Genomic DNA, 224,378 nt, shown 5'->3' with positions numbered 1-224,378 from the left:
GTAGCCGTCTACGCCGATCCGGACCGGGACGCCCTGCACGTCCGTGCGGCCGACGAGGCGTTCGCTCTGGGCGGTGACACCCCGGCCGCCAGCTATCTGGACATGGCCAAGGTGCTGCAGGCTGCCAAGGACTCCGGGGCGGACGCGATCCACCCGGGTTACGGCTTTCTGTCCGAGAACGCGGAGTTCGCCCAGGCCGTGCTCGACGCGGGCCTGATCTGGATCGGCCCGCCGCCGCAGGCGATCCGCGACCTCGGCGACAAGGTGGCGGCCCGCCACATCGCCCAGCGCGCGGGCGCGCCGCTGGTGGCCGGCACGCCCGACCCCGTGTCCGGGGCGGCCGAGGTCGTGGCCTTCGCCGAGGAGAACGGCCTGCCGATCGCCATCAAGGCGGCGTTCGGCGGTGGCGGCCGCGGCCTGAAGGTGGCCCGGACGCTCGAAGAGGTGCCGGAGCTGTACGACTCGGCGGTCCGTGAGGCCGTCGCGGCGTTCGGCCGCGGCGAGTGCTTCGTCGAGCGCTACCTGGACAAGCCGCGCCACGTCGAGACGCAGTGCCTGGCCGACCAGCACGGCAACGTCGTCGTCGTGTCGACGCGTGACTGCTCGCTGCAGCGCCGCCACCAGAAGCTGGTCGAGGAGGCCCCGGCGCCGTTCCTGACCGACGAGCAGAACGCGGAGCTGTACCGCGCGTCGAAGGCCATCCTGAAGGAGGCCGGCTACGTCGGCGCCGGCACGGTCGAGTTCCTGGTCGGCGCGGACGGCACGATCTCCTTCCTGGAGGTCAACACCCGTCTCCAGGTCGAGCACCCGGTCACCGAAGAGGTCACCGGAATCGACCTCGTACGGGAGATGTTCCGGATCGCCGACGGCGAGAAGCTCGGCTACAGCGACCCGGCGGTGCGCGGCCACTCCTTCGAGTTCCGCATCAACGGTGAGGACCCGGGCCGGGGCTTCCTGCCCGCCCCCGGCACCGTCACGACGTTCGCCGCGCCGTCCGGGCCGGGTGTCCGGCTGGACGCGGGTGTGGAGTCCGGCAGCGTCATCGGCCCGGCGTGGGACTCGCTGCTCGCCAAGCTGATCGTGACGGGCGCGACCCGTCAGCAGGCGCTGGAGCGGGCGCGGCGCGCCCTCGCGGAGTTCCAGGTCGAGGGCATGGCCACGGCCATTCCGTTCCACCGGGCGGTTGTCGCGGACCCGGCGTTCGCGCCTGCGGAGGGGCCGTTCAAGGTCCACACGCGCTGGATCGAGACGGAGTTCGTCAACGAGATCGAGCCGTTCGCCGCGCCGGCCGAGGCGGATGCGGACGAGGAGCCGGGCCGCGAGACGGTCGTCGTCGAGGTGGGCGGCAAGCGCCTGGAGGTGTCCCTGCCGTCGTCGCTCGGCATGAGCCTGGCCCGTACGGGCCTGGCGGCGGGCGCCAAGCCGAAGCGCCGCGCGGCGAAGAAGTCCGCGTCCGGCGCGTCCGGCGACACCCTGGCCTCCCCGATGCAGGGCACCATCGTGAAGGTGGCGGTGGAGGAGGGCCAGGAGGTCAACGAGGGCGACCTGATCGTCGTTCTGGAGGCCATGAAGATGGAGCAGCCGCTGAACGCGCACCGCGCGGGCACGGTCAAGGGCCTGACGGCGGAGGTGGGCGCTTCGGTCACGTCGGGTGCCGCGATCTGTGAGATCAAGGACTGACGTCTCCCCGCTCGCCCGCCAGATGTGCTGAGGGGCCCGCCGGTACGCACCGGCGGGCCCCTCGGACGTGTGCACGATGGCATCCTGGAGGTACGAGGGAGGACCTAGCGCGATGACGACGACCAGGCCGATGCGCGCGGATGCCCGCCGTAACCACGAGCGGCTGCTGCGGGTGGCGCGCGCGGCCTTCGCCGAGCACGGGACGGACGCGGCGCTGGAGGACATAGCGCGGCGCGCGGGCGTGGGCATCGGCACGCTGTACCGGCACTTCCCGAACCGCCACGCCTTGATGAACGCGGTGTTCCAGGACGCCGTGGCGGCCCTCCTCGACCGGTCGCGCGAGCTGGCGCACGCGGACGAGCCGTGTACGGCGCTGGTGGAGTGGCTCCGCGCGATCGTCACGCACGCGGGCGAGTACCGCGGCCTGGCGCGGGCGCTCATGTCGGCGTCGTACGACCCGAGTTCGGCCCTGTCCCAGTGCAGCGTGCCGCTGCGTGCGGCGGGCGAGCGCCTGCTGACCCGCGCGCAGGAGGCGGGGGTGGTCCGGCGCGACGTGTCGATCGGCGACCTGATGCAGCTGACCAACGCCATCGCGCTGGCCGCCGAACAGGACTCGGCGGACCCGGCCTTGGCCGACCGCCTCCTGACCCTGACCCTGCGGGGCCTGAAGCCCTGACCCGTCACGGCCCGCGTCCGCACCCCGCGCCCTCGTGTGCCGATGGTCCGGTCGGGCCGTCCGGCGCCCGCTACCGCCTGCGCAGGTCCGCGACCCGGGCCTGGCGTTCCTGCGGGGCGGCGTCGGCGGCCAGCGGGGCCGCCGAGGCGCTACGGAGCTGAGGGCCCGGGTGGCGGTTGCCGCGCTGGCCCGGAAGGGGGACGTCGCGGCGGTGCCGGCGGCCCGGCGAGGGGCCTTCGGCGCTCGCGGTACCGGGGCCCGAGCCGGCGACGGTGATCTGGACGCCCTGGTCGGCGAGGGCCTGGAGCTCCATGGCGGCCCGGTCGTCGTGCGGGGGCGGCTCGTCCGTCACCAGGCGGGTGATCACGTCCGTCGGGACGGTCTGGAACATCGTGTCCGTACCGAGCTTCGTGTGGTCGGCCAGGACGACGACCTCGGCGGCCGCCTGGACCAGCGCTCTGTCCACGCTGGCGGAGAGCATGTTGGACGTGGACAGCCCGCGCTCGGCGGTCAGCCCCGCCCCGGACAGGAACGCCCGCGAGACTCTCAGCCCGTGCAGGGACTGTTCGGCGCCGCTCCCCACCAGCGCGTAGTTGGAGCCGCGCAGCGTCCCGCCGGTCATGACGACCTCCACGCGGTTGGCGTGCGCCAGCGCCTGGGCGACCAGCAGGGAGTTGGTCACCACGGTCAGCCCGGGGACGCGCGCGAGCCGGCGGGCCAGCTCCTGCGTCGTCGTACCCGCGCCGACGACGATGGCCTCGCCCTCTTCGACGAGACCCGCGGCGACATCGGCGATGGCCGTCTTCTCCGCGGTCGCGAGATGGGATTTCTGCGGGAAGCCGGACTCTCGCGTGAATCCGCCCGGCAGTACCGCACCGCCGTGCCGGCGGTCGAGGAGTCCTTCGGCCTCAAGTGCCCGCACGTCCCGCCGTACGGTCACTTCGGAGGTCTGGACGACGCGGGCGAGCTCCCGGAGCGATACCGCCCCATTGGCCCGCACCATTTCTAGGATCAACTGGCGACGTTCTGCAGCGAACACGAAACTGACAGTAACCCCAGCGACCGATAGTTTGCAGCCGTATGCGCCGAATCCGAGAAGTTGCGAACAGACGGGGCCGCCAAGTGGTATGGGCGGCCCCGTCCTTGAACGGTCTCCGACCGCTCGATGTCGCGTCTTGCCGGGGTTGCCAGGGGTTGTCCCCTGGACGACGGTGACCGTTTGACCGGATTGGCGGCCTTACGCCATCAGGAGCGGGCGGCTCACGACTCCGCGGTCGTCTTCCGGGTGTGCAACTGCCGTGCCACTTCGGCGATCGACCCCGAAAGCGACGGGTACACGGTGAACGCGTTCGCGATCTGCTCGACCGTCAGATTGTTGTCGACCGCGATCGAGATCGGATGAATCAGCTCGCTCGCACGCGGCGCGACGACACATCCGCCGACCACGATGCCGGTGCCGGGCCGGCAGAAGAGCTTGACGAAGCCGTCCCGGATGCCCTGCATCTTCGCGCGCGGATTGCGCAGCAGCGGCAGCTTCACGGCCCTGGCGTCGATCTTGCCCGAGTCCACGTCGGCCTGGGTGTAACCGACCGTGGCGATCTCGGGGTCGGTGAAGACGTTCGAGGAGACCGTCTTCAGGTTCAGCGGCGCGACCGTCTCGCCGAGGAAGTGGTACATGGCGATACGGCCCTGCATGGCGGCGACCGAGGCGAGCGCGAACACACCGGTCACGTCGCCGGCCGCGTACACGCCGGGCGCGGACGTACGGGACACCTTGTCGGTCCAGATGTGGCCGGACTCCTTGAGCCGTACGCCCGCCTCCTCCAGGCCCATTCCCGCCGTGTTGGGGACGGCGCCCACGGCCATCAGGCAGTGCGTACCGGAGATGACGCGGCCGTCCGCGAGCGTGACCTCCACCCGGTCGCCGACACGCTTGGCGGACTGGGCGCGGGAGCGGGCCATGACGTTCATGCCGCGGCGCCGGAAGACGTCCTCCAGGACGGCCGCCGCGTCCGGGTCCTCACCCGGGAGCACCCGGTCGCGGGAGGACACGAGAGTGACGCGCGAGCCGAGCGCCTGGTAAGCGCCGGCGAACTCGGCGCCGGTCACGCCGGAGCCGACCACGATGAGCTCCTCGGGCAGCTCGTCCAGGTCGTACACCTGCGTCCAGTTGAGGATGCGCTCGCCGTCGGGCCGGGCGTCCGGGATCTCGCGCGGGTGGCCACCGGTCGAGACGAGCACGGCGTCGGCGGTGAGCGTCTCCTCCGTACCGTCGGCCGCGGTGACGATCACGCGGCGCGAGCCGTCCAGGGCCTGGCGGCCGTCGAGGCGGCCCCGGCCGCGCATCACCCGGGCGCCGGCCCGGGTGACGGCCGCGGTGATGTCGTGCGACTGGGCGAGGGCGAGGCGCTTCACCCGGCGGTTGACCTTGCCGAGGTCGACGCCCACGACGCGGGCGGCCTGCTCGACGTGCGGGGTGTCGTCGGCGACGATGATGCCCAGCTCCTCGTAGGAGGAGTCGAAGGTCGTCATGACCTCGGCCGTCGCGATGAGGGTCTTGGAAGGTACGCAGTCCGTCAGGACGGACGCTCCGCCGAGGCCGTCGCAGTCGACGACGGTCACCTCCGCGCCGAGCTGGGCGCCCACCAGGGCCGCCTCGTATCCGCCGGGTCCGCCACCGATGATCACGATCCGGGTCACTGGGGTTACGCCTCGCGCTCTCGTCACGGCAACCCCGCGGACTGTGCGGGCCCGGGGGTCGGGAGTTGTCCTCGTTGGATGGGAGTACGTCCTTCATTGTCCCGCACCGCGCGACGCGACTCAGCCCCGGGGCCTCCTTCGGCCCGAGCCGGGCGTGCTTCCGCGCCGACCGGACGTCCTTCCGCGCGAGCCGGTGGTCCTTCCGCGTGAGCCGTGCGTCCCCCGGCCGCCGGGCGGGACCAGCGCCCACCCCCGCACCTCCCGTACCCTCGATCCCATGTCGCTCTACGCCGCGTACGCCGGCAACCTCGACGCGCGGCTGATGACGCGCCGCGCCCCGCACTCCCCGCTGCGCGGCACGGGCTGGCTGAACGGCTGGCGGCTGACCTTCGGCGGCGAGCAGATGGGCTGGGAGGGGGCGCTCCCCACCATCGTCGAGGCCCCGCGCTCCCAGGTCTTCGTCGCGCTGTACGACATCGCCCCGATGGACGAGGACTCGATGGACCGCTGGGAGGGCGTCGGGCTCGACATCTACCGGCGTATGCGGGTCCGCGTGCACACCCTGGACGGCGAGGAGCCCGCCTGGGTGTACGTCCTGAACGGCTACGAGGGCGGCCTGCCCTCCGCCCGCTACCTGGGCGAGATCGCGGACGCCGCGGAGTCCGCGGGCGCACCGCACGACTATGTGATGGAACTGCGCAAACGCCCCTGCTGACGCGGAACCGCTCAGTTCGTCGGAAGCGACAAGACAACGATACGAACACCGTAGGGCCTGTCATCTACGCGCGTAGGCCCAGACGGGTTACCCTCATCCGCGTGAACGCATCTGTTACCCCGGACCACCGCCAGGACGACCCCCACGCCGCCGCGGGAGCCGCCGCCGCGCGCCTGCGCGAGCTGACGGGCGCCGAGAACCACGACGTCGCCCTCGTGATGGGCTCCGGCTGGGCCCCGGCCGCCGACGCGCTCGGCGCCCCCGAGGCCGAGTACCCGGTCACCGAGCTGCCCGGCTTCCCGCCGCCGGCCGTCGAGGGGCACGGCGGCAAGATCCGCTCGTACCGCATCGGCGACAAGCGCGCCCTGGTCTTCCTCGGCCGTACGCACTTCTACGAGGGCCGCGGCGTCGCCGCCGTCGCCCACGGTGTGCGCACCGCCGTCGCGGCCGGCTGCAAGACCGTCGTCCTGACCAACGGCTGCGGCGGCCTGCGCGAGGGCATGCGCCCCGGCCAGCCGGTCCTCATCAGCGACCACCTCAACCTCACCGCGGCGTCGCCGATCGAGGGCGCGAACTTCGTCGACCTGACGGACCTGTACTCGCCGCGGCTGCGCGCGATGTGCAAGGAGGTGGACCCGTCCCTCGAGGAGGGCGTGTACGTCCAGTTCCCCGGCCCGCACTACGAGACCCCGGCCGAGATCAACATGGTCCGGGTGCTCGGCGGCGACCTGGTCGGCATGTCGACCGTCCTCGAAGCCATCGCGGCCCGCGAGGCCGGCGCCGAGGTCCTGGGCATCTCCCTCGTCACCAACCTGGCCGCGGGCCTTTCGGGTGAGCCTCTCAACCACGAGGAGGTCCTCCAGGCCGGCCGTGACTCGGCGGCGCGGATGGGCCAGCTCCTCACCCGCGTGCTGGAGCGGATCTGAGCCGGCACCCGAAGGCCGGGGCAGACGGCGTGTGACACCGTCCCGGCCGGACGGAGGGGTGTCGGCGCCCACCGGGCACCGGGTATCACACCCCACACCCCGTAGACGCGACGCGTACGACATCACCAGGGAGGCAGACCCCGTGCAGCAGAACCTGCGGCAGGACGAGCAGGACCTCATCGCGCAGGCGGAGGCGTGGCTGGCCGAGGACCCCGACCCGGAGACCCGCGACGAGCTCGCCGGGCTCCTCGCGGCCCGGGACCTCGACGAGCTCGCCGCCCGCTTCGGCGGCACGCTGCAGTTCGGCACGGCCGGGCTGCGCGGCGAGCTGGGCGCCGGGCCCATGCGGATGAACCGCTCGGTGGTCATCCGCGCCGCGGCCGGTCTCGCCGCGTATCTGAAGGCCGAGGAGGCGCCCGCGGGGAAGACCGGCGCGGGCCTCGTGGTGATCGGCTACGACGCCCGCTACAAGTCGGCCGACTTCGCCCGCGACACGGCCGCGGTGATGGTCGGCGCGGGCCTGCGCGCGGCGCTCCTCCCGTACCCGCTGCCGACGCCGGTCCTGGCGTACGCCATAAGGCACCTGGGCGCGGTCGCGGGCGTCGAGGTGACCGCGAGCCACAACCCGCCGCGCGACAACGGCTACAAGGTGTATCTGGGCGACGGCTCGCAGATCGTGCCGCCGGCGGACACGGAGATCGCGGCCCGGATCGCCGCCGTACGGTCCCTGGCGGACGTACCTCGCGCGGAGTGGGGGTCCCCGGGCTCGGGCGAAGCCGGGAGCGGGGGAGGCTGGGAGACGCTGGGCGACGAGGTCCTGGAGTCCTATCTGTCCCGCACGGACAAGGTCCTGACGCCGGGCACGCCCCGTACGGCGCGGGTCGTGTACACGGCGATGCACGGCGTGGGGAAGGACGTGGTCCTGGCGGCGTTCGCCCGCGCGGGCTTCCCGGCCCCGGTCCTGGTGGCCGAACAGGCGGAGCCGGACCCGGCCTTCCCGACGGTCGCGTTCCCGAACCCGGAGGAGCCGGGCGCCATGGACCTGGCGTTCGCGAAGGCCCGCGAGGTCCAGCCCGACATCGTCATCGCCAACGACCCGGACGCGGACCGCTGCGCGGTGGCGGTGCCGGACGCGGCGGCGGAGGGCGGCTGGCGCATGCTGCGCGGCGACGAGGTGGGCGCGCTGCTGGCGGAGCACCTGGTGCACAAGGGCGCGAAGGGCGTCTTCGCGGAGTCGATCGTCTCGTCCTCGCTCCTCGGCCGCATCGCGGCGGCGGCGGGCGTGCCGCACACGGAAACCCTGACGGGCTTCAAGTGGATCGCCCGGGTGGACGGCCTGCGCTACGGCTACGAGGAGGCACTCGGCTACTGCGTCGACCCGGAGGGAGTCCGCGACAAGGACGGCATCACGGCGGCGCTGCTGGTCGCCGAACTGGCCTCGGAACTGAAGTCCCGGGGCCGCACGCTCACCGACCTCCTGGACGACCTGGCGGTGGCCCACGGCCTGCACGCCACGGACCAGCTGTCGGTCCGCGTCGAGGACCTGACGGTCATCGCGGACGCGATGCGCCGCCTGCGGGAGGTCCCCCCGGCCCGGCTGGCGGGCCTGCCGGTCGTGTCCGCCGAGGACCTGACGCACGGCACCGGCTCCCTGCCCCCCACGGACGGCCTCCGCTACTACCTGGAGGGCGACTACAAGGCCCGCGTCATCGTCCGCCCGAGCGGCACGGAACCCAAGCTGAAGTGCTACCTGGAGGTCATCGTCCCGGTCGCGGACGCGACGGAGCTGACGGGCGCCCGCGAGCGCGCCACGCAGGTCCTGTCCGGCATCAAGCGCGACCTGGCTGCTTCGGCCGGCATCTGACCCACTCCGGTCGACGGGCCGTCCTGGACTTGTCCGGGGCGGCCCTTCACCGTGCTCGGCCTCCCGGCGGACGGATCAGAACAGGGTGTGGCGGGGCTCAGGCGAGGGCCAGGAGGAGGACCAGGGCCACCAGGCCCGCGGCCGCGGGCGCCAGGACTTCGTAGGCCCAGCGGCACTCCGGGTCTCCCTTGGCCGTCGGGCGGACGGCGTTCTGCTCGGCGAGGGTGCGGAGCTCGTGGAGGGTGCTCTCGGCGCCCACGAGGACCTTGCCGCCGCTGCGCACGGCCAGCTTGCGCTGGCGCATCGACACCGGGACCGCCCACAGCTGGTACTTGGCGCCGTCGTGGGTGACGACCTCGGTGGAGTACGTGGCGCGCAGCGCGTCCACCGCCCCCCAGGGCACGACGACCGTGCGGAACGGGTTCCGGACCCGCATCCGGTCGTCGTTGGCGTACACGGCGGGCCGGAAGGTGAAGGCGACGACCAGCGGCACACCCAGCAGCAGGGACGCGGCGGCCACCCACGGCGTGCGGCCGTCGCCGCGGATCATGGCGTCGACGCCCATCCAGAGGCCGACACCGAGCAGCAGCAGACCGCCCAGCATGGCCAGGACCGACCGGTAGACGCGGTCGGGGTAGGCGGGCTCCGACGGTGTCCCAGAAGTACCGGGCTGCTCAGGGCTTGTCATGGGGCCGATTCTGCCTCACACCGCTCCCGGCACCACCTTCTCGATCGGCCAGACCGCGAACCTCTGAGGTCGACCGGCAACGCCACCGCGTGCGAAGTGGACCCCGGCGTGGACAAGCCGACGAGGCCCCTCCGCCGTCCCGCACGGAGGCCGTCAGCCCCGCGACGCGTAGCCGACGAAGGCGGTGAACGCCTCTGGGCTGACCGCGAGGCGGGCACCGTCGACGTTCTTGGAATCGCGCACGTGGACGGCGACGGGGGACATCGCCACCTCGATGCAGTCGTTGCCGTCGCCACTGCTGCTGTGGCTGCTCTTGAACCACTCCAGGCCGGGGCTGTCGTGGGTGGAGTTGCTGATCATGTCTCTCCCAGCATCTGCTCGATCAGGGCCCGCGACTCTCGGGGCGTGAGGGCCTGCGCCCGGATCATGCCATACCGCAGTTCGAGGATCCTGACGTGCTTCGGATCGGAGACGGGCCGCCCACCGAACGCACCCTCGGAACGCCCCACGGCGGTGCCGTCAGGAAACTTGAGTACCTCGATCAGCCCGCCCGTGCCGACGTGCTCCTCGCGATCAGTCGGGATCACCTGGATCGACACGTTCCGCAACTGACCTAGTTCAAGCAGCCGTTCGAGCTGCCGACGCCATACCATTCTGCCCCCGACAGGGCGCCGGAGCGTCACCTCTTCTTGGACGAAACTGAGAGTCGGCGCTGGCGACCTGTCGAAGACCGCATGTCGGGCCAGTCGCCCGGCCACGATGCGCTCCATCTCCTCATCCGAGTAGGCGGGGAGCCACACGTCGAACAGCGCCCGCATGTGTTCCTCGGTCTGCAACAAGCCATGAATGTTGTGATTGCCGTACAACCCCATCTCGACGGCCCGCGCCTCCATCCTCGCCAGGTCCCGAACCTTCCTGGGGTACCTGACCTCCTCCACGTCCTTGCTCATCGCGGCGATCAGCCCCCGCGCGTTCAGCACCTTGTCCGCCCTGTCCAGGTACTCGGGCCGGGGAATCCGCTTGCCGGCCTCCACCTTGTAGACGAGGTCCTCCCCATACCCGAGCAGCTCGCCGAACTCGACCGCCTTCAGCCCGGCGGCCTCCCGGTGCAGCTTGAGCTGCCGCCCCACCGTCGCGACGACCGCCGCCCCCGACTCGTCGTCCGGGTCGACGTCCCACCCCGACTCGTCCGCGTCCCCCACGAGCTGCCGCACCCCATCGGCCTCAGCCGCCAACGCCCCACCTCCGACACCACCGCAGCCCTGCGCTGCTTCCGGACAGGCCGGACACGTACGGACCAGCCCCGACAGTGACTGTACGCACGCGGGACATCACTGACAGCCACAGCGTAGCCACCCCCAGGATCTGTGACATGAACCACAGAACCCCTCAACCACTTGCCCGCCAGGAGGTCTTGAGCGTGCGCCTGCACCCCTCCCGGACGGGCGCACGCCTGGCCCGGGAACTCGCCGCTCTCTGGCTGAGCGGGGGTACCGCCACGCGGGCCGTGACAGGCGACGCCCTCCAGGTGGTCGCCGAACTCGCCGCGAACGCCGCCGTCCACGGCCGGGTACCGGGACGGTTCTTCCTCCTCACCCTCCGCCTCACCTCCGCCGACAGCGTCCTGCGCATCGAGGCGACCGACACCCGCCCCGACCGGCTGCCCACCCCGCAGACACCCCCGACCGACAGCGAGAGCGGACGCGGACTGCTGATCGTCAAGGCACTGGCCGCCCGCTGGGGAGTCACGGAAGGCCCGACCCCCCGCAAGACGGTATGGGCGGAACTGGACCTCGCACCGGAGCGGGACCACCCCGGCCCGACCGACTGAGGCCACCCGCCGGACGGCGACGGAGGGGCCGTGGCGGGTTGCCCCGGCAGGGGTTGGCGGCGATACCCGGGCCACTTCTCCCGTACCCGAGGCCGCCGACCCCGAGGAGGTGACCCGCCGCGGCCCGGACCGCACCCACCGACCGAAGGCGCGCGGGCGCACGCCTGGATGTTCGCCGCCAGAGCCCGGCTCGGCCGGGCCCGCCGCCCCGAGTCGGCACAGGGCAGGCGCCGACCGGACACCTGACCTGCACTACCGTGTCGGCACTCCGGTGAACGCAGTCGGGGGCACGGCGGATGCCGTGCCCCCGACTGCGGGCGTGCGTCAGTTCGCCGAGGCCGAGCTGGGCCACATCAGGCGGCCGGGCGCGATGGCACCGGCTCCATCACCCGCGTACCAGTACAGCCCCCCGGAAGTGACGCGGCCGAGGAGGTCACCCTTACCGTCACCGTTGACGTCACCGGCGAGAACCGTCCCCATGCCCGACCAGCTGGTGTCGTGCCACAGGGACCGAGCGCCCCCCAGGGTGCGCTGGGCGTTGCCCGGGTACCAGTGAAGCTTCCCGTCCGCCGCCACGGCGACGACATCGTCGAAGGTGTCACCGTTCAGATCCCCGGCGGCGATGAGTCGCTTGTTCCAGGTCTTGTCTGGCCACAGCGTTCGCCGCTCACCAGTCAGCACCCCATCGCCACCACTGGGGTAGCCGAGCAGGGACCCGTCGTCAGCCTGCAGGACGATGCCGTCCCGGCCCGTCCCGTCCACCTTGTACCGCGCCAAGGGGCGCTTACTGTCCCAGGTGTTGTCCTTCCACATCGCGCGCGCGGCACCGAGCTTGCCGTCGTGACCCGTCCCCGGGTACAGGAGGAGGGCACCCGTGGGCGAGATGGCGGCGATGTCAGCCTTCCCGTCGCCGTTGAAGTCACCACCCACGACCTTGGTGACCTTCCCCCACCCCTTGTCGTGCCACAGTTCGCGGCCGTACTGCAGACCGCCGTCAGTACGCCCGTAGAACGCGTGGAGGGAGCCGTCACTCAACACCGCGGCGACGTCCTGGCGACCGTCACCGTTGAAGTCGGCCACGGTCGTGACCCGGGTGACCTGCTGCACCATGGGCACCAGCCGAAGCTGCTGGATCCACGCACTGATGTCGTCGACCCGTGTCGACAGCGCGTCGGTGCGGGTCTCGGTCTCACCGAGGCACCCGCCCTGCCACGAACGGGCATTGACACCGACAAGCTCCAGCTTGCCGTCCCTCTGACTCAAGAGCGGCCCGCCGGCGTCGCCCTTGCAGATGCTGTCACCGGAGGTCTTGCCGCTGATACCGATGGCGGTCGCGGCAGCTGTGTCCACAGTGAAGTCGGCGGTGTGAAGCTGGTTGGGCACCCACGTCGTCTTGGTCCTGCCGTACCCGGTCGCTGTCAGCGCGTCACCGATGGTGGCGGGGGTGGTGGCGACGGGCACCGTGGTCACATTGGTCGCAGGCGTTGCCAGACGAGCCATGACCAGGTCCCGACCGGCCCGAGGAACCAGTTCGACGATCTCGCTGACGTGCCCCCCGGTGGTGGACAGATCCACGCGGCCGACCGTGGCGACACTCTTCGTTGCCGGCTTGCCCGCCTTGAGCTCGGCGGTCCCTCCGGTGAAGCAGGAGGCAGCGGTCAGAACCCATCGAGTGTCGACCAGGACGCCGGAGCAGATCCGCTTGTTGTCACCGTCACCGATCTCCAGCTTCGCTGTGAAGGAGAAGCGGGCGTCGACACCGGCAGGGCCGGTGATCGCGTGGACGGGGGCGCTCAGCCACGCCATCGGCATGGCCACCGCAGCCACGATCGGAACACCCAGCCAAGCAGAGCCGCCCGCACGAGACTTATACATGACTACTTTCCTTCAAAAGGGAGCGATATCATCTGTAGCAATTGCTTACGAGTCAGCTCATTACGCGCAGTTCGACGAGAACCGATCGCGGACCGCCGACTCCCTCACCGAAGGGCACATAGTCATTGACGGCGGCGTTGATCACCTTCTGCTCGCCATTTGCCGAGATGGTCGCCGTTACGGGATACGCATCGGTCATGATTCCGAACGAGTCGGGCAGTTCAAGGGTCAGATAGCCCGGCTTGACCCTGACATCGAAACAGAACTCCACCGTCGGGGACACCCGGTTCTTGATCAGAATGTCGGTCGTCCCCTCGCAAGGGACCATGACGATGTTCCCATCGCCCTTCTTCAGCAGGATCTTCTTCTGCTGCTGGATGAGGGCCGCCCCCGGGTAGGAAAGGTCCTCCAACGCCAGGGGAGGCAACTGACTGTCAGCAACCCCGTTAACAAGGGCGGTTGCGATCGGCGCGTCGGCAGCACGCTCCGTCTCGGACACAGCGACCACGGCCGCCACGACAGCGAAGCCAGACAGAAGCGCCAAACAGGCACGGCGTGAAGCCACAGATTCCCCCTTGATTTGGTCTAAATCGGACACACATCAGGCCCGATGAGCACACGAAGTAAAGCATATGTGAGGATTTGCGATCATGATGGGTCGCAGACCAGACCCATATCGACACGAGCAGGGCCAGGTTCGCGTTAGGGCTTTTTCGGCATCAGATGTTCGCCTGTGGCTCCGGCTTGGCCTCGCTCCTACACCGAGAGACCGGTCACGTGCCGCTGCATTTGCCACTTTGGCTGAAACGCCTGCACCACAGACGTCACAAATCTCTGACGCTACGCCAAGCCACTTCGGCGTTCGTGCTTCCGACGGCATTGACGGCGGGCTTGCTCGCCGCGGCTCCGGCAAGCGCTGCGGAGCCGGAGATGGTGGTCGATTACTGGACGCGGATGGCGGTGGTCGAAAACTGGGAGAGGGGTGGCGCAGGCGTCAAGCAGGCGGCGGAGCAGGCTCTTCTGGGCTCGGAGCAGGACATCCGCGATTTCATCGAGGGTGTCGACCGGATCCAGTTCGCTGACGACAGCGTCGCTGCGAGCCGCTTGGTCGCGGTGGGCGGACCGGCTGTCCGTGAGGCCGCGAAGACCGCATTGCGAGGGACCCCCGCAGAGCTTGACTCGTTTCTCGTCTCCGGGTGGCAGGCGCCACTGGACGAGGACCGCCAGGTGGAAATCTCCCGGATCATCAGCACGGCGGGAGCAGGCGTCAAGGAAGCAGGCGTCGCAGCGCTGAAAGGCGGGCCCGACGATCGCAAGACCTTCCTCGAAGAGGGACAGTTCGTAGCTCAGCAAGCGGACGACCAGGTCGCGGTGTCCCAGCTGTTCGCCTCGGGGGGCCCGAATGTGAAGGCGGCAGCCAAGCTGGCACTTCGCGGGACACCGGAAGACGTCTCCGAGTTCCTCGCCGTGGGGCAGTTCGTGGCCCGCAACCGCGACCAGGAGCATGCGACGGTCGCACAGCTGGCCGAGCAGGCCAAGCTGGCCGGAAAGCAGGCCGCGACCGCCACGAAGGCAGCCGAGGAGGCCTCGGCCCGCGCGGTGACGGCCGCCGCGTTGGCCAAGGAGGCTGCTGAGAGGGCTGCTCGCGAGACAGCGGCGGCCAAAAACGACGCGAAGACGGCTTCCGTGAAGGCCCGGCAGGCGGCAGACGCGGCTCGGGCGGCGGCTGCGGCGGCCCAGCAGGCGATCGGATCGGCGAACGCGGCCAACCGCGCGGCCCGCACTGCCGCGCTCGCCGCAGCGCAGACGGCCAGCGCCGCTGCCGCTGCCGCCAACGCGGCCAACGACGCCTACAACGCCGCCATCGCGGCCGGCAAGGACGCGACCAAGTCGGCCCAGGCGAAGACGGCCGCAGCGACCGCCCTGATGGCCGCAACCCTGGCAGAAGGCTCCATAGCTGCGGCGGAACAGGCCGGAAAGGCTTCGACCGCGGCTGCTGTCGCGGCCCGCGCCGCGCTCAGCGCAGGCGCGAACGCCGATGCGGCCGCTGATGCCGCCGAGGCCGCAGGCGGGCACGCCGCCGCAGCCGGTGGTCACGCAGGCGACGCCAGGGCTGCCGCAGCGGAAGCCCGACGACATGCGACAGCAGCGAACAACGCGGCCAACAGGGCCGCGGCGCTCGCCGACCGCGCGGCCGCGGCCGCGTACGACGCACGTACCGCCGCCAAGTCCGCCGCCACCCACGCACGCAACGCCGCCGCAGCGGCGCAGGAGGCGGCCGAACACGCGGGCCAGGCTGCCAACCACGCCCAGCAGGCCACCAAGCACGCCGAAGCGGCGAGGATCGCAGCGGAGACCGCATCTGCGGCCGTGGCAACGGCGAAGAAGACGTATGAGCTTGCCCGTGAGACCGAGGCCAATGGCCTGGCCACACGAACGGACGCGGGGGTCGAACGAGCCCGCACCCACCAAGCGGTCCTGTACAACGCCGTCTCCGATGCCGCGAAGCGAGAGGCGGAGAGTCGGTCGCTGGACGCCACCGCCGCCGCCCTGGCCCTTGAGGCGAACAAGCCGGACGCAGACGTGCGGAAGCTGGCGGCCCAGGGCCGGCAACTGGCGATGGAGGCGCTGAAGACCCGCGGCCCGATCAGCCAGGACGCCGCCGGGCGCGCGCTGGCCGGCACCGACGAGGAGGTACTCGACTACCTTCGCACCGGATGGCAGCAGGCCAAGCAGCGGGAGACACGCGAACGCGTCGTCGAACTCGCCCACCTGAGCCCATACCCCTCGGTCCGGCAGGCTGCCACCGAAGCGCTCAAGGGCACTCCCGAGCAGATCGGGGCCTTCTACACCGACGGCCAGTACACCGCCGGCACTGCCGACATGGCTGTCGCCGTCTCGGTCATCAACAGCAAGGGCGGAACAGGCGTCAAGGAGGCGTCCCGTGCCGCGCTGGCAGACGGCAGCGGCAAAGCCCTGGCGATCTTCCTCAACATCACGCAGTACTCCGCACGCCTGGCCGACGAATCGGTCGGTGCTTCCCAACTGATCAGTGCCACCACTTCGGGTCCGGAGCTTCAGGCAGCAGCGAAGATCGCGCTCGCTGGCTCCGCCGACCGACTGCACGAGTTCATGGCGGTCGGCCGTCACACCGCGGACCGGAAAGACAAGCTCGCGCAGCAGCACGCCGCCCAGATCCGACGGCTGATCGCCGAGGCTTCTCTGGTCGCCGCGGAGGCCAACAAGAACCGCTGGCGCGCCGCCGAAGCCGCAGCGCGGGCGAACAACGCATCAGCTGAAGCGGACAAGGCTGCCGCGGAGGCCCAGAAATCCGCACACGCCGCGGCAGGCTACGCCGCAGAAGCCGACCAGGCTGCCGACGCCGCAGAAGCGAGCGCGGCCCAGGCGAAGCAGTCCGCCCTGACCGCCCGCAACGCCGCGGCGGCAGCCGACCGCGACGCCGCCGCAGCCGAAAGCTCCGCCGCCCAGGCCGAAGCGTCGGCGCAGTACGCGCGCTATGCAGCCGCCTTGGCCGGTGACTACGCTGATGACGCCCGACTCTCCGCGCTAACCGCCGGAAAGAACGCGGCAGACGCCGAGAAAATGGCCACTTCCGCCTGGCAGGAAGTCAAGGTTGAGCTTGAGAAGGAGATCACCGAAGAACTCAAGAGGGTGGCAGCGGAAGAAAAAAAGCGTCAGCAGGAAGAGAGCAAGAAGCGGAAGCGTTCGAATAGTCAGTGCGTCGTCCTCGTCCCACGTACCTACACACACGAGGATTGCGATGTAGTAGACGCTAGAAACGAACGCATACGCCAGGACTTCGAGACCGTCTGGCCCTACGTCTGGGCCTTCAGCGGTGGCGCCGACGTTCAGAAATGCATTGAAGATCCTGCCGCCAGCGACTGCGCCATGGCGTTTGCCAGCCTCCTTCCGGTCGGAAAACTAAAGCTCCTCGAGAAACTCAACAGCATCGACGGCATCGCAGACGCATCAAAACCGAATAGGGCAAAGCATCTGCCACCCTGCCCGTCGAGGCATAGCTTTCCAGCCGGAACGCATGTACTACTCGGAGACTACTCAACCCGCCCCATCGAGGAAATCAGGGTAGGAGATTCGGTACTTGCATCCGACCCCGAAAGTGGGATCTCAGGACCTCGTAGGGTCGATGCAACGATCCGTACCCCCGATGACCGGAATTTCACCGACATCGAGCTCTCAGGGGCACATGGCGGTGGACTGGTCACAGCTACCGACCACCATCCATTCTGGTCAGAAACGAAAAGGAGCTGGATCAACGCTGCGGACCTTACGCCAAATGATTCACTCCGAAAGCCAAGCGGTGAAACTGTACCCGTCGCAAAAGTAAATCATTGGAAGGCGCGACAGGACGCTTATGACCTGACCGTCAACGACCTCCATACTTACTACGTCGTTGCCGATAAAACACCCATACTCGTCCACAACTGCAGTTTTGATCGAGATCACGAGTGGGAGAACCTACAGAAGTATGTCGAGGGTGGCCCAACGAGTGGGCGGGCTGTCACGAACGACGGTAGGTCATACCCGGATTTGGTGAGTGGCAATAAAAAATTGAACGCGAGCCTAATCAATTGGGTTAACCAGACTTTGCGCCGAAAAGGCAAGCTGGGCAACGCTACCTCCTCGCGCGCAAGCGATGTGGAGCAAAAGTTCGCCGCCATAATGGCGCGAGACGGGATCAAAGAAGCCGACCTGGTGATCAATTTCCCCACAGGCCCATGTGAGGTAAAGTTGGGCTGCGACCAAGTTCTAGACGCACTACTGGAAGATGTGGGAATACTAAGAGTGCGCTGGAAAGAGAACGGCGTGTGGCAGATGAACGTCTACGGAAGGGCTCAATCGTGAACACTCGCGCCGAAGCGCGATTCCGCCGAGAGCACACTCTCGATCCTAAGGTAATCGCTACAGCCAAAGATGTCGACGCAATGATCGACGCACTCCTCACTGGCCCCGCTTTTCACACTATGGCGCAAGTTCACTCCCTCGAACGCGAGAAGCTGCCGTCGGGCGATTTCGATCACGAACTTCTGATCGGGGTTGATGCCGCATTCCAGGTGGGGGCTATTACGTTTATGGACGTTTCTGGGAACTACGCCACAGCCGGAGCTCCCGGCAGTCGAGAGGAGCCGGTATATCACATCATGGGCCACTTGACAGAGTTCCCGGAAGAGTCTGAAATCCCTATTGGCCTTGTCCGCCAGGCCGTGAAGGAATTCATCTCTTCGGGAGGCTGCCGCCCGGAGTGCGTGGCATGGAAGGAAATGGAATGGTGACACAAGGATGACGCAGCCTGGTCCAGGTAGCGCGATTACCTAGCAAGCTGAAGGAAGCATGCGGAAGGCCCGAGATTGCATCGCTCGGGCCTTTCTCATTTCCACCGTCTGCGCCACGACAGTCCGACCGTCCGCAGGAGGCAGAAGTCGGCCGGGCGCTCGCCCACCTACTCATGACTTCCAGAGGAAGGAGGTAACCGTCACAGACGGTCTGGTCGAGAAAGCGTTCCAGCGCGCCCTCAATGCCCTCCTGCCGGCCCATCCGCAGAAGCGGCGGCCCATCCCCTGACAGGACCAGCGCGGCCCACCTCGGAGAAGGGCATCGACGCCCTCCTCGTACCGATGCCTCCGCAGCCGGAACGGACCTCGACCCCCGACGGCCGGGCCACATCGGCATACCCGGTGGCGCTGCCGTTTGGTGTCTGACTGTGAATAGCCCCCTCCACTGCACCATCAGTTCCCGCATCGGGCCACGTACCCGGCGATCCCCGCCGTGAGCCGGTCGACCGCCGCAGGGGCGGCAGCAGCGGCTGGCCGCCGGACGTCGACGACTCGCACCCGCCGCTACATCCCCGCCGGTGGCGGACGGAAGGCGAGGCCGGGCTGCACGACCGCTCCAGCCGGCCCCGTACGACGCCGCACCGCACCCCGGCCGCCCTGGAGGCCCGGGTCTGCGACCTGCGGCGGGCCCGCAAACTCGGCCCCGCCCGGATCGGGCCCGTCCTGGGCCTGCCCGCCTCGACCGTGCACCGCATCCTGGTCCGTCACGGCCTGCACCGCCTGGCCTGGCATGCGCGACCGGACGGCCTGAGCGGACACGTTCAACCAGCAGCCGTCTCCCGAAGACGGTCAGCCGGGCATTACGGTGGGACACGAAGACCTCCGTGCGGTGCAGTCCTAGACAGCTCCACCACACCGGAGGTCTTCGCCGTGATCAAGACCCACGACTGTCAACAACGCTCGTGATCAATACACCAGCCGGCAGGAGGCGCCGATGCCCGGCCTCCCGTCCGGTGATCACGCTGCCATTGAAGTGCGGACGCACTCTGTACCAGTGGGCCCGGCTCGTCACGTTCAGTCCGGCGGCCGGAAGTCAGATCTCCGGCGGCAGGGAGGGACTGTGGCGGGTTGCCCCCGCAGGGGTTGGCGGCGATACCCGGGCCGCTTCTCCCGTACCCGAGGCCGCCGACCCCGAGGAGGTGACCCGCCGCGGCCCCGACCCCACCCACCGACCGAAGGCGCCCCCGCCCACGACGGCCCGGCGGGCCCGCGGCGGACGTGACCCGCCTCACACCCCACCGCTCACCTGTGCGTTCCCCGTCACTTTTGCGAGCCCCGCCGCCCCGGGGCTGTACAGGCCGCTACGCGCGTAGATATGCTCCCCTTGTGACCATGCCCACCAATGCCACCGCATTCGCTGACGTGACCGCGTCCGACAGCACACTGCGCCGCTTCCTCCACGGGCTGCCCGGTGTGGATCCCGTCGGTCTCGAAGCGCGCGCCGCGTCCCTCGGTACCCGTTCGATCAAGACGACGGCCAAGGCGTACGCCATCGACCTGGCCATCTCGATGATCGACCTGACGACGCTCGAAGGCGCGGATACCCCGGGCAAGGTCCGGGCGCTCGCCGCCAAGGCCGTCCGCCCCGACCCGATCGACCGCACCACGCCGCACACCGCCGCGGTCTGCGTGTACCCCGACATGGTGGCGACCGCCAAGGCCGCCCTGGCCGGTACGGACGTGAAGGTCGCCTCCGTCGCGACCGCCTTCCCGGCCGGCCGCGCCGCCCTGGAGGTCAAGCTCGCGGACACCCGTGACGCCGTCGCCGCCGGGGCGGACGAGGTCGACATGGTGATCGACCGCGGCGCGTTCCTCGCCGGGAACTACCTGAAGGTGCACGACGAGATCCGGGCCGTGAAGGAAGCCTGCGGCCAGGCCCGGCTGAAGGTCATCTTCGAGACCGGCGAGCTCTCCACGTACGACAACATCCGCCGCGCCTCCTGGCTCGGCATGATCGCGGGCGCGGACTTCATCAAGACCTCGACCGGCAAGGTCGCGGTCAACGCCACCCCCGCCAACACGCTCCTGATGCTGGAGGCCGTGCGCGACTTCCGCGCCCAGACGGGTGTCCAGGTGGGTGTGAAGCCCGCGGGCGGCATCCGTACGACCAAGGACGCGATCAAGTTCCTCGTCCTGGTCAACGAGACCGTCGGCGAGGACTGGCTGGACAACCACTGGTTCCGGTTCGGCGCGTCGAGCCTGCTGAACGACCTGCTGATGCAGCGTCAGAAGCTGGCCACCGGACGTTACTCCGGTCCCGACTACGTGACGGTGGACTGATCGACATGGCATCTGTATTCGAGTACGCACCCGCTCCCGAGTCGCGCTCGGTCGTCGACATCGCGCCGTCGTACGGCCTGTTCATCGACGGGGAGTTCACCGACGCCGCCGACGGCAAGGTCTTCAAGACCGTCTCGCCGTCCTCCGAGGAGGTTCTCTCCGAGGTCGCCCAGGCCGGCGCCGAGGACGTGGACCGGGCAGTGAAGGCCGCCCGCAAGGCGTTCGAGAAGTGGTCGGCGCTGCCCGGCTCCGAGCGCGCCAAGTACCTCTTCCGGATCGCGCGGATCATCCAGGAGCGCTCCCGCGAGCTGGCCGTGCTGGAGACCCTGGACAACGGCAAGCCGATCAAGGAGACCCGCGACACGGACCTCCCGCTCGTCGCCGGGCACTTCTTCTACTACGCGGGCTGGGCGGACAAGCTCGGTCACGCCGGCTTCGGCCCCAGCCCGAAGCCGCTGGGCGTGGCCGGCCAGGTCATCCCCTGGAACTTCCCGCTCCTCATGCTCGCGTGGAAGATCGCCCCCGCGCTCGCCACCGGCAACACCGTCGTCCTGAAGCCCGCCGAGACGACGCCGCTCTCGGCGCTGTTCTTCGCGGACATCTGCCGCCAGGCCGGTCTCCCCAAGGGCGTCGTCAACATCGTCCCCGGCTACGGGGACACGGGCGCCGCCCTCGTGGAGCACCCGGGCATCGACAAGGTCGCCTTCACCGGCTCCACCGCAGTCGGCAAGGCCATCGCGCGCCAGGTCGCGGGTACGGACAAGAAGGTCACCCTGGAGCTGGGCGGCAAGGGCGCCAACATCGTCTTCGACGACGCCCCGATCGACCAGGCCGTCGAGGGCATCGTCAACGGCATCTTCTTCAACCAGGGCCAGGTCTGCTGCGCCGGCTCCCGCCTGCTCGTCCAGGAGTCGGTCCAGGACGAGTTCCTGGACTCGCTGAAGCGCCGCCTGTCGACCCTCCGCCTCGGCGACCCGCTGGACAAGAACACGGACATCGGCGCCATCAACTCGGCCGAGCAGCTGGCCCGCATCAAGGCCCTCGCGGAGACCGGTGAGGCGGAGGGCGCCGAGCGCTGGTCCCCGGCCTGCGAGCTGCCGTCGTCGGGCTACTGGTTCGCGCCGACCCTGTTCACGGGCGTCACGCAGGCGCACACGATCGCCCGCGACGAGGTCTTCGGCCCGGTCCTGTCGGTGCTGAGCTTCCGCACGCCGGACGAGGCCGTCGCCAAGGCCAACAACAGCCAGTACGGCCTGTCGGCGGGCATCTGGACGGAGAAGGGCTCCCGCATCCTCGCGGTGGCGAACAAGCTCCGCGCCGGGGTCGTCTGGGCCAACACGTTCAACAAGTTCGACCCGACCTCGCCGTTCGGCGGCTACAAGGAGTCGGGCTACGGCCGCGAGGGCGGCCGTCACGGCCTGGAGGCGTACCTCGATGTCTGAGAGCAACCGTCTGAGCGTCTTCAAGACCTACAAGCTGTACGTCGGGGGCAAGTTCCCCCGCAGCGAGAGCGGCCGGGTGTACGAAGTGCAGGACCACAAGGACAAGTGGCTGGCCAACGCGCCCCTATCCTCCCGCAAGGACGCGCGTGACGCGGTCGTCGCGGCCCGCAAGGCGTTCGGCGGCTGGTCCGGAACGACCGCGTATCTGCGCGGTCAGATCCTGTACCGCGTCGCGGAGATGATGGAGGGCCGCAAGGGACAGTTCGTCCGCGAGGTGGCCGCCGCCGAGGGCCTGTCCAAGTCGAAGGCGGCCGACGTGGTCGAGGCGGCCGTCGACCGCTGGGTCTGGTACGCGGGCTGGACGGACAAGGTCAGCCAGGTCGTCGGCGGCGCCAACCCGGTCGCCGGCCCGTACTTCAACCTGTCCACGCCGGAGCCGACGGGCGTCGTCGCCGTCCTCGCCCCGCAGGACTCGTCGCTGCTGGGCCTGGTGTCGGTACTCGCACCGGTGATCGCCACGGGCAACACGGCGGTCGTCGTGGCCAGTGAGAAGGCCCCGCTGCCCGCCCTGTCGCTGGCAGAGGTGCTGGCCACGTCGGACGTGCCCGGCGGCGTCGTGAACATCCTGTCGGGCCGGACCGCCGAGATCGCCACGCCGCTCGCCGCGCACCAGGACGTCAACGCCGTCGACCTCACGGGCGCGGGCCCCGAGCTGGCCCGCGATCTGGAGATCGCCGCCGCCGACAACCTCAAGCGCGTGCTGCGTCCACAGGCTGTGGACGGCGCCGCCGACTGGACCGCCGACCCCGGCACGGGCCGCCTGACGGCGTTCCTGGAGACCAAGACGGTCTGGCACCCGACGGGCTCCCTGGGCGCCTCGGGCTCGGCGTACTGAGCCGCACGGGCCCACCCGGTCCACCCCCCACACCGCGGCCCCGCATCCCCTCCGTCCGGGGGAGGCGGGGCCGCCTCGTGCGTCAGGGAGTGTCCGGCGGATCATGCCTGGGCCGCGCATGATCCGCCGGACACGGCCCAGGCCGGCGGACCTCGCCGCCCGCATACGGCTCAGCCCGGCAGCAGACCGCCCAGCAGCGGTCCGGCGACCGCCAGGTTCGGCGCGCTGGTGAGGGAGCCGGTGGCGGACCTCGTGTCGACCGGCCGGAAGTCCGACACCTGCGCGCCGACGCCGTTGCTCAGCGGGTCCACACCGGTCTCCGCGAGCGGGTTGATCTTCAGATGCTTCACCGGTGCCGCCGAGTACGGGACCGAGTCCGTCAGCGCCTGCACGGCCGCCGCGGGGTCGACCTGGTGCAGTTCCGCCGCCTGGGCCGTGCCCCCGGCGGCTCCGAGGGCCGCGCCCATCGCCGAAACAGTCAGTCCGGCCTTCAGCAAGGGGTTCATGGGAAATCCTGCCTGGAGGGTAATCAGTCGGACGCACACCGTAATTGACGTGTGATGCTGGATACCAACGGGTCCCCCGCGGGGTCCCCCGACCGGCCCAATGGTTCACACTGGTGTCCCGTGAGTTCCCAACCCCTCCCGACCCGCGTCGTCCTGCTCGCGGGCCCCTCAGGCTCCGGCAAGTCGTCCCTCGCCGCCCGCGCCGGTCTTCCCGTGCTGCGGCTCGACGACTTCTACAAGGAGGCCGACGACCCGACGCTGCCGCTCGTACCGGGCAGCACGGACATCGACTGGGACTCCCCCGGGTCCTGGGACGCGGACGCGGCGGTCGCCGCGATCGTGGAGCTGTGCGCCACGGGCCGTACGACGGTCCCGGTGTACGACATCGCCACCAGCTCCCGCGTCTCCCACGAGGCCCTCGACATGGCGCGCACCCCGCTGTTCGTCGCGGAGGGCATCTTCGCGGCGGACATCGTCGCCCGCTGCCAGGAGCTCGGCGTGCTCGCCGACGCCCTGTGCCTGCGCGGCCGCCCGTCCACCACCTTCCGCCGTCGGCTGCTTCGGGATCTGCGCGAGGGCCGCAAATCGGTGCCGTTCCTGCTGCGCCGCGGCTGGCGGCTGATGCGCGCCGAGCGCTCGATCGTGGCCCGGCAGACGGCGCTGGGCGCCCACCCGTGCGCCAGGAACGAGGCGCTGGACCGCCTGGCCGCCGCGTCGGCGGGCCGGCGCCACCGCGCGTCGAAGGCGCCGGAACCGGCGTAGGACATGCGTGCGCCGGACAAGCCCCCCAGCTTGTCCGGCGCAGGTTTCCCCCGGTGTTCCCCCGTTTCCCCCTTTTCCCGGTCCCCCGTTTCCCCGTTCCCCGTTTCCCCTCGCACCCCCGTGCGGGCCACCGGACTCCCCCGAGACCGGGACCGTTCCCCCAGTCCTTCAGGCCACGAGCTGGCCGAAGGACTCCTCCTGGTCACGGCCGAAGCTGAGGACCTCGTCCTCGCGCAGCCGGCGGAGCGACCGCCAGATGCTCGACTTCACCGTGCCGACGCTGATGTCCAGGATCTCCGCGATCTCCGGATCCGTACGGCCCTCGTAGTAGCGCAGAACCAGCATGGTGCGCTGCAGTTCGGGCAGCCGGGCGAGCGCCTGCCAGAGCACCGCGCGCAGTTCCGTGCCGCGCATCGCGTCGGAGTCGCCGACCGTCTCCGGCAGTTCCTCCGTCGGGTACTCGTTGAGCTTGCGGCGCCGCCAGGCGCTGATGTGCAGGTTGGTCATCGTGCGGCGCAGGTAGCCGCCGACCGCCGCCTTGTCGCTGATGCGGTCCCAGGCGCGGTACGTCGAGAACAGCGCGCTCTGCAGCAGGTCCTCGGCCTCGTAGCGGTCGCCGGTGAGGTGGTAGGCGGTGGCGTACAGGGAGGCGCGGCGCTCCTGGACGTAGGCGGTGAACGCGGCTTCCGCGCTCGCCTGCTTCGTCAGGGCCTTCCGCTCCCCCTTGACCTCCCCGTACGACCGTCCCCCGTCAGACACGGCGACCACGCAGGACGCCTTGTGCTGACGCCCGGCGCCGCGAACGCACCCCCGCCCGTTCACGGCGCCGGACTTCTCGTTGCTCCTCGCGACATCGTGGAGACGCGTGACAACTGCGTTCGAGGTGGTGCTGTGCTGCACTGCGTTCATCACGCCCCCCTGTCGTCGTGGAGTCGGCTTGTCCGTTGCGAAAAAGCTTGCCCAGGGGACTTCATGAGGGTGTCCGCCGACTGTCACAGGCGTGTCACAGGGGCCAGTGACATACCGTTCCGGTACCGGACGAGTCGTGGGAGCGCTCCAAGTGTCGAACTCGTATCGCCCTATGGGACAGAATGACGTCGTGCCTTTCCTGTTGCTGATCGAGGACGACGACGCCATCCGCACGGCCCTCGAACTCTCCCTGTCCCGCCAGGGCCACCGTGTGGCCACCGCGGCGACGGGTGAAGACGGCCTGAAACTGCTGCGGGAACAGCGGCCTGACCTGATCGTCCTGGATGTGATGCTGCCCGGGATCGACGGCTTCGAGGTGTGCCGGCGGATCCGGCGCACCGACCAGCTGCCGATCATCCTGCTGACCGCGCGCAGCGACGACATCGACGTGGTCGTGGGTCTGGAGTCCGGTGCGGACGACTATGTCGTCAAACCGGTCCAGGGCCGGGTCCTGGACGCCCGTATCCGTGCCGTGCTGCGGCGCGGGGAGCGTGAGACCACGGACTCGGCGGCGTTCGGCGCGCTGGTCATCGACCGGTCGGCGATGACGGTGACGAAGAACGGCGAGGAGCTGCAGCTGACGCCGACAGAGCTGCGGCTGCTCCTGGAGCTGAGCCGCCGGCCGGGGCAGGCGCTGTCGCGTCAGCAGCTGCTGCGGCTGGTGTGGGAGCACGACTACCTGGGCGACTCGCGTCTGGTGGACGCGTGTGTGCAGCGACTGCGGGCGAAGGTGGAGGACGTGCCCTCGTCGCCGACCCTGATCCGTACGGTGCGCGGTGTCGGTTACCGGCTCGACACCCCCTCTTGAGGATTCGTGAAGGACGGGACAGCACATTGAGCGGTGCCGCGAAGGGCGCCCGGCGGGCGCTGAGTGCGGGCAAGCGGTGGACGAGTCTGCGGGTGCGTCTGATCGTCGTGTTCGGCCTGGTGGCGCTGACCGCCGCCGTGTCGGCGTCGGGGATCGCGTACTGGCTCAACCGTGAGGCCGTGCTGACGCGTACGCAGGACGCGGCGCTGGGCGACTTCCGGCAGGAGATGCAGAACCGGGCGGCCGCGCTGCCGCTGCGGACGACGGAGGAGGAGCTGCGGCGGACGGCCGAGCAGATGTCCGGGGGCGGCGGCGAGTACAGCGTGGTGCTGCTGGGCGAGCGCGACGCGGGCAAGCCGGTCGTGGGCGTCTCGGACCCGGACCGGTTCACGCTCAACGACGTACCGGCCTCGCTGCGGGCCGCCGTGGACGAGGAGCAGGAGCTCACGTCCGGCAACGAGTACCCGTACCACGTGTTCTGGCTGCGGACGACGCTGCGCGGGACGCCGTACCTGGTGGGCGGCACGCGGATCATAGGCGGCGGGCCGACGGGTTACATGCTGAAGTCGCTGGACCCGGAGCGGCAGGACCTGAACTCGCTGGGCTGGTCGCTGGCCGTGGCGACGCTCCTCGCCCTGCTGGGGTCGGCGCTGCTGGCGCAGGTCGCGGCGACGACGGTGCTGAAGCCGGTACACCGGCTGGGCGAGGCGGCGCGGCGGCTGGGCGAGGGCCGGCTGGACACCCGGCTGCGGGTGTCGGGCACGGACGAACTGGCCGAGCTGGCACGAACGTTCAACAGCGCAGCGGAGAGTCTGCAGAAGAAGGTCGCGGACATGAGCGCGCGGGAGGAGTCCAGCCGCCGGTTCGTGGCGGACATGTCACACGAGCTGCGGACGCCGATGACGGCGCTGACGGCGGTGACGGAGGTCCTGGAGGAGGAGCAGGACAGCCTGGACCCGATGGTCGCGCCCGCGGTGTCGCTGGTGATCAGTGAGACACGGCGGCTGAACACGCTCGTCGACAACCTGATGGAGGTCACGCGCTTCGACGCGGGCACGGCGAAGCTGGTCCTGGACGACGTCGATGTCGCCGACCAGGTGACGGCGTGCATCGACGCCCGCGCGTGGCTGGACGCGGTGGAGCTGGACGCCGAGCGGGGCATGATGGCGCGCCTCGACCCGCGTCGGCTGGACGTCATTCTCGCGAACCTGATCGGCAACGCGCTCAAGCACGGCGGTTCGCCGGTGCGGGTGTCGGTGCGGACGTCGGGCGACGATCTGCTCGTCCGGGTGCGGGACCACGGTCCCGGCATCCCGGAGGAGGTGCTGCCGCATGTCTTCGACCGGTTCTACAAGGCGAGCGCGTCGCGGCCGCGGTCGGAGGGCAGCGGTCTCGGCCTCTCGATCGCCATGGAGAACGCGATGATCCACGGCGGCGACATCACGGCGGTCAACTCGCCCGACGGGGACGGCGCGGTGTTCACCCTCCGCCTCCCCCGGGACGGCTCCGGCGTCGAGACCGGGGACGGTGGCTCCGCGGACGGCGAGAAGGGCGGAGAAGGCGGAGAAGGCGCCGGTGGACGGAACGGCCGCGGGGACGGCGGCCCAGGGCACGAGGGACAGGAGTGACGGTCGGCATGCGGGTGCCTGAGGCGCGGCGGCGCCCGGCGGACGGAGCCGGGGCATCGCCGGAGTCGGTGGCCGGCCGCGGCACGGGTCGCGGGCGGCAGGGGCGTCGGCCACGAGGGCGTGGGGCCGCACTGGCCGGTGTCGTCGCCGTGCTCGCCGCCGTGACCGTCGGGTGCGGGATACGTACCACGTCGGTGCCGGTCGACGCGGGCGGGGCGCCGTCCCGGGTGCCGTGCAGCCTGTCGGACACGGAGGCTCCGGACGAGCCCGCCGACGGCGTGCCGGTGCGGGTGTACCTGGTGTGCGCGTCGGCGCTGGAGGCGGTCGACCGTACGGTCCTGCTGCCGGACGGCGTCAGCGGCGACGCCTCGCGCGTGGCGACCGCGCAGGCACTGGCCGACGCGGCCCGGGAGCGGCCTTCGCAGATCGAGCGGCAGGCCGGGTTCACGACGTACCTGCAGCGGCCGCTGACCGTGTCGGCGGGCCGCGCGGGCGATCCGCCGGGGGCGCTGCGGCTGAGCCGGCAGCCCGAGGACCTGCCGCCCGAGGCGCTGGCGCAGCTCGTGTGCACCTACGCGGAGTCGGACACGACGTCCGTGCGGGGCACGGTGGTACTGGGCGGTCCCGGGGACTATCCGGTACGGCGCTATGTGTGCGACCGGAGCGTGAAGGAGCGGCCCGAGTCGCCCGTGCCGACACGAGCGCCCTGATTCGGCTGAGTCCGGCGTGTCCCAGGCGGAACCGATCCTGCCGTTCTCCACGTCTTGGGGGGCGTGCAGCGTCAAGGTTCGGGCGGCAGTGCCGCCATCCGCTACCGCGTGGCGGGGCTTGTCCTTCTCTTCGTCCATCTGGTGCTCGTGGGGTGGCTGACGCTGCGGCCACTGGACGCGATGTGGGTGACGGCGGCCAATCTCGAGCCGCTGGCGGGGATCAAGGCCGATCTGGCACTGGGCCCGTACGAGGCGGCGCGGCGGATCGGTGAGGCGCTGGTGCTGCTGGCGCCGCTGGGTGTGCTGCTGCCGCTGGCGGACGCGCGGCTCGATGTGTCGCCGTGGGCGTCGCTGGTCCGTACCGCGTCGGCCGGGGCGCTGGTGTCGCTGGGGATCGAGCTGTTGCAGACGGCGGTGCCGGGGCGGGTCGTCGACGTGGACGCGGTGCTGCTGAACACGGCCGGTGTGGCGTTGGCGCATCTCGCGGTGGTGCCGGCCTGGCGGTCGCGGCTGCGGCGCAGGCTGTACGGGGCCGGGCGGGGCACAGGCGGTCCCGGCCCCGGTGCCGGGGCGGGCCGCTGGTCCGCCCCGGGGAGGCAGCGGCGGCGGGGCGGGGCCCTGCGGCGGGATGACGCTCCTCAGGGGGCGACCCCGAGGATTCCCAGGGTCGGGATCGCCCCGTAGTCCGACGCTTTGTCCGGTCGCCCGGGTGAGTATGGATATATCGGAGGCCCGACGGGGGCTTCCGCGACGCAGCTCACGAAGGAGCCCACCATGGCCGCACTTGCCCGCCCCCGTGACGGACGCATGATCGGCGGAGTGTGCGCGGCGCTGGCACGGCGCTTCGGCACCTCGGCGACGACGATGCGCGTGATCTTCCTGGTGTCCTGCCTGCTGCCGGGCCCGCAGTTCCTGCTGTACCTGGCGCTGTGGGTGCTGCTGCCGGAGGAGAAGTCCTCGAACGCGGCCTGGTAGGCGCCACGGAGAACCGGACGGCTGAAGAAACGGTACGGCGGTGGGCGCGCACCTTGTGGTGCGCGCCCACCGGCGTACTGCGCGCCCCGGCGTGCGGTTCAGCCGAGGCCGGTGACCGGGAGGCCGCCGCCGACCGGGAGGCCGCCGAGGAGCCCCACGACCGGGGCGACCGGGGTGTCGACCGGGACCTCGGGGGCGGCGCTGCCGACGGTCTCCAGGGCGCCCTGGGTGAGGGTGGCGGCCTCACCGAGGCCGCCCGGGAGCTGGGAGGTGACCTGCTCGACCGGCAGGGTCTTGGTGGGGGTCTCCAGCGCGGCGCCGGAGGGCAAGGCGGTCAGCGCGGCGGCGTTGCCGGCGGCGGAGGCTGCGAAAGCGGCACCGAGCGCGGCGACACCGATGGTCTTGGCAGCGGACTGCTTCATCGAAATTCGTCCTTGGGGGGAACTCGGGAGGATGAGCGGCTCTGCAACTTAGCCAGCGGGCGATGCGTGCCGCAAACACCGAAAACGGCCGGGCCTTGGAATGCCCGGCCGCTCCCGGCACGCTGCGCATGCCGTGAAATCAGCGCGACTCCGAGGAGGAATCACTGGTCACAGAAGTCTGCCTGAACAGCCATTCGGACTTCAGCTCGGCATATCCGGGCTTGATCACGTCATTGATCATGGCCAGCCGTTCATCGAAAGGAATGAATGCTGATTTCATCGCATTGACCGTGAACCACTGCATGTCGTCGAGTGTGTAACTGAAAGCCTCGGTCAGCAGCTCGAATTCGCGGCTCATGCTGGTGCCGGACATCAGCCGGTTGTCGGTGTTCACGGTGGTCCGGAAGTGGAGGCGGCGGAGCAGCCCGATGGGGTGCTCGGCGTAGGACGACGCGGCGCCGGTCTGGAGGTTGGACGTCGGACACATCTCCAGCGGGATGCGCTTGTCGCGTACGTACGCGGCGAGACGGCCGAGGGTGACGGTGCCGTCGTCGGCCACCTGGATGTCGTCGATGATACGGACGCCGTGGCCGAGGCGGTCGGCGCCGCACCACTGGAGGGCCTGCCAGATGGACGGCAGCCCGAACGCCTCGCCGGCGTGGATGGTGAAGTGGTTGTTCTCCCGCTTCAGGTACTCGAAGGCGTCGAGGTGCCGGGTGGGCGGGAAGCCGGCCTCGGCGCCCGCGATGTCGAAGCCGACGACGCCGACGTCGCGGTGGGCGTTGGCGAGTTCGGCGATCTCCAGGGCGCGGGCGGCGTGCCGCATCGCGGTGAGCAGGGCGCCGACACGGATACGGTGACCGCTCGCGCGGGCGCGCCGCTCGCCCTCGCGGAAGCCTTCGTTGACGGCCGCGACGACCTCTTCGAGGGTGAGGCCGCCTTCCAGGTGCTGCTCGGGGGCGTAGCGCACCTCCGCGTACACGACACCGTCCTCGGCGAGGTCCTCGGCGCACTCGGCGGCGACGCGGAAGAGGGCCTCGCGGGTCTGCATGACGGCGCAGGTGTGCGCGAAGGTCTCCAGGTAGCGCTCCAGGGACCCGGAGTCGGCGGCTTCGCGGAACCACAGGGCGAGCTTGTCCGGCTCGGTCTCGGGAAGGGCTTCGTACCCCTGCTGCCGGGCGAGGTCGATGACCGTACCGGGGCGCAGGCCGCCGTCGAGGTGGTCGTGGAGCAGGACCTTCGGGGCGCGGCGGATCTGGTCCGCGGTGGGAAGAATGAGGCTCTGGCTCGTCATTTTCGAACTCTAGCCCCTACGCGCGTAGAGAGCGCGGTGGCGACGCAAGTCGGCCGGGGGCGTGTGCCGGGAGCGGTGTGCCGGGGGCGGTGTAACGGCGACATGGAGCCTCGTGGGCGTCGTCGTGGAGGCGGTGTGAGGGTGCCCGCCCGATACGCAACAGTGACCATGCGTACGGGTGGCGTACACCTCCGCTTCTGAGACTGTTCTGCCATGGCACACCACGCACTCGTAGGTCCGGGCAGCGCCCGGGAGCCTCGCCTGGGGCGGGCCGTCGGGGGTTCCGGAGCCGTCGCGGCGGTCGGCGGTGTGGTGCTGCTCCTGCCGGACGGCGCACCCGAGTCGGCGCGCCGCGCCTCGCCGTTGGCCCGCGCCGCGCTGCTGCCGCTGGCCCGCGGGCTCGTACGGGCGGGGCAGCGTGACGGGCTGGCCGCGCATGTGGTGCGGTACCGGGGGCGCGGCTGGAACGGCCCCGACGCCCGGCTCGCGGCGGACGCGCATTGGGCGGTCGCCGAGGTGGTACGCCGGCACGGCGACGTACCGGTCTGCCTGGCCGGTCACGGCATGGGCGCGCGGGCGGCGCTGCGGGCCGCGGGGCACCCGGCGGTGGTGTCCGTACTGGCGCTGGCGCCCTGGCTGCCGGAGGACGACATGGCGGCCGAGCCGGAGCCGGTGAAGCAACTGGCGGGGCGCCAGGTCATGATCGTGCACGGCACGACGGACGTGGCCGCGCATCCGGAGCTGTCGTACCGGCTGGCGGTGCGGGCGAAGAAGGCGAACCGGTCGACATGCCGGTTCGAAGTGCACTCGGACGGGCACGCGTTGCGCCAGCACCACGGCGAAGTGCTCGCGCTGGCGGCGGATTTCGTACTGGGGTCGGTCTTCGGGCGGCCGTGCTCGCGGCCGGTGACGGACGCGTTCGCGGCGCCGCCGCCGCTGGGGCTGCGGATGCCGTTGGCGGCGGGCTTCGGGCGGTCGCTGCGGCCGTGAGCCGCGTGAGCGGGGTCAGTGCTCCATCTCGCTGAGGAGTTTGCCCCGGCGGGACAGGAGGAACTTCTTGAAGGCCGCCACCGGGGGTGTGTCCGGCCGGCCGGCCGGCCAGGCCACGCCGATCTCGCGGGCCGCTCGGGGGGCCGTGACCGTCAGTTCCACCACGCCCGGGCGGGGCACCGCCGGCGGGGGGAGGAGGGCGACGCCCAGGCCCGCGGCGACCAGGCCGCGGAGGGTCTCCGCCTCCTCGCCCTCGAAGGCGATGCGGGGGCGGAAGCCCGCCTCGGCGCACAGGTCGTCGGTGATACGGCGCAGGCCGTAGCCCGGTTCCAGGGTCACGAACGCCTCCTCCGCCGCCTCCGCGAGGCGGATGCGTCTGCGGGCGGCCAGCCGGTGGTCGTCCGGGACGACGAGACGCAGGCGCTGCTCGTCCAGACGGCGGGCCACCAGGTCGGGGGCGTCGGGGACCGGGGACGTCAGGCACAGGTCGAGTTCGCCCGCGCGAAGCCGCTCGATCATGGCCTCGCCGTAGTTCTGGACCAGTGTGAAGCGGACCTTCGGGTGGTCCACGCGGAACGCCCGCAACAGCCCCGGTACGGTCTCCGAGCCCATGGTGTGGAGGAAGCCGAACGCGACCCGCCCGGCGGTGGGGTCGACGTCCGCCCGTACCGCCTCCGCCGCTCGTTCGACCTCGCCCAGGGCCCGTTCCACCGAGATCAGGAACGTCCGTCCCGCGGGGGTCAGGGAGAGTGTGCGGCCCTTTCTCGCGAAGAGCGTCACCCCCAGGTCCTCCTCCAGGCGCGCCATCGCCCTCGACAGGGTCGACTGCGGCACACCGGTCTCCAGGGCGGCCCTCGTCACATGCTCGTGCCGGGCCACCGCCGCGAAGTACGCCAGGCGTGGGGCGAGCAGTAGGCCCATCTCGTCTTCGTTACTGTTCAGTGACAGCCACGGCTGTGACCTGTACTCATGCACCATGGGATCGATTAAAGCCGTTCCGTGCATTGGACGCATGAACTTTCCGGTCCGTACGGTCAAGACATGTCTCCCGCCAGTACCAAGGCGTCCACGACACCCGTGGACGCCGACACGCGCCTTGCCCCCGGACGTCCCGGCTACCGCCGGATGAGCTTCGCCCTCTTCGCCGCCGGGGTCGCCGCCTTCGCACTCCTCTACTCGACCCAGGCCCTGCTCCCGGCCGTCTCCGCCGACTTCGCGGTGACCGCGTCGGCCGCCAGCTGGACCGTCTCCGCGGCCACCGGCGCGCTCGCGCTGTGCGTACTGCCCCTCAGCGCGCTGTCGGAGCGCTTCGGGCGGCGGGCCCTGATGACCTGCTCCCTCGCCGTGGCCGTCGTCCTGGGACTGCTGGTGCCGTTCGCGCCCAGCCTGGAGTGGCTGGTCGTGCTGCGTGCCGTGCAGGGTGCGGCGCTGGCCGGGGTGCCGGCGTCGGCGATGGCGTACCTGGCGGAGGAGGTGCGGCCGAAGGCGCTGATCGCGGCGATCGGACTGTTCGTCGCGGGCAACAGCATCGGTGGCATGAGCGGGCGGATCGTGACCGGCTGGGCCTCGCAGCTGTGGGGCTGGCGGGCCGGGCTCGCCGCCGTCGGGCTGATGGCGGTGGCGTGTGCCGTGGCATACCGGCTGCTGCTGCCGAAGGCGCGGCACTTCACTCCCGGGTCGCTGGACCCGCGGGAGCTGGCGCGGACCGTGCGGACCCATCTGTCGGACCCGCTGCTGCTGCGGCTGTACGCGATCGGCGCGCTGTTCATGACGGTGTTCGGCGCGGTGTACACGGTGATCGGCTACCGGCTGGTGGAAGCGCCGTTCTCGCTGCCGCAGGGCGTCGTCGGGTCGATCTTCCTCGTCTACCTGGTGGGTACGGCCTCGTCCGCCGCGGCCGGGAAGCTCGTCGCCCGCATGGGGCGGCGCGGGGCGCTGTATCTCGCCGTGACGACGACGGCGGCGGGGCTGCTGCTGTCGCTCTCCACGTCCCTGGCCGCCGTCCTCTCCGGGCTCGTGCTCATCACCGCCGGGTTCTTCGCGGGCCACGCCGTCGCCTCGTCGTCCGTGAGCCGGACCGCCAGGACCGGCCGGGCGCAGGCGTCGGCGCTGTACCAGTCGGTGTACTACCTGGGCAGCAGCGTGGGCGGCACGCTCGGCGCCGTCGCCTACCACGCGGGCGGCTGGTCGGGCACGGTTCTGCTGGGCCTGGTCGCCGTCCTCGGCGTCGTCTCGATCACCCTGTACGGCACGCACAGCGCGCGCGTGGCGGAGCGGCGGGTGCAGGAGAGGCGCGTACGGGAGGGGCGGCGGGTCCTGGTCGCGGCCGCCGGCGGTTCGCGCTGATTTTCGGCTGTGGCCATACGACTCCCCCGAGCGTCCTACGGGTACGACAACCGCACCGGACGCGAGGGGGAGTGGCGTATGGGGGCCAGGGGCGAGGCATGGCGGCGGCGCGGCGGGGTCGCGCTCGGCGTGGCGGGGCTGGTCGTACCGCTGACGCTCACCGTGGGCGCGGTGCCCGCGCAGGCGGCCACGGCCTGCACGGCGCGGACCGGCCCGTACCAGAAGCAGGCGGAGAGGTTCCTGGGCAGGCCGGTGGACGGCAGGCAGTCGACGGCCGACTGCGAGGCGATCCGGAGCTTCCAGGGGGCGCACGGCATCACACCGACGGCCGGGTACGCCGGGCCGATCACATGGCGCACGATGAACACGATCCTGCGGCAGCGGGCCGCCGGGAAGACGCCGAACAAGGCGGGCAGGTGCCCGGTCGACAAGGGCCGTGTCGCGTGTGTGGATCTGACGAGACAGCTCAGCTGGATCCAGGACGGGTCGAAGCTGGTCTACGGGCCGGTGCCGGTGCGCACGGGCCGGGACGGCGCGGAGACCCGTACGGGAGCGAAGAAGATCTACCACCGGAACATCAAGCACTGGTCGACGATCTACAAGGTGTGGATGCCCTACTCGCAGTTCTTCGACGGCGGGCAGGCGTTCCACGCGACCACCAAGTCCATGTACGACCCGCCTGGTTCCGGGGGCTGTGTGAACATGCGCCCCACCGACGCGAAGGCATACTGGAAGCTGCTGAGGAACGGCGACGACGTGCACGTCCACGGGCGCAAGCCGGGGACGTGACCCGGAACCCGGCCCGCGTTGTCAGTCCCCTCCGGTAGCTTCCACGGGGACGGCAGGCGCAGCGCGACGAGGGTGGACGCGATGGGGAATGTGGCGGCACCGGAAGATCTGGAAGCCCGGCTCGAGGAGTACCGGACGGAGCTGACCGGTTACTGCTACCGGATGCTCGGCTCGGCCTTCGAGGCGGAGGACGCCGTGCAGGACACGATGGTGCGCGCCTGGCGCGGCATCGAGAAGTTCGAGGGCCGCTCGTCTCTCCGGTCGTGGCTGTACCGGATCGCGACGAACGTGTGCCTGGACGCGCTGACCGCGGGCAACAAGCGGGCCCGCCCCATGGACCTGACGGCGTCGACGCCGGTCGCCCAGGCGCAGCTCAACGCCCGCCCGGAGGTCACCTGGCTGGAGCCGGTGCCCGACGGGCGGGTGCTGCCGCAGGCCGCCGACCCGGCGGAGGCGGCGCTGTCCCGGGAGTCGGTGCGGCTGGCCTTCGTGGCGGCGCTCCAGCACCTGCCGGCGAAACAGCGGGCGGTACTGATCCTGCGCGAGGTGCTGGCCTGGAAGGCGAGCGAGGTGGCGGAGCTGCTGAACACCTCGGTGGCGTCGGTGAACAGCGCCCTGCAGCGGGCCCGCGCGACGCTGGCCGCCTCCGACCCGGCGCGTACGGACGCGGCGGACCCGCTGGACGCGGAGCAGCGCGGCCTCCTCGACCGGTACGTGGCGGCCTTCGAGGCGTACGACATGGCGGCGCTGACCGCGCTGCTGCACGAGGACGCGACGCTGTCGATGCCGCCCTACGACCTGTGGCTGCGCGGCCACGACGACATAGTGGGCTGGATGCTGGGCGTCGGCGAGGTGTGCCGGGGCTCCCGTCTGGTCGCGACGGTCGCGAACGGCACGCCGGCGTTCGCCCACTACCACCCGGACCCGGAGGGCGGGTTCAGCCCGTGGGCGCTCATGGTCATCGAGATAGTGGACGGCAAGGTCTCCGGGATCACGTCGTTCCTGGACGTGAAGCGCTGGTTCCCGCTGTTCGACCTCCCGGACCGTCTGGAGGTCTGAGCAGCTGGTCCGCCAGCCCGACCAGGGTGAGGAGACTCCGCAGGCCGGGTGCCGCGTTCCGGACGGTCAGCGGGTGGCCGAGGCGCCGCGCGGTGAGGTGCAGCCGGGCGAGGCCGTCGACGGCGGCCAGGCCGGGGCGTACAAGCCCGCCGACGTCGACGACCGTCGGCCTGCCGCCGGGCACGCCGATACCGGGCCCGCCGCCGCCGGCGTCCGCGATCAGGGCGGTCAGCTCGGCGCACAGGCGGGGCACATCGGCGGGCTCGATCAGCCCGACGATGCGCAGAACGATCGGATCCGTGTCATCCACATGACTCAGGACCCCCGCCACGCCCGGAACTCATCGCCGGGGCGGGACGGGGGTCCTGCCGGTGCCGCTGCTGGTGCCGCCGCCTGTCCGGTTACGCGATGCGGTCCAGGACGATCGGCGCGGGCGTGAAGTCGGTGCTGCCCGCCGGAGCGATGTCCCAGGAGCCGTCCAGGGACTTCAGCGCGTAGTCGAACTTCTCCGGGGTGTCCGTGTGGAGGGTCAGCAGCGGCTGGCCGGCCGTGACCGTGTCGCCCGGCTTGGCGTGCAGTTCGATGCCCGCGCCGGCCTGCACCGGGTCCTCCTTGCGCGCCCGGCCCGCACCGAGGCGCCAGGCGGCGACACCGACGCCGTACGCGTCGAGACGGGTCAGGACGCCCGACTCCGGGGCCGTCACCACGTGCTGCTCGCGGGCGACCGGAAGGGTGGCGTCCGGGTCGCCGCCCTGTGCGGCGATCATGCGGCGCCAGACGTCCATGGCGGAGCCGTCGGCGAGGGCCTTCGCCGGATCGGCGTCCTTGACGCCCGCCGCGTCGAGCATCTCGCGGGCCAGGGCGACGGTCAGCTCAACGACATCGGCCGGGCCGCCGCCCGCGAGGACCTCGACGGACTCGCGGACCTCCAGGGCGTTGCCGGCCGTGAGGCCCAGCGGGGTGGACATGTCGGTGAGCAGGGCGACCGTCTTCACGCCGTGGTCGGTGCCCAGACCCACCATGGTGGAGGCCAGCTCGCGGGCGTCGTCGATGTTCTTCATGAAGGCGCCGGAGCCGACCTTCACGTCCAGGACGAGCGAGCCGGTGCCCTCGGCGATCTTCTTCGACATGATCGAGGAGGCGATCAGCGGGATCGCCTCGACCGTGCCGGTGACATCGCGCAGCGCGTACAGCTTCTTGTCGGCCGGAGCCAGGCCGTCGCCCGCCGCGCAGATGACGGCGCCGGTGGTGTCGAGGACATGCAGCATCTCCTCGTTGGAGAGCAGCGCCCGCCAGCCGGGGATGGACTCCAGCTTGTCGAGCGTGCCGCCGGTGTGGCCCAGGCCGCGGCCGCTCAGCTGAGGCACGGCGGCGCCGCACGCGGCGACCAGCGGGGCGAGCGGCAGCGTGATCTTGTCGCCGACGCCGCCGGTGGAGTGCTTGTCGGCGGTCGGGCGGGAGAGCGAGGAGAAGTCCATGCGCTCACCCGAGGCGATCATCGCGGCGGTCCAGCGGGCGATCTCGGCCCGGTTCATGCCGTTCAGCAGGATCGCCATCGCCAGGGCGGACATCTGCTCGTCGGCGACCTCGCCGCGCGTATACGCGTCGATGACCCAGTCGATCTGCTCGGGGGTCAGCTCACCCCGGTCCCGCTTCGTGCGGATGACGGAAATCGCGTCCATGGGCTCAGTGTTCCTTCCAGCGGGGTGCAGCGGGGGTGCACCGGGGGCGGGCGGGCAGACGTCTACGCGCATAGAGATGGTAAGCGGCGGCGCGGCCCTTCCTCCGGGGGACGAGGAAGGGCCGCGCCTGTCTAGGAGAGGTGCTTCGGGCCGAACGCCTGCGGCAGCATCTCGTCCAGCGTGCGGACGCCCTGAGGGGTGTCCACCAGCAGCTCGCCGCCGCCGAACTCGAACAGCAACTGCCGGCACCGCCCGCAGGGCACGAGCGTCTCGCCGCGGCCGTCCACACACACGAAGTGCGTGAGCCTGCCGCCGCCCGTGACCTGGAGCTGGGAGACCAGACCGCACTCGGCGCACAGTCCGATTCCGTACGAGGCGTTCTCCACATTGCAGCCGGTGACCGTGCGGCCGTCGTCCACCAGGGCCGCGGCCCCGACCGGGAAACCCGAGTACGGCGCGTACGCGCGGGACATGGCGTCCCGGGCGGCGGCGTGCAGGGCCTCCCAGTCGAACGGCGGGGCCTGCTCCTGGGCCGGCGTCACTTTCCTTGGCCCTTCCTGTACAGCATGCCGTTCGCCTTGGGCATCCGTAGTCGCTGCGCGGACAGGGCGAGGACCAGCAGGGTGGTGACATACGGCGCGGCGTCGACGAACTGGCTGGGCAGGGCCTCGGTGGCGAAGTACCAGACGAAGAGCACCGCGGCGAAGACCGCGGAGACCACTGCGGCCGTGTACTTCTTCTTGTACAGCATCCAGACCAGCGCCAGCACCAGCAGGATCGCCAGCAGAAGCAGCATCGCGTGCACGTTCTCGGCGCCGCCGCGCAGCTTGAGGCTGTCGGTGAAGCCGAAGAGCCCGGCGCCCAGCGCCATGCCGCCCGGCATCCAGTTACCGAAGATCATCGCGGCGAGGCCGATGTAGCCGCGGCCGCCGGTCTGGCCCTCCTGGTAGATGCCGGTGGACACGATCGCGAGGAACGCGCCGCCGAGGCCGGCGAGGCCGCCGGAGACGAGGACCGCGATGTACTTGTACTTGTAGACGTTGACGCCGAGGGACTCGGCGGCGACCGGGTTCTCACCGCAGGAGCGCAGCCGCAGGCCGAAGCCGGTGCGCCACAGGATCCACCAGGTGGCGGGGACCAGCAGCAGCGCGACGACCGTGAGCAGCGACAGGTTGGTGACCAGACCGCCGAGTACGCCGGCCAGGTCCGAGATGAAGAACCAGCCCTTGGCCTGGAGGTCGGCGAGCCAGTCCGACAGGCCCGGGACGGTGATGCGGTAGATGGGTTCGATGCGCGGGGACTGCTTGGAGGAGCCGCCCGGGGCCTCGGCGAAGGTGAAGTTCGACAGGTACTGGGTGGCGCCGACGGCCAGGATGTTCAGGGCCACACCGGAGACGATGTGGTTGACGTTGAACGTGACGGTCATGACCGCGTGCAGCAGGCCGCCGAGCACGCCGCCGACGATGCCGATCGCGACACCGGTCCAGGGGCCCCACTGGTAGCCCGCCCAGGCACCGAACCAGGTGCCGAGGATCATCATGCCTTCGAGGCCGATGTTGATGACGCCGGCCCGCTCGGCCCACAGGCCGCCGAGACCGGCGAGACCGATGGGCACGGCGAGCTGGAGCGCGCCGGACACCTGGCCGGTGGAGGTCAGGTCGTCGGCACCGCTGATCATCCGGACCAGCGAGAACAGGGCCAGTCCGGCCGCGATGATCAGCAGGATGACGGGCAGGGTCAGCTTGCGGTGGCCACCGCCCTTCGCCGGGGCGGTCGTCGCCGCGGCGGTCACCGTGCTCGTGGACTCGATGTCGCTCATGCCGCCACGTTCTCCTTGTTCTTGCGGGCCTGGGCGGCGAGCTCCTCGCCCACCTTCTGCTGCTGCCGTCGGAGGCCGTACTGCCGGACGACCTCGTACGAGACGACCACCGAGATCACGATGAGGCCCTGCATGATCGTGGCGATCTCCTTCTCGAAGTCCTGCGCGATCACCGAGCCGGACGCCTTCTCCAGGAACGAGATCAGCAGTGCGGCGAAGAAGATGCCGACCGGGCTGTTGCGGCCGAGCAGCGCGATGGTGATGCCGGTGAAGCCCACGCCCGCGGGGAAGCTGAAGCTGTATGTGTGGGTCTGGCCGAGCAGCAGCGGCAGACTGGTCAGACCGGCGACACCGCCGGAGATCAGCATGGCCGTGAGGGTCATCCGCTTGGCGTCCACACCGCTCGCCTGGGCGGCGGAGGCGCTGGCGCCGGTGGCGCGCAGATCGAAGCCGAAGCGGGTGCGGTTGAGGACGAACCAGTAGACGACACCGAGGGCGAAGGCGACGAAGGTGAAGCCGTAGATGTTGCCGCCCTCGACCGACAGGCCGGTCATCCAGGCCGACTCGGCGATCTCGCCGGTGGTGAGGTCGTTGGAGCCCGGCAGCTGCACACCGAGATTGGCGGGCAGGATCATCCAGGCGATCAGGCTGGTCGCGATGGCGTTCAGCATGATCGTGGAGACGACCTCGCTGACACCCCGGGTGGTCTTGAGGAAGCCCGCGATACCGGCCCAGAAGCCACCGACGAGTACGGCCACGATCACGATCAGCAGGATGTGCAGCGGCCCGGGCAGCTCGACGGAGGCGCCGACGACGGCGGCGAGCATCGCGGCGAGGCGGTACTGGCCGTCGACGCCGATGTTGAACAGGTTCATCCGGAAGCCGACGGCGACGGCCAGGGCTGCCAGATAGTAGGTGCCGGTCTGGTTGATGATCAGGACCTGGACGTCGGGGAACTCGACGGTCTCCATCATCAGGGCGTACGGCCTGATCGGGTCACGGCCCGACGCGAGCAGCACGATCGAGGTGAGGACGAAGGCCACGGCCAGGGCGAGCGCGGGGCCCGCCAGGCCGAGCAGCACCTTCTCCTTGTCGAACTTCTTCATCGGTCCTCACCGTCCGCGTTCTCGTGGTGCTCAAGGTGGCCGGCGGCGGCACCGGTCATGGCCGAGCCCAGCTCCTCGGGGGTGATCGTCGCCGGGTCGGCGTCCGCGACCAGGCGGCCGCGGTACATGACCCGCAGGGTGTCGGAGAGCCCGATCAGCTCGTCCAGGTCGGCGGAGATCAGCAGCACCGCGAGGCCCTCGCGCCGGGCCTCCCGGATCTGGTCCCAGATCTGCGCCTGCGCGCCGACGTCCACACCACGGGTGGGGTGGGCGGCGATGAGCAGCTTGGGCTGGTGGCTCATCTCACGGCCGACGATCAGCTTCTGCTGGTTGCCGCCGGAGAGAGAGGCAGCGGTGACCTCGATGCCGGGGGTGCGGACGTCGTACTCGCGGACGATGCGCTCGGTGTCCTGGCGGGCGGCCTTGGGGTCGAGGAGGCCGCGCCTGCTGTTCGGGGGCTCGGTGACATGGCCGAGGATGCGGTTCTCCCAGAGCGGGGACTCCAGGAGCAAGCCGTGGCGGTGGCGGTCCTCGGGGATGTAGCCGATGCCGCTCTCGCGGCGCTTGCGCGTGGGGGCGTGGGAGATGTCGGCGCCGTCGAGGGTGATGACGCCGCCGTCCGGGTCGCGCATGCCGATCAGGGCGTCGATCAGCTCCGTCTGGCCGTTGCCCTCCACACCGGCGATGCCCATGACCTCGCCCTTGTGGATGGTGAAGCCGATGCCGCCCAGCACCTCGCGGACGACGCCGTCGGGGTCGACGGCGGTCAGCCGGAGGTTCTCGACCTCCAGCATCGGGACGTCCGTGACCGTCGACTCGCGGGTCTCGGGCGAGGGCAGCTCGGCGCCCACCATCAGCTCGGCGAGCTGCTTGGTCGTGGTCGTCCTCGGGTCGGCGGTGCCCACCGTCGTACCGCGCCGGATGACGGTGATCTCGTCGGCGACGGAGAGCACCTCGCCCAGCTTGTGGGAGATGAAGATGACGGTGAGGCCCTCGGCCTTGAGCTCGCGGAGGTTGTCGAAGAGCGCGTCGACCTCCTGCGGGACGAGCACCGCGGTCGGCTCGTCGAGGATGAGGGTGCGGGCGCCGCGGTAGAGGACCTTGAGGATCTCCACACGCTGGCGGTCGGCGACACCGAGGTGCTCGACGAGCACGTCCGGGCGGATGTTCAGCCCGTACGCGTCGGAGATCTCCTTGATCTTGTCGCGGGCGCGGGAGCCGATGCCGTACAGCTTCTCGCTGCCGAGGACCACGTTCTCCAGGACGGTGAGGTTGTCGGCGAGCATGAAGTGCTGGTGGACCATGCCGATGCCGACCGCGATGGCGTCGGCCGGGCTGTGGAACGAGACCTCGTCGCCGTCGACGGTGATGGTGCCCTCGTCCGGCTTCTGCATGCCGTAGAGGATCTTCATCAGGGTCGACTTGCCGGCACCGTTCTCACCGATGAGGGCGTGGACGGTGCCCTTCTGGACGGTCAGGTGGATGTCGTGGTTGGCCACGACGCCGGGGAAGCGCTTGGTGATCCCGCGCAGTTCTACGGCGGGGGGGCTGGACGCGTTGATAACGCACTCTCCTTGGCGAGAAAGGAGCGGAGAAGCAGAGGACGGGCGGGCACGCTGGGCACGGTGAGGCTCGGTGGGGCCGAAGTTATCGCGCCGGAGAGGGTTCTACGCGCGTAGCGATCCCGAATGCCAGAAAGCCATGGCCAGGACCTGACCGGGGGTCCGGGCGGCGGTGGGTAACCGTCCGCCCGGACCCCGCGGGGCCTGGCCCGTGGCTGCGTTACGGGGCGGTCTTGACGTCGATCTTGCCGGCGATGATGTCGGCCTTGGCCTGGTCGACCGCGGCGATGACATCGGTCATCTCCGTGAAGGCCGGGTTGGAGAGGGCCAGGCCCACGCCGTCGTCCTGCAGGCCGTAGCGGACCTCACCGCTCTGCGGCTTGCCGTCCTGGACCGACTTGATCAGGTTGTAGACGGCGCCGGACACGTTCTTCGTCACCGAGGTGAGAATGGAGTCCTTGTACGCGGCGAGTCCGGCCTGGTTGTACTGGTCCGAGTCGACGCCGATGGCCCACTTGTCGGCCTTGGCGGCGGCCTCGATCGAGCCGGAGCCGGCGAGACCGGCGGCGGCGTAGATCACGTCGGCGCCCGCGTCGATCTGGCCCTGAGCGGCGGCCTTGCCCAGGTCGGGCTTGGAGAAGCCACCGAAGTCCGGCGGCTGCGTCAGGTACTGGACCTTGACGTTGACGTTCTTGTTGGTGTCCTTGACGCCCTGGACGAAGCCCGCCTCGAACTTCTTGATGAGGGGGGTCTCGACGCCGCCGATGAAGCCGACGGTGTTGGACTTGGTCACCTTGGCGGCGGCGACGCCGGCCAGGTAGGAGCCCTGCTCCTCGTTGAAGACCAGGTTGGCGATGTTCTTGCCGGTCTTCGACGTGTCGTCGATCAGACCGAACGTGGTGTCCGGGAACTTCGGCGCGACCTCGGCGATGGCGGGGGCGTACGCGAAGCCGACACCGATGACCGGGTTGTTGCCGGCGCGGGCGAGGGAGGTGAGGCGCTGGACCTTGTCCGGGTCACCCTCACCCTCGCTGGGCTCGGCCTCCGTACCCTTGATGCCGAAGTCCTTGACGGCCTTGTCAAGGCCGGCGAAGGCGGCATCGTTGAACGACTGGTCGCCGCGGCCACCGATGTCGTACGCGATGGCGGCCTTGTCCTCGTTCGAGTCGGAACCGGCGTCCGACTTGTTGTCGCCGCCACAGGCGGTGACGCTGAGCGCGAGCGCCGCGGACGCGATGCCCGCGGTGGCGATCCTGGTGATCCGGCGCAAGGGGGGCTCCTTCGACCTGACCGAAGCGCCTCTTCCGGCGCTGGTTTCGCCGCGATCGTAACGCGCGTAGATGTCAGATAAAGCCCCGTACGGAAGCCGTTATCGATTCGTCGCGAACAGGCCGCACGGCCGTCGCGTGCCTGTCGCCCGCGACTGGTAGCAGGTGCACCACTCTGACCCGTTCCCTGGCCTGCGGCGACCCGGCACGCCGGGGGGTGCGCCGGGTGGCTCAACGGTACCCACGGACCGGCTGAGGGTATGCATTTTGAGCCACGTGGGGACGGGCGCTGTGCGCGGGATCACCCCACCGAACGGGCCCTGTCACGGCGGCGGGTCGGCGCCGCGTGGCGCCCCAGCGGGAGGGGATCGTTCGTCGGAGGCCACTCACAGGGGCCGACGTCGGGGCCAACGAGGACGGCGGCACGCACAGGTGTGCCGCGTTGCCCGAGCTGCACCCTCCCTTACGGCCTCCTACGCTGGACTACGAGGTGGGGTGGACGCCGGCCGGGATTGTGTCTGGAGCCGCCGTGAAGTACCGGTTCTTCGAGCATGAGCAGTTCAACTACGAGACGCTGCTCGCGCTCGGGTCGGCATACCGCCAGGCCGCGGACCCCGGCGAGGTGCTGGCGGCCGCAGAACGCATCGTGGACGGCGACGCGGAAAGCTGGTTCACGACCTGGACCGAGCTGGGCCGCCGGGTACGTGACCAGGCCGACCGGTCCTACGGGCAGGGGCGGCAGGTAAGCGCGCGGGAGGCGTTCCTGCGGGCGGCCGCCTACCTCGCCACAGCGCTCATCAGCATCGACGGCACCGCGGACCCCGGGCGGTCGGGTCTGGTCTTCCGGGAGCACCGGGACTGCTTCGAACACTTCGCCGCCGCATGCGATCCGCCCGCCGAACCGGTCGCCATCCCGTACGAGGGCGGCTCGCTTCCCGGATACCTGTTCAGCCCGCCAGACGCCGGCGGACCCCTGCCCACAGTGATCGTGAACAACGGCAGCGACGGCCCGCTCACCGCGGTCTGGGCGCTGATCGGCGCGGGTGCGGTGGCCCGCGGTTACCGGGCCCTGCTGTTCGACGGACCCGGCCAGCAGTCGACGCTCTTCCAGCACGGCGTCCCGTTCCGCCACGACTGGGAGAAGGTCATCACGCCCGTCGTGGACTTCCTCCTCGGCCGCGAGGACGTGGACGGGACGCGGATCGCACTGATCGGCATCAGCCAGGCCGGCTACTGGGTGCCCAGGGCACTCGCCTTCGAGCACCGGATCGCCGTCGCGGTGGCCGATCCGGGCATCATGGACGTCTCGACCTCGTGGTGGCAGCACATGCCCGCCGAGATGCGCGCGCTCTGGGAATCAGGGGAGCGTGAGACGTTCGACGCTTTCATGCGGGAAGCGGTCAAGGAGCCGGAGCACGCCGCGGTGTGGGCGTGGCGGTCGAAGCCGTACGGGATCGAGTCCCCCTTCGACTTGTTCACCGAGATCGGGAAGTACACCCTCGACCCGGTCGTGGAACGGATCACCACCCCGCTGCTGATCACGGATCCCGAAGGGGAGAGCTTCTGGCCGGGGCAGTCACGGCAGCTGTACGAGGCCCTGCCCGGCCCCAAGGAACTGGTGCGGTTCACCGAGGCCGAGGGCGCCGACCTGCACTGCGAGCCGCTGGGCCGTGCTGTGTTCGAGCAGCGAGTCTTCGACTGGACCGACGCGCGCCTGGAAACCGGCGGGGAGGTGGCGGCGCGCCGGGAACCGGATCAGTAATCGGCCACCGCAGCAACTGCCGCCGTCGGCTCATCTGCGGTGACGCGCACAGCGACGCCCCGGGCCGGTGGCTCCTGGGGCGTCGTGCGTCGGCGGGGACGGTTACGGGGTGCCCGCGTCGATGAGGGCGGTGGCGGTGAAGAGTTCGACGCCCACCTTGATGGCGGCCTCGTCCACGTCGAAGTCGCCGCGGTGCAGGTCGTGGCGGGCCGGATCGCCGGGGCGGCGGACGCCGAGGCGGGCCATGGCGCCGGGCACGTGCTCCAGGTACCAGGAGAAGTCCTCGCCGCCGAGGGACTGCTCGGTGTCCTCGATGGCGTACGGGCCGCAGCGCCGCGTCATGGCCTCGCGGAGGAGCTCGGCGACGACCGCGTCGTTCACGACCGGCGGGACGCCGCGCACATAGTTGATCTGGGACTTGGCGCCGTGCAGGGTCGCGACCTCGTCGATCGCCGCGTACACCTGGTCCGGGGCGTCGCGCCACGCCTCCAGGTCGAGGCAGCGGACGGTGCCGCCGAGCTCGGCGTGCTGCGGGATGACGTTCGGGGCGTGGCCGGCCTCGATGCGTCCCCAGGTGAGGACCAGGCCGGCCCGGGCGTCGATACGGCGGGCGAGGAGGGCCGGGACGTCCGTGGCCACCCGGGCGGCCGCCGTGACCATGTCCGTCGTCAGGTGCGGACGCGCCGTGTGGCCGCCGGGGCCGTCGAGGGTGACCTCCAGGCGGTCGCAGGCCGAGGTGATGGGGCCGACGCGCAGCCCGATGCGGCCGGCGTCGACGCGCGGGTCGCAGTGGACCGCGATGATCTTGCCTACGCCGTTCAGGACGCCCGCCTCGACCGCGTCGACGGCGCCGCCCGGCAGAACCTCCTCCGCGGGCTGGAACAGCAGCCGGACGGGGCGGGGCAGCAGGCCCTGGCGGTGGAGGTCGGCCAGGACCAGGGCGGCGCCGAGGACCGTGGTGGTGTGGACGTCGTGGCCGCAGGCGTGGGCGCGGTCCGGGACGGTGGAGCGGTAGGCGCAGTCGACCTTGGTGTCCGGGATCGGCAGGGCGTCGATGTCCGCGCGGATCGCGAGCATGGGGCGGTGGCCGTCCCATGTGCCGATGTCGCAGGTGAGGCCGGTGCCGCCGGGCAGGAGCCGGGGGCGGAGACCGGCGGCCTCGAGCCGGGCCTTGATCGCGGCGGTGGTGCGAAACTCCTGGTTGCCGAGCTCGGGGTGCATGTGCAAATCCCGGCGGAAGGCGATCAGCTCGGTACGGAGGGACTCCGGCAGCGTACCGAGGAGGGGCGTTTCGCCGGGAACGTCGGCTTCGGGGTCGCGGGACATCAACTTGTTCACCCATCAAAGGGTAGGCGTCTTTGCCCCTCAACTGACGTGTGATCTACAAAACTTCAGCCCGATAGGGTAAAGAAACCATGCTGAGCTGGCTTGAGTCGGGGCCGAAGTGGGTAAGCTCACGCGATTTGGGGCTTGTGTCGATCTTACGACGACGGCGGCCACGCGCGAGTTAACACTCGTTTACGCTCTGGTAAGCGACAGCCCGTGTGCCGACCGTGCCGTCTCCGTCACCGCCGCCGGAAACCCACGTGCCCGGGGCGGTGCGCTCTCGCGCGCGCTGACGCTCCCGCCCGTGCCTGTCGGCGCGGGCGGGAGCGTCAGCGCGACGGTGGAGGGGAGGCTGAGCACCGTACGGCCGGTCGGGCCGCGGCCGGGCGATCAGCTCCAGCGGCAGCTCCAGCGGCAGCTCCGGGCGGACGACCTCCAGGCCGGTGACGGTCGCGCCTCGACCGGCAGGGGGCGCAGATCTCGCTGACGTGCCGCCCGGGCGCCAGGCGGCGGCCCGGGCGCGGTGACCGGGGCCAGGGCGAGCCCGCGAGGGCTACCGGCGGAGCCGAAGGAACTCTACGGCGTGCCGGCCACCGGCTCCTGGAGCTCGGTCACCCACTTCGTCCGGTCGTCCGGGCACTCCAGGTAGAGCTCGCGCGCGTACCCGGTGGACCGGTAGCCGTGGGCGTCGATCCAGGCGGCCAGGGTCTGCGCGGTCGGGAGGACGTCGTCCATCGGGCCGCGGTGGATCACGGTGGCCGCGTGCTCTACGGCGGGCAGGTCGACGAAGTCGACGTCCTGGGCGGTCGCGTCGGCCGGGACGGCCATCCCGGCGTGGACGACGATCGAGCCGTCGCCGGCCGGGGCGTCCTCGTAGTACGCGATGCCCGGGCCGAAGCCGGTGACCCCGGCCGCGGACAGCCGGGCGCACAGCTCCTCGTAGAGGGGCGTGATGACGGGCCCGATATCGGCGGGCCCGTAACTCCTGGCGATGCCGCTCAGCTCGGCGAGCCGTACGGCGGGAACGCTCTTGACGACGACGTCCTGCGTGGACATGTGTCCCTCGCTCTCGATGGCCCGGAGCCTCGCCGCGACCTGCCCCAGCCTGGCCGTCGCCTCGGCCACCGCGGCCCGCAGCTCGGCCCGCCGCAGCCGCAGCATTCCGCGCAGCTCGTCGGCGCCGACCTCGTCGTCCACGATCACCCGTACCTGCTCGAGCGTGAAACCGAGGTCCTTGAGCGCGATGACCCGGTTCAGCCGGGCCAGTTGCCCGGCCTCGTAGAACCGGTAACCGCTGTGCGGGTCGACGTGGGCGGGGCGCAGCAGCCCGACGGCGTCGTAGTGACGCAGCATGCGGACGGACACGCGGCCGTGCCGGGCGAAGTCTCCGATGGTGAACATGACGACTCCTACGACACGGCCTCACACGGTGTCAGGGTCAAGCGGCCCCTCAGAACGCGTCCGTCGGGACGTACGTCCCCCAGACCTCCCGCAGGGCGTCGCAGACCTCGCCGACCGTGGCGCGGGCCTTGAGTGCGTCCTTCATGGGGTACAGGACGTTGTCCGTGCCCTCCGCTGCCTTCTTCAGCTCGGCCAGGGCCGCGTCGACCACCGCCTGGTCGCGCTCGGCGCGGAGCTTGGCGAGGCGTTCTGCCTGCTGGGCCTCGATGGCCGGGTCGACGCGGAGCGGCTCGTACGGCTCCTCCTCGTCGAGCTGGAAGCGGTTGACGCCCACGACGACGCGCTCGCCGGAGTCCGTCTCCTGGGCGATCCGGTACGCGCTGCGCTCGATCTCGTTCTTCTGGAAGCCGTGCTCGATGGCGTTGACGGCGCCGCCGAGGTCCTCGACCTTCGTCATCAGCTCCAGGGCGGCCGCCTCGACCTCGTCGGTCATCTTCTCGATGACGTACGAGCCCGCGAACGGGTCCACCGTGGCCGTCACGTCCGTCTCGTACGCGAGGACCTGCTGCGTTCGGAGAGCCAGGCGGGCGCTCTTGTCCGTGGGGAGCGCGATGGCCTCGTCGAAGGAGTTGGTGTGCAGCGACTGCGTGCCGCCGAGCACCGCCGCCAGACCCTGGACGGCGACGCGGACCAGGTTGACCTCCGGCTGCTGGGCGGTGAGCTGGACGCCGGCCGTCTGGGTGTGGAAGCGCAGCATCCACGACTTCGGGTTCTTCGCGCCGAACTCGTCGCGCATCACCCGCGCCCAGATGCGACGGGCCGCCCGGAACTTCGCGACCTCCTCCAGGATCGTCGTGCGGGAGACGAAGAAGAAGGACAGGCGGGGCGCGAAGTCGTCCACGTCCATGCCGGCCGCGACCGCGGTGCGGACGTACTCGATGCCGTCCGCGAGCGTGAACGCGATCTCCTGCGCGGGTGACGCGCCCGCCTCCGCCATGTGGTAGCCGGAGATGGAGATCGTGTTCCACTTCGGGATCTCGGCCTTGCAGTACTTGAAGATGTCCGCGATCAGCCGGAGGGACGGCTTCGGCGGGAAGATGTACGTGCCGCGGGCGATGTACTCCTTCAGCACGTCGTTCTGGATCGTGCCGGTCAGCTTGTCGGCGCTGACGCCCTGCTCCTCGGCGACGAGTTGGTAGAGGAGCAGCAGGAGGGACGCGGGCGCGTTGATCGTCATCGACGTGGACACCTTGTCCAGCGGGATCCCGCCGAACAGCACCCGCATGTCGTCGATCGAGTCGATCGCCACGCCGACCTTGCCCACCTCGCCGTGCGCGATGGGCGCGTCGGAGTCGTGGCCCATCTGCGTGGGAAGGTCGAAGGCGACCGAGAGGCCCATGGTGCCGTTGGCGATCAGCTGCTTGTAGCGGGCGTTGGACTCCACGGCGGTGCCGAAGCCGGCGTACTGCCGCATGGTCCACGGACGGCCCGTGTACATCGTCGGGTAGACGCCTCGGGTGAAGGGATACGAGCCGGGCTCGCCCAGCCTCTCGCCGGGGTCCCAGCCGGACAGGGCGTCCGGCCCGTACACCGGCTCGATGGGCAGTCCCGACTCCGACTCGCGCGCCATGTGCTGTGCCTTCCCGATAGACCTACTAGCAGGTATCGATCCTCGCGACGGACTGTAGCGGCGGGCGTGCGGCGGGTGGAGGGCCGCACGCTGGGACCTTGCTCACAGCCTTCCCCGGAGCTGCGTCACAGCATCGTCACAACCACCCCGGGGGCACGCAACCAGTGCGGGGCGGGAAGTATCCCTACGTACAGACGATCCGAACTCCGGGGGGGCCGACGTGAACCGCAGCACGACCTTCATACGCAGAGGACTGCTGGCAGCGGCAGCGGTCGCCCTGGCCACGGGCTGCACCGCCCAGGCCGTGGGGGCGGCCGGTCCCGCGGGTTCGCCTTCCACTGCCCCGTCCAGCCTTTCCCCCGTACCTTCGTCCATACCTTCCGCGGCCTCAATGCCGTCTTCGGCGTCGCCTTCACCATCGGTGTCCTCGCCTTCGGCGCCCTCGCCTTCCTCTCCGTCCTCGTCCGCCGCGCCGAGCGGCGACGACGGCAAGCCGTCCGCCTCGGCGCCGGCGGCCGGGAAGGCGCTGATGGCGAAGGGCGCGGAGAGCGAGCAGGTGCGGGAGCTCCAGGCGCGGCTGCGCCAGATCGGCTACTTCCACCGCAGCCCCACCGGCTTCTACGGCTCCATCACCGCCGACGCGGTCTCGGGCTTCCAGAAGAAGCGGGAGCTGCCGGTGACGGGCTCGGTCGACGAGGCGACCTGGCAGAGGCTGGTCGCGATGACGCGGAAGCCGACCGCGAACGAGCTGAGGCCCCAGACGACCAACGAACTGGACGCGCCGGACCCACGCTGTATGACGGGCCGGGTGCTCTGCATCAGCAAGGAGAGCCGGACCCTCGCCTGGATGGTCGACGGCAAGGTGATCTCGGCGATGGACGTCCGCTTCGGCTCGGAGAACACGCCGACCCGTGAGGGCACCTTCAAGGTGGACCGCAAGGAGCGGGAGTGGACGTCGACGCTCTACGACACCGAGATGCCGTACTCGATGTTCTTCAGCCGCGGCCAGGCGGTGCACTACTCGGCGGACTTCGCGGCCCGCGGCTACAACGGGGCCTCGCACGGCTGCGTGAACGTCCGGGACAAGGGCCGGCTGGCGAAGGTCTTCGACCAGGTGCGCGTGGGGGACAAGGTCGTCGTCCACTGGTGACGACGGCACTCGGGTGAGGAGAGAGGGCGCGGGCGGGACCGGGGGAACGTGTCCCGCCCGCGCCATGTGCGCTGAGCCGTAGGTACGGGGGGAACCCCGGCTCTCTGCGCCGCCGATGACCAGTCGGCTCACTCATTACTGCGTCACCGGCTCGAAAAGTGTCACACCTGCCGCGCGAAGGGGTGAAAGCGCAGGTCAGAGAGACGAACGGGGCTGGAGGGGCGGGAGGAACGGCTGGAGCTGCCGGAGCTGCCGGAGCGTGCCCGAGCGTCGGATGACGCGGGAGGCTCAGACGGCGAGGCCGGATGCGGACGTGACGGGCGCGGTCCAGGACGTGGCGGAGGCGGAGCCGACCGTACCGCCCGTACCGTCCGTACCGGCCGTACTGCCCGAGGCATCGGCGCCCGACGCCTTGTCACCATCACCGGGCTTACGGTCACCCGTGCCGCCGGTCCCGCCGCCGTTCCTGTCGCCGCCACCGCGGCCGGTGTCGCGGTCGCTGTCCGCGTCGCCGCTGTCCCGGTCGCGGTCACCGCCGCCGGTACTGCCCGTGCCGGTTCCGGTGTCCGCGCCCGTACCGGCGGAGGAGCCGCCGCCGGACTGCCGGCCTCCCCCGGCCAGGACCTGGTCGCAGAACCGCTGGACGCCGCCGTCGGCCTTCGCCGCCACCTCCAGCCGCTGCCTGCGCGCGCTGTCGAGGCGGCCGTCGCGGAAGTCGCGGCACGCCTGCGTGGTCCGGTCCGGCCAGGTGCCGTCCGGGGCCTGCGTGGCGTCGCGGCCCCAGGCGCCGCCGTCGGTACGGCCGCCCGAAGCGCCATCGTTGTCATACGAGCCGTCGGAACCGCTGGTCACGGCACCGTCCGCGCCGGTCGACGGCACCGGCGAACCGGACGGATGCATGCCCGGGTGCGTGGGTGCAGACGGGCCGTGCGACCCGCGCGGCGTGACGGCCGGGCTCTCGGGGGCGTTCAGCTCCGACGGGACGGCGGCGGAGGCGACGGGCGCGGGGCCGTTGTCGCCGCCGAACGCGGGCAGCACGCCGGTACCGGCGGCGACGGCCACGCCGCCCACCGCGAGCCCGGCGACCGAGGCGGCCAGGCCCCAGCGGGCCGGGCGTACCCAGCGCGCGGGCCGGGCCCAGCGCGGCGGACGCAGCGCGGCACCGATCCGTACGGAACCGAGGTCCGAGCCGGCACGGGCCACCTGCGGCCGCGCCGCGCGCTCGGAGCGGGCGGCACGGAACGCCGTCAGCGCCGCCTCCTCGCCGGGCAGTTCACCCGACGGTCCCGCGCTGAGCGGCCCGTTGGCCGCGCGTACGCTCTCCAGCGCCTCCGCGAGGCGCTCGGCCCGCAACCGTGTGTAGTCGTCGTCGGCGTCGACCGGCTCACCACGCAGCAGTCGCTCCGCCGCTTCGTGGTCGAGCCACTCATTCCGCTCGTCGGCCATCACATGTCCTTCTGCGTCCGCGAGCGCAAATGCGTCACAGCACGGCGCGCGACGGCGTGTCGCGCGCCGGACCCGATTCGGGGTCCCGGCTGTGGTGGTACGGCGCTCAACGCGCCGCCCGTCCGGTCGGCGGCCATCTGGTCGGCCGCGCCCAGCAGTTCGGCGAGCCGCTTGAGCCCTCGGTGAGCGGCGGTACGGACCGCGCCGGGCCGCTTGCCGAGCGCCTCGGCGGCGCTCTTGGCGTCCAGGCCGACGACGACGCGCAGGATGACGGCTTCCGCCTGGTCCTGCGGGAGCTGGGCGATCAGGTTCATGGTGCGGCCGGTGGCGAGGGCTTCCATGGCCTCGCCCGCGGTGTCGGAGTCGGCCGGCTTGTCGGTCAGTTCGGTCTCGTCACCGCCCTGGGCGGGGCGTCGGCCGCGCATGCGCAGATGGTCCAGGGCCCGGTTCCGGGCGATCCGCGCCGCCCAGCCGCGGAAGCGGTCCGCGTCTCCGCTGAACCTGTCCAGGTCCCGGGCGATCTGCAGCCACGACTCGGACGCCACGTCCTCCGCGTCCGCGTCGCCCACCAGCGTGCGTATGTATCCCAGCAGCCGCGGGTGCACGGCGCGGTACACAGTACGGAAGGCGTCCTCGTTCCCGTCCTGTGCCGCGAGCACTGCGGCGGTCAGCTCCGCGTCGTCCCCCAGCACTCCCACAACCCGTTCGTCATCGCGGTCGGCAAACCCAGACCGCTCCGCCCAGCGCAGGAGCACGCTACGTGGTCCTGCCGTATCTCGTCCATGTTTGTACAACACGCAACAGCATGGGTGCTCGGGGTGGTGTGACAGAAAACGCACCTGCGGCGCTGTTAGGAGTACGGGGCCGTCCTACGGACCCGCGGACGGCGACCGGGGCCTCTCCTGTGGGGGGTGGCGGCCCCGGTCGTCCTTCCGGCGTCTCCACCTCCGGCCTGGGGTTATACGACACGTCGCCTGCCCCCGTGGCAAACCGTGCGACCAACGCGCCCGGAGCCTCACGCGAACTCGTGACCTTTGCTGTGCCGCCAGTCGTGGATACGGAACCGCTCGGGAATGTCCAGTCGCTCTTGGTGTCAGCTGCCGTAGAGGGTGGGCAGATCGACCAGGAGGAGGTCGTCACGGCGGTTGGCCAGGTCGACCAGGTCGGGGTAGAAGCCGTGCAGAGAGTACAGGGCCAGAGTGGTGGCAGCGGTGTCGTACCCCTGGTCTGCGAGCAGGCCACGGATACGTTCCAGACGCTCCAGGTCACCGGTCCCACGGCGGGCGGCGGTCGCCTTGGCCTCGCCCAGCAGCGCGATCCTCGCGCGGGGAGCCTGCGGGCGCTCGCCGGCGGCCAGAGCGATGACATCGACCTCGTGCTTCGTCCGGGCGGCCTGGTCTGCGACCTCGGTGGTACCGACCGGGCCGGGCAGTCCACCGGGCAACAGGGTGTGGGCGTAGCGACGGGTGAAGTCGCGGGCCAGGTCCTCGAAGTGCGGCCCGAGGATTTTGGAGTTGAAGGTCGGTGCAGCCTGCTGCCACACCTGCTCGGCGAAACCCTGCTCCACTGCGGCGGCCTGCGGGAGGGTGATGAGCTGGTTGAAGCGGATAACGGGGTCGGCGAGCGTGATGACGGGGTGCCTGGAGCGGAGGATGTCCTGTTCCCGCCGGATGTAGCCGGTGGATTCCAGCACTCCGAGCGGGTGAGCGACGGCGTTGCGCGGGCGCTCCAGGGCGGCACCGATCTTGCTCGGGGTGGTGGCGCCTTGCGCGATCGCGGTGAGGATGTCGTAGTACAGCGTGTGCTGTGTGATCCTCGGGTCCTCGCGCAGCAGGTACTCGGTCTCGGTACGCGAGTACACGGCCCGCCCCGGGTCGAGCAGCGTCCGGGTAAGCCAGGTATCGAAGCCGTCGTCCGGATGCGGCCGGGCAGCCACCGGCCGGTAGCCGGGCGCCCCGCCCAGGACCGCGTGCACCTTCAGCGCGGTCAGCGGGTCGGCGATCTGCCAGAAGGCCCGGCTGTGACGGTAGTCGAAGGCACTCAGCCGTAGATCGACCACGGCACGTCCCCGCAGCGGTTTGGTCCCCGAGAGCAGTTCGTGCATGACGCTCATCGCGGAGCCGCACAGGATCAGCCGTGGCCCCGGCCCGGCACCGGGCCGGGCACCCCGCTGGCGTTCGTCGTAGAGCTGTTGCAGCAGCCCCGGGATTTCAGGTGAGTGCTGGAGCAAGTACGGCAACTCGTCGATCACCAGGAGCGGATGCGACGAACGGGCGGTCACGTCAAGGGCATTGGACAGGACGTCATGCCAGTCGGTCAGACGCAGACTCCCTGGCCGCAGGCCGGCGTGGGCGGCGACAGCGTCACTGAACCGCTGGATCGCGGGCAGCCGCCCCTCCTCCCGGACCGCTGTGACGTACAGGCCGCCGACCTGCTCGGACAGGGCCTGTAGAAGGTATGACTTCCCATGCCGACGCCGCCCCGACACGAGGCCGAGCCGCATCGCCGGATCCGGGTCAGTGAGGAACTCCGTGAGCAGATCCCACTCCCGGTCCCGGTCGACCACGTCGTCCGGCTTGGCCGGCAGGCTCTTCTTCACTCGGCCTCCCACACATCGACTGCGACGTAATGCGTCTAAGTCTACTTCGACAGAAACCGTCGCAATGGAAATGTCCCGCAGCTTCGAGGTGGACCATCCTGTCCGCCCCGGCGCCGTCCGGCCGTCCTCCGCGCGCTCTCACCGGGCTCGTCCTGTCGCTCCGCCCTCTTCGAGTCGCCCGGCGAGTCTCCTCAGCCCCCGGTACGCGGCGGTCCGTACCGCGCCCGGCTGTTTGCCGAGCACGCGCGCCGCCGCCGGGCCGTCCAGGCCCACCACGACGCGCAGCAGCACCGCCTCCGCCTGGTCGCGCGGGAGGCCACGGATCAGGGCGAGCGCCTGTTCGGTCGAGAGGGACTCCAGCGCGGCGACGGCCGTGTCCTGCCCGTCCGGCAGTTCCAGTACGTCCTGCTCCAGCGTCGAGGTACGGGGCCGGCGCCGCTGCCTGCGCAGATGGTCCAGCGCCCGATGGCGGGCGATGGCCGCCACCCAGCCGCGGAAGCCGTTGCCGTCGCCCCGGAACCGCCCGAGGTCCCGGGCGATCTCCAGCCACGCGTCGGAGGCCACGTCCTCGGCGTCGTCCCCGACGAGCCCGCGCACATATCCGAGCAGCCCCGGCTGGACCAGCCGGTACACCCGCGCGAACGCGGCCTCGTCCCCGAGCTGGGCGCGCCGAACGGCTGCGCCGAGCTCCGCATCGTGTCCCCCCACACCGACCTCTCCGCACCGCGCGTCCGGATCGTGCCCCTGCTCACACTGCGTGCGGAGGTGTCGAAGTGTCACAGAGCTGCCGCGAGGCTGGACTAATCAAGTTTGAGGAGTGCACTCGCACGGTATATGTTCCCGTAGTCAAACTTGACCACTGAGGAGACTGAGTGACCTTCCTGCCCGATACCGGATACACCCCCACCGCCGAGGACCGCGCCGGCCTGGACGCCTGGTTCGCGGAGTACGACGCGCTGAGCGCGAAGCGCGATGTGGAGCGGATGGCCGACATGGCCGTGTTCCCGCTGAACCTCGTGAGCGACGACTCGGCGGGCGACGGCCGGTCGGCACAGTGGGACCGTGAGCAGTTCGTGGCGACGATGACGCAGGTCATGGGAGACGGCGCCGAGGACATCAGGTTCGAGTCCACACGGACACCGGTCTTCCTGTCACCCGCCATGGCCGTCGTCCTCACCGACTCGACCATGACGGCCGAGGGCCACACCCGGCGGCTCCGCTACGCCGACATCCTGATCAAGAGGAACGGGAAGTGGGCGTTCCAGACGATGATGCAGGGCGGCTGGGGCGACTACCTCTGACCGCTGCCGGGCCGGTGCCCGGATGGGGCCCCGGGTGGTGCCCGGGTGGGGCCCGGGGCCGAACTCGGGGTCGACGTACGGCTCCTGCCGGACCGTGCCCTCCATGGCGTGGCGATAATGCGCGGGTGAGCACTCCTCCCGTACCGCTGCCCGCCGAGCACATACCGCCCGGCACCGCCGACTGGCGGTCCTCCGACGCCCGGCGCTGGCTGGCGGCCGTGCCCGCCGCGTGGGCGCATCCGCTGTGGGCCGTCCTGGCTCTGGTCGCGACGGGTTTCTGGTACGTGGCGGCGAGTCCGACGGCACCCTGCACCTCGGCGGAGCCGTGCGGGACCGACTGGCTCGGGCTCGGGTTCGCCGTGGTGCTGCTGCTGACCCTGTACTGGGTGGCGCGACAGCCGCGGCTCGCGCTGGCCGGGCTCGGGCTGGTGGTCGCCGGGCACCTCCTGGACGGCGGGTTCGCCGTCGCCCTGGAGGAGCCGTCCTGGCTCGGGTTCATCGTGGCGGCCGCGTTCGCCGCCGCCGGGATGGTTCACCGGCTGGCCGTCGCCGGGCGGCAGCGGGCGCTGGCGCGGGCCGCCGCGGGGCCCGTCGCACACCAGGTGCCGGCGGCTGCCCTGACGTTCCAGCGGGGGCGCGCGTCCTTCGTGCTGGCCGCGCCACTGCTGGCCGTCGCCGCCTTCGGGTACTGGCAGGCGCAGCAGATCGCCGACGCGTACGAGGAGCGGGCCGCCGGGCTGACTCCCGTGTCCGGGACGGTCACCAAGGTGGACGACGAGGAGTACCGGCTCACCGTGACGGTCGGCGAGCGCGGCTACGAGGTCGAGACCGCGTTCCCCGAGGACTTCCCGGTGGACAGCACCGTCGACCTGCTGGTCGACGGCGACTGGGTGCGGCTGCCGGCGGAGCCGTACGACGTCTTCGGGTGGGAGCTCCTCGTGGCGTCCGGACTCGTCGTCGGGCTGGCGTTCCTGGCCAACGGCGCGGACGGGCGTACGCGGTGCCGGCGGCTGCGCCGGGGACCGCTGCCCGTTCTGCGGGTGCTCGTGCGCGAGGGCCACGACGACGGCAAGACCTGGGTGTACGCCGCCGACGACCTCACCGGCGAGCGGCCCCTGCTCCACTTCCACTCCCTCTTCGCCTTCGAGGAGGAGGACAAGCGGGGCCATGAGGACGACGCCCACGACGAGGACGACGCGTATGTCGACGAGGAGATCGTCGAGGAGCTCCGTAAGGTCGGCGCCATCCTCAAGCGCGAGGACCCGCCGCCCCCACTCCGCGAGGCCGTCCTGTACGGGCTCCCCTACGTCGGCACCGAACTCGCCTTCGTCGCCCGCGAGGACGAGGACAGCGGCGAGGTGACCGTGGAGTGCAGCGTCACCGCGGTGAAGGCCGCCGTGCCGGGGCTCACCGGCACCGCCCGGCAGCCGCACACGCCCCGGCCCGTCGAACAGCAGCGCCGGCGGCGGCCCGTCGACCAGGTCGCCGCCTCCATGGCGCCCTCCCTCGCGCCCAGGGTGTGGGCCGCGCACGGGGTCTCGCGGGCCCTCGGGGTGTTCCTGCTCGTCGTGCAGGGCAGCGGCGTCTGGGCTGTGCTCGACGGGGACATGTCCTGGTCGTCGCTGCTCGCCCCGATCGGCCTGTACCTGCTGGTGACGTCCGCGTCGACCGCGCTCAACTGGCGCCTCACCGCCGACCGCGACGGCCTCTGGGTCGCCGGGCCGTGGCGGGTGCGGCACGTCCCGTGGGACCAGGTCACGGACGTCCGGTGCAGTGCGAGCGACATCGTCGTCGGACGGTCGCAGCACTCGACGGACTCGACGGACTCACAGGATTCGCAGGATTCGCAGGATTCGCCGGACGCGAGGGCCTCGGAGCTGCGCCTCTCCCCCACCGGCTGGGCGTGGCTGGAGCGGCGGCTCGGTCATGGGGAGGCGTACTGCGTGCGGGCCGCCGACGAGGCGCGCGCACTGCTCCACCGGCCCGAACTGCGGCCGCGGGAGAAGGCGGCGCCGAGGCAGCAGGGCATGCCGGTCGGGCCGCTGATCGTGGTCTTCTCGGTGCTGTGGGGCGCCGCCGTGCTGCTGCTCTGAACCGCGCGGCGGCCGAGCGGCAGGCCCGGCTACGCCGTGCGGGCGCGGCGGGAGATGACGGCCTGGAGGACGCGGCGGCCCTCGGCGGAGAGGTCGAGGGCGCGGCGAAGGCCGCAGGCGGCGCCGTCCGCGAGTATCTCCAGGACGCTCATCTGGCGGCGGAGTTCGCCGCCGGCCAGGGGGCCGAGGCCGTCGGGGTCGCCCGAGCGGCAGCGGCCGACGACCTCGGCGAGGTCCGGGGACGACGCGGCGCCCAGCCGGTGGTGGAGCTCCAGGGCGGCGAGCGAGCAGGTGTCGGCCCACTCCCGGAGCGGGGCCGCCGACCACTCCGCGGGCGCCGCGCCCAGCATCTTCCGTACGAGCGCGCCCTCCTCGGCGTCCGCGGGTTCGGGCGACGCGGACTCGACCGCGGCCCGTGACTCGGCCAGCCGGTCCTGCCAGTCGGCGCCTCCGCGGGCCACGCCCAGCCACAGGGGGCGCAACTGGTCGGTGGCCTCCGGGTCGAGGAGCGGAAGGCAGCGGTCGAGGCAGGCGAGCGCCGAGGCGGCCAGCCCCCGCTCGTCGGCCTGCGCGATCAGTTCCACCAGGCTCGGGGTCGTGCTCGTGCTCGGACTCATGACGTCTCCCGTCGCGGACGCGGTACTTCCCCTTACTGCGCCGCTTGGCGTGAAATCGTCACGCGGGGTGGCGTGAAATCTCGCTACGTCGCTACATCCACGGATTCGTACACATGTCCCCCATGCATCTGTTACATTCTGCCCACATCTCGCGCCGCGGGCCCGCACTACCCCCGGGCGGGCCCGCGGCGCGTTCTCCCCGGCGTTCTCACAGGCGCTTGGCCAGGGTCGAGAAGTCGCGCCAGGTGAGCGACGGTTCGCGCGGGTCCCAGACCTTCTGCGCCAGCGCCCGCAGCGGCAGCCGGATGCCCGCCGCCACCTGGTCCTGTGTCTGCGCGTCGGCCAGGTCGCACCACACGGCGAACCGGCCGCCCAGGATCTGGCCGGAGTAGCGCGCCGGAACCGCCTGAGAACCCCGCAGCACCAGCGGCGTCCACGTCGTGTAGATCTCCTGGCCCGTCGGGTACGTGAACTGGTTGGGCTCGCCCAGTACGTAATAGAGGTACCGGTCGTTGACGTTCACCACCTTCCGGCCCTCCTCCAGATACTCGATCGGCTGCCGCGCCCCGATCTCCCGACCCGTCCAGTACTCGACCTCGATGCCCTTGTCCGCGGTCACCACACCGCCCCGGAAGAAGCCGTCGTTCCACGCCTTCGGCTGCTTGCCGGCCGCCCGTACCACCGCCGCCCGGTCGTTCAGCCACGCCGTCGCCAGGTCCTGGACCCGCGCGCCCGCCCCGAACTCGCGGCGAGCCTCCGCCGCGAGGGCCGGATAGGACGCCTCGGGGTTCCGGGCCATCAGTGCGCGGTACTCGTCGGCGCCGACGTGGAAGTAACGGCCGGGGAACAGGGCGGCGTACTCACGCAGCAGGTCGTCGACGATGCGCGCCGACTCCGGCTTGGCGATGTCGATCGCGCCGCGCGCCACCGTGCCGCTCGCGTTCCGCAGGCGCAGCGACGGGTGGGCGGCCAGGACCGCGCCCAGGTGACCGGGCGAGTCGATCTCGGGGACGACCGTGATGTGCAGCGAGGCGGCGAGGGCGACGATCCGGCGCACCTCGGCCTTCGTCAGGTGCTGCGGTGACACCACCTCCGGGTGGCTCGTCGACTGGATACGGAACGCCTGGTCGTCGGAGAAGTGCAGGCCGAGCTGGTTCAGCTTCAGGTCGGCCATCTCGCGGACGCGGGCTTCCAGCCAGGCGGCGGTGAAGTGCTTACGGGCGATGTCGACCATCAGTCCGCGCTGCGGGCGGTCCGGGCGGTCCCGGACGACGCCCTCGGGCACCGCCCCGCCCGAGCGCACGGCCTGCTTGACCGTCCGGGTGCCGTAGAAGACGCCGGCCTCGTCGGGCCCGGCGATCCGGACACGGCCGTCGCGGGCGGTGAGCGTGTACGACTCGGGGCCGGCGCCCGCACCACCGCCGTCGAGCGCCAGCTCGATGTCACCCGCGCGCACCGGGGACTCGCCCCGGTACGCGATCTTCAGCTCCCGCGCGAGCAGCCGTGCCTCGTCGTCCAGGACGCTGCTGCCCCGCGCGACCACCACCCCGCTGCCGGGCCCGGGCCGCCACCCGGGGCCCCGCGCGGGCGTGTGCTCGCGTACCGCGGGGATGGTGCGGGGCGCGGTCGAGAGGGGGTACGTCCGGGTGGGGCTGGGGCTCGGGGACGGACTGGAGGGCGGTGCGAAGGCGTCGGCCGGTGAGGTCGGCGCGGCCGTCGTCGGGGGCGTCGGGGTGACGGTCCCGGTCGGCGCTCCGCCCCCGCCACCGCATCCGGTGAGGCCCACGGCGAGTGCCAGTACCAGCGCCGCCGGCACCGACGTACGTATGTGTCCGTTCACGCACCCGCCTCCTCAAGCACACGCGCCCCGGTCCGACGCGCCGAGTGCGTCCATCCACTGTGCCGAAACTCTGCCGTCCGGGTGAAATACGGAAAGCCTCCGGAACACAGTTGCTCACCCTGGGTAATGTTGTGTCCCTTCCCTCACATCTTTCGCGCGACTTCCCCATACCGCCGCCCGCTGTTCTGTACGAGGAGCCCACGCTGTCCCGCGAATCCGCCTCCGGCACTCCGCAGACCTTCGGCGCCACCGCGGCCATACCGGCCCAGCACCGCGACCGCCCGCCGACGGCCCGGGAGCCGGACGCCCCCGACCCTCTGGCGCTCTTCAACGTCGCCCCGGACGACACGACGGAAGCCTCTCTGCTGGCCTGCTGCGGCAGCCGCCGCTGGGCTCGGCGCGTCGCCGCCCACCGCCCGTACCCGACGCTCGACGCCCTGCTGGCCGCAGCCGACGAGGCCGGGTACGACCTGTCCGGCGCCGACCTCGACGAGGCGCTCGCCGACGAGGCCGCGCCCGTGCTGCCGCCCGGCACGCCCACATCCGCCCACACCGCGCTGCGCGCCGCCCACGACGTGTACGAGGAGCGCTTCGGGCACGCCTTCGTCGTCTGCCTCTCGGCCCACCGGCCCGACGAGCACCTCGACCAGATCCTCGGCGGTATCCGGTCACGACTGGGCAACGAACCGGAGGAGGAGCGGGCCGTCGCCGCCGACGAGCTCCGCCGGCTCACCCGGGCGCGACTCGCCCGACTTATGACCGATGAGAGTGATTCAGGGGGATTCGATAGGCCGTCCGTGGCTGTTTGATTGCCGGTTTGATCACACCTATGGACCCCACGCAGGGGAACCGACAAGTCGTCGCTACCATGACCGGGGCCGGTGGACCGTACCCGGCCGGGTCTGACCGACAGAGCACCTCTTATTTCGCAGAAGACTGGCGGCCAACCCCAATCCCCGCTCCCGGAGGGTTTTTCCGTGCCGGCTGGAACGCTGTACCGCGGCCGGGAAGGGATGTGGTCGTGGGTGGCTCATCGAGTCACCGGCGTCCTCATCTTCTTCTTCCTGTTCGTACATGTACTGGACACCGCTCTCGTCCGCGTCTCGCCCGAGGCCTATGACGACGTCGTGGCGACGTACAAGACGCCGATCGTCGCGCTGCTGGAGTACGGCCTCGTGGCCGCCATCCTCTTCCACGCGCTCAACGGCCTCCGCGTCATCGCCGTGGACTTCTGGTCCAAGGGCCCCCGCTACCAGAAGCAGATGCTCTGGACCGTGATGGGCCTGTGGATCGTGCTGATGGCGGGCGCCATCTACCCCGTCCTCGGCCACGCCGCACGTGAACTGTTCGGGAGCTGACGCCAGACATGTCTGCTGACACCACCTCCGCCGTGGGCCCCGTCGAGGGCGTGGGCCTGTACGACGCCGACAACCCGGCGCCGCTGATCGAGCCGCCGCGCAAGCGGACCAAGAAGACCCCCCGGTCGGCCCGGGGCAACTTCGAGCTGGCCGCATGGCTCTTCATGCGCCTGTCCGGCGTCGTCCTCGTCGTCCTCGTCATCGGCCACCTGCTGATCCAGCTCGTGCTGGACGGCGGCGTCTCCAAGATCGGCTTCGCCTTCGTGGCCGGCCGCTGGGCGTCCCCGTTCTGGCAGGTCTGGGACCTGCTGATGCTGTGGCTCGCCATGCTGCACGGCGCCAACGGCCTGCGTACCGTCATCAACGACTACGCCGAGCGCCCGAACACGCGCCTGTGGCTCAAGGGCCTGCTGTACACCGCGACGGTGTTCACCATCCTTCTGGGCACGCTGGTGATCTTCACCTTCGACCCGAACATCCGCTAGGCACGGGCTGAGGTATCCACGCCATGAAGATCCACAAGTACGACACCGTCATCGTCGGCGCCGGTGGCGCGGGCATGCGCGCCGCCATCGAGGCGACGAAGCGCAGCCGCACCGCCGTGCTGACGAAGCTCTACCCCACCCGCTCCCACACGGGCGCCGCGCAGGGCGGCATGGCCGCCGCGCTGGCCAACGTGGAGGAGGACAACTGGGAGTGGCACACCTTCGACACGGTCAAGGGCGGTGACTACCTGGTCGACCAGGACGCCGCCGAGATCCTGGCGAAGGAGGCCATCGACGCCGTCCTCGACCTGGAGAAGATGGGCCTGCCGTTCAACAGGACCCCGAACGGCACCATCGACCAGCGCCGCTTCGGCGGTCACAGCCGCAACCACGGCGAGGCCCCGGTCCGCCGGTCCTGCTACGCCGCGGACCGCACCGGCCACATGATCCTCCAGACGCTGTACCAGAACTGCGTCAAGGAGGGTGTGGAGTTCTTCAACGAGTTCTATGTCCTCGACCAGCTGATCACCGAGGTCGACGGCGTCCGGAAGTCGGCCGGCGTGGTCGCCTACGAGCTGGCCACCGGCGAGATCCACGTCTTCCAGGCGAAGGCCGTGATCTACGCGTCCGGCGGCACCGGCAAGTTCTTCAAGGTGACGTCGAACGCGCACACCCTGACCGGTGACGGCCAGGCCGCCTGCTACCGGCGCGGTCTGCCGCTGGAGGACATGGAGTTCTTCCAGTTCCACCCGACGGGCATCTGGCGCATGGGCATCCTGCTGACGGAGGGCGCCCGTGGTGAGGGCGGCATCCTCCGCAACAAGGACGGCGAGCGCTTCATGGAGAAGTACGCACCCGTCATGAAGGACCTCGCCTCGCGTGACGTCGTCTCGCGCTCCATCTACACGGAGATCCGGGAGGGCCGCGGCTGCGGTCCCGAGGGCGACCACGTCTTCCTCGACCTGACGCACCTGCCGCCGGAGCAGCTGGACGCCAAGCTCCCGGACATCACCGAGTTCGCCCGTACATACCTGGGCATCGAGCCGTACACGGACCCGATCCCGATCCAGCCGACCGCGCACTACGCGATGGGCGGTATCCCGACGAACGTCGAGGGTGAGGTCCTGGCGGACAACACCACCGTCGTCCCCGGCCTGTACGCCGCCGGCGAGGTCGCCTGTGTGTCGGTGCACGGCGCCAACCGGCTGGGCACCAACTCGCTGCTCGACATCAACGTCTTCGGCAAGCGGGCCGGTATCGCCGCCGCCGAGTACTCGGCGAAGAGCGACTACGTCGAGCTCCCGGAGGACCCCGCGTCCCTCGTCGCGGAGCAGGTCGAGCGGCTGCGCAGCTCCACGGGCAACGAGCGGGTCGCGGAGCTCCGCCGTGAGCTCCAGGAGACCATGGACGCCAACGTCATGGTGTTCCGCACCGAGCAGACGATCAAGACGGCGGTCGAGAAGATCGCCGAGCTGCGCGAGCGCTACAAGAACGTCGCCATCCAGGACAAGGGCAAGCGGTTCAACACCGACCTGCTGGAGGCCATCGAGCTGGGCAACCTGCTCGACCTGGCCGAGGTCATGGCCGTGTCCGCGCTGGCCCGCAAGGAGTCCCGCGGCGGTCACTACCGCGAGGACTACCCGAACCGCGACGACGTCAACTTCATGCGCCACACCATGGCGTACCGCGAGGTCGGCGACGACGGCACCGAGTCCGTCCGCCTCGACTACAAGCCGGTCGTCCAGACCCGCTACCAGCCGATGGAGCGTAAGTACTGATGGCTACCCCGACCCTGGAGAAGACGGCGGACACCGCCGCCGCCTCCCCCTACATCACGGTCACGTTCCGGATCCGCCGCTTCAACCCCGAGGTGGCGGACGAGGCCCAGTGGCAGGACTTCACGGTCGAGATCGACCCGAAGGAGCGTGTCCTCGACGGTCTCCACAAGATCAAGTGGGACCTGGACGGCTCGCTGACCTTCCGGCGCTCCTGCGCGCACGGCATCTGCGGCTCCGACGCGATGCGGATCAACGGCAAGAACAGGCTCGCCTGCAAGACGCTGATCAAGGACATCAACCCGGAGAAGCCGATCACGGTCGAGCCCATAAAGGGCATGACGGTCCTCAAGGACCTCGTCGTCGACATGGAGCCGTTCTTCCAGGCGTACCGCGACGTGATGCCGTTCCTGGTCACGTCGGGCAACGAGCCGACGCGTGAGCGGCTGCAGACCGCCGAGGACCGCGAGCGGTTCGACGACACGACGAAGTGCATCCTGTGCGCGGCGTGCACGTCGTCCTGCCCGGTGTTCTGGAACGACGGCCAGTACTTCGGTCCGGCCGCGATCGTGAACGCCCACCGCTTCATCTTCGACAGCCGTGACGAGGCCGCCGAGCAGCGTCTCGAGATCCTCAACGACAAGGACGGCGTGTGGCGCTGCCGCACCACGTTCAACTGCACGGACGCCTGCCCGCGCGGTATCGAGGTCACGAAGGCCATCGCGGAGGTCAAGCGCGCACTGATCACGCGTCGCTACTGAGCTGTTCCGCCGAACGGCCCGCACCCCGAGGGGTGCGGGCCGTTCGTGTTTCCCGGCTGCGGATTCCCGTGACGACCAGCGACTTGAACATGTTCAAAAGGAGGTCTAGAGTCAGAGCAACACTACTTTTGAACGTGTTCAAGGGAGGGTGGGGCATGGACCTCACTGTTGTCGCCTACATCGCCTACCTGCTGATCAGCGTGGCCCTCACCGTCTGGGTGGCCCGTACGCTCAGCCGCAACGGGCGGATCTTCCTCGCCGATGTCCTCAAGGGCAACGACAAGCTCGCCGAAGCCGTGAACCACCTCCTCGTGGTCGGCTTCTACCTCGTCAACTTCGGGTTCGTCGCCCTCTACCTCCGGCAGGACGCGACCGTCGACACCATCCGGTACCTCTTCGAGGGCCTGTCGGTGAAGCTCGGCGTCGTGCTGCTGGTCCTCGGCGTGATGCACCTCGGCAATGTCTACGTCCTGAACAAGATCCGCCGGCGCGGCACCATGGACCGTGAGCAGCAGCCCCCGGTCCCTCCGCAGGGGTGGACCGCGCCGCCCGCCGCCCGGGCGTGACCGCGCGGCCGCGCCGGTGGGGCCCGTGAAACCCGCGAAGTCCGTGAAGCCCGTGAAGCGGCTGACCGTCCTGTACGACGCCCAGTGCCCGCTCTGCGTGCACCTGCGCCACTGGCTGCTCCGGCAGGCCCAGCTCGTCCCGCTGGACCTCGTACCGACCGCGTCCGAGGAGGCGCGGCGCCGCTTCCCGGGCCTGGACCACGGGGCGACGCTGGAGGAGATCACGGTCGTCGGCGACGGCGGCCAGGTCTACCGCTCGACCGAAGCCTGGATCGTCTGCCTGTGGGCCCTGGCCGAGTACCGGCCCAAGGCCCACTGGCTGGCGAGCCCGGCCGGTCGCCCGGTCGCGCGGATGACCGTCCTGGCCGCCGCCAAGTGGCGGGCGTCGACGGCGGACTCCGCCTGCGAGACCGGCCGGTGCGGGCTTCCGGACAACTCCCGTTAGGCTCGGATGCTGTGAAGGACCAGAAGGCCGAGAAGCTCCCGAAGAGCGAGCAGACCCGCACCCTCATCCTGGAGACCGCGCTCCGGCTGTTCCAGGAGCGCGGCTACGACAAGACGACGATGCGGGCCATCGCCCAGGAGGCGGGCGTCTCCGTCGGGAACGCCTACTACTACTTCTCCTCCAAGGAACACCTGGTCCAGGGCTTCTACGACCGGATCGCCGCCGAGCACGAGGCGGCGGTCCAGCCCGTTCTGGTGGGCGACAGGGATCTGGAGGTACGGATCCGTGACTCCATGCTGGCCTGGCTGGACGTCGCGGCTCCGTACCACCGGTTCGCGGCCCAGTTCTTCAAGAACGCCGCCGACCCGGAGAGCCCGCTCAGCCCGTTCTCACCGGACTCGGTCGAGGCCCGCCGGGCGGTCATCTCCATCCACGAGCGGGTGCTGCACGGCTCGGACACCAAGACCGCGCCCGAACTGACCGAGCTGCTGCCGCACATGATGTGGCTGATGCACATGGGCCTGGTGCTGTACTGGGTGTACGACCGGAGCGAGGGCGCCGAGCGCAGCCGCCGGCTCGTCGAGCGGACCGCGCCGCTCGCCGCCCGGGCCATCGCGCTGTCCCGGTTCCGGGTGCTGCGGCCGCTCGCACGGCAGGCCCATGACGTCATCGTGGAGTTCATGCCGGGCGCCAAGGACGCGCTGGAGAAGGACGCTGTAGTGGGGCACGCGGCCCGGACGCCCGGCAAGGGTGCCTCCTAGATCCAGCTCAGCTGCCAGAGGCGCCAGATGCCGGTGCCGTCGGACAGGTACTGCGAGCCGGCGATGTCGCCCGTGCTGAGCACGTAGTCCTTCTTCTGCCACAGCGGGACGAGCGGCACGTCCTTCGCGACCTGCGACTGGATCTCCTTGAAGTCGCCCACCGCCCGGGCCCGGTCGCCGTACTGCTGCGTGGCGGCGATGAGCCGGTCGATGCGGGTGCTGGCGTACGCGTTCTGCAGCGCGTTGTCCCGGCCGACCAGCGGCTGTGTGAAGCTGTCCGAGTCCGGGAAGTCCGGCAGCCAGCCCAGCCCGTACGCGTCGTAGTCGCCGTTCGAGTAACCCTTCTGGAAGTCCTTCCAATCCGCGGAGACGATCTTCATCCGGAACAGTCCGGACGCCTCCAGCTGACGGCGCAGCTCGGCGGCCTCGGCCCCCCAGGTCTCCCCCGAGCGGTGCGCGTATGTGAAGCTCACCGGCGTCTCGACGTCCGCGTCCCGCAGCAGCTTCTCCGCCCGTTCGACGGCGTCCTCGCCCTCGGGGAAGGTGTCGAAGAAGGGCGTGCTGTGCCCGATGAAACCGCGTGGGATCAGCGAGTACAGGGGGTCCACCGTGGAGTGGTACGGCCCGGTTACCAGCTGCGCCCGGTCGACCAGCGTCGCCACCGCCCGCCGTACGGCCTTCTCGGCCATCGGCGAGCCCTTACGGACGTTGAAGACCATGCTGCGGGTCTCCGCGCTGTTCGCCTCCGTCATCTGGATGCCCTCCTTGCTCGGGTCGAGCGTGGAGAGCAACTGCGGGGGCAGCGCGCGATGGGTGACATGGACCTTCCCGCCGCGCCAGGCGGCGGCGAGCTGCTCGCTCTCGGCGAAGTACCGGACGACGACGGTCGCACCGGTCCTGCTGATGGCGCCCTGGTAGCGGGGGTTGGGCTCCAGGCGTGCGCTGACGCCCGGCTGATACTCCGTCAGCACGTATGGCCCGGAGCCGTCGACTTTGTCGTCCTCGCGGAGCCCGTCCTTCGGATACCGCGTGCGGTCGACGATCGCGCCCGCTCCGGTGGCGAGCTTCAGCGGGAATGTGGCGTCCCCGGCGCCGAGTTCGAAGACGACCCTGCGGTCCTTCGCCGTGACGCTCTTCAGCGTCGGGAAGAGGGCCGCGGGGCCCACGTCCGCGCCGATGCCGAGCATCCGGTCGAACGAGAACTTCACGTCCTCCGCCGTGACCTCCCGTCCGTTGGAGAACGTCAGGCCCTCGCGCAGGGTGCATACGTACGACGTCAGCGAGGTGCCGGTGAACGCGCAGGAGCTGGCGGCGTCCGGAACCGGGGTCGTGGAGCCCGGCTTGAAGGTGAGCAACGACTGGTAGACGTTGCTGTAGATGGCCCAGGAGCCGGCGTCGTACGCCCCGGCCGGGTCCAGAGATGTGACTTCGTCGGTCGTGCCGACCGAAATTGGCCCTGTGTTCCCCTTTTCGGTTGGGAGTAGCTGCCAGGCCCCTATCCCGACTGCCACCAAAGCAACGCAAATTATGATGATCCGGACACGGATCGATCGCATAGCCGTGATTCCTTTCACGCCCTCCCCTGTGCGATGGCGCAAACTCAATCACAGGCTGTGCAGTTGTTCAGGCGTTCCCGGACGCCAGTTCTACGACCGTGATATCGGACGGTGCACCGACCCGCACCGGCGGACCCCAGGCGCCCGCACCGCGCGTCACGTACAGCTGGGTGTCGCCGTGGCTTTCGAGGCCCGCTACGGTCGGGTTGGCCAGCCCCGCGAGGAAGTTTCCGGGCCACATCTGGCCGCCGTGGGTGTGGCCGGACAGCTGGAGGTCCACACCGTGGCGCACGGCGTCGTGGATCAGCACCGGCTGGTGGGCCAGGAGCACGGCGGTGCGCGTCCGGTCCCGGTCGCCGAGGGCGCGGGTGAAGTCGGGGCCGTCGTCGTAGTTCGCCCCGGCCACGTCGTTGACACCGGCCAGGTCGAATCCCGCCAGTTCGACCCGCTCGTTGCGGAGCGGGCGCAGGCCGAGGTCGCGGACCTCGTCGACCCACTCCTCGGCGCCCGAGAAGTACTCGTGGTTGCCCGTGACGAAGAAGCTGCCGTGCCGGGCGCGGAGCCGGGCCAGCGGCTCGGCCGCCGGGCCGAGGTTCTCGACGGTGCCGTCGACCAGGTCGCCGACGACCGCGACGAGGTCCGGCTGCGTGGAGTTGATGCTGTCGACGATGCGCTGGCAGTGGGCGCGGCCGAGGGTGGGGCCGAGGTGGATGTCGCTCACCACGGCTATGCGGTAGCCGTGGGCGGTGCGGGGGAGCCTGGCCAGGGGGACGGTCACTCGCTTGACCCGCGGGCCGCGGAGGACGCCGTACGTGCCGTGGCCGACAGTGGCTGCCGCGGCCGCGACGGCGGTGCCGCCGACGACGCGGGACACGAACAGGCGGCGGGACATGCCGCCGCCCGAGGGAACGGGCTCCGCCGGTGCCTCGGGCTCCGCCGGGGTCGCCGTCGCGGTAGATGTCGCACCGCCTGGTGCGCCGGCGGTGTGCTGGAGAGGACCGCCTGCCGGGTGCCCGCCTTCCCCCAAGCTCTCGGCTCCGCTCGACCAGGGGGGACCCCCATCCAAGCTCTCGGCTCCGCTCGCGGGGGGACCCCCATCGCCCCGCGGAACGACCGCCCGCAGCGAATCGGCACCGGTCCCGGCGGACGGCGCCGGTGCATCCGCGACGCGCCCGCGCTCGACGAAACGGCGCAGCAGCGGGCGTACCGCCTCACCCACCAGGAGTGCCAGGACCAGGTACAGAAGGACCGCCAGCCAGAGGAAGCCCGGCCAGGCGACTGTCTGCTGGAGCCAGAAGGGCGCCCCCGCCCGGCCCGACGTCAGGGCGGCCACCGAGAGGAGCGGCAGCACGATCGCCGCCACGGTGCCCGCCCGGCGGGCCCAGCCGCCCGGGCGGGTGACGTCGCGGACCAGGCGGCGCCACACGTACCAGTGCACGACGCCCAGCAGGACGAGTACGAGGGCGATGACCAGCAGAACCACCAGCACGGCCGCTCCCTACTTGTTGTCGTGTTCGCGACTCAGGGCGCGCATTCCGCGCAACCCGATCACGCCAATGGCCGTCCCCAGGAGAAAGGACGTGATGGCGAGCAGAAGATGAACCCAGAAGTACCCGGTGGGATTCCCCGCGTCGTCGAAGGCAAGGCCGCTCGCGTCGTTCACCAGGTTCTTGACGAAAGTGATCCAGATGAACCAGCTCCACACCCCGAACGCGAGCAGGAACCAGGAGATCGGGCGGCTGAGTTTCATGGAACCAGTATCGGGTGCACCGGTGTCGGGACCCTCGGCGGGTGGTTGTACGTTCTCGAACGTGCTTGCTCTCAAGAAGGCCACCGCCGTGGTCACCGCCGCGCTGCTGCCCCTCGTCGCCGCCGGACCCGCGGTCGCGGCGTCGCCCACCCCGCAGCCGAAGCCGCCCGCCTCCATGTCCACGGTGGGCGGGGAGCGGCTCGGCAAGCCGGGGACACAGGTCCAGCTGGCGGCAGGGGCGCCCGTACTGCCGAAGGAGCTCACCGGCCGGTCCTGGATCGTCGCGGACGCGGAGAGCGGCGACGTCCTCGCGGCGCACAACGCGCACTGGCGGCTCGCCCCCGCCTCCACCATCAAGATGCTCTTCGCGGACACCCTGCTGCCGAAGTTCCCCAAGACGCAGAAGCACCTCGTGTCGGCCGGTGAGCTGGGCAAGCTCGGCGAGGGGTCCAGCCTCGTCGGGATAAAGGAGAAGCAGATCTACACCGTCCACGACCTGTGGCTGGGTGTGTTCCTGCGGTCCGGCAACGACGCCGTGCACGCGCTCGCCGAGATGAACGGCGGCATAGACAAGACCGTCAAGGAGATGAACGAGCGCGCCGACGAGCTCCAGGCACTGGACACGGAGGTCGTCTCCCCGGACGGCTACGACGCGCCGGGGCAGGTCTCGTCCGCGTACGACCTGACCCTCATCGCACGCAGCGGGATGCAGAACAAGGACTTCCGCGCATACTGCTCGACCGTGCGGACGCAGTTCCCCGGCGAGCAGAAGCCCGGCAAGAAGCGGGAGACGTTCGAGATCCAGAACACCAACCGGCTGCTGACCGGGGACTTCGGCATAGAGCCGTACAAGGGCATCGCCGGGGTGAAGAACGGTACGACGACCCATGCCGGCTCCACCTTCACCGGGGTCGCCGAGCGGAACGGGCGGGTGCTGCTCGTCACCGTCATGAACCCGTCGTCGGATGAGCGGTTCGCCGTCTACAAGGAGGCCGCGCGGCTCCTCGACTGGGGCTTCGCCGCGGCCGGGAAGGCCAAGCCGGTCGGTCAGCTGGTGCCGCCGAAGTCCGCGAAGACCGGTACGGACGCCGGCGTCGGGCCCGCCGAGCGGGGCGGTGCCGCCGAGGCGACGTCCGCCGGGCAGTCCGGGCCCGGGTCGAGCGGGGCCGGGATCGCCCTCGCGGTCGTCGGCGGAGTGCTGGTGGTGCTGGCGGGCGCGGTGTTCCTGATCAATCGGCGGTGGCCGGTCCGGAAGGGGCCGGCGCAGTAGCCTCACGACGCCGCTTCCCCGTGACCGTCCACGCCGCGCAGAACAGCAGCAGCCTGGCGCTGAGGTTGATCCACAGCAGCAGCGCCACGGGCACGCCGAACGCCCCGTACATCGACTTCGCCGCCACGCCCTTCATATAGCCGCCCAGCAGCAGCTTCAGCAGCTCGAAGCCGACGGCGCCGATCAGGGCGGCGACCATCAGGTCGCGGCGCGGCGGCTCCACGCCGGGCAGCAGGGTGAGCAGGTACAGCAGGATCAGGAAGTCGGCCGGCACGGCGATCACGAGCGCCCCGCCCTGCAGCAGGATCTCGCCGAGGCGGCCGTCCGAGAGGCCGAGCAGGTCGGCGGTCCAGCCGACGGCGGTGGAGCCCAGCCCGGAGGCGGCGAGCGACACCAACGCGGTCGCGCCCAGGCCGAGCAGGACGAGCGCGTCCTTGCCCTTGCGGACGACCGGGTTGCCCTCCTCCGCTTCGAGGCCCCACACGGCGCGCAGGCACTCGCGCATGGAGCCGACCCAGCCGATGCCCATGAGGAGGAGCAGCGCCCCGGCGACCAGGCCGACAGTACCCGCGTGGTCGACGAGGGAGCCGACGTCGAGCTGGTCGGAGATGCCCGGCACCTGCTCGCTGATCCTGTCCTCGACGGAGCGCAGCCGCGCGTCGCTGAGCAGCGCGGCGCCGATGACGGCGGCCACGGTGAGCAGCGGGAAGACCGCCAGGAAGCTGATGAACGTGATGGCGGCGGCCAGCCGGGACCAGCGGGCACGGTCGAGGGTCTCGTACGCGCGCCAGCCGTGGGTGCGCATGAGCCGGGCGGCCCAGGGGCCGATGACGGGGAGCTTGGTCAGCCAGTCCATTGCGTACGCCTACCACCGGACGGGCGCACGGAGTCCCGCGGCGCGCCCCTCATCCGGTCGGCCGGGTCCTTCCGCCGGGTCAGGAGCAGGGGCCGTGCGTGGTGGGCGCCTGCTCGTCGACCGGTGAGCCCTGCGGAGGCACCTTCCCCGCGGGGCCGCAGCCGCCGAACTCGTAGGTGTGCAGCTTCCGCCACACGGCGTCCGCGCCCTGCTCGTAGAGGGCGAAGGAGCACACCGTCCACTCCGCCTCGAAGGAGGCGAGCTCCTCGAACGCCCGGTCCATCGCCTCCTCGGCGATCCCGTGGGCGACGGTCACATGCGGGTGGTACGGGAACTGGAGTTCCCGCACCAGCGGACCCGAGGTGTCACGGATGCGCTGCTGGAGCCACGAGCAGGCCGAGCCGCCCTCCACGACCTGGACGAAGACGACCGGGGAGAGCGGCCGGAAGGTGCCCGTGCCGCTCAGCCGCATCGGGAACGCCCGCCCCGCCGCCGCGACCCGGGCCAGATGTGCCCGGACCTCCGGCAGCAGCCCGGCCTCCACCTCGGTGGGCGGGAGGAGCGTGACGTGCGTGGGGATGCCGTGGGCCGCGGCGTCGCCGAAGCCCGCGCGCCGCTCCTGGAGCAGGCTGCCGTAGGGCTCCGGGACCGCGATCGAAACGCCGAGCGTTACGGTCCCCACGTCGTTCTCCTCATCCTTCGGTCATACGATCCGGTCGCCAGTGTGGCGCCTCGACCTGTCCCATGGCCAGAGTCGTTTGGACTCAGTGCTTGGCGGGCAGGAAACCCACCTTGTCGTAGGTCTGCGCCAGGGTCTCCGCCGCGACGGCACGGGCCTTCTCGGCGCCCTTGGCCAGGATCGAGTCCAGCGTCTCCGGGTCGTCCAGGTATTCCTGCGTGCGGGTGCGGAACGGCGTGACGAACTCCACGACGATGTCCGCGAGGTCCGTCTTGAGCGCGCCGTACATCTTGCCCTCGTAGCCCTTGACCAGGTCGTCGACGGACGTTCCGGTGAGCGTCGACATGATCGTGAGCAGATTGCTGACGCCCGGCTTCTCCTCCGGGTCGAAGCGGATCACGGTGTCGGTGTCGGTGACCGCGCTCTTGACCTTCTTCGCGGTCGCCTTCGGCTCGTCGAGGAGGTTGATGAGGCCCTTCGGCGTGGACGCCGACTTGGACATCTTCGCCGTCGGGTCCTGCAGGTCGAAGATCTTCGCCGTCTCCTTGAGGATGTACGGCGCCGGGACCGTGAACGTTTCGCCGAAGCGGCCGTTGAACCGCTCCGCGAGGTCCCGGGTCAGCTCGATGTGCTGGCGCTGGTCCTCGCCGACCGGGACCTCGTTGGCCTGGTAGAGCAGGATGTCCGCGACCTGGAGGATCGGGTACGTGAACAGACCGACCGTGGCGCGGTCGGCGCCCTGCTTGGCGGACTTGTCCTTGAACTGCGTCATGCGGGACGCCTCGCCGAAGCCCGTGAGGCAGTTCATGACCCAGGCCAGCTGGGCGTGCTCCGGGACATGACTCTGGACGAAGAGGGTGCACCGCTCCGGGTCGAGCCCGGCGGCGAGCAGCTGCGCGACGGCGAGGCGGGTGTTGGCACGCAGCTCGGCGGGATCCTGCGGAACCGTGATCGCGTGCAGGTCGACGACCATGTAGAAGGCGTCGTGTGTCTCCTGCAGCGCGACCCACTGGCGGACCGCGCCGAGGTAGTTGCCGAGGTGGAAGGAGCCTGCGGTGGGCTGGATTCCGGAGAGCACACGAGGACGATCAGCAGAGGCCATGTCCCTCATTGTCTCAGGTGCGGAAGCGGACTCGTGCGCGGCGGTTCCTCCCCCGCCCCCGCCCCTTCCCGGGACCGGGGCTCCAGGCTGAGGTCCAGCCGCTCCGGCGTTCGAGGAGCGGGGGTTCGGGGGCGGAGCTCCCGATTCGGGAAGGGGTGGGGTGGGGTGGGGAAGAAGGCCGCCGCGGGCCGCCCCTACGCCGGGATGCCCGGCGCCGGGTATTGGGCCATCAGGTCCGCGACCTCCGCGCGGATCGCCGCCAGGGCCTCCTCGTCGCCCTTCCGGGCCGCCGCCACACCCCGGTCGATCCACTCCGCGACCGCCGCCATGTGCTCCGTACCGAGCCCCCGGGACGTGAGGGACGGCGTGCCGATGCGGATGCCGGAGGGGTCGAAGGGCTTCCTCGGGTCGTACGGGACGGTGTTGTAGTTCACGACGATCCCCGCCCGGTCGAGGGCCTTCGCCGCGACCTTGCCCGGCACGTCCTTGCCGGTGAGGTCCATGAGGATCAGGTGGTTGTCGGTGCCGCCCGAGACCAGGTCGAAGCCGCGGGCCAGCAGCGCGTCGGCGAGGGCCTTGGCATTGGCGACGACCTGGTGGGCGTAGTCGCGGAAGGCCGGCTGGGACGCCTCGTGGAGGGCCACCGCGATCGCGGCCGTGGTCTGGTTGTGGGGGCCGCCCTGGAGGCCGGGGAAGACCGCCTTGTCGACGGCCTTGGCGTGCTCCTCGCGGCACATCAGCATCGCGCCGCGCGGGCCGCGCAGCGTCTTGTGCGTGGTCGTGGAGACCACGTCGGCGTGCGGGACGGGCGACGGGTGGGCGCCGCCCGCGATCAGCCCGGCGATGTGGGCGATGTCGGCGACCAGCACGGCGCCCGCCTCCCGGGCGATCTCCGCGAACGCGGGGAAGTCGATCGTGCGGGGCAGGGCCGTGCCGCCGCAGAAGATCACCTTCGGGCGCTCCTTGAGGGCGAGGTCCCGGACCTCGTCGAAGTCGATCAGGCCCGTGTCGTGACGTACGCCGTACTGCACGCCCCGGAACCACGTGCCGGTCGCGGAGACGCCCCAGCCGTGCGTGAGGTGGCCGCCCATGGGCAGGGCCATGCCCATCACGGTGTCGCCGGGCTGGGCGAACGCCAGGTAGACGGCGAGGTTCGCGGGCGAGCCGGAGTAGGGCTGGACGTTGGCGTGGTCGACGCCGAAGACGCCCTTGGCCCGGGCCACGGCGAGCCGCTCGACCTGGTCGACGACCTGCTGGCCCTCGTAGTAACGGCGGCCGGCGTAGCCCTCGCTGTACTTGTTCTGCAGGACCGTGCCGGACGCCTCCAGGACGGCCGACGAGACGTAGTTCTCGCTGGGGATGAGGCGCAGGGTCTCCGCCTGGAGCCGCTCCTCGGCTCCGACGAGCCGGGCGAGCTCCGGGTCGGCGGCGGCGAGCGCGGGGTGTGTGGTGGCGGGCGTGACGGGTCCGGTCATGGCGTCCTCCGGGGTGGGCAGCGCGTGTGTCGTCCTCGGGGTGCCCAGGCGGGCGGCGCCCCTTGCTGTCTGCCGCGCACGGCTCCCCCGGGGTCGTTTCCCCGTACGCCAGTCGCCGCGCGTACCGTCCACCCTATCCGTCGCTTTCCGGACCAGGTTTCCCTGTCCGTATCCCGAGCGACGATAGAGACGACCGGCCGTACGAAGATGAACGGAGATCCCGTGTCGAGAACGCAGGACGCGATCGCTGCCGCCGAGGCGCACAGCGCGCACAACTACCATCCGCTGCCCGTCGTCGTGGCGACCGCGGAGGGCGCGTGGATGACCGATGTCGAGGGGCGCCGCTACCTCGACATGCTCGCCGGTTATTCGGCGCTGAACTTCGGGCACGGCAACCGCCGTCTCATCGAGGCCGCCAAGGCGCAGCTGGAGCGGGTGACGCTGACGTCGCGCGCCTTCCACCACGACCGGTTCGCGGACTTCTGCGAGCAGCTCGCGGAGTTCTGCGGCATGGAGATGGTGCTGCCGATGAACACCGGGGCGGAGGCGGTGGAGACCGCCGTGAAGACCGCCCGCAAGTGGGGCTACCGGGTCAAGGGCGTCCCGGACGGCACCGCGAAGATCATCGTGGCGGCGGACAACTTCCACGGCCGTACGACGACGATCGTCAGCTTCTCGACGGACCCGGAGGCGCGCGCCGACTACGGCCCCTACACGCCGGGCTTCGAGATCGTCCCCTACGGGGATCTGACGGCGCTCGCGGACGCGATGACCGACAACACGGTGGCCGTGCTGCTGGAGCCGATCCAGGGCGAGGCGGGCGTCCTCGTACCGCCGCCCGGCTATCTGGCGGGCGTGCGGCGGCTGACCCGGGAGCGGGACGTGCTGTTCATCGCTGACGAGATCCAGTCGGGTCTCGGGCGGACCGGGAAGACGTTCGCGTGCGAGCACGAGAACGTCGTGCCGGACATGTACGTGCTGGGCAAGGCGCTGGGCGGCGGTGTCGTCCCGGTGTCGGCGGTCGTGTCCAGCGAGGCGGTCCTCGGGGTGCACCGGCCGGGCGAGCACGGCTCGACGTTCGGCGGCAACCCGCTGGCCTGCGCGGTGGCGCTGGAGGTGCTGGCCATGCTCCGCACCGGCGAGTACCAGCAGCGGGCCGCCGAGCTGGGCGACCACCTCCACAGCGAGTTGGGGCTCCTGGCCGGCGGCGGCGCGGTGCGGCAGGTGCGCGGGCGCGGCCTGTGGGCGGGCGTGGACATCGACCCGGCCAAGGGCACGGGCCGGCAGATCTCCGAGCGGCTGATGGACCGCAGGGTGCTGGTGAAGGACACACACGGCTCCACCATCCGGATCGCCCCGCCGCTGGTGATCAGCAAGGAGGACCTGGACTGGGGGCTGGAGCAGCTGCGGGACGTCCTCGCGGGCTGAGCCCGGTCGACCGGGGCGCGCGGCCCGCGCGCCCCGGCACGCCACGGCAGACCCTGGCGCCCGCTCCGTACTTCCGTACTAGAGGATCACGTGCGGCAGGAAGCGGGCGTACTCGTCCGTGACCGGCCCCGACGACTCGCGGATGCCGAGGCCCGCCGACTCGTTCTCCACGACCCAGGCGCCCAGTACGACGCGGTTGCCGTCGAAGTCGGGCAGCGGCGCGAGCTCCTGGTAGCAGCAGGGCTCGTCCCGTACGACGGGTGCGGCGCCCGGCTCGTGGAGGGTGACCCCGGCTCCCTCGCGGCCCAGGAGCGGCTTGGCGACATAGCCGCCCTCGTCGGCGAGTTCGCGGGGGCCGTCCAGGTAAGCGGCCAGCAGGTTCGGGTGGCCCGGGTACAGCTCCCACAGGATCGCCAGGAGCGCCTTGTTGGACAGGAGCATCTTCCAGGCCGGTTCGATCCAGCAGGTCGTGCCCGTGCCGCCGCCGTTGTCGAGGGTGTCCAGGACGTGCGGGCCGAACTCGTCGGTGACCAGCCACTCCCACGGGTAGAGCTTGAAGCAGCTCCGGACGAAGCGCAGCCGGTCGTCGACGAACCGGCCCGACAGCCGGTCCCAGCCGATCTGTTCGACGGAGAGCGCCTCGGTGGTGATCCCGGCCTGTTCGGCGGTCTCGCGCAGATACGCGACCGTCATCAGGTCCTCACCGATCTCGTCGCCCTCCGAGTGCACGAAGTGCAGCGGTCCCGGCGGCAGCAGGCGCGCCTGCCGCTTCCAGGCGTCGACCAGCCGCTCGTGCAGCGAGTTCCACTGGTCGGCGCCGGGGAAGCGGTCCTCCATCCAGAACCACTGCGGGCTGGCCGCCTCCACCAGGGAGGTGGGCGTGTCCGCGTTGTACTCCAGCATCTTCGCCGGGCCGTCGCCGTCGTACCGCAGGTCGAACCGGGCGTAGACGGAGGGCAGTTCGGCGCGGCGGCGCCACGACTCGGCGACCAGGGCGGCCAGCCGCGGGTCGGTGATGCCGAGTTCCGCGAACCGGTCGTTGTCGACGATGTGCGCGGCGGCCGCCAGGCACATGCCGTGCAGCTCCTCGACGACCTCCTCCAGCGCCTCCACCTCGGGGAGGGTGAAGGAGTAGTACGCGCTCTCGTCCCAGTACGGCCGCAACGAGCCGTCCGGGTAGCGGGTGAGCGGATAGACGCAGCCCTGCTCCTCGACGGTGCGCTGCCAGTGGGGGCGGGGTTCTATGGTGTGGCGCTTCACCGGGCGTCCTAGCCGCCGCCGGTGCCCGAGCAGCCGAAGCCGCCGCGCTGCACCGACGACTTGTTGAAGCTGCCGCCCTCGGCCCTGCCGTCGCGGGCGGACCCGCCGTAGTAGTACGAGCCGCCTCCGCTGCCGCCGCTACCACTGCCGCTGCTGCCGCTGCTGCTGCTGCACTTGTAGTCGGGCAGCAGTTCGCGGCTGATCCGGTCGACGCACCGCTTGTCCGGCTCCGAGCTGCCGCAGGAGGTGAGGGTCAGCGCGAGCGCCCCCATCCCTCCCAGCACGACGTGACTCGACCTCAGTCTGCGCATGGACTTCTCCCCCGTTGACGCGTGGAACGCCGCACAGACTAGAGGCCGGTCGCACATGAGTGCTACGGCGGGGTCCGGCAGCACCGCGGCGGCATCGCTGCCGTGCTGCGGCAGGCCCACGCTGTGCCGGGCGGGCCGTACCGCCGTCTTACGGCAGCGCCCGGCACAGGGCGTCCAGAGCGCCCTTCCACGCGCTGTCGGTGGGTGTGGCGTACCCGACGACCAGGCCGTCCGCGACCGTGCCACCGGCGCCGCGCGGCACGTCCGGGTGGCGGAAGCTGTCGAGGCCCTGGAGGGCGAGGTCCTGCATCGCGGCGGCGCGCAGCGCGGACCGTTCGGTGCCGGTCGGCAGCTCGAGGACGGCGTGCAGCCCGGCGGCGATGCCGCTGACGCGGACGCCCGGCGCGCGTTCGGCGACGGCGGCCACGAGCTGGTCGCGGCGCCGCCGGTAGCGCAGCCGCATCGTACGGACGTGCCGGTCGTAGGCACCGGAGGTGATGAACTCGGCGAGCGTCAGCTGGTCCAGGGAGCTGGACACCCAGTCGATGTCGCCCTTCGCGGCGAGCACGTCCGGCACGAGGTGCCGGGGCAGCACCATCCAGGCCAGGCGCAGCCCGGGCGCCAGGGACTTGCTGGCGGTGCCGAGGTAGACGACGTGTTCGGGGTCGAGGCCCTGGAGGGCGCCCACGGCCTTGCGGTCGTAGCGGAACTCGCCGTCGTAGTCGTCCTCCAGGACGAGCCCGCCGGTGGCCCGCGCCCAGTCGACGGCGGCGGCGCGGCGCTCGCGGTGGAGGGTGCCGCCGAGCGGGAACTGGTGGGCGGGCGTGAGGAGGACGGCGCCGGGCCGGCCGGTGCCGCGGGCGAGTTCCTCGGTGCGGGTGCCGTGCCCGTCCAGGGGCAGCGGCGGGGTGCGGAGGCCGGCGTCGTGGAGGAGGCGCCAGTGGTGGTCCAGTCCGTACGACTCGACGGCGATGTCCCGGACCCGGCGGGCGTGCAGGACCGGGCCGAGCAGCATCAGGCCGTGGGCGAAGCCGGAGCAGATCACGATGCGGTCGGGGTCGGCGTGCACGCCGCGGGCCCGGGCCAGATAGTCGGCGAGGACGGTGCGCAGTTCGGGGCGGCCGCGCGGGTCGCCGTAGCCGAACGCCTCGTGCGGGGCGGCGGTGAGGGCGCGGCGGGCGGCCTTGAGCCAGTCGGCGCGGGGGAAGGAGCCGAGGTCGGGGGTGCCGGGGTGCAGCGTGTGCAGGGGCCTGACGCGGCGGGCGTCGCGGCCCGCGGGTGCCGTCCGCTGCCAGGGCAGGGGGCCGGAGGTGGCGTGCGCCACGGCCGGGGTGCGGGGCGTGGCGCGGCGGGCGACGCGGGTCCCGGAGCCCTGCCGGGCGGTGAGCCACCCCTCGGCGACCAGCTCGGCGTACGCGTCGGCGACGGTGTTCCGGGCGACGCCCAGGTCGGCGGCGAGCGTCCGCGAGGACGGCAACCGCGTGCCCGGCGTGAGCCGCCCGGTCCTGACCGCCTCCCGCAGGGCGTCCATGAGGCCGGCGCGCAGGCCACCGGGTCCGCGTATCTCCAGGTGCAGGTCGACGCCGGAAGTGGCCCAGGAATCCGTCATACGACTGGACCATACAGCCGGACCAACTGCCGCGTAGCTTCTAGGACATGACGACAGACACGAACAAGAACACCACGACCGCGACGACCGCCGCGCCGTACGCTCCCGAGGAGCCGGCCCGCATCGTGATCCCGGAGCACGCGCCGGAGGTCTACAAGGCGATGGTCCGGCTGGACGCGGCGGCGCTGGGCGGCATCGACCCGGTCGTCGGCGAGCTGGTGAAGATCCGCGCCTCCCAGCTGAACCACTGCGCGTTCTGCCTCGACATGCACACCAAGGACGCGCTGGCGGCGGGTGAGACGGTCGAGCGGATCGTACAGCTGAGCGCGTGGCGGGAGTCGCGGCACTTCTACACGGAGAGGGAACTGGCGGCGCTGGAACTGACCGAGGCGGTCACGCTGCTGACGGAGGGCTTCGTCCCGGACGAGGTGTACGAGCGGGCGGCGGAGCTCTTCGACGAGAAGGAGCTGTCGCACCTGATGGGGTCCATCGTGGTGATCAACGCATGGAACCGTATCGCCGTGACGAGCCGCTCGGTCCCCGGCCACTACACGCCCGGCCAGTTCAAGGGCCACAAGTGAGCGGCGACGCGGTGAGCGTGTTCCGCGCCCTGCACCGGGGCCGGGCCCCGGACGACCCCCTGGTCCTCCCGGGCCCGTGGGACGCGGCGAGCGCGCGGGTGTTCGTGGAGGCGGGCTTCCCGGCCCTGGCGACGCCGTCCGCGGGGGTGGCGGCGTCGCTGGGGTACGAGGACGGGGAGACGCCGCCCGACGAGATGTTCGCCGCGATCACCCGTATCGCCCGAGCGGTGGACGTCCCCGTGTCGGCGGACATCGAGTCCGGCTACGGCCTGCCGCCGAAGGAGCTGGTGGCACGGGTCCTGGACACGGGCGCGGTGGGAGTGAACCTGGAGGACAGCGAGGCGGGCGCGCTGCTCCCCGCGGAGGCCCAGGCTGCCCGGCTGGCGGAGGTACGGGCGGAGGCGGGCGGCCGTCTGTTCCTGAACGCCCGGGTGGACACATATGTCCGCGGCGTCCAGGACCCGGAGGAGACGATCCGCCGGGCCCGTCTGTACCTGGAGGCGGGCGCGGACTGCGTGTACCCGATCCTCGCCCCGCCGGAGCACCTCCCGCTCCTGACGGCGGAGATCAGGGCGCCGCTGAACGCCCACCCGCTGCCCGACGGCGGCCCGACGATCCCGGAACTCGGCCGCCTGGGCGCCACCCGCATCACGTTCGGCCCGGGCCCGCACCGCCGCACCATGGCGGCGCTACGGGAGATCGCGACGGCCCTCCAGCGGCTGGGCCTCGTCGTCCCGGCCGCGCGAGACGGCCCTCTTCTGGTTCACCACCGTGGCGGCGACTCCGACGACGAGGACGACGGACACGGCCCCGTACACCCACCGCAGCCACGTCGACCGGTCGTCTCCGGTGATGGAGATGTACGACAGGTAGGCCGCGGCGATCAGCGGGAAGAAGGTCTGTACGGACAGTCGGGACTGGGGTTTCGCGGACATCGGCGCTTCTCCTTGTGTCACATCCAGGGGGTGACCCCTCAGGACGGGGACGCGCCGTACCGCCGGAAGGTTGACCGCGGGAAGCCACCGGCCCGTGTCCCGGACCGGGATGGGGGCGTTGGTCCGGTTATGACCAAGACCAAGCGTGTCCTCGCAGCCCTCGCCGTCACGGCCGGGGCCGCCGCCCTCTCCGCCCCGACCGCGCACGCGGGCGTCGTCCCCGGCGGCCTCCCGGTCGGCCCCGGCGGCCCGTCCCTCCTCAGCCAGGTCGACGACCTGTCGGCGAGCAACGTCTCCCCCGAGTACCGCCACCAGGTCCCCAGGATCACCGAGCAGTTCGGCGGCCTGAGCGGCGTCCAGGAGCTCGGCCAGCTCCGTCAGGCGGTGGCCCCGGTGGCCCCGGCCCTGGGCCTGGTCCCGGGCATCGGGGGCTGAACCCGCCGCACCGCCCGTTCGGCTCGGCACCGGCCGGGAACGAACGCAGAAGGCCCCTGTCGCCACCGGGAGAAGCGGCCGACAGGGGCCTTCTGCCCGTCCCCGTACACCGACCCGACGTCGGGCGCCTACAGCGCCTCGTTCGCCTCAGTCCCGTGGCTGCCGTGGTGGCCGGGCCCGGCCACAGGCTCGTCCGGCGGGCCTTCAGTTCTCCTCTTGAGGTGCCTCCCCCAGCACACGCTCCGCAATGTGCCGACGCCACTGAGAGGCGCCGTCGCCCTGCGTGGCCAGCCAGGCAGCGGCCTCGCTCGTTTCGTCGTCCAGGATGGCCAGCACGATGTGGACCGACGACACGTGCCCTTCCTCCCTTTCCCGCGTCAAGCGCGCGGCCTGCAACAAGGCAGCTTTGAGGTGTTCGGTGATGCGGAGACCGGCCTGGACGGGATCTCCGTTCAGCGTGTGTTCGGACTCCGGCTCCCGGACCGCGCGGGGAGGATCCGGTGGCCCGATCCCGCAAGCGACGGCGAACGCTGTCCAGTCGCCTTCGGCGACGCGGAACACGGCGGACAGCACGTCCAAGGTCCCCACTGCTCTCCCACGGGCGGCGACCACCGCGCTGTTGAGGACCCGCAAAGCGTCGTGCCCAAGCCCTACGCAGTCTTCCGCCGCTTCCATGCCTGTCGCCGACACGGGGTCGGAGACCGGCAGGCGGTCCGGGATCGCGCCGCGCAGCCACGGCAACAGCAGTGCGAGAGCCAAGGCGACCACGGCCACGACGCGCGGCCAGACGCCTCCCGACTGGTAGATCACCGTGGACAGCACCTCGGCCTCGTCGGGATACCGGGCCCTGTCCGCGAGCGGCATGCCTGGCGGTGCGACGGATGATGGATACCGCGTCACGCGGATCGCGCCGCTGAGCGCGTAGAGGAACACGAAGCCCATAGCGGCGAGCACGGCGCCCGACCGCCGCCCCACGCGAAACTGCGCCGCCGCCGCCGGCGCCAGCTCGTCCCTGGCGAATCTCCGCACCAGTTCGGGCCAGCGACGGAACACCAGTTCCGCACCCGCCCGGTACCACAAGCACAGAGCCACGGCGACGATCAGCGTGGCGAGGGCGCTGACGGCGGACTCGACCAGCGCGGCGCCGGTCGCGACCGTCGTCCAGCAGAGAACGGCGCCGGTGAACAGTCCGAGGGCGAGACAGAGGCCGAAGCCCACCGACGCCGTCCAGGACGAGGACGCCAGCCGTGCGTCGCCTCCCCGGTTCCGGAGGAAGACGTTGGTCCGGATGCCTCGTAGCAGGGCAGATCCGACGGGATATCCGACGATCGCGGCTGCCACCGCCGTGCTGTTCCGTGCGACCCAGGTGCCGGCCGCAAGCAGGCCCAGATGCAGTTGCAGAGCGGGAATGGCTACCGCTGCGGCGAACCCGAGCAGGAACGCCCCGTAACCACCGAACCGCAGGGCCCGTTCCGGCGCGCGCAGTGCCTGCAGTCGCTTGACAGCGAAGGGGTGACGGTTCCAAGGCCGACGAGCCACAGCGCTGATCCGCGACGGGCCGAACTTCTTCGCATTGCGGTTGCGCTGGGTTTCCTGGAGCCACCTGACGGACTTCTCGACGGGCTCCAGGCTTCCCAGCGAAGCAGCGGCGCGCAGATCGGCCCGGATCTCGCATGACCGGACAAAGCTCCAGTAGCCGAAGACCGCCACCAGAGTCGCCACGCTGCCCCGCCAGACGAACTCGAGAACGTAGCGCGAGAAGGCCGTATCGCGGACACCCAGCAGAATCAGGATGGGCAGTGCCCACAAGGCGACGAGCGCGAGGGTGCCTCGGTACAGCGCTTGGGCGAGGTACTGAGTCCGCAGCTCCTCTCGCGCCAGATGGCCGTACTCATGGGCGATGACGCCATCGAAGACGGCACGGTCCTGCCGGAACACGTCCAGGAGACTCATACCGACCCGGAGCACCGGGGCGCTGGCCCGGCCGGAGATCTCGGCAGGACCCACCTCGAGGGTGTACCGGACTTCGACCGCGCCGCGCCGCCCGGGCTTCTCACCGATGGCGATGCGCTCACCGATGCTCCGGATAGCCGCTGCCTCGGCAGGGTACTGCTCGTCGAGCGGGCTGGGGTCCCTGTGGTGGTTGCTCCGCGCCCGCCAGTCGTAGAGCATGCAGGCGGCCACCCAGCCCGTGAAGCCGAAAAGCATCTCCAGTCCGTCGATCCGGTCGAAGGGCGCGGCGCATTCGGTGGTGATCCGCAGCCAGCGCCCGGCATCGGCCGGGCCCTCGACGACGGGGACGGCCGCGGTCGCCTGGGCGTCACAGCGACTCTGCGGGCCCTCCGGTTCGATGATCGCGTCCACTCCGACCCACACCAGGTATCCCACGAACATGCAGAGCATGTAGCAGAGGGCTGCCACCGCGCCTACACCGATCAGCCGGGGCGAGCGGACGGACAGCAGGTCTCGCATGGGAGGACCCCGCTCAGGCTTCGGGCGGCGAGGTCTTCACCACCAGTGCACCGACGATCGCGTTCGCGGCTGTCTCGCGGACGCCCTCGCCTTCACCGATCTTCATCCTCGCCAGCTCTTCGAGCACCGTTTCGCGGACGGCGCGGAGCGTCTCGGGCGCGGGCTCGGCCGGTACGGGAAGCTCGCGACGGCGGCGCCACCATCCGCGGGAATCGCGGAACCGCTCGGAGAGACGGTCGCTCAACGCACCCTCGACAGCCGCGCCCGCGACACCAAGGGCGAACTGTGCGGCGGCGACGATCACGACGGTCATCGTCGTCCCGTCGATCTCTCCGAAGCCGGACCGCGGCCCGACCTTGCGGAATGCCCGGGGATCACGCTCATAGGAGGAATAGGAGGCTTCAAAGTGCCGCAGCTCCTGTGGAGCGACTTGCTCAAGGGCTGTGCGGGCGAGTTCCTTCCCGGTGATCACAGGTCGGGTCACGCTCTGCGGGTCGTTTGAGCCGGAATTCATCTTGCATTACCCCCTCCTGAGTGCACGTCAGCGTATCGCGAGGCCTCTGGAGATTGCGGGGGAATTAGTGACTTCCTGATCCGCGCACACCTCGACCGCCACACTGTTCGATTTCCCTGCGTGACTGGCTCAGAAAAAGCCGCCTTTGGGACGGGAGACACACGCCCGCGCGGCCGTCGGTGTCTGAACGGCCCGGCCGCTCAGGGTCGACGAGGGGTGCGAGGAGGTTTGCGGTTTCGTGGGACCGGCGGCTGATCGCCACGTGCGGCAACGGCGTCCGGAGCATACGACGGCGGGTGGGCCCGTTGCCGGGCCCACCCGCCGTGCGCTCGCCGGGCTACTTCTTCGGGAGCCAGGTCTTCCAGGTGGCCTCGTTGGCCTTGACCCACTTCTCGGCCGCGGCCTCCGGGGACAGCTTCTGGTCGGCGATCATCGCGGCGACCTCGTTCTGCTGTTCGGCGGTCCACTTGAAGTTCTTCAGGAACTGGGCCGCGTCCCCGCCGTCCTTGGCGAAGTCGGCGTTGAAGTACTTCTGCAGCGAGGTCTGGGCGTAACCGCAGGCGACCTTCTTCGCGTCGGCGTCGCAGCCCTCCTTGTACTCGGGCAGCTTCACCTCGACCAGGTCGACCTGCGCGTTCAGCCACTGCGGCGTCCACCAGTAGGTGATGAACGGCTTCTGGGCCTTGTAGTTCTCCTTGATCTGGGTGATCTGGGCGGCCTCGGAACCGGCGTAGACCGTCTTGTAGTCCAGCTTCAGGTTGTTGATGATCGCGTCGTCGTTGGTGGTGTACGACGGCGAGCCCTCCAGCAGCTGGCCCTTCTCGCCGCTCTCCGCGGTCTTGAAGAGGTCGCTGTACTTGTTGAGGTTCTTCCAGTCCGTGATGTCCGGGTGCTTGTCCACCAGGTACTTCGGCACGAACCAGCCGATGTGGCCGACCACGCCGAGGTCGCCGCCGGCGACGACGGACTTCTTGTCGTCGACGTACAGCTTGATCTTGTCCGGGGCGCCGCCCCAGTCCTCCAGGACCGCGTCGACCTTGCCGCTGTTGAGGCCGTCGATGGCGACGGACTCGTCGAGCTGGGTGAGCTTGACCTTGGTGTCGAGCTCGGTCTCCAGGATGTGCTTGGCGACGGCCGCGTTGGCCTCGGCGCCGACCCAGGAGGGCACCGCGATGGTGACGTTGCCGGAGCCGCCGCTGCTGCCCGACGAGGAGTCGGTCTTGGCGGCGCCGCAGGCGGTCAGGCCGGTGATGCCGAGTACGACGGCGGCGGCGGTGGCGGTGCGGACGAGGTTCTTTCTGGTGGTGTTCATATGAGGGTGTCTCTCATTTCGGACGGGCAGGCGGGGGTTCCTGCGAGGAGCCCCGGGCGGGGGAGCCGGGACGGGGGGACGGGGGGACGGGGGGGACGGGGGGACAGGGGGTGGACGGACGGTCTAGTGGGTGCCGGTCTGCTTGCCGGCGCGCTGTGTGGCGCGGTCCAGGACCAGACCCAGCAGCACGATCGCGACACCGGCGCTCAGGCCGATGCCGAGCTGGCTCTTCTGGAGGCCGTAGACGACGTCGTAGCCGAGCGCGCCCGAGCCGACGAAGCCGCCGACGATGACCATGGCGAGCACGAGCACCACGCCCTGGTTGAGGGCGAGCATCAGCGCGGGACGGGCCAGCGGCAGCTGCACCTGGCGGATCTGCTGGAAGGTGGACGCGCCCATGGAGCGAGCCGCCTCCAGCGTCGACGCGTCGACCTGGCGCAGGCCCTGCACGGTGATCCGGACGACGGCGGGCAGCGCGTACAGCACGGCCGCGGCGACGGCCGCGGCCCGGCCCACGTTGAACAGGGCCACCACCGGGATCAGGTAGATGAACTGCGGCAGGGTCTGCATGGTGTCCAGGACGGGCCGCAGCATGCGTTCCAGCAACGGCACCCGGGCCGCCGCCACTCCGATCGCGAACCCGAGGGCGAGCGTGACGACGACGCCCGCGATCGCCTGGGACAGCGTGTCCAGGGAGTGGCCCCACAGGGAGCCGTCCGACACGGCGATGACGCCGACGCCGGCCATCGCCAGGGCAGCGGTGGTCATCGCACCCCAGCCGCCCGCGAGCAGCGCGCACGCGGCGACCAGCAGGACCAGCAGCCACCACGGCATGGTGGTCAGGCCCTCCCGGAGCGGGTTGAGCACCCACAGGGTGAAGCCGTCCGCCCAGGCGCGGGTGCCGCCCACGACGGGTACGCCCTCGGCCAGGTGTCCGGTGAACCAGTCCACGGCGCCGTTGACGGGCGGGGCGATGTCCACCTCCCATGCCTCGGGCCACTCGGCGATCAGCAGCCGCCACCCGGTCACGCTCAGCGCCACGCCCGAGACGGTCGTGACGGTCCAGGCGCGCCAGCCGTGCAGCCAGGGAGAGCCGACCGGGTCCACGCCCTCGCCGAGCCGCTCGCCCGCTGCGGACGTCACGCGGTCCAGCCAGACGGCCAGCAGCACGATCGGAATGCCCGCGGCGAGCGCCCCGCCGACGTCGACGGTGGACAGCGCGCGGAACACCTCCTCGCCGAGGCCGCCGGCGCCGATGACCGAGGCGATGGTGACCATGGACAGCGCCATCATGATCGTCTGGTTGAGGCCGAGCAGGATCTCCTTGCGGGCCAGCGGCAGCCGGGCGGTCAGCAGTCGCTGCACCGGGCTCGTGCCCATCGACTGGGCGGCCTCCATCACGGACGGGTCCGCGCCGCGCAGACCGAGCGAGGTCAGCCGGGCCATCGGCGGGGCCGCGTAGATGATCGTGGCGATCAGCGCGGACGGCACACCGATGTCGAACAGCAGCACCAGCGGCAGCAGATAGGCGAACGCCGGCATGATCTGCATGGTGTCCAGGAGCGGCCGCAGGATCCGCTCGAAGCGGTCCGACAGGCCCGCGCCGAGTCCCAGCAGCGCGCCGATGACCGCCGCGACGGAGACCGCGACCGCCATGAGGGCGAGGGTCTCCATGGTGGCCTGCCACATGCCGAGCATCCCGCTCACCGCGAAGGCGGCGAGGGTGACACCGGCGAGCTTCAGCCCGCGCCTGTCGCGCAGTCCGCCGACCCGCCAGGACAGCAGCACGGCGGCCACGGTCACCGGGAGCCAGCCGACGCTCTCCAGCAGGCCGGTCATCCAGGCGACCGAGCCGTCGGACCAGTTGCTCACGTGCAGCAGGAAGTAGAGGAAGACCGGGTTGCTGTCCCGGTTGTTGACGACCCAGCTGTAGACGTCGTCCAGGGGCTCCTGGACGTTGACGGTCAGCGCGGACGGCCAGGTTCCGCTGCCCCACAGCACGGCGGCGAGCGGCACGAGGACGGCCGCGGCGACGCCCAGCGGCAGCAGGCGGCGCACCAGCGGGTGGGCGGGCAGCAGCGAGCGCCACCCGGCGGGGGCGGGTTCCTTGGCGTCCCCGGCGTCCTGGGCCGGTGCGACCGGCGTCACGGCGGACGCGGCGGACGCGTTGTCCGTGTCCTTCAGCACCGCGGCCTCCTCTGATTCCGGTCCCGGTTCCGGTCTCTTCTGGGCGGGGGTGGGGGTGGTCGCGGTCATGCCGCCGCCTTCCCCAGGGGGACCCCTGCGACGACCGACAGCAGACTGCGGTGGTCGACGACGCCCAGGCACTCGCCGTTCTCGACGACGCAGGCGGCCTTGCCGCTGCGGGCGACGGTGTCGATGGCGTTGACGACGACCGTGTCCGGGTCGAGGGCGCCGGGGTGGTCGGGGCCGCCGCAGTCGCCGGCTCGCATGGCGGTGCGCACCGTCATGACCTGCTCGCGCGGCACGTCGCGGACGAAGTCCCGTACGTAGTCGTCGGCGGGCGCGCCGACGATCTCCTCGGGGGTGCCGAGCTGCACGATCTCGCCGTCGCGCATCAGCGCGATGCGGTCGCCGACGCGGAGCGCCTCGCTCAGGTCGTGGGTGATGAAGACCATCGTGCGGCCCTCCTCCTGGTGGAGCCGGACGACCTCCTCCTGCATATCGCGGCGGATCAGCGGGTCGAGGGCGCTGAACGGCTCGTCGAAGAGGAGGACCTCGGGGTCGACGGCGAGCGCGCGGGCCAGGCCGACGCGCTGCTGCTGTCCGCCGGAGAGCTGGCCGGGCCTGCGGTGCTCAAGGCCCTCCAGGCCGACCTTGGCGACGAACTCGGCGGCCTTGGCGCGCCGCTCGGCCTTGGCCATGCCCTGGATCTCCAGGCCGTACGCGACATTGTCGAGCACGGAGCGGTGCGGCAGCAGGCCGAAGTGCTGGAAGACCATGGCGGCGCGGTGCCGGCGCAGGTCGCGCAGCCGGTTCTTGTCCATGGCGAGCACGTCCTCGCCGTCGATCTCCAGCGTGCCGGAGGTGGGCTCGATGAGCCGGGTGAGGCAGCGCACCAGGGTGGACTTGCCGGAGCCCGACAGGCCCATGACGACGAAGACCTCGCCCTTGCGGACGTCGAAGGAGACGTCGCGGACGGCGGCGGTGCAGCCCGTACGGGCGCGCAGTTCGGCCTGCGAGAGTCCGGCGAGCTCGGGGTCGCCGGGGATGCGGTCGGCCTTCGGGCCGAAGACCTTCCAGAGGTCGCGGACGCCGAACACGGGGGTGTTCTGGTTCTCGACAGCGTTCATCGGGTCTCACCATCCAGCAGTTCGGCGGCCTTCTCGCCGACCATGAGGACCGCCACCATCGGGTTGACGGTGGTCATCGTCGGGAAGACGGACGCGTCGGCGACGCGTATGCCCTCCAGGCCGCGCACCCTCAAGTCCGGGGTGACGACCGCCTGTTCGTCGTCGGCGGCGCCCATCTTGCAGGTGCCGGCCGGGTGGTAGACGGTGTGCGCGACCTTGCGGGCGTACTCGCTGAGCTCGGCGTCACCGGTCACCTCGGGGCCGGGGCAGACCTCGCGCTTGAGCCAGCCCGCCAGCGGCTGGGTCTTGGCGATCTCGCGGGCGATGCGGATGCCGTCGACGAGGGTGCGGGCGTCGTAGTCGTCCTCGTCCGTGAAGTAGCGGAAGTCGAGGGCGGGCTTCACCTCGGGGTCCGCGCTGGTCAGGTAGAGGCGGCCGCGGCTGCGCGGCTTGGGTATGTTCGGCGTCATCGACACACCGTGGGCGGGCTTCTCGTAGCCCAGCCGCTCCGGGTTGTCGGTGAACGGGATCTGGTAGAAGTGGAACATCAGGTCCGGGCCCGGCTCGTCCGGATCGCGGCGGACGAAGAGCCCGGCGTCGCTGTCCATCGCCGAGTTGTCCGGGATGGGCCCGTCGGTCTCCCAGACGATGACCGACTCGGGGTGGTCGAGCAGGTTCTCGCCGACACCCGGCAGGTCGTGGGTGACGGGGATGCCGAGCGCCTCCAGGTCCCGCTTCGGGCCGATGCCGGAGTGCATGAGGAGCCGGGGCGTGTCGACGGCGCCCGCGCAGAGGACCACCTCGCGGCGGGCCGTCAGCAGCGTCTCGGTGCCGTCCTTGCCGCGGACGTGGACGCCGCGCGCCCGGTTGCCGTCGAGTTCCAGCCGGTACGCCCAGGTCTCCAGCAGGATGTGCAGGTTGGGCCGCTCGTCCATCACCGGGTGGAGATACGCGACGGACGCGGAGGACCGCTTGTTGTTCTCCGGGTGGTAGGCCAGGTCGAAGAACCCGACGCCCTCGTGGAAGGGCTTCTTGTTGAAGCCCTCGACGCGCGGGACGCCGAGCGCGTTCTGCGCGGCGTCGACGAAGTCGCGGGCGATGGCGTTCCGGTCGTTCTCGTCGACGGGGACGATGTTGTTGAGGAGCCGGTCGTAGTACGGGTCCATGGCGGCGGCGCCCCAGCCGTCCGCGCCGGCCTCGGCCCACTCGTCCCAGTCGACGGGGAGCGGCTTGAACGAGATGAGCGTGTTGTGGGAGGAGCAGCCGCCGAGGACGCGGGCGCGGCTGTGCCTGATGTGGGAGTTGCCGCGCGGCTGCTCGACGGTCGGGTAGTCGTAGTCGAGATCGCCGCCGAGCAGCCCGAGCCAGCGGCGCAGGGTGAGGACGTCGGGGCGGTCGCGGTCGTCGGGGCCGCCCTCGACGACCGCGACGGTGACGTCGGGGTCGGCGGTGAGGCGGTGCGCGATGACGGAACCGGCGGTGCCGCCGCCGACGATGACGTAGTCGTACTCGGTGCTATGAGGAGTGTTGGTGCTCATGTGTGTGTTCCTGCGTCCCTGTTCGGTCGCTGTCCGGTCGCTGTCCGGTCGATGTGCGGTCGAAGTCAGCCCTTGAACCAGCGCACGGGGCGCGGGGTGAGGTTCTGGTAGACGTGCTTGCTCTCGCGGTACTCGGCGAGGCCGGCCGGGCCCAGTTCGCGGCCGATGCCGCTCTTGCCGAAGCCGCCCCACTCCGCCTGCGGGAGGTAGGGGTGGAAGTCGTTGATCCAGACGGTGCCGTGGCGGAGCCGGGCGGCGACGCGGCGGGCGCGGCCGGCGTCGGCGGACCAGACGGCTCCGGCGAGTCCGTACTCGGTGTCGTTGGCGAGAGCGATGGCCTCGTCCTCCGTACGGAACGTCTCGACGGTGAGGACGGGGCCGAAGACCTCCTCACGGACGATCCGCATGCCGCGGTGGCAGCGGTCGAGGACGGTCGGGCGGTAGAACCAGCCGTCGGCGAGCTCCGGGTCCGTGGGGCGCTCCCCGCCGGCGCGCAGGACGGCGCCCTCGGCGAGGGCGGAGGCGACGTAGTCCTCGGTGCGGGCCAGCTGCTGTGCGGAGACCAGCGGGCCGCACTCGACGTCGGGGTCGGTGCCCCGGCCGATGCGGATCTTCTCGGCGCGGCGGGCGAGTTCGGTGACGAACCGTTCCCGCAGGGACTCCTCGACGATGAGCCGGGAGCCGGCCGAGCAGACCTGGCCGCTGTGGATGAAGGCGGCGTTGAGGGCCTGGTCGACGGCGGTGTCGAAGCCGTCGGCGGTGGTGCAGGCGTCGGCGAAGACGACGTTGGGGTTCTTGCCGCCGAGTTCGAGCGCGACCTTCTTGACGCTGTCGGCTGCGGCGCGCATCACCTTCGTGCCGCTGACCAGGCCGCCGGTGAAGGAGACCAGGTCGACGTCGGGGTGTTCGGCCATGCGGGCGCCGACAGGGTCGCCCGGGCCGGTGACCAGGTTGGCGACGCCGGCCGGGAGTCCGGCCTCGGCGAGCAGACGCATCAGGGCGACCGTCGACAGCGGCGTGATCTCGCTCGGCTTGATGACGAAGGTGTTGCCGGCGGCGAGCGCCGGGGCGATCTTCCAGCTGGCCTGGAGCAGCGGGTAGTTCCAGGGGGTGATGAGGGCGCACACACCGACCGGCTCCTGGACGACCACGCTGTGGATGTCGGGTGAACCGGCGTCGACGACGCGGCCGCCGCTCTCGTTCATGACGAGGTCGGCGAAGTAGCGGAAGGCGTCGCTGACGCAGTCGACGTCGACGCGGCCTTCTTCCAGGGTCTTGCCGGCGTCGCGGCTCTCCAGGAGCCCGATGGTCTCGCGGTCCCGCTGGAGCAGGTCGGCGACCCGTCGCAGCAGCGCCGCCCGTTCGGCGACCGGTGTCGTGGGCCACTGGCCCCGGCCGTTGTCGAATGCCTCGCGTGCGGCGGCGATCGCGGCGTCGGTGTCCTCGGCCCCGCCTTCGGCCACGACCGCGAAGGTCGTGGCGTCGGCCGGGTCGAGGATGTCCCGGGTGGCTCCCGAAGTAGCAGTGCGCCACTCCCCAGCCACGTAAATGCTCTTTTTTTCCTGTTCCGACACTTCGCGTGTTGCCTTCCGTACCCGGTGCGGTCAAGTCCGGCCGTAACCGGCGACCCGGGCACCTGCCCTGGGTGGTGGAAAGCATGCGCAAAAGTGGCACGGGTCACTTACATGACATCCACCGTGTCCTCGACACCCCCCTGGATGTCGTCCTGTACGCGCAGTCCCGACACCCACAGCGGCATCAGCCAGTGCACGACGAGGGCCGTCACGAGCACGGTGAAGACGAGGTGACCGCCCAGCTGAATGTCGGTCGCCCACAGCACGGCGCCGAACGCGGCCGTACCGAGGCCGAGCAGCCAGGTGGTGATGCGGTGCGCGAGAGCGCGGACCCGGTCGCGCTCGGCGAGCTGCCGCTCGTCGAGCATCCGGCCGCGCAGTTCGAGCAGGCCGCGGGTGGCCGCGTTGATGCCACCGTTGGCGATCATCCAGGGCAGCAGCAGGCCGAGCATCGCGAAAATCGCCCAGAAGGCGCCGCCGACGACCACACCGAGCCAGGAGGCCACCGTGGAGGCGGTGAGTACGACGTGCACGCCGACGAGGGCGCGCCTGCGCGCGGCCGTCGCGTAGAACGGCGCGGTGTCGCGCCGGTTCATGAGCGCGTACATGTGCCGGTCGTAGCGTGTAGCGGTGTTCATGAGTTGGTCCTCCCGTGGTCCCCGTAGATCTCGTTCGTGAGCGGCTGGAAAGGCTCCAGGGAGAACAGCGCCTCCACGGGGAGCCGGAAGAAGGCGGCCAGCTTCAGCGCCAGGTCGAGGCTGGGGTTGTACTGCCCGCGCTCGATGTAGCCGATGGTCTGGTAGTGGACGCCGACCGCTTCGGCGAGTGCCTGTCTCGACACCTTCCGTTCGGCTCGCACCACGGCCAGCCTGTTGTGCACCTGCTCGCTCATGTATAAGAAGTACTACATTCGATAGCGCTCGCGCAACAATCCATATGGATGATGTGCTTGGCCGCACACACGCCGGTCGAGGGGCGGCGGCCCGGACGGGAGGACCTGCTGCGGCTGCTGAACCGGCTCTTCGGCGAGCGGGGCCCGGGCGCCTGCTGCGACTGCCGGGTGCGATCGCGCTGCCGCGGGCGGCGCTCGTCCTGGCGGTGGCGGTGCTGTGCTGGTACGCCGTGGTTGGCGGGGGCGGGGGCGGGGGCGGGGGCGGGGGCGGCGTGGCCGGGCCGCCGGAAACACCGCGCCCCCGGCGGCACGAGGCCGACCGGGGGCGGTGAACGACGGGTCTCAGATGAGGCCGAGGCCGCGGACGGCGTCGCGCTCCTCCGTCAGCTCCTGCACCGAGGCGTCGATGCGGGCGCGGGAGAACTCGTTGATGTCCAGGCCCTGGACGATCTCGTACTTGCCGTCCTTGCAGGTGACGGGGAAGGAGGAGATGAGGCCCTCCGCCACGCCGTACGAGCCGTCGGACGGGATGCCCATGGAGGTCCAGTCGCCTTCGGCGGTGCCGTTCACCCACGTGTGGACGTGGTCGATCGCGGCGTTCGCGGCGGAGGCGGCGGACGAGGCGCCACGGGCCTCGATGATCGCGGCGCCGCGCTTGGCGACGGTCGGGATGAACTCGTCGGCCAGCCACTTCTCGTCGTTGACGACCTCGGCGGCGCTCTTGCCGGCGATGGTGGCGTGGAAGATGTCCGGGTACTGCGTCGCGGAGTGGTTGCCCCAGATCGTCAGCCGCTTGATGTCGGAGACGGCGGCACCGGTCTTGGCGGCCAGCTGCGAGATCGCGCGGTTGTGGTCGAGGCGGGTCATCGCGGTGAAGCGCTCGGCCGGTACGTCCGGGGCGGCGGCCTGGGCGATGAGGGCGTTGGTGTTGGCCGGGTTGCCGACGACCAGGACCTTGATGTCGTCCGCGGCGTGGTCGTTGATGGCCTTGCCCTGCGGCTTGAAGATGCCGCCGTTGGCCTCCAGCAGGTCGCCGCGCTCCATGCCCTTGGTGCGCGGGCGGGCGCCGACGAGGAGGGCGACGTTGGCGCCGTCGAAGGCGACGTTCGGGTCGTCGGTGATCTCGATGCCGCGCAGCAGCGGGAAGGCGCAGTCGTCGAGCTCCATGGCCGTACCCTCTGCGGCCTTCAGCCCCTGCGGGATCTCCAGGAGACGGAGCTTGACCGGCACGTCCGCGCCGAGCAGGTGACCGGAGGCGATGCGGAAGAGCAGCGCGTAACCGATCTGGCCGGCCGCGCCGGTCACGGTGACATTCACGGGAGTGCGGGTCATGTGCGATCTCCGTAAGACAGCTGGCGGTGGGGGTCCCTGCCCCTGGTGCGGGACGTCTCCGGCGCCGAGGATGCCCGGGGTCGCCGCGCGACTCTCTCGACATGGAGATATCCAGCGGTCAGGCTATCCGACCCGACCCTCCTTCAACCCCCTGCCCCTTGTGTCACAGCTCACCCGAACGGAGGACACCGCGCGGTCACGGGGCGGCCGTGCAGCCCTTCTTGCCGCTCTTCAGGGTGGCGCAGGCGGTGGCTTCGGCGCCGGAGGTGACGGGGACCATCGGGGTGTACGCGTCGTCGTCGGTGCGGACCGTGGCGTCACGGGTGGTGCCGTCGACCGTGACCGTGACCGTGTCTCCGAGGTGGGCTCGGGTGATACGGGCCCAGGCGGCGCCGCAGGTCTTGCTGTAGCGGACCTCGACCCTGGCGGGGGCGACCGTCGCGGAGGTGACCGTCGTGGCGTACCGGCCGCCGCAGCCCATGGTCTCCGGGTCCCGGCCGGCGCAGTCGGCGCCGAAGCACTCGACGCCCGCGGGGAGTTGCGGCGGGGCGCTCGGGCTGGGGGACGTCGGGGGTGTGGTGGCGGGGGTGGTGGTGGGGGTGATGGCGGGGGTGGTGCCGCTACCGGAGGTGGCGGCGCGGTCGCCTCGGTCGCCGCCAAGGTCGGTGAGGAGGACGGCCGCGGCGACGAGGAGGAGGGCGCCCACGGCGCCGGCGAGGAATGTGACGACCGTGCGCCGGGTCTGACCCGGGGTAGGGCCCGGGACGCGGGCGGGGGTACGGGCCGGGGCGGCGGCGGGTGGCGGATGGTGGGGGATCGGGTGACCGGCCGGGGCAGGGTCCGTACCGGCGGCGGCGCCCGGGTCGCTCAGGTCCGCGCGAGCCTGGGAGATGCGGATGGCCTCCGCGGTCCGGCCCTGGCGCGTCTCGGCGCGGCTCCAGGCCCGCTCGGCCAGCTCCCACATGGTGGTCAGATGGACCGGGTTCGTCCCGGTCACCTCGGCCAGCGCCAGGATCGCCCCCTTGGGCGCCGGCAGCCGCCCGTTCAGACAACGCTCCCACGACGTCTTGCTGTAGCCCGTACGGTCCGCGACCGCGGCGATGCTCAGCCCGCTGCGGTCCACCAGCCTGCGCAACTGGCCCGCGAACTCCCGGACCTGCGGATCGAGCTCCTCCGGTAACGCCTTCCAACGCGGCATCGTTCCCCCTCGTCCCCCCGTGGTGCCTGCTCCCGCAACTTGAGATGCGCGAAGCCAGGATGGCAGTTCCGGCGGCCCGTTTCGCAGTCGTGGCCCAGTGCCCACAGAGTTCCGGAATAGTCACCTCCGTGCCACAGGGACAGGACATCTCTTGATCGAAATTGGCGCGTCCATGACGCTGTTCGTGCGGGACGGCGCCCGTCCTGTCCCGGGGGAGGGGATGGGCGCCATCGCTCGCCGCGTACGGATGCGAGAGCTGCAACCGACCGACGGCACGGGAGGGCGGGCCGCCCTCCCGCAGGGGAGGAGGGCGCCCCCGCTCCGTGCGCCGCAGCCGCCACCGCCACCGCAGCCGCAGCCGCAGCCGCTACCGCACGGTGAAGCGGACGGCTTCCTTCAGGAACGGGATCTCCAGCCATGGATTCGGCTGGGTCATGAGGGCGAACAGCACTATGCCCCCGCCGAGCACGCCATACGTGATCATGTCGGTGAACCGGGAACGTACGGCCAGCATCCCGACCGACGGCAGGGTGCGCCGCAGCCCGGCGCCCGTCAGCAGCGCGGCGCCGATCAGGAGTGCGCCGACGCGGGGCGCGTGCCGGAACAGGTCGGTCCCGATGACGAGAAGCCCGAGCGCGGTGAGTCCGAGCACGCTGAGCAGCGGCCACTGCCGGGCGGGCGCGGGCGCGTCGCCGGGCGCGGCCCTGCCGCCGCCTTCGGGTCGGGCGGTGCCCTGTGTGACCGCGGTCGCCCGCTGTCGCGTCGCCACGGAGGCAGGGCCGGGATCGGCATCCGGGTCGGGCTCGGGGGCCTGGTCCGCGGCCTGTTCCGGCGCCACCGCCGACTCCTCCCCGGGCGCCTCCGACTCGTCCGGCCCCGGCTCCTGCTCCCTGTCCTGGCGGCCGTCCACGGCGACGGCCCGGACCACGGCCTCGGCCGCCGCGTCCACGGCACCGGACCGCGCGCCGTCACCGTTCCCGGCGTCGTTCCCGGCGTCGTTCCCGGCGTCGTTCCCGGCGTCGTTCCCGGCGTCGTTCCCGGCGTCGTTCCCGGCGCCGTCCCGGCCGGCCCCGCTCGCGGCGCCGGACCCGCCGGCGCCGGCGTGGTCCGCAGCGGAATCGCCGGTGCCGGTGCCTGCCGCGCCACCCCCGCCCGCGCCGCTCTCCGCGTCGTCGGTCTCCGCCGCGTCACTCGCCGTCTCGGGGCTGTCGGAGTCCGCTGTGCGGGGGGTTCCGTCGTTCGCCCGTACGCCCATGGGGTGGCCCTCTCCGGCTCAGTTCGCGGTGTCGGCCGCGGCGCGCTCGGCCGCCTCGACGACGTTGACGAGCAGCTGGGCGCGGGTCATCGGGCCCACGCCGCCCGGGTTCGGGGCGACCCAGCCGGCCACCTCCCGTACACCCGGGTGCACATCGCCCAGGATCTTGCCGCTCTCGTCGCGGCTCACGCCGACGTCCAGAACGGCGGCGCCCGGCTTGATGTCCTCCGGCTTGATCAGGTGCGGTACGCCCGCGGCGGCCACCACGATGTCGGCCTGCCGCAGCTGCGCGGCCAGGTCCCGCGTACCCGTGTGGCACTGCGTGACGGTGGCGTTCTCGGAGCGCCGCGTCAGCAGCAGCGGCATCGGCCGCCCGATGGTGACGCCGCGCCCGACGACCACCACATGTGCCCCGGCGATCTCCACACCGTGCCGCCGCAGCAGCGTCACGATGCCCGCCGGCGTGCAGGGCAGCGGCGCGGGCTCGTTCAGCACCAGCCGACCCAGGTTCATCGGGTGCAGCCCGTCCGCGTCCTTGGCCGGGTCCATCAGCTCCAGGACCCGGTTCGTGTCGACGCCCTTGGGGAGCGGCAGCTGCACGATGTACCCGGTACAGGCCGGGTCCTCGTTCAGCTCGCGGACGACCGCCTCGATCTCCTCCTGCGTCGCCGTTCCCGGCAACTCCCGCTGGATCGACGCGATACCAACCTGGGCGCAGTCACGGTGCTTCCCCGCCACGTATTTCTGGCTGCCGACGTCATCGCCGACCAGCACCGTTCCGAGCCCCGGCGTGATGCCCCTGGCCTTGAGGTCCGCCACCCGGGCGGTCAGATCGGACTTGATCGCTGCGGCGGTGGCCTTGCCGTCGAGAATCTGGGCGCTCATGTGCCCATCCTCGCGGATGACCCCCGTCCTCTTCCAATTCCGGTCCGCCAGCACGGGTGGCGAGGTTGCATGTGCACAACAGTCTCACATTCCGACTGGACAAAAAGGTGATCTTAATACCACGATGACCGCTGCAATGCCGCGGGCAGTGCCGGGGGGACAATGCGGCGCGTACATGTGCAAACAGTTCCTCCGCGCGGGCCGCGCGTCCCCGCACAAGCACAACCCACGGAGGAATACGCCATGAGTTTCGGCGACCCGAACAACCCCTACGGCCAGCAGCCGCAGCAGCCCGCCCAGCCCGGCTACGGCTACCCGCAGGCCCCGCCGGTCCAGCCCTACGGCCCCGGCGGCGGCTACCCGGGCGCCCCGCTCGAGATGCCGGGCGGCGTCAAGGCGGCGCGCGTGATGCTCTTCGTCATCGGCGGCCTCCAGGTCATCGGCGTCATCATCGGCGCGATGATCGCCCTCGGCGTCGCCGCCGCCAAGGACGACCCGACGCTGAAGGACGACATCCAGTTCCAGCAGTTCGCCGACATGTCAGTCGGCGTGATCTGGTTCGTCACCCTGCTCATCCTCGCGTGGGGCGTGTTCGCCGTCGTCCTCGGCGCCAAGTTCGGCAGCGGCGGCAACGGCATCCGTATCACCGCGCTGGTGTTCGGCATCATCACCGCCGTCCTGGGTGTCTACCCGTTCGTCCTCGTCGGCCTGGCCCACACGGTGCTGGCCATCCTGGTCGCCGTCTTCGTCGGCAAGTCCGACGGCGCGGCCTGGTTCTCGCGCCCGCGCCACTGAGCCCTGTGCGCTGCACGCGGCCGGAAGAAGGCCGTGACCCCCATGCGGTACCCGCGGGGTGGTCACGGCCTTCGCCGTTTCCGCTCAGCGGCCCTCGGCACGGACCCCGGCCGACAGCGCCTCCGCCAGCTGCCGGGCGGTCCCCGGCGCGCAGCGCCCCAACTCGACCAGCGGGTACGGCGGGTCCGCCGCGAGCGATACGCAGTCCAACCCCAGCGACGGGAGGGTGACCCCCACCTCGGTCAGCGCGGCACGCAGCTCGTCGCACGCCTGTTCCGCCTCCCTGATCCGCTCGGCCGACGCCATGCGTTCAGCGATTCCCATGCGCATTGCCCCTTTCCGGGCCCGGTTCGTGGTTCCACCTCCCAGCATCGGCGCGTAGCGATACGTTCACCAGGGGTAGCGACTTTCGACGCGGCGAGCGAAAACCGGGGAACACTTATGCCCGCACCCAAAGAACTCGATCCCACGCGGTCCCTTTCGGCGCTCTTCGGCGCGAAGCTGCGAAAGCTCCGTGTGAACGCGGGCCTGACGCAGAAGAAGCTGGGCCAGAAGATCCCGATCGCACACAGCATGATCGCCAGGTTCGAACTGGGCACGGAAACCCCGACGCAGCAGGTCGTGGAGAAGCTGGACCGCCTGCTTGGCGCGGACGGGGAGCTGGTGGACCTGTGGATGCATGTCGTACGGACGCCGATTCCCGACTGGGCCAGGAAGTACGTGCGCTTGGAAGCGGACTCGCACAAGATCCAGAAGTATGTGTCCCATACGGTCCCGGGCATGCTCCAGACCCCGGCGTACGTAAGGGAGTTGCTGACCGTCGCCGTCCCCACCGTGGGGGACCAACTTGAAGACATGCTGACGGCACGACTCGCTCGCCAGAAGTTGCTGTACCGAGAAGACGCCCCAGTGCTGTGGGTCGTCCTCGACGAGGCGGTACTGCGGCGGTCGATCGGCGGACCGGCCGTGATGCGGGAGCAGCTTGGCCATCTGCTGTCTGTGTCAGAAGCGTTGGCCAAAGTTACGCTTCAGGTGCTCCCCTACGACCGGGGCGCGCACCCGGTCCTGGGCGGCTCGCTCACCGTGCTGTCGTTCCTGGACCGACCGGGCGTGGCGTACCTGGAGAACTCACACTCGGGAGAGCTGGTCGAACACGCTGGGCGCGTCTCCGAATACGACCTAGCATTCGACCATTTGCTGGCTCAGGCGCTGTCGCCCGAGGCGTCGGCCCGTCTGATCCGAACCGTGATGGAGGAGAGCTACCGTGACCCACGTCTCCCGAGCCGAGCTCAACGCCGCCGCTTGGCGCAAGTCCAGCTACAGCAACACACAAGGCGGGGACTGCGTCGAGGTCGCTGACGGCTTCACCGGTCTCGTGCCGGTGCGCGACAGCAAGAACCCCCACCGCCCCGCCCTCGTCGTCACCGGCGAGGCATGGAGCGCCTTCATCGGCTCCCTGAGGTAACCCCGTCCCCGCTCGGGCGCAACTCCGCGCCCGAGCCGGTGTCGACGCAGTGGCGTGCGCGGGTCTCCGCCAGGACGAGGCACGCACGTGTTCCGGCCGGTCCACCGCCCAGCATGGGGGTGGAGAGGTAGCCCTCGGCGTCGTACTTGTCCTTGATTTCGATCCGCTGTGTGCGGCCGTCGGGTGCGCTGATCTCCAGGCGGTCGCCCACGTGGCCGAACCACATCCGCGCCCATGTGGCGTCGCACGCGTCGCTGTGGCGGATGGAGACCATGCGGCCGCCCGGAGCGTGGTGTTCCACGATGGTGCGCGGTCCGGCGGCGGAGGTGCCGCAGGCCTGCGGCTGGGAGTGCAGGCCCTCGCAGGCGGCTCCGGTGCAGCCGGTCGCCACGGGGGCCGAAGAGGGGCCGGACGGGTCGGCGAGGCGTATACCCAGGACGACGGCCGCCACCGCCGCCAGGGCGCCGACGGCCACGACGGCGGTCGTGCGGCGGTGGTCGCGGGGCGCGGGCGGTGCGGGCTCCTGGGGCCGGGGCGGCGGCGGTTCGGCGGGCGCGTGCCGACGGGCGGCGTCGGCCATGTCCCACAGGGCGACGAGGCGGCCGGGCGGCTCCCCCGCCAGTACGCACAGCTCGCGGACGAGTTCCCGCGGCGGGGGCAGCGCGCCGCTCAGATAGCGCTGCCACGACGACTTGCTGGCCGTCGTACGGGCGGCCAGCGCGGCGATACTCAGCCCCGAACGCTCCTTCAGCGCGCGCAGTTCGCGGGCCAGGAGCCGGCGCTCGGGCGGCAGGGTCCCGCTCACCGGCGCAGGACCTCCCAGGTGTGCTCGCCGACGATGCCGTCCACGACGAGCCCGGCATCGTCCTGGAGCCGCTTCACGGCCTTCTCCGTCGCCTGGCCGAACGCGCCGTCCACACCGCCGACCGGGTAGCCGTGGCGCTCCAGCAGGCACTGGGCCTCCACCACGTCCCAGCTGGTGGTGATCTGCTGGAGCACGGCGTCCCTGGTGTCGCTGTGCCCGGCGTGGAGGCGGCCTTCCTCGCGGCGGACGTCGCAGTCGTAGGTGCGCCCGGGCACGAAGACATACGGGGACGGGGCTACCCCGCCCTTCGGCCGCGCCGTGTCGGCGGACAGCCGAACCCCGACGGCGAGGACGGCCAGGAGCGACAGCGCCCCTGCGCACATGGCGTAGAGGCTCCGGCCCGACGGCATCCGTCGACGGGACGGCGGGGGCGCGGCGGCGCCCGCCTGATCCCCCTCAGCCTCAGCCTCCGTATCCGCACCTGTATCCGCCGCGTCCGGGCCCGCGTCCTGGCCCGCTTCGGCGTCGATACCGCCGCCGTTCCGGGCTTCGGCCGCCAGGAGTTGGAGCGCCAGGAGCGGGTCCGGGTCGGCGCGGCACAGTCCGGCCAGTTCCCGTACCGCCTCGGGCGGCGGGAGCTGTTTACCGTTCAGATAGCGCTCCCAGGACGACTTGCTGAAGCTCGTACGCGACGCGAGCGCCGCCAGCCCCAGGCCGCTGTGGTCCTTGAGCGCCCGGAGCCGGCCGATGAGTCTCCGCTCGTGCGGGTCCAGTCGGGCGGGCAGTGGCTTCCACGGCGTCATGTGTCCCCCCGCGCACGTCGCACCGCTCCGGATGGTCGGCCCGGAGCCCCGTCCCAGCCTACCCAGGCGACCCGCCCGATCTCGTCCCGTCGTCCCATTCCGCAGGTCAGAAGCGTGATCGGTCCAGATCGGTCGCGGCCCGGTGCGCGGCCGGGCCGCCCTGTGACCGAATGATGTCGCGGCGGAACCCCGGCCGCGAACCGATCAACCACCAGGCAGAAGGAGCACCATGCGCAAGTCCCTGATGGGCGTTGTCTCGACGACGGCGGCCCTCGGTGTCGGATTCCTCGGGCTCGCGGCGCCGGCGGCCCAGGCGGCCCCCGGGAAGGGGGTCGCGAGCTGCGTCAAGTCGAGGGCGTTCTACCAGCCCTCCGACGTGCAGGTCCTCGTGCGCAACACCTGCAAGGGCACAGTCAAGGTCAAGGTCAGGATGAAGCTGGGCAAGGACAGCCCGTGCGTCGCGATCAAGCCCGGCAAGAAGTACTGGCACAGGGCAGGCGGGCTCGCCGCGTACAACAAGACGGTGAAGTGCTGACACTCCGCCGGACAGGGACCGTGCGCGGCCGGGCCGGGGCGTTCGCCGCCCCGGCCGGCCCACCCGGGGGGTGTGCGCGTGGCCTTCGACCGCGTGAGGGGGCCGCCGGCGTCGGCCGGCGGCCCCCTCAGGGCATCAGTGCGTCACCGGGGCATGCGCCCGCGATCAGTGGAAGAAGTGGCGCGTACCGGTGAAGTACATCGTCACGCCCGCCTTCTTCGCCGCCTCCACGACCAGCTCGTCACGGACCGAGCCACCCGGCTGGACCACTGCCTTCACACCGGCCGCGGTGAGGATCTCCAGGCCGTCCGGGAACGGGAAGAACGCGTCGGAGGCGGCGTACGCGCCGCGCGCCCGCTCCTCCCCGGCCCGCTCGACCGCGAGCTTCGCGGAGTCGACGCGGTTGACCTGGCCCATGCCGACGCCGACGCTGGCGCCGTCCTTGGCGAGCAGGATCGCGTTCGATTTGACCGCGCGGCACGCCTTCCAGGCGAAGGCCAGCTCGGCCAGCTCGGTCTCCGACAGGGCCTCGCCCGTCGCGAGCGTCCAGGTGGCCGGGTCGTCGCCGTCGGCCTGGAGGCGGTCGGTGACCTGGAGCAGCGCGCCGCCGTCGATGGGCTTCAGCTCGACGGCCGAGGACGGGGCGTCGAGGCAGCGCAGCACGCGGATGTTCTTCTTGCGGGCCAGGACCTCGACCGCGCCGTCCTCGTAGCCGGGGGCGACGATGACCTCGGTGAAGATCTCCGCGACCTGCTCGGCCATCGCGACGGACACCGGGCGGTTCACGGCGATCACACCGCCGAACGCCGACAGCGGGTCGCAGGCATGCGCCTTGCGGTGCGCCTCGGCGACGTCCGCGCCGACCGCGATGCCGCACGGGTTGGCGTGCTTGATGATCGCGACGCACGGCTCGGTGTGGTCGTACGCGGCGCGGCGCGCGGCCTCGGTGTCCGTGAAGTTGTTGAAGGACATCTCCTTGCCGTGCAGCTGCTCCGCCTCGGCCAGGCCGCCCCGCCCGTCGACGTACAGCGCGGCGTCCTGGTGCGGGTTCTCGCCGTACCGCAGGACGTTCTTACGGGCGTACGTGGCGCCCATGAAGTCCGGGAAGCGCGACTCGTCGGCGGGGGCGTAGGAGGACGCGAACCAGGAGGCCACGGCCACGTCGTACGCGGCGGTGTGCTGGAACGCCTCGGCGGCCAGGCGCTTGCGGGCGGCCAGATCGAAGCCGCCCGCCCGTACGGCGGCGAGGACGTCGCCGTACCGGGCCGGGGACGTCACCACGGCGACGGACGGGTGGTTCTTCGCGGCGGCGCGGACCATCGACGGGCCACCGATGTCGATCTGCTCGACGCACTCGTCCGGGCCCGCGCCGGACGCGACGGTCGCCTCGAAGGGGTACAGGTTCACGACGACCAGATCGAAGGGCTCCACGCCCAGCTCGGCGAGCTGCTCGCGGTGCGCCTCCAGGCGCAGGTCGGCGAGGATTCCGGCGTGCACGCGCGGGTGCAGTGTCTTGACCCGGCCGTCCAGGCACTCGGGGAAGCCGGTCAGCTCCTCGACCTTGGTGACCGGGACACCGGTGGCGGCGATCTTCGCGGCCGTGGAGCCCGTGGAGACCAGCTCGACGCCCGCCTCGTGCAGCCCGCGGGCCAGCTCCTCCAGCCCCGTCTTGTCGTAGACACTGATCAACGCGCGACGGATGGGCTTATTCACCGACATGAACCTTTCGTCCCTCAATGCGGTAGCCGTGCCGGGCCAGACGCCCCACGACATCGACGAGCAGCGTGCGCTCGACTTCCTTGATGCGCTCATGGAGAGCGGCTTCGTCGTCCGTGTCCCGCACCTCGACCACGCCCTGGGCGATGATCGGGCCGGTGTCGACGCCGTCGTCGACGAAGTGGACGGTGCATCCGGTGACCTTCGCGCCGTACGCGAGCGCGTCCCGCACTCCGTGGGCACCGGGAAAACTGGGCAGCAGGGCCGGGTGCGTGTTCACGGTCCGCCCGCCGAAGCGCGCCAGGAACTCCTTCCCGACGATCTTCATGAAGCCCGCCGAGACGACGAGGTCGGGCTCGTACGCGGCCGTGGCCTCGGCCAGCGCGCGGTCCCACTCGTCACGCGTCGCGTAGTCCTTCACCCGCCGCACGAACGTGGGCACCCCGGCGCGCTCGGCGCGTTCCAGGCCGGCGATGCCGGTCCGGTCGGCGCCCACGGCGACGATCCGGACGTCGGCGCCGTACCCGTGCGGGTCGGCCGCGATGGCGTCGAGCAGCGCTTGCAGGTTCGTCCCGGACCCGGAGACCAGGACGACGAGGCGGGCGGGGGCGGCGGCAGCCACGGGGACTCTTTTCGCGTGGTGGTGACGGCGGTGCGGGTGGCGCGGGGGCCGGTACGGCTTTGTATGGTCGTACAAACGCGTCGTGGTCCCGGATACGGGGAACTCTACGAACGAGCCGACCGTCAGCAACGATACCGGCACACCGCCCCTCCCCCACGGGACGGGGGCGTGGCCGGGCGGTAGCGTCTGGGGCAGAGCCGTCCTCGACGAGACGGACGACGGACGGACACGACAACAGGGGAAGACGTTCACCACATGCCGGACCGAGGCCGCCGCACGGCCATCCACCTCCTGCCGCGGGACCGCCGGTCCACCGACGACAGCAATCCGTTCGCGCCCCCGCCGGAGGGCCGGCCGGACCAGCCCTGGCAGCCGCGACGCCCGGACGACGACAACGACGGCGGTGGCGGTTCGGGAGGCGACGACGGGAACGGCGAGGGCGGCCGCGAGGACCGGCCCTCGTGGGGCAGCCGCTGGAGCCCGCGCCAGCCGGGGCGGTCCTCCGACGGCTTCGGCGGCGGTGGCTCCGGCGGCAACGGCACGCAGCAGGGCGAGCCGCCCCGGCCCGGCAAGCAGGAGGGCCCGCAGCTGCGCTGGGACCCGACGGACCCGACGCAGCGCCGCGCCCGGTACGCGCTGCTCGCGGGCATGTGGGGCTTCTTCTTCGCGGTCTTCGACTTCCCGGAGCTGGCACTGCTGCTGGGCGCGCTCGCCCTGTACTGGGGCATCAGCTCGCTGCGCGCCGGCGGCGGCGCCGCTGGGCGGGCCGCCGCCGCGGAGGACCCGGCCCCGTCGAACGCCGCCGGCGCGGCGGCCAAGTCCCAGCGGACGGCGGCCGTGAGCGGCCTGATCACGGCGTCGCTGGCGCTGTTGATCGTCGCGGCGACGTTCACGGTCCAGCTGGTTTACCGCGACTTCTACACCTGCGTGGACGACGCCCTGACGAAGGACGGTCAGCTGTCCTGCAACGAACTGCTGCCGGACCCGCTGGAGGACTGGATCGGGGTCAAGGAGTAGGGGACGGGCCGTTCGGCGGGGCCGGAGGGCTCGCGGGGGGCGGAGGGCTCGCGGGGGTCGGAGGGCTCGCGGGGGGCGGAGGGCCGCTCGGGGCCGACGGGCCGCCGGTGTCCTGGTGGCCGCCGGTGTCCTGCTGGCTGCCGGTGTCCTGCTGGCTGCCGGAGGACGGTGGTTCCGCGGGAGAGAGAGCCGGGGGTTCTTCTCGCCCGTGCTCCTCTTCCGGCGGCGGGACGTCCGCCATCAGGCCGCCCGACACCTCCCTGAGCGCCGCCCACCTCGCCTCCCGGGCGGACGGCTCCTCCCAGTCGGCCGGCAGGAAACCGTAGGGCTCGGACTCCGGGTCGGCGTCGTCGTCGTGGCCCGGCGCCTCCGCGTCGTACGGCACCCCGGGCGCCGGTGCGGGCACCACGCCCCGGCGCCACCGGAGCCGGGCACGCAGACCGCGAGCGCGCACGGGTGCGTCGCCCGGCTCCCCGTCACCCGGCTCCCCGTCACCGGGCGGCGCGCACGGCTCCGCCCGCCCGGCGCCCTCCAGGGCGTCAGGGGCCGCCGGCGCCGGGCCCGGTCCGTCGTCCCGGTGCCGGAGCAGCCAGGCGCGTAGGCCACGGGGGCGCCCGGCCGGTGCGTCGTCCGGGGTCTCCGGGGCGGACCGGCCGCGCAGCCGCCAGGCGCGCACCCCGAGGGCCGTCGGTACGGCCAGCAGCGCCGTCCACATCAGGGCCGCCGCGCCCACCTGCCACCACAGCGGGCCGAACCGGGCCAGCCGCCCCGCGCCGAGCGGGCCGCCCGCGGCCGCCGCCAGGGCCGCCGCCGACGACGCGTACAGCAGGGCCGCCAGCAGGGCGGTGAGCGCCGTCTCGCGGGCCGTCCACGCCTCCTCACGGCGGGCCGGCGGGGGTGCCGCCTCCCCCGCCGTGCGCCACGCCACCACCAGGGCGGCCACCACCGGGAGCGCGACCGTCGACCAGGTCGGCCAGCCGCCCCGGGGGTCGGCCGGGAGGGCCGCGAGGAGCGGGAAGTCCGGTACCGCGGGGGTCCCTGTCACCCCGAGCGGGGTCACCGCAGCACCCGTGCCGAGGGCGAAGCCGGCGCCGAGGCCGTATGCCGCGCCCCACACCGCCGCGTTCGGCAGCAGCGCCAGCGCCAGCACCAGTACGGCGCCCCGGCCCGCCCAGTCGCCCGACAGGCCGAGCAGCGAGTCGCGGGCGGCGCCCGAATGCCACACCAGCGCACCCGCCACCAGCAGCGCGCCGCCCGCCAGCAGCACCACCAGCGCGCCGCCCGCCGCCCGCGCGGCCACGAGCGTCCGCGAACGTGCCGGGGCGCGCCGCAGCCGTCCCGGCAGCCACGCCGGCAACGGGCCCAGGGGCCACCCGTGCGCGCTCCACGCCCCGGCCGCCGCCGCCAGCAGCACGACGGGCGGCACATGCAGCGCCGCGCTCACCGGATCGGCCGCGAGCGGCCCGTCCGTCGCGTACACGACGGCGCCCGCGGCGACCACCAGGCACCCTGCCGTCACCGCGCACATCGCCCCGCGCACAGAGACCCTCGGACGGGTGCCGCCGGGCTCCAGGACGTCGCGGGAGGTGCGGTAGGTCAGCCAGACGGGCAGCGCGGCCAGGAGCAGGGGCACGAGGCCCACGGGCGCGGGAGTGCCCGACAGCGTGTCGGGGCGCACCAGCTCCGCGCCGTGCGCCAGCAGCCACAGGCCCGCAGCGACGCGCAGGGCGCCGCCCGGGCCGCTGTCCGGGTAGGGGGAGCTGATCCACGCCAGGATCACGAGGACCGCGAGAGTGCCGAGGCCCAGCCCGGCCGCGGTCAGACCGCGTACGAACGCCACGGCCACGGCGGCCGAGGGGCTGCCGCCGTACACGACGGCGGCGGCGGCCCGGTGGTCGGTCTCGGGGGACGTCTCGGGGGACGTCTCGGGGGAGGTCCCGGAGGCTGTCGCGGGGGAGGTCCCGGGTGCGGAAGCGGTCACGGAAGCATGCTGCCAATGACACGCACTGCAGTCGCGTAACAGGCGGATACCCGCTGTGTCGCTCAATATACGGTTATGTACTTGTCCGCTACGCGGTGTGTTCGCGGAGGCTTGCCATGACGCAGGGCACGATGAGCGAGGCGCGGGCCACGGCCACCGGACCGCCGGAGGGGGCCGTACGGGAAGGCGCCGTACCGGAGGGCGCCCTCCACACCGCCTTGGCCACACCCACCGAGGCGTTCGACGCGCTGTACGTGTACGCGGCGCCCGCACTCGTACAGCAGGCGTACGCCCTCAGCGGGCGGCGCCGACTGGCGCGGGAGGCCGTCGAGCACGCCTTCCACCTGGCCTGGGACCGGTGGCCGGAGGTCGCGGTCGACCGGGACCCGGCGGGATGGGTGCGGGCGGCGACGTACGAGTACGCGCTGTCCCCGTGGCACCGGCTGCGGCCCGCCCACCGGCACCCGGACCCGCCGTCCGGTCCCGAGGGTCCGACGCGGGCGCTGCGGGAGGCGCTGCTGGAGCTGCCGGCCCCGTACCGGCGGACGCTGCTGCTCTTCGACGGACTCGGCATGGGCCTGCCGGAGGTGGCGGCCGAGACGGAGGCGAGTACGCCCGCGGCCGGACACCGGCTGCTCCACGCGCGCGCGGCGCTGGCCGAGCGGGTGCCCGAGCTGGCTGAGCCCGAGCCCCTGCGGGAGCGGCTCCGGGAACTGCTGACTGAGGGCGCCGCGACCGAGCCGGCGACGCCCCGCACCGTCCGGGCCGGTGGTGAGCGGCGCGTCCGGCTGTGGACGCGCGGGAGCATCGCCCTGAGCGCCCTCATCGTCGCCGCGATCGCCTTCAGCCTGGCCACGGCGCCGACCAGCTACGAGCCCCCGCTGGCCCCCGGCGAGGCCGTCGCCGACGTCCCGGTCCTGAGCGGCCCCCAGAAACTCACCCCCGAGGCGAAGAGACTCCGGGCCCGCCTCACGGCCGAACCCGTGACCGGCCCACCCCGCCTGACCCCGGACGCCCACTGACCCATCCGCCGCCGCGGGTCCGCTCGCCCTCGGGGGCGCGACGGGACGGCCTGCCCGGCCACGCAGGCGCTGGTGCCGGGAACGCGGACGGGCCCGCGCCCGGGGTTCCGGGGGCGGGCCCATCCGTGCGGTGGGAGCCTGAGGTCAGGCGGTGCGGGCCTCGAGGATCTCGCGGGCCAGCTTGGCCGTCTCGGTCGGCGTCTTGCCGACCTTGACACCGGCGGCCTCAAGGGCCTCCTTCTTCGCCTGCGCCGTACCGGACGAGCCGGAGACGATGGCGCCGGCGTGGCCCATGGTCTTGCCCTCCGGCGCGGTGAAGCCCGCGACGTAGCCGACGACCGGCTTGGTGACGTTGGCCTTGACGAAGTCGGCCGCACGCTCCTCCGCGTCACCACCGATCTCACCGATCATGACGATCAGCTCGGTCTCGGGGTCGGCCTCGAAGGCCGCGAGCGCGTCGATGTGCGTGGTGCCGATGACCGGGTCGCCACCGATGCCGACGGCCGACGAGAAGCCGATGTCGCGCAGCTCGTACATCATCTGGTACGTCAGCGTGCCGGACTTCGAGACCAGGCCGATGCGGCCCGGCTTCGTGATGTCGCCCGGGATGATGCCGGCGTTGGACTGACCCGGCGTGATCAGGCCGGGGCAGTTCGGGCCGATGATGCGGGTCTTGTTGCCCTTGGCCTTCGCGTACGCCCAGAACGCGGCGGAGTCGTGCACCGCGATGCCCTCGGTGATGACGACGGCCAGCGGGATCTCGGCGTCGATGGCCTCGACGACCGCCGCCTTCGCGAAGGCCGGCGGCACGAAGAGGACGGACACGTCGGCGCCCGTCTTCTCCATCGCCTCGGCGACCGAGCCGAAGACCGGTACCTCGGTGCCGTCGAAGTCGACGGACGTGCCCGCCTTGCGCGGGTTCACGCCACCGACGATGTTGGTGCCGTCACCGAGCATGAGCTTGGTGTGCTTCATGCCCGTGGCGCCGGTCATGCCCTGGACGATGACCTTGCTGTCCTTGGTGAGGAAGATAGCCATGGTGTGTCTGTGACCTCGTCCCTTTTACTTCGCAGCCGCGAGCTCGGCGGCCTTGTCGGCCGCGCCGTCCATGGTGTCCACACGCTGTACGAGCGGGTGGTTGGCGTCGGACAGGATCTTGCGACCCAGCTCCGCGTTGTTGCCGTCGAGGCGCACGACCAGCGGCTTGGTGACATTCTCGCCCCGCGAGGCGAGCAGCTCCAGGGCCTGGACGATGCCGTTGGCGACCTCGTCGCACGCGGTGATTCCACCGAACACGTTGACGAAGACGGACTTGACGTCCGAGTCGCCGAGGATGATCTCAAGGCCGTTCGCCATGACCTCGGCGGAGGCGCCACCGCCGATGTCGAGGAAGTTGGCGGGCTTCACACCGCCGTGCGCCTCACCGGCGTACGCGACGACGTCGAGGGTCGACATGACCAGACCCGCGCCGTTGCCGATGATGCCGACCTCGCCGTCGAGCTTGACGTAGTTGAGGCCCTTGGCCTTGGCGGCAGCCTCGAGCGGGTTGGCTGCGGCCTTGTCCTCGAGCTCCTCGTGGCCCGGCTGGCGGAAGTCCGCGTTGGCGTCCAGGGACACCTTGCCGTCGAGGGCCAGGACGTCACCGGAGGCGACCTTGGCGAGCGGGTTGACCTCGACCAGGAGGGCGTCCTCCGCGACGAAGGTCTTCCACAGGGTCACCATGACCTCGGCGACCTGCTCCGCGACCTCGGCCGGGAACTTCGCCTGGGCGACGATCTCACGGGCCTTCTCGATCGTGACGCCCTCGTTGGCGTTGACCGGGACCTTCGCGAGGGCCTCGGGCTTGGTGGCCGCGACCTCCTCGATGTCCATGCCGCCCTCGACCGACGCCATGGCCAGGAAGGTGCGGTTCGTACGGTCGAGGAGGTACGAGACGTAGTACTCCTCGAGGATCTCCGGAGCGGTCTCGGCGATCATCACCTTGTGGACCGTGTGGCCCTTGATGTCCATGCCGAGGATCTGCTGGGCCTTCTCGACCGCGTCCTGCGGGTCGGAGGCCAGCTTGACGCCGCCGGCCTTGCCGCGGCCGCCGACCTTGACCTGCGCCTTGACGACCGAACGGCCGCCCAGACGCTCGGTCGCCTCGCGCGCCGCCTCAGGCGTGTCGATGACTTCACCGGCCAGCACCGGTACACCGTGCTTGGCGAAGAGGTCCCTCGCCTGGTACTCGAACAGGTCCACGCGCGTCCGTCCCTTTTCTGGTGATCGCGGTTCGTTGTCTGCGTGGGCGTGCCGCGCGCCCGTCATGCGGGCCGAGGGCAACGTGACTGCGCTGTCACAAGGGAGGCGTACACGGTGTCCGTGGACGCGGCATGTCCGTCCGGCAGGTTATCGCCGTGGGACCGGGGTCCCTAAATCGCAGATCACACCCGAGCGGTGATACCTGTCACAGACAAGAACCTCGAACGGGCGGCCCCCCTGACTGTGAGGCCGCCCGTCGCTACGGATTTCGTGGCAGATCAGACGCCGTAGGTGAGGTAGTCCGGGGTGATGGCCGTCACGGCCTGCTGGGCGCCCGCGACGGCGTTGCCGGTGAGCGGCTGGGCGTCGCTCATCGTGTCGGCGGTCATGTCGTGGGCGAAGGGCGCGGCGTAGGTGGCGACGCCGTCCGCGAAGCCGGTGGTGCTGGTGGTGACGCCCGTGGCGACCGGCTCGACCTGGTCGGCGACGGACTCGGCGAGCGGGTGGACGGCGCCGACGACGGTGTCGGCGAGCGGCTGGACGGAGCCCGCGACACCCCCGGCGAACGGCTGGACCTCCGACACGACACCGGTCGCCAGCGGCTGCACGCCGGTCGCGACGCCGGTCACCGTGTCGCCCGCGAGGTGGGCCGTGTCCTGGACGGTCTGGCCGGCGAACGGCGTCAGCGCGTCGACGGCACGGGCCGCCACGGGCGGCAGGACGTCGGCGGCCAGGCCGTCGACGACGGGCTCCGAGTACGCGTACACGTCGTCGGCGGTGGGCGTCCGCTGCTCCAGCTCGGCGGCGAAGGCCGCGAGCGGGCCGAACAGGTAGTCGATCTGCGTCTCGGCATCCGGGACGGTCGGTGTCTCGACGGTCGGGACACTCGGCACACCGACGGTCGGGACGCCCGGGGCGTCGACGGTCGGGGCGCCGAGGGTCGGGGCGCCCGGCAGCTGAGCGTCCGGCAGCTGGGCATCCGGCAGCTGGGCGTCCGGAGTCTGGAGGGCGGGCGCCTGGACGCCGGGGGCCTGCACGGCCGGGACGTCGGGCGCCTGGACGGCCGGGATGCCCGGGGTGTACACGGTGACGCCCTGGATGTCGGCGTCGGCGGCCGGTGAGCCGGGGGTCAGGTCGACGGAGACGTCGAGGACGACCTCGTCACCGGTCCCGACCACCTGGTCGGGGGTGGACAGGGGGACGGAGACGGGCAGCTCGTCCGCACTGGCGGCGGCGGTGCCCAGCGCCCACATACCGGTGGCCGTGGCGGCTACGGCTATGGAGCGGCGGATGTTCTTGTTCATGGGTATGTCGGTCCTTCGAACTCAGGCGTGTGGTGTCGGCGGGCAGACCTGTCCCGCCCCCGCGCGGCAGGTCCTGGAGCGGGGGGAAGGACTGCCCTAGCCGGGGAATTCGAGGACGTCGTGAGGCCGGTCGTGGAGCGGCGCGGCCGTCGCCGGAAGGGCGGCGCCGTGTACGGGGCCGCCGGGCGCGGTGGTGCGGTCGGCCACCGCGTGCTGGTCGCCGACGCCGCGCGGCGAGCCGCTGTCGCCCGCCGCCTGGAGGGCCGCACCGCCGCAGGGCAGACGGCCGGGCGCCGCCGGGCCGTCGGGCGTGGCGCCGGAGAAACGCGCGGTGTGGGCCGCGCGGGAGTCGGCTGCCGCGGCTGCGGGGGTGGTGGTGTGGGGCGCGCCGGCTGTGGCGGGTGCGCCGGTGGCGATGTCGCCGGAGGTGACTGCCCGGGCGGCGCCCTGCGGGTCGGCCTCGGCGGGCCGGGGCGCGGTGTCCTGCGACCGCGCGGCCGCGTCGGATGGGGCCGTGGGGGACGGTGCCCCGGCCTCGGACGGCAGAGGCAGGGCGAGCGCCGGGGCGGCCGGCTCGGCGAGGCCGGTGACCGCTTCGGAGACCGCGGTGGTGACGTCCCGTACGGCTTCGCCCGCGTCCCTCGTCACGGCTCCCGGCCCGGCCGGCGTGTCCACGGCCTCGCGGACCGCGTCGGCGTCGTCCCGGAGCGCGTCGGTGCCGTCCCGGGACACGTCGGCGTCCTGGACGGCCACGGCGTCACGCACCGGCGCCGACTCGGCCGCCTGGGCGTCACCCGCGAAGAGAACGCCCAGCGCCAGCAGCCCGCCGAGGAACAGCACGACCGCCGGGCCACGCCTGGCGGCCGCTCGGCGCAACCCGCGCGGAGCGGCGACTGGCGCAACAGCTGCTGCGGCGGTCACGGCGTTCGGAACCCTCCTGGACGGCACCCGTGTGCGGGGAACGCGGAACTGCTACGTCCGCGTAACGTCGCGCTGATGCTTGCACGATCCTCCCCCGTTCACGCAAGTCCCCTGTTCCTGATAGCCCGCCATGTCCGGTATGGACAAGGTCCCCTCGGCGGCGTGAGCCCTCCTCACACCGCCTCAGGCACCGGTATGGGCCGCTTCTCGAGGGCCGCTGCCATGACCTCCGGGAACAGGTCGGGCGTACACGCGAAGGCCGGCGCCCCCAGTGCCGCCAGCGCGGCCGCGTGCTCCCGGTCGTACGCCGGCGCCCCCTCGTCGGACAGCGCCAGCAGCGCCACGAACTGCACCCCCGCCGCCTTCATCGCCGCCACCCGCTTCAGCATCTCGTTCCGTATGCCGCCCTCGTAGAGGTCGCTGATCAGCACCACCACGGTGTCGGCAGGCCGGGTGATCTGCGACTGGCAGTACGCCAGCGCCCGGTTGATGTCCGTGCCGCCCCCCAACTGTGTGCCGAACAGCACGTCCACGGGGTCGTCCAGCTGGTCCGTCAGATCGACGATGGCCGTGTCGAAGACGACGAGGCGGGTCGCGATGGACCGCATCGACGCCAGCACCGCGCCGAACACGGACGCGTACACCACGGACGCCGCCATGGAGCCGGACTGGTCGATGCAGAGCACCACCTCCTTCTTGACGGCCTGGGAGGCGCGACCGTAGCCGATGAGCCGCTCCGGTACGACCGTGTGGTATTCGGGCAGGTAGTTCTTGAGGTTCGCGCGGATCGTGCGGTCCCAGTCGATGTCCCGATGGCGCGGCCTGCTGATGCGGGTGCTGCGGTCGAGGGCGCCGGTGAGCGTGGCGCGGGTGCGCGTGGCGAGCCGCTTCTCCAGGTCCTCGACGACCTTGCGCACGACGGCCCGGGCGGTCTCCTTGGTCGTCTCCGGCATGGCCTTGTGGAGGGAGAGCAGCGTGCCGACGAGGTGGACGTCCGCCTCGACGGCCTCCAGCATCTCCGGCTCCATCAGCAGCGCCGACAGGCCGAGCCGGTCGATGGCGTCGCGCTGCATGACCTGGACGACGGAGCTCGGGAAGTACGTGCGGATGTCGCCGAGCCAGCGTGCTACGGACGGCGCCGACCCGCCGAGCCCGGCCGAACGGTCCCGGCCGCCGCGCCGGGCGCCGCCGTCTTCCTGGCCGTACAGGGCGGTGAGGGTGCCGTCCATGGCGGCGTCCGTGCCGGCGAGCGTGCAGCCGGTCCCGTCGGCGGCGCCCCCGCCGAGCACCATGCGCCAGCGCCGCAGCCGCTCCTCGTCGCCGGTCATCGGCCCACCCCCACAAGGTCGTTGTCGTCGGGCTGCTGTTCTCCCAGCAGCAGGCGGAGCAGCGGCAGAACGCCGTCCGCGCGGGCCTCGTCGAGGCCGGCACCGAAGCCGGGCAGGCCGGCCTCGGTGGGCGCCGTGCCGCCGCCGGCCGCCGGGCCGCGCCGCACGAGCTCGCCCAGCGTCCGGCGCACCCCCGGCTCGTACGCGGAGAAGGTGCGGCGCAGCAGCGGCAGTACGTCCGTGAACGCCTCGGCGGGCACCTCCGTCAGCCAGGCGTCGACCAGCCCGAGCAGCCGCTCGTCGTGGACGAGGAGCATGCCGCCGGAGCGGTCCCGGCCCCGGCCGCCGGAGCCGCCGACGAACCCCTCGATCCAGGCTGCGGCTTCGGCGGGCGCCGTGCCGGGTGAGAGTGCCAGGCCCATCAGCCGGGCTGCCTCGTCCTCCGGGAGGCGCCCGTCGTCGAGGAGGAGCCGGGCGGCCCGGCCGCGTATGACGCCGGGCAAGGTGTCGCGGGCGGCGAGCTTCTCCAGCACCGCGGCCCACTGGGCGGTGACGTCCCGCGCCTCCGGGAGAAGCCGTATCGCGGTGTGCACGGCGTCCATGTGGCCGCGCATCTCGGCGGCGCCGTCCGTGTCGAGCCCCGCGCAGGCGGGTGGCAGGCCGACACAGATCCGCAGGGCGAGGCCGGTGGCGACCTCGGCGAGCGCCGCGGTGTCCGTGGCCCGGACGTCTCCGTAGCGGAGGGAGCGGGCGAGGGCGGGCAGGGCCTCGGCCAGGCGCCCGACGTCCGCGTCGAGCGCGGCGCGGTCGGCGAGGGCCTTCATCACCAGGGGCAGCGCGTCGGGCAGTTCGGCCAGCAGGCACCGCTCGGCGAGCGCGGTGACCTCGTTCAGAGCGGTGGCGCCGGCGGCCTCGGCCTCCGCCCTGGCGGTGGCGGCGGACAGGACCGTGGTGCCCCAGACGCCGGCCTCGGCGACCCGCACGTACAGCTCGGGCTGCCAGCTCAGCCGCCAGCTCTCCCGGAACGTGCCGGTGCTGCCGGTACGGCCCCGAGCGGGCGCGCCCCAGTCGACGCCGAGGAGGCGCAGCCGGTGCAGCAGGCGGCTGCGGGCGGCGTCGGTGTCCTTGCGCAGGTCGAGGTCGAGCTCCCGCTCGTCCGCCTCGGCTTTTAGGCGCAGGGTGCGCTGGAGGCGGGTCAGGTCGCGCTGGAGCGGCACGGCGGGCGCGCCGTCGGGGACCTCGCCCAGGACGTCGCCGACGATCAGCCGGTCGCGGACGAGGGTGAGCGGCACGTCGGAGCCCTCGCACATCACGGCCCGTACGGCGTCGGTCGTCTCGGTGAGCCCGGCGAGCGGCCGCCCGCGCATCGTGGCGAGCGTCCCGGCGAGCCGTACGGCCTCGATGACATGGGCGGAGGACACCGGGTGGTCCTCGTCCCGCAGCAGTCCGGCGACCTTCGTCATCCAGCGTTCGACGGGCCGGTCGGGCGCGGCGAACAGGTGCCCGTACCAGCCGGGCGAGTCGACGCCGGCGCCGTAGCCGGAGCGGCGGGCGAGCCTGCGGTGCGTCCACGGGACCCATGTCATCTCCGTCCTGACCTTGGGGAGGCCCTTGAGGAGGGCCCGGTCGGCGGTGACGGTGGTCTTCTCGCGGAGTGCGGGGACGTGCCAGGCGCCGCACACGACGGCCACGCCGTCGTCGCCGTGCTCCTTGCGGGCGGCGCGCAGCCGGAGCCGCATATGGGCCTCGCGGGCGGGGTCGCGGGCGCTCCCGCAGTGCCCGTACGTCTCACGCAGCGCGGTCATGGCCTCCCCGACCGCCGTGAACGGGGCGAGCGGGTCGCCGGTGTGGGCGCGGTGCTCGATCACGTCCTCCCACCAGCGCTCCGGGTCGTCATAACCGGCGGTCTCGGCGAGCAGGGCGAGGGGGTCGACGCGCAGCCTCCCGTGCCGCCGCTGGTCGGAGGCCGGTTCACCACTGTCCTCGGCGGTGTCGTCGTCCTCGTCGTCCGCCCACGTGGGGTCGCCCATCATGGCCAGGGAGTGGGCGGCGGGCAGGTCGACGAAGCCGACGGCCGCCCCGTGGTCGAGCGCCCAGCGGATGGCGACCCACTCGGGTGAGAAGGCGGCGAGCGGCCAGAACGCGGCCCGTCCCGGGTCGTCGACCGCGTGCGCCAGCAGGGCGACCGGCGGGCTCATGCGCTCGTCGGCGGCGAGCGGCAGCAGTGCGTCCGCCTCGGGCGGGCCCTCGATCAGCACGGCCTCGGGCCGGGCCGCGTCGAGGGCCGCACGTACCGCGCGCGCCGAGCCCGGCCCGTGGTGGCGTACCCCGAGGAGCAGCGGACCCGTCACGCCGACACCTCCCGGCATGCGCGGTAGAAGTCCTTCCAGCCGTCCCGCTCGCGGACGACGGTCTCCAGGTACTCCTGCCAGATGACGCGGTCGGCGGCCGGGTCGCGGACGACGGCGCCCAGGATGCCGGCGGCGACGTCGCCGGGGCGCAGCACGCCGTCCCCGAAGTGGGCGGCGAGGGCGAGACCGTTGGTGACGACGGAGATGGCCTCGGCCGTGGAGAGCGTGCCCGACGGGGACTTGAGCTTGGTGCGGCCGTCGGCGGTGACGCCGTCGCGGAGTTCACGGAAGACGGTGACGACACGGCGGATCTCGTCGACGCCCTCGGGCGCGGCGGGCAGATCGAGGGAGCGGCCGATCTGGTCGACGCGGCGCGAGACGATGTCGACCTCGGCCTCGGGCGTCTCGGGCAGCGGCAGCACGACCGTGTTGAAGCGGCGGCGCAGCGCGCTCGACAGATCGTTGACGCCGCGGTCGCGGTCGTTGGCCGTGGCGATGAGGTTGAAGCCGCGCACGGCCTGGACCTCCTGGCCGAGCTCCGGGATGGGCAGGGTCTTCTCGGACAGGATGGTGATGAGCGTGTCCTGCACGTCCGCGGGGATGCGGGTGAGCTCCTCGACGCGGGCGGTCATGCCGTCGGCCATGGCGCGCATGACCGGGCTGGGCACCAGGGCGTCGCGGCTGGGGCCGTGGGCGAGCAGCCGCGCGTAGTTCCACCCGTACCGGATGGCCTCCTCGGGTGTGCCCGCGGTGCCCTGGACGAGGAGCGTCGAGTCCCCGCTGACGGCGGCCGCGAGGTGTTCGGACACCCATGTCTTGGCGGTGCCGGGGACACCGAGGAGGAGCAGGGCGCGGTCGGTGGCGAGCGTGGTGACGGCGACCTCGACGATCCTGCGCGGGCCTACGTACTTCGGTGTGATCACCGTGCCGTCGGGGAGCGTGCCGCCGAGCAGGTAGGTGGCGACGGCCCACGGCGACAGCCGCCAGCGGGCGGGCCGGGGCCGGTCGTCGGCCGCGGCGAGCGCCTTCAGTTCATGGGCGAACGCGTCCTCGGCATGCGGCCGCAGAGCTTCCGCGCCGCTCTCGGTACGGCGGTCCTCGGTGGTTTCGGGCACGGTCATGGAATCCCCCTCCAGATCGTTCGATTCGTTCGACCGGGTGTGGGACCCACCGTGCACCACGCCACTGACAATCACCCGTCTCCGCAGGCCGGCGCGGAAATCGAGGCGGCGCGGCAGGAATTGACGCCCGGTCGCTGCGGCGCGCCGCCGGCGGTCAGCCGGCGACCGGGGAGACGGCCACGCAGCTGAGGGTGGCGGCCGCGCCCCTGCCCGACGCCTCCTTGATCACCTCGCCCTTGTGGGTGATCTTGCAGGTCGCCTCGGCGCCGTCGTGCCCGAGCGCGACGGGGGTGACGAGCGGCGCCTCGATGCCGCGCAGCGTCACGGTCTTCCGCCAGGGCAGGACGGGCTTCTCGACGGTCTCCAGCTTCGGGTCCATCGCGTCGCCCCCGCCGCCGTTGTAGCTGATCGACTCGATGTCGGCGCCGGTGACCTCGTACGTGACCTCGTACGTCTTGTTCAGCGCGCTGTCCACCCGCTCGGCCGCGTCGTCGGCCGCCTGCGAGCAGGCACCGAGACCGAGCGCGAGACCGGCCGCGGCCAGCGCCGCGACGACGGAACGGCTTGTGCGGTTCATGTGTGCTCCCCCGGAGACCCAGATCTGTCATGGGCACACAACCGTACGGAACGGAGAGGGTCAACTCCGTTCCTCCACAGGGAAGTCGCAGGTCAGAGCCGATTGTCAGTGGGGCGTCCTACGGTCGGTGCCATGAATGAGCAGGGGGTGCGCTGGACGGCGGATCAGGTGCTGGCTCTGGCTCCTGACGCCGCCTCGCGAAGCGCGGGAAGCAAGCTGGGCGCGGCCGGGCCGTGGTCCGGGACGGGGTGCGGCGGCGCGGGCGCCGTCTGGGGCATGTGCAAGGGCAGCGGCAGCAAGCCGTACCGGACGGTCGTCGACATCTCGGGCCCGGCGTACAAGTGCAGTTGCCCGAGCCGGAAGTTCCCGTGCAAGCACGCGCTGGGACTGCTGCTGCTGTGGGCGGCCGACACGGACGCGGTGCCGGCGGGGGCGGAGGCGCCGGACTGGGCCGCGCAGTGGCTGGAGGGCCGTGGCGCGCAAGCCGCGCGAAAGGCGGAGAACGGGGGGAAGCCGGCCGACACGGAGGCGGCGCGGCGCAGGGCGGCCAACCGCTCGGCCCGGGTCACAGCGGGCGCCGAGGAGCTGGAGCAGCGGCTCGCCGATCTGCTGCGCGGCGGGCTGGCATCCGCGGACCAGGCGGGGTACGGGCTGTGGGAGGAGACCGCGCGCCGCATGGTCGACGCGCAGGCGCCCGGCCTGGCCGGCCGGGTCAGGGAGCTGGGCGCGATACCGGGCTCGGGGCCCGGCTGGCCGGTGCGGCTGCTGGAGGAGAGCGCGCTGACGCATCTCCTCGACCGGGCGTGGCTGGGCATCGACCGGCTCCCCGGGCCGCTGGCCGCGACCGTACGGACGCGGGTGGGCCTCCCGGCGTCGGCCGAGGGCCCCGCCGTCCGTGACCGGTGGCTGGTCCTCGCCCAGTACGACACGTCCGACGGCAAGCTGACGACGCGCCGCATATGGCTCTACGGGCGGGAGACCGGGCGTACGGCGCTGCTGTTGTCCTTCGGGGCGGGGGGCCGCGCGCCGGAGCTGGCACTGGCCGTGGGCCTGGTCATCGACGCGGAGATCGTCCCGCACCCGGGGGCGGGGCAGCTGCGGGCGGAGCTGGGCGAGCGGTTCGCCGCGCCGGTACCGGCGGACGCGCCCCCGCCGGGCGGGACGGTCGGCGACGCGCTGGCGGCGTACGGGCTGGCGCTGCGGGACGACCCGTGGCTGGAGTCCTGGCCGGTGACGCTGCGTGACGTCGTGCCGGTCCCGGCGGTGGCGGGCTGGCAGCTGGCCGACCCCGACGGGGCGGCCGCGCTGCCGGTCACCGCGTCCGCCCTGGGCCGACCGGGGCTGTGGCGGCTGGCCGCGGTGTCCGGCGGTGGACCGGTCACGGTGTTCGGCGAGTGCGGACACCGCGGCTTCACCCCACTGGCCGCCTGGTCGCCGGAGGCGCCCGGCACGGTTCCGCTCACCTGACCGCTGGAGAACCGGAGAAGCTTGAGAAGAGGAGACATGACCACCACCACGTGGGACGACCTCGTCACCTCGGCGCTACTCGGCACCGACCGCCGCCCGCCGAGCCCCGCCGCGACTCCGGCGGTCGCACTGCTGGGCAGGGACCGCCGACCGCCGACCGCCACCGCCACGGACGCGCCGGCCGCCGCGTCACCGCTCGGCACCGACCTCCGGGCGGCGACCGCCACAGGCCCCGCCACCGGCCCCGGCACAGGCCCCCCAAGCGCGCCTACGGACGCGTCCACGCCCGGCATGGACCGCCGGCCGCGGAGCCCCGCCGCGGACCCGGCGGTCGCGTTGCTCGGCGCGGCCGCGGTCCACACCGTGCGGCGTCGGGCGGGGCTGCTTCCGGCGGTCGCCGAGCCGCTGCCGGAGCGGGCGCCGCGCGACAGCCGTCCGCCGCTGCCCGAGGCGGCCGCGCGGCGGCTCGGGCAGTTGCTCGCCGACCGGCCGTCGCAGGGCGGTGGCCGGCGGGGCGCCGCGCCGGACCTCACCGAGCTGCTGCCGCAGTGGCTGGCCGCCGCCAACACGCACGGCTACCGGGCGCCCGCGCCCGCCCTGCCCGCGCTGCTCGACGCGGCCCGCGCCCGCACCGACCTGCGTCCGCAGGCGCTGGCGTTCGCCGGGCCGCGCGCGCTGTGGCTGGCCCGGCTCAACCCGGAGTGGAAGTTCGCGCTGCGCGGAGCCTCCGGCGGCACCGCGCTGCCCGCGCCCGAGGACGCGGAGGGGGTGCGGTGCCTGTGGGAGGAGGGGCTGTTCGCCGAGCGCGTCGCGCTCCTCAGCGCCGTACGGGCGCATGATCCCGGCGCGGCGCTGGAGCTGCTGGCGTCGACGTGGGCGACCGAGCGGGCCGAGGACCGGCTGATGTTCCTGGATTCGCTGCGGGCGGGGCTCTCCGGGGCGGACGAGGAGTTCCTGGAGCGGGCGCTGTCCGACCGGAGCCGCAATGTGCGGTCCACGGCGGCGGAGCTGCTGTCCGCGCTGCCGGATTCGGCGTTCGCGGGGCGTATGGCCGCGCGTGCCTCGTCGTGCGTGGGCCTCGACCACACCGGGCAGCGGGCGACGATCACGGTGGAGGCGCCGCACGAGTGCGACGCGGAGATGCAGCGCGACGGTGTCGTGCCGCAGCCGCCCTCGGGGCGCGGGAAGCGGTCCTGGTGGCTCGGCCAGCTGGTGGAGGCCGCGCCGCTCGCCCTGTGGCGGGACCGGCTCGGCGGGCGCACGCCCGAGGAGACCGTCGCCCTGCCGGTGGCCGACGACTGGCGCGACGAGCTGCACGCCGCCTGGTGCCGGGCCGCGGTGCGGCAGCGGGACCCGGCATGGTCGCGGGCCCTGCTCGGCCCTGCGTCGGCGCCCCCGGCGGCCGGGCCCGGCGCGGCGTCGTCGGCCGCGCTGCTGTCCACCCTGCCGGATGCGGAGCGGGCGGCGTGGGTGGCCGCGTTCATCGCCGCGCACGGGCTGTCGGAGGCGTTCCAGCTGCTCGGCGTCTGCACGGTGCCCTGGTCCGGGGCGCTGGGGCGGGCGGTCGTCGACGCGCTGGACATAGCCCGTGACGCGGGGAGCTACCCATGGAGCTTCAGCGGCGTGATGGGCCTCGCCGAGCGGTGCCTCGACCCGTCGGAGGCGGACCGCCTCCAGGTCCTCACCGCGGCGTCCGAAGAGCCGGCGGACGCGTCCCCCGGCGCGGGCGACTACTGGTCGGAAGCGTTTCAGCGCCTTGTGGCGACCTTGCGCTTCCGCGCGACGATGCACACCGAACTGGCGCCCGCACCCGGCTGAGCCGGACTGCCTGGCGGGGCGCTCTCCTGGCGGGAGCTCCCCTGGCCGGGGCTCCCCGCCGTGTCGTTCAGGCTTCGGCCGGCTGGCGGACGTTGCTGTTGACCCAGTCGACGATGGATGCGGTCGTCGCGCCGGGCGTGAAGATCTCCGCCACGCCCTTCTCCTTCAGCGGCGGGATGTCCGCCTCCGGAATGATCCCGCCGCCGAAGACCTTGATGTCCTCCGCGTCGCGCTCCGTGAGCAGCTCCAGTACCCGAGCGAACAGCGTGTTGTGCGCACCGGACAGGATCGACAGACCGATCGCGTCGGCGTCCTCCTGGATCGCGGTGTCCACGATCTGCTCCGGCGTCTGGTGCAGACCGGTGTAGATGACCTCCATACCGGCGTCGCGCAGCGCTCGCGCGATCACCTTCGCACCGCGATCGTGGCCGTCGAGACCCGGCTTGGCCACCACCACGCGGATCGGACCGGTCACACCCATCACTGCCTCCACATGCGTCCCCCGTACCTGTATGCCGGGGAGGTGAACGAACGTTATCGCCAGCATCCCGCAACGGGCCGTTTCGCGGTCAATACCGAGGGGGAAATCACACGTGGGACATGTTCGCCAAGCGTCGTACCCGCATCAGTCGCATCATGGTCACCGCAGGGACGAACGCAAACGGGAGTCGCGACGAGGACGTCGTACCTCCGTGCCGCTCCAGCCGCGCGGCATGGCGGTACGGCGTATCCCCACCCCTCGGACGCGGCGCCGCCTGAGGGCATACGGGGGGACGGAGCCCCCTCCGTATGCCTCTCGTCCGGGAGGTCGACCATGCAGACACAGCTGCCCCGGGGCATATCACCCCTCATCCGAGCGACCGCCATCCACACCGACGTCTTGAAGGCGGCCGTCCTCGAGACCGCCGTCCTCGCCGGGCACCTGCTGCTCTATCCCGCGGGCATCACCCGTGAGCGTGCCGCCACCGCGCCCGCGACCGCACCCCGAGGCGCCCGGCCGCCCGTGCTCCTGCTGCACGGGCTCTCCGACAACCGCTCCGTCTTCGTCCTGCTGCGCCGCGCACTCGCCCGGGACGGCACCCGGCACGTGGAGGCACTCAACCACTCGCCACTCACCTGCGACCTGCGCGCCGCCGCCCGGCGACTCGCGCGCCATGTCGAGGACGTCTGCGCCCGCACCGGCCGCCAGGAGGTGGACCTCGTGGGCCACAGCCTCGGCGGCCTGGTCGCCCGCTACTACGTCCAGCGGCTCAGCGGCGACCGGCGCGTCCGTACGGTGATCACGCTCGGCACGCCGCACACGGGCACGTCGGCCGTCCCGCTCGCCGACGTCCACCCGCTGATCCGGCAGATGCGGCCGGGCTCCGGCGTGCTGCGGGAGCTGGCCGCGCCGTCGCCCGGCTGCCGCACCCGCTTCGTCAGCTTCTGGAGCGACCTCGACCTCTGGATGACCCCGGCGGAGGCGGCCCGTCTCGACCACCCGGACCTGATCACGCGGAATATCCAGGTCATCGGTATCGGACATCTCGCGCTCCCCGTCCACCCGGCGGTGTCCGCCCGCGTCCTCGAGGAACTGGACGCCGACGCGACCGCGTCCGGAACCACAGGGGCCGCGTCCGTGGCGTGAGCCGCCGCCACATCTCGAACATATTTCGAACGTACCGCCAAGGCTCGGTGTGCGCTCCGCCGAAAGGCGGCCGAATGCCCGTTTTCACGGAGCGTAAAACCCTCGGAAGATTGTCGGTTGCGCATACCGCCGGGTACAGTCGCGCCCACTGCTTCCCCTCTGGGTCCCCCTTCCGGGGCAGATCCCAGAACTGGTCCTGCTGCCGAGGCGAGAGAGAAGTTGGTGAACGACCAGCACCCCCACGCCGGCCACGTCGGAGACGACGCGTATGCCACAGGCAGCTTCCAGACCAGCGATTTCGCTTACCAGGGCGGCAGTTACGAAGCCGGTTCCCACGAGACCGGCCACCACCAGGTGAACACCGGCACGTACTACGCAACAGGGTCGTACGAAACCGGGACTTACAGCACCGGGACCTATGACACCGGCGCCTACCCGACGGCCGATCCCCTCTACGGGAACATCTCCGGCGGCTACGACACCGGACACAGCGGCCAGTACGACACCACGCAGTGGGCCGACACCACCGGATACGCCACCTACGCCGACCAGTCGGGGCAGGGAGCCCAGGCGGATCAGTCGGGCCAATGGGACGCCTCCGCCTGGAACCAGCCCCAGGACAACCAGCAGTGGACCGACGCCTCGGCGTACGACACCACCGGACAGTGGTACGCGACGGGCGCGGAGTCCTTCGAGACCGGCTCCTACGACGCGACCGCCTGGAACTACGCCACCGAAGGTGAAGCGGTCTCCTCCGAAGAGGCCGTCCCCGCCGAAGCGTTCGTCCCCGAGCAGTACGACTACTCCGGCGCTGACGAGGAGCTGAACCAGCCCGAGTCGGGCCCGGAGCACGAATACGAGCACGCGCACGAGCACGAGCACGAATTCGAGCAGGAACACGAGCACGACGGCGGGCCCTCCACCGAGGCTCTCGCCGAGCCCGTCCCCGCGACCCCCGTCGCCACCCCCCGGCCCGTCCGCCGCTCAGGCGGAAGCCGTGGCCGACGGCGAACCCCGGCCAAACGTTCCGCGCTGCTGACCGTCGCCGTGCCGTCCGCGTGTGTGATGGGCGTCGCCGGCATCGCCGCCGCGTCCGTCAGCGGAATCGCCGGCACGGAGAAGAACGACGACGACAAGACGGTTACCGCCGCCGACCCGTCCTCGGTGAAACCGGCCGTCGCGAACAGCGCCCTCGACACGCAACTCGCCGCGCTCGACGCCGACGCCCTCGACTTCAGCGACCGCGCGAGCCGCACCCAGGAACGCATCGACCTCAAGGCCCGCCAGGAGGCGGAGCGGAAGAAGCGCGAGGAGGAGGCGAAGCGCCGCGAGGCCCTGCGCCCCAAGTTCGCGCTCCCCGTGGAACTCCGTCGGCTCAGCGCCCGTTACGGCCAGGCGGGCATCAACTGGATGTCCCTGCACTCCGGGATCGACTTCCCCGTCCAGTACGGCACGCCCGTGATGGCGGCGACGGACGGCACCGTACGCACACAGTGGAACAGCGCGTACGGAAACATGGTCATCGTGACCGCCAAGGACGGCACCGAGACCTGGTACTGCCATCTCAGCAGCGCCAAGATCCGCTCGGGCCCGGTCAAGGCGGGCGACGTCATCGCATACTCGGGCAACTCCGGCAACTCGACCGGTCCGCACCTGCACTTCGAGGTACGGCCGGGCGGCGGTGCCGCGATCGACCCGGAGCAGTGGCTCCGCAGCCACGGCCTCAGCCCGACCGGCTGACCAGCCGACCAGGCCGACCAGGCCGACCAGGCCGACCAAAGCCCAACGTACGGAAGCCCGAAGGCATACGCACCGGCCGCCCACCGACCGACCGGCTCACGAACCGGTCGGCGCCCCCGGTGCGTACATGACTACAGCTTCTCCACCGGCGCGTACCGCAGCAGCAGCCGCTTCGGCTTGTCGTCGCCGAAGTCGATCGTCGCCTGCGCGTCGCCACCCGAGCCCGTCACCGCCATGACCGTGCCCAGGCCGAACTGGTCGTGCGTGACCCGGTCGCCCACCGTCAGCGCGATCACCGGCTTGTCGGCCGTACGCCGGGTGGCGAAGCCCGACGGGCCGGACCGGGACCGGGACGCGGACAGCTGGGCCGCGACGCCCGACGCCGGGCTCGACGGGCCCGCCGGGGCGGCGGCCGTCCTGCCCGTGCGCTTCCACTGCACATGCTGCTCCGGGATCTCCTCCAGGAACCGCGACGGCGGGTTGTAGGAGGGCTGGCCCCAGGCGCTGCGCATCGACGACCGTGTCAGGTAGAGCCGTTCACGCGCGCGCGTGATGCCGACGTACGCGAGGCGCCGCTCCTCCTCCAGCTCCTTGACCTGGCCGAGGGCCCGCATGTGCGGGAAGACGCCGTCCTCCAGGCCCGTCAGGAACACCACGGGGAACTCCAGGCCCTTGGCGGTGTGCAGGGTCATGAGGGTGATGACGCCGTCGCCGTCCTGGTCCTCGTCCGGGATCTGGTCCGAGTCGGCGACGAGGGCCACCTGCTCCAGGAACTCGGCGAGAGTGCCCGCGGCCGCCCCTTCCGTTCCGCCGGCCTCTCCGCGCTCCTGCTCGAACTCGAGGGCGACGGCGGCGAGCTCCTGCAGATTCTCGATGCGGGTCTCGTCCTGCGGGTCGGTCGACGCCTGGAGCTCGGCCAGGTAGCCGGTGCGCTCCAGGACGGCCTCCAGGACGACGGCCGGGCCGGCGCCGGACTCGGCGACCGTGCGCAGCTCCTCCATCAGCGTGTTGAACCGCTTCACGGCGTTCGCCGAGCGGGCCGCCATGCCGTACGCCTCGTCGACCCGCTTCAGCGCCTGCGGGAAGGTGATCTTCTCGCGGAGCGCGAGGGCCTCGATCATGGCCTCGGCGCGCTCGCCGATGCCGCGCTTCGGCACATTGAGGATCCGGCGCAGCGGTACGGAATCCTCGGGGTTGGCCAGGACGCGCAGATAGGCGAGGACGTCCCGGACCTCCTTGCGCTCGTAGAAGCGGACGCCGCCGACGACCTTGTAGGGCAGGCCGACGCGGATGAAGATCTCTTCGAAGACACGGGACTGGGCGTTGGTGCGGTAGAAGACGGCGACGTCGCCCGCCTTGGCGTCGCCCGCGTCCGTGAGCCGGTCGATCTCGTCGGCGACGAACTGCGCCTCGTCGTGCTCGGTGTCCGCGACGTATCCGGTGATCCGGGCGCCGGTCCCGGCGTTGGTCCACAGGTTCTTGGGGCGGCGGCTCTCGTTGCGCTCGATCACGGCGTTGGCGGCGGACAGGATCGTCTGCGTGGAGCGGTAGTTCTGCTCCAGCAGGATCGTCGTCGCGTCCGGGTAGTCCTCCTCGAACTGGAGGATGTTGCGGATGGTCGCACCGCGGAACGCGTAGATCGACTGGTCGGCGTCACCGACGACGCACAGCTCGGCCGGTTCCGGATCGCCCTCGCCGCCCGGCTGCCCGACCAGCTCCCGTACGAGGGTGTACTGGGCGTGGTTGGTGTCCTGGTACTCGTCTACGAGGACGTGGCGGAAGCGGCGGCGGTAGTGCTCCGCGACATCGGGAAACGCCTGGAGCAGGTGGACCGTCGTCATGATGATGTCGTCGAAGTCCAGGGCGTTGGCCTCGCGGAGCCGCGCCTGGTACATGCGGTACGCCTCTGCGAGCGTCTTCTCGAACCCGTCGGCGGCCTGGTCGGCGAAGGTCTCCTCGTCGATCAGCTCGTTCTTGAGGTTGGAGATCTTGGCGCTGAACGACTTGGGCGGGTACCGCTTCGGGTCGAGGTCCAGGTCGCGGCAGACCAGCGCCATGAGCCGCTTGGAGTCGGCGGCGTCGTAGATCGAGAACGACGACGTGAAGCCGAGCCGCTTGGACTCGCGGCGCAGGATGCGGACGCAGGCGCTGTGGAACGTCATGACCCACATGGCGTTGGCGCGCGGACCGACGAGCTGCTCGACGCGCTCCTTCATCTCGCCCGCGGCCTTGTTCGTGAACGTGATGGCCAGTATCTGCCCCGGGTGGACGTGCCGGGTGCCGAGCAGGTGTGCGATGCGGTGCGTGAGGACGCGGGTTTTGCCGGAGCCCGCGCCGGCCACGATGAGCAGGGGCGTACCGGTGTGGACGACGGCGGCGCGCTGCTGTTCGTTCAGCCCGTCCAGCAGGGCCTCCGGGGCCACTACGGGTCGGGGGGCGCCGTCCCGGTAGTAGGCGTCCCGGGCGGGGGGCACGTCGAACCTGCCCTCGAAGAGGTCGTGCGGGACCTCCTCCGCGGCCGGGGCGTGGTCCTCGGAGTCCTCGGGCGGCGGGGGCTCGTCCGCGGGGTGGCTGCGGAGATCCGCCAGGAAGCTGTCGTCAAAGAGGCTGCTCATCGCCTACCGAGTCTAGGCGGCCCCACCGACACCCCGGGCAGGAACCGGACCCTTACGGAGGGCGATGCTCTGGCGACCGCATGAGAAGGTCACAGAAACGTATCGGGCATATCGAACACCGTCCTTCACAGGGCGACCACAGTTTGGCTAGCGTGCTCGCCCAAGCGGCCCGTCCCCCTTTCGGCGAACCACGCCGATCGGGCTGCCCCCGCCGAATCCGGCCTGCCCGCGCCTGCCCGCCCACGGTTTGCGCGCGAATGTCCGGAACCGGGGACCCACCCAGCACCACCGGGGTGAATCGGCCCACGCCGCCGCCTGCGGCGAGGCCGTAGGGCACCTTCCGTACACGCGCCCGAACCCGACAGCTAACCCGGTAGGCGGTCCACGGAAGGAGATGCCGACCCTTGGCGTCGCATCGCAAGCCGCGCAGCCGCACGACCCCCCGTGCCCACTCCCCCGCCGTCGGCTTCACGACGGCGGCCCTCGCCTCCGTCACGCTGCTGTCCCCCCAGAGCGCCGGTGCCGCGCCCGTCACCGAGCCGAAGCCCGGCGGCGGACCGACGGTCGAGGAGGTACAGCGCAAGGTCGACGACCTGTACCGGCAGGCCGGGACGGCCACGCAGCAGTACAACCAGGCCAAGGAGGGCGCCGAACAGCAGCGGCGCAAGGTCGACGGGATGCTCGACGAGGCCGCGCAGCGCACCCAGGCCCTCAACGAGTCCCGCAGAGCGCTCGGCGGGTACGCGGCGGCGCAGTACCGGTCAGGGGGGCTCGGCCCGACGGCGGCACTGCTGTTCTCGGACAGCCCGCAGTCGTACGCCGACAACGCCCAGCTCATGGACCGGCTCACCGACCGGCAGCGGCAGGCGGTCACCGACTACCAGACGCAGCAGGCCGCGGCGGCGAAGCAGCGCGTCGAGGCGACGAAGCAGTTGGAGGCGCTCAACACCTCGCAGACCGCCCTGCGCGCCGCCAAGCAGACCGTGCAGCGCAAGCTGGGCGAGGCCCGTGCACTGCTGGACCGGCTGACGGCCGAGGAGCGGGAGCGCCTGGCGGAGCTGGAGCGGCGCCGGGAGGCGGAGGCCCGCCGCCTGGCGGCGGAGAAGGCCGCGGCGGAGGCGGAGGCCCGCCGACTGGAGGAGCAGCGGGCGCGGCAGGAGGCCGAGCGCAGGGCCCAGCAGGAGCAGGCCGCGCAGGAGCAGGAGGCCCAGGAGCAGGCACAGGAGCAGCAGCCGACCGACCCCTCACCCTCCGGTACGACCGGCTCCGACTACGCCGCCAAGGCGGACAAGGTCCTGGCCTTCGCCCGGGCGCAGATCGGCAAACCGTACGTCTGGGGCGCGACCGGCCCGTCGTCGTACGACTGCTCGGGGCTGACGCAGGCCGCGTGGAAGGCCGCCGGAGTGGATCTGCCGCGCACGACATGGGAGCAGGTGAAGGTCGGCCAGCGGGTCGCGACGGAGGACCTGCTCCCGGGCGACCTGGTGTTCTTCTACGACGACATCAGCCACGTAGGGATCTACATCGGCGACGGGAAGATGATCCACGCCCCGAAGCCCGGGACGACGGTCCGCGAGGAGTCGATCTACTACATGCCGATCTACGGCTCGGTCCGTCCCGCCTGACGGGCCCCGACCGGCCCCCGGCCGGCCACTGACGCCACTGACGCCCTGACGCCGCCCCCGCCGGGGCGCGTCAGGTCCAGAGGGTGGCGATGAAGACGTTGGCCGCCGTCAGGCCGCCGACCGCGGCGAAGGGGCCCTTGCCGGCCCTCTCGTCGTCCCGCTTCACATAGACCAGGCCGAGGATCACGACCAGCAGCGCGAGCTTGACGCCGATCTTGATGTTGTCGACGGTCGCGCCCTCGGCCTGGTTCAGGCCCACCAGGACCATGCCGGTCACGAGCATGGTCAGCGCGCCGTGCAACATGGCCGGAACCATACGGGCCGTGCCCGCGCCCATCGCCTTCAGCTGGGTCAGGAAGCCGCCGAGGAGAGCGGCGATACCGATGATGTGCAGCGCGACGAAGACGTTGATGAGGACGTTCATGGGGCGGAGCCTAGCCCCGGCCATACCACCGCCCGTCAGCCAGGTCGGCCTCTTTCGTCACAACGGTCACGGCTGATGCGGAAGGCGGGGTTTCGAGCGTCACAAAGAGACTCGAATTCATGTCGGAACGTTCAGCTGCGGCCAATAGCGGTCACCGTGCCGCTCCGCCTCGAAAGCCGGGCCTAGCGTCCTCCCCCAGGTGGCCGGTTCCCCACCAGCCGGCCGCCCCGCCAGCCCAACTCCCGCCCCCTCAAGCAGCGAAGGATGTGACCGCCCTCGTGGCAGCGCACCGTAAGCCCAGGCAGAGCCCGCTGGGCGGACAGGCCGGCCGCACGGCAGCCACCCTCGCGCTCGCCGGGGCCGCGACCGCCACCGCCTTCGAGGGCACCGGGTACGCCGAGCCCCGCCTCACGCCGGCCCAGGTCAAGGCCAAGGTCGACCGGCTCCACCACGAGGCGGAGGTGGCCACCGAGAAGTACAACGGCGCCAAGGAGAAGGCCGACATCGCGCGGACCCGGCTCGACGCCCTCCGCGATGAGGCCGCCCGGCGCACCGAGCGGCTCAACACCACCCGCAACGCGCTGGGCGCGACCGCCGCCGCCCAGTACCGGACCGGCGGCCTCGACCCGGCCTTCCAGCTCGCCCTGTCCTCGGACCCCGAGGCGTATCTGCGAGGGGCGGCCCTCGCCGAGCGGATCGGCGCCCGGCAGGCCGACACGGTCGCCGCCCTGCGCGGCCAGATGGTCGAGATCGACCAGCTGCGGAAGGAGGCCGGCGGGCACGTACGCGAGCTCAAGACCCGGCAGGCGGAGCTGAACCGGCAGAAGACCGCCGTCCAGACCCGGCTCGCCGCCGCCGAGAAGCTCCTCGCCCGGCTCACCGCCGCCGAGCGCGCCGCGTACCAGGAGGGGCCGCACTCCCACGGCGGCGCCGACCGCGCTTCGTCCCAGGACCGCGCCGACCGCACGGTCGAGGCCGACCGTGCCTCCCCGGCGTCGCCGACCGCCGTCCCGGCCCCCACCACGCGCGCGGCGCGGGCGGTGGCGTACGCGTACGGGGCGATCGGCCGTCCGTACCGGTGGGGCGCGACCGGACCCTCGTCCTACGACTGCTCGGGGCTGACGCAGGCCGCGTGGAAGGCCGCCGGAGTGTCGCTGCCCCGCACGACGTACTCGCAGATCAACGCCGGTCAGCGGGTCGCCCGCTCCCAGCTGGCCCCCGGAGACCTGATCTTCTTCTACTCCGGCCTCAGCCACGTCGGGATCTACATCGGCGACGGCAAGATGATCCACGCGCCGCGCACCGGCTCGACGGTACGCATCGCCCCGATCGACGAGATGCCCTGGGCGGGCGCGACCCGCGTCGGCTGACCCCTAACGGTGCGACGCCGAGGTGCCCGCCGCCGCACCCGCCGCCGCACCCGCGCCCTCCAGTCGGCTCGTCAGCCAGGTGAACACCGCCGGCACCTCGTTGGCCCACGTCGACGTGCGGTGGCCGCCCAGGACGCGGCGTACCTCGACACGGGTCGGGTGCTCGGCGGCGGCGCGCAGGTCGAGGCCCTGCCGGTAGCCGTCGTCGCCGTCGCCGGTGTACAGCATGGCCAGCCGGGGCGGGGCCGGCGCGTCGCGCAGGATGTTCAGCGGGTTGTTGGCCTGGCGCAGCTCGCGGTCCTTGCCGGTGATCGAGGCGGGCTCGGCGGCCGGGTCGTGGTAGCCGGACATGCTGACCGCGTACCGGTACCGGTCGGGGTGCGCCAGCGCGACCTTCGCCGCGCAGTGGCCGCCGGCCGAGAAGCCGGCCGCCGCCCAGCCGTCGGCCGTTTCCACGGCGCGGAAGTTGTCGGTGACCATCTTCCGTACGTCGACGCTCACCCACGACTCGGCGTTGACCACGCCGGGCACGTTGGCGCAGCCCGCGTCCTGGTCGCCGAGGAGCCGGGTGCGGGGCGACACCAGGATGAAGGGCGCCACCTTGCCGTCCCGCATGAGCGGCTCCAGTTGTTCGGTCACACGGAGGCCGGCGAACCAGGACGACGGGGTGCCGGGGAAGCCGGAGAACAGCTCGACGACCGGGAACCTCACGTCGCGGTAGGCGGGGTCGTCGTACTGCGGCGGCAACCACACGTAGACCTCGGCGGTCACGCCGGAGACCTGGCCCTTGAGCAGCGTCGTCCGGATGCGGCCGTCGAGGGACGGGTCGACCGGCCGGAACGACTGCTCGGTCCTCGGCAGGTCGGCGACCCTGCGGCCGCCCAGCCCGTCCGGGCCGAGGTCGAGCGCCGCCTCGACATGGTCCTGGCGGCCGAGCACGTCGTCCCAGTCGGTGAAGAGGCCGTGGGCGTTGTTCACGGCCACGAAGACCACGAGCATCGCGGTGATCTGCGCGAAGCCGACCATGGCCAGCCGTGCCAGACCCCGGACGAGGAGCGGGCCGCGCACCCGGCTCCACAGCAGGAACGGCAGGACGACCGCGAGCGCCGCGAGCACGATCGCGGTCACGAAGAAGGGAGTACCCGTCAGGCTCATCACGGCAAGGAGGAGGGCCCGGCAGCCCCACAGGTTGCCGCCCGTATGCGCCGATCACCCCGCAAACTGCCGTACGTCCGCCCTCGGGCGGCCCGGCCGCTCAGACCAGCCGGCGGGCCGTCGCCCAGCGCGTCAGCTCGTGCCGGTTGGACAGCTGGAGCTTCCGCAGGACCGCCGAGACATGCGACTCGACCGTCTTCACCGAGATGAACAGCTGCTTGGCGATCTCCTTGTACGCGTAGCCCCGCGCGATCAGCCGCAGCACCTCCCGCTCGCGCTGCGTGAGCCGGTCCAGGTCCTCGTCGACCGGCGGCGCGTCCGTCGAGGCGAACGCGTCCAGCACGAACCCGGCCAGGCGCGGCGAGAACACCGCGTCGCCCTCCTGCACCCGGAAGATCGAGTCGATCAGGTCGGCGCCGGTGATGGTCTTGGTGACATAGCCGCGCGCGCCGCCCCGGATGACCCCGATGACGTCCTCGGCGGCGTCCGACACGGAGAGCGCCAGAAACCGGACCGGGTTCTCGGCCGCCGTCATGAGCGGCGCGCAGCGGCGCAGCACCTCGACCCCGCCGCCGCCCGGCAGATGCACGTCGAGGAGGACCACCTCGGGGCGGGTCGCCGTGATGACGGTGACGGCCTGGTCGACGTCGGCGGCCTCCCCGACGACCTCCACGCCCGTCTCGTCCGTCCGCCCGATCTCGGCCTGTACGCCGGTGCGGAACATCCGGTGGTCGTCGACGAGCACCACCCGCACCCGGCGCTCCGCCGTCCCCCCGGCCGTCTGCTCGGTCGTCGTCATGCGTCCGCCTCCTCCGCCCTGTCCATCTCCAGCTCGACCTCGGTGCCGTCGCCCGGCACCGACCGCACGCGCGCGGTGCCACCGTTGCGCTGCATCCGGCCGATGATCGATTCTCGTACGCCCATGCGGTCGGCGGGTACGGAATCCAGGTCGAAGCCCGGGCCCCGGTCCCGAACGGAGACGAACACCGTACGGCCCTCGACCTCCGCGTACACCTGCACGGCGCCGCCCCCGCCACCGTACTTGGCGGCGTTGACCATCGCCTCGCGCGCGGCCTGCATCTGCGCGGCGAGCTTCTCGTCGAGCGGGCAGTCGCCGACCACCACCACCTCCAGCGGCACGCCGTGCTTGTCCTCGACCTCGGCGGCGGCCTTCTTGACGGCCTCGGCGAGCGTCTCGGGTGCCTCGGCCTCGTCCTTGCCGGTGCCCTCGGGCCGGTACAGCCAGTTCCGCAGCTCCCGCTCCTGGGCGCGGGCGAGACGGCGGACCTCGGCGGCGTCCTCCGCGTTCCGCTGTATCAGCGTGAGCGTGTGCAGCACCGAGTCGTGGACGTGCGCGGCGACTTCGGCCCGCTCCTGCGCGCGGATGCGCATGGTCCGCTCCTCGGAGAGGTCCTGCGACATCCGTACCAGCCACGGCCCCGCGAGCAGCGCCATCCCGGCGAGCACCGCAATCGCGGCGGTCAGCGCCGTACCGAGCTGGGCGACCGAGCCGCGCACCACCATGAAGACGGTGAGCCCCATGCCGACCAGGGCGACCCCGGCCAGGCCGCGCGCCAGCTGGAACAGCTGCTTGCGGCGACCGGACTCGCTCCACCGGGCGCGCCGCGCGTTGTCCACCTGACGCCACACCAGGACCACACCCACGCCGACGAGGAGGGTCGGCCACACATACCGGTTGGCGTTCCCGCCCAGGTCGACCGTGCCGACGAACACGGCCGTGCCGATCAGCAGCGCTATCAGCGCCACGACCTGCCCCTTGTCGGGCTTCCGCAGCTTGCGGCGCCCGTCCGGGGTGGTCTCGAAGACCGTGCGCGGCTCGGTGGACCGGCCGCCGACACCGAGCGGTACGGCGATCCAGAACGCGGCGTAGAGGAGGATGCCGAGCGGCGCGTCGGCCAGGAAGAGTCCCAGGAACGTCAGCCGCACCCAGATCACCGGCAGCCCGAGGTGCCCGGCGAGACCGCGCGCCACACCGCCGAGCATCCGCCCGTCGGCGCTGCGGTAGAGCTTGCGCACGGGCGGCTCGTCGGTCGTCTCGGGCATGCGGGCGGCGACTGGCATGCACCGATCGTCACACGCCCGCCGTGGCAGGACATCAGGGTCGGCCCTGACGCGGACCCTGAGAACGGCGTAGTCGGACTGTCGCGGCACGGCCGCCCGGGCCGCCAAGGCCCGTCGGGGCACGCCGGGGCCGCACAGTCCCGCCGGGGCCGCGCAGTCCCGCCGGGGCGACCGGACGTGGCCGCCCCAGGGGCAGGGGTGGCGGAATATCAGGGACCGGCCAGGGTCGGCGCGGGTGCCTTCCGGGGCCGCGGCCGGTCACCATGGTCGTATGACAAGCGCGACGCCCGCCCCGTCGGAGGCGCCCGAGGCCCCGCCGCCCCACCCGCCGCTGCGCCGTACCCCGCGGCAGAAGGTGGTGGCCGGGGTGTGCGGGGGCCTCGGGCGGCACTTCGACCTCGACCCGGTGGTCTTCCGGGTCGCGACCGGGGTGCTCGCCGTGGCCGGCGGCATCGGCCTGATCTTCTACGGCTTCGCCTGGCTGCTGATCACGGCGGACGGTGAGGACGAGAACGAGGGACGGCGGCTGCTGTCCGGCCGCGTCCAGGGCGCCTCGCTCATCGCCGTCCTGATGGCGCTGGTCGGCTGCGGCCTGTTCCTGTCGATGCTGGGCGCGAACGGCGAGACCATCGGCTTCGCCATCCTGCTGGCCTGCGCGGTCAGCGGCGCGGCCGTCTGGTCCCAGCGGCGGCGGCTCACCGTCGGCCAGGAGACCGCCACGGCGGCCGCCGGGCACGCCGTCTCCGCCGAGGCACCGCCGGAGACCAAGGCGCCACCCCCGCCGGACGCCCCGTCGTGGTGGCGCGACCCGATCGTCAAGGACGGCTCGACCGGCCCCGTCCCGGTCGGCTACCTCTGGGGCCCGGCCGACACCGCCCCGGACGAACTGCTGCTGCCGCCCCCGCACCTGCCGTGGGGCGCGGGCGCGCGGATACCCCCGTCCGGACCGGCGGCCCCGCCCCGGCCGCGCTCCATCGGCGGTCTCGTCCTGCTTCTCGCGACGGTGGCCGGTGCCATCGGCACATCGGCCGCCTGGGGCGGCCAGCCGCTCGGTACGAGCCTCCAGGTGGGACTCGCGTGCGCCCTCGCCGTGTTCGGTCTCGGCCTGGTCGTCAGTTCGTTCCTGGGCCGCACCGGCTTCGGCACGATCTTCATGACGGTCGTGACGGCGCTGCTGCTGGCGGCCGCGTCGGCCGTCCCCCGGCAGATCGGTACGGAATGGGCCCACACCGTGGTGCGGCCCGCCTCCGTCACGGAGGTCCGGCCCCACTACGACCTGGGCAACGGCGACTCCACCCTGGACCTGTCGGCGCTGGCCGTCCCGGCCGGCGGCACGGCACGCGCCTCCGCCGAACTCGGTCTCGGCCGCCTGAAGGTCGTCGTCCCCCGGGACGCGACGGTGACCGTGCACGCCGAGGTGGGAGTCGGTGAGGTGCTGCTGCCCGCCACCCCGCAGCGTCCCGGCCCGGGCCAGGACGTGACCCGGACCCTCCCGACCCCCGCCGGTGTCACCCCGGGCGGCACGCTGGCACTGGACCTGGAGGTCGCGATCGGAGTGGTGGAGGTGACCCGTGCTGCGTCATGAGTTCCGGCCCGGCCGGCTGATCGCGGGCGCCACGGGCCTGGCCGTCGCCGCTCTGTACGCGGGCGACGCGGCGGGCGCCTGGCAGACCCCCTGGTACCTGGTGTTCCCGGTGCTCTTCGGCGGCCTCTGGCCGGCCGCGGTCGCCGCGTGGGTCGCCTACCGGTTCCGGCGGCGGCGCTCCGCGAGGAACGCGTCTGCGGAGAGCATCGGCGCCCCGGCCAGTACGAGGGGCAGCCACGCCATCAGATAGGCGAGGTCCAGCAACGAGACGGACGCCTCCACCTCAATCGAACGGCAGCTCCAGGACTGCATGACGTACGTGGCAGAGAGGCAACACCTCGGCTGGCAGGTGGTGGGCGTCGCCAGAGACGCCCACATCTCCGCCACCAAGTCCCATCCCTTCGAGCGGCCGGAGCTCGGAGAATGGCTCAACAACCGGGCCCCTGAATTCGATCTCCTGCTGTTCTGGAAGATGGACAGGTTCGTCCGCAAAGTCGTCCACATGCAAGACATGATCAAATGGGCGACCGCACATGGCGGTAAGTCCTTGGTGTCGGTCAAGGAACCTGTGCTCGACATGGTCGGCCCCTTCCGACACGTCATCATCGACTTGTTCGCAGCCATTGCCGAGACCGAGGCGCAGAACATCTCGATGCGAGTCAAGTCGTTCCAGAGCTACGCCAAGACGAAGAACGTATGGGCGAAGGGAAGCCCGCCCTACGGTTACGAAACTTTCCGCGACACTGACGGAGCGATGAGGCTCCGGGTTCGAGAGAACCAGAAGGAAGTCATCCGGGAAATGTATAAGCGGGTGGTCGAGGGCGGAGAACCCTACTCGAACATCTGCGATGACTTCAATTCCAGAGGAACCCCGTCTCCCGGGGCCGAGAGGATGTCGAATCGCCGGAAGAACAACGGCGACTCCCCACCGGTATGGCGGAGCCGTACCGTCACGACCATTCTGAGATCGGAAACCATCCTCGGCTGGAAGTGCGAGGAAGTGAAGATCCCTGGAAAGCAGTACGGAGTTTCCCAACCGGTCCGGACTTCCGAGGGAAAGATTCGGATGGCAGACCCCATCCTCACGGACGAAGAGTGGAAAAAGCTCCAAGAAGAAATGAACGGCCGCCCTGGCGCTGCTCGCAGGTCGACCAAGAACACGACGGCCTACCGTGGCGTCGTCCTGTGCGGCGGTTGCGGCCGGAATCTCTACCTCTTCAACCCGGAGCGGCAACAGGGTAAGCCTGTATACCGCTGCAATAAGGCGGCCAACCGGGAGTCCTGTGGCAAGGGCTACGCCTTCCGGGCAGAGAAGGTAAGGGAGGTCGTAGAGAGCATGATCCTGGGAGTCATCGGAGACTTCCCCATGCATGAGCGTCACTATGTCAAGGGTTCCAACAACTCCGAAAGACTCAAAGAGATCAAGGAGTACGTAACGGAACTCCAGCGAACCACCCGCCCCGGCGGCAGGAACTCTGCCGGCTTCGCCAAGAAGTCCACCGAGGAAGAGATCGCAGCTCTCTACGAGGAGTACGACTCTCTGGACGCTGAGGGAGACAAGCCTGACAGGTACGAATACCGGGACACCGGGGAGACCTTCCGTCACATGTGGGAGAGGAACGAAGGCAACGACACGGAAAGGACACGCCACCTGCTCAAAGCAGGAATCTCTATTCGACTGCATCCCCACATCAAGGGGGTTTCGAACACCCTGGACTTCGGCGCAGAGGCCGACCTGGGGAACCTGTCCCAGCCGTTCACCATCCACTGACAGTAGAACTGAAAAATTGTGGGGGGTATATAAAACCCCCCACATAATTATTTGTACCTGTCCACTGGGAGATTCCGGGACAGCTCATCAAGAGAGTGAGAGGCAGATCACACAGCATCAGTCCTCACGGTTGACCAACGAGCGTCGTCGACACGCATGAGACCCGGGGACCAGCCCCAGAGCAAGTCAACGCAAGATCGTTACCCGACAACACGAATATTGGCGCTACCGCATAGACGACTGTGCGCCACCCCCGTACCGTCATCTTCAAGAGCCTCAACCGAGGCCAGACACAGGGGGTTTCGGCATCGTGCGTGAGGAACTGACCCGGCTGACCGGCAACGGAAACGGCACCTGCGGCAAGGATGACTGCCCGAACGTGTACCGCACCGACAGCGGCTCGTTCATCGTCCAGGGCGACCTGTCCCAGGCGTTCACTCCGCCCGAGGGAGAAGGGCTTGTGGAGATCCCTGAGAGCGTGCTGAGGGAGGCTGTGCGTGTTCTTGGCTGGTAAGGAGTGGGCAGCCCGATTCGAAGGCTTCCAGCGGGAAGCATGGAGGCTTGAGACCCTGCCGCAGTACCTCATGCCGCAGGAGAGAGAAGAGTTCACGGCCTTCAGAGAAGGAACCCGCATCGACCCCCGCTCCGTCTCAAACGAATACACCGACCGGCTACGCCGGCAAGTCGCAGAAGGCCGCTCCCAAGGGCGCGTGCACGTCGTGACGCGGCCACTCTCGGACTACCTGCGATTCGAATTCTCCCAGTACTACGCACCCCACGCATTGGCTGGTGAGCAGATTCGGATTCTTGACGTGACCGAGCGGGTCAACCCGCTGGCAGGCGTACAAGATTTCTGGCTGTTCGACCACACTGACGTGGTGCTCATGAACTACCACCCGGACGGGCGACAGATCAACCGTGAAGTCTATGAAGGGGACGCGGCCCGGTTCGTCGAATACCAGCGAATCGCGGTAGCCGAGTCAGTTCCCTTTGAGGAGTACGTGAAGGGCGTTGACGTTTGAGCCCGAAAGGCTAGGTCAGTCCAGGTCAGATCTAGCCGAAGCCCTGAGAGGCCAGCGCAAGCGAGCCGGGAAGACGCAAACCTGGCTCGCTCGCCGCTGCAACATGTCTCAGACCAAGGTCAGTAACATTGAGAGCGGCAAACTCACACCGTCACTGGTCGACGTTGAATTGATCCTGGAAGCCCTCGGGGCGGACAATCCAATCTCTGCCGAGATCCTGTCGCTGGCGAGAACAGCCAACACGGAATGGCAAGACCACTGGTCCTCTAGCCGCAGAGGACTGGACAAGAAACAGAATGAGCTAGCCAGGCTTGAAGCAGTATCCACAGAGTTTCGGTTTTTCCTGCCAACGATGATCACGGGCCTACTGGCCACACCCGATTACGTCCGGGCGAGTCTTGCACGGAACTCAGGTGACATGTCCAAGACGGTCGCCAAGAAGCTAGAGCGCCAACAGATCCTCATGGACTCGGCGAAGTTCTTCACATTCCTGCTGACGGAACAGGCCGTGCGATGGCCACTAGCCTCACCCATCGCCATGGCTATGCAGCTCGACCGGCTAGCATCTGTCTCACGAATTCCAAACGTACGACTAGGGGTTATCCCTCTCAGAATGGTTGGCCCGGTCGTCGAGACGCCGCTGAGCGTCTTCACCGTCTACGACCGCCGACTAGTGCAAGTGGAAACCCACACAGGGGCATTGATCCTGCGAGACCACAGGGACGTAAGTGCGTACCGGGATGACTTTGACCGGTACGAGTCCTACGCCGTCTTCGGAGACGAATGCCGAGAGCTCTTGACCGAGTGGTCCATGTCCTTTACCCGACAACGCCAATAAAACTGGATGCCAGCCCCGGCCCGACTCACCATGGATGAGTTGCCAAGCCGGGGAGGATTGATGGCGATCACGCAGAGGCCACAGGGGTACCGCCTCACAGAGCTGCCACCGGAGCCGAAAGCTGTGTCCGGGTGCCACGGATGCCTCAGCATCTGCGTACAGCGGGAGAATTCACGTTCGAGGGGCGACTACAGCGCCGTATCCGATGCGAATGTTGAGCTGCGCCGGCACCATACCCAGGCGCACGGCTCATGAGCCAAGGAAGCACACCCGAGCCCTTGGCCGATCACCCGTTGATGACCATGCGCCTCTCTCGTGACTCGGGGAAGACATGGGAGCCCGAGCGGGCGGTATCCGCCGCCGACAACCTTGAACCCCTTATGTTGAGCACGTGGCCACCGTGCGAGTGTCCACGCTGCACCCAGCAGCTCAAAGCGTGAAACCCGTACAGCGTCGAATGAACGGACCCCTGCGGTCCCATGAGGGAACTCCCGCATGCGTTACCCCCAGGCCACCCAGGGCGCATCAGAGGCGTCTCAGAAACCTTGGTTTGCGAGACGGGAGGCGGGAAGCCCGCAGAGCACTCCCAGGGCGTTCAAAACCCGTCTCAGAACCTTGCCGAAACCCTCGATGTTGTGAGACGAGTTATGAGACCCTCGCTCCATGGCGACGAACACCGACAGCGGGCACCTCATCGGCTATGCGCGCGTCTCCAGCGATGACCAGGAAGCACAGCTCCAGAGGGACGCACTGAGTAGCGCAGGGTGCTCCCGGACCTTCGAGGACAAGGCATCCGGCAAGAACACGGACCGCCCCGAACTGGCGGCGGTACTCGACTACCTCCGAGTGGGAGACACCCTCGTCGTCTGGAAGCTCGACAGGCTTGGAAGGTCCCTCATCGACCTTGTGAGCATCGTCGACGGCCTGAGAGAACGCGGCATCGGCCTCAAGGTGCTGACAGGGGCTCTGAGCGCCGTCGACACCACCTCCGCCGACGGTCGTCTCTTCTTCCAGATCATCGCCGCCATGGCGGAGTTCGAGCGCTCTCTCATCAGAGACAGGACCAAGGCCGGCTTGGAGGCGGCCAAAGCACTGGGGCGCACGGGGGGACGGCCCACGGTCATCACCGATGATCTCGTCGCCGCAGCCACGGCAAGGAGAGCCAACGGCGAGAGTGTCACCGCCATAGCCAAGGCTCTGGGAGTGTCCCGAGCGACCCTGTACCGGCACCTGCCGGACGAACACCAGCCCTGACGCACCGCCAGGGCCCCGCCCTAGGCCCGCCCGTAACGTCGCTGCCTGATCAGGGCGTCCATCGACCAGTAGGGCGCTCCTGCCAGCACGAGAGGCACCCAGCAAAACAGGTACGGGAGGTCGTTGCCGTAGTAGTACGGGTCGCTCTGCCAGCTGACGGTCAGCCACAGGCTGAGCGAGATGAACGCCCCGCCCGCCGCCGCGACCCGCGCCAGCAGCCCGACGAGGGTGCCGAGCCCCACGGCCACCTCGCCGATCCCGATGGCGTACCCGAACGCCTCCGGGTTGCGCAGTGCCAGGTCCACCAGCCATGGCACGGCCGAGCTGTCCCGGACCGCCCGCATCAGCTCACCGACCGAACCGGGCCCGGACGCCGACATGAACCGGTCGTCGGTGAGCTTGTCGAGCCCCGCGTAGATGAAGGTGACCCCGAGGAACACCCGCAGCGGCAGCAGCGCGTACCGGGAGGCTCTCTCCCGCCATCCGTTCCGCCGCTCCGTCGTGTGGTCGCCGTGCACCGTGTGCGCCATGGCCCTCGCCCTCGCTCATCCGCGTCGCTTGCCGCCCGCGGCCCGTCCATGGAGTACGTACACACGCCCGCGTCGGTTCAACCGGCCACGACGAAGCCGCCGCCCACAGAGGTGGACGACGGCTGCGTACGGAGGGAGGCGGGGGTGGAGGTCACTCCCACCCGAGTGCCTGGCGGCGGATCACCTCCGCGGTGGCTGAGAGGGGCACCTCCCGGGCCTACTCCCACTCAATGGTGCCCGGGGGCTTGCTGGTGACGTCGAGAACGACGCGGTTGACGTCCTTGACCTCGTTGGTGATGCGCGTCGAGATGCGGGCGAGCACCTCGTACGGCATGCGGGTCCAGTCCGCGGTCATGGCGTCCTCGGACGAGACCGGGCGCAGCACGATGGGGTGCCCGTACGTCCGCCCGTCGCCCTGCACGCCCACGGACCGTACGTCGGCGAGCAGCACGACCGGGCACTGCCAGATCTCGCGGTCGAGACCGGCCGCGGTCAGCTCCTCGCGCGCGATGGCGTCGGCCTCGCGGAGCAGGTCCAGTCGCTCCTTGGTGACCTCGCCGACGATTCGGATACCGAGGCCGGGACCCGGGAACGGCTGCCGCTGAACGATCTCCTCGGGCAGCCCGAGCTCCTGCCCGACCATCCGCACCTCGTCCTTGAAGAGCTGCCGCAGCGGCTCGACGAGCTGGAACTCGAGGTCCTCGGGGAGCCCGCCCACATTGTGGTGGGACTTGATGTTGGCGGTGCCGGTGCCGCCGCCGGACTCGACGACGTCGGGGTAGAGGGTCCCCTGGACGAGGAACTCGACGGGCTGGTCGCCCGGGGCCTCGGCGATGATCTCGGCCTGGGCCTGTTCGAAGACGCGGATGAACTCGCGGCCGATGATCTTCCGCTTCTCCTCGGGGTCGCTGACCCCGGCGAGCGCGTTCAGGAACCGTTCCTGCGCGTCGACGACCTTCAGCTGGACGCCGGTCGCGGCGACGAAGTCCTTCTCGACCTGCTCGGTCTCGTTCTTCCGCATCAGGCCGTGGTCGACGTACACGCAGGTCAGCTGGTCGCCGATGGCCCGCTGGACGAGCGCGGCGGCCACGGCGGAGTCGACACCGCCGGAGAGCCCGCAGATGGCTCGGCTGGTACCGACCTGCTCCCGGATGGCGGCGACCTGCTCCTCGATCACATTGCCGGTCGTCCAGGACGGCTCGATGCCGGCGCCGCGGTAGAGGAAGTGCTCCAGGATCTGCTGGCCGTGCGTGGAGTGCAGCACCTCGGGGTGGTACTGCACGCCGTACAGCTTCTTCTCGTCGTTCTCGAAGGCGGCGACCGGCACGACGTCCGTGGACGCGGTGACGGCGAAGCCCTCGGGCGCGGCGGAGCAGGCGTCGCCGTGCGACATCCACACGGACTGCTCGTCCGGCGTGCCCTCGAAGAGCGTCGACCCGGACTTGCTGACGTGCAGCGCCGTGCGGCCGTACTCGCGGGCGCCGGTGTTGTCGACGGTGCCGCCGAGGGTCGTGGCCATCAGCTGGAAGCCGTAGCACATACCGAAGACGGGGACGCCGGCCTCGAAGATCGCACGGTCGATGGCCGGCGCGCCCTCCTCGTAGACGGACGACGGGCCGCCGGAGAGGATGATCGCCTTCGGGTTCTTGGCCAGCATCTCGGCCACCGGCATGGTGGACGGGACGATCTCGCTGTAGACCCGGGCCTCACGGACGCGGCGGGCGATGAGCTGGGCGTACTGCGCGCCGAAGTCGACGACGAGTACGGCGTCGGGCGAGGCGGCAGCGGGGGTCGCTGATGACACTACGGCGGCCTTCCGGCGGTGGGAGGGGGTCGGTATTTGTCGATTCTACCGGCGCGGGCAACCGGGGTTTCGTCTCACCATCCGAACCGGAGGCGGGGGCGGCTGGCTGTACGGCGGCGTCTGCCGCCATACTGACCACCATGCACAAGCACATGACCTTCGTCTTTACCTATGGCACCGGCCGGTCCGGCTGCCATGGTCGTGCTGCTTGAGCAACTGCTGACAAGCGACTTCCACAGGCGCCCCGGGCCGACAAGGCCCGGGGCGCCTGTCGTCGTCACCGGGCCGTGCCGCCGCCCGGGGCTCCGCCCGAACCGAGGAGCCCACGGCATGACCGCGACCAGGACCCCCACGCCCGCCACCCCCACCGAGAAGACCGGCGCCCGTACGGACGACGCGGCGCGGGTGATCAGCGGCGCGCGTGAGCGCATCGACGCGCTCGACGACCGGATCATCGGCCTCATTCAGGAACGGATGGCCGTCTCGGCCGTCATCCAGGACGCCCGCATCGCCTCGGGCGGCCGGCGCGTGAACCTCGCGCGCGAGATGGAGGTGCTGGCCCACTACAGGGACGCCCTGGGCAAGCCCGGAACATCGCTCGCGATGACGGTCCTGGAGCTGTGCCGGGGCCGCATCTGAGTTCGGTCCCGTCTCTCACCCGTACGGCGCGTGACCTGGGCCACACCCCCTCGTTGGTCCCGTTGTCCGCGCCAGCCAGGGGCGGGCCCGAAGAAACCACGCGTGGCTCCGCTGGAGCGTGTGGCGCACCGTGTGTGCGCCGTGGGACCTCGCTTCAGCGTGCGTGACCGGACGGCAGGGGACAGCAGCCCGGTCACCCGAAGAGCGGTCGGTTCCGGGGACGCCCGGAACCGACCGCACAGGACCGTCCCCGTGTCCCCGCCTCCCTCATTCAACAGCTTCCCCTCCCCACGCGGCGCTTCCTCCCCACCCCGAGCGCCGCCCTCGGCCCCGACGAGCCCTGACGCCGGCGCCGACACCCAAGGGCCCCGCACCGCCGTATCGACCGACGGCGGCGCGGGGCCCTTGTGCCGCGTGGGGCGCGGCGGGGCCGGGGGCGGGTCGGAGACCGGTTCGGGTTCTGCGGGCCGAAGGTCGCACCGTGACGCAGGCCACATAAAGAACCTGTGAGTTGCCGTGCAACCAATCCCAGGAGTCACAGGTCATCTATGCGAAACCAACGGCCACGCCTGTGACACACCACGGGCTGGAGGCCCATCAGATTCCGTACCGCACCCAGTGGTACGCCCAGACCATGAGGTCTTGACTTGAAGCTTCGCCGCGCCATGGCCGTCGCCGCCGCGACCGCCGTCATCACGCCTGCCGCCTTCCTGATGGTGGCCCCGGCCGCGTACGCGACGGACGACACGCCGTCGACGACGGAGAGCACCACGGCGTCCACGTCCGACGAGGACACGAAGTCCGCGGACCCGACTCCGTCGGACGACGAGACCACCTCCGCCGACCCGGCGCCCTCGGACGACGAGACCACGTCCACCGACCCGGCTCCGTCGGACGACAAGACGTCCACCACCGACCCGAGCCCGTCGAACGACGACACCGCCGCGCCGTCGCCCTCCACCAGCACGAGCGCCCCCTCGCCGTCGGCGTCGGCGTCCGAGCCGGCCTCGGAGTGCGAGGACTTCGCGGACAACGAGGGCGTGCACACCGAGCTCCGCGGCCTGCCCTCGAAGGTCGTCGCCGGCTCCGGCTGGCAGAAGTTCACGTTCCGCGTCGAGAACAAGACCGGCCACGACGTGGAGGGTGTCGACGCCTACCTGTACACGGCGGCCGTCGACGACGAGGACCTGGAGGAGATGACCAAGTACGTCACCGTACAGGCGTACATCCAGGACGCCTGGCGGACCGTCAGCGACGAGGACGGCTACTTCGGCACCTCCAAGGCGCTGAAGGCGAACCAGTACGCAGAGGCGAACATGCGCCTGAAGGTGGACGCCAAGGCCCCGGCCGGTTACGGCTTCGCCTTCGCCTCCGGCGTCAGCATCACCGCGGACGGCCTCTGCGAGTACGGCGACGAGACCCTCTACGAGTTCGACATCCTCGCCGCCGACACCGACCCGGGCGAGGTCGACGACGCCACGGGCAAGCCGGGCAAGAAGGGCAACAAGCCGGCTCCGACCGGCGAGCTGTCCGAGATCCCCGTCACCGGCACGCTCGCCGAGACGGGCTCCAGCTCGATGCTGCCGACCATCGGTGTCGCCGGTGGTATCGCCATCGTCGCCGGTGCCGGTGTCGTCTTCGCGCTGAAGCGCCGTAACGCCGGTGCCACCGCGTAACGGACGCGCTTAAGGACAAGAGAGGCGCTGCGCTCGGAGGGGGGCGCAGCGCCTCTCTGCTGTTCTCCGGGGCCGTGGCGCGGGCTCAGGGCTTCGGGGGGACCTCCGGCATTCCCAGGAACGGGAGCTTCAGGGCCGCGAACGCCTCCGCCGGGACCGTCGGGGACTTGGGCGCGACCGGGGTCAGCCGGGTGTACGGCTCGCCCTGCCGGGGGCGCGGGTCCGGTTCGTCCTTGTTGGGCCAGAGGGACATGGCGCGTTCCGCCTGGGCGGTGATGGTGAGGGACGGGTTCACGCCGAGGTTCGCGGAGACGGCGGCGCCGTCCACGACGGAGATGCCCGGGTGGCCGTACAGGCGGTGGTACGGGTCGATGACCCCCTCGCCGGCCGTGGCGCCGATCACGCAGCCACCCAGGAAGTGGGCCGTGAGCGGGGTGCCCATCAGTTCGCCGACGTTCGATCCCGCGAAGCCGTTGATCTCCCTGGCCATGAGGGTGGCCGCGCGGGTCGCCTCGGGGATCTGCTTGGGGTTCGGGGTGCCGTGGCCCTGGGTGGCGGTGAGCAGGCCCTTTCCCAAGCCGCCCCGCTTGCGGTAGGTCGTCAGTGAGTTGTCCAGCGACTGCATGACCAGACCGATGATCGTCCGCTCCGACCAGCGGCGGTTGGAGAGGGAGCGTACGGCCAGGACGGGGTGGCGGGCGACGTTGGCCAGCCAGGCGGCCACCCGGTTCTTCGCGTACGGGACCTGAAGGATCGACAGCGAGCCCATGGCGTTGGAGCCCTTGCCGTAACGGACAGGCTCGATATGGGTGTTCTCGTCCGGGTGGATGGACGAGGTGATCGCCACGCCGTGGGTGAAGTCGGCCTTCGGTACGCCGTGCCGCTTGCGGTAGCGGCGGTCCGTCGTCTGCGAGCCGACCAGCGCCTCGGAGTTGGTGCGGGTCAGTTCGCCCAGGCGTTTGGAGATGCGGGGCAGCAGGCCCTGGTCCTTCATCCGGTGGAGGAGGGTCTGTGTGCCGTACGTGCCCGCCGCGACGACGACATAGCGCGCGCGGAGGGCGCGCCGGGGCGCCTTCCGGCGGTGGCCGGTGGGGACCACCACGACTTCGTAGCCGTCCCCGGCGCCGGCTTCCCTGATCTCCGTGACCGTCGTCATCGGGTGGATCACCGCGCCCGCCTTCTCGGCCAGGTACAGGTAGTTCTCCGTCAGGGTGTTCTTGGCGCCGTGCCGGCAGCCCGTCATGCACGCGCCGCACTCGGTGCAGGCGCGCCGTGCCGGGCCCGAGCCGCCGAAGTACGGGTCCGGGACCTGGTCGCCGGGAGGCGCCTTCGTCGTACCGTCCGCGTCCTTGCCGTCGCCGAAGAAGACACCGACGGGTGCCAGGTGGAAGGTGTCGCCGACGCCCATGGTCTCGGCGGTCGCCTTGAGGTGGACGTCCGAGGGGGTCATCGTCGGGTTGAGGCGTACGCCCAGCATGCGCTTGGCCTGGTCGTAGTGCGGGGCGAGTTCGTCCTGCCAGTCGGTGATGGACGCCCACTGCTTGTCCTGGAAGAAGGCGGGCGGAGGTACGTAGAGGGTGTTCGCGTAGTTCAGCGAGCCGCCGCCCACGCCCGCGCCGGCCAGGACCATGACGTTGCCCAGCAGATGGACACGCTGGAGGCCGTACAGGCCGAGTGCCGGGGCCCACAGGTAGTTGCGCAGGTCCCAGGAGTTCTTGGGGAGGGTGTCCCGGGTGAAGCGGCGGCCCGCCTCCAGGACGCCCACGCGGTAGCCCTTCTCGGTGAGGCGGAGGGCCGAGACCGAGCCGCCGAAGCCGGAGCCGATCACTATGACGTCGTAGTCGTACGCGGCGGCTGGTCGGTGTTTTTGGGCAGGGGGGACCTGGGGCATGGCTCTCCTCGGACCGGATCGGGGGTGAATCGGGCGCCGTCGCCCGTCGTCAGCGCAGGCGCAGCGTCTTCATCGCCTTCAGGCTGCGGCTCATGAACGCCGCGTATGTCGCGTCGTCCATGCCGAAGGACGGGGCGAGCGGCATGAGGCGCTGGTGGGCGACGGTCTGGGCCTCCGTGTACTTGAGGATGCCCTCCGAGCCGTGGCGGCGGCCGAGGCCCGAGTCCTTCATGCCGCCCATCGGCGCCTGGACGCTGCCGTACGCGGCCCCGTACCCCTCGTTGATGTTGACGGTTCCGGCGCGCAGCCGGGTGGCGACGGCGTGGCCGCGGCGGCCGTCCTTCGTCCAGACGCTCGCGTTCAGGCCGTACGCGGTGGCGTTGGCGCGCTCGACGGCCTCGTCCTCGTCCGTGAAGCGGTAGACCGAGACCACCGGGCCGAAGGTCTCCTCCGCGCAGACCGCCATGGGCTCCTGGACCCCGTCGAGGATCGTCGGCTCGTAGAAGAGCGGGCCGATGTCGGGCCGGGCGACGCCGCCCGCGAGGACCCTGGCGCCCTTGGCGACGGCCTCGTCGACGTGCCGGGTGACGTTCTCCAGCTGCCGCTCACCTACGAGGGAGCCCATGTCGGCGCCGTACGCGAGGGAGGTGCCGAGGCGCATCGCCTTCGTGCGGGCGGCGAACCGCTCCAGGAACGCGTCGGCGACCGACTCGTGGACGTAGAGCCGCTCGATGGAGATGCACAGCTGGCCCGCGGAGGAGAAGCAGGCGCGTACGGCGCCCGCGGCGGCCTTCTCCACGTCCGCGTCGTGGAGGACCAGCATGGCGTTCTTGCCGCCCAGTTCGAGGGAGACGCCGACGAGCCGGGCCGCCGCGCCCTGGGCGACCTGGCGGCCGGTCCGCGTGGAGCCGGTGAACGACACGTAGTCGGCGTGCTTGACGACCTCGGGGCCGACGACCGGGCCCTCGCCGAGGACCACCTGGAAGACCTCCGCCGGGAGTCCCGCCTCGATCAGCAGGTCGCGGGCCCAGAGGGCGGTGAGGGCCGTCTCGGTGTCGGGCTTCATGACCAGGGCGTTACCGGAGACCAGCGCGGGCAGCGCGTCGCCGACGGACAGCTCCAGCGGGTAGTTCCATGGCGCGATCTGGCCGACGACGCCGCGCGGCTGGCGCAGTTCGGTCACCTTGGTCAGGGTCGGTACGGCGCCGGTGCGCCGCTTCGGCTTCAGATACGCGGAGGCGCGCAGGCCGTAGTGGCGGGCGGCTATCGCGACGGCCTGTATCTCCTCGTGGGCGTGCAGCCGCGCCTTGCCGGTCTCCAGCTGGATGAGGTCGAGGACCTCCGACTGCCGCTCCAGGATCAGGTCGTGGAAGCGGAGCAGGACGGCGGCGCGCCGACGGACGGGCGTGGCGGCCCAGGCCGCCTGGGCGGCGCGGGCCCGGGCGAACGCCTCGGCGACGTCCCCAGGCGTCGACTCGGGCAGTTCCGCCAGTCGTTCCCCGGTGAACGGGGTGTGGTTGGCGGTCCGGCCGGAGCCGACGACACCCCGGGTGAGCTGGGCGACCACCTCGGGCGTGACCACGTCGGCGGCGGTGCGGACGCCCTCGGGGGCGGGGGCTACCGGGTTCGTGCCGTGGGGCGCGGCGGCAGACGGCGATGTGGCCGACGTGGACGAGGATGCGGGAGCGTTGGCGGGGGCCTGCGTGTCCGTCATGGGGGCGAGGGTATGCGGGAGCGGAGACTTTGGGTACCCGTCGGTAACAGCTTTTCACCGAGCGCACACATCGCGCCAGTGTTCACTGGCAAATAAGCCCTGATCAGCGCGTTGTCAGGAAGAGAGCGACGCCGAGCGCGATCGCGACGACGAAGAGGGCGGTGATGAGGGCGGTGACGAGGAGGACCGTGGCCGGCCGTCGCGCACGGGGGCGCCGGTGGGGGGTGACGGGGGGCGGGAAGGCATCGGTCGACGGCGCGTCGGCCATGGGGAGCGCACCTGCGGGCAGCGCACCCGCGCGCGGCGCGTCGGCGGGCGGCACTTCGGGCGGCACTTCGGCGGTCGACGCGTCGGCGGGCACGGCGTCGCGAGGTACGGCGTCCTGGGGTTCCGCGTCCTGGGGTTCCGCGTCCTGGTATTCGTTGCCCTGGAATTCGGTGCCCTGCGGTTCGGCGGCGGCCGACGCCGGGGTGGCGGGTGCGGGGGCGGCACGGCCCGAGGCGCCGGATCCATCGCTTGAATCCGGCACATCGGGTGATGACCTGTTCGGCAGAGCCCTCACCATGTCGCCGGCACTCGTCCCCCGGACCGGCGACGCCGCGTGCGGCCGTGCGTCCTGCCGCGCGTCGCCCTGGCCGTCGCCCTGCCCGTCGTCGGGCCGGTCGTGGGCGGCCGGGGCGTCCGACGGCACCACCGGCGGGGGCGCCGTCGGCTTCTCCGGGACCACCGCGTACGCGCTCAGCAGCCGCTCCGCCTCCCCGGCATCGATCCTGCGCACCGGATCGCGCTGCAGCAGCCCCCGTACGACGGGCAGCAGCGGCCCGGCGGCCGCCGGCGGCCTGATCTCGGCCTCCACCACCGCGTGCAGCACCCCGCCCAACGAGTCGCGGTGGAACGGCGACCGCCCGGTCATCGCCGCGCACAGCAGCACCCCCAGCGACCACAGGTCCGACGCCGGCCCCGCCTGGATGCCCTGCATGCGCTCCGGCGCGGTGTACTCGGGCGAGCCGACGAACATCCCCGCCTCCGTCAGGGTCGTCGCCCCGGCCAGCTGGGCGATCCCGAAGTCCGTGAGGACGACCCGCCCGGTCGCCTCCTCCAGCAGGACGTTGGCCGGTTTGAGATCCCTGTGCAGCACCCCGATCGCGTGCGCGGCGCGCAGCGCGGACAGCAGCGCCAGGCCGATACGGGCCGCCTCGCGCGCTTCGACCGGCCCGCGCACGGCGATCCGCTCGGCGAGCGACACGCCCTCGACCAGCTCCATGACGATGTACGGCACGCCGTACTCCTCCACCACGTCGTGGACGCAGACGATGTGCGGGTGGTGCACACGGGCCACCGCGCGGGCCTCGCGCAGCGTCGAGTCGACGGCCGCGTCGCCGTCCCCCCTGACTCCACCGGCGCCACCGACGCCCCCGGCGCCCCCGACGTCCCCGACGTCGACGTGGAGTTCCTTGACGGCGACCTGACGGCCGAGCAGCTCGTCGTACGCCCGCCAGACGGTTCCCATGCCGCCCCGGCCGAGCCGGGCCTCCAGCCGGTAGCGGCCGACGATCCGCCGCTGTTCACGCGCTTGTCCCTGCGGCGGCTGCGGCTGTTCCCCCTGCTCCTCCGGTCTCCACCCTCCGACCGACACGGCATCTCCTCCGCTCACGCCGAGGAGGTCACCCCTCGGCGGGTCGCCAGTGACGCAGCACGATGTCGAACTGCTCCCGCGTGGTGGCCCAGTCTTCCTCGGGAGACGACATGTACAGCGCGTACTCGGTTCCGTCGTCCGTGTAGTACACCTGATCTATCGCGTGCCGCCTTCCGGGGTGTGTCTTCTTCTCGAGCCAGGTGAACTCCCAGAGACAGGATTCCAGCTGATCACGGAAGGTATTCGGGTGCAGCTGCTTCCGCTGATACTCGGGCAACCTGTCCTTCAACCGCTTTTCGACGTCCAGCATGTGCATGTACGGATTCTCGAAGTCGGGTGATTCGTCGATGCTGATGCGAATGCGATGGCGGCCATTGTCCGGGGTGTAGTCGATCTGGTCACCGTCCATCTGCCGCTTCCAGCCACCCGGTACGAGCAGGGAGAAGCCCGCCGGGTCCTCGACCCGTTCCCAGCCCTCGGGCACGCCGCCCGGGCCCGCCCCTGGGCTCGGCGTGGCCGTGGCGTCGAGGTGGTCGGCGGTGTTCTGACCGGTGATCGTGTTCTGGCCACCGCGGCCGGTGTCCGCATACCGCATCACGGCGAAGCCCGCGCCGGCGCCGACGACGGCCGCCAGGAGAACCACGAGGACGGCCCGGCGCCAACGTGCCCGTCCGCGCGGGGCGCCGGCGGGCGCGGGCGGGTACCGGGGGGAGGACTGCGGGCCGGGGCGGACGGGCGTGTCACCCGGCGTCCCGGCCGTGCCGCGCCGCGCCGGGACCGTCGTACCCGCGACCTGGCGGAACCCGGGGTGCGTGCGCCCGGACCCGCCCGGGGCCGCCGCGACCCCCGCGCCCCCCGCGGCTCCGGCGACTCCGGCGGCTCCGGCGGCTCCGGCGGCTCCGTGGGGTCCCGTGGCTTCCGGGACCCCGGGGCCCGCCGCGTCCCGGAGGTCCTGCGGTGACACGGACATGGTCGGTATGTACGCCTGGGCGGCGGACGGCGTGCGGCCTTCCATCGCCTCGATCAGCATGCGTTCGGTCTCGGGCGCGTCCGGCCGCTCGGCGGGGTCCTTGCGGAGGAGCGCGGTGATCACCGGGGCCAGGGGGCCCGCGTGCTCCGCGTCCTCCGGCTCCTCGGTGACCACGGCCTGCATGGTGCTGATCGGCGACGCGCGGCGGAACGGCGACCTGCCCTCGACCGCCATGTACAGCGTGGCCCCCAGCGCCCACAGGTCGGAGGCCGGACCGGGGTCGCCGCCGCGGACGCGCTCCGGCGCCAGGTAGTCGATGGAGCCGACGAGTTCGCCGGTGCGGGTGATCGTGGAGTCGCCCTCGATGGCGGCGATACCGAAGTCGGTGAGCAGCACCCGCCCGTCACGGGCCAGCAGTACGTTGCCGGGCTTGACGTCCCGGTGCAGCACCCCGGCGGCGTGCGCGGCGCGCAGCGCGCCCAGCACATGCAGGCCGATCCTGGCCGCCTCGCGCGGTTCGACTCGCCCGTCGGCCGCGGCCTTCGCGGCGTCGGCGAGCGACGGGCCGTCCACGTACTGCATCACGATCCACGGCCGTTGGTCGTACTCCAGCACGTCGTGAACGGTGACGACCGCCGGGTGGGAGATGCGCGCGGCGGCCCGCGCCTCCTTCTGCGTACGCGCGTGCAGGACCTTGCGGTCGGCCTCGGAGGCGTACTGTCCCGCCGTCAGTTCCTTGACGGCGACGGTACGGTTGAGCACCTCGTCATGGGCGCGCCACACCTTGCCCATGCCACCGCGGCCGATGGACTCACCGAGCCGGTAGCGGCCTGCGAGCACCGCCCCCGCGCCCATGTCCTGACTGTGTTCCACGTGTCTCCGCTCGGCCACGCCCGCTGATTCGGAGCAAGGTTACGGAGGGTGTGCGGGAGGCGGAACCTCGGGGCCGCCACGGAGACCTCACCGTGATGCGCACCCTTCTGATTGGCGTGATTTCGCCACTGAGAGTGATATCAGCGCGGCCTCAACGGGTCGCCCTGTACGCCTTGGTGGCCTGTTCGTAGATCTCCTTGACCTTGTCGCGGCCGGACTCCGGGCCGATGGCCTGGACGACGTGGTAGCGGTCGTCGATGACGATCGCCAGGTTACGGACGTACACCTGGCGGCCGTTGCCGTCCTGCCAGGTGAACTGGCCCTCCGCCATGGCCTGTCGGCCTATGTCGACCCGGCGCAGCCCGGTCGCGGACGCCCAGGACGAGTCGCGCCACGGCTGGAGCTCGCGCTCCTTGTTCCGCTGGTACTCCAGCGGGTCCGCGCCGGCCGCGCGGACGGTGTCCCGGCCGGGGACGACGATCAGCGTGTAGTCGCCGTCCGAGTAACGGACTTGGCCGATGTCGTTGATGGGACTGCGGCGCCAGGTGCGGTCGACGCCGATACGGAAGCCCTCGGGGTCGTCACGGACGACGTACCCGTCGGCGAGCGCGGGCGCGGTGGGCGTGACGGCGTTGGTGGACGGCGCCTGGCTGCCCGGGGACGGGCTCTGCCGGGGTGTCGGTCCGGGGTCGGCCGGGGAGCCGGCCGAGGGCTGCTGATGCGGGCCGGTCGGCGTCGGCCGGGCCGTGCCCGTGGGGCTCTCCGACCGGTCCTGCGACTCCGCCTTGGGCATGAACAGCACGGCGTACGCGACGGCGGCGGCGAGCGCCAGGAATATGAGCAGCAGCAGCGTACGGCCCAGGGCGCGGGGGCCTCCTCTCGGCCGCCGCTCCTTGGTCTTCTTGTGGCGGTGGCGGGCCGGGGCGGCCGCGGCGGGCGCGCTCGTACGACGCCGGCGGACCAGGTCGCCACGACGGCGGACGATCGGCAGGCGGGCGGCATCGGCCGACGGCATGGGCACGACGGCGGTACCGGCGTCGGGCTCGGGCGCCGAGCGGATCAGCGAGCGCAGCCAGCCGCGCAGCTCCTCGAACTCCGGCCGCTCGGTGGGGTCCTGGCGCAGCAGCGACTCGACGACGGGGCGCAGCGCGCCGCAGTCCTCGGCGTAGGCGGGCGGCTCGGCGCACACCATCTGGACCAACTCGGCGGCGCTGTCCTCGGGGTACGGGGCGTGGCCCTGGAGGACGCGGAAGAGCAGTGCGCCCAGCGCCCACAGGTCCGTGGCGGGCCCGATGGGCGGCGCGAGCTGCCAGGTGCCGTGCACGGGGCCGGCCTGCTCGGGCGCCCACCGCTCGGTGACCGGGCCGACGACGGCGATCCTGGCCTGGCGGGCGCGCTCGGCGGCGAGGGGCGTGGTGGGGCCGCGGTGGACGGCGGGCCCGGAGGCCGGGGTGGTGGCATGGGCCGGCTCTCGGTCCCCGGGCGCGGAGGCCGCGAGCCCGGCCCGGCGGGGGCGGGACTCCTGCTGGTGAGTGCGGCGCTGGGCGTCGGCGTGCAGGGCGGCGCGGGGGCCGCCGTGCGGTGCGACGTCCCCGTACGGGGAGCTGCCGCCGCCCGCCGGGACGGGGCCGTCCCGCCACGTACCGGCGAGGAGGGCGCGCGGGGGGCCGCCGCCGTCCCTGTGGCGGTCGCCCCGGTCCGCCCGGTCCGCGTCATGGGCGGCGTCGCGGCCGGGCTCGTGGGCGTCGTCGTCATCGTCGTCGGCGATGCGGTCCGCGACCTGGGCGACCCACTGGGGTTCGTACCCGCTGGGCAGGGCCGGGGGGCCGGGCGGGAGGGGTGCGGGGGTGGTGTGGTGGACGACGTCGTACGTGTCGTCGCCGTGGTCGGCGACGTACGGGTCGCCGTAGGCGGGGTCGAGGGCGGGGCCGTACGCCTCTCCGGCGCCGTCCTGGTACCCCTCGCCGTCCCCGTACTCGGCCTCGTCTTCGTCCTCGTCCTCGTCCAGCTCACCGGCCTCGTCCTCGTACGGGCCCCCCTGGCCGTCGTCCTCCATGTCCCCGTGAGGCAGCTGGTCCATGTCGTCGGGGAGCGGTACCGGGGCGTAGCCGCAGAGGGCGTCCTCGGCGGCGCCCGCGGCGAGTCCGGTGAGGACGACGCGCCCGTCGTCGCAGACGAGCACGGTGCGGACGGTGATGTTCCGGTGGGTCCAGCCGTGGGCGTGCAGGGCGCGCAGCGCGGTGAGGACGTCGGAGGCGATCTCGGCCGCGCGATAGGCGCTCAGCGGCTTGTCGCGGACCAGGGCGGCGAGGGGCCTGGCGGCGATCAGTTCGGTGACGATCCAGAGCGAGCCGGCCTCGGTGAAGACGTCGAAGACCTGGTCGAGTCGCGGGTGGTCGGGTATCTGAGCGACGGCCTGCACGGCCTCGACGGCGCGCCGGACGGCCGGGTCGGCTGTCGCGCGGACGTCGGCGCGCCGGGCGGTCCGCTGGGCCGTCCGCCCGTACGGGCGGTGGTACGGGTCGTCCGCTTCGACGACCTCGGCCTCCACGGTCTCGGGCAGGGGCAGCTGCCGGACCATGACCTCCTGGCCGCTGTACGTGTCGAAGGCGCGTGTCTCGACGAGCCCGGTGCCCGCGTGGACATCGCCCGAGTCGACGTCGCCCGCGCCGTCATCCGCGTCGGAGGGCAGCAGCGGCAGGCGATAGCGGTCGGCCAGCACCCTTCCCGCGTAGTCGTCCACGACGCCTCCCCAGCAGCGCGCTGTCCCCCCGGCTCCGCCGTTCGCACGAGTCGCACGCGTCGTGCGAGCTGTACAGAGCCGTCAATTCCGATCGCTTCTTGTGCGGTTACCCGCTTGATTCAGCCTTGTACGGTCGGCGCGCTCTCACGATACGTGCCCCCGGTCAGTCCGTGGGGCGGAACGTCGCGAACGCGGTGCTCCGGAGCGCGGTGCACTCCGGCCCGTTCCACTCACTGGACTTGCACGAGATCATGATCGCGTAGCCGTGAGTGGCGTCGACCTTGAACCCCCTGTTGAGCACCCATACCCGTTCTCCGCCCTGATTGCGCTCGAACTGCCAATCGGCGACCGTCGGATAGCCGTTGTACGAGACCGGCTTGATGCCGTGGTGCTCGTAGCCGTTGCTGCTGGCGGCCACAGCGCCCATGGCGGCGTTCCATGCGGCGGCGGCGTCGCTGCCGGGGCTGTCGGTGTAGTCGACCTGGATGCGCGGGAAGCCGCCGGCGGCACTGAAGATCCCGCCGGAGCCACGGCCCGCTATGTCGGTCATGCGGAAGTTCGCCGGCATGGCCATGGAGAAGCGGAAGCGGTCGTTGGTGATCATCTTGTACCCGGCGGGGAGGGCCGGGCCGGTGCCGGGCGACCCGGAGGGCTTGGCGCCGCCCTGGTCGCCGGTGGCTCCGGTGTTCCCGGACTGGCCGCCGTCCTGCTGCTGTTCCTGCTCCTTGCCCTGATCGCCGTCGGTGTCGGCGTCGCCGCCGTCGGTGTCACCGGCGGTGGCGCCGTCGCCGGAGCCGCTGCCGCTGCCCGCGGTGGCACCGGCCGACGCCGCCGTGTCTCCCTGGCTGCCGCCCTTGCCCTGGGCGCCCGGGTCGTCGTCGCCGTTGAGGGCGAAGGCGAGCACGGTGGCGAGAACGGCGAGCACGGCCACGACCGCGATGATGACGAGCGTGCGCCGAGGCACCACATCGGTGAGCGGCGCCCGAGCGGGGACGGGCGGACCGGAGCGTCCCGGCTGGTTCGCCCTGGCCGTGCCCGGCTTGGTGGCGGTGGCCGCCGCGGCCGCGTTCCGTACGGAGCGGAGGGCGCCGCGCAGGCGGTCCGCGGTGGCCTCGGTGGCCGGGGCCGCGGGGGCGGACGCGGCGGAGGAGGCCGACGCCGTCGGGGTGCGCCTGGTGGCCGGGGACGGCGTGGGCGGCAGCGGTACGACCCGGGTGGCCTCCGGCGACGGCTCGGGTTCGGCCGGCACGGCGGCGGTGTCGGTCGCGCGGATGACGTCGTTGAGGAGCGCTCGCGCCCCGGCGTCGTCGAGGCGCTGCGCCGGGTCCTTGGCGAGCAGCCCGTAGATGACCTTCTCCAGCGGCCCCGCGTTCTTGGGCGGATCGAGCTGCTCGGTCATCACGGCGGTGAGCGTCGCGATGGCGGAGCCCTTGTCGTACGGCGGGTGACCCTCGACGGACGCGTACAGCAGCCCGCCGAGCGACCACATGTCGGCGGCCGGGCCGGGCCGGTGGCCGCGGGCGCGCTCGGGCGAGATGTAGGAGGGCGCGCCGACGAGCATGCCGGTGGAGGTGATGGACGGGTCGCCCTCGACCTGCGCGATGCCGAAGTCGGTGAGGACGACGCGGCCGTCGTCGGAGATGAGGACGTTGGACGGCTTCACGTCGCGGTGGAGAATGCCCTGGCGGTGGGCGGACCGCAGGACGTCGAGGATGGCCAGCCCCACCTCGGCGGCGCGCCGGGGCGTGAGGGTGCCGTCCTCGCGGACCACCTCGGCCAGGGACTTGCCCTCCACGAGCTCCATGACGATCCACGGGCGGTCGTCCTCGTCGACCACGTCGTACACGGTCACGGCGCTGTTGTTGCGGATCCGGGCGATGGCCTTGGCCTCGCGGAGGGTCCGGGTGATGAGGCGTCGCTTCTCGTCCTCGTCGATGCTGTTGGGGAAGCGCAGCTCCTTGACGGCGACGGTACGGCCGAGGGTCTCGTCGACGGCTCGCCAGACGGTGCCCATGCCGCCCCGCCCGAGAACGCCACCGAGCCGGTAGCGCCCGGCCAGCAGCCGCCCTTCATTGGTCACCTGCGCGCCGTTCCCGGCCGCCCGGCCTTTCGGCGCCCCGGTCTCCGCGTCGGCGCCGGCACCCTTCGAAGCGGCGGCCGACTTGGAAGCCGGAGCCTCCTTCGAAGCCGCGGCCGCCTTGGAGGTGGCGGCCGCCTTGGAGGCCGCGTCCTCCTTGGAGGTCGCGCCCTCCTGGGCCTTGTCTTCCTTCACCGTCGCACCCTTCGAGGTCGTGCTCTCGCCGTCGGCGTCCCGCTGAGGTTCTCGCGCCGCGTCCCGCGACTGCTCCGCTCCCGACATGCGTCCCCTCTGCGATCCTGTTCCTCGCCCGCGCCTGCCGCGTCCGCGCGATGCGGTAACCCGCCTTGGAAGAGCCTTCATTGTCCCTCACCCCGGGACCGGTGGTTCTCCCGGGTCCGGCGTCCGCAAGGATGACGGTGAGGGAGGGTGCCGCGCCATGCCGCTGTTGAGGACGAGACTGGTGGTGCCATTGGTTCTGGCCATATGCGGACTGACTGCAAATAACCCTGCCGCCGCCCCCTCCCCGACACTGAGCCGACTGGTGACGGCGGGCAAGGCCCCCACCGCCGCGTTGCTCGCTGAAGACTCCTCAGGGGTGCGCTTCGAGACAACCGGCCCGGGCATCGGCCGCCCGTACCACTTCCGCGCGGGCAGCATCACGAAGACGTTCATCGCGACGGTCGTCCTCCAACTGGCCGCCGAGGGCCGACTGGCCCTGGACGCCCCCGTGTCGGCGCACGTACCCGACCTGCTCCCGCCCCCGCTGGGACAGCGCGTCACCCTGCGTCACCTCCTCACCCACACCAGCGGCCTGCCGGACCACGTCCCGTCGTCCGCGCCCATCCGACCGGAGGACGCCGTCCGCACCGCCCTGGCCACCCGCGCACCGGCGGCTCCGGGTTCGTACGCGTACTCCAACACCAACTACGTACTTCTGGGCCAGATCGTCCAACGCGTCACCGGCCGTTCGTACGCCTCCGAGGCGCACCGCCGCATCATCACCCCCCTGAGCCTCACCGGCACATCGTTCCCCGGCGCGCGCACAACGCTCCCCGCCCCCTACAGCCCCGCCTACGACTCCGCCGGCCGGGACGTCACCGTCCTGGACCCGCGTGTCGCGGGCGCGGCCGGGGAGCTGATCAGCACCCTCGACGACCTCAACCGCTTCTACGCCGCCCTCCTCGGCGGCCGCCTCCTCCCCTCGCACCAGCTCCGCGCCCTGCTGGACACGACACCCACGCACGGCATCTACGGCATGGGCCTCTACCCGGCCGAACTGTCCTGCGGTGTCACCGTCTGGGGGCACAACGGCCGCGTCCCGGGCAGTTATGTCAGGACCGCCGCGACCCCCGACGGGCGACACGTCATCACCTTCCGCACCGACACGGACACCCTGGCCGCCACCCCCGGCGGCTCCTCTCTGGAGCCCTCCCTGCTCGAAGCGGAGTTCTGCCCGCCCCCGTGACTCCCAGCGCACCGACGCCCGCGGTCACAGCGGCACGATGTCCGGTGCGCCCAGGCGGGCCGCGTCGGCGGTCAGGTCGTCGGGCTGGCGCTGGGACTCGCGCTCGGCCTGCACCCGCTTCTCGTAGTGCTCCACCTCCCTGGCGATCTGGTCCTCGTCCCAGCCGAGCACACGCGCCATCAGTTCCGCGCACTCGCGGGCGCATCGGGTGCCCCGGTCGAAGGTCTCGATGGAGATGCGGGTGCGGCGGGTGAGAACGTCGTCGAGGTGCCGGGCGCCCTCGTGGGAGGCGGCGTAGAGGAGCTCCGCGCGGAGGTACTCGTCGGCGCCGGTGACGGGGTCGCCGAGGGTGGGGTCTTCGGCGATGAGGTCGAGGAGTTCCTCGGTCAGGGCGCCGTAGCGGTTCAGCAGGTGTTCGACGCGGACGACATGGAGGCCCGTTCGCGCGGCGATGCGAGCCCGGGCGTTCCACAGGGCGCGGTAGCCCTCGGCACCCAGGAGGGGGACGTCCTCGGTGACGCAGGGGGCTACGCGGGTGTCGAGGCCGTGGACCGCCTCGTCGACCGCGTCCTTGGCCATGACGCGGTACGTCGTGTACTTGCCGCCCGCCACGACGACGAGCCCGGGTACGGGGTGGGCGACGGTGTGTTCGCGGGAGAGCTTGCTGGTGGCGTCCGACTCGCCGGCCAGCAGGGGGCGCAGGCCCGCGTAGACACCCTGGACGTCGTCCCTGGTGAGGGGGACGGCGAGGACGCTGTTCACATGGTCGAGGAGGTAGTCGATGTCGGCGCTGGACGCGGCGGGGTGGGCCTTGTCGAGGTCCCAGTCGGTGTCGGTCGTACCGATGATCCAGTGGCGGCCCCAGGGGATGACGAACAGGACGCTCTTCTCCGTACGGAGGATCAGGCCCGTCGTCGAGTGGATGCGGTCCTTCGGCACCACCAGATGGATGCCTTTGGAGGCGCGGACGTGGAACTGGCCGCGCTCGGCGATCAGCGCCTGGGTGTCGTCGGTCCACACACCGGTGGCATTGACGATCTGTTTGGTGCGGACCTCGTACTCGCCGCCGCCCTCCACGTCCTGCACGCGCGCGCCGACGACCCGTTCGCCCTCGCGGAGGAAGCCGATGACGCGGGACCGGCTGGCCGCGTGTGCGCCGTAGCTCGCGGCCGTGCGGACGAGGGTGGCGACATAGCGGGCGTCGTCCATCCGCGCGTCGTAGTACTGGAGGGCGCCGACGAGGGCGTCCTTGCGCAGGGCGGGGGCCACGCGCAGGGCGCGCCGCCGGGACAGGTGGCGGTGGACGGGGAGGCCGCGGCCGTGGCCGGAGGAGAGGGACATCGCGTCGTACAGGGCGACGCCCGAGCCGGCGTAGAGGCGCTCCCAGCCCTTGTGCTGCAACGGGTAGAGGAAGGGCACCGGTTTGACGAGGTGCGGTGCGAGCCGTTCCAGCAGCAGTCCGCGCTCCTTGAGCGCTTCCCTGACGAGTGCGAAGTCCAGCATCTCCAGATAGCGCAGGCCGCCGTGGATGAGTTTGCTGGACCGGCTGGACGTACCCGACGCCCAGTCGCGGGCCTCCACCAGTCCGGTGGCGAGGCCACGGGTGGCCGCGTCGAGCGCGGTGCCGGCGCCGACCACCCCACCGCCCACGACCAGCATGTCGAGCTCGCGCTCGGCCATGGCCGCCAGCGCGGCGGCACGCTCCGCGGGCCCCAGTGTCGCTGTCCTCACCGCTGACTCCCGTCGCCGTCGTCCCCCAGGTGCCCGGGCTCACAGACTCGATTCTGTCCCCGCTCCCCGACATCGGCCACCGGCCCCGCGCCACCTGTGGACAACACTCGGGCGACCACACCCACGCAATGCCGCATAACGGTCATATTTACGCCTAGTCTGACATTGCCTCCGCTCGTTCTGTCCACAGGACTTGCGCGTCTCGTCCCCTCCGGCTACTGGGAAGGACGGCTCACGCCCATGCCCGCAGACCTCGCCGTCATCGGCCTCGGCCACCTCGGACTGCCCCTCGCCCAGGCCGCGACCGCCGCCGGTGTCGACACCGTCGGCTACGACACGGACCCGCGCCCCGTCGCGGAACTCGCCGCCGGCCGCCCACCGGTCGACGGCTCCCTCACCCCGTCCGAGATCCGCCGGATGCTGTCGTCCGGCTTCCGCCCCACCACCGACACCGCCGAGCTGGGCCGCGTCCGCACGGCCGTCATCTGCGCCCCCACCCCGCCCGGCGCCTCCCGCACCCCCGACCTCACCGCCGTGGCCGACTCCGCCCGCGCGCTCGCCGCCCGGCTGCGCCCGCACACCACCGTGCTGCTCGAGTCCCCCGTCCACCCCGGCACCACCGAGGACTTCCTCCGCCCCCTCCTCGAACAGGGCTCCGGGCTCCGCGCCGGACGGGACTTCCACCTCGCCTACTCCCCCGGCCGTCTCGACCCCGGCAACCGCGCCGCCCACGGCTACGCCCACACTCCCAAGGTCATCGGCGGCCTCACCCCCGCCTGCACCGAGTCCGCCGCCACCTTCTACGGCCGCCTCACCGACAAGGTGGTACGCGCGCGTGGACCCCGCGAAGCCGAGACGGTGAAGCTCCTGGAGACCAACTTCCGGCACGTCAACATCGCCCTCGTCAACGAGATGGCCGTGCTCTGCCACGAGCTGGGCGTCGACCTGTGGGACGTCATCCGGTGCGCCGAGACCAAGCCCTTCGGCTTCCAGACGTTCCGCCCCGGCCCCGGCGTCGGCGGCCACGGCACTCCCGTGGACACGATCGGCCCACACCGCCCCCTGCGCCTGGTCGAAGTGGCGAACCAGATCAACGAACGCATGCCGCAGTACGTGACCCAGCGCTGCGCCACCCTCCTCAACGAGCACGGCAAATCCGTACGAGGCGCGCGCGTCCTGCTCCTCGGCATCACCTACAGCCCGGACCTCGCGGACCGGGCGGGCTCCCCCGCCCCCGAGATCGCACAGCGGCTGATGGACATGGGCGCGGCGGTCAGCTACCACGACCCCTACGTACCGGTGTGGCGCGTCCGCGACCTGCCCGTCCCGCGCGCGGACTCCCTCTACGAGGCGGCCGCGGGCGCCGACCTGACGATCCTCCTCCAGCACCACCGCACATACGACCTCCAGGGCCTGGCCGTGAAGGCCCAACTCCTCCTGGACACACGCGGAGCCACCCCGGTGGGCGCGGCGCACCGTCTCTGACCGGATTTCATCTTGCTTCCACCCTGGTCACGGCCCGCGAATTCGGCTACTCGCTGTCGGACCGGCCTGCTACAGTCCGCCACTGATTCGCACGGCCGTGCACACGTCAGAGTGCACGGCGCGTAAGCCGCTCCAGGGGGGATTCCCAGCATGAGCCAGTCCGTTCCGCCGCCGCAGTCCGGCAACCCGTTCGCCGGCGGCCCCGGCGCCGACCCGGGTGCGCAGCCGCATCCGTACCCGCAGGCCCCGGCGCCCGCGCCGACGCGGAACAACATCGCGCTCGGACTGCTCGCCGCGTTCGGCGCGGCCCTGATCGCCGCCGGCGCGTACGGCGGCATCGGCGGCGCCATCGAGCGCGAGATCGGCTACGCGGCGGTGGGCGTCGGCCTCCTCGTCGGCTTCGTGGCCGGCAAGGTCGGCGGCCGCAACCCCGTCCTGGCGGTCGGCGCCGCGGCCTTCTCGGCGGGTGCCGTCTACCTCGGCCAGCTGGTCGCGATCGCCGTCGTGTTCAGCAAGCTCGGCGAGGCGTCGTTCGCCGAGATCTTCTTCGAGAACTTCGCCGAGCTGGCGGACCTGTGGAAGACCGCGGCCGACGGCATGACGTACGTCTTCCTCGCCATCGGCGCCGTCACCGCCTTCGCGGGCGCCAAGAAGGGCTCTGCGTAACTCGCGGCACGGCGCCACGCGCGTACGAGGAAGGGGTCCGCACCACCCGGTGCGGACCCCTTCCCGTGTCGTCAGCGGCTGTGCTGCGAGTCCGCGACCGTCACCTCGACGCGCTGGAACTCCTTCAGCTCGCTGTAGCCCGTCGTCGCCATCGCCCGGCGCAGCGCTCCGAAGAAGTTCATCGACCCGTCCGGCGAGTGCGAGGGACCGGTCAGGATCTCCTCCGTCGTACCGGCCACGCCCAGGTCGACCAGCTTGCCGCGCGGCACGTCCTCGTGGACGGCCTCCATGCCCCAGTGGTGGCCCTTGCCGGGCGCGTCCGTGGCGCGGGCCAGCGGCGAGCCCATCATGACCGCGTCGGCGCCGCAGGCGACGGCCTTCGGCAGGTCGCCGGACCAGCCGACACCGCCGTCGGCGATGACGTGCACATACCGGCCGCCGGACTCGTCCATGTAGTCACGGCGCGCGGCCGCGACATCGGCGACGGCGGTCGCCATCGGGACCTGGATGCCCAGCACGTTCCGGGTGGTGTGCGCCGCGCCGCCGCCGAAGCCGACGAGGACGCCCGCCGCGCCCGTGCGCATCAGGTGCAGGGCGGCCGTGTACGTGGCGCAGCCGCCGACGATGACGGGAACGTCGAGCTCGTAGATGAACTGCTTCAGGTTCAGCGGCTCGGCCGCGCCGGAGACGTGCTCCGCCGACACGGTCGTACCGCGGATGACGAAGATGTCGACGCCCGCGTCCACGACGGCCTTGGAGAACTGGGCCGTGCGCTGCGGCGAGAGCGCGGCGGCGGTGACGACACCGGAGTCGCGGACCTCCTTGAGGCGCTGTCCGATCAGCTCCTCCTTGATCGGCGCGGCGTAGATCTCCTGCAGGCGGCGGGTCGCGGCGGCCTCGTCCAGCTCGGTGATCTCGTCGAGGAGCGGCTGCGGGTCCTCGTGGCGGGTCCACAGGCCCTCGAGGTTCAGCACGCCCAGGCCGCCGAGCTGCCCGATGCGGATGGCGGTCCGGGGCGACACCACGGAGTCCATGGGGGCGGCCAGGAAGGGCAGCTCGAAGCGGTAGGCGTCGATCTGCCACGCGATCGAGACCTCCTTCGGGTCCCGGGTGCGCCGGCTCGGTACGACGGCGATGTCGTCGAACGCGTACGCCCTGCGGCCGCGCTTGCCGCGCCCGATCTCGATCTCAGTCACGATGTGTGGCCTTTCCCTCTACGTCTGCGCCTACCAGTATCACCGACACGCGCGCGGAGGGGCGGCCCGGGCAATTCCGGGCCGCCCCTCCGCGCGCGTGGATCACCGCGGGCGCGCTAGTCCCTGCTGTAGTTCGGCGCCTCGACCGTCATCTGGATGTCGTGCGGGTGGCTCTCCTTCAGGCCCGCCGACGTGATGCGGACGAACCGGCCGCGCTCCTGCAGCTCGGGGACGGTGCGGCCGCCGACGTAGAACATCGACTGACGCAGGCCGCCGACCAGCTGGTGGACGACCGCCGAGAGCGGGCCGCGGTAGGGCACCTGGCCCTCGATGCCCTCGGGGACCAGTTTCTCGTCGGAGGCGACGCCCTCCTGGAAGTACCGGTCCTTGGAGAAGGAGCGCTGCTCGCCGCGGGACTGCATGGCGCCCAGCGAGCCCATACCGCGGTACGACTTGAACTGCTTGCCGTTGATGAACATCAGCTCGCCCGGCGACTCCTCGCAGCCCGCGAGGAGCGAGCCGAGCATCACCGTGTCGGCGCCCGCGACCAGGGCCTTGGCGATGTCGCCGGAGTACTGCAGGCCGCCGTCGCCGATGACCGGGACACCGGCCTCCTTGGCGGCGAGCGACGCCTCGTAGATGGCGGTGACCTGCGGGACGCCGATGCCGGCGACGACGCGCGTCGTGCAGATGGAGCCGGGGCCGACACCGACCTTGATGGCGTCGACACCCGCGTCGACGAGCGCCTGGGCGCCGTCGCGGGTCGCGACGTTGCCGCCGATGACGTCCACGCTCGCATTGGATTTGATCTTGGCGACCATGTCGCCGACCAGCTTGGAGTGTCCGTGCGCGGTGTCGACGACGATGAAGTCGACGCCCACCTCGATCAGGGCCTGGGCCCGCTCGTACGCGTCGCCGGCGACACCGACGGCGGCGCCGACGAGGAGGCGGCCCTCCTTGTCCTTGGCGGCGTTCGGGTACTTCTCCGCCTTGACGAAGTCCTTGACGGTGATGAGGCCCTTGAGGACGCCGTCGTCGTCGACGAGCGGCAGCTTCTCGATCTTGTGGCGGCGGAGCAGCTCCATGGCGTCGACGCCGGAGATGCCGACCTTGCCGGTGACCAGCGGCATCGGGGTCATGACCTCGCGCACCTGGCGGCCGCGGTCGGTCTCGAAGGCCATGTCGCGGTTGGTGACGATGCCGAGGAGCTTGCCGGCCGGGTCGGTGACCGGTACGCCGCTGATACGGAACTTGGCGCAGATCGCGTCGGCCTCGCCGAGCGTCGCGTCGGGGTGGACCGTGATCGGGTCCGTGACCATGCCGGACTCGGAGCGCTTGACCAGGTCGACCTGGTTGGCCTGGTCGGCGATGGAGAGGTTCCGGTGGAGGACGCCGACGCCGCCCTGCCGGGCCATGGCGATGGCCATCCGGGCCTCGGTGACCTTGTCCATCGCGGCCGAGAGCAGCGGGATGTTGACCCGCACGTTCCGGGACAGCCGCGAGGAGGTGTCGATCTGGTCGGGCGCCATCTCGGACGCGCCCGGCAGCAGCAGCACGTCGTCGTAGGTCAGCCCGAGTGTCGCGAACTTCTCGGGCACTCCGTCGACGTTTGCAGTCATGACACCTTCCCCAATGGCCTTGATCGGTGCGGATGTCCATGCTAACGGCCTGCGAGCGTGTCTCATTCCACGAGCAAGATCACCCGCGAGCTTTGGAGGTTCACACGTATGACATCCGCCATACGTGGACCGCACCGGCCGGGAGGTCCGGTGTGCTACCGCCCTCGCGCGTCTACTGCCCCGCCAGAGCCCGCAGCCGGCTGAGCGCGCGGTGCTGGGCGACCCGGACGGCCCCGGGGGACATACCGAGCATCTGGCCGGTCTCCTCGGCAGTCAGGCCGACGGCGACGCGCAGCACCAGCAGCTCGCGTTGGTTCTCGGGCAGGTTGGCGAGGAGCCGCCTGGCCCACTTGGCGTCGTCGCTGAGCAGGGCGCGCTCCTCCGGTCCCAGCGAGTCGTCGGGGCGCTCCGGCATCTCGTCGGAGGGCACGGCGGTGGAGCCGGGGTGGCGCATCGCGGCCCGCTGCAGGTCGGCGACCTTGTGTCCGGCGATGGCGAAGACGAACGCCTCGAACGGCCTGCCGGTGTCCTTGTAGCGGGGCAGGGCCATGAGGACGGCGACGCAGACCTCCTGCGCGAGGTCCTCGACGAAGTGACGCGCGTCGCCGGGCAGTCGGCTCAGCCGCGTACGGCAGTAGCGCAGCGCCAGCGGGTGGACATGGGCGAGAAGGTCGTGCGTGGCCTGCTGATCGCCCTCCACCGCGCGGTGCACGAGTGCGCCGATCGACCCCGGCCCGGCTTGGGGCGTAGGGGGACCCGGCGTCTGGTCGTCGCGCATCGGTCCATGGTGCCTTGACGGCGATCGCTCCGTGGCACCGCGTCCAGCCTTGTGCACCGAAGCGTTATGAGCAGGTGCGCCGGAAGTCATCTCCTGCGCCCTCCCCTCCCGCTCGATCGACTCGTCCCCGAGGAACTCCACCCCTCAAGGATGCGGCATCGCGCAGGAAACAGACATCGGGCCTGCGCCGCCCCGTCCGCCGCGCGGCGGACGGGGTCAGAACGGTCACTCCCTAGCGCACCAGGCCCCAGCGGAATCCGAGCGCGACCGCGTGGGCCCGGTCCGAGGCGCCGAGCTTCTTGAACAGCCGCCGGGCGTGGGTCTTGACCGTGTCCTCGGAGAGGAACAGCTCGCGTCCGATCTCGGCGTTCGAACGGCCGTGGCTCATACCTTCGAGCACCTGGATCTCGCGGGCCGTGAGGGTGGGCGCGGCGCCCATCTCGGCGGAGCGCAGCCGGCGCGGGGCGAGCCGCCACGTGGGGTCGGCGAGGGCCTGGGTGACCGTGGCCCGCAGCTCGGCGCGCGAGGCGTCCTTGTGCAGATAGCCGCGGGCGCCGGCGGCGACGGCGAGAGCCACCCCGTCGAGATCCTCCGCGACGGTCAGCATGATGATGCGGGCGCCGGGGTCCGCGGAGAGCAGTCGGCGGACGGTCTCCACGCCGCCCAGACCGGGCATACGTACGTCCATCAGAATCAGGTCCGAGCGATCGGCGCCCCAGCGGCGGAGGACTTCCTCGCCGTTGGCCGCCGTCGTCACGCGCTCGACGCCGGGCACGGTCGCGACGGCGCGGCGGAGCGCTTCTCGGGCAAGCGGGGAGTCGTCGCAGACGAGGACGGATGTCATGACCGTCCTCCGCAGCTGATGCGCGTCACCTTGGGCCTCCAGGCTGGTTACGAATCGTCACCTGTGCGGTTGACGCTCTCGGACATGCGCCCGAGCGCTTCTTCCTTCAACCGCCTCCGCACTCTCAACGACGGTCACTCGAAAGAGTTACGGGTACGGGCATCTCCTCCAACACTCTACGTGAGGGAGTGCATACGGAGCAGAGCGCCGCAGGTCACCGCCGCTTCACTCAGAGCTATGCCCCATTTAGCGGCTTTTCCTTCCCTTTGCTGGTGTCTGTAGCTAGATTCGCAATGAGTCATATTTACATCTACTGCGACAAGTAGTCCGCTCAGCAAGCTCAGTACCGGTTTCAAGGGGACATGCGCCATGGCAGATTTCTCCCGCCTTCCCGGACCCAACGCCGACCTGTGGGACTGGCAGCTGCTCGCGGCCTGCCGAGGGGTCGACAGTTCGCTCTTCTTCCACCCCGAGGGGGAGCGCGGCGCGGCACGGAGCGCGCGTGAGAACTCGGCGAAGGAGGTCTGCATGCGGTGCCCGGTCCGCGCGGAGTGCGCGGCCCACGCACTGGCCGTGCGGGAGCCCTACGGCGTATGGGGCGGCCTCACCGAGGACGAGCGCGAGGAACTGATGGGACGCGCGCGCGCCCGGCTGATCACCACGTCGGCGGCACCGGCGGGAAGGGGCTGACGGCCGGGCAGCCCTACATATTTGAAGGAACGTTTCAGCGCGGCGGCGGCGCCTCCGCGCGACAGTGGCGTGCGTCCGGCGGGCTGCCCGGCGCGTGTCCAGAGTGTCCAGGGGCCGCCCCACACATGTCCGGGTGAGCGTTGTGTTCCGACTGTCACACGCCGCTACGCGCGCGTGGCCGCGTCCGCCAGCCGGTCCAGGGTGGCGGCGACGGCCGGTACCTGGGCGAGATCCGGGAGGGTGAGGGCGACGATCTCCCGCTCCACCGGCGGCTCCACCACGACCGTACGGGCGCCCCGTGGCCGTACGGACTCGATGGCCAGCTCGGGCAGGACGGCCACGCCGAGGCCGGCGCTCACGAGCCCCACGACCGCCGGGTAGTCGTCCGTCGCGAAGTCGATACGGGGGGTGAAGCCGGCGCCCTCGCACACATCCACCAACTGGCGGCGGCACCGCGGGCAGCCCGCGATCCAGGGCTCGTCCGCCAGTTCCCCGATCGCGACCGGGTCCGCGCCGGCCAGCCGGTGCCCCTCCGGGACGAGACCGACGAGCCGGTCGGTGAGCAGCGGGCGTACGACCAGGTCGTCCCACTCGGCGGCACCGCCGGCGTACCGGAACGCCAGTGCCACGTCGCAGTCGCCCTCGCGGAGCATCTCGACCGAGCGCGGCGGCTCGGCCTCGACGAGCGAGACGCGGGTGCCGGGGTGGGCCGCGCGGAGGGCGGCGAGGGCGGTGGGGACGAGGGTGGAGCTGCCGCTGGGGAACGAGACGAGCCGGACGCGGCCGGCCCGCAGGCCCGCGATGGCGGCGATCTCCTCCTCGGCCGCGGTCAGCCCGGCGAGGATGCCGGCCGCGTGCCGGACCAGGGCCTCGCCCGCCTGCGTCAGGCGCATCTCGCGGCCCGTACGGATGAGCAGCGGCGTACCGGTGGACGACTCCAGGGCCTTCATCTGCTGGCTGACGGCCGGCTGGGTGCAGCCGAGTTCCCGGGCCGCGGCGGAGAAGGAGCCGGCGGCGGCCACGGCGCGCAGGACGCGGAGATGACGGGCTTCGATCACAAGGCGAATATAAGGGACTCTTTAGACGGACACGAAATACCGCGTGGAGGCTTTGAGGCCCATGGGGTTAGCGTGCCCGTATGAGTGCGATGACGGCTGTGCGGGTGCTGACGGTGAACGTGGGGCGTCCGAAGAGCGTGGACTACACGACCTCCCCGGACGGTACGACGGGGATCGACAAGCGCCCGGTGGAGGGGCCCGTGCGGGTGACGGACCCCGGCCCCAAGGGTGTGGGCGGCGGCGGCCTCGCCGGTGACGCGGTCCGCCATCTGCGCCACCACGGCGGAACGGACCAGGCCGTGTACGCCTTCGCGCGCGAGGAACTGGACCGGTGGGAGCGGGAGCTGGGGCGCCCGATCGCCAACGGCGCGTTCGGGGAGAACCTCACCACCTCCGGTCTCGACGTGGACGGGGCGCTGCTCGGCGAGCGGTGGCGGATCGGTCCGTCGCTGGTGCTGGAGGTGACGTCCCCGCGCATTCCCTGCCGTACGTTCGCGGATTGGCTGGGTGAGCGACGGTGGATGAGGCGGTTCACGGAGCGTGGCGCCCCGGGGGCGTATCTGCGGGTGATCGAGCCGGGTGAGATCCGGGCGGGCGATTCGGTGGAGATCGTCCACCGGCCCGACCACGATGTGACCGTCGCGATGGCGTTCCGCGCGAAGACCACGGAGCGTGAGCTGCTGCCGCGGATCCTCGCGGCGGGGAACGCCCCGCATCCCGAACTCCGGGACGCCGCACGCGAGTACGTGGCGCGGCGGTCGCGGGCGGATGCCGGGCCCTTGGGGTAGCGGCTGGGCGCCTCCCCGCGCACACACCCGGGGCACTAACGTGCCGCGTATGACGAGTGCACTTATTACGGGCGCGACCGCGGGTATCGGGGCCGCGTTCGCGCGGCGGCTGGCGGCCGACGGCCACGATGTGGTCCTGGTGGCCCGCGATGTGGAACGGCTCCGGGAGCAGGCGACCGAGCTGCACGACCGGCACGGCGTCGAGGCGGAGGTGCTGTCCGCGGACCTGGCGGAGGACGCGGGCATCGCGGCCGTGGAGGCGCGGCTCTCCGACACGAAGCGGCCGGTGGACCTGCTGATCAACAACGCGGGGTTCGGCAACAAGGGCCGTTTTTTGGACGTGAAGATGGCCGACGAGCTGAAGATGCTGAAGGTGCACTGCGAGGCGGTGCTGCGGCTGACGTCCGCGGCGACCTCGGCGATGCGGGAGCGGCGGCGGGGCGGCGTGGTGAACGTCGCGTCCGTCGCCGCTTTCGTACCGCGTGGCACGTACGGGGCGTCGAAGGCGTGGGTCGTGCAGTTCACGCAGGGCGCGGCGCGGGACCTCGCGGGGAGCGGGGTGCGCATGATGGCGCTGTGCCCCGGCTTCGTACGGACGGAGTTCCACGAGCGGGCCGGGATGGGCACGGACAACATCCCGAGGTGGATGTGGCTGGACGCCGACAAGGTCGCCGCGGAGGCGCTGTCGGACCTGGCGCGGGGGCGGACGCTGTCGGTGCCGGACCCCCGGTACAAGGCGCTGATGGGTGTGGTGAAGCTGGCGCCGCGCGGGCTGCTGGGCGGGGTCAGCTCGCGGGCGGGGCGCAAGTTCGGCCCGAAGTAGGGCGCTTGACGCGGTCCGGGCCCTTCGGGGACGGGCGGACAGGAACGGGCGAGGCCCGGTGCCCCCTCGGGGGTACCGGGCCTCGTCGGCGTATCGGCGTGAGCCGGAGCTACGCGTCAGTGGGCGTGGCCGTGACCGTGGCCGTGGCCCGCCTCCGCCGGCTCCTCTTCCTTCTTCTCGACCACGAGGGTCTCGGTGGTGAGGAGGAGGGAGGCGATGGACGCCGCGTTCTCCAGGGCGGAGCGGGTGACCTTCACCGGGTCGATGACACCGGCCTTGACCAGGTCGCCGTACTCGCCGGTGGCGGCGTTGAAGCCCTGGCCCTTGTCGAGCTCGGCCACCTTGGAGGTGATGACGTAGCCCTCCAGGCCGGCGTTCTCGGCGATCCAGCGCAGCGGCTCGACGGCGGCGCGGCGGACGACGGCGACACCGGTGGCCTCGTCGCCCTCCTTGCCGAGGCCGCCTTCCAGCACCTTGACGGCGTGGACCAGCGCGGAGCCACCACCGGAGACGATGCCCTCCTCGACCGCGGCGCGGGTCGCGGAGATGGCGTCCTCCAGACGGTGCTTCTTCTCCTTCAGCTCCACCTCGGTGGCGGCGCCGACCTTGATGACGCACACGCCGCCGGCCAGCTTCGCGAGGCGCTCCTGGAGCTTCTCGCGGTCCCAGTCGGAGTCGGTGGTCTCGATCTCGCCCTTGATCTGGGCGATGCGGCCCGCGACGTCCTCGGACTTGCCGCCGCCGTCGACGAGGGTGGTGTCGTCCTTGGTGACGGTCACGCGGCGGGCGGTGCCCAGCACCTCGAGGCCGACCTGGTCGAGCTTGAGGCCGACCTCCTCGGCGACGACGGTGGCGCCGGTGAGGGCGGCCATGTCGCCGAGCATCGCCTTGCGGCGGTCGCCGAAGCCGGGGGCCTTGACCGCGACGGCGTTGAACGTGCCGCGGATCTTGTTGACGACGAGGGTCGACAGGGCCTCGCCCTCGACGTCCTCGGCCACGATCAGCAGCGGCTTGGAGCCACCGGTCTGGATGATCTTCTCCAGGAGCGGCAGCAGGTCGGCGATGGCGCCGATCTTGCCCTGGTGGATCAGGATGTACGGGTCGTCGAGGACGGCCTCCATACGCTCCTGGTCGGTGACCATGTACGGGGACAGGTAGCCCTTGTCGAAGGCCATGCCCTCGGTGAAGTCCAGCTCCAGACCGAAGGTGTTGGACTCCTCGACGGTGATGACACCGTCCTTGCCGACCTTGTCCATCGCCTCGGCGATGAGCTCGCCGACCTGCTGGTCCTGGGCGGACAGCGCGGCGACGGCGGCGATGTCGGACTTCTCCTCGATCGGGCGGGCCGTGGCGAGGAGCTCGTCGGAGACGGCCTTGACGGCGGCGTCGATGCCCTTCTTCAGGGCGGCCGGGGAGGCGCCGGCGGCGACGTTGCGCAGCCCCTCGCGGACGAGCGCCTGGGCCAGGACGGTGGCGGTGGTGGTGCCGTCACCCGCGATGTCGTTGGTCTTGGTCGCCACCTCCTTCACCAGCTGGGCGCCGAGGTTCTCGTACGGGTCCTCGACCTCGACCTCGCGGGCGATGGTGACACCGTCGTTGGTGATGGTGGGGGCGCCGAACTTCTTGTCGATGACGACGTTGCGACCCCTGGGGCCGATCGTCACCTTGACGGTGTCGGCAAGCTTGTTGACGCCGCGCTCAAGGGCGCGACGGGCGTCCTCGTCGAACTTCAGGATCTTCGCCATGGGAGCGATTCAGCCCTCTCGGTACTCGGTGGAGAAAGAACGGCGCCCCTCGCCGCCCGGCGCACGTGCGGCAGCACAGCAGCGGGGGCCAGGGGCGCAGCTCAAGGCACGTGAAGCGTGAATTACTTCTCGACGATCGCGAGCACGTCGCGGGCCGAGAGGACGAGGTACTCCTCGCCGCTGTACTTCACCTCGGTGCCGCCGTACTTGCTGTACAGCACGATGTCGCCGGTCTTGACGTCGAGCGGCAGGCGCTCGCCGTTCTCGAAGCGGCCCGGGCCCACGGCCAGGACGACGCCCTCCTGGGGCTTCTCCTTCGCGGTGTCCGGAATGACCAGGCCAGAGGCCGTGGTCTGCTCGGCGTCGAGCGGCTGGACCACAATGCGGTCCTCGAGCGGCTTGATGGCAACCTTGGAGCTGGTGGTCGTCACGATCCGACCTCCCCCTTCGGAGATCTCACGGGGTCAACTGTCTGAGGTGGCGACCAGGTGGATCCGTCGTCGCGGGTGCCGGACCTGCCCGTCGCTGTGTTGGCACTCTCCGGTGGGGAGTGCCAGAGCTGAGACTATGACCGCGATTAGCACTCGGTCAAGCGGAGTGCCAATTCGCCACCGCGCGCCGCGCCACCCGCCGCATCGGTTCGCACGGGAGTGCGACCGATGTCGATTCGATCTCGGTACGGAAACGTCGACGAACACCATCCCGGTTCCGCACGAAGCCCCCCATGCCCGAGACGACAGGCCCCCTGCCCGCCGGTCAGACGTAGTCCTCCAGCCGCGCCACCGCGTAGCCCTTGGCCGTGATGGTGTCCATGGCGCGGCGGACCATGTCGGCCATGGTGCCCTTCCAGTCACCGGGGCCCCGGAAGTGCGTCAGCACGATGTCACCGGGGTGCAGGTCGCGGTCCCACTCGCGCCACTCCATACGGTCCGGGAACGCCTCCGCAGCCCAGAGCGGCACGGCCTCGACGCCACAGGACCGCGCGGCGCGCAGCGTGTCGGCGTTGTAGGCGCCGTACGGCGGACGGAACAGCCTGGGCCGCTTCCCGAACTGCTTCTCCATGGTGTCCTGCTGGCCGCAGATCTCACGCCTCTGCACCGCGTACGGAAGGGCGCGCATGTAGCGGTGCTTGAGCGTGTGATTGTGCAGCGCGACGCCCTGGTCCCGCATCCGTCTGAAGTAGCCGTAGTCCTCCTTGACGAGATAGTCGCTGAGGAAGGCGCTGTACGGGATGCCCAGCTCGGACATCATCCGCAGCAGCTCCGGATCCTTCTCGGCGCCGTCGTCGATGGTGAGGAACACGACCCGGTCCTCGGTCGGGACGGTGGTGAAGACCGGCGGGAGCGTCGGGTCGCCCACCTCGAAGCCCTTGCGGAAGGTGATCTCCGGCTTCTTGTCGGGGGGTGCCGGCGGGAGGAGCGGAGTCTGCTTCAGGCCCCACTTCTTCGCGGCGGCGACGCGGGCCGCCTGCGCCCGCCGGAACCGCTCGACATACGCGTCCAGCGCGCCCGACGCCGTACGCGGCTGGGCCTGTTGCCCCTGTTGCCCCTGTTGCCCCTGCCCGCCCTGCCCGCCGGCCACGGGCCAGGCGTCGCCGATACCGGCGGGGCCCGCGCCTTCCGCCGCGCAGGCCGTGCCGAGGGCCACGACGAGCAGCGCCGCGGTGAGCCTCGGCCGCGTCCGCTTCGCCGGTGATTGATACTTTTGTCGTACTAGCTGCATGGCGCCGCATCCTGTCAGCGCCGGGCCCCGACGCAACGCCGACACCCCCGTCGCACCGGCACCATCCCCCGCCTGGACCACAATGGGACGGGTGACCGATCTCGCCGTCTTCTCCGCGCTGCTCACCGACGAGGGCCGGGCCCTGCTCGCCGACCTGCGCCACTACGAACCCGCCCAGGAGCTGGCCGTCGCCTCCCGGCTGCGCCGGAGTCACCCGGCCGAGCTGGTGTCGGCGGCGCTCGGGCAGGCGAGGCTGCGCCAGCGGGCGGTGGCGAAGTTCGGCGCGGACGACGCGTACCGCATGTACTTCACGCCGAACGGGGTCGAGCAGTCCACCCGCAGGACGGTGGCCGAGCACCGGGCGGCGGGCTTCGCACGGCTGGGCGTGCGGAGCGTCGCGGACCTGTGCTGCGGCATCGGCGGCGACGCCATCGCCCTCGCCCGCGCGGGCGTCTCCGTCCTCGCCGTCGACCGCGACCCGCTCGCGGTGGCGGCCGCCCGCGCCAACGCGGAGGAGCTGGGGCTGTCCGACCTGATCGAGGTCCGCCAAGCGGACGTCACGGAGGTCGACACGTCCCCGTACGACGCCGTGTTCGTCGACCCGGCCAGGCGCGGGGGCCGGGGCCGGATCTTCGACCCCGAGGCGTATTCACCGCCGCTGTCCTGGGCCGTCGACGCCGCCCGGGGCGCCCCGCACGCCGCCCTGAAGATCGCCCCGGGCATCCCGCACGAGATCGTCCCGCCGGAGGCCGAGGCCGAGTGGATCTCGGACGGCGGGGACGTGAAGGAGGCGGTGCTCTGGTTCGGTACCGCCCCGGGGGCCGTACGGGCGACGCTGTTGCCCTCCGGCGCGTCCCTCGCCACGCCCGCGCCGCCGCCCGCCCCGCCGGTCCGGAAGGTCGGCCGCTACCTGTACGAGCCGGACGGCGCCGTCATCCGGGCCCATCTGGTGGCGGAGGTCGCCCGGGAGCTGGACGGCGGACTCGTGGACGAGACGATCGCCTACGTCACGGCCGACGAGCTGCGCCCGACGCCCTACGCGACGGCGTACGAGATCACCGACGTGCTGCCCTTCAACCTGAAGAAGCTGAAGGCGCTGCTGCGCGAGCGCGAGGTGGGCACCCTGACGGTGAAGAAGCGCGGCTCGGCGGTGGAGCCGGAGGAGCTGCGCCGCAAGGTGAAGCCGAAGGGCCCGAACGCGGCGACGGTCATCCTCACGCGTGTGGCGGGTGCTCCGACGATGCTGGTCGGCCGGCCCGCGGGGCTGCCCGAACAGGGCTGAACAGCCTTACCGCCAGCCGGTGGTGGGCCACGGCCCGCACCGTGCCCACGAGCCCGGTGACCCACAGCAGAAGCCCGGCCCCCATCCCGTACGCGACCTCCGCGTACGTGTCGGTCCCCCGGCGGGCCGACGCGGGCACCGCGAGGCAGAGCCACAGGCCCGCCGCGCACAGCGCGAACGACACCAGCAGCCACGCCAGGGTGAGCCCCGGCGCCCGGTGCCGGGCATCGCGCGCGGGGGCCGCGTCCAGCGTCGCCCACTGGACGAACAGCCACCGCACCGCACGGTCCCGGCGCAGGCCACGCACCTGGAAGAACGCGGCGGGGACGAGCGCGCCGACACCGGCGGCCGCGCTCAGCAGGGCGAAGCCCACCGAGAAGGGGTCCAGCGCCTCGTCGAACATGACGAGCCCGGCCCCCACCAGTCCCCAGCCGACCTCCAGGACCAGCAGCCACACCAGGAACAGCCCCAGCCGTCCCCCGCCCAGCAGCCGCCTGCCCAGCTCCCCCATCGCCCGGTCCCGGTCGGCGAGCAACGCGTCACGGTCGGGCCAGGCCCTCAGGTGCGGAGGCGGCGGGGGCGGCGGGGGCGGCGGCACGGAAGTACGCGGGGACGACACGCCCCTGAGACTAGTGCGAGCCGCAGGAGCCGGCTGCTCAGGGGGCCACGGCTGCCGGGGACCGCCTCAGGGGGTACCGCTGCCGGGGGCTTCCGCGGGTGGTCCGCCCGTGAACTCCGCCGTCCTCCCCGCCCGTTCGAGCAGCAGGGCGCGCTCCCGTTCGTTGCGGGTCAGGCGGGCCGCCCGTTCGAACTCCGCTCGGGCCTCGGTGTCCCGGCCCAGGCGGAGCAGCAGGTCGCCGCGGACGCTGGGAAGCAAGTGGTAACTCTTCAGAGCCGGTTCGGCGGCCAAGGCGTCGACCAGGGCGAGGCCCGCCTCCGGACCCTCCGCCCGGGACACGGCGACCGCCCGGTTCAGCTCGACGACCGGCGACGGCGCCACCCGGGCGAGCCGCCCGTACAGCACGGCGATGGCCGCCCAGTCCGTCTCCTCGTACGTCGCGGCCCTGGCGTGGCACGCCGCGATGGCGGCCTGGAGCGCATACGGCCCCCGCGGCCCGCCCGGGCAGCCGGCCGCGCGCTCCAGGGCGGCGAAACCACGCCGGATCAGCAGCCGGCTCCAGCGGGCCCGGTTCTGGTCCGCGAGCAGCACCGGCGCCCCCTCGGGCCCCGTACGGGCGGCCGTCCTGGACGCCTGGAGCTCCAGGAGGGCGGCGAGGCCGTGCACTTCGGCCTCCTTGGGCATGAGCCCGGACAGGACGCGGACGAGCCGCAGGGCGTCCTCGCACAGCCCGGGCCGCAGCCAGTCGTCGCCGGCCGTCGCCGCGTAACCCTCGTTGAATATGAGGTAGATGACCTCCAGCACGGAGTCGAGTCGGGCCGCGCGGTCGGCGCCGTACGGCACTTCGAAGGGCACGCCCGCCTTGGCGAGGGCGCGCTTGGCGCGGACGACGCGCTGGGCGATCGTCGGCTCCGGGACGAGGAAGGCGCGGGCGATCTCCGCGGTGGTCAGCCCGCCGAGCAGCCGCAGGGTGAGCGCGATGCGGGCGTCGGCGGACAGCACCGGGTGGCAGGCGGTGAAGACCAGCCGCAGCAGGTCGTCGTCGATGTCCTCCGGGTCGGCGGGCTCGGGTGGCGGCCCCACCGAGTCGGGTACCGCACGGCCCAGTTCGGCGAGCTTCCGGGCGTACGTCTCACGGCGGCGTACCAGGTCGATGGCGCGGCGCCTGGCAGTGGCCATGAGCCAGGCCCCCGGCCTGTCCGGGACGCCCGACTCCGGCCACTGCTCCAGCGCGGCGACCAGAGCGTCCTGCGCCAGCTCCTCCGCGAGGCCGACGTCCCGGACGATCCGGGCGACGGCGGCGATGATCCGCCCGGACTCGATCCTGAACACCGTCTCCACGGCGTGCGGTGCGTTCACGGTTCCCCATCAGAGCACCGCGGGCGCCACCCCGCCAAGGGCTGTGGATACCGGCCTGTGGATATCAGCCCTCGACGAGCTGCCGGACCTCGGCGGTGATGGTCCAGTACTCCTCGTGGAGCTCCAGGAAGCGCTTGGCCCACTCCACGGCCTCGGCCTTGTCCTTGGCCTGGATGAGCGAGTAGCCGCCGATGACCTCCTTCGTCTCCGTGAAGGGCCCGTCGGTGTAGCTGATCTTCCCGTCGGACCAGGTGACGCGGGTGCCCTCGGAGGTCGGGGCGAGGCCGGCGGTGTCGAGCATGACGCCCGCCTTGGTGATCTCCTCCAGAAGGGCGCCCATGCGCTGCTCCAGCTCGGGGCTCGGGCCGTCGGCGGGCCCGTCGGTCTCGATGACGCGGATCAGGGTCAGAAAACGCGGCACGGCCGTCTCCTCGCGTGCGGTGGCGGGGCTGTTCCCCGCCTCTCACCCCTACGTCGAACGGCGACCGCCGGGATCGACACCCCGGCCGAGGGACTTCGGAATCATTTTCCGCGGGGCGGCCCGCCGCGCCGCGAGTGATCCGACGCTCCGCACGGTGAACCCCTGCTCGCGCGTGCACTCCTCCCGGGCGACCGCCACCGCGGCGGGGAGCCCGGGCCCCTCAGCCCAGGCCGTGCGAGGTGAAACGCCAGCGGTGGACCGGGCGGGTGAGCAACTCGGCGGGGGGTTCGGGAAGCTCGGGCGGCTCGGCGGGCCCGTCGGAGGGCCCGTCGGCGGAGCCCGCGGCCTCCCACCACGTCAGGACCAGCACCCGGTCCCCCGGAGCGGAGAACGTTTCGCGGCGGAGGGGTTCGGCGGGGAGAGCCTGGCCCCGGGCCCACTCCAGAAGCTCGCTGCCCCTGCCGGGTACGGCCCTGGCCTCCCACATGAGCGTCACCGTCACGAGTACAGGTTCTCCTTGCTGATCTCGTGCAGGTGGTCGTGGGTGTGGGTGTGGTCGTGAGTGTGGTCGTGGTCGCTGTTCCCCGGCACGTGCGGGTCCGTGACCGGGAGGGACGAGTCGGCGGAGAGCTCAAGGTCGGAGACCGGACGGTTCCGGGCGACCATCTCGGCGCCGAGCGCCGCGACCATCGCGCCGTTGTCGGTGCACAGCCCGGGGCGGGGGACACGGAGCCGGATGCCCACGCGCTCGCAGCGCTCCTCCGCCAGCGCCCGCAGCCGGGAGTTGGCCGCCACGCCGCCGCCGATCATCAGATGGTCGACGCCCTGGTCCTGGCAGGCCCGTACGGCCTTGCGGGTGAGGACGTCGACGACGGCCTCCTGGAAGGACGCCGCCACATCCCGTACGGGAACGTCCTCGCCCGCGTTCCGCTTGGCCTCGACCCAGCGGGCCACGGCCGTCTTCAGACCGGAGAAGGAGAAGTCGTACGCCGGGTCACGCGAGCCCGTGAGTCCGCGCGGGAAGGCGATGGCCGCCGGGTCGCCCTCCTTGGCCAGCCGGTCGATGACCGGGCCGCCCGGGAATCCCAGGTTCAGCACGCGTGCGATCTTGTCGAACGCCTCGCCCGCCGCGTCGTCGATCGTCGCACCCATGGGGCGGACGTCCGCCGTGATGTCGGGGGCGAGCAGGAGGGACGAGTGGCCGCCGCTCACCAGCAACGCCATCGTCGGCTCGGGCAGCGGGCCGTGCTCCAGCTGGTCGACGCAGATGTGCGAGGCCAGGTGGTTCACCCCGTACAGCGGCTTGCCCAGCGCGTACGCGTACGCCTTCGCCGCCGAGACGCCGACCAGCAGCGCGCCCGCGAGGCCCGGGCCCGCAGTGACCGCGATGCCGTCGAGGTCGCGCGCGGAGACGCCCGCGTCCTTCAGGGCGCGCTCGATGGTGGGGACCATGGCCTCCAGGTGCGCGCGGGAGGCGATCTCGGGGACGACGCCGCCGAACCGGGCGTGCGCGTCCACGCTCGACGCGACGGCGTTCGCGAGCAGGGTGGTGCCCCGGACGATGCCGACGCCGGTCTCGTCGCAGGAGGTCTCGATGCCGAGGACGAGGGGTTCGTCAGCCATGGCTCTCAGCGCTCTCAGTGGTCTCGGTCGTGGTGTCGGTGGTGGTGTCGGTGGTGCCGATCGTGGTGTCGGACGTGGTCCGCGCGGTGTCGGTGGTGTCGGTGGTGTCGTGCATGTTCAGGCGCATCACCAGCGCGTCGACGTTCCCCGGCTGGTAGTAGCCCCGCCGGAACCCGATCGGCGCGAAGCCGAAGCGCTCGTACAGCTTCTGGGCACGGGTGTTGTCCACGCGCACCTCCAGCAGCACCTCCTCGCACTCGAAGGCGGTGGCGTACTGAAGGAGCTCGGTCAGCAGGCGGGCGCCGAGGCCTGTGCCCCAGTGCTCGCGGGCGACCGCGATGGTCTGGACGTCGCCGAGCCCGCCCGCCGCGGCGAGTCCCGCGTACCCGGCGATCCGCCCGTCACCCGCGCCCGTCCCGTCGACCGCGCCGTCCCCGGGCTCCTCCGCCACGACGTACCGGCGGGTGGCCTCCGGCCCGCGCGCGTGGGCGAGCTCGGACCAGAACATGCCCTCCGACCAGGCGTCCTCGGGGAACAGCTCCCGCTCGAGGTGCAGCACCGGAGCGATGTCCCACCAGCGCATCTCGCGCAGCACGGGCCCGGTCACTTGGGCGTGACCACCTTGTAGTTCTTCGGCACCTGGGCGTCGGGCCTGCGCAGATACAGCGGACGCGGCTCCAGCAGCCGCTCCCCGGCGGCAAGCCGCTCGGCGGCCAGCGTGGCGAGGGCGGCCGCCGACTGGTGCTCGGGGTCACGGGCGTCCGGGAACACGTCGCCGTACAGCCGCGCCCCGGCGCCGACCGCGGGGAGGCCCGCCACCTGGTCCGCGATGTCGGCGGGCCGGTCGACGGACGGCTCGGTCACTCGGGTGCGCCGGTCGTCGTAGCGCGCCCAGTAGACCTCCTTGCGGCGCGCGTCCGTCGCCACGACGAACGGTTCGTCCAGGCCGGAGGCGTACGCGAGCCCGTCGAGGGTGCACAGCCCGTGGACGGGGACGCCGAGGGCCGACGCGAAGGTGGCCGCCGTGACCAGGCCGACCCGGAGTCCGGTGTACGGGCCCGGGCCGACGCCGACGACGACGCCCGTGACGGCGTCGGGCTTCAGCCCGGCCTCGCCCAGGACGCGGTGGACGGCGGGCAGCAGCAGTTCCCCGTGCCGGCGCGCGTCGACCTGACTCGACTGCGCGACTACTGACCGCCCGTCGTGGAGGGCGACGGTGACGGCGGGGGTGGCGGTATCCATGGCGAGCAACAGCACGCGAACAGCCTACGGCTCCCGGCGACGTGGCACGGCGCCCCCGTACCGGGCCCCGCGCTGCTGCTACCGTCACACGGACAGGTCGTACGAGAGGTGGGTCAGCGTGGCAAGGAGCAGCTCGGGATTCGTGGCCGGGCTCACCGCGGCGGCACTCCTGGTGGTCGGCTTCCTCGCCTATCAGGCGTCGGCCAACGCCCCCGCCGACCTCCGTTCCGGCACCAAGGCGTCGACCTCGACATCGCCGTCCGCCTCGTCCCCCTCCTCCGCGCCGGGCGCGGCCGGGAAGCCGAAGGCCGACCCGTCGGCGCTGCCGCCGCGGTCGGGCTCGGGCGAGCGCGTCGTGTACGCGCTGGCCGACCGGCGTGTCTGGCTGGTCGACGAGAAGAACAAGGTCACGCGGACGTTCACGGTCATGCCGAGCACCGTCGACCCGGCACCCGGCACCTACGCCGTGACCTCCCGGTCGGGGGCCGTCCGCGGCTCGGACGGGGTGCAGGTCGAGCACGTGGTGCGGTTCACCTCGGTGGACGGGGTCACGGTCGGCTTCAGCGCGGCGGTGGACGGCTCGATGGCCAGCCCGGACCCGACGCGCAGGACGGGCGGGGTGCGGATGGCGCGCGCGGACGGCGACGCGCTGTGGGCGTTCGCGACGATCAACTCGACGGTCGTCGTCATCCCGTAACGCCTCCCGGGGACCGGGGCATCCCGTAACGCCTCCCGGGGACCGGCAGGCTCTGCGCGCCCTGTGGCGCGGCGGTCGCGGTTACGCGGCCCGGGGCGCTTCGTGCCGCTCGCCCTCGCGTCGCGCGTGGGTGTGGGCGGCCTCGTCGCCGCCGTCGCCGCCCTCGGTGGGGTCGTCGCCCTCGGTGCGGTCGGCTGTGCCGACGGCGGCCGGGCGCGGCGGCGTGGACACGGCGTTCGCGGCCGCACAGGACGCCAGCAGGTCACGCATGGACACGTCCGACGGCTGCTGCTGCGGCATGGTTGCCTCCTGGCTCCGCTGGCGGGACGAGACGTAGTTAGGTAGACCTAACCAGCGACTGTACCCATGTGACCATGCCTCGGAGGTACGGCGCAACAATTTACCGACGTCTTGTCGGAACGTACGGGTGACAGGGCGCGGAGCCCGGGGCGCGTCAGCGCTGCGCCAGGTCCACGCCTTCCCAGCGGGTGCCCAGGCCGGTCAGCGTGACCACGCGCCGGTCGTCGTCCGTGGCACCGACGACCCGGTCGATCACCACGTGCAGCCGGTCCTCGGTGAGTTCCTCGACCTTGCCCTCGCCCCACTCCACGACGACCACGGAGTCCGGCAGCGAGACGTCCAGGTCGAGGTCCTCCATCTCGTCGAGGCCGCCGCCGAGCCGGTACGCGTCGACATGGACGAGGGCCGGGCCGCCGACCAGCGACGGGTGGACGCGGGCGATCACGAAGGTGGGTGAGGTGACCGCGCCGCGCACGCCGAGGCCGTCGCCGAGACCCCGCGTCAGGGTCGTCTTGCCGGCGCCCAGCTCTCCGGTGAGCATCACGAGGTCGCCCGGGCGCAGCAGTCCGGCCAGGGCACGGCCGAACTCACGCATCTCGTCGGGCGAATGGACGGTGAGCCGGGCGGTGGCGGCGGGCCGGCTAGGCCCGGCATCCGCGTGAGCGGCCCCGGTGTCCGCGGCCCCGGCATCCGCGTGAGCGGCCCCGGCGTGCGCCGCGGCTCCCGTGTCCGGAGCTCCTGCCTGCTCCGCTCGTGCGTCCGCTGCTTCGGTGTGCGCTGCTTCCATGACTGCCAACCTAACCGCTGTGCGCCCCTGGCCCCGCCTCACCCTGCGTGAGCGCGCCGACCCGCACCAGCAGGTCCACGAGGTGCCCGGTGACGTCCTCCGGATGCTCCAGCATCACCAGGTGCCCGCCGTCCGGTACGACGACCAGCCGGGCGTCCGGCAGCAGCGCGGCGATGGCCTCGGTGTGGGAGCTGGGCGTGACCATGTCCTGCTCGCCCGCCAGAGCCAGTACCTGGACGGCCGCGTCGGCGAGGACCGCGAGGGCCTCCGCCTTGTCGTGGTCGGTGAACGCCGGATAGAACTCGGCGACCACGTCGATCGGCGTGGCCTCGATCATCCGCTCCGCGAACCGGGCGACGACCGGGTCCACGTCCCGTGTCCCGAAGCTGTACCGCTTGATGAGGCCCGCGAACAGGTCGGCGGTCGCCCGCCGCCCCCGCTCCACGAGCTCGGCACGCGTGCCGAGGGCACGCAGCACGCCGGGCAGGACCCGCCGTACGGCGTTGACGCCGGCCGCCGGGAGGCCGTAGCTGACCTCGGCGAGGCGACCCGACGACGTACCGACGAAGGCGACGCCGAGGACCCGGTCCCGGATCAGCTCCGGGTAGTGGTCGGCCAGCGCCATGATCGTCATACCGCCCATCGAGTGCCCCACCAGCACCAGGGGTCCCTCGGGCGCGGCCGCGTCGACGACCGCCTTCAGGTCGCGGCCGAGCTGGTCGATGGAGACCGGCGCGCCGTCGGGCCCGGACTGGGCGGCGCCGCGCGCGGAGCGGCCGTGGCTGCGCTGGTCCCAGTGCACGGTGCGGACGAGGCCGCGGAGAGCGGCGCGCTGGAAGTGCCAGGAGTCCTGGCTGAGGCAGTAGCCGTGGCTGAAGACGACGGTGACCGGCGCCGGGGCCGTACGCCTGCCGAAGCCGCGCCACCTGCGGGCGCCGCCCTCCGGTTCGTCGGGCTCGTCGACCTCGTACCGGAGCGCGGTGCCGTCGTCGGCGTACGCCGTGCCGGGGGTGCCGCGCAGTTCCCCGTAGGGCCCGGCCGCGTCCAGGGCCAGCCGGGCCTTCCTGCGGACGCCGCGCCCGACGGTGAGCCGCTCCAGGGCCACCCCGGCGGCAGCACCCGCGGCGACGACCCCGATCGCGGCCCCGGCGAAGCCCGCGCGCCGCCGCCAGGCGACGCCGGCCCCCTCGACCGCCTCACCCACCGCCTCCACGACCGCCCCGCCGACGGCCGCCCCCGTACCGGTCTCGCTCACGTCTCCCCCACTACTCCCGTTCGCGGAGGTAGACGCGCGGCACCCGGGCGCCGACGCGGGTGACGATCTCGTAGGCGATGGTTCCGGCCGCCCGCGCCCAGTCCTCGGCAGTGGGCTCGCCGTCGTCGCCCGGGCCGAACAGCACCGCGCGGGCGCCGGGCTCGACGACGTCCGCGCCGAGGTCCAGGACGATCTGGTCCATCGCGACCCGGCCGGCCACGGTCCGTAGCGCGCCGCCCAGCAGGACGGGCCCACTGCCCGAGGCGTGGCGGGGGACGCCGTCGGCGTAGCCGAGCGGGACGAGGGCGAGGTTCGTCTCGCGGTCGGTGACGTAGTGGTGGCCGTAGCTGATGCCGAGGCCGGGCGGCGCCTGCTTCACGGACGCCACACTGGCGCTCAGCCGCATCACGGGACGCAGTCCGAAATCAGCCGGTGCGCCGACCTCGGGGCTGGGCGAGATGCCGTACATCGCCACGCCCGCCCGGACGAGGTCGAAGTACGCGTCGGGGAGGGTGAGCGTGGCGGGCGAGTTGGCCATGTGCCGCACCTCCGGCTCGGCGCCGGCCTTCTCCGCGTACTCCAGCATGTCGTGGAAGCGGTCCAGCTGGGCGGCGATGGAGGGGTGGCCGGGCTCGTCGGCGCACGCGAAGTGGGACCAGAGGCCGGTGACCCGCAGCAGCCCTTCGGCCTGCGCCTTGAGGGCCTCGCCGACGAGGCGCGGCCAGTCGCCGGGCAGGCAGCCGTTGCGGCCGAGCCCGGTGTCGGCCTTGAGCTGGACGCGGGCGGGGCGGCCGGCTGCCCGGGCGGCATCGGTGACCTCGCCGAGCGCCCACAGCCCGCTCACCGCGATGTCGACATCCGCTTCGACGGCGGCGCGGAAGGGCCCGCCGGGCGTCCACAGCCAGCACAGGACCGGCGCGTCGATCCCGGCGGCCCGGAGCGCGAGCGCCTCGTACGGCGTGGCCGTACCGAGCCATGTGGCACCCGCGGCGAGCGCGGCGCGGGCACACGGCACTGCGCCGTGCCCGTACGCGTCGGCCTTCACGACGCCCATGACCTGGGCGCCGCGGGGCGCGACCCGGGCGCGCAGCGCGCGGACGTTGGCGCGAAGCGCACCGAGGTCGATCTCGGCGCGGGCGCGGGTCTCGGGTGCCTCGGGCTCGCGGGCGGCGCGAGGCTGCTGCGGTGTCTCACTCATCGCGCCCAGTGTCTCAGGTACGCCCACGGGGCAGGCGGCGCCGTCATGTCGCTCGGATCACGAACGGACAGCCGGGCACCGGACGGGGCGCGCGGCCGGTCGGTACACCCACCCGTTCCGCCCTGCGGAACACCCTGCGGAACACCCTGCGGAACACCCGCCCACAACAATGGTCGGCCACAACAACGGCCGGCCGCGACCCCTCGGTATCGCCGCCCGTCAGGTCGCCCTCCCGGGATCACCGCCGGCCGCCGGATGGGGCTGTGGGTGTGCGTACGGGTCGGGTTCGCCGGTTTCCGGGTCGAGGCCGGCCAGGAAGCGGAGCTGTTCCTCGCGCCAGTGGACGAACCGGGCCGGGGTGCCGTCCCAGAAGACGAGGCTGACCGGCGGGTCGTCGAACTCGTCGGCGAGGAGCCGGTGCAGGAACTCGGCCATCCCGTACGGGTGGACGGTGAACGTCGGTGATGTGTGCCGCCCGCACACCACGACCGGCCACCGGTCCGGGTCCGGGTCCGTGGTGAGCCAGCACAGGATGTCGGGCCCGGCCGTGACGCCCCAGGCCAGGAGGTCGCCGGGGTCGGCGTCCAGCGCGTCCCGGCCGCCCTCCGCCCGCCAGGCGAGGCGCACATTGGCGGTCTCCTCGGCGAGGTCGCCCGGCTGCCACCGGACGCCCTGCTGCGGCAGCGGCAGCAGGACCACGGCCTCGCCGTTGACGGAGCCGCCGCCGTACCGGGCCATGAAGTCCCGGTAGTCGGCGGGGAACCGGACGCCCCACCGGGCCTCGGCGGCCGCCCAGTCGACCTGTTCGTCGGCCCCGTGGACCGGCGGCATCAGCCGCGTGAGCGCGGCCACGTGCGCGTTGTGCCCCACTGTCTCTCCCACCCCTGCAAATCTCTCCACCATGTCCACGGACCAGCGCCGCGGCCCCCTCGCCCCCGGGCCCCGGACCCGGCCCGGCCCCCCACCGGCCCCTCGATCCCCGGGCGGGCCCGCGCCGGTTCCTCCCCGCACGCCCCTCAGCCGACGACATCCCGCCACGCCCCCGGCAGTGCTTCCGCCACGTCGTGCGCCGCGACGGGCGCCCCGCGCGCCGCGCGCCGGGCGGCCAGCCCGTGCAGGTACGCCGCGGCCGACGCGGCGTCGCGCGGGGCGAGACGGGCCGCCAGCAGCGAGCCGGCGAGGCCCGACAGGACGTCGCCGCTCCCGGCGGTGGCCAGCCAGGGGGTTCCGGTCGCGTTCACCCGCACCGGAACGGCCGGCTCCGGGGCGGCCACCAGGGTCGTGGACCCCTTGAGCAGCACCGTCGCCCCGTAGCGCGCCGCCAGCTCCCGTGCCGCGTCGAGCCGCCGCGCCTCGACGTCCTCGCGGGCGACGCCGAGGAGCGCCGCCGCCTCACCCGCGTGCGGGGTGAGGACCGTCGGGGCGGACCGGGCCCGTACGGCCGCAGGGTCGAGGAGGCGCAGCCCGTCGGCGTCGACGAGCACCGGCACGTCGGACTCCATGACGTCGTCCACGCCGGGCGTGTCGCCGAGCCCGGGTCCGATCACCCACGCCTGGACGCGCCCCGCCTTCCGGGGCGGCCCCGCGTGGACCAGGGTCTCCGGGTACCGGGAAAGCACGGCCTCGGCGGCGGGGCCCACGTACCGTACGGCCCCCGCCCCGCCGCGCAGCGCGCCCGCGACGGCCAGCACGGCGGCGCCCGGGTAGCGCGCCGACCCGGCGACGAGCCCGACGACGCCGCGCCGGTACTTGTCGCTCTCGGCGGCCGGTACGGGCAGGAGCCGCGCCACGTCGGCGTGCTGGAGGGCCTCCAGCTCGGGCACGGACGGCAGGTGCTCCGCGAGCCCGATGTCGACGAGCCGTACGGCGCCCGCGTACTCCCGCGCCGGGTCCACGAGCAGCCCCGCCTTGTACGCCCCGAACGTCACCGTCGCGTCGGCCCGTACCGCCTCCCCGTCGACCGCGCCCGTGTCGGCGTCGACGCCGCTCGGCAGGTCCACGGCGACCACGACCGCGTCGGAGCCGCGCGCGGCACGGACGACCGGCACGGCGTCGGGGCGGAGCCCGCCGCGGCCTCCGATGCCGGTGATCCCGTCCAGGACGAGGTCGGCGCGGGCGAGTACGGCGAACGGGTCGTCGGCCACGGACCCGCCGGCCCCGGTCAGCACGGCGAGCCCGGCTTCGTGGGTGTGCGCGCCGAGCAGCACGGCGGCGACCCCGGCGCCGCGCCGGGCGAGCCGGGCCCCGGCGTACAGGGCGTCACCACCGTTGGCCCCGCTGCCGACGAGCAGCACGACGCGGGCGCCGTAGACCCGCCCGAGCAGCCGCGTGCATGCCCCGGCGAGCCCGGCGGCGGCCCGCTGCATCAGGGCACCCTCGGGAAGCCGGGCCATCAGCGCGGCCTCCGCCGCCCGTACGCTCTCGACGCGATAGGCAGTACGCATCCGTTCAGCCTCCTCCGCTCAACCCTCGGCGATCACCACGGCCGACGCCACCCCCGCGTCGTGACTGAGCGACACATGCCAGGACCGTACGCCCAGCTCGGCGGCGCGCGCCGCGACCGTGCCCCGCACCCGCAGCCGGGGCCGGCCGCTGTCCTCCACGTACACCTCGGCGTCCGTCCAGTGCAGCCCCGGCGGCGCGCCGAGCGCCTTGGCGATGGCCTCCTTGGCGGCGAACCGTGCGGCGAGTGAGGCGATACCGCGCCGCTCGCCGCTGGGCAGCAGCAACTCCCGCTCCAGAAAGAGCCGTTCCGCCATCTGTGGCGTACGCTCCATGGCCTCCGCGAACCGGTCGATCGCGGCGACGTCGATCCCCACCCCGATGATCATTCGACGGTGACCGACTTCGCGAGGTTGCGCGGCTGGTCGACCTCGTTGCCGCGGGCGGTGGCGAGCTCGCAGGCGAAGACCTGCAAGGGGACGGTGGAGACGAGCGGCTGAAGGAGCGTCGGCGTGGCCGGGATCCGGATGAGGTGATCGGCGTAGGGCACGACGGCCTCGTCCCCCTCCTCCGCGATGACGATGGTCCTGGCCCCCCGGGCCCGGATCTCCTGGATATTGGAGACGATCTTCCCGTGGAGCACGGACCGCCCCCGCGGCGAGGGCACCACGACGACGACGGGCAGATCCTTCTCGATGAGGGCGATGGGCCCGTGCTTGAGCTCCCCGGCGGCGAACCCCTCGGCGTGCATGTACGCGAGTTCCTTGAGCTTCAGCGCGCCTTCGAGCGCGACGGGGTAGCCCACGTGCCGCCCCAGGAACAGCACGGTGTCGTGGTCGGCGAGCGACCGCGCCAGCTCCCGTACGGGCTCCATGGTCTCCAGGACGCGCTCCACGTCCTCGGCGATCCGCGAGAGGTCCCGGACGACGGCCCGGATCTCGTCGCCCCACTTGGTGCCGCGCACCTGCCCGAGGTAGAGCGCCACGAGGTAGCAGGCCACGAGCTGCGTGAGGAACGCCTTGGTGGACGCGACGGCGACCTCGGGTCCGGCGTGCGTGTACAGCACGGCGTCGCACTCCCGTGGAATGGACGCCCCGTTCGTATTGCAGACGGCCAGCACGCGGGCGCCCTGCTCGCGGGCGTGGCGCACCGCCATCAGGGTGTCCATGGTCTCCCCGGACTGGGAGATGGCGATGACGAGCGTCCGCTGGTCGAGAATCGGGTCCCGGTACCGGAACTCACTGGCCAGCTCCACCTCGCAGGGAATCCGGGTCCAGTGCTCGATGGCGTACTTGGCGATGAGCCCCGAGTGGAAGGCGGTGCCGCACGCGACGATGACGACCTTGGTGGCCTCGCGGAGCACGGCGTCGGGAATCCGCACCTCGTCGAGCGTCAGGGACCCTTCCGCGTCGACGCGCCCGAGGAGCGTGTCGGTGACCGCCTTGGGCTGCTCGGCGATCTCCTTGAGCATGAAGTAGTCGTAGCCGGCCTTCTCGGCGGCGGAGGCGTCCCAGTCGACGTGGTAGGTCCGCACGTCGGCGGGCGCGCCGTCGAAGTCGGTGACGGTGACGGTCCCGTCCCGCCGGAGCTCGACGACCTGGTCCTGGCCGAGCTCGATGGCGGAGCGGGTGTGCTCGATGAAAGCGGCGACATCGGAGGCGAGAAACGACTCCCCCTCCCCCACTCCCACGACGAGCGGCGAGTTCCGCCGGGCCCCGACGACGACATCGGGCTCGTCGGCGTGTACGGCCACGAGGGTGAAGGCCCCTTCGAGCAGCCGGCTGACCTGGCGCATGGCTTCGGCCAGGTCGGCGGTGGAGGAGTGGGCCTCGGCGAGGAGGTGGGCGACGACCTCGGTGTCGGTCTCGGAGACGAGGTCGTGCCCGCGCTCGGCCAGCTCGGCCCGCAGGGACGCGAAGTTCTCGATGATCCCGTTGTGCACGACCGCGACCCGCCCCGCGTTGTCGAGGTGCGGGTGCGCGTTGGCGTCGGTCGGCGCGCCGTGCGTGGCCCACCGGGTGTGGCCGATCCCGGTGGACCCGCTCGGCAGCGGCCGACTGACCAGTTCCTTCTCCAGGTTGACGAGCTTGCCCGCCTTCTTGGCCGCCGCGAGCCCACCGTCGGCGAGCACGGCGACCCCGGCGGAGTCGTAGCCCCGGTACTCGAGCCGCTTCAGACCCGCGATGACGACATCAAGCGCCGACTGCCCGCCGACGTATCCCACGATTCCGCACATGCGGGCAGCCTACGACCCCGACGGGCTCCCCCGGCTCAGCCCAGCTTGGCGAGCTTGCCGACCTGGGCGTCGATGACGGCGGTGGGCAGGGGGAAGTCCTTGCCGGTCATGGCGGCACCGATGTTCATGGCCATGAACGTGGCGAGCGTGGATCCCTGACGGAGGGCCACCACCTTGACCGCCATCTTCTCGCCGTCCTCCATGTCGGCCGTGAGAACCCAGGCACCGGCCTCCTCGCCACCGGAGACCTTGGCCTCCTCGACCTTGAGGATCTTGGTCTTCTCGCCGTCCTGGGTCACGGTGAAGCCACCGGCACAGGCGGTGCCGGCGGCCCGCAGGGAGGCGAGGCCGTCCTCGGCACCCTTGCCGTCGTACGAGGAGAGCTGGTCCGTCGTGACGGTGATGGCCATCGACGACGCGATGGCGTCCTCGATCTCCTTCTCCGTCATGCCCTCGAAGGAGGGCTTCTCCTTGTCCGCCTTCGGCTCCTCCATCACCTTGCGGGTCACGGTCGCCGCGGGCTTGCCGAGCGCCACTGCGGAGGCGGCGTGGGCCAGCGGCAGGCACTCCGCCTTGTCGACGGTGACGTCCTCGGCCTTGCCGATGTCCGCGGCCTTGGCCGGCTCCACCTTGTGCCCCGCGACATCACCCTGGGCCAGCACCGCCTTCTCCAGCTCGGCGGCGGTCAGGACCTTGGCGGCGGGCGCGGCGGACTCCGTGGTCGCCTTGTCCTTGGCGCCCTTGTCCTCGCCACCCGCCTTCTCACCACCGCAAGCTGTGACAAGCAGAGCAAGGGACACCGCGGACGCGGCGACGGCGGAACGGCGGATGAAGGTGGCTCGCATGGCACAACTTTCTGTGTGAATGATGTGCACACGGTAAGCCCACCCACCGACAGAACGATCACCGCAGCTCATGCCGGTACCCGACCGTGACGCTCACGTGATCGGCAGCTTTGCCAGCTGGGCGTCGATCACGGCGGTGGGCGCGGCGAAGTCGCTCTGGTCGCCTGCGAAGTTGTTGCGCGAGGAGAACACCGCGAGCAGACGCCCCGTACGAATGACAACGGCCTTGAACGGGTTCTCCATGGCGCCCGGCTCCGACTGGGTCATCACCTCCCAGGCAAGTCCGTCCCGCTTGCCCGGAACCGCCACCTCCTTTACGTCCTCGACGTGCCAGTGCGTCCCGCCCCGCAGCACACCCGACGTCATGGTGAAACCTCCGCCGACGCAGGCCTTGGCGGCGGAACGGAGCGTGCTGAGCGCCTCCTCGGCTCCCTTGCCGTCGTAGGAGGCGATCGTCACGACGGTGTACGTGCCGGATATCGCGGACACCATGGCTTGACCGATCTGGTCGTCCGGCAGCTCGAGGAGTTCCTCGTCCGTCAGCGCCTTTGTGAGCTCGGCCTCGACCATCCGCTGAGCGGTCGCTGCGGGACGTCCGACCGCGGCCCCGGCGATAGCGTCCCCGAACGCCTCACAGGCCGCTTTGTCGACTGCGACGCTTTCGACAGTCACCTCATGCCATGTGTCGACCTTCTCGACGGTGTGCCCCTTCACGTCTCCCTGGGCCAGCGCGAGCTTCTCCAGTTCGGCCGCGACGGCCTCCCCATGCGAAGGAGCCGCTTCCGGGGAGACGGCTACGGCAGCGGACGCGGCCGGGGCCGCCTCTCGGGTGCCCTCCTGACCGCCACCACCGCAGGCACCCGTCATGAGGGCAAGTGTCACGGCGCAAGCGGCCGTGGGGGAACGGCGTATGACGGTTGGTCTCACAGGCACGGCTTTCGTCCTCAGGAGCGACAGGTCCGCGCCAGGTTATAGGGCTGTCCTGGCCTCCATAGAGGCGGCGAAGTTCGCGGCATGCTCCCGCGCTTCCGGGTGCCAGTCCGCTTCAGGCCAGTCGTGCTCCACGAACCTCTCGGGAACCCGCCCACAAGGGGCGTAGACGCTCACAGACAGAGTCGTGGTCGAGTCGTTCCATCGCACGTCGACCTGGTCGCCCCCTTCCGGGTCTTCGAATCGAAAGCCCAGTTCGCGAAAGGTCGCGCCTGCGCGGTCGCCTTCGTGGGTGAGTTTCCACCCCTTCTGCGTCAGCCGCTGACGCACGCGCCGCTGCGCGTCTCGGGCGGTGGCTTCCGGGACGCCGGGCACGCTCCAGTCGAGAGCGAAACTGCGCACGTCGCTTCGTGCCTCGTCAACATGGGCGACGCCCCTCAGCCCTCGGTAGTAGCAGGGGCCGGTATCGACCCTGCCCGAGCCCGCGGCGTACTTCCCGGACAACGCGAAGCCGCCGTTCACCTCGTCGGACCGAGCTTTGAGCCGTTGCGCGACCGCGTCGGGGTCGGCCGAAGGATATGGCGTCCCGTTCCACACGACGTTTCCCGCCACCGCGACAGCGACGAGCAGCGCCACCATCACGAGCCCTGTTACGGCATACAGGAATGACCGCCCGGGGACCCGGGCTCTAGCAGAACTCTTGAACATGCACGTGACGGTAGGCGCCAGCATGACGCGACGCATGAGTAGCTGTACGCAGGTGGCCCCCGGGAGCGCTCACGAGGACCCGTCAAGACCGCGATCTGCGCTCCGGTCGTCGTGGCCACCAGGCTGCGAGGAATGCTGGATCTCCGACGCCGAGATCGCCGAGGTCCGCTTCGCGCCTTCATGGCGGCGTGGGGCCGGGCGAGGCGGGGCCGGTTACGGCCGGGACCGCATCAGGTGAGAAACGAGAGCGCGGTCAGAACGACCCACGTGACCGAGCCCACGCCCCACGGAGGCCCCGTACGGCCGACAATGGCGGGGTGATCACTTCGCCGCCACGAAGCAGCACACCGCCGCCCGGCAACGCCGTCGCCCCGCCCCGGCGGGCCGAGTCGACGCCCTACGTCGATCTCACCCGCGACGAGTGGAGCGCCCTGCGCGACAAGACGCCACTGCCACTCAGCGCCGACGAGGTGGAGCGGCTGCGCGGCCTCGGCGACGTCATCGACCTCGACGAGGTCCGTGACATCTACCTGCCGCTCTCCCGGCTCCTCAACCTCTATGTGGGCGCGTCCGCCGACCTCCGCGGCGCGCTCAACACGTTTCTGGGCGAGAAGGGCGCCCAGCGCGGCACCCCGTTCGTCATAGGCGTCGCCGGGTCCGTCGCCGTCGGCAAGTCGACCGTCGCCCGGCTCCTCCAGGCGCTGCTCGCCCGCTGGCCCGAGCACCCGCGCGTCGAGCTGGTGACGACCGACGGGTTCCTGCTGCCGATGAAGGAACTCAAGTCGCGCGGGCTGATGTCCCGGAAGGGGTTCCCCGAGTCGTACGACCGGCGGGCGCTCACCCGGTTCGTCGCGGACATCAAGGCCGGCAAGGACGAGGTCACCGCGCCCGTCTACTCGCACCTCATCTATGACATCGTGCCCGGTCAGCGCCTTACCGTCCGCCGCCCGGACGTCCTGATCGTCGAGGGGCTGAACGTCCTCCAGCCCGCTCTGCCGGGCAAGGACGGGCGCACCCGCGTCGGGCTCGCGGACTACTTCGACTTCTCGGTGTACGTGGACGCCCGGCCCGAGGACATCGAGCGCTGGTACCTGAACCGTTTCCGCAAGCTGCGCGCGACCGCGTTCCAGAACCCGTCCTCGTACTTCCGCAAGTACACACAGGTCAGCGAGGATGAGGCGCTCGACTACGCCCGCACCATGTGGCGCACCATCAACAAGGTGAACCTCCTGGAGAACGTCGCCCCCACCCGCGGCCGCGCCCACCTCGTCGTACGCAAGGGGCCCGACCACAAGGTGCAGCGGCTGTCCCTGCGGAAGCTCTGACTCCGGCCCGGATGTGAGGAGGCGCCCCGCCGGTTCCGCACCGGCGGGGCGCCTTCACGTTCTGCGGCGGACCTCAGCCCAGCGTCGCCTTCACCGCGTCCGCCAGCTGACCCGCCACCGCCCGCGCCTGCTCGATGTCCGCGGCCTCCACCATCACGCGTACGAGCGGCTCCGTGCCCGACGGGCGCAGCAGGACGCGGCCGGTCGTGCCCAGCGTGCGCTCGGCCTCCGCGACGGCGGTGCCCAGCTCGGGGGAGGTCTTCACGCGGCTCTTGTCGACGTCCTTGACGTTGATGAGGACCTGCGGCAGGCGCTCCATGACACCGGCCAGGTCGGCCAGCCGCCGCCCGGTCGCCGCGACGCGCGCCGCCAGCAGCAGGCCGGTCAGGGTGCCGTCGCCGGTGGTGGCGTGGTCCAGGACGATCACGTGCCCGGACTGCTCACCGCCCAGGGCGTAGCCGTGCTCCTTCAGCTCCTCCAGCACATACCGGTCGCCGACCGCGGTCTGGACGATCCGCAGGCCCTCGCGCTCCATGGCGAGCTTGAAGCCCAGGTTGGACATGACCGTCGCGACAACGGTGTCGCCGCGCAGCGTGCCCGCCTCGCGCATGGCGAGGGCCAGGACCGCGAGGATCTGGTCGCCGTCGACCTCCGTGCCGGTGTGGTCCACGGCCAGGCAGCGGTCGGCGTCGCCGTCGTGGGCGATGCCCAGGTCGGCGCCGTGCTCGACGACGGCGGCCTTCAGCATGCCGAGGTGGGTGGAGCCGCAGCCGTCGTTGATGTTGAGGCCGTCCGGGGCCGCACCGATGGTGACGACCTCCGCGCCGGCCCGCGTGAACGCGGCGGGCGAGACACGGGACGCGGCACCGTGCGCCTCGTCCAGGACGATCTTGAGGCCGTCGAGGCGGTTCGGAAGGACGGACAGCAGGTGGGCGACGTAGTCGTCGGCGCCCTGCCCGTAGTCCTTGACGCGGCCCACACCGGCGCCGGTCGGCCGGTCCCAGGGCTCGCCGGTGCGGTGCTGCTCGTACACCGCCTCGATACGGTCCTCCAGCTCGTCGGCCAGCTTGTGGCCGCCGCGCGCGAAGAACTTGATGCCGTTGTCCGGCATGGCGTTGTGCGAGGCGGACAGCATCACACCGAGGTCGGCGCCGAGGGAGCCGGTCAGATGGGCGACGGCCGGGGTGGGAAGGACGCCCACGCGGAGCACGTCGACGCCGGCACTCGCGAGGCCCGCCACGACGGCGGCCTCCAGGAACTCTCCCGACGCACGCGGGTCACGTCCGACCACCGCGGTCGGCCGGTGGCCCTCGAAGGTCCCCGCCTCGGCGAGCACATGCGCCGCCGCCACCGACAGGCCGAGCGCCAGCTCCGCCGTCAGGTCCGCGTTGGCGACACCGCGCACGCCGTCCGTGCCGAAGAGTCGTCCCACAGCTGTCCTCCGAAAGACTTACCACTTACCGAGCCAACAAGGAGAAACGTACGCCCCGGCAGCACGTGAGTGCCGCCGGGGCGTACGTACGAGCAGTCCGAGCAGACGCAGATTAGCGCTTGCTGTACTGCGGCGCCTTGCGGGCCTTCTTCAGACCGGCCTTCTTGCGCTCGACCGCACGGTCGTCGCGGCTCAGGAAGCCGGCCTTCTTCAGCGCGCCGCGGTTGTTGTCCACGTCCGCCTCGTTCAGGGCGCGGGCCACGCCGAGGCGCAGGGCGCCGGCCTGGCCGGAGACGCCGCCACCCGAGATACGGGCGATGACGTCGTAACGGCCCTCGAGCTCGAGCACCTTGAAGGGCTCGTTGACTTCCTGCTGGTGCACCTTGTTCGGGAAGTAGTCCTCGAGGGTGCGACCGTTGATCTTCCACTTGCCGGTGCCCGGAACGATCCGGACGCGGGCGATGGCGTTCTTGCGGCGGCCCAGGCCGGCCGCGGGCTGCGGCTCGCCGAAGCGGGACGCGAGCGACTCGGAGGTGTACTCGCCCTCGACGGGGACCTCGGACTCGAAGGTGGTGACCTCCGCGTAGGTCTCCTCGCCCTCGACGCCCTCGACGGGGTTCTCAACAGTGGTCTCGGCCACGATGCTCCTCAGATTCTTTTCGTCTTAGGGGGTGGCCGGACTTACTGCGCGACCTGGGTGATCTCGAACGGGACCGGCTGCTGGGCAGCGTGCGGGTGGTTCTCGCCCGCGTAGACCTTCAGCTTCGAGAGCATCTGACGGCCGAGGGAGTTCTTGGGGAGCATGCCCTTGACGGCCTTCTCGACGGCCTTCTCCGGGTTCTTCTCGAGCAGCTCGTCGTAACGGACGGAGCGCAGACCACCCGGGTAGCCGGAGTGGCGGTACGCCATCTTCTGGGTCCGCTTGTTGCCCGACAGGTGCACCTTGTCGGCGTTGATGATGATGACGAAGTCACCAGCGTCGACGTGCGGCGCGTAGATCGGCTTGTGCTTGCCCCGGAGGAGGGTGGCGGCGGTGGTGGCCAGGCGACCCAGGACAACGTCCTGGGCGTCGATGACGTGCCACTGGCGGGTGACATCGCCGGGCTTGGGGCTGTACGTACGCACGGTCGTAGCCTTCGCTTCTTCAGTGAGTGGGTCCTGTCAAGGCCACCACGGACGATCACGACAGCCAAGACCACACGTCGGTGACGCATACCGAGTGCAGGTCGCTGGTCATCGGCCCGGTGGACCGGCGTAACGGCCTCTCACGTGAGATCGAGCAAGCCAGTACGCATAACGAACCAGAAGAATACGCGCCGTCCCCCACCCGGGTCAAAACGGCGACTCCGCCCGCCGTGCGCCTACCGCTTCCGTTCCACCCTGCGTTCGTCCCAGACGGGCTCCGGGGTCTCCCGCACGACACCGTCCGCGCCGAACACCAGACAGCGGTCGAAGGCGCGCGCGAACCACCGGTCGTGCGTCACGGCCAGGACCGTCCCCTCGTACGCCTCAAGCCCCGCCTGCAGGGCCTCCGCCGACTCCAGGTCCAGGTTGTCCGTCGGCTCGTCCAACAGGAGCGCCGTGGCGCCCGACAGCTCCAGCAGCAGGATCTGGAAGCGGGCCTGCTGGCCGCCCGACAGCCGCCCGAACGGCTGGTCGCCCTGGCCCTCCAGTTCGTAGCGGCGCAGCACGGACATCGCCCCGCCGCGGTCCTTGGCGTGCTCGGTCCACAGGATGTCGACGAGCGTGCGGCCCTGTAGATCGGGGTGGGAATGGGTCTGCGCGAAGTGACCCGGCACGACCCGGGCGCCCAGCTTCCAGGCGCCCGAGTACGCCACGGACGCGTCACCCGCCAGGAGCCGCAGGAAGTGCGACTTGCCGGAGCCGTTCGAGCCGAGCACGGCGACCCGCTCCCCGTAGAAGACCTCCAGGTCGAAGGGGTTCATCAGACCCGTCAGCTCAAGCCCCTCGCAGGTCACCGCCCGCACCCCGGTACGGCCGCCGCGCAGCCGCATCCGGATGTCCTGCTCACGCGGCGGCTCCGGCGGCGGCCCGGCCTCCTCGAACTTCCGCAGCCGTGTCTGCGCCGCCGCGTACCGGGACGCCATCTCGTGGCTGACGGACGCGGCCTGCCGCAGATTGACCACCAGCTTCTTCAGCTGGGCGTGCTTCTCCTCCCAGCGCCGCTTCAGCTCCTCGAACCGCGCGAAACGCTCACGCCGCGCCTCGTGGAACGTCCCGAAGCCGCCACCGTGCACCCACACGTCCGACCCGGCCGGGCCCGGCTCCACCGCGACGATCTTCTGCGCGGCCCGCGCGAGCAGCTCCCGGTCGTGGGAGACGAACAGCACGGTCTTACGAGTCTCGGCGAGCCGCTCCTCCAGCCACCGCTTGCCCGGCACGTCGAGATAGTTGTCCGGCTCGTCCAGCAGCAGCACCTCGTCCGGGCCACGCAGCAGCGCCTCCAGCACCAGCCGCTTCTGCTCGCCGCCGCTGAGCGTGCGCACCTCGCGGAACTGGGCCCGCTCGTACGGAATGCCCAGCGCGGCCGTCGTACACATGTCCCAGAGCGTCTCGGCCTCGTACCCGCGCGCCTCCGCCCAGTCGCTCAGCGCCTGGGCGTACCGCATCTGCGCGGCCTCGTCGTCCACCGTCATGATCAGATACTCGGCCTCGTCGACCGCCCGGGCCGCATCCCGGATCCGGGGCTGCGCCACCGACACCAGCAGGTCCCGCACCGTCCGCTCGTCCCGCACGGACCCCACGAACTGCGGCATCACACCCAGCCCGCCGCTCACCGTCACGGTCCCGCCGTGCGGCTGCAGCTCGCCCGCGACCAGCCGCAGCAGCGTCGTCTTGCCCGCGCCGTTCGGCCCGACGAGGGCCACCACGGCCCCCTCGCCCACCCGGAACGACACATCACCGAGCAGCGCCCGCCCGTCCGGCAGGAAGTACTCGATGTGCGCGGCCTCCACATGTCCCATGGCCCGCATTCTGGCCGCTCGCCCGGCCCTCACCCAACCGGTTTAGGATGCGCGGCATGAGCTTTGGGGGACCGCAGTGGCCGCAGGAGCCACACCAGCCGAACGGCAGCTCCGGCCACGACCCGTACGGGCAGGGCGGGCAGCAGGGCGGGCAGCAGTACGGACAGCAGCCGCAGGGCGGGCCGTACGGGCAGGAGCAAGGACAGCCGCCGTACGGCCGGCAGTCCCCCTCCCCCTTCGGCGCCCCCGCCGATCACGGCCCCGGCGGCACCCCCGACTGGAGCGCCCTGGCCGAGGCGTCCGAGGCACGACAGCGCCGTAAGCGCTGGCTGCTCGCCGGTGGCGGCGTCCTCGCCACCGCGGCGATCGCGACCGTCGTGGCCGTCGCCGTGGTCTCCACCAACAGCGGCGGCACCGGCGACAAGGCCGGCGCCACCACCGCCGGCTCCGCCACCGTCCCCGGCGGCGCCGAACTGCCGACCGGCGCGACCGGCGCCCAGCCGTCCTTCTCCTCGGTCGCGCCACCGCCCCCGCCGAACCCGATGGACTTCATCTCCACCGACCGGAAGGACCAGGCCCCGCTCAGCGCGGACACCCTCTTCCCCGGGAAGAAGCTCACCGTCGGCGACCGGGTCTACCAGAAGGGCGCCACCGGCTCCACGACGGACTGCGCGTCCGTCGGCAAGGACGGCCTGGGCGCGATCCTGCGGAAGCACGGCTGCACCCGGGTGATCCGCGCCACGTACGAGAGGGACGGCGTCGCCGTCACGGTCGGCGTGGCGCTCTTCGCCGACCAGTCCAAGGCCCTCAAGGCGAAGGACGAGGCACGCGGCGGCATCGCCCCGCTGGCCGGCGACGGCGTCGGCGACTTCTGCCGCTCCACCGTCTGCCTCCGCCGCTCGAACGCGCTGGGCCGGTACGCCTACTTCACCCAGGCCGGCTTCGCCAACGGCAAGAAGGTGACGAAGTCCGACACCGCGGTCTTCAAGACCAGCGACGACGTGGGCTCCTTCACCTTCAACCAGATCTACGCCCGCGGCCGCACCCAGGCGTCAGCAGCAGCCACCGCTCCCGCCGGGAGTCAGTGACCGCCGGTTGCGGGCCTCCCGGTTACGGGCGGCCAGCAGCTCGGCGGGCGGGTAGCCGACCTCCTCCAGGGTGAGCCCGTGGGGCCGTACGACATGGACGGCCGAGTCCCGCACACCCGCGGCCAGCACCTTCGCGGGCCAGTCCACCGGCCGGTGCCCGTCGCCGACGAACAGCAGGGCGCCGACCAGCGAGCGGACCATGTTGTGGCAGAAGGCGTCGGCCCGCACCCTCGCTTCCAGCACCCCGCCGGGCAGCCGCTCCCACCGCAGCTCCTGCAGCGTCCGGATGGTGGTGGCCCCGTCACGCTTCTTGCAGTAGGCCGCGAAGTCGTGCTCGCCGACGAGCCGCTCGGCAGCGGCGTTCATGGCGTCCAAGTCCAGCGCCCAGTCGTGCCACAGGATGTGCCCGCGCAACAGCGGGTCGACACCGCCGGGCCGGTCGGTGACGCGGTAGGCGTAGCGGCGCCAGATCGCGGAGAAGCGCGCGTTGAAGCCGCGCGGCGCCTCCTCGACCCGCCATACCCGCACGTCGTGCGCCAGCCGCCCGGCCAGCCGCCGCAGCAGCTTCTCCCGGTGCTCGGCCCAGACCGCCTCGGGCAGGTCGACATGGGCGACCTGGCCACGGGCGTGCACCCCGGCGTCGGTGCGCCCCGCGACGGTCAGCTCGTACGTCCGCGAGGACCGCGTGACGGTACGCAGCGCGTCCTCGATCTCGCCCTGCACGGTGCGCTGCCCGCCGGCCTGCTTGGCCCAGCCGTGGAAGTCCTTGCCGTCGTAGGACAGATCCAGCCGCACCCGTACGAAGCCGGGCTCCACCTCATCGCTCACGCGAACGATCCTCTCAAACCTCTGCACATGCGGAACGGGCCCGCTCCCAAGGGGTGCGGGCCCGTCCGTCAGCCTTGCCGTGGGGCTCGGCGGTCAACCCCGCTCGCGCGGGGAGTGGAGGCTCACGCCTCCTTGTTCTCCTCGGCCGGAGCCTCGGCGGCCTCCTCGGCGGGGGTCTCCGCCTTGGCCTCCTCGGACTCCTTCACCGCGCGCTTGGTCGCGGCCTCGGCCTCGGCGACGGTCGCCTTCTTGGCGATCTCACCCTCGACCAGCTCGATGACCGCCATCGGGGCGTTGTCGCCACGGCGGTTACCGATCTTGGTGATACGGGTGTAGCCACCCGGGCGCTCGGCGTAGCGCGGGGCGATCTCGGTGAAGAGCGTGTGGACGATGCCCTTGTCCGTGATCGTCTGCAGCACCAGGCGACGGTTGTGGATGTCGCCCTTCTTCGCCTTGGTGATCAGGCGCTCGGCGACCGGACGCAGGCGGCGGGCCTTGGCCTCGGTCGTGGTGATGCGGCCGTGCTCGAAGAGCGCCTTCGCGAGGTTCGCGAGGAGCAGCTTCTCGTGCGCGGCGCTGCCGCCCAGACGGGCACCCTTGGCGGGCTTCGGCATGGTGTTTCTCCTTGTGATCTGCACCGGCCGTGTCAGGTACCGGTGTCAGGACCCCGCAGGCGGACGCCTACAGGCAGTTATCGCATGAGCCGTACGGGCTCAGTACTGCTCGGTCTCGACGAAGCCCGCGTCCGCGTCGTCGTCGGCGCCGAAGGCGTCGGCGGCGGCGGTCGGGTCGAATCCGGGCGGGCTGTCCTTGAGGGCCAGGCCCATGCCGGCCAGCTTCGCCTTGACCTCGTCGATCGACTTCGCACCGAAGTTGCGGATGTCGAGCAGATCGGCCTCGGAGCGGGCGACGAGCTCACCCACGGAGTGGATGCCCTCACGCTTGAGGCAGTTGTACGACCGGACGGTGAGCTCGAGCTCCTCGATCGGCAGCGCCAGATCGGCGGCGAGGGCGGCGTCCGTCGGGGACGGGCCCATGTCGATGCCCTCGGCGTCGATGTTGAGCTCACGGGCCAGACCGAACAGCTCGACCAGGGTCTTGCCGGCGGACGCCATGGCGTCGCGCGGGCGCATGGCCTGCTTGGTCTCGACGTCGACGATCAGCTTGTCGAAGTCGGTGCGCTGCTCGACTCGGGTCGCCTCGACCTTGTAGGTGACCTTGAGGACCGGCGAGTAGATGGAGTCGACCGGGATGCGGCCGATCTCCTGGCCGACCTGCTTGTTCTGCACCGCGGAGACATAGCCGCGACCGCGCTCGACGGTCAGCTCCATCTCCAGCTTGCCCTTGCCGTTGAGCGTGGCGAGGACCAGGTCGGGGTTGTGGACCTCTACACCGGCCGGCGGGGCGATGTCCGCGGCGGTGACGAGGCCCGGGCCCTGCTTACGCAGGTACATCACGACGGGCTCGTCGTGCTCGCTGGACACCACCAGCTGCTTGATGTTGAGGATGAGGTCGGTGACGTCCTCCTTGACGCCCGGCACGGTGGTGAACTCGTGCAGGACACCGTCGATGCGGATGGACGTGACGGCCGCACCCGGGATCGAGGAGAGGAGCGTACGGCGGAGGCTGTTGCCGAGCGTGTAGCCGAAGCCCGGCTCCAGCGGCTCGATGACGAACCGCGAGCGGTACTCGTCGACAACCTCTTCGGTCAGCGAGGGGCGCTGAGCGATCAGCATGGTGTTTTCCTTCAGTCGTGGACGCCCGCTATTTGACGTCCTCTGTACTGCAAGGGTACGGGCGGCACGCCCAGAAAGAGACGTACCGCCCGAACCTCACAAGCTGCTACGAGCGCGCTGCGTCAGACGCGGCGGCGCGGGTCACCTCCGCTCACGCGGAGACCGCTACCGAGTCAGACGCGGCGGCGCTTCGGCGGGCGGCAGCCGTTGTGCGGGGTCGGCGTCACGTCCTGGATCGAGCCGACCTCGAGGCCGGTCGCCTGCAGGGAGCGGATCGCGGTCTCACGACCGGAGCCCGGGCCCTTGACGAAGACGTCGACCTTGCGCATGCCGTGCTCCTGCGCGCGGCGGGCGGCCGACTCGGCGGCCATCTGCGCGGCGAACGGAGTCGACTTACGGGAGCCCTTGAAACCGACGTGGCCGGCGGAGGCCCAGGAGATCACGTTGCCGGTCGGGTCCGTGATGGACACGATCGTGTTGTTGAACGTGCTCTTGATGTGCGCGTGGCCGTGAGCGACGTTCTTCTTTTCCTTGCGGCGCACCTTCTTGGCAGCGCCCTGACGTCCCTTGGGGGGCATGTCTCTAACTCCTACGGGAGGTGGTCGGTCCTACAGCGAAGACCGTGGACAGTCGTCCGCTGCGGACTACTTCTTGCCCGGCTTCTTCTTACCGGCGATGGCGCGACGCGGGCCCTTGCGGGTACGAGCGTTCGTGCTGGTGCGCTGGCCGTGGACCGGAAGACCGCGGCGGTGACGAAGACCCTGGTAGCAGCCGATCTCGACCTTGCGGCGGATGTCGGCCTGGATCTCGCGGCGGAGGTCACCCTCGGTCTTGATGTTGTTGTCCACGTACTCGCGGATCTTGACCAGGTCCTCCTCGGACAGGTCACGAACGCGGGTGTTCGGGTTCACACCGGTGGTGGCGAGGGTCTCCTTCGCCAGGGTGCGGCCGATACCGAAGACGTAGGTGAGTGCGACCTCCACGCGCTTGTCGCGCGGGATGTCGACACCGGAAACGCGTGCCATTCAATGGCTCCTGTGTGCTCGGGGGTCTTCCGCAGTGCCGGTCCCGGCCGCCGACCCCTCTTGATCAAGAGAGGTGGTACGTCCAGGTCCCCGGCCCCCGCCGGAGGTACCGCCAGCCGGTATGGCCCGGCGGGCACTGCGTATGTACGTATTTACTTGCGTCGCGCGGGAACTGCGAGGTGCAGGTCGGCGTGCGTCAGCCCTGGCGCTGCTTGTGGCGCAGGTTGTCGCAGATGACCATGACCCGGCCGTGACGGCGGATCACCTTGCACTTGTCGCAGATCTTCTTGACGCTCGGCTTGACCTTCATGGGATGTGAGGTTCTCCGGGTCAGTGCCAGCACCCCGTAGGAGGGGGCGGACAAGATCTACTTGTAGCGGTAGACGATCCGGCCACGCGTCAGGTCGTACGGAGACAGCTCCACGACGACCCGGTCATCCGGAAGGATGCGGATGTAGTGCATCCGCATCTTGCCGCTGATGTGCGCGAGGACCTTGTGACCGTTCTGGAGCTCCACCTTGAACATGGCGTTCGGCAGGGACTCGATCACGGTGCCCTCAATCTCGATGGCACCTTGCTTCTTGGCCACGCTTCGCCCTTCGAATCGGCTACCTTGATCGACTCCCGCTGCCGTGTGCGAGCACACAGGTACACGAGAGCCGACGCATCAGTCTACGCGAGGCCCCTGGAAAAGACGAATCAGCGAAGCCTGCCCATCCGCGAAGATCCCTAAGCCGCCGGCCTCGCGGTCCTGGAGGGCGGCTTCAGGCCAGGGGGTCGGGGGCCGCGGTGACGCCGAGCTCCGCGAGCCTGGCCTTGCCGCCGTCCGGGGACGTGAGGACCAGGGGGCCCTCCTCCGTCAGGGCGACCGAGTGCTCCCAGTGGGAGGACCAGGTGCCGTCGATGGTGATGACGGTCCAGTCGTCCTCCAGGACCTCGGTCTTCGGCGTCCCCAGCGAGACCATCGGCTCGATCGCCAGACAGAAGCCGGGCACCAGCTTCGGCCCCTTGCCGCGCTTGCGCGAGACGTAGTTCAGCAGGTGCGGGTCCATGTGCATCTCGGTGCCGATGCCGTGGCCGCCGTAGTCCTCGACGATCCCGTACTTGCCGCCGCCCGGCTTCGGCTGGCGGCGGATGTACGTCTCGATGGCGCGCGAGATGTCCAGCAGCCGGTTGCCGTTCTTCATCGCGGCGATGCCGGCCCACATCGAGTCCTCGGTGACCCGCGACAGCTCCACCAGCTCGGGCGCGTGCCCGGAGCCCACGAACGCTGTGTACGCCGCGTCACCGTGCCAGCCGTCGACGATGGCGCCCGCGTCGATGGAGATGATGTCGCCGTCCTTGAGGACGACGTCCTCGCTCGGGATGCCGTGGACCACGACATCGTTCACCGACGTACAGATCGTCGCCGGGAAGCCCCCGTACCCCAGGAAGTTCGACTTCGCGCCGTGGTCGGCGAGGACCTTGCGCGCCGCCTCGTCCAGGTCCTTGGTGGTGGCGCCGGGGACGGCCACCTCGCGCGTCGCCTCGTGGATGGCGGCGACGACCAGCCCCGCCTCGCGCATTTTCGCGATCTGCTCCGGGGTCTTGATCTGCACCATGACGGCAAACGCCTTTCTTAGACAGTTCTCGGTACCACCATACGGGCGTGTCGTACCAACGGCTTCGGCCGCGGCGCCCCGGGAGGGGCACCGCGGCCGAAGCGCGGAACGTGACTGGTTGCCTACGTGGGACCTACGCCGCGCCCGACGTGGCCTGCTCGCCACGGAGGGCCGCCATGGCCCGGTCGGTCACGTCGTTGACCTTGCCGAGCGCGGAGATCGTGACGACCAGGCCCTGGGCCCGGTAGTGGTCGATGATCGGCTCGGTCTGCGTGTGGTAGACCTCCAGCCGCGTCCGGACGGTCTCCTCGGAGTCGTCCGCGCGCTGGTACAGCTCGCCACCGCAGTGGTCGCAGATGTCGTCCTGCTTCGCCGGCGAGTACGTGACGTGGAAGACGTGCGCGCTGTCGTTGCGGCAGATGCGGCGGCCGGCGATACGTCGCACGACCTCGTCCTCGGGGACCTCGAGGTCGAGGACCGCGTCGAGCTTCATGCCCTCGGCCTCGAGCATCGAGTCGAGTGCCTCGGCCTGCGCCACGTTCCGCGGGAAGCCGTCGAGCAGGAAGCCGTTCTCGGCGTCCGGCTGCTCCATGCGGTCCTTCGCCATACCGATGGTGACCTCGTCGGGGACCAGGTTGCCGGCGTCCATGTATGCCTTGGCCTGCTTGCCGAGGTCCGTGCCCTGACTGATGTTTGCCCGGAACAGGTCGCCCGTGGAGATGTGCGGAATCGAGAGATTCTTGGCAAGGTACGCAGCCTGCGTTCCCTTGCCGGCACCGGGCGGTCCGACGAGGACGATTCGCATCAGCGGAGGAACCCTTCGTAATTGCGCTGCTGGAGCTGGCTCTCGATCTGCTTCACGGTCTCCAGCCCCACACCCACGATGATGAGGATGCTCGTCCCGCCGAACGGGAAGTTGGCGTTCGCGCCGCCGAAGCCTGCCAACGCCATTGTCGGCACAAGAGCGATCAGACCCAGGTACAGCGAGCCCGGCCAGGTGATCCGGTTGAGCACGTAGCTCAAGTACTCAGCAGTAGGTCGACCAGCCCGGATACCCGGGATGAAGCCACCATACTTCTTCATGTTGTCGGCGACTTCCTCGGGGTTGAAGGAAATGGCCACATAGAAGAAGGCGAAGAACACGATGAGGAAGAAGTAGACCACCGTGTGGATGGGCTTGCCGTCCACCAAATGCTGCTGAACCCAGGCAGACCACCCCGTGGCGCCACTTCCCGCGAACTGGACGATCAGGATCGGGATGTAGAGCAGCGACGAGGCGAAGATGACGGGAATCACACCCGCCTGGTTCACCTTGAGAGGGATGTACGTCGAGGTGCCGCCGTACGACCGGCGGCCGATCATCCGCTTCGCGTACTGCACCGGGATACGGCGCTGGGCCTGCTCGACGAAGACCACGAGGGCGACCATCACGAAGCCGATCAGGATGACCGTGCCGAACTCGATCCAGCCCTTGGCGAGCTTGCCGCTCTCCTTGATGGCCCAGAGGGAGCCGGGGAAGCCGGCGGCGATCGAGATGAACATCAGGATCGACATGCCGTTGCCGACGCCGCGGTCGGTGATGAGCTCACCGAGCCACATGACGAGGGCCGTGCCGGCGGTCATGGTGATGACCATGACGATGATCGTGAAGATCGACTGGTTGGGGACGATCTGGCTCGCGACGCTGCAGCCGCTGAAGAGCGCACCGCTCTTCGCGGTGGCCACCAGGCCGGTGCCCTGCAGGATGGCCAGGGCGACGGTCAGATAACGCGTGTACTGCGTGATCTTGGCCTGACCGGACTGGCCCTCCTTCTTCAGGGCCTCGAGCCGCGGGATGACCACGGTCAGCAGCTGAAGGATGATGCTCGCCGTGATGTACGGCATGATGCCGAGCGCGAAGATGGTGATCTGCAGCAGGGCACCGCCGCTGAACATGTCCATCAGTCCGAGCAGGTTGTTGTTGCCCTGCTGAGCCTGCTTGACACATTGCTGGACGTTCTCGTAGTCCACACCGGGAACGGGGATGTGCGCACCGAGCCGGTAGAGCACGATGATGCCGAGCGTGAAGAGCAGCTTCTTACGCAGGTCGGGCGTCTTGAACGCCCGGGCGAACGCGGTGAGCACGGTGCCTCCTGCGACCCCCGAGCTAGCGCGTCAGAGGCGACGGGTTTGAAGAATCATCGGTTACTTGGCAAGGCGGCACTGTGCTGGCACAGGCCGCCCGAAGATTAATGGCGCTACCCTACCCGGCCTTGCGGCACACGGGAAACATCTCCCATCGCCCCCGGGCCGGGGCGCCCTGCGGATCGCCCCCTACACCCCGGCTCCGACGTTCACCCCTAAGCGGGACGGTCATGACGTGGAGCACCCCTCTGACCACGGTGAGTACGCCGCCGGGGATCCGTCGCGGGTCACCGCGGGCCGTCCGGAGGGACGCCCACCAGGACGGTGCGCTTCAGGGGCGCGCACAAGGGCTCCCGCGGCGCCGTGCGGGGAAAAGCGCGACGGCCTGGGCGGCGCCCCGAAGGGCGGCCACCCAGGCCGTTGGTGTCAGCGCGACGCTCAGACGAGCTCGGTGACCGAACCGCCCGCGGCGGTGATCTTCTCCTTGGCGGAGCCGGAGACGGCGTCCACCGTCACCTGCAGCGCCACGGAGACCTCGCCCTGACCCAGCACCTTGACGAGCTGGTTCTTGCGAACCGCGCCCTTGGCGACCAGGTCGGCGACCGTCACCTCGCCGCCCTCGGGGTAGAGAGCAGCGAGCTTGTCCAGGTTCACGACCTGGTACTCGGTCTTGAACGGGTTCTTGAAGCCCTTCAGCTTCGGGAGACGCATGTGGAGGGGCATCTGGCCACCCTCGAAGCGCTCCGGAACCTGGTAACGGGCCTTCGTGCCCTTGGTACCACGACCGGCCGTCTTACCCTTCGACGCCTCACCACGACCGACACGGGTCTTGGCGGTCTTGGCGCCGGGGGCGGGACGGAGGTTGTGGATCTTGAGCGGGTTCTGCTCCGCCATGATCAGTCGACCTCCTCGACCGTCACGAGGTGGCGGACGGTGTGCACCATGCCGCGGAACTCGGGGCGGTCCTCCTTGACGACCACGTCGTTGACCCTCTTCAGGCCGAGCGAACGCAGCGTGTCACGGTGGTTCTGCTTGCTGCCGATGTACGACTTCGTCTGCGTGATCTTGAGGCGAGCCATTACGCACCCGCTCCCGCACGCGCCCGCAGCAGGGCCGCGGGGGCGACGTCCTCGAGCGGCAGACCGCGGCGGGCCGCGATCTCCTCGGGACGCTGCAGGCCCTTCAGGGCCTCCACGGTGGCGTGCACGATGTTGATCGCGTTGTCGGAGCCGAGCGACTTCGACAGGATGTCGTGGACGCCCGCGCACTCGAGCACGGCACGCACCGGGCCACCGGCGATAACACCGGTACCGGGGGAAGCCGGCTTGAGCAGGACGACGCCCGCGGCCTTCTCACCCTGGATGGGGTGCGGGATGGTGCCCTGGATACGGGGGACCTTGAAGAAGTGCTTCTTGGCCTCCTCCACACCCTTGGCGATGGCGGCCGGCACCTCCTTGGCCTTGCCGTAACCGACACCCACGGTGCCGTCACCGTCGCCCACCACGACCAGCGCGGTGAAGCTGAAGCGACGACCACCCTTCACAACCTTGGCGACGCGGTTGATCGCGACAACGCGCTCAACGTACGCGGTCTTCTCGGCGGCAGCAGCGCCGCCGTCACGGCCCTTCCGGTCCCGCCGCTCGCCGCCACCGGCACCGCTTCCGCGGCGCTGGGGTCCAGCCATTGGAATTACCTCTCTTCGTTTTCCGCTGAGCTACGGAACCGGCTCAGAACTTCAGGCCGGCTTCGCGGGCGGCGTCCGCCAGGGCGGCGATGCGCCCGGCGTACTGGTTACCGCCACGGTCGAACACGACAGCCTCGACGCCGGCGGCCTTGGCACGCTCGGCCACGAGCTGGCCGACCTGCTTGGCCTTCGACGACTTGTCGCCCTCGCCGCCGCGGATGGACGCGTCCAGGGTCGACGCCGACGCGAGGGTGTGCCCCGCGATGTCGTCGATGACCTGAGCGGTGATCCCACGGTTGGACCGGGTGACGACGAGGCGCGGACGCTCCGGCGTACCCGAGACCTTCTTGCGGATGCGGATGTGGCGACGCTTGAGAGCAGCGCCCTTGTAGGCCTTGCCCTTGGCAATCTTCACGCCGTATGCCATGGCTTACTTACCAGCCTTTCCGACCTTGCGGCGGATGACCTCGCCCGCGTACTTCACGCCCTTGGCCTTGTACGGGTCGGGCTTGCGCAGCTTGCGGATGTTCGCGGCGACCTCGCCGACCTTCTGCTTGTCGATGCCCTCGACCGAGAACTTGGTCGGCGACTCGACCTTGAAGGAGATGCCCTCGGGGGCCTCCACCAGGATCGGGTGGCTGTAGCCGAGCTGGAACTCCAGGTTGGAGCCCTTGGCGGCGACGCGGTAACCGACACCGCTGATCTCGAGCGCCTTCGTGTACCCCTGGGTCACACCGGTGATCATGTTGGCCACCAGCGTGCGGGACAGGCCGTGAAGGGCCTTGTTCTGACGCTCATCGTTCGGACGGGTGACGTTGAGAACGCCCTCCTCGCCCTTCGCGATCTCGATCGGTGCGGCGACGGTGTGGCTCAGGGTGCCCTTGGGGCCCTTCACCTGGACCGTACGGCCATCGATGGTGACGTCCACGCCGGCGGGAACCGTGATGGGGAGCTTGCCGATACGCGACATTGGCTTTTCCTCCGTTCCCGACTACCAGACGTAGGCGAGGACTTCCCCACCCACGCCCTTCTTCTGCGCCTGCTGGCCGGTCAGGAGGCCGTGCGACGTGGAGATGATCGCCACGCCGAGACCGCCGAGGACCTTCGGCAGGTTGGTGGACTTCGCGTAGACCCGGAGGCCGGGCTTCGAGATCCGCTTGATGCCCGCGATGGAGCGCTCACGGTTCGGGCCGAACTTGAGCTCGAGGACGAGGTTCTTGCCGACCTCGGCGTCCTCGACCTTCCAGCCCGTGATGAAGCCCTCCTGCTTGAGGATCTCCGCGATGTGAGACTTGATCTTGCTGTGCGGCATCGTCACGGTGTCGTGGTACGCCGAGTTCGCGTTCCGCAGACGCGTAAGCATGTCTGCGATCGGATCAGTCATGGTCATGAATTGGCCTTCGGCCTCTCTCGCCGGGGTTTCCTGTATGCGCCATCCCTCTCCCCACTCATGGGCGGGACGGGTGCGGCGCGGGGACCTACGGCGTAGTAAGTCGTACGGGCGGCAGGCGCCCAACCCCACAAGACTACGTCATGCGGAGAAGGGCCCCTGCCGACCAGATGCTTACCGAGAGCCCGGTATCAACCCGACAGGGCTGGTTACCAGGAGCTCTTGGTCACGCCCGGCAGCTCGCCACGGTGAGCCATCTCACGGAGGCACACGCGGCACAGGCCGAACTTGCGGTAGACGGAGTGGGGACGACCGCAGCGCTGGCAGCGCGTGTAACCACGCACGCCGAACTTGGGCTTGCGGGCGGCCTTGGCAATGAGAGCCTTCTTCGCCACGGCTCACGCCTCCTTGAACGGGAAGCCGAGGTGACGGAGGAGCGCGCGGCCCTCAGCGTCGTTGGTCGCCGTGGTGACCACGGTGATGTCCATACCCCGGACGCGGTCGATCTTGTCCTGGTCGATCTCGTGGAACATGACCTGCTCCGTGAGACCGAAGGTGTAGTTGCCACGGCCGTCGAACTGCTTGGGGGACAGACCACGGAAGTCGCGGATGCGCGGGAGCGCGAGCGACAGGGTGCGGTCCAGGAACTCCCACATGCGGTCGCCACGGAGCGTGACGTGGGCACCGATCGGCTGACCCTCACGCAGCTTGAACTGCGCGATGGACTTGCGGGCCTTGGTGACGGCCGGCTTCTGACCGGTGATCGTGGCGAGGTCCTTGATGGCACCCTCGATCAGCTTGGAGTCGCGGGCGGCGTCGCCCACACCCATGTTGACCACGATCTTGACGAGGCCCGGGACCTGCATGACGTTCTCGTACGAGAACTCCTCACGCAGCTTGCCCGCGATCTCCTCGCGGTACTTCGTCTTCAGACGCGGAGTGGTGGTGGTAGCCATCAGATGTCCTCACCCGTCCGCTTGGCAACGCGGATCTTGTTGCCCTCTTCGTCGAAGCGGTAACCGACGCGGGTCACGACCTTGTTGCCGTCCTTCTCCACGACGAGCTGAACGTTGCTCACGTGGATGGGGGCCTCGACCGTGACGATGCCGCCGGCCTGCGAGGCGCGGCCCGGCTGGTTCGCCTTGGTGTGCTTCTTGACCCGGTTGACACCCTCGACCAGGACACGGTCCTCGCGGGGGTAGGCCGCGATGACCTTGCCCTGCTTGCCCTTGTCCTTGCCGGTGATGACCTGGACCAGGTCGCCCTTCTTGATCTTCATGCTTACAGCACCTCCGGCGCGAGCGAGATGATCTTCATGAACTTCTTCTCGCGCAGCTCACGGCCCACGGGGCCGAAGATACGGGTGCCGCGAGGGTCGCCGTCGTTCTTGAGAATGACAGCGGCGTTCTCGTCGAAGCGGATGTACGAGCCGTCCTGGCGGCGGCGCTCCTTGACGGTGCGAACGATGACCGCCTTGACGACGTCACCCTTCTTCACGTTGCCACCGGGGATCGCGTCCTTGACGGTGGCGACGATGACGTCACCGATGCCCGCGTAGCGGCGACCGGAGCCACCGAGCACACGGATGCAAAGGATCTCCTTCGCACCAGTGTTGTCGGCGACACGCAGTCGCGACTCCTGCTGGATCACGTCTATCTCCTGAATGTCTGCCGGTTCCCGGCGCCCGTGGGCGAACCCACGGGGCGCCGAGCCTGGCGGAACGAACCTGAAGGGTTACCCCTTCAAGTGATTACTTGGCCTTCTCGAGGATCTCGACGACGCGCCAGCGCTTCGTCGCGGACAGCGGCCGGGTCTCCATGAGGAGGACACGGTCGCCGACACCCGCGGCGTTCTGCTCGTCGTGCGCCTTGAGCTTGTTCGTACGGCGGATGACCTTGCCGTACAGCGCGTGCTTGACGCGGTCCTCGACGGCGACGACGACGGTCTTGTCCATCTTGTCGCTGACGACCAGACCCTCACGGGTCTTGCGGAAACCGCGAGCGGTCTTCTCTTCAGTCACGTTGCTCTCGCTCATCAGGCGCTCTCCACCGTCTCGATGCCCAGCTCGCGCTCACGCATCAGGGTGTAGATCCGGGCGATGTCCTTACGGACGGCCTTCAGCCGGCCGTGGTTCTCGAGCTGACCGGTCGCCGCCTGGAAGCGGAGGTTGAACAGCTCTTCCTTGGCCTCGCGGAGCTTGCCGACAAGCTCCTCGTTGCTCAGCTCGCGCAGCTCGGACGCCTTGGTACCGGCCGACATCACGCCTCACCTGCCTCGCGCCGAACGATCCGGCACTTCATCGGAAGCTTGTGAGCAGCGCGGGTAAGCGCCTCACGCGCAATCTTCTCGTTCGGGTAGGACAGCTCGAACATCACCCGACCGGGCTTGACGTTCGCGACCCACCACTCCGGGGAACCCTTACCGGAACCCATGCGGGTCTCGGCGGGCTTCTTGGTCAGCGGGCGGTCCGGGTAGATGTTGATCCAGACCTTGCCGCCACGCTTGATGTGGCGGGTCATCGCGATACGAGCCGCCTCGATCTGGCGGTTGGTCACGTACGCCGGGGTGAGGGCCTGGATGCCGTACTCGCCGAACGCAACCTGCGTACCACCCTTGGACATACCGCTGCGCTTCGGGTGGTGCTGCTTGCGGTGCTTGACCCTACGGGGGATCAGCATTTCGGTCAGGCCTCCGTTCCGGTGCTCTCAGCCGGAGCAGCGGCAGCGGCCTCGGCCTTGGGGGCCTCGGCGGCGGCGCTCTGCTGCTGCGGCTTGCGGCCGCGACCGCCACGCTCGCCACGGCCACCGCGGGCCGGGCGGTCGGAACCGCCACGGGCCGGGCGGTTGCCGGCACGGGCGGCGGCGTTCTCGGCGCGAACCTCGGCGATGTTCTTGACGTCGCCCTTGTAGATCCAGACCTTCACGCCGATGCGGCCGAAGGTGGTCTTGGCCTCGAAGAAGCCGTACTCGACGTTCGCGCGGAGCGTGTGCAGCGGCACACGGCCCTCGCGGTAGAACTCCGAGCGGGACATCTCGGCGCCGCCGAGACGGCCACCACACTGGATCTTGATGCCCTTGGCGCCCGCCTTCATGGCCGACTGCATGCTCTTACGCATGGCGCGGCGGAAGGAGACGCGGGAGGACAGCTGCTCGGCAACGGCCTGGGCCACGAGCTGAGCGTCGACCTCGGGGTTCTTGACCTCGAGGATGTTCAGCTGGACCTGCTTGCCCGTGAGCTTCTCGAGGTCACCGCGGATGCGGTCGGCCTCGGCGCCACGGCGGCCGATGACGATGCCCGGGCGGGCGGTGTGGATGTCCACGCGGACACGGTCACGGGTGCGCTCGATCTCAACCTTCGAGATGCCGGCGCGCTCCATGCCGGACGTCATCATCCGACGGATGGCGACGTCTTCCTTGACGTAGTCCTTGTACAGCTTGTCGGCGTACCAACGCGACTTGAAGTCGGTGGTGATGCCGAGCCGGAACCCGTGCGGGTTTACCTTCTGGCCCATTACCGGGTTCCTTCCTTGCTGCTGACGACCACGGTGATGTGGCTGGTCCGCTTACGGATCCGGTAGGCACGGCCCTGGGCGCGCGGCCGGAACCGCTTCAGGGTCGGGCCCTCGTCCACGTACGCCTCGCTGATGAACAGCGACGAGGCGTCGGTGTGGTCGTAGTTGTGCGCGGCGTTGGCGATGGCGCTGTCCAGCACCTTGCCGACCGGCACGCTCGCGGCCTGCGGGGCGAAACGCAGGACCGCCTGAGCCTCCGTGGCGTCCATGCCACGGATGAGGTCCACCACGCGGCGGGCCTTCATGGGCGTGACGCGGATGTACCGCGCCTGGGCCCTGGCTTCCATGGTTGTCCCTTCAGTGTCTGTCATGGTCATTCACCCCGCCTTAGCGGCGCTTCGACTTCCGGTCGTCCTTGACGTGACCCCGGAAGGTGCGCGTCGGCGAGAACTCGCCGAGCTTGTGGCCGACCATGGACTCGGTGACAAACACCGGGATGTGGGTCTTGCCGTTGTGCACCGCGATCGTGTGGCCGAGCATGGCCGGGACGATCATCGAGCGACGGGACCAGGTCTTGATGACGTTCTTGGTGCCGGCTTCGTTCTGGGCGTCCACCTTCTTGATCAGGTGGTCGTCGACGAAGGGCCCCTTCTTGAGACTCCGCGGCATCTAAACCCGCTCCTAGCGCTTCTTGTTCGTCTTGCGGCGGCGGACGATGTACTTGTTGCTCGCCTTCTTGGGAGAACGAGTACGACCCTCCTTCTGACCCCACGGGGAGACCGGGTGGCGACCACCGGAGGTCTTGCCCTCACCACCACCGTGCGGGTGGTCAACCGGGTTCATCGCCACACCGCGGACGGTCGGGCGAACGCCCAGCCAGCGCTTACGGCCGGCCTTGCCCCAGTTGATGTTCGACTGCTCGGCGTTGCCGACCTCACCGATGGTGGCGCGGCAGCGGACGTCGACCAGGCGGATCTCACCGGACGGCATGCGGAGGTGGGCCATCGAGCCCTCCTTCGCGAGCAGCTGCACGGAGGCACCCGCGGAGCGGGCGAACTTGGCGCCACCGCCGGGACGGAGCTCGATCGCGTGGATCGTGGTACCGACCGGGATGTTGCGGAGGGCCAGGTTGTTGCCGGGCTTGATGTCGGCGCCGGGACCGTTCTCGATCCTGTCGCCCTGGTTCAGGCCACGGGGGGCGATGATGTAGCGCTTCTCGCCGTCCGCGTAGTGCAGGAGCGCGATGCGCGCGGTGCGGTTCGGGTCGTACTCGATGTGAGCGACCTTCGCCGGCACGCCGTCCTTGTCGTGACGACGGAAGTCGATCACTCGGTAGGCGCGCTTGTGGCCACCGCCCTGGTGGCGGACGGTCACACGACCGGTGTTGTTACGGCCGCCCTTGCTGTGCAGAGGGCGGACCAGCGACTTCTCCGGCGTGGACCGCGTGATCTCGACAAAGTCGGCGACGCTGGAGCCACGACGGCCCGGAGTCGTCGGCTTGTACTTGCGGATACCCATTTCTCAGTCCTCGTCCGATATTCGGACGATCCAGACCGCCCTTAGGCGGTCGGACCGCCGAAGATGTCGATACGGTTGCCCTCGGCAAGGGTCACGATGGCGCGCTTCGTGTTGGCGCGCTTGCCGTAACCGGTGCGGGTGCGCTTGCGCTTGCCCTGGCGGTTGATCGTGTTGACCCCGGTGACCTTGACCGAGAAGACCGCCTCGACAGCCTGCTTGATCTGGGTCTTGTTGGCGCGCGGGTCGACGACGAACGTGTACTTGTTCTCGTCCAGCAGCGCGTAGCTCTTCTCGGAGACAACCGGCTTCACGAGAATGTCGCGCGGGTCCGTGAAGGTCTTGCTGGTGACGACGGCCTCAGTCATCAGGCGTCGCTCCCTTCGGTCTCAACGGCGGCCTTGGGGCCAGACACGAAGGACTCGAAGGCGGCCTTGGTGAAGACCACGTCGTCGGAGACGAGCACGTCGTACGTGTTCAGCTGGCCCGGCTCCAGGATGTGCACCTGGGGCAGGTTGCGGGCGGAGAGCCACGCGGCCTCGTCGGAGCGCTCGGCGATCAGGAGCAGGTTCTTGCGCTCCGAGATCTTGCCGAACAGCGTCTTGGCGGCCTTGGTGGACACCGCACCCTCGACCACGTCGCTGATGACGTGGATACGGGAGTGGCGGGCCCGGTCGGAGAGGGCACCGCGCAGCGCGGCGGCCTTCATCTTCTTCGGGGTCCGCTGCGAGTAGTCACGCGGCACGGGGCCGTGGACGACGCCACCGCCGGCGAACTGCGGCGCACGGGTCGAACCCTGGCGCGCGCGGCCGGTGCCCTTCTGGCGGTAAGGCTTCTTACCGCCACCACGGACCTCGCCACGGGTCTTGGTCTTGTGCGTGCCCTGACGGGCAGCGGCCAGCTGTGCGACGACGACCTGGTGGATCAGCGGAACGCTGGTCTTCGCGTCGAAGATCTCCGCGGGGAGCTCGACGGTCCCGGCCTTGTCGCCTGCCGGCGAAAGGATGTCAATGGTGCTCATCGTTACCTCAGGCCCCCTTGGCCGCGGTACGGACCAGGACGAGGCCGCCGTTCGGACCGGGGACCGCGCCCTTGATGAGCAGCAGACCCTTCTCCGCGTCAACGGCGTGGACGGTCAGGTTCTGGGTGGTGACCCGCTCGTTGCCCATACGGCCCGCCATGCGGAGGCCCTTGAACACACGGCCCGGGGTGGCGCAGCCACCGATGGAGCCGGGGGAGCGGTGCTTGCGCTGGGTGCCGTGACCGGCGCCGAGGCCCTTGAAGTTGTGACGCTTCATGACACCGGCGAAGCCCTTGCCCTTGCTCTTGCCGGTGACGTCCACCTTGACGCCCGACTCGAACACGGCAGCGGTGATCTCCTGGCCGAGCGTGTACTCGCTGGCGTCAGCGGTACGGAGCTCCACCAGGTGGCGGCGCGGGGTGACGTCGGCCTTGGCGAAGTGGCCCTTGAGGGGCTTGTTCACCTTGCGCGGGTCGATCTCGCCGAAGGCGATCTGGACCGACTCGTAGCCGTCAGTGTCGTTGGTGCGGACCTGGGTGACGACGCAGGGCCCGGCCTTGACGACGGTCACCGGGACAACCCGGTTGTTCTCGTCCCAGACCTGGGTCATGCCGAGCTTCTCGCCCAGGACGCCCTTAATGTTCTTAGCCATCTCGCGCGTCACCTCAGAGCTTGATCTCGATGTCGACGCCGGCCGGCAGGTCGAGACGCATGAGCGAGTCAACCGTCTTCGGCGTGGGGTCGAGGATGTCGATGAGGCGCTTGTGCGTGCGCATCTCGAAGTGCTCGCGCGAGTCCTTGTACTTGTGCGGCGACTTGATGACGCAGTACACGTTCTTCTCAGTGGGCAGCGGCACCGGGCCCGCGACCGACGCACCAGTGCGGGTCACCGTCTCGACGATCTTCTTCGCCGAGGAGTCGATGACCTCGTGGTCGTAGGCCTTGAGCCGGATGCGGATCTTCTGTCCCGCCATGGCTACTCAGTAGTCCTGTCTCTCGTAACGCTCTGGAACCTGGTGGGCTCTTATGTCTTCTCCGACCCACGCGGTCGGGCGTGTCGCATTCCCTCTACGGAAGACTCCCGAAGGATTTCCCAACCGAGGGGGTGCGGGCCTTGGACCGCGGACCGGGGGAAGGACACCCACCGGGTGCCTGGTCGGCGCCCCGCTGACACTTCCCGGAAGATTCCCGTACGTCCGTCCCTGATCAGGGACGACGAGTACTGTGGGACTCGCTTCCGGTCCTCCCGGCGGGAGGCGCGCAGCATCGGCACTCAACCGAGCAACCCGGACAGTCTGCCATACGGGGCGGCATCGCCGCCAATCGAGCCGAAGAGAATACCCCGGGGGCTGTGTCGATCAAACCGGCACGCGGAGTCGCGGCGCGGGCCGCGGGCCGGACCGCCGCTCCGGGGCCCCGGCGGGGGCCGCGCCGGGCACGGGTGCCGCGCCGGGCCCCGGGGGCGGTGGTCAGGTCCTGGCGGTCTCGCCCCTGATCGCTCTCAGGCAACAGGTACGCACCGCTCGCGGACCGCCCGCATCAGGAGCCGCTGCCGCTTCCGCAGGGGTTCTCCGAGGCCCGGAACGTCCCGGCCCCGGGAGTAGGCGTCGGCGTGGTGCTCGTGTGGATGTGTGCACGGGAGCGGGCGCTGTCGCCGGCGTCCACGCGCGGCTGGCGCCCGCGGGCCCCGCGCCCGGCCGTCGCCTTCCGGCGACCTCATCGCCTGGCACGGGGCGGGGGCGGTCAGCGCCCTTGCGTGCGGGGACTTCAGACCGTGCCCGACTTGGCGATGGTGACCTTCTTGCGGGTCGCGCCGCCGGACGTGCCGAGCTTCTCGATGGCCCTCACCACGTCCATGCCTTCGACGACCTCGCCGAAGACGACGTGGGCGCCGTCCAGCCAGGAGGTGACGACGGTGGTGATGAAGAACTGCGAGCCGTTGGTGTTCTTGCCCGCGTTCGCCATCGACAGGAGGCCGGGCTTGGAGTGCTTGAGCGTGAAGTTCTCGTCCTCGAAGCGGTCGCCGTAGATGCTCTTGCCGCCCGTGCCGTTGCCCCTGGTGAAGTCACCGCCCTGGAGCATGAAGTCCGGGATCACCCGGTGGAACGAGGAGCCCTCGTAACCGAAGCCGTGCTCGCCCGTCGCCAGCTCGCGGAAGTTGCGAGCAGTCTTGGGCACGACATCGTCGTACAGCTTGAAGACGATCCTGCCGGCCGGCTGGTTGTCGATGGCGATGTCGAAGAAGACGTTGGATCCCATGAGCCGATCATGTCACGTGGTGCGTCCCCGGACCGCTATCTGCCGTGCTCCACGAGGGGGGTCAGGCCGTCGAGGAGGGCCTGGAGGCCCAGTTCGAAGACGGCGTCGAGATCGAGGTCGTAGCCGGACTCCGTGAACTCCGCCAGCAGGCGGCCGATGGCGGGGAAGCGGCCGGACGCGGCCAGGGCCTGGACGGCCGGGGCGGAGTCGTCCATGTACTCGTCCCCGGTCCGCCCCGTCGCCGCGCTCGCCTGGTCCTCCTGCTCCAGGTTGGCGGCGACGCCCTGGACGTGCACGTAGATCATCACCTGGATGTTCATGCGGGTCGTCGCGTCGAGCCCGTGGCCCTCCAGCGCCGCGAGGAGCCAGTCGCCGTGCGCGAGGAGGTTCGGCAGCATCAGTGGCCGGGTGACCGGGCCGAGGTGGGCCAGCCAGGGGTGGCGGCGGTGGAGGCACCACAGGGTGCGGGCGCCGAGCTCCAGGCGGGGCCGCCAGCCGCCGGGCGGGGGCGCGCCGAGGTAGCCGAGTTCGCCGTACGCGGTGTCGGCCATCAGGCCGATCAGCTCTTCCTTGCCGCCGATGTGGCGGTACGGGGACATGGCGGCCACTCCCAGGCGGGCGGCGATGCCGCGCATGGAGAGGGCGGCCAGCCCCTCGGTGTCCGCGATCTCGATGGCGGCGGCCACCACGCGCTCGCGGGTGAGTTCGCCGTCGGGGGCCGCCGGCCGGGCCGCCGTCGGCTTCGGTTCCGGCTCCGGCTCCGGCGGGGTGCGGCGGTCTGCGACGACCGTTCCGGCGCGGGGCCTGGCCTCCACGTACCCCTCCAGGCGGAGCGTCGTGAGCGCCTTGGTGGCGGTGGCGAGGGCGACGCCCCACCGCTCGGCGAGACGGCGGGTGGAGGGGACGCGGTCGCCGGGGGCGAGTTCGCCGCCGTCGATACGGCGCCGGAGATCGGCGGCGATGCGGAGGTAGGGCGGTTCCGCCATTTTTTCTCCCGGCTGCAAGACCTGTACTAGCACAGACCCTACCAGCAAGGACGCCGACACCGGCCCAACTGCCCTATGACAGAACCAGCAAAGCCCCACTTGGCGACGGTCGCGTACGCCGTACATTCAGCGGCGTACACCGTACGGACACAGTCACACGAGGGAGCACGGGCATGCGGGACGTACTGATTTCCGGAGGCGGCATCGCGGGAACCGCGCTGGCGTACTGGCTGCGGCACCACGGGTTCGCGCCGACCGTCGTCGAACGGGCTCCGGCGCCCCGGCGCGGCGGGCAGGCCATCGACGTCCGGGGCGCCGCGCTCGACGTCGTGGACCGGATGGGGCTGCTGGAGGCGGTACGGGAGCACCGCACGCACATGCGGGGCATGTCGGTCCTGGCCCCCGACGGCACGGAGGTGCACCGCTCGACGGAGTACGCGCGGAGCAGCGGCCGCCTGGACGGCGACGACGTCGAGCTGATGCGCGACGACCTGGTGCGGCTGCTGCACGGGAGCACGCGGGACGGCGTGGAGTACGTGTACGGCGACGCGATCGAAGCACTGGAGGACACGGCCGACGGCGTGCGGGTCGCGTTCCGGAACGGGCCGGACCGGGTATTCGACCTGGTGGTGGGCGCCGACGGGCTGCACTCGGGGGTGCGGCGCCTGGCCTTCGGCCCCGAGGAGCGGTTCAGCCACCACATGGGCATCTACCTGTCCGTCTTCACGGCCGAGAACTTCCTGGGCCTGGAGGACTGGCAGGTGTGGCTGAAGGAATCCGACCGCGGTTTCGCCGCGATGACGGTACGCGGCAACGCCGAGCTGCGCGTGGCCCTCGGTTTCGACTCCGCGCCGCTGGACGGCGACCACCGGGACACGGAGTGGCTGCGGGACCTGATCGTGGAGCGCGCGGAAGGCATGGCCTGGTCGGAGTCCCGGAAGCTCGCGGCGTACGCGCGGGACGCGGAGGACTTCTTCTGCGACGCGATGGCCCAGGTGCGGATGGACCGCTGGTCGCGGGGCCGGGTGGTCCTGCTGGGCGACGCGGGGTACTGCCCGTCGCCCGTGTCGGGCCAGGGGACGAGCCTGGCGCTGGTGGGGGCGTACGTCCTGGCGGGTGAGCTGGCGCGGGCGGGCGGCGACCACGCCGCCGGCTTCGCCGCGTACGAGGAGCGGATGCGGCCGTTCGTCGAGCTGAACCAGGCGCTGGCGACGGAGAACCCCGACGGCCCGGCCCCGGAGGAGTCGGTGGACCGGGCGAAGAACGCGATCGCCCTGGACGCGGCGTAGCGCACCACGTTCGAGGGCGTGCTCGCGCCCGCCTCCTCGCGTGTTCGCGTTTCCCTACCGTCTCGGCAGCCCCATGCGCTGCCGCTGTGAAGCCGGTCAGGGGCGCTGGGCGTACGTGACGAAGCGGGCCCAGGCACGCGGGGCGACGGCCAGGCGGGGGCCGTCCGTGTTCTTGGAGTCGCGTATGTGGACGGTGGCGGGGGTTGCGGCGACCTCGACGCACGAATCGCCCTCCGTGCCGCTGCTGTAGCTGCTCTTGAACCACGACAGTTCGAAGGAGTTTCCGGCAGAGGTCTTGCGGATCATGTCTCTCCCAGCACTTGCTCGATAAGGGCCAGCGATTCGCGAGGGCTGAGTGCCTGCGCCCGGATGGCACCGAACCGCAGCTCAAGGATCCGAAGCCGTTTCGGGTCTGAGGTCGGGCGCCCGTTGAACGCCCCATCGGCACGCCCAACGGCCGTACCATCGCTGAACTTCAGCACCTCGATCCTTCCGTCCAGTCCGGGGTGCTGCCCACTGCGCATCGGCATCACCTGGAGCGAGACGCTACGCAACCGCCCAACCTCCAACAGACGTTCGAGCTGTTGTCGCCACACCATTGTGCCCCCGACCGGTCGCAGCATCGTCGCCTCTTCCTGGACGAAGCTCAGCGCCGGGACGGGTGACCGCTCAAAGATCGATTGCCGGGCCATGCGGGCGGCGACCATGCGCTCCACCTCGTCTTGCGAGTACGCGGGCAGCCTTGCCTCGAACAGGGCCCGCGCATGTTCCGGGGTCTGCAACAGGCCATTGACACTGTTGCTCTCGTAGACGCCGATCTCGACCGCTCGCGCCTCCATCCGAGCGAGATCCCGAACCTTCTTCGGGTACCGCGCTTCCTCAACGTCCTTCTTCATCGCGGTGATCAGGCCATCCGCCCTGAGGACTCTGTCCGCCCTGTCCAAGTACTCGGGGCGAGGGATTCGCCTACCCGCCTCCACCTTGTACACAAGGTCCTCGCCGTACCCGACGGACTCCGCGAACTCCGCCACCTTCAGACCCAGCGACTCCCGGCGCAGCCTGAGCTGCCGCCCAACCGCCGCGACTACGGCCGCACCCGACGCGTCGCTGGGGTCCACCTCCCAGCCCGGCTCCTCCGTGTCATTCACCGTCATCCGCCCCACCTCCAACGCGCGACCACACCTGGGCACCTCTTGCCCATGCGCCCCTCCGGACAGGCCGGACAGCCACGGACAAGCCACGGACAGTGACTGTACGCATCCGTCGAATCACTGGCCGCCACAGAGCCCCCTCGCCAAAGATCTGTGACATGGACCACAGATACGCTCAATTCCTTGCGCCCGCACGCGACTTCACCATGCGAATTCACGCCTCTCGCCAAGGCGCACGGCTCGCGCGCGAGCTTGCCGCCGTGTGGCTGCGCGACCGGGAGCCGACCCGTCCCGTCGCGGACACCGCGCTCCAGCTCGTGGCCGAGCTCGCCGCCAACGCCGTTCTGCACGGGCGCGTGTCCGGGCGGGACTTCCTGCTGGAGCTGCACCTCACGGACGGCGACCGGACCCTTCGCATCGAGGCGACGGACACCCGGTGCGAGCGGGTACCGCCGGCGCGGCCGCCGCACTCGCCGCCACCTGACAGTGAGCACGGGCGTGGGCTCGTACTCGTCGAGGCGCTGGCCGATCGGTGGGGCGTGGCGGAGGGGCCGGTTCCGCGCAAGACCGTGTGGGCCGAGATCGACCTCGCACCGGAGTACGGGCGGCCGTGTTCCGGTGGGCCCGGCGGCCCTCCCCAAGGAGCAGACGGAGAGAGAGGGCCTCTCCCAGCCCCTCCCCCCTCCCTCCCTCCACGCGGCCTCACCTTGTCGGGTGAACCTGGCCAATCGGGCTGGCGTCGGGGCGGGTTGGGCGCTCTAGGCTCTCCGTGACATATACCGCAGACATACCCGGCACCCGGGAGTTGTCGCTGCCGGCCATCGGGCCGCCTCCACATCCAGTCGCTGCCGACCGCTGCCCGCGTGGACATCAAGACGCTCGCGGCCTGGTTCCCGGAGGGCGCCCGCTGGCTCACCGGACGGCTGCCGGCCGCCGGGTGACTCCACCCGCCCCGGCGAGAGCCGCTCCAGAACCGCGACCACGCGCCCACACCGGAGGCGTGCGGCGACTGCCGTAACGCCCCTCGCCCCACACCATCACTCACCTGACAAGGAGCCCTATGGTCAGCTCACCTCACGAAGCCATGCACCGGATCTTCCAGGAGTACCCGGAACTCTTCTCCAGCGTCTCCGCGGTACTCGGCGTCGACATCCCCCGCCCCACGTCGGTCAGGGCCTTGCCCAACGACCTCACCGAGGCCCGGCCCGTCGAGCGGCGCGTCGACACCCTGCTGCACTTCGAGACCGAAGCCGACTGCGGATTCCTCGTCGCCGTCGAGGCTCAGGGCAAAAAGGACCCCGCCAAACCCGCGAGCTGGGCGTATTACGCCACGTATCTGCACAACAAGTACGGGCTCCCGCCCTTGCTCCTGGTCGTCTGCCAGGATCGCGCCACGGCCGAGTGGGCGACGCAGCCCGTGCGTATCGGCCCGGCCTGGTGGCCCACGGTCACCGTGCAGCCCATGGTCGCCGGACCGCACAACCTGCCCGTGATCACCGATGCCGCCGAGGCACGCAAGGACCTGGCGCTCGCCGTGCTGTCCGCGATCACGCACGCGTCCGGCCAGGAGGCCGGTGCCATACTGAAGGCACTGTCCACCGCGCTGCGGGGCATGCCCGAAGACCTCGTCAACCCTGTCGTCGAATTCACCGCACTGGGCCTGGGCAACCGCCAGGCCCAGCAGATCTGGAGGAACCTGGTGGCCGTGGACCTTTCCTTCTACAAGTCGTACATCTCGGAAGAGATCCGGGAAGAGGGCCGCGAACAAGGCCGTGTGCAGGGCGAGGCGAAGGCACTTCTACTCATCCTGGAACAGCGAGGCATCGCGGTCACCGATGAGGCCCACGAACGCATCGCAGGCTGTGAAGACCCTGAGATCATGGAGCGCTGGCTGGCGCGCGCTCTCACCGTGACCACCGCCGAAGAGATCTTCGGCGGCGAGTAGTAGCCCCGGCGGGGGCCGATCCGCCTCGGGCGGGTCGGCCCCCGTCCCTGTGGTGCTGTGGTGACGCCGTTAATCGGTCGAGCGGCGCGGTCCCGGCTCCTACAGTGGCCCGGCATCGCACTGTCATCGGGGGGCTGGTTCACCATGCGCACGCACTATCCGCGTACGCCGCATCTGCCGTGGTCGCCGGGGGCCGCGCGGGACGATGTACGGGTCGCGGACCTGTCGGGTTTCGTCGGGCGTGAGGTCGTGGTCACCGAGAAGCTCGACGGGGAGAACACCACCCTGTACTCCGACGGGCTGCACGCCCGGTCGCTGGACTCGGCGCACCACCCCTCGCGGGCCTGGGTGAAGGGCTTGCAGGGGCGCATCGCGGCGCACCTGCCGGAGGGGTGGCGGGTGTGCGGCGAGAACATGTACGCGCGGCACTCGCTTCCGTACGAGGAGCTGGAGAGCTACTTCTACGGGTTCTCCGTGTGGGACGAACTCCACTGGTGCCCGGGGTGGGACTACACCGTGGGCCTCCTGCGGGGGCTCGGGATTCCCACGCCGCGCGTGCTGTGGCGCGGGGTGTTCGACGAGCGGGCTCTGCGGCGGCTGCGCGTGGACACCGGGCGGCAGGAGGGGTACGTCGTACGGACCGCCGACGGGTTCATGGCCGGGGAGTTCGGGCGGCGCGTGGCGAAGTGGGTGCGGCCCGGACACGTACAGACCGGTACGCACTGGATGCATGCCGCCGTGACCCCGAACGGGCTCTCCGCGAGGGCCGCGCTCTGGGACGTGCGGTCCGGAGCGGCGCCCGACCCGCGGGCGCTGGCCCGCGCGGTCGGTGTGGCGGACCGGGACGGAGACGCGGGCGCCGCCGCCGAGGCCGCCGCGCGGCTCGGGG

At 71.2% G+C, this 224,378-nt stretch carries 215 protein-coding genes, 4 pseudogenes and 1 riboswitch; of the genes and pseudogenes, 73 read left to right on the top strand and 146 right to left on the bottom strand.

Going from position 1 to position 224,378, the window contains the following annotated elements; translation table 11 throughout:
- On the top strand, positions 1-1,680 hold a 1,680-nt coding region (locus FVS66_RS33840), incomplete at its 5' end, for a biotin carboxylase N-terminal domain-containing protein (protein ID WP_262387357.1).
- 112 nt (positions 1,681-1,792) lie between these two features.
- Positions 1,793-2,356 (top strand): TetR/AcrR family transcriptional regulator, encoded by a 564-nt coding sequence (locus tag FVS66_RS33835; RefSeq protein ID WP_187645818.1) that lies wholly within the window; start codon positions 1,793-1,795, stop codon positions 2,354-2,356.
- Positions 2,357-2,426: 70 nt separating this feature from the next.
- On the opposite strand, the gene FVS66_RS33830 is transcribed toward FVS66_RS33835, so the two are convergent.
- Entirely contained in the window at positions 2,427-3,359 is a 933-nt protein-coding gene (locus tag FVS66_RS33830) for a DeoR/GlpR family DNA-binding transcription regulator (protein ID WP_399226885.1), read from the bottom strand.
- A gap of 257 nt (positions 3,360-3,616) precedes the next feature.
- A pseudogene (locus FVS66_RS33825) lies at positions 3,617-5,134 on the bottom strand (NAD(P)H-quinone dehydrogenase); the annotation flags it as partial.
- A 199-nt stretch (positions 5,135-5,333) separates the two neighbouring features.
- Between FVS66_RS33825 and FVS66_RS33820 the strand changes: the two are divergent.
- From FVS66_RS33820 to FVS66_RS33810, 3 genes are all read left to right on the top strand, one after another.
- Positions 5,334-5,771, top strand: a complete 438-nt coding sequence (locus FVS66_RS33820) for a gamma-glutamylcyclotransferase (RefSeq protein WP_149185057.1) — start codon at positions 5,334-5,336, stop codon at positions 5,769-5,771.
- 101 nt (positions 5,772-5,872) lie between these two features.
- Positions 5,873-6,697, top strand: a complete 825-nt coding sequence (locus tag FVS66_RS33815) for a purine-nucleoside phosphorylase (RefSeq protein ID WP_149185056.1) — start codon at positions 5,873-5,875, stop codon at positions 6,695-6,697.
- Between the two features lie 142 nt (positions 6,698-6,839).
- The gene (locus tag FVS66_RS33810; RefSeq protein ID WP_262387356.1) at positions 6,840-8,561 is read left to right on the top strand and encodes a phospho-sugar mutase; all 1,722 of its coding nucleotides are present in this window, start codon (positions 6,840-6,842) and stop codon (positions 8,559-8,561) included.
- 97 nt (positions 8,562-8,658) lie between these two features.
- Here the strand turns inward: FVS66_RS33810 and FVS66_RS33805 are convergent, their stop codons facing one another.
- From FVS66_RS33805 to FVS66_RS33795, 3 genes are all read right to left on the bottom strand, one after another.
- Complete coding sequence (locus FVS66_RS33805) at positions 8,659-9,249, bottom strand: PH domain-containing protein (RefSeq protein WP_149185055.1); 591 nt, start codon at positions 9,247-9,249, stop codon at positions 8,659-8,661.
- A gap of 153 nt (positions 9,250-9,402) precedes the next feature.
- Positions 9,403-9,609, bottom strand: a complete 207-nt coding sequence (locus tag FVS66_RS33800; RefSeq protein WP_149185054.1) for a DUF397 domain-containing protein — start codon at positions 9,607-9,609, stop codon at positions 9,403-9,405.
- Positions 9,606-10,484, bottom strand: coding sequence for a helix-turn-helix transcriptional regulator (locus FVS66_RS33795; RefSeq protein WP_149185053.1), 879 nt, complete (start codon positions 10,482-10,484; stop codon positions 9,606-9,608). Before FVS66_RS33795 ends, FVS66_RS33800 begins: the two co-directional genes overlap by 4 nt.
- Before the next feature lie 137 nt (positions 10,485-10,621).
- Here FVS66_RS33795 and FVS66_RS33790 point away from each other — a divergent pair, with 137 nt between their 5' ends.
- Positions 10,622-11,080 (top strand): ATP-binding protein, encoded by a 459-nt coding sequence (locus FVS66_RS33790; protein WP_149185052.1) that lies wholly within the window; start codon positions 10,622-10,624, stop codon positions 11,078-11,080.
- A 324-nt stretch (positions 11,081-11,404) separates the two neighbouring features.
- On the opposite strand, the gene FVS66_RS33785 is transcribed toward FVS66_RS33790, so the two are convergent.
- Together FVS66_RS33785 and FVS66_RS33780 are read right to left on the bottom strand one after the other, a co-directional pair.
- A complete protein-coding gene (locus FVS66_RS33785) occupies positions 11,405-12,955 on the bottom strand; it encodes a trypsin-like serine protease (RefSeq protein WP_262387355.1) in 1,551 nt (516 codons plus the stop codon).
- Positions 12,956-13,007: 52 nt separating this feature from the next.
- Complete coding sequence (locus FVS66_RS33780; protein WP_149185051.1) at positions 13,008-13,520, bottom strand: hypothetical protein; 513 nt, start codon at positions 13,518-13,520, stop codon at positions 13,008-13,010.
- A gap of 365 nt (positions 13,521-13,885) precedes the next feature.
- On the opposite strand from FVS66_RS33780, the gene FVS66_RS33775 reads away from it, so the two are divergent.
- The 6 genes and pseudogenes from FVS66_RS33775 to FVS66_RS33750 all read left to right on the top strand — a co-directional run bounded on the left by FVS66_RS33775 (position 13,886) and on the right by FVS66_RS33750 (position 22,944).
- Positions 13,886-17,839, top strand: coding sequence for a polymorphic toxin-type HINT domain-containing protein (locus FVS66_RS33775; protein WP_187645817.1), 3,954 nt, complete (start codon positions 13,886-13,888; stop codon positions 17,837-17,839).
- A complete protein-coding gene (locus FVS66_RS33770; RefSeq protein ID WP_316248247.1) occupies positions 17,803-18,267 on the top strand; it encodes an Imm1 family immunity protein in 465 nt (154 codons plus the stop codon). Before FVS66_RS33775 ends, FVS66_RS33770 begins: the two co-directional genes overlap by 37 nt.
- Before the next feature lie 432 nt (positions 18,268-18,699).
- A pseudogene (locus FVS66_RS36970) lies at positions 18,700-19,074 on the top strand (helix-turn-helix domain-containing protein); the annotation flags it as partial.
- A gap of 585 nt (positions 19,075-19,659) precedes the next feature.
- Entirely contained in the window at positions 19,660-20,607 is a 948-nt protein-coding gene (deoC, locus tag FVS66_RS33760) for a deoxyribose-phosphate aldolase (RefSeq protein ID WP_149185048.1), read from the top strand.
- 5 nt (positions 20,608-20,612) lie between these two features.
- Complete coding sequence (locus tag FVS66_RS33755) at positions 20,613-22,049, top strand: aldehyde dehydrogenase family protein (protein WP_149185047.1); 1,437 nt, start codon at positions 20,613-20,615, stop codon at positions 22,047-22,049.
- Positions 22,042-22,944, top strand: coding sequence for an aldehyde dehydrogenase family protein (locus FVS66_RS33750; protein ID WP_149185046.1), 903 nt, complete (start codon positions 22,042-22,044; stop codon positions 22,942-22,944). The genes FVS66_RS33755 and FVS66_RS33750 overlap by 8 nt, the downstream gene beginning before the upstream one ends.
- Before the next feature lie 170 nt (positions 22,945-23,114).
- Here the strand turns inward: FVS66_RS33750 and FVS66_RS33745 are convergent, their stop codons facing one another.
- The gene (locus tag FVS66_RS33745; RefSeq protein ID WP_149185045.1) at positions 23,115-23,450 is read right to left on the bottom strand and encodes a hypothetical protein; all 336 of its coding nucleotides are present in this window, start codon (positions 23,448-23,450) and stop codon (positions 23,115-23,117) included.
- Positions 23,451-23,504: 54 nt separating this feature from the next.
- Between FVS66_RS33745 and FVS66_RS33740 the strand changes: the two genes are divergently transcribed.
- Positions 23,505-24,212: a uridine kinase gene (locus FVS66_RS33740; RefSeq protein WP_149185044.1), complete on the top strand. Its 708-nt coding sequence runs from the start codon at positions 23,505-23,507 to the stop codon at positions 24,210-24,212.
- A gap of 168 nt (positions 24,213-24,380) precedes the next feature.
- Here the strand turns inward: FVS66_RS33740 and FVS66_RS33735 are convergent, their stop codons facing one another.
- The gene (locus FVS66_RS33735; protein WP_149185043.1) at positions 24,381-25,121 is read right to left on the bottom strand and encodes a SigE family RNA polymerase sigma factor; all 741 of its coding nucleotides are present in this window, start codon (positions 25,119-25,121) and stop codon (positions 24,381-24,383) included.
- Between the two features lie 190 nt (positions 25,122-25,311).
- Between FVS66_RS33735 and afsQ1 the strand changes: the two genes are divergently transcribed.
- From afsQ1 to FVS66_RS33710, 5 genes are all read left to right on the top strand, one after another.
- Positions 25,312-25,989, top strand: a complete 678-nt coding sequence (gene afsQ1 / locus FVS66_RS33730; RefSeq protein WP_187645816.1) for a two-component system response regulator AfsQ1 — start codon at positions 25,312-25,314, stop codon at positions 25,987-25,989.
- Positions 25,887-27,617: an ATP-binding protein gene (locus FVS66_RS33725; protein ID WP_399226823.1), complete on the top strand. Its 1,731-nt coding sequence runs from the start codon at positions 25,887-25,889 to the stop codon at positions 27,615-27,617. The genes afsQ1 and FVS66_RS33725 overlap by 103 nt, the downstream gene beginning before the upstream one ends.
- 8 nt (positions 27,618-27,625) lie before the next feature.
- Positions 27,626-28,327, top strand: a complete 702-nt coding sequence (locus tag FVS66_RS33720) for a hypothetical protein (RefSeq protein WP_262387353.1) — start codon at positions 27,626-27,628, stop codon at positions 28,325-28,327.
- 63 nt (positions 28,328-28,390) lie between these two features.
- Positions 28,391-29,011 (top strand): VanZ family protein, encoded by a 621-nt coding sequence (locus tag FVS66_RS33715; protein ID WP_149185040.1) that lies wholly within the window; start codon positions 28,391-28,393, stop codon positions 29,009-29,011.
- Positions 29,012-29,101: 90 nt separating this feature from the next.
- Positions 29,102-29,302: a PspC domain-containing protein gene (locus FVS66_RS33710; protein ID WP_149185039.1), complete on the top strand. Its 201-nt coding sequence runs from the start codon at positions 29,102-29,104 to the stop codon at positions 29,300-29,302.
- A gap of 98 nt (positions 29,303-29,400) precedes the next feature.
- Here FVS66_RS33710 and FVS66_RS33705 read toward each other — a convergent pair whose 3' ends face one another.
- Together FVS66_RS33705 and FVS66_RS33700 are read right to left on the bottom strand one after the other, a co-directional pair.
- Positions 29,401-29,724: an ATP-binding protein gene (locus FVS66_RS33705; protein ID WP_149185038.1), complete on the bottom strand. Its 324-nt coding sequence runs from the start codon at positions 29,722-29,724 to the stop codon at positions 29,401-29,403.
- Between the two features lie 139 nt (positions 29,725-29,863).
- Complete coding sequence (locus FVS66_RS33700) at positions 29,864-31,018, bottom strand: adenosine deaminase (RefSeq protein ID WP_149185037.1); 1,155 nt, start codon at positions 31,016-31,018, stop codon at positions 29,864-29,866.
- 213 nt (positions 31,019-31,231) lie between these two features.
- Between FVS66_RS33700 and FVS66_RS33695 the strand changes: the two genes are divergently transcribed.
- Positions 31,232-32,008, top strand: coding sequence for an alpha/beta hydrolase (locus tag FVS66_RS33695; RefSeq protein WP_149185036.1), 777 nt, complete (start codon positions 31,232-31,234; stop codon positions 32,006-32,008).
- 15 nt (positions 32,009-32,023) lie between these two features.
- On the opposite strand, the gene FVS66_RS33690 is transcribed toward FVS66_RS33695, so the two are convergent.
- Positions 32,024-32,986 carry a LysR family transcriptional regulator gene (locus FVS66_RS33690; RefSeq protein ID WP_149185035.1) on the bottom strand — a complete coding sequence of 321 codons (963 nt, stop codon included), beginning with the start codon at positions 32,984-32,986 and terminating at the stop codon, positions 32,024-32,026.
- A gap of 63 nt (positions 32,987-33,049) precedes the next feature.
- Between FVS66_RS33690 and FVS66_RS33685 the strand changes: the two genes are divergently transcribed.
- The 3 genes from FVS66_RS33685 (at position 33,050) to FVS66_RS33675 (ending at position 36,202) form a co-directional block, all read left to right on the top strand.
- Entirely contained in the window at positions 33,050-34,354 is a 1,305-nt protein-coding gene (locus tag FVS66_RS33685) for an MFS transporter (protein ID WP_149185034.1), read from the top strand.
- 78 nt (positions 34,355-34,432) lie between these two features.
- Positions 34,433-35,143: a L,D-transpeptidase family protein gene (locus FVS66_RS33680; RefSeq protein WP_149185033.1), complete on the top strand. Its 711-nt coding sequence runs from the start codon at positions 34,433-34,435 to the stop codon at positions 35,141-35,143.
- An 81-nt stretch (positions 35,144-35,224) separates the two neighbouring features.
- Positions 35,225-36,202 carry a sigma-70 family RNA polymerase sigma factor gene (locus tag FVS66_RS33675; protein WP_149185032.1) on the top strand — a complete coding sequence of 326 codons (978 nt, stop codon included), beginning with the start codon at positions 35,225-35,227 and terminating at the stop codon, positions 36,200-36,202.
- Here FVS66_RS33675 and FVS66_RS33670 read toward each other — a convergent pair.
- The 7 genes from FVS66_RS33670 to FVS66_RS33640 all read right to left on the bottom strand — a co-directional run bounded on the left by FVS66_RS33670 (position 36,135) and on the right by FVS66_RS33640 (position 43,641).
- On the bottom strand, positions 36,135-36,512 hold the full coding sequence (locus tag FVS66_RS33670; RefSeq protein WP_149185031.1) for an STAS domain-containing protein: 378 nt from the start codon (positions 36,510-36,512) through the stop codon (positions 36,135-36,137). The genes FVS66_RS33675 and FVS66_RS33670 overlap by 68 nt on opposite strands.
- Before the next feature lie 91 nt (positions 36,513-36,603).
- Positions 36,604-37,884, bottom strand: coding sequence for a thymidine phosphorylase (locus FVS66_RS33665; RefSeq protein ID WP_149185030.1), 1,281 nt, complete (start codon positions 37,882-37,884; stop codon positions 36,604-36,606).
- A 131-nt stretch (positions 37,885-38,015) separates the two neighbouring features.
- Entirely contained in the window at positions 38,016-38,357 is a 342-nt protein-coding gene (locus tag FVS66_RS33660; protein ID WP_399226883.1) for a cytidine deaminase, read from the bottom strand.
- Positions 38,358-38,422: 65 nt separating this feature from the next.
- Positions 38,423-39,703, bottom strand: a complete 1,281-nt coding sequence (locus FVS66_RS33655) for an ABC transporter permease (protein WP_149185028.1) — start codon at positions 39,701-39,703, stop codon at positions 38,423-38,425.
- Positions 39,700-40,809 carry an ABC transporter permease gene (locus tag FVS66_RS33650; RefSeq protein ID WP_149185027.1) on the bottom strand — a complete coding sequence of 370 codons (1,110 nt, stop codon included), beginning with the start codon at positions 40,807-40,809 and terminating at the stop codon, positions 39,700-39,702. Before FVS66_RS33650 ends, FVS66_RS33655 begins: the two co-directional genes overlap by 4 nt.
- Positions 40,806-42,371, bottom strand: a complete 1,566-nt coding sequence (locus tag FVS66_RS33645; protein WP_149185026.1) for an ABC transporter ATP-binding protein — start codon at positions 42,369-42,371, stop codon at positions 40,806-40,808. Before FVS66_RS33645 ends, FVS66_RS33650 begins: the two co-directional genes overlap by 4 nt.
- 220 nt (positions 42,372-42,591) lie before the next feature.
- Positions 42,592-43,641, bottom strand: a complete 1,050-nt coding sequence (locus FVS66_RS33640; protein WP_149185025.1) for a BMP family ABC transporter substrate-binding protein — start codon at positions 43,639-43,641, stop codon at positions 42,592-42,594.
- Between the two features lie 527 nt (positions 43,642-44,168).
- Here FVS66_RS33640 and FVS66_RS33635 point away from each other — a divergent pair.
- Positions 44,169-45,401 (top strand): dipeptidyl aminopeptidase, encoded by a 1,233-nt coding sequence (locus FVS66_RS33635; protein ID WP_149185024.1) that lies wholly within the window; start codon positions 44,169-44,171, stop codon positions 45,399-45,401.
- Between the two features lie 102 nt (positions 45,402-45,503).
- On the opposite strand, the gene FVS66_RS33630 is transcribed toward FVS66_RS33635, so the two are convergent.
- The 4 genes and pseudogenes from FVS66_RS33630 to FVS66_RS33620 all read right to left on the bottom strand — a co-directional run bounded on the left by FVS66_RS33630 (position 45,504) and on the right by FVS66_RS33620 (position 49,758).
- On the bottom strand, positions 45,504-46,727 hold the full coding sequence (locus FVS66_RS33630) for a M20 family metallopeptidase (RefSeq protein WP_149185191.1): 1,224 nt from the start codon (positions 46,725-46,727) through the stop codon (positions 45,504-45,506).
- 192 nt (positions 46,728-46,919) lie between these two features.
- Positions 46,920-47,172, bottom strand: a pseudogene (locus tag FVS66_RS36430) (hypothetical protein); the annotation flags it as partial.
- A 131-nt stretch (positions 47,173-47,303) separates the two neighbouring features.
- The gene (locus FVS66_RS33625; protein ID WP_149185023.1) at positions 47,304-48,128 is read right to left on the bottom strand and encodes a MerR family transcriptional regulator; all 825 of its coding nucleotides are present in this window, start codon (positions 48,126-48,128) and stop codon (positions 47,304-47,306) included.
- Positions 48,129-48,177: 49 nt separating this feature from the next.
- Complete coding sequence (locus FVS66_RS33620; RefSeq protein WP_149185022.1) at positions 48,178-49,758, bottom strand: methylmalonyl-CoA mutase family protein; 1,581 nt, start codon at positions 49,756-49,758, stop codon at positions 48,178-48,180.
- Positions 49,759-50,179: 421 nt separating this feature from the next.
- Here FVS66_RS33620 and FVS66_RS33615 point away from each other — a divergent pair, with 421 nt between their 5' ends.
- Positions 50,180-50,908, top strand: coding sequence for a L,D-transpeptidase family protein (locus FVS66_RS33615; protein ID WP_316248245.1), 729 nt, complete (start codon positions 50,180-50,182; stop codon positions 50,906-50,908).
- A gap of 288 nt (positions 50,909-51,196) precedes the next feature.
- Here the strand turns inward: FVS66_RS33615 and FVS66_RS33610 are convergent, their stop codons facing one another.
- The 4 genes from FVS66_RS33610 to FVS66_RS33595 all read right to left on the bottom strand — a co-directional run bounded on the left by FVS66_RS33610 (position 51,197) and on the right by FVS66_RS33595 (position 55,661).
- The gene (locus FVS66_RS33610) at positions 51,197-52,354 is read right to left on the bottom strand and encodes a hypothetical protein (protein WP_149185021.1); all 1,158 of its coding nucleotides are present in this window, start codon (positions 52,352-52,354) and stop codon (positions 51,197-51,199) included.
- Positions 52,354-53,046: an RNA polymerase sigma factor gene (locus FVS66_RS33605; protein ID WP_149185189.1), complete on the bottom strand. Its 693-nt coding sequence runs from the start codon at positions 53,044-53,046 to the stop codon at positions 52,354-52,356. Before FVS66_RS33605 ends, FVS66_RS33610 begins: the two co-directional genes overlap by 1 nt.
- A gap of 401 nt (positions 53,047-53,447) precedes the next feature.
- On the bottom strand, positions 53,448-54,953 hold the full coding sequence (locus FVS66_RS33600; protein WP_149185020.1) for an ATP-binding protein: 1,506 nt from the start codon (positions 54,951-54,953) through the stop codon (positions 53,448-53,450).
- Positions 54,954-55,091: 138 nt separating this feature from the next.
- Positions 55,092-55,661: an RNA polymerase sigma factor gene (locus FVS66_RS33595; RefSeq protein WP_149185019.1), complete on the bottom strand. Its 570-nt coding sequence runs from the start codon at positions 55,659-55,661 to the stop codon at positions 55,092-55,094.
- 164 nt (positions 55,662-55,825) lie between these two features.
- Here FVS66_RS33595 and FVS66_RS33590 point away from each other — a divergent pair, with 164 nt between their 5' ends.
- On the top strand, positions 55,826-56,254 hold the full coding sequence (locus FVS66_RS33590) for a DUF4440 domain-containing protein (protein WP_149185018.1): 429 nt from the start codon (positions 55,826-55,828) through the stop codon (positions 56,252-56,254).
- A gap of 125 nt (positions 56,255-56,379) precedes the next feature.
- Positions 56,380-58,347, top strand: coding sequence for a hypothetical protein (locus FVS66_RS33585; protein WP_262387352.1), 1,968 nt, complete (start codon positions 56,380-56,382; stop codon positions 58,345-58,347).
- A 29-nt stretch (positions 58,348-58,376) separates the two neighbouring features.
- Here the strand turns inward: FVS66_RS33585 and FVS66_RS33580 are convergent, their stop codons facing one another.
- Together FVS66_RS33580 and FVS66_RS33575 are read right to left on the bottom strand one after the other, a co-directional pair.
- The gene (locus tag FVS66_RS33580) at positions 58,377-58,964 is read right to left on the bottom strand and encodes a hypothetical protein (RefSeq protein WP_149185017.1); all 588 of its coding nucleotides are present in this window, start codon (positions 58,962-58,964) and stop codon (positions 58,377-58,379) included.
- Between the two features lie 208 nt (positions 58,965-59,172).
- Positions 59,173-60,804 (bottom strand): glycoside hydrolase family 20 protein, encoded by a 1,632-nt coding sequence (locus FVS66_RS33575; protein WP_262387351.1) that lies wholly within the window; start codon positions 60,802-60,804, stop codon positions 59,173-59,175.
- Between the two features lie 257 nt (positions 60,805-61,061).
- Between FVS66_RS33575 and FVS66_RS33570 the strand changes: the two genes are divergently transcribed.
- The 8 genes from FVS66_RS33570 to FVS66_RS33535 all read left to right on the top strand — a co-directional run bounded on the left by FVS66_RS33570 (position 61,062) and on the right by FVS66_RS33535 (position 66,955).
- Positions 61,062-61,613, top strand: a complete 552-nt coding sequence (locus FVS66_RS33570; protein ID WP_149185186.1) for a 2-oxo-4-hydroxy-4-carboxy-5-ureidoimidazoline decarboxylase — start codon at positions 61,062-61,064, stop codon at positions 61,611-61,613.
- A 168-nt stretch (positions 61,614-61,781) separates the two neighbouring features.
- Entirely contained in the window at positions 61,782-62,162 is a 381-nt protein-coding gene (gene sdhC, locus FVS66_RS33565; RefSeq protein WP_149185016.1) for a succinate dehydrogenase, cytochrome b556 subunit, read from the top strand.
- Between the two features lie 8 nt (positions 62,163-62,170).
- On the top strand, positions 62,171-62,647 hold the full coding sequence (locus tag FVS66_RS33560) for a succinate dehydrogenase hydrophobic membrane anchor subunit (protein ID WP_149185015.1): 477 nt from the start codon (positions 62,171-62,173) through the stop codon (positions 62,645-62,647).
- Between the two features lie 23 nt (positions 62,648-62,670).
- Entirely contained in the window at positions 62,671-64,425 is a 1,755-nt protein-coding gene (sdhA, locus tag FVS66_RS33555; protein ID WP_149185014.1) for a succinate dehydrogenase flavoprotein subunit, read from the top strand.
- Entirely contained in the window at positions 64,425-65,183 is a 759-nt protein-coding gene (locus FVS66_RS33550; RefSeq protein ID WP_149185013.1) for a succinate dehydrogenase iron-sulfur subunit, read from the top strand. The genes sdhA and FVS66_RS33550 overlap by 1 nt, the downstream gene beginning before the upstream one ends.
- A gap of 155 nt (positions 65,184-65,338) precedes the next feature.
- Positions 65,339-65,749, top strand: a complete 411-nt coding sequence (locus FVS66_RS33545; RefSeq protein WP_149185012.1) for a hypothetical protein — start codon at positions 65,339-65,341, stop codon at positions 65,747-65,749.
- 25 nt (positions 65,750-65,774) lie between these two features.
- Positions 65,775-66,194: a DUF393 domain-containing protein gene (locus tag FVS66_RS33540; RefSeq protein WP_262387350.1), complete on the top strand. Its 420-nt coding sequence runs from the start codon at positions 65,775-65,777 to the stop codon at positions 66,192-66,194.
- An 11-nt stretch (positions 66,195-66,205) separates the two neighbouring features.
- Positions 66,206-66,955, top strand: coding sequence for a TetR family transcriptional regulator (locus FVS66_RS33535; RefSeq protein ID WP_149185011.1), 750 nt, complete (start codon positions 66,206-66,208; stop codon positions 66,953-66,955).
- On the opposite strand, the gene FVS66_RS33530 is transcribed toward FVS66_RS33535, so the two are convergent.
- The 3 genes from FVS66_RS33530 to FVS66_RS33520 all read right to left on the bottom strand — a co-directional run bounded on the left by FVS66_RS33530 (position 66,952) and on the right by FVS66_RS33520 (position 70,261).
- Entirely contained in the window at positions 66,952-68,511 is a 1,560-nt protein-coding gene (locus tag FVS66_RS33530) for an ABC transporter substrate-binding protein (RefSeq protein ID WP_149185010.1), read from the bottom strand. The two genes, FVS66_RS33535 and FVS66_RS33530, sit on opposite strands and share 4 nt — an antisense overlap.
- Before the next feature lie 67 nt (positions 68,512-68,578).
- Positions 68,579-70,000, bottom strand: coding sequence for a metallophosphoesterase (locus tag FVS66_RS33525; RefSeq protein ID WP_149185009.1), 1,422 nt, complete (start codon positions 69,998-70,000; stop codon positions 68,579-68,581).
- 9 nt (positions 70,001-70,009) lie between these two features.
- A complete protein-coding gene (locus FVS66_RS33520) occupies positions 70,010-70,261 on the bottom strand; it encodes an SCO4848 family membrane protein (protein ID WP_149185008.1) in 252 nt (83 codons plus the stop codon).
- 61 nt (positions 70,262-70,322) lie between these two features.
- On the opposite strand from FVS66_RS33520, the gene FVS66_RS33515 reads away from it, so the two are divergent.
- On the top strand, positions 70,323-71,531 hold the full coding sequence (locus tag FVS66_RS33515; protein ID WP_262387349.1) for a D-alanyl-D-alanine carboxypeptidase: 1,209 nt from the start codon (positions 70,323-70,325) through the stop codon (positions 71,529-71,531).
- On the opposite strand, the gene FVS66_RS33510 is transcribed toward FVS66_RS33515, so the two are convergent.
- The 4 genes from FVS66_RS33510 to glyA all read right to left on the bottom strand — a co-directional run bounded on the left by FVS66_RS33510 (position 71,491) and on the right by glyA (position 75,643).
- Positions 71,491-72,387, bottom strand: coding sequence for a YihY/virulence factor BrkB family protein (locus FVS66_RS33510; protein ID WP_149185006.1), 897 nt, complete (start codon positions 72,385-72,387; stop codon positions 71,491-71,493). The genes FVS66_RS33515 and FVS66_RS33510 overlap by 41 nt on opposite strands.
- A gap of 79 nt (positions 72,388-72,466) precedes the next feature.
- Positions 72,467-73,069 (bottom strand): 2'-5' RNA ligase family protein, encoded by a 603-nt coding sequence (locus FVS66_RS33505; RefSeq protein WP_149185005.1) that lies wholly within the window; start codon positions 73,067-73,069, stop codon positions 72,467-72,469.
- An 82-nt stretch (positions 73,070-73,151) separates the two neighbouring features.
- Positions 73,152-74,177 carry a tryptophan--tRNA ligase gene (trpS, locus tag FVS66_RS33500; protein ID WP_399226808.1) on the bottom strand — a complete coding sequence of 342 codons (1,026 nt, stop codon included), beginning with the start codon at positions 74,175-74,177 and terminating at the stop codon, positions 73,152-73,154.
- A 185-nt stretch (positions 74,178-74,362) separates the two neighbouring features.
- The gene (gene glyA / locus FVS66_RS33495) at positions 74,363-75,643 is read right to left on the bottom strand and encodes a serine hydroxymethyltransferase (protein ID WP_149185003.1); all 1,281 of its coding nucleotides are present in this window, start codon (positions 75,641-75,643) and stop codon (positions 74,363-74,365) included.
- Positions 75,644-75,865: 222 nt separating this feature from the next.
- Between glyA and rocD the strand changes: the two genes are divergently transcribed.
- Positions 75,866-77,071: an ornithine--oxo-acid transaminase gene (gene rocD / locus FVS66_RS33490; RefSeq protein WP_149185002.1), complete on the top strand. Its 1,206-nt coding sequence runs from the start codon at positions 75,866-75,868 to the stop codon at positions 77,069-77,071.
- Positions 77,072-77,149: 78 nt separating this feature from the next.
- Here rocD and FVS66_RS33485 read toward each other — a convergent pair whose 3' ends face one another.
- From FVS66_RS33485 to FVS66_RS33475, 3 genes are all read right to left on the bottom strand, one after another.
- On the bottom strand, positions 77,150-78,331 hold the full coding sequence (locus tag FVS66_RS33485) for a glutathionylspermidine synthase family protein (protein ID WP_149185001.1): 1,182 nt from the start codon (positions 78,329-78,331) through the stop codon (positions 77,150-77,152).
- An 8-nt stretch (positions 78,332-78,339) separates the two neighbouring features.
- Positions 78,340-78,642, bottom strand: coding sequence for a hypothetical protein (locus tag FVS66_RS33480; protein ID WP_149185000.1), 303 nt, complete (start codon positions 78,640-78,642; stop codon positions 78,340-78,342).
- A 148-nt stretch (positions 78,643-78,790) separates the two neighbouring features.
- The gene (locus tag FVS66_RS33475; protein ID WP_149184999.1) at positions 78,791-80,251 is read right to left on the bottom strand and encodes a PLP-dependent aminotransferase family protein; all 1,461 of its coding nucleotides are present in this window, start codon (positions 80,249-80,251) and stop codon (positions 78,791-78,793) included.
- Between the two features lie 47 nt (positions 80,252-80,298).
- Between FVS66_RS33475 and FVS66_RS33470 the strand changes: the two genes are divergently transcribed.
- Positions 80,299-80,832, top strand: coding sequence for a carboxymuconolactone decarboxylase family protein (locus tag FVS66_RS33470; RefSeq protein ID WP_149184998.1), 534 nt, complete (start codon positions 80,299-80,301; stop codon positions 80,830-80,832).
- Positions 80,829-81,545 (top strand): annotated as a pseudogene (locus FVS66_RS36425) (isocitrate lyase/phosphoenolpyruvate mutase family protein); the annotation flags it as partial. The gene FVS66_RS33470 and the pseudogene FVS66_RS36425, both read left to right, overlap by 4 nt.
- 861 nt (positions 81,546-82,406) lie before the next feature.
- On the opposite strand, the gene FVS66_RS33460 reads toward FVS66_RS36425, so the two are convergent.
- From FVS66_RS33460 to FVS66_RS33400, 13 genes are all read right to left on the bottom strand, one after another.
- On the bottom strand, positions 82,407-84,674 hold the full coding sequence (locus FVS66_RS33460; protein WP_149184997.1) for a M48 family metalloprotease: 2,268 nt from the start codon (positions 84,672-84,674) through the stop codon (positions 82,407-82,409).
- 13 nt (positions 84,675-84,687) lie between these two features.
- Positions 84,688-85,146: a hypothetical protein gene (locus FVS66_RS33455; RefSeq protein WP_149184996.1), complete on the bottom strand. Its 459-nt coding sequence runs from the start codon at positions 85,144-85,146 to the stop codon at positions 84,688-84,690.
- A gap of 379 nt (positions 85,147-85,525) precedes the next feature.
- A complete protein-coding gene (locus FVS66_RS33450; RefSeq protein WP_149184995.1) occupies positions 85,526-86,500 on the bottom strand; it encodes an ABC transporter substrate-binding protein in 975 nt (324 codons plus the stop codon).
- A gap of 123 nt (positions 86,501-86,623) precedes the next feature.
- Positions 86,624-88,756, bottom strand: a complete 2,133-nt coding sequence (locus FVS66_RS33445) for an ABC transporter permease subunit (protein ID WP_149184994.1) — start codon at positions 88,754-88,756, stop codon at positions 86,624-86,626.
- Entirely contained in the window at positions 88,753-89,814 is a 1,062-nt protein-coding gene (locus FVS66_RS33440) for a glycine betaine/L-proline ABC transporter ATP-binding protein (protein WP_149184993.1), read from the bottom strand. The genes FVS66_RS33445 and FVS66_RS33440 overlap by 4 nt, the downstream gene beginning before the upstream one ends.
- Entirely contained in the window at positions 89,811-91,352 is a 1,542-nt protein-coding gene (locus FVS66_RS33435; protein WP_149184992.1) for a GMC oxidoreductase, read from the bottom strand. Before FVS66_RS33435 ends, FVS66_RS33440 begins: the two co-directional genes overlap by 4 nt.
- Before the next feature lie 65 nt (positions 91,353-91,417).
- Positions 91,418-92,896 carry an aldehyde dehydrogenase family protein gene (locus tag FVS66_RS33430; protein ID WP_187645814.1) on the bottom strand — a complete coding sequence of 493 codons (1,479 nt, stop codon included), beginning with the start codon at positions 92,894-92,896 and terminating at the stop codon, positions 91,418-91,420.
- Between the two features lie 137 nt (positions 92,897-93,033).
- Positions 93,034-93,564, bottom strand: a complete 531-nt coding sequence (locus FVS66_RS33425) for a hypothetical protein (protein WP_149184990.1) — start codon at positions 93,562-93,564, stop codon at positions 93,034-93,036.
- Complete coding sequence (locus FVS66_RS33420) at positions 93,561-93,818, bottom strand: helix-turn-helix transcriptional regulator (RefSeq protein WP_149184989.1); 258 nt, start codon at positions 93,816-93,818, stop codon at positions 93,561-93,563. The genes FVS66_RS33425 and FVS66_RS33420 overlap by 4 nt, the downstream gene beginning before the upstream one ends.
- A gap of 342 nt (positions 93,819-94,160) precedes the next feature.
- The gene (locus FVS66_RS33415) at positions 94,161-95,150 is read right to left on the bottom strand and encodes a malate dehydrogenase (RefSeq protein WP_149184988.1); all 990 of its coding nucleotides are present in this window, start codon (positions 95,148-95,150) and stop codon (positions 94,161-94,163) included.
- A gap of 196 nt (positions 95,151-95,346) precedes the next feature.
- Positions 95,347-96,348, bottom strand: a complete 1,002-nt coding sequence (locus tag FVS66_RS33410) for an XRE family transcriptional regulator (RefSeq protein ID WP_149184987.1) — start codon at positions 96,346-96,348, stop codon at positions 95,347-95,349.
- 367 nt (positions 96,349-96,715) lie between these two features.
- A complete protein-coding gene (locus FVS66_RS36420; RefSeq protein ID WP_262387347.1) occupies positions 96,716-97,603 on the bottom strand; it encodes a DUF3017 domain-containing protein in 888 nt (295 codons plus the stop codon).
- A gap of 18 nt (positions 97,604-97,621) precedes the next feature.
- Positions 97,622-98,488 carry a bifunctional methylenetetrahydrofolate dehydrogenase/methenyltetrahydrofolate cyclohydrolase gene (locus FVS66_RS33400; RefSeq protein WP_149184986.1) on the bottom strand — a complete coding sequence of 289 codons (867 nt, stop codon included), beginning with the start codon at positions 98,486-98,488 and terminating at the stop codon, positions 97,622-97,624.
- A gap of 243 nt (positions 98,489-98,731) precedes the next feature.
- On the opposite strand from FVS66_RS33400, the gene FVS66_RS33395 reads away from it, so the two are divergent.
- On the top strand, positions 98,732-99,283 hold the full coding sequence (locus tag FVS66_RS33395; RefSeq protein ID WP_149184985.1) for a hypothetical protein: 552 nt from the start codon (positions 98,732-98,734) through the stop codon (positions 99,281-99,283).
- A gap of 84 nt (positions 99,284-99,367) precedes the next feature.
- Here the strand turns inward: FVS66_RS33395 and FVS66_RS33390 are convergent, their stop codons facing one another.
- Positions 99,368-99,607 (bottom strand): hypothetical protein, encoded by a 240-nt coding sequence (locus FVS66_RS33390; protein WP_149184984.1) that lies wholly within the window; start codon positions 99,605-99,607, stop codon positions 99,368-99,370.
- Between the two features lie 117 nt (positions 99,608-99,724).
- On the opposite strand from FVS66_RS33390, the gene FVS66_RS33385 reads away from it, so the two are divergent.
- Together FVS66_RS33385 and FVS66_RS33380 are read left to right on the top strand one after the other, a co-directional pair.
- Positions 99,725-100,642, top strand: a complete 918-nt coding sequence (locus tag FVS66_RS33385) for a helix-turn-helix transcriptional regulator (RefSeq protein ID WP_149184983.1) — start codon at positions 99,725-99,727, stop codon at positions 100,640-100,642.
- Positions 100,548-100,748, top strand: a complete 201-nt coding sequence (locus tag FVS66_RS33380) for a DUF397 domain-containing protein (protein WP_149184982.1) — start codon at positions 100,548-100,550, stop codon at positions 100,746-100,748. The genes FVS66_RS33385 and FVS66_RS33380 overlap by 95 nt, the downstream gene beginning before the upstream one ends.
- Here FVS66_RS33380 and FVS66_RS33375 read toward each other — a convergent pair.
- On the bottom strand, positions 100,729-101,553 hold the full coding sequence (locus FVS66_RS33375) for an XRE family transcriptional regulator (protein WP_149184981.1): 825 nt from the start codon (positions 101,551-101,553) through the stop codon (positions 100,729-100,731). The genes FVS66_RS33380 and FVS66_RS33375 overlap by 20 nt on opposite strands.
- Positions 101,550-102,356 (bottom strand): peptidoglycan-binding protein, encoded by an 807-nt coding sequence (locus tag FVS66_RS33370; RefSeq protein WP_149184980.1) that lies wholly within the window; start codon positions 102,354-102,356, stop codon positions 101,550-101,552. Before FVS66_RS33370 ends, FVS66_RS33375 begins: the two co-directional genes overlap by 4 nt.
- Positions 102,357-102,585: 229 nt before the next feature.
- Between FVS66_RS33370 and FVS66_RS33365 the strand changes: the two genes are divergently transcribed.
- Positions 102,586-102,891, top strand: coding sequence for a hypothetical protein (locus FVS66_RS33365; RefSeq protein ID WP_149184979.1), 306 nt, complete (start codon positions 102,586-102,588; stop codon positions 102,889-102,891).
- Positions 102,892-103,056: 165 nt separating this feature from the next.
- Here FVS66_RS33365 and purH read toward each other — a convergent pair whose 3' ends face one another.
- The gene (purH, locus tag FVS66_RS33360) at positions 103,057-104,610 is read right to left on the bottom strand and encodes a bifunctional phosphoribosylaminoimidazolecarboxamide formyltransferase/IMP cyclohydrolase (RefSeq protein ID WP_149184978.1); all 1,554 of its coding nucleotides are present in this window, start codon (positions 104,608-104,610) and stop codon (positions 103,057-103,059) included.
- Complete coding sequence (gene purN, locus FVS66_RS33355; RefSeq protein WP_149184977.1) at positions 104,597-105,229, bottom strand: phosphoribosylglycinamide formyltransferase; 633 nt, start codon at positions 105,227-105,229, stop codon at positions 104,597-104,599. Before purN ends, purH begins: the two co-directional genes overlap by 14 nt.
- A 255-nt stretch (positions 105,230-105,484) precedes the next feature.
- Here purN and FVS66_RS33350 point away from each other — a divergent pair, with 255 nt between their 5' ends.
- Positions 105,485-106,246 carry a hypothetical protein gene (locus FVS66_RS33350; RefSeq protein WP_149184976.1) on the top strand — a complete coding sequence of 254 codons (762 nt, stop codon included), beginning with the start codon at positions 105,485-105,487 and terminating at the stop codon, positions 106,244-106,246.
- Here FVS66_RS33350 and FVS66_RS33345 read toward each other — a convergent pair.
- A complete protein-coding gene (locus FVS66_RS33345) occupies positions 106,236-108,227 on the bottom strand; it encodes a DUF6350 family protein (protein WP_187645813.1) in 1,992 nt (663 codons plus the stop codon). The two genes, FVS66_RS33350 and FVS66_RS33345, sit on opposite strands and share 11 nt — an antisense overlap.
- Positions 108,228-108,343: 116 nt before the next feature.
- On the opposite strand from FVS66_RS33345, the gene FVS66_RS33340 reads away from it, so the two are divergent.
- Positions 108,344-109,249: a sigma factor-like helix-turn-helix DNA-binding protein gene (locus tag FVS66_RS33340; RefSeq protein WP_149184975.1), complete on the top strand. Its 906-nt coding sequence runs from the start codon at positions 108,344-108,346 to the stop codon at positions 109,247-109,249.
- 144 nt (positions 109,250-109,393) lie between these two features.
- Here the strand turns inward: FVS66_RS33340 and sucD are convergent, their stop codons facing one another.
- From sucD to FVS66_RS33300, 8 genes are all read right to left on the bottom strand, one after another.
- A complete protein-coding gene (gene sucD, locus FVS66_RS33335) occupies positions 109,394-110,287 on the bottom strand; it encodes a succinate--CoA ligase subunit alpha (RefSeq protein WP_149184974.1) in 894 nt (297 codons plus the stop codon).
- Positions 110,288-110,311: 24 nt separating this feature from the next.
- On the bottom strand, positions 110,312-111,490 hold the full coding sequence (gene sucC, locus FVS66_RS33330; protein WP_149184973.1) for an ADP-forming succinate--CoA ligase subunit beta: 1,179 nt from the start codon (positions 111,488-111,490) through the stop codon (positions 110,312-110,314).
- Between the two features lie 278 nt (positions 111,491-111,768).
- Positions 111,769-112,794: a hypothetical protein gene (locus tag FVS66_RS33325; RefSeq protein ID WP_149184972.1), complete on the bottom strand. Its 1,026-nt coding sequence runs from the start codon at positions 112,792-112,794 to the stop codon at positions 111,769-111,771.
- A gap of 96 nt (positions 112,795-112,890) precedes the next feature.
- Positions 112,891-113,715, bottom strand: coding sequence for a hypothetical protein (locus FVS66_RS33320; RefSeq protein WP_149184971.1), 825 nt, complete (start codon positions 113,713-113,715; stop codon positions 112,891-112,893).
- 173 nt (positions 113,716-113,888) lie between these two features.
- The gene (locus FVS66_RS33315; RefSeq protein ID WP_149184970.1) at positions 113,889-115,043 is read right to left on the bottom strand and encodes a VWA domain-containing protein; all 1,155 of its coding nucleotides are present in this window, start codon (positions 115,041-115,043) and stop codon (positions 113,889-113,891) included.
- Positions 115,040-117,412, bottom strand: coding sequence for a DUF5682 family protein (locus FVS66_RS33310; RefSeq protein ID WP_149184969.1), 2,373 nt, complete (start codon positions 117,410-117,412; stop codon positions 115,040-115,042). Before FVS66_RS33310 ends, FVS66_RS33315 begins: the two co-directional genes overlap by 4 nt.
- Positions 117,391-118,515 carry an AAA family ATPase gene (locus FVS66_RS33305; RefSeq protein WP_149184968.1) on the bottom strand — a complete coding sequence of 375 codons (1,125 nt, stop codon included), beginning with the start codon at positions 118,513-118,515 and terminating at the stop codon, positions 117,391-117,393. Before FVS66_RS33305 ends, FVS66_RS33310 begins: the two co-directional genes overlap by 22 nt.
- 154 nt (positions 118,516-118,669) lie before the next feature.
- Positions 118,670-119,092 carry an MmpS family transport accessory protein gene (locus FVS66_RS33300; protein ID WP_149184967.1) on the bottom strand — a complete coding sequence of 141 codons (423 nt, stop codon included), beginning with the start codon at positions 119,090-119,092 and terminating at the stop codon, positions 118,670-118,672.
- Between the two features lie 132 nt (positions 119,093-119,224).
- Here FVS66_RS33300 and FVS66_RS33295 point away from each other — a divergent pair, with 132 nt between their 5' ends.
- Both FVS66_RS33295 and FVS66_RS33290 read left to right on the top strand, forming a co-directional pair.
- A complete protein-coding gene (locus tag FVS66_RS33295; protein WP_187645812.1) occupies positions 119,225-120,559 on the top strand; it encodes an SWIM zinc finger family protein in 1,335 nt (444 codons plus the stop codon).
- Positions 120,560-120,595: 36 nt separating this feature from the next.
- Positions 120,596-122,377: a DUF5691 domain-containing protein gene (locus FVS66_RS33290; RefSeq protein ID WP_222947010.1), complete on the top strand. Its 1,782-nt coding sequence runs from the start codon at positions 120,596-120,598 to the stop codon at positions 122,375-122,377.
- 67 nt (positions 122,378-122,444) lie between these two features.
- On the opposite strand, the gene FVS66_RS33285 is transcribed toward FVS66_RS33290, so the two are convergent.
- Positions 122,445-122,858 carry a cobalamin B12-binding domain-containing protein gene (locus FVS66_RS33285; RefSeq protein WP_149184966.1) on the bottom strand — a complete coding sequence of 138 codons (414 nt, stop codon included), beginning with the start codon at positions 122,856-122,858 and terminating at the stop codon, positions 122,445-122,447.
- Positions 122,859-123,191: 333 nt separating this feature from the next.
- Here FVS66_RS33285 and FVS66_RS33280 point away from each other — a divergent pair, with 333 nt between their 5' ends.
- Positions 123,192-124,004 carry a triacylglycerol lipase gene (locus tag FVS66_RS33280; protein WP_149184965.1) on the top strand — a complete coding sequence of 271 codons (813 nt, stop codon included), beginning with the start codon at positions 123,192-123,194 and terminating at the stop codon, positions 124,002-124,004.
- Positions 124,005-124,226: 222 nt separating this feature from the next.
- Positions 124,227-125,744: a M23 family metallopeptidase gene (locus FVS66_RS33275; protein ID WP_149184964.1), complete on the top strand. Its 1,518-nt coding sequence runs from the start codon at positions 124,227-124,229 to the stop codon at positions 125,742-125,744.
- 131 nt (positions 125,745-125,875) lie between these two features.
- Here the strand turns inward: FVS66_RS33275 and pcrA are convergent, their stop codons facing one another.
- Positions 125,876-128,359 carry a DNA helicase PcrA gene (gene pcrA / locus FVS66_RS33270; protein ID WP_149184963.1) on the bottom strand — a complete coding sequence of 828 codons (2,484 nt, stop codon included), beginning with the start codon at positions 128,357-128,359 and terminating at the stop codon, positions 125,876-125,878.
- A 242-nt stretch (positions 128,360-128,601) separates the two neighbouring features.
- A riboswitch (cyclic di-AMP (ydaO/yuaA leader) is annotated at positions 128,602-128,755 on the top strand.
- 8 nt (positions 128,756-128,763) lie between these two features.
- Between pcrA and FVS66_RS33265 the strand changes: the two genes are divergently transcribed.
- The gene (locus tag FVS66_RS33265) at positions 128,764-129,984 is read left to right on the top strand and encodes a C40 family peptidase (RefSeq protein ID WP_149184962.1); all 1,221 of its coding nucleotides are present in this window, start codon (positions 128,764-128,766) and stop codon (positions 129,982-129,984) included.
- 70 nt (positions 129,985-130,054) lie between these two features.
- On the opposite strand, the gene FVS66_RS33260 is transcribed toward FVS66_RS33265, so the two are convergent.
- Positions 130,055-130,408 carry a hypothetical protein gene (locus tag FVS66_RS33260; protein WP_149184961.1) on the bottom strand — a complete coding sequence of 118 codons (354 nt, stop codon included), beginning with the start codon at positions 130,406-130,408 and terminating at the stop codon, positions 130,055-130,057.
- 278 nt (positions 130,409-130,686) lie between these two features.
- On the opposite strand from FVS66_RS33260, the gene FVS66_RS33255 reads away from it, so the two are divergent.
- Complete coding sequence (locus tag FVS66_RS33255; RefSeq protein WP_262387346.1) at positions 130,687-131,778, top strand: C40 family peptidase; 1,092 nt, start codon at positions 130,687-130,689, stop codon at positions 131,776-131,778.
- A 3-nt stretch (positions 131,779-131,781) separates the two neighbouring features.
- On the opposite strand, the gene FVS66_RS33250 is transcribed toward FVS66_RS33255, so the two are convergent.
- The 3 genes from FVS66_RS33250 to FVS66_RS33240 all read right to left on the bottom strand — a co-directional run bounded on the left by FVS66_RS33250 (position 131,782) and on the right by FVS66_RS33240 (position 135,015).
- Entirely contained in the window at positions 131,782-132,906 is a 1,125-nt protein-coding gene (locus tag FVS66_RS33250; protein ID WP_262387345.1) for an esterase family protein, read from the bottom strand.
- Between the two features lie 127 nt (positions 132,907-133,033).
- On the bottom strand, positions 133,034-133,732 hold the full coding sequence (locus tag FVS66_RS33245) for a response regulator transcription factor (RefSeq protein WP_149184958.1): 699 nt from the start codon (positions 133,730-133,732) through the stop codon (positions 133,034-133,036).
- On the bottom strand, positions 133,729-135,015 hold the full coding sequence (locus tag FVS66_RS33240) for an ATP-binding protein (protein WP_149184957.1): 1,287 nt from the start codon (positions 135,013-135,015) through the stop codon (positions 133,729-133,731). The genes FVS66_RS33245 and FVS66_RS33240 overlap by 4 nt, the downstream gene beginning before the upstream one ends.
- Positions 135,016-135,286: 271 nt before the next feature.
- On the opposite strand from FVS66_RS33240, the gene FVS66_RS33235 reads away from it, so the two are divergent.
- From FVS66_RS33235 to FVS66_RS33195, 7 genes are all read left to right on the top strand, one after another.
- Positions 135,287-136,600 carry a PspC domain-containing protein gene (locus tag FVS66_RS33235; RefSeq protein WP_149184956.1) on the top strand — a complete coding sequence of 438 codons (1,314 nt, stop codon included), beginning with the start codon at positions 135,287-135,289 and terminating at the stop codon, positions 136,598-136,600.
- The gene (locus FVS66_RS33230; RefSeq protein ID WP_187645811.1) at positions 136,587-136,850 is read left to right on the top strand and encodes a hypothetical protein; all 264 of its coding nucleotides are present in this window, start codon (positions 136,587-136,589) and stop codon (positions 136,848-136,850) included. Before FVS66_RS33235 ends, FVS66_RS33230 begins: the two co-directional genes overlap by 14 nt.
- 60 nt (positions 136,851-136,910) lie before the next feature.
- Positions 136,911-138,371 (top strand): recombinase family protein, encoded by a 1,461-nt coding sequence (locus FVS66_RS33225; RefSeq protein WP_149184955.1) that lies wholly within the window; start codon positions 136,911-136,913, stop codon positions 138,369-138,371.
- A gap of 307 nt (positions 138,372-138,678) precedes the next feature.
- Positions 138,679-138,885, top strand: a complete 207-nt coding sequence (locus tag FVS66_RS33220) for a hypothetical protein (RefSeq protein WP_149184954.1) — start codon at positions 138,679-138,681, stop codon at positions 138,883-138,885.
- A complete protein-coding gene (locus FVS66_RS33215) occupies positions 138,869-139,393 on the top strand; it encodes a DUF6879 family protein (RefSeq protein ID WP_149184953.1) in 525 nt (174 codons plus the stop codon). Before FVS66_RS33220 ends, FVS66_RS33215 begins: the two co-directional genes overlap by 17 nt.
- The gene (locus FVS66_RS33210; protein WP_149184952.1) at positions 139,383-140,231 is read left to right on the top strand and encodes a helix-turn-helix transcriptional regulator; all 849 of its coding nucleotides are present in this window, start codon (positions 139,383-139,385) and stop codon (positions 140,229-140,231) included. The genes FVS66_RS33215 and FVS66_RS33210 overlap by 11 nt, the downstream gene beginning before the upstream one ends.
- A 663-nt stretch (positions 140,232-140,894) precedes the next feature.
- Positions 140,895-141,485, top strand: a complete 591-nt coding sequence (locus tag FVS66_RS33195; RefSeq protein ID WP_149184949.1) for a recombinase family protein — start codon at positions 140,895-140,897, stop codon at positions 141,483-141,485.
- A 20-nt stretch (positions 141,486-141,505) separates the two neighbouring features.
- On the opposite strand, the gene FVS66_RS33190 is transcribed toward FVS66_RS33195, so the two are convergent.
- Together FVS66_RS33190 and guaA are read right to left on the bottom strand one after the other, a co-directional pair.
- The gene (locus tag FVS66_RS33190; RefSeq protein WP_149184948.1) at positions 141,506-142,015 is read right to left on the bottom strand and encodes a DoxX family protein; all 510 of its coding nucleotides are present in this window, start codon (positions 142,013-142,015) and stop codon (positions 141,506-141,508) included.
- A 217-nt stretch (positions 142,016-142,232) separates the two neighbouring features.
- The gene (gene guaA / locus FVS66_RS33185) at positions 142,233-143,819 is read right to left on the bottom strand and encodes a glutamine-hydrolyzing GMP synthase (protein ID WP_149184947.1); all 1,587 of its coding nucleotides are present in this window, start codon (positions 143,817-143,819) and stop codon (positions 142,233-142,235) included.
- A 330-nt stretch (positions 143,820-144,149) separates the two neighbouring features.
- Between guaA and FVS66_RS33180 the strand changes: the two genes are divergently transcribed.
- Together FVS66_RS33180 and FVS66_RS33175 are read left to right on the top strand one after the other, a co-directional pair.
- Positions 144,150-144,458, top strand: a complete 309-nt coding sequence (locus tag FVS66_RS33180) for a chorismate mutase (protein ID WP_149184946.1) — start codon at positions 144,150-144,152, stop codon at positions 144,456-144,458.
- Positions 144,459-145,105: 647 nt separating this feature from the next.
- Entirely contained in the window at positions 145,106-146,134 is a 1,029-nt protein-coding gene (locus FVS66_RS33175; protein ID WP_149184945.1) for an LPXTG cell wall anchor domain-containing protein, read from the top strand.
- Positions 146,135-146,219: 85 nt separating this feature from the next.
- Here the strand turns inward: FVS66_RS33175 and FVS66_RS33170 are convergent, their stop codons facing one another.
- From FVS66_RS33170 to FVS66_RS33145, 6 genes are all read right to left on the bottom strand, one after another.
- Complete coding sequence (locus FVS66_RS33170) at positions 146,220-148,025, bottom strand: GMC family oxidoreductase (RefSeq protein ID WP_149184944.1); 1,806 nt, start codon at positions 148,023-148,025, stop codon at positions 146,220-146,222.
- Positions 148,026-148,074: 49 nt separating this feature from the next.
- Positions 148,075-149,739, bottom strand: coding sequence for a succinic semialdehyde dehydrogenase (locus tag FVS66_RS33165; RefSeq protein WP_149184943.1), 1,665 nt, complete (start codon positions 149,737-149,739; stop codon positions 148,075-148,077).
- Between the two features lie 103 nt (positions 149,740-149,842).
- Positions 149,843-151,249, bottom strand: a complete 1,407-nt coding sequence (locus FVS66_RS33160; protein ID WP_149185181.1) for a serine/threonine-protein kinase — start codon at positions 151,247-151,249, stop codon at positions 149,843-149,845.
- Positions 151,250-151,403: 154 nt separating this feature from the next.
- Positions 151,404-153,218 (bottom strand): serine/threonine-protein kinase, encoded by a 1,815-nt coding sequence (locus FVS66_RS33155; protein ID WP_149184942.1) that lies wholly within the window; start codon positions 153,216-153,218, stop codon positions 151,404-151,406.
- A gap of 151 nt (positions 153,219-153,369) precedes the next feature.
- On the bottom strand, positions 153,370-155,961 hold the full coding sequence (locus FVS66_RS33150; protein ID WP_149184941.1) for a protein kinase: 2,592 nt from the start codon (positions 155,959-155,961) through the stop codon (positions 153,370-153,372).
- A gap of 163 nt (positions 155,962-156,124) precedes the next feature.
- Positions 156,125-158,320 carry a serine/threonine-protein kinase gene (locus FVS66_RS33145; RefSeq protein WP_149184940.1) on the bottom strand — a complete coding sequence of 732 codons (2,196 nt, stop codon included), beginning with the start codon at positions 158,318-158,320 and terminating at the stop codon, positions 156,125-156,127.
- Between the two features lie 157 nt (positions 158,321-158,477).
- Here FVS66_RS33145 and FVS66_RS33140 point away from each other — a divergent pair, with 157 nt between their 5' ends.
- Entirely contained in the window at positions 158,478-159,506 is a 1,029-nt protein-coding gene (locus tag FVS66_RS33140; RefSeq protein ID WP_149184939.1) for a serine hydrolase domain-containing protein, read from the top strand.
- Positions 159,507-159,530: 24 nt separating this feature from the next.
- On the opposite strand, the gene FVS66_RS33135 is transcribed toward FVS66_RS33140, so the two are convergent.
- A complete protein-coding gene (locus FVS66_RS33135; protein ID WP_149184938.1) occupies positions 159,531-161,237 on the bottom strand; it encodes a glycerol-3-phosphate dehydrogenase/oxidase in 1,707 nt (568 codons plus the stop codon).
- A gap of 240 nt (positions 161,238-161,477) precedes the next feature.
- Here FVS66_RS33135 and FVS66_RS33130 point away from each other — a divergent pair, with 240 nt between their 5' ends.
- On the top strand, positions 161,478-162,722 hold the full coding sequence (locus tag FVS66_RS33130; RefSeq protein ID WP_149184937.1) for a nucleotide sugar dehydrogenase: 1,245 nt from the start codon (positions 161,478-161,480) through the stop codon (positions 162,720-162,722).
- 150 nt (positions 162,723-162,872) lie between these two features.
- Positions 162,873-163,388 carry a hypothetical protein gene (locus tag FVS66_RS33125; protein ID WP_149184936.1) on the top strand — a complete coding sequence of 172 codons (516 nt, stop codon included), beginning with the start codon at positions 162,873-162,875 and terminating at the stop codon, positions 163,386-163,388.
- A gap of 71 nt (positions 163,389-163,459) precedes the next feature.
- Here FVS66_RS33125 and FVS66_RS33120 read toward each other — a convergent pair whose 3' ends face one another.
- From FVS66_RS33120 to FVS66_RS33105, 4 genes are all read right to left on the bottom strand, one after another.
- The gene (locus tag FVS66_RS33120; RefSeq protein WP_149184935.1) at positions 163,460-164,584 is read right to left on the bottom strand and encodes a GuaB3 family IMP dehydrogenase-related protein; all 1,125 of its coding nucleotides are present in this window, start codon (positions 164,582-164,584) and stop codon (positions 163,460-163,462) included.
- A 116-nt stretch (positions 164,585-164,700) separates the two neighbouring features.
- Complete coding sequence (gene guaB, locus FVS66_RS33115; RefSeq protein WP_149184934.1) at positions 164,701-166,203, bottom strand: IMP dehydrogenase; 1,503 nt, start codon at positions 166,201-166,203, stop codon at positions 164,701-164,703.
- A gap of 172 nt (positions 166,204-166,375) precedes the next feature.
- Positions 166,376-166,981 carry a sigma-70 family RNA polymerase sigma factor gene (locus FVS66_RS33110; protein WP_316248244.1) on the bottom strand — a complete coding sequence of 202 codons (606 nt, stop codon included), beginning with the start codon at positions 166,979-166,981 and terminating at the stop codon, positions 166,376-166,378.
- Between the two features lie 232 nt (positions 166,982-167,213).
- Positions 167,214-167,825, bottom strand: a complete 612-nt coding sequence (locus FVS66_RS33105) for a response regulator transcription factor (RefSeq protein WP_003948568.1) — start codon at positions 167,823-167,825, stop codon at positions 167,214-167,216.
- Between the two features lie 369 nt (positions 167,826-168,194).
- Between FVS66_RS33105 and FVS66_RS33100 the strand changes: the two genes are divergently transcribed.
- Positions 168,195-168,515, top strand: a complete 321-nt coding sequence (locus tag FVS66_RS33100) for a WhiB family transcriptional regulator (protein ID WP_149184933.1) — start codon at positions 168,195-168,197, stop codon at positions 168,513-168,515.
- A gap of 164 nt (positions 168,516-168,679) precedes the next feature.
- Here the strand turns inward: FVS66_RS33100 and FVS66_RS33095 are convergent, their stop codons facing one another.
- Positions 168,680-169,573, bottom strand: a complete 894-nt coding sequence (locus tag FVS66_RS33095) for a LysR family transcriptional regulator (protein WP_149184932.1) — start codon at positions 169,571-169,573, stop codon at positions 168,680-168,682.
- Positions 169,574-169,671: 98 nt separating this feature from the next.
- On the opposite strand from FVS66_RS33095, the gene FVS66_RS33090 reads away from it, so the two are divergent.
- Together FVS66_RS33090 and FVS66_RS33085 are read left to right on the top strand one after the other, a co-directional pair.
- Positions 169,672-170,361, top strand: a complete 690-nt coding sequence (locus FVS66_RS33090; protein WP_149185179.1) for an MOSC domain-containing protein — start codon at positions 169,672-169,674, stop codon at positions 170,359-170,361.
- 49 nt (positions 170,362-170,410) lie between these two features.
- Complete coding sequence (locus FVS66_RS33085; protein ID WP_149184931.1) at positions 170,411-171,184, top strand: SDR family oxidoreductase; 774 nt, start codon at positions 170,411-170,413, stop codon at positions 171,182-171,184.
- A gap of 116 nt (positions 171,185-171,300) precedes the next feature.
- Here the strand turns inward: FVS66_RS33085 and groL are convergent, their stop codons facing one another.
- The 3 genes from groL to FVS66_RS33070 form a co-directional block, all read right to left on the bottom strand.
- Positions 171,301-172,929 carry a chaperonin GroEL gene (groL, locus tag FVS66_RS33080; protein ID WP_149184930.1) on the bottom strand — a complete coding sequence of 543 codons (1,629 nt, stop codon included), beginning with the start codon at positions 172,927-172,929 and terminating at the stop codon, positions 171,301-171,303.
- 122 nt (positions 172,930-173,051) lie between these two features.
- Complete coding sequence (gene groES, locus FVS66_RS33075) at positions 173,052-173,360, bottom strand: co-chaperone GroES (protein ID WP_010471835.1); 309 nt, start codon at positions 173,358-173,360, stop codon at positions 173,052-173,054.
- Positions 173,361-173,685: 325 nt separating this feature from the next.
- Entirely contained in the window at positions 173,686-174,651 is a 966-nt protein-coding gene (locus FVS66_RS33070; RefSeq protein WP_149184929.1) for a polysaccharide deacetylase family protein, read from the bottom strand.
- An 82-nt stretch (positions 174,652-174,733) separates the two neighbouring features.
- Here FVS66_RS33070 and FVS66_RS33065 point away from each other — a divergent pair, with 82 nt between their 5' ends.
- Positions 174,734-175,933, top strand: a complete 1,200-nt coding sequence (locus FVS66_RS33065; RefSeq protein ID WP_149184928.1) for a class I SAM-dependent methyltransferase — start codon at positions 174,734-174,736, stop codon at positions 175,931-175,933.
- Here the strand turns inward: FVS66_RS33065 and FVS66_RS33060 are convergent.
- The 7 genes from FVS66_RS33060 to tsaB form a co-directional block, all read right to left on the bottom strand.
- A complete protein-coding gene (locus tag FVS66_RS33060; RefSeq protein WP_187645809.1) occupies positions 175,866-176,552 on the bottom strand; it encodes a hypothetical protein in 687 nt (228 codons plus the stop codon). The two genes, FVS66_RS33065 and FVS66_RS33060, sit on opposite strands and share 68 nt — an antisense overlap.
- A 66-nt stretch (positions 176,553-176,618) precedes the next feature.
- Positions 176,619-177,911 (bottom strand): RNA polymerase sigma factor, encoded by a 1,293-nt coding sequence (locus FVS66_RS33055; RefSeq protein WP_149184927.1) that lies wholly within the window; start codon positions 177,909-177,911, stop codon positions 176,619-176,621.
- A gap of 64 nt (positions 177,912-177,975) precedes the next feature.
- Positions 177,976-178,332: a YciI family protein gene (locus FVS66_RS33050; RefSeq protein WP_149184926.1), complete on the bottom strand. Its 357-nt coding sequence runs from the start codon at positions 178,330-178,332 to the stop codon at positions 177,976-177,978.
- Positions 178,333-178,552: 220 nt separating this feature from the next.
- Positions 178,553-178,834 carry a hypothetical protein gene (locus tag FVS66_RS33045; RefSeq protein WP_149184925.1) on the bottom strand — a complete coding sequence of 94 codons (282 nt, stop codon included), beginning with the start codon at positions 178,832-178,834 and terminating at the stop codon, positions 178,553-178,555.
- On the bottom strand, positions 178,831-179,955 hold the full coding sequence (tsaD, locus tag FVS66_RS33040; protein WP_149184924.1) for a tRNA (adenosine(37)-N6)-threonylcarbamoyltransferase complex transferase subunit TsaD: 1,125 nt from the start codon (positions 179,953-179,955) through the stop codon (positions 178,831-178,833). Before tsaD ends, FVS66_RS33045 begins: the two co-directional genes overlap by 4 nt.
- Complete coding sequence (rimI, locus tag FVS66_RS33035) at positions 179,948-180,538, bottom strand: ribosomal protein S18-alanine N-acetyltransferase (protein ID WP_187645831.1); 591 nt, start codon at positions 180,536-180,538, stop codon at positions 179,948-179,950. Before rimI ends, tsaD begins: the two co-directional genes overlap by 8 nt.
- 20 nt (positions 180,539-180,558) lie before the next feature.
- On the bottom strand, positions 180,559-181,212 hold the full coding sequence (gene tsaB / locus FVS66_RS33030; protein WP_149184922.1) for a tRNA (adenosine(37)-N6)-threonylcarbamoyltransferase complex dimerization subunit type 1 TsaB: 654 nt from the start codon (positions 181,210-181,212) through the stop codon (positions 180,559-180,561).
- Between the two features lie 127 nt (positions 181,213-181,339).
- Here tsaB and FVS66_RS33025 point away from each other — a divergent pair, with 127 nt between their 5' ends.
- Positions 181,340-181,894, top strand: coding sequence for a hypothetical protein (locus FVS66_RS33025; protein ID WP_149185177.1), 555 nt, complete (start codon positions 181,340-181,342; stop codon positions 181,892-181,894).
- 81 nt (positions 181,895-181,975) lie between these two features.
- Here FVS66_RS33025 and FVS66_RS33020 read toward each other — a convergent pair whose 3' ends face one another.
- The 11 genes from FVS66_RS33020 to FVS66_RS32970 all read right to left on the bottom strand — a co-directional run bounded on the left by FVS66_RS33020 (position 181,976) and on the right by FVS66_RS32970 (position 192,595).
- Entirely contained in the window at positions 181,976-182,194 is a 219-nt protein-coding gene (locus FVS66_RS33020; RefSeq protein ID WP_149184921.1) for a hypothetical protein, read from the bottom strand.
- 154 nt (positions 182,195-182,348) lie between these two features.
- Positions 182,349-182,981: a tRNA (adenosine(37)-N6)-threonylcarbamoyltransferase complex ATPase subunit type 1 TsaE gene (tsaE, locus tag FVS66_RS33015; protein WP_149184920.1), complete on the bottom strand. Its 633-nt coding sequence runs from the start codon at positions 182,979-182,981 to the stop codon at positions 182,349-182,351.
- A gap of 10 nt (positions 182,982-182,991) precedes the next feature.
- Positions 182,992-184,236 carry an alpha/beta hydrolase gene (locus FVS66_RS33010; protein WP_187645808.1) on the bottom strand — a complete coding sequence of 415 codons (1,245 nt, stop codon included), beginning with the start codon at positions 184,234-184,236 and terminating at the stop codon, positions 182,992-182,994.
- A 10-nt stretch (positions 184,237-184,246) separates the two neighbouring features.
- On the bottom strand, positions 184,247-185,434 hold the full coding sequence (alr, locus tag FVS66_RS33005; RefSeq protein WP_149184919.1) for an alanine racemase: 1,188 nt from the start codon (positions 185,432-185,434) through the stop codon (positions 184,247-184,249).
- A gap of 219 nt (positions 185,435-185,653) precedes the next feature.
- Positions 185,654-186,316 (bottom strand): SMI1/KNR4 family protein, encoded by a 663-nt coding sequence (locus FVS66_RS33000; protein ID WP_262387344.1) that lies wholly within the window; start codon positions 186,314-186,316, stop codon positions 185,654-185,656.
- 134 nt (positions 186,317-186,450) lie between these two features.
- The gene (locus FVS66_RS32995) at positions 186,451-187,878 is read right to left on the bottom strand and encodes an NAD(P)H-hydrate dehydratase (RefSeq protein ID WP_149184918.1); all 1,428 of its coding nucleotides are present in this window, start codon (positions 187,876-187,878) and stop codon (positions 186,451-186,453) included.
- Between the two features lie 18 nt (positions 187,879-187,896).
- Entirely contained in the window at positions 187,897-188,265 is a 369-nt protein-coding gene (locus tag FVS66_RS32990; RefSeq protein ID WP_149184917.1) for a holo-ACP synthase, read from the bottom strand.
- Positions 188,262-190,112, bottom strand: coding sequence for a glutamine--fructose-6-phosphate transaminase (isomerizing) (glmS, locus tag FVS66_RS32985; protein ID WP_149184916.1), 1,851 nt, complete (start codon positions 190,110-190,112; stop codon positions 188,262-188,264). The genes FVS66_RS32990 and glmS overlap by 4 nt, the downstream gene beginning before the upstream one ends.
- 35 nt (positions 190,113-190,147) lie before the next feature.
- Entirely contained in the window at positions 190,148-190,957 is an 810-nt protein-coding gene (locus FVS66_RS32980) for a hypothetical protein (RefSeq protein WP_149184915.1), read from the bottom strand.
- A 93-nt stretch (positions 190,958-191,050) separates the two neighbouring features.
- Positions 191,051-191,824 (bottom strand): hypothetical protein, encoded by a 774-nt coding sequence (locus tag FVS66_RS32975; RefSeq protein WP_149184914.1) that lies wholly within the window; start codon positions 191,822-191,824, stop codon positions 191,051-191,053.
- A gap of 102 nt (positions 191,825-191,926) precedes the next feature.
- A complete protein-coding gene (locus FVS66_RS32970) occupies positions 191,927-192,595 on the bottom strand; it encodes a hypothetical protein (RefSeq protein WP_149184913.1) in 669 nt (222 codons plus the stop codon).
- Positions 192,596-192,912: 317 nt separating this feature from the next.
- Here FVS66_RS32970 and coaA point away from each other — a divergent pair, with 317 nt between their 5' ends.
- Positions 192,913-193,920, top strand: a complete 1,008-nt coding sequence (gene coaA / locus FVS66_RS32965) for a type I pantothenate kinase (RefSeq protein WP_187645806.1) — start codon at positions 192,913-192,915, stop codon at positions 193,918-193,920.
- Positions 193,921-193,993: 73 nt separating this feature from the next.
- Here coaA and glmM read toward each other — a convergent pair whose 3' ends face one another.
- The 4 genes from glmM to FVS66_RS32945 all read right to left on the bottom strand — a co-directional run bounded on the left by glmM (position 193,994) and on the right by FVS66_RS32945 (position 198,336).
- Positions 193,994-195,352: a phosphoglucosamine mutase gene (glmM, locus tag FVS66_RS32960; protein ID WP_149184912.1), complete on the bottom strand. Its 1,359-nt coding sequence runs from the start codon at positions 195,350-195,352 to the stop codon at positions 193,994-193,996.
- Between the two features lie 112 nt (positions 195,353-195,464).
- Positions 195,465-195,992: a 30S ribosomal protein S9 gene (gene rpsI, locus FVS66_RS32955; RefSeq protein ID WP_149184911.1), complete on the bottom strand. Its 528-nt coding sequence runs from the start codon at positions 195,990-195,992 to the stop codon at positions 195,465-195,467.
- A 41-nt stretch (positions 195,993-196,033) separates the two neighbouring features.
- On the bottom strand, positions 196,034-196,477 hold the full coding sequence (gene rplM, locus FVS66_RS32950; RefSeq protein ID WP_149184910.1) for a 50S ribosomal protein L13: 444 nt from the start codon (positions 196,475-196,477) through the stop codon (positions 196,034-196,036).
- Positions 196,478-196,713: 236 nt separating this feature from the next.
- The gene (locus FVS66_RS32945; RefSeq protein WP_149184909.1) at positions 196,714-198,336 is read right to left on the bottom strand and encodes an ABC-F family ATP-binding cassette domain-containing protein; all 1,623 of its coding nucleotides are present in this window, start codon (positions 198,334-198,336) and stop codon (positions 196,714-196,716) included.
- Positions 198,337-198,392: 56 nt separating this feature from the next.
- Here FVS66_RS32945 and FVS66_RS32940 point away from each other — a divergent pair, with 56 nt between their 5' ends.
- Complete coding sequence (locus FVS66_RS32940) at positions 198,393-199,424, top strand: hypothetical protein (RefSeq protein WP_149184908.1); 1,032 nt, start codon at positions 198,393-198,395, stop codon at positions 199,422-199,424.
- Here the strand turns inward: FVS66_RS32940 and truA are convergent.
- The 33 genes from truA to FVS66_RS32770 form a co-directional block, all read right to left on the bottom strand.
- Positions 199,389-200,252: a tRNA pseudouridine(38-40) synthase TruA gene (truA, locus tag FVS66_RS32935; RefSeq protein WP_149184907.1), complete on the bottom strand. Its 864-nt coding sequence runs from the start codon at positions 200,250-200,252 to the stop codon at positions 199,389-199,391. The genes FVS66_RS32940 and truA overlap by 36 nt on opposite strands.
- A 122-nt stretch (positions 200,253-200,374) precedes the next feature.
- Complete coding sequence (gene rplQ / locus FVS66_RS32930; protein WP_149184906.1) at positions 200,375-200,866, bottom strand: 50S ribosomal protein L17; 492 nt, start codon at positions 200,864-200,866, stop codon at positions 200,375-200,377.
- Positions 200,867-200,965: 99 nt separating this feature from the next.
- Positions 200,966-201,988, bottom strand: coding sequence for a DNA-directed RNA polymerase subunit alpha (locus tag FVS66_RS32925; RefSeq protein WP_003956430.1), 1,023 nt, complete (start codon positions 201,986-201,988; stop codon positions 200,966-200,968).
- Positions 201,989-202,161: 173 nt separating this feature from the next.
- Positions 202,162-202,566, bottom strand: coding sequence for a 30S ribosomal protein S11 (gene rpsK / locus FVS66_RS32920; RefSeq protein ID WP_003948617.1), 405 nt, complete (start codon positions 202,564-202,566; stop codon positions 202,162-202,164).
- 66 nt (positions 202,567-202,632) lie between these two features.
- Complete coding sequence (gene rpsM, locus FVS66_RS32915; RefSeq protein ID WP_149184905.1) at positions 202,633-203,013, bottom strand: 30S ribosomal protein S13; 381 nt, start codon at positions 203,011-203,013, stop codon at positions 202,633-202,635.
- Positions 203,014-203,209: 196 nt separating this feature from the next.
- The gene (gene rpmJ / locus FVS66_RS32910; RefSeq protein WP_003956441.1) at positions 203,210-203,323 is read right to left on the bottom strand and encodes a 50S ribosomal protein L36; all 114 of its coding nucleotides are present in this window, start codon (positions 203,321-203,323) and stop codon (positions 203,210-203,212) included.
- 57 nt (positions 203,324-203,380) lie between these two features.
- Complete coding sequence (infA, locus tag FVS66_RS32905) at positions 203,381-203,602, bottom strand: translation initiation factor IF-1 (RefSeq protein WP_003956442.1); 222 nt, start codon at positions 203,600-203,602, stop codon at positions 203,381-203,383.
- A 175-nt stretch (positions 203,603-203,777) separates the two neighbouring features.
- Positions 203,778-204,614, bottom strand: a complete 837-nt coding sequence (gene map / locus FVS66_RS32900) for a type I methionyl aminopeptidase (protein WP_149184904.1) — start codon at positions 204,612-204,614, stop codon at positions 203,778-203,780.
- Positions 204,615-204,747: 133 nt separating this feature from the next.
- Complete coding sequence (locus FVS66_RS32895) at positions 204,748-205,419, bottom strand: adenylate kinase (RefSeq protein WP_149184903.1); 672 nt, start codon at positions 205,417-205,419, stop codon at positions 204,748-204,750.
- Entirely contained in the window at positions 205,419-206,738 is a 1,320-nt protein-coding gene (secY, locus tag FVS66_RS32890; RefSeq protein ID WP_149184902.1) for a preprotein translocase subunit SecY, read from the bottom strand. The genes FVS66_RS32895 and secY overlap by 1 nt, the downstream gene beginning before the upstream one ends.
- A gap of 438 nt (positions 206,739-207,176) precedes the next feature.
- Entirely contained in the window at positions 207,177-207,632 is a 456-nt protein-coding gene (gene rplO / locus FVS66_RS32885) for a 50S ribosomal protein L15 (RefSeq protein WP_149184901.1), read from the bottom strand.
- Positions 207,633-207,634: 2 nt separating this feature from the next.
- Positions 207,635-207,817, bottom strand: a complete 183-nt coding sequence (rpmD, locus tag FVS66_RS32880) for a 50S ribosomal protein L30 (protein ID WP_071273185.1) — start codon at positions 207,815-207,817, stop codon at positions 207,635-207,637.
- Positions 207,817-208,422 (bottom strand): 30S ribosomal protein S5, encoded by a 606-nt coding sequence (gene rpsE / locus FVS66_RS32875; RefSeq protein ID WP_030201551.1) that lies wholly within the window; start codon positions 208,420-208,422, stop codon positions 207,817-207,819. Before rpsE ends, rpmD begins: the two co-directional genes overlap by 1 nt.
- 43 nt (positions 208,423-208,465) lie before the next feature.
- Positions 208,466-208,849 (bottom strand): 50S ribosomal protein L18, encoded by a 384-nt coding sequence (gene rplR / locus FVS66_RS32870; protein ID WP_149184900.1) that lies wholly within the window; start codon positions 208,847-208,849, stop codon positions 208,466-208,468.
- A gap of 3 nt (positions 208,850-208,852) precedes the next feature.
- Complete coding sequence (gene rplF / locus FVS66_RS32865) at positions 208,853-209,392, bottom strand: 50S ribosomal protein L6 (RefSeq protein ID WP_149184899.1); 540 nt, start codon at positions 209,390-209,392, stop codon at positions 208,853-208,855.
- Between the two features lie 21 nt (positions 209,393-209,413).
- Positions 209,414-209,812 (bottom strand): 30S ribosomal protein S8, encoded by a 399-nt coding sequence (rpsH, locus tag FVS66_RS32860; RefSeq protein WP_010473942.1) that lies wholly within the window; start codon positions 209,810-209,812, stop codon positions 209,414-209,416.
- A 209-nt stretch (positions 209,813-210,021) separates the two neighbouring features.
- On the bottom strand, positions 210,022-210,207 hold the full coding sequence (locus FVS66_RS32850) for a type Z 30S ribosomal protein S14 (RefSeq protein WP_003948630.1): 186 nt from the start codon (positions 210,205-210,207) through the stop codon (positions 210,022-210,024).
- 3 nt (positions 210,208-210,210) lie between these two features.
- Positions 210,211-210,768, bottom strand: coding sequence for a 50S ribosomal protein L5 (gene rplE / locus FVS66_RS32845; protein ID WP_149184897.1), 558 nt, complete (start codon positions 210,766-210,768; stop codon positions 210,211-210,213).
- Positions 210,768-211,091 (bottom strand): 50S ribosomal protein L24, encoded by a 324-nt coding sequence (gene rplX / locus FVS66_RS32840; RefSeq protein ID WP_149184896.1) that lies wholly within the window; start codon positions 211,089-211,091, stop codon positions 210,768-210,770. Before rplX ends, rplE begins: the two co-directional genes overlap by 1 nt.
- 2 nt (positions 211,092-211,093) lie before the next feature.
- Positions 211,094-211,462 (bottom strand): 50S ribosomal protein L14, encoded by a 369-nt coding sequence (gene rplN, locus FVS66_RS32835; protein ID WP_003956455.1) that lies wholly within the window; start codon positions 211,460-211,462, stop codon positions 211,094-211,096.
- Positions 211,463-211,562: 100 nt separating this feature from the next.
- On the bottom strand, positions 211,563-211,847 hold the full coding sequence (gene rpsQ / locus FVS66_RS32830; RefSeq protein WP_067283945.1) for a 30S ribosomal protein S17: 285 nt from the start codon (positions 211,845-211,847) through the stop codon (positions 211,563-211,565).
- Positions 211,847-212,071 carry a 50S ribosomal protein L29 gene (gene rpmC, locus FVS66_RS32825; RefSeq protein ID WP_010473947.1) on the bottom strand — a complete coding sequence of 75 codons (225 nt, stop codon included), beginning with the start codon at positions 212,069-212,071 and terminating at the stop codon, positions 211,847-211,849. The genes rpsQ and rpmC overlap by 1 nt, the downstream gene beginning before the upstream one ends.
- Complete coding sequence (gene rplP / locus FVS66_RS32820; protein ID WP_017949658.1) at positions 212,071-212,490, bottom strand: 50S ribosomal protein L16; 420 nt, start codon at positions 212,488-212,490, stop codon at positions 212,071-212,073. The genes rpmC and rplP overlap by 1 nt, the downstream gene beginning before the upstream one ends.
- 5 nt (positions 212,491-212,495) lie before the next feature.
- Positions 212,496-213,323, bottom strand: a complete 828-nt coding sequence (rpsC, locus tag FVS66_RS32815; protein ID WP_149184895.1) for a 30S ribosomal protein S3 — start codon at positions 213,321-213,323, stop codon at positions 212,496-212,498.
- Positions 213,323-213,670, bottom strand: a complete 348-nt coding sequence (rplV, locus tag FVS66_RS32810; RefSeq protein WP_009327087.1) for a 50S ribosomal protein L22 — start codon at positions 213,668-213,670, stop codon at positions 213,323-213,325. The genes rpsC and rplV overlap by 1 nt, the downstream gene beginning before the upstream one ends.
- A 40-nt stretch (positions 213,671-213,710) precedes the next feature.
- A complete protein-coding gene (gene rpsS / locus FVS66_RS32805; RefSeq protein ID WP_010036728.1) occupies positions 213,711-213,992 on the bottom strand; it encodes a 30S ribosomal protein S19 in 282 nt (93 codons plus the stop codon).
- Between the two features lie 12 nt (positions 213,993-214,004).
- Positions 214,005-214,841, bottom strand: coding sequence for a 50S ribosomal protein L2 (gene rplB, locus FVS66_RS32800; RefSeq protein WP_023587027.1), 837 nt, complete (start codon positions 214,839-214,841; stop codon positions 214,005-214,007).
- A gap of 41 nt (positions 214,842-214,882) precedes the next feature.
- A complete protein-coding gene (rplW, locus tag FVS66_RS32795) occupies positions 214,883-215,206 on the bottom strand; it encodes a 50S ribosomal protein L23 (protein ID WP_023587028.1) in 324 nt (107 codons plus the stop codon).
- Entirely contained in the window at positions 215,206-215,859 is a 654-nt protein-coding gene (gene rplD, locus FVS66_RS32790) for a 50S ribosomal protein L4 (RefSeq protein ID WP_149184894.1), read from the bottom strand. The genes rplW and rplD overlap by 1 nt, the downstream gene beginning before the upstream one ends.
- Positions 215,860-215,866: 7 nt before the next feature.
- Positions 215,867-216,511, bottom strand: a complete 645-nt coding sequence (gene rplC / locus FVS66_RS32785) for a 50S ribosomal protein L3 (protein ID WP_149184893.1) — start codon at positions 216,509-216,511, stop codon at positions 215,867-215,869.
- A gap of 13 nt (positions 216,512-216,524) precedes the next feature.
- Complete coding sequence (gene rpsJ / locus FVS66_RS32780) at positions 216,525-216,833, bottom strand: 30S ribosomal protein S10 (RefSeq protein WP_003948644.1); 309 nt, start codon at positions 216,831-216,833, stop codon at positions 216,525-216,527.
- Between the two features lie 793 nt (positions 216,834-217,626).
- Positions 217,627-218,118, bottom strand: a complete 492-nt coding sequence (locus tag FVS66_RS32775; protein WP_149184892.1) for a peptidylprolyl isomerase — start codon at positions 218,116-218,118, stop codon at positions 217,627-217,629.
- Between the two features lie 35 nt (positions 218,119-218,153).
- The gene (locus FVS66_RS32770) at positions 218,154-219,104 is read right to left on the bottom strand and encodes a GntR family transcriptional regulator (protein ID WP_149184891.1); all 951 of its coding nucleotides are present in this window, start codon (positions 219,102-219,104) and stop codon (positions 218,154-218,156) included.
- A gap of 173 nt (positions 219,105-219,277) precedes the next feature.
- Here FVS66_RS32770 and FVS66_RS32765 point away from each other — a divergent pair, with 173 nt between their 5' ends.
- The gene (locus tag FVS66_RS32765) at positions 219,278-220,393 is read left to right on the top strand and encodes an FAD-dependent monooxygenase (protein ID WP_149184890.1); all 1,116 of its coding nucleotides are present in this window, start codon (positions 219,278-219,280) and stop codon (positions 220,391-220,393) included.
- Between the two features lie 96 nt (positions 220,394-220,489).
- Here the strand turns inward: FVS66_RS32765 and FVS66_RS32760 are convergent, their stop codons facing one another.
- The gene (locus FVS66_RS32760; RefSeq protein ID WP_149184889.1) at positions 220,490-220,699 is read right to left on the bottom strand and encodes a DUF397 domain-containing protein; all 210 of its coding nucleotides are present in this window, start codon (positions 220,697-220,699) and stop codon (positions 220,490-220,492) included.
- Positions 220,696-221,547: a helix-turn-helix transcriptional regulator gene (locus tag FVS66_RS32755; RefSeq protein ID WP_149184888.1), complete on the bottom strand. Its 852-nt coding sequence runs from the start codon at positions 221,545-221,547 to the stop codon at positions 220,696-220,698. The genes FVS66_RS32760 and FVS66_RS32755 overlap by 4 nt, the downstream gene beginning before the upstream one ends.
- Before the next feature lie 155 nt (positions 221,548-221,702).
- Between FVS66_RS32755 and FVS66_RS32750 the strand changes: the two genes are divergently transcribed.
- The 3 genes from FVS66_RS32750 to FVS66_RS32735 form a co-directional block, all read left to right on the top strand.
- On the top strand, positions 221,703-222,317 hold the full coding sequence (locus tag FVS66_RS32750; protein WP_262387343.1) for an ATP-binding protein: 615 nt from the start codon (positions 221,703-221,705) through the stop codon (positions 222,315-222,317).
- Positions 222,318-222,604: 287 nt separating this feature from the next.
- Positions 222,605-223,489 (top strand): hypothetical protein, encoded by an 885-nt coding sequence (locus FVS66_RS32740; RefSeq protein ID WP_149184887.1) that lies wholly within the window; start codon positions 222,605-222,607, stop codon positions 223,487-223,489.
- A gap of 144 nt (positions 223,490-223,633) precedes the next feature.
- Positions 223,634-224,378: RNA ligase family protein (locus FVS66_RS32735; protein WP_187645805.1), on the top strand; the 745-nt coding region annotated here is incomplete at its 3' end.

It is taken from the genome of Streptomyces sp. TRM49041, from assembly GCF_008271805.1.
Lineage (GTDB): Bacteria > Actinomycetota > Actinomycetes > Streptomycetales > Streptomycetaceae > Streptomyces.
The sequence above is the reverse complement of the archived record's forward strand: the minus strand, read 5'-3'. Positions and strand labels throughout refer to the sequence as shown.

What these genes read in the sequence shown, in the direction of transcription:
- FVS66_RS33835 (WP_187645818.1), top strand. Translation starts at nt 1,793, where the DNA reads ATGACGACGACCAGGCCGATGCGCGCGGATGCCCGCCGTAACCACGAG.
- FVS66_RS33830 (WP_399226885.1), bottom strand. Translation starts at nt 3,359, where the DNA reads ATGGTGCGGGCCAATGGGGCGGTATCGCTCCGGGAGCTCGCCCGCGTC.
- FVS66_RS33820 (WP_149185057.1), top strand. Translation starts at nt 5,334, where the DNA reads ATGTCGCTCTACGCCGCGTACGCCGGCAACCTCGACGCGCGGCTGATG.
- FVS66_RS33805 (WP_149185055.1), bottom strand. Translation starts at nt 9,249, where the DNA reads ATGACAAGCCCTGAGCAGCCCGGTACTTCTGGGACACCGTCGGAGCCC.
- FVS66_RS33800 (WP_149185054.1), bottom strand. Translation starts at nt 9,609, where the DNA reads ATGATCAGCAACTCCACCCACGACAGCCCCGGCCTGGAGTGGTTCAAG.
- FVS66_RS33790 (WP_149185052.1), top strand. Translation starts at nt 10,622, where the DNA reads ATGAACCACAGAACCCCTCAACCACTTGCCCGCCAGGAGGTCTTGAGC.
- FVS66_RS33785 (WP_262387355.1), bottom strand. Translation starts at nt 12,955, where the DNA reads ATGTATAAGTCTCGTGCGGGCGGCTCTGCTTGGCTGGGTGTTCCGATC.
- FVS66_RS33775 (WP_187645817.1), top strand. Translation starts at nt 13,886, where the DNA reads ATGGTGGTCGATTACTGGACGCGGATGGCGGTGGTCGAAAACTGGGAG.
- deoC (WP_149185048.1), top strand. Translation starts at nt 19,660, where the DNA reads ATGCCCACCAATGCCACCGCATTCGCTGACGTGACCGCGTCCGACAGC.
- FVS66_RS33755 (WP_149185047.1), top strand. Translation starts at nt 20,613, where the DNA reads ATGGCATCTGTATTCGAGTACGCACCCGCTCCCGAGTCGCGCTCGGTC.
- FVS66_RS33750 (WP_149185046.1), top strand. Translation starts at nt 22,042, where the DNA reads ATGTCTGAGAGCAACCGTCTGAGCGTCTTCAAGACCTACAAGCTGTAC.
- FVS66_RS33745 (WP_149185045.1), bottom strand. Translation starts at nt 23,450, where the DNA reads ATGAACCCCTTGCTGAAGGCCGGACTGACTGTTTCGGCGATGGGCGCG.
- FVS66_RS33740 (WP_149185044.1), top strand. Translation starts at nt 23,505, where the DNA reads ATGCTGGATACCAACGGGTCCCCCGCGGGGTCCCCCGACCGGCCCAAT.
- FVS66_RS33735 (WP_149185043.1), bottom strand. Translation starts at nt 25,121, where the DNA reads ATGAACGCAGTGCAGCACAGCACCACCTCGAACGCAGTTGTCACGCGT.
- FVS66_RS33720 (WP_262387353.1), top strand. Translation starts at nt 27,626, where the DNA reads ATGCGGGTGCCTGAGGCGCGGCGGCGCCCGGCGGACGGAGCCGGGGCA.
- FVS66_RS33710 (WP_149185039.1), top strand. Translation starts at nt 29,102, where the DNA reads ATGGCCGCACTTGCCCGCCCCCGTGACGGACGCATGATCGGCGGAGTG.
- FVS66_RS33705 (WP_149185038.1), bottom strand. Translation starts at nt 29,724, where the DNA reads ATGAAGCAGTCCGCTGCCAAGACCATCGGTGTCGCCGCGCTCGGTGCC.
- FVS66_RS33700 (WP_149185037.1), bottom strand. Translation starts at nt 31,018, where the DNA reads ATGACGAGCCAGAGCCTCATTCTTCCCACCGCGGACCAGATCCGCCGC.
- FVS66_RS33695 (WP_149185036.1), top strand. Translation starts at nt 31,232, where the DNA reads ATGGCACACCACGCACTCGTAGGTCCGGGCAGCGCCCGGGAGCCTCGC.
- FVS66_RS33690 (WP_149185035.1), bottom strand. Translation starts at nt 32,986, where the DNA reads ATGGTGCATGAGTACAGGTCACAGCCGTGGCTGTCACTGAACAGTAAC.
- FVS66_RS33685 (WP_149185034.1), top strand. Translation starts at nt 33,050, where the DNA reads ATGTCTCCCGCCAGTACCAAGGCGTCCACGACACCCGTGGACGCCGAC.
- FVS66_RS33680 (WP_149185033.1), top strand. Translation starts at nt 34,433, where the DNA reads ATGGGGGCCAGGGGCGAGGCATGGCGGCGGCGCGGCGGGGTCGCGCTC.
- FVS66_RS33675 (WP_149185032.1), top strand. Translation starts at nt 35,225, where the DNA reads ATGGGGAATGTGGCGGCACCGGAAGATCTGGAAGCCCGGCTCGAGGAG.
- FVS66_RS33665 (WP_149185030.1), bottom strand. Translation starts at nt 37,884, where the DNA reads ATGGACGCGATTTCCGTCATCCGCACGAAGCGGGACCGGGGTGAGCTG.
- FVS66_RS33660 (WP_399226883.1), bottom strand. Translation starts at nt 38,357, where the DNA reads ATGTCCCGCGCGTACGCGCCGTACTCGGGTTTCCCGGTCGGGGCCGCG.
- FVS66_RS33655 (WP_149185028.1), bottom strand. Translation starts at nt 39,703, where the DNA reads ATGAGCGACATCGAGTCCACGAGCACGGTGACCGCCGCGGCGACGACC.
- FVS66_RS33650 (WP_149185027.1), bottom strand. Translation starts at nt 40,809, where the DNA reads ATGAAGAAGTTCGACAAGGAGAAGGTGCTGCTCGGCCTGGCGGGCCCC.
- FVS66_RS33630 (WP_149185191.1), bottom strand. Translation starts at nt 46,727, where the DNA reads ATGTCCCGCGACCCCGAAGCCGACGTTCCCGGCGAAACGCCCCTCCTC.
- FVS66_RS33625 (WP_149185023.1), bottom strand. Translation starts at nt 48,128, where the DNA reads ATGTTCACCATCGGAGACTTCGCCCGGCACGGCCGCGTGTCCGTCCGC.
- FVS66_RS33620 (WP_149185022.1), bottom strand. Translation starts at nt 49,758, where the DNA reads ATGGCGCGCGAGTCGGAGTCGGGACTGCCCATCGAGCCGGTGTACGGG.
- FVS66_RS33610 (WP_149185021.1), bottom strand. Translation starts at nt 52,354, where the DNA reads ATGGCCGACGAGCGGAATGAGTGGCTCGACCACGAAGCGGCGGAGCGA.
- FVS66_RS33580 (WP_149185017.1), bottom strand. Translation starts at nt 58,964, where the DNA reads ATGAGTCCGAGCACGAGCACGACCCCGAGCCTGGTGGAACTGATCGCG.
- FVS66_RS33560 (WP_149185015.1), top strand. Translation starts at nt 62,171, where the DNA reads ATGTCTGCTGACACCACCTCCGCCGTGGGCCCCGTCGAGGGCGTGGGC.
- sdhA (WP_149185014.1), top strand. Translation starts at nt 62,671, where the DNA reads ATGAAGATCCACAAGTACGACACCGTCATCGTCGGCGCCGGTGGCGCG.
- FVS66_RS33550 (WP_149185013.1), top strand. Translation starts at nt 64,425, where the DNA reads ATGGCTACCCCGACCCTGGAGAAGACGGCGGACACCGCCGCCGCCTCC.
- FVS66_RS33545 (WP_149185012.1), top strand. Translation starts at nt 65,339, where the DNA reads ATGGACCTCACTGTTGTCGCCTACATCGCCTACCTGCTGATCAGCGTG.
- FVS66_RS33530 (WP_149185010.1), bottom strand. Translation starts at nt 68,511, where the DNA reads ATGCGATCGATCCGTGTCCGGATCATCATAATTTGCGTTGCTTTGGTG.
- FVS66_RS33520 (WP_149185008.1), bottom strand. Translation starts at nt 70,261, where the DNA reads ATGAAACTCAGCCGCCCGATCTCCTGGTTCCTGCTCGCGTTCGGGGTG.
- FVS66_RS33510 (WP_149185006.1), bottom strand. Translation starts at nt 72,387, where the DNA reads ATGGACTGGCTGACCAAGCTCCCCGTCATCGGCCCCTGGGCCGCCCGG.
- trpS (WP_399226808.1), bottom strand. Translation starts at nt 74,177, where the DNA reads ATGAGGGACATGGCCTCTGCTGATCGTCCTCGTGTGCTCTCCGGAATC.
- glyA (WP_149185003.1), bottom strand. Translation starts at nt 75,643, where the DNA reads ATGACCGGACCCGTCACGCCCGCCACCACACACCCCGCGCTCGCCGCC.
- FVS66_RS33480 (WP_149185000.1), bottom strand. Translation starts at nt 78,642, where the DNA reads ATGCGCAGACTGAGGTCGAGTCACGTCGTGCTGGGAGGGATGGGGGCG.
- FVS66_RS33475 (WP_149184999.1), bottom strand. Translation starts at nt 80,251, where the DNA reads ATGACGGATTCCTGGGCCACTTCCGGCGTCGACCTGCACCTGGAGATA.
- FVS66_RS33470 (WP_149184998.1), top strand. Translation starts at nt 80,299, where the DNA reads ATGACGACAGACACGAACAAGAACACCACGACCGCGACGACCGCCGCG.
- FVS66_RS33460 (WP_149184997.1), bottom strand. Translation starts at nt 84,674, where the DNA reads ATGCGAGACCTGCTGTCCGTCCGCTCGCCCCGGCTGATCGGTGTAGGC.
- FVS66_RS33450 (WP_149184995.1), bottom strand. Translation starts at nt 86,500, where the DNA reads ATGAACACCACCAGAAAGAACCTCGTCCGCACCGCCACCGCCGCCGCC.
- FVS66_RS33445 (WP_149184994.1), bottom strand. Translation starts at nt 88,756, where the DNA reads ATGACCGCGACCACCCCCACCCCCGCCCAGAAGAGACCGGAACCGGGA.
- FVS66_RS33440 (WP_149184993.1), bottom strand. Translation starts at nt 89,814, where the DNA reads ATGAACGCTGTCGAGAACCAGAACACCCCCGTGTTCGGCGTCCGCGAC.
- FVS66_RS33435 (WP_149184992.1), bottom strand. Translation starts at nt 91,352, where the DNA reads ATGAGCACCAACACTCCTCATAGCACCGAGTACGACTACGTCATCGTC.
- FVS66_RS33425 (WP_149184990.1), bottom strand. Translation starts at nt 93,564, where the DNA reads ATGAACACCGCTACACGCTACGACCGGCACATGTACGCGCTCATGAAC.
- FVS66_RS33420 (WP_149184989.1), bottom strand. Translation starts at nt 93,818, where the DNA reads ATGAGCGAGCAGGTGCACAACAGGCTGGCCGTGGTGCGAGCCGAACGG.
- FVS66_RS33415 (WP_149184988.1), bottom strand. Translation starts at nt 95,150, where the DNA reads ATGACCCGCACTCCCGTGAATGTCACCGTGACCGGCGCGGCCGGCCAG.
- FVS66_RS33410 (WP_149184987.1), bottom strand. Translation starts at nt 96,348, where the DNA reads ATGCCGCGTTGGAAGGCGTTACCGGAGGAGCTCGATCCGCAGGTCCGG.
- FVS66_RS36420 (WP_262387347.1), bottom strand. Translation starts at nt 97,603, where the DNA reads ATGGGCGTACGGGCGAACGACGGAACCCCCCGCACAGCGGACTCCGAC.
- FVS66_RS33400 (WP_149184986.1), bottom strand. Translation starts at nt 98,488, where the DNA reads ATGAGCGCCCAGATTCTCGACGGCAAGGCCACCGCCGCAGCGATCAAG.
- FVS66_RS33395 (WP_149184985.1), top strand. Translation starts at nt 98,732, where the DNA reads ATGAGTTTCGGCGACCCGAACAACCCCTACGGCCAGCAGCCGCAGCAG.
- FVS66_RS33390 (WP_149184984.1), bottom strand. Translation starts at nt 99,607, where the DNA reads ATGGGAATCGCTGAACGCATGGCGTCGGCCGAGCGGATCAGGGAGGCG.
- FVS66_RS33385 (WP_149184983.1), top strand. Translation starts at nt 99,725, where the DNA reads ATGCCCGCACCCAAAGAACTCGATCCCACGCGGTCCCTTTCGGCGCTC.
- FVS66_RS33370 (WP_149184980.1), bottom strand. Translation starts at nt 102,356, where the DNA reads ATGACGCCGTGGAAGCCACTGCCCGCCCGACTGGACCCGCACGAGCGG.
- FVS66_RS33365 (WP_149184979.1), top strand. Translation starts at nt 102,586, where the DNA reads ATGCGCAAGTCCCTGATGGGCGTTGTCTCGACGACGGCGGCCCTCGGT.
- purH (WP_149184978.1), bottom strand. Translation starts at nt 104,610, where the DNA reads ATGTCGGTGAATAAGCCCATCCGTCGCGCGTTGATCAGTGTCTACGAC.
- FVS66_RS33350 (WP_149184976.1), top strand. Translation starts at nt 105,485, where the DNA reads ATGCCGGACCGAGGCCGCCGCACGGCCATCCACCTCCTGCCGCGGGAC.
- FVS66_RS33340 (WP_149184975.1), top strand. Translation starts at nt 108,344, where the DNA reads ATGACGCAGGGCACGATGAGCGAGGCGCGGGCCACGGCCACCGGACCG.
- sucD (WP_149184974.1), bottom strand. Translation starts at nt 110,287, where the DNA reads ATGGCTATCTTCCTCACCAAGGACAGCAAGGTCATCGTCCAGGGCATG.
- FVS66_RS33325 (WP_149184972.1), bottom strand. Translation starts at nt 112,794, where the DNA reads ATGAACAAGAACATCCGCCGCTCCATAGCCGTAGCCGCCACGGCCACC.
- FVS66_RS33315 (WP_149184970.1), bottom strand. Translation starts at nt 115,043, where the DNA reads ATGACCGGCGACGAGGAGCGGCTGCGGCGCTGGCGCATGGTGCTCGGC.
- FVS66_RS33310 (WP_149184969.1), bottom strand. Translation starts at nt 117,412, where the DNA reads ATGCCGGGAGGTGTCGGCGTGACGGGTCCGCTGCTCCTCGGGGTACGC.
- FVS66_RS33305 (WP_149184968.1), bottom strand. Translation starts at nt 118,515, where the DNA reads ATGACCGTGCCCGAAACCACCGAGGACCGCCGTACCGAGAGCGGCGCG.
- FVS66_RS33300 (WP_149184967.1), bottom strand. Translation starts at nt 119,092, where the DNA reads ATGAACCGCACAAGCCGTTCCGTCGTCGCGGCGCTGGCCGCGGCCGGT.
- FVS66_RS33295 (WP_187645812.1), top strand. Translation starts at nt 119,225, where the DNA reads ATGAATGAGCAGGGGGTGCGCTGGACGGCGGATCAGGTGCTGGCTCTG.
- FVS66_RS33290 (WP_222947010.1), top strand. Translation starts at nt 120,596, where the DNA reads ATGACCACCACCACGTGGGACGACCTCGTCACCTCGGCGCTACTCGGC.
- FVS66_RS33285 (WP_149184966.1), bottom strand. Translation starts at nt 122,858, where the DNA reads ATGGGTGTGACCGGTCCGATCCGCGTGGTGGTGGCCAAGCCGGGTCTC.
- FVS66_RS33280 (WP_149184965.1), top strand. Translation starts at nt 123,192, where the DNA reads ATGCAGACACAGCTGCCCCGGGGCATATCACCCCTCATCCGAGCGACC.
- pcrA (WP_149184963.1), bottom strand. Translation starts at nt 128,359, where the DNA reads ATGAGCAGCCTCTTTGACGACAGCTTCCTGGCGGATCTCCGCAGCCAC.
- FVS66_RS33260 (WP_149184961.1), bottom strand. Translation starts at nt 130,408, where the DNA reads ATGAACGTCCTCATCAACGTCTTCGTCGCGCTGCACATCATCGGTATC.
- FVS66_RS33245 (WP_149184958.1), bottom strand. Translation starts at nt 133,732, where the DNA reads ATGACGACGACCGAGCAGACGGCCGGGGGGACGGCGGAGCGCCGGGTG.
- FVS66_RS33240 (WP_149184957.1), bottom strand. Translation starts at nt 135,015, where the DNA reads ATGCCAGTCGCCGCCCGCATGCCCGAGACGACCGACGAGCCGCCCGTG.
- FVS66_RS33235 (WP_149184956.1), top strand. Translation starts at nt 135,287, where the DNA reads ATGACAAGCGCGACGCCCGCCCCGTCGGAGGCGCCCGAGGCCCCGCCG.
- FVS66_RS33225 (WP_149184955.1), top strand. Translation starts at nt 136,911, where the DNA reads ATGACGTACGTGGCAGAGAGGCAACACCTCGGCTGGCAGGTGGTGGGC.
- FVS66_RS33195 (WP_149184949.1), top strand. Translation starts at nt 140,895, where the DNA reads ATGGCGACGAACACCGACAGCGGGCACCTCATCGGCTATGCGCGCGTC.
- FVS66_RS33190 (WP_149184948.1), bottom strand. Translation starts at nt 142,015, where the DNA reads ATGGCGCACACGGTGCACGGCGACCACACGACGGAGCGGCGGAACGGA.
- FVS66_RS33180 (WP_149184946.1), top strand. Translation starts at nt 144,150, where the DNA reads ATGACCGCGACCAGGACCCCCACGCCCGCCACCCCCACCGAGAAGACC.
- FVS66_RS33170 (WP_149184944.1), bottom strand. Translation starts at nt 148,025, where the DNA reads ATGCCCCAGGTCCCCCCTGCCCAAAAACACCGACCAGCCGCCGCGTAC.
- FVS66_RS33165 (WP_149184943.1), bottom strand. Translation starts at nt 149,739, where the DNA reads ATGACGGACACGCAGGCCCCCGCCAACGCTCCCGCATCCTCGTCCACG.
- FVS66_RS33160 (WP_149185181.1), bottom strand. Translation starts at nt 151,249, where the DNA reads ATGGGAACCGTCTGGCGGGCGTACGACGAGCTGCTCGGCCGTCAGGTC.
- FVS66_RS33145 (WP_149184940.1), bottom strand. Translation starts at nt 158,320, where the DNA reads ATGTCGGGAGCGGAGCAGTCGCGGGACGCGGCGCGAGAACCTCAGCGG.
- FVS66_RS33140 (WP_149184939.1), top strand. Translation starts at nt 158,478, where the DNA reads ATGCCGCTGTTGAGGACGAGACTGGTGGTGCCATTGGTTCTGGCCATA.
- FVS66_RS33130 (WP_149184937.1), top strand. Translation starts at nt 161,478, where the DNA reads ATGCCCGCAGACCTCGCCGTCATCGGCCTCGGCCACCTCGGACTGCCC.
- FVS66_RS33125 (WP_149184936.1), top strand. Translation starts at nt 162,873, where the DNA reads ATGAGCCAGTCCGTTCCGCCGCCGCAGTCCGGCAACCCGTTCGCCGGC.
- guaB (WP_149184934.1), bottom strand. Translation starts at nt 166,203, where the DNA reads ATGACTGCAAACGTCGACGGAGTGCCCGAGAAGTTCGCGACACTCGGG.
- FVS66_RS33110 (WP_316248244.1), bottom strand. Translation starts at nt 166,981, where the DNA reads ATGCGCGACGACCAGACGCCGGGTCCCCCTACGCCCCAAGCCGGGCCG.
- FVS66_RS33105 (WP_003948568.1), bottom strand. Translation starts at nt 167,825, where the DNA reads ATGACATCCGTCCTCGTCTGCGACGACTCCCCGCTTGCCCGAGAAGCG.
- FVS66_RS33100 (WP_149184933.1), top strand. Translation starts at nt 168,195, where the DNA reads ATGGCAGATTTCTCCCGCCTTCCCGGACCCAACGCCGACCTGTGGGAC.
- FVS66_RS33085 (WP_149184931.1), top strand. Translation starts at nt 170,411, where the DNA reads ATGACGAGTGCACTTATTACGGGCGCGACCGCGGGTATCGGGGCCGCG.
- groL (WP_149184930.1), bottom strand. Translation starts at nt 172,929, where the DNA reads ATGGCGAAGATCCTGAAGTTCGACGAGGACGCCCGTCGCGCCCTTGAG.
- FVS66_RS33070 (WP_149184929.1), bottom strand. Translation starts at nt 174,651, where the DNA reads ATGCAGCTAGTACGACAAAAGTATCAATCACCGGCGAAGCGGACGCGG.
- FVS66_RS33065 (WP_149184928.1), top strand. Translation starts at nt 174,734, where the DNA reads ATGGGACGGGTGACCGATCTCGCCGTCTTCTCCGCGCTGCTCACCGAC.
- tsaD (WP_149184924.1), bottom strand. Translation starts at nt 179,955, where the DNA reads ATGGCTGACGAACCCCTCGTCCTCGGCATCGAGACCTCCTGCGACGAG.
- rimI (WP_187645831.1), bottom strand. Translation starts at nt 180,538, where the DNA reads ATGCGCTGGTGGGACATCGCTCCGGTGCTGCACCTCGAGCGGGAGCTG.
- FVS66_RS33020 (WP_149184921.1), bottom strand. Translation starts at nt 182,194, where the DNA reads ATGCCGCAGCAGCAGCCGTCGGACGTGTCCATGCGTGACCTGCTGGCG.
- tsaE (WP_149184920.1), bottom strand. Translation starts at nt 182,981, where the DNA reads ATGGAAGCAGCGCACACCGAAGCAGCGGACGCACGAGCGGAGCAGGCA.
- alr (WP_149184919.1), bottom strand. Translation starts at nt 185,434, where the DNA reads ATGAGTGAGACACCGCAGCAGCCTCGCGCCGCCCGCGAGCCCGAGGCA.
- FVS66_RS32995 (WP_149184918.1), bottom strand. Translation starts at nt 187,878, where the DNA reads ATGCGTACTGCCTATCGCGTCGAGAGCGTACGGGCGGCGGAGGCCGCG.
- FVS66_RS32990 (WP_149184917.1), bottom strand. Translation starts at nt 188,265, where the DNA reads ATGATCATCGGGGTGGGGATCGACGTCGCCGCGATCGACCGGTTCGCG.
- glmS (WP_149184916.1), bottom strand. Translation starts at nt 190,112, where the DNA reads ATGTGCGGAATCGTGGGATACGTCGGCGGGCAGTCGGCGCTTGATGTC.
- FVS66_RS32980 (WP_149184915.1), bottom strand. Translation starts at nt 190,957, where the DNA reads ATGCGAGCCACCTTCATCCGCCGTTCCGCCGTCGCCGCGTCCGCGGTG.
- FVS66_RS32975 (WP_149184914.1), bottom strand. Translation starts at nt 191,824, where the DNA reads ATGACGGGTGCCTGCGGTGGTGGCGGTCAGGAGGGCACCCGAGAGGCG.
- FVS66_RS32970 (WP_149184913.1), bottom strand. Translation starts at nt 192,595, where the DNA reads ATGTTCAAGAGTTCTGCTAGAGCCCGGGTCCCCGGGCGGTCATTCCTG.
- FVS66_RS32945 (WP_149184909.1), bottom strand. Translation starts at nt 198,336, where the DNA reads ATGGGACATGTGGAGGCCGCGCACATCGAGTACTTCCTGCCGGACGGG.
- FVS66_RS32940 (WP_149184908.1), top strand. Translation starts at nt 198,393, where the DNA reads ATGAGCTTTGGGGGACCGCAGTGGCCGCAGGAGCCACACCAGCCGAAC.
- rplQ (WP_149184906.1), bottom strand. Translation starts at nt 200,866, where the DNA reads ATGCCGAAGCCCGCCAAGGGTGCCCGTCTGGGCGGCAGCGCCGCGCAC.
- FVS66_RS32925 (WP_003956430.1), bottom strand. Translation starts at nt 201,988, where the DNA reads ATGCTGATCGCTCAGCGCCCCTCGCTGACCGAAGAGGTTGTCGACGAG.
- rpsK (WP_003948617.1), bottom strand. Translation starts at nt 202,566, where the DNA reads ATGCCCCCCAAGGGACGTCAGGGCGCTGCCAAGAAGGTGCGCCGCAAG.
- rpsM (WP_149184905.1), bottom strand. Translation starts at nt 203,013, where the DNA reads ATGGCACGCGTTTCCGGTGTCGACATCCCGCGCGACAAGCGCGTGGAG.
- rpmJ (WP_003956441.1), bottom strand. Translation starts at nt 203,323, where the DNA reads ATGAAGGTCAAGCCGAGCGTCAAGAAGATCTGCGACAAGTGCAAGGTG.
- map (WP_149184904.1), bottom strand. Translation starts at nt 204,614, where the DNA reads ATGGTGCAGATCAAGACCCCGGAGCAGATCGCGAAAATGCGCGAGGCG.
- FVS66_RS32895 (WP_149184903.1), bottom strand. Translation starts at nt 205,419, where the DNA reads ATGCGAATCGTCCTCGTCGGACCGCCCGGTGCCGGCAAGGGAACGCAG.
- rplO (WP_149184901.1), bottom strand. Translation starts at nt 207,632, where the DNA reads ATGGCGGAGCAGAACCCGCTCAAGATCCACAACCTCCGTCCCGCCCCC.
- rpmD (WP_071273185.1), bottom strand. Translation starts at nt 207,817, where the DNA reads ATGGCTCGCCTCAAGATCACGCAGACGAAGTCGTACATCGGCAGCAAG.
- rpsE (WP_030201551.1), bottom strand. Translation starts at nt 208,422, where the DNA reads ATGGCTGGACCCCAGCGCCGCGGAAGCGGTGCCGGTGGCGGCGAGCGG.
- rplR (WP_149184900.1), bottom strand. Translation starts at nt 208,849, where the DNA reads ATGGCATACGGCGTGAAGATTGCCAAGGGCAAGGCCTACAAGGGCGCT.
- rplF (WP_149184899.1), bottom strand. Translation starts at nt 209,392, where the DNA reads ATGTCGCGTATCGGCAAGCTCCCCATCACGGTTCCCGCCGGCGTGGAC.
- rpsH (WP_010473942.1), bottom strand. Translation starts at nt 209,812, where the DNA reads ATGACCATGACTGATCCGATCGCAGACATGCTTACGCGTCTGCGGAAC.
- rplE (WP_149184897.1), bottom strand. Translation starts at nt 210,768, where the DNA reads ATGGCTACCACCACCACTCCGCGTCTGAAGACGAAGTACCGCGAGGAG.
- rplX (WP_149184896.1), bottom strand. Translation starts at nt 211,091, where the DNA reads ATGAAGATCAAGAAGGGCGACCTGGTCCAGGTCATCACCGGCAAGGAC.
- rpsQ (WP_067283945.1), bottom strand. Translation starts at nt 211,847, where the DNA reads ATGAGCGAGAGCAACGTGACTGAAGAGAAGACCGCTCGCGGTTTCCGC.
- rpmC (WP_010473947.1), bottom strand. Translation starts at nt 212,071, where the DNA reads ATGTCGGCCGGTACCAAGGCGTCCGAGCTGCGCGAGCTGAGCAACGAG.
- rplP (WP_017949658.1), bottom strand. Translation starts at nt 212,490, where the DNA reads ATGCTGATCCCCCGTAGGGTCAAGCACCGCAAGCAGCACCACCCGAAG.
- rpsC (WP_149184895.1), bottom strand. Translation starts at nt 213,323, where the DNA reads ATGGGCCAGAAGGTAAACCCGCACGGGTTCCGGCTCGGCATCACCACC.
- rplV (WP_009327087.1), bottom strand. Translation starts at nt 213,670, where the DNA reads ATGGAAGCCAGGGCCCAGGCGCGGTACATCCGCGTCACGCCCATGAAG.
- rpsS (WP_010036728.1), bottom strand. Translation starts at nt 213,992, where the DNA reads ATGCCGCGGAGTCTCAAGAAGGGGCCCTTCGTCGACGACCACCTGATC.
- rplB (WP_023587027.1), bottom strand. Translation starts at nt 214,841, where the DNA reads ATGGGTATCCGCAAGTACAAGCCGACGACTCCGGGCCGTCGTGGCTCC.
- rplW (WP_023587028.1), bottom strand. Translation starts at nt 215,206, where the DNA reads ATGACTGAGGCCGTCGTCACCAGCAAGACCTTCACGGACCCGCGCGAC.
- rplD (WP_149184894.1), bottom strand. Translation starts at nt 215,859, where the DNA reads ATGAGCACCATTGACATCCTTTCGCCGGCAGGCGACAAGGCCGGGACC.
- rplC (WP_149184893.1), bottom strand. Translation starts at nt 216,511, where the DNA reads ATGGCTAAGAACATTAAGGGCGTCCTGGGCGAGAAGCTCGGCATGACC.
- rpsJ (WP_003948644.1), bottom strand. Translation starts at nt 216,833, where the DNA reads ATGGCGGGACAGAAGATCCGCATCCGGCTCAAGGCCTACGACCACGAG.
- FVS66_RS32775 (WP_149184892.1), bottom strand. Translation starts at nt 218,118, where the DNA reads ATGGGATCCAACGTCTTCTTCGACATCGCCATCGACAACCAGCCGGCC.
- FVS66_RS32770 (WP_149184891.1), bottom strand. Translation starts at nt 219,104, where the DNA reads ATGGCGGAACCGCCCTACCTCCGCATCGCCGCCGATCTCCGGCGCCGT.
- FVS66_RS32765 (WP_149184890.1), top strand. Translation starts at nt 219,278, where the DNA reads ATGCGGGACGTACTGATTTCCGGAGGCGGCATCGCGGGAACCGCGCTG.
- FVS66_RS32760 (WP_149184889.1), bottom strand. Translation starts at nt 220,699, where the DNA reads ATGATCCGCAAGACCTCTGCCGGAAACTCCTTCGAACTGTCGTGGTTC.
- FVS66_RS32755 (WP_149184888.1), bottom strand. Translation starts at nt 221,547, where the DNA reads ATGACGGTGAATGACACGGAGGAGCCGGGCTGGGAGGTGGACCCCAGC.
- FVS66_RS32750 (WP_262387343.1), top strand. Translation starts at nt 221,703, where the DNA reads ATGGACCACAGATACGCTCAATTCCTTGCGCCCGCACGCGACTTCACC.
- FVS66_RS32740 (WP_149184887.1), top strand. Translation starts at nt 222,605, where the DNA reads ATGGTCAGCTCACCTCACGAAGCCATGCACCGGATCTTCCAGGAGTAC.